The 230686-nt window shown below is 39.7% G+C and carries 198 protein-coding genes, 8 tRNA genes, 1 other RNA gene and 1 riboswitch (1 of these 208 cut by a window edge); of the genes, 163 read left to right on the top strand and 44 right to left on the bottom strand.

Features of this window, described 5'->3' with window-relative positions; genetic code table 11:
* The 6 genes from E7A03_RS07260 to E7A03_RS07235 form a co-directional block, all read left to right on the top strand.
* A protein-coding gene (locus tag E7A03_RS07260) for an ABC transporter permease/substrate-binding protein (protein ID WP_316073932.1) crosses the window boundary here: on the top strand, nucleotides 1–474 show its 3' end. Its footprint begins 1059 nt before the window's first position; the window shows 474 of its 1533 coding nt (coding positions 1060–1533); its start codon lies off the left edge, out of view; the stop codon is at nucleotides 472–474.
* A gap of 255 nt (nucleotides 475–729) precedes the next feature.
* A complete protein-coding gene (locus E7A03_RS07255) occupies nucleotides 730–2859 on the top strand; it encodes a heavy metal translocating P-type ATPase (RefSeq protein WP_316073931.1) in 2130 nt (709 codons plus the stop codon).
* 433 nt (nucleotides 2860–3292) lie between these two features.
* Nucleotides 3293–4246: a magnesium transporter CorA family protein gene (locus E7A03_RS07250; protein WP_004694714.1), complete on the top strand. Its 954-nt coding sequence runs from the start codon at nucleotides 3293–3295 to the stop codon at nucleotides 4244–4246.
* A 168-nt stretch (nucleotides 4247–4414) separates the two neighbouring features.
* Nucleotides 4415–4503: transfer RNA gene (locus tag E7A03_RS07245), tRNA-Ser, on the top strand.
* A 473-nt stretch (nucleotides 4504–4976) separates the two neighbouring features.
* Entirely contained in the window at nucleotides 4977–6203 is a 1227-nt protein-coding gene (locus E7A03_RS07240; protein WP_316073929.1) for an MFS transporter, read from the top strand.
* Between the two features lie 148 nt (nucleotides 6204–6351).
* The gene (locus E7A03_RS07235) at nucleotides 6352–6900 is read left to right on the top strand and encodes an SGNH/GDSL hydrolase family protein (protein WP_316073927.1); all 549 of its coding nucleotides are present in this window, start codon (nucleotides 6352–6354) and stop codon (nucleotides 6898–6900) included.
* Nucleotides 6901–7063: 163 nt separating this feature from the next.
* Here E7A03_RS07235 and E7A03_RS07230 read toward each other — a convergent pair whose 3' ends face one another.
* Nucleotides 7064–8056 carry a hypothetical protein gene (locus E7A03_RS07230; RefSeq protein WP_316073926.1) on the bottom strand — a complete coding sequence of 331 codons (993 nt, stop codon included), beginning with the start codon at nucleotides 8054–8056 and terminating at the stop codon, nucleotides 7064–7066.
* Nucleotides 8057–8407: 351 nt separating this feature from the next.
* On the opposite strand from E7A03_RS07230, the gene E7A03_RS07225 reads away from it, so the two are divergent.
* Both E7A03_RS07225 and addA read left to right on the top strand, forming a co-directional pair.
* A complete protein-coding gene (locus tag E7A03_RS07225) occupies nucleotides 8408–11953 on the top strand; it encodes a PD-(D/E)XK nuclease family protein (RefSeq protein WP_316073925.1) in 3546 nt (1181 codons plus the stop codon).
* Complete coding sequence (gene addA, locus E7A03_RS07220) at nucleotides 11943–15698, top strand: helicase-exonuclease AddAB subunit AddA (protein ID WP_316073924.1); 3756 nt, start codon at nucleotides 11943–11945, stop codon at nucleotides 15696–15698. Before E7A03_RS07225 ends, addA begins: the two co-directional genes overlap by 11 nt.
* 80 nt (nucleotides 15699–15778) lie before the next feature.
* Here the strand turns inward: addA and E7A03_RS07215 are convergent, their stop codons facing one another.
* Nucleotides 15779–16720: a diacylglycerol/lipid kinase family protein gene (locus E7A03_RS07215; RefSeq protein ID WP_058948168.1), complete on the bottom strand. Its 942-nt coding sequence runs from the start codon at nucleotides 16718–16720 to the stop codon at nucleotides 15779–15781.
* Nucleotides 16721–16928: 208 nt separating this feature from the next.
* On the opposite strand from E7A03_RS07215, the gene E7A03_RS07210 reads away from it, so the two are divergent.
* A complete protein-coding gene (locus E7A03_RS07210) occupies nucleotides 16929–17636 on the top strand; it encodes a GntR family transcriptional regulator (RefSeq protein WP_004694848.1) in 708 nt (235 codons plus the stop codon).
* Nucleotides 17637–17822: 186 nt separating this feature from the next.
* Here the strand turns inward: E7A03_RS07210 and E7A03_RS07205 are convergent, their stop codons facing one another.
* Nucleotides 17823–18176 carry a helix-turn-helix domain-containing protein gene (locus tag E7A03_RS07205; protein WP_316073922.1) on the bottom strand — a complete coding sequence of 118 codons (354 nt, stop codon included), beginning with the start codon at nucleotides 18174–18176 and terminating at the stop codon, nucleotides 17823–17825.
* Nucleotides 18177–18395: 219 nt separating this feature from the next.
* On the opposite strand from E7A03_RS07205, the gene crcB reads away from it, so the two are divergent.
* From crcB to E7A03_RS07190, 3 genes are all read left to right on the top strand, one after another.
* The gene (gene crcB, locus E7A03_RS07200) at nucleotides 18396–18776 is read left to right on the top strand and encodes a fluoride efflux transporter CrcB (RefSeq protein WP_021148618.1); all 381 of its coding nucleotides are present in this window, start codon (nucleotides 18396–18398) and stop codon (nucleotides 18774–18776) included.
* Nucleotides 18777–18860: 84 nt separating this feature from the next.
* Nucleotides 18861–19841 (top strand): molybdopterin-binding protein, encoded by a 981-nt coding sequence (locus tag E7A03_RS07195; protein WP_316073920.1) that lies wholly within the window; start codon nucleotides 18861–18863, stop codon nucleotides 19839–19841.
* A 420-nt stretch (nucleotides 19842–20261) separates the two neighbouring features.
* Nucleotides 20262–22760, top strand: coding sequence for an S-layer homology domain-containing protein (locus E7A03_RS07190; protein WP_316073919.1), 2499 nt, complete (start codon nucleotides 20262–20264; stop codon nucleotides 22758–22760).
* Nucleotides 22761–22894: 134 nt separating this feature from the next.
* Here the strand turns inward: E7A03_RS07190 and E7A03_RS07185 are convergent, their stop codons facing one another.
* From E7A03_RS07185 to E7A03_RS07175, 3 genes are all read right to left on the bottom strand, one after another.
* Nucleotides 22895–23125 carry a hypothetical protein gene (locus E7A03_RS07185; RefSeq protein WP_004694858.1) on the bottom strand — a complete coding sequence of 77 codons (231 nt, stop codon included), beginning with the start codon at nucleotides 23123–23125 and terminating at the stop codon, nucleotides 22895–22897.
* 9 nt (nucleotides 23126–23134) lie between these two features.
* Nucleotides 23135–23968 (bottom strand): metallophosphoesterase, encoded by an 834-nt coding sequence (locus tag E7A03_RS07180; protein ID WP_119562612.1) that lies wholly within the window; start codon nucleotides 23966–23968, stop codon nucleotides 23135–23137.
* Nucleotides 23969–24045: 77 nt separating this feature from the next.
* Nucleotides 24046–24819, bottom strand: a complete 774-nt coding sequence (locus tag E7A03_RS07175; RefSeq protein ID WP_316073918.1) for a DUF4931 domain-containing protein — start codon at nucleotides 24817–24819, stop codon at nucleotides 24046–24048.
* Between the two features lie 117 nt (nucleotides 24820–24936).
* Here E7A03_RS07175 and E7A03_RS07170 point away from each other — a divergent pair, with 117 nt between their 5' ends.
* The 12 genes from E7A03_RS07170 (at nucleotide 24937) to E7A03_RS07115 (ending at nucleotide 33984) form a co-directional block, all read left to right on the top strand.
* The gene (locus E7A03_RS07170) at nucleotides 24937–25458 is read left to right on the top strand and encodes an 8-oxo-dGTP diphosphatase (protein WP_316073917.1); all 522 of its coding nucleotides are present in this window, start codon (nucleotides 24937–24939) and stop codon (nucleotides 25456–25458) included.
* A 126-nt stretch (nucleotides 25459–25584) separates the two neighbouring features.
* Nucleotides 25585–26682 carry an A/G-specific adenine glycosylase gene (gene mutY, locus E7A03_RS07165; protein ID WP_316073916.1) on the top strand — a complete coding sequence of 366 codons (1098 nt, stop codon included), beginning with the start codon at nucleotides 25585–25587 and terminating at the stop codon, nucleotides 26680–26682.
* 16 nt (nucleotides 26683–26698) lie between these two features.
* Nucleotides 26699–27880 carry a metallophosphoesterase gene (locus E7A03_RS07160; RefSeq protein WP_316073915.1) on the top strand — a complete coding sequence of 394 codons (1182 nt, stop codon included), beginning with the start codon at nucleotides 26699–26701 and terminating at the stop codon, nucleotides 27878–27880.
* A gap of 819 nt (nucleotides 27881–28699) precedes the next feature.
* Nucleotides 28700–29698, top strand: coding sequence for a DUF805 domain-containing protein (locus E7A03_RS07155; protein ID WP_229039609.1), 999 nt, complete (start codon nucleotides 28700–28702; stop codon nucleotides 29696–29698).
* Between the two features lie 66 nt (nucleotides 29699–29764).
* Nucleotides 29765–30010: a hypothetical protein gene (locus E7A03_RS07150; protein WP_038150490.1), complete on the top strand. Its 246-nt coding sequence runs from the start codon at nucleotides 29765–29767 to the stop codon at nucleotides 30008–30010.
* A gap of 88 nt (nucleotides 30011–30098) precedes the next feature.
* Entirely contained in the window at nucleotides 30099–30350 is a 252-nt protein-coding gene (locus E7A03_RS07145; protein ID WP_004698184.1) for a hypothetical protein, read from the top strand.
* A gap of 43 nt (nucleotides 30351–30393) precedes the next feature.
* Nucleotides 30394–31227 (top strand): hypothetical protein, encoded by an 834-nt coding sequence (locus E7A03_RS07140; protein WP_004698253.1) that lies wholly within the window; start codon nucleotides 30394–30396, stop codon nucleotides 31225–31227.
* Between the two features lie 115 nt (nucleotides 31228–31342).
* Nucleotides 31343–31684: a hypothetical protein gene (locus E7A03_RS07135; RefSeq protein WP_038150491.1), complete on the top strand. Its 342-nt coding sequence runs from the start codon at nucleotides 31343–31345 to the stop codon at nucleotides 31682–31684.
* Nucleotides 31685–31798: 114 nt separating this feature from the next.
* Nucleotides 31799–32170 (top strand): hypothetical protein, encoded by a 372-nt coding sequence (locus E7A03_RS07130; protein WP_004698225.1) that lies wholly within the window; start codon nucleotides 31799–31801, stop codon nucleotides 32168–32170.
* A gap of 6 nt (nucleotides 32171–32176) precedes the next feature.
* The gene (locus E7A03_RS07125) at nucleotides 32177–32971 is read left to right on the top strand and encodes a hypothetical protein (protein ID WP_004698307.1); all 795 of its coding nucleotides are present in this window, start codon (nucleotides 32177–32179) and stop codon (nucleotides 32969–32971) included.
* A gap of 19 nt (nucleotides 32972–32990) precedes the next feature.
* Complete coding sequence (locus E7A03_RS07120) at nucleotides 32991–33332, top strand: hypothetical protein (protein ID WP_038150492.1); 342 nt, start codon at nucleotides 32991–32993, stop codon at nucleotides 33330–33332.
* Between the two features lie 172 nt (nucleotides 33333–33504).
* Complete coding sequence (locus E7A03_RS07115) at nucleotides 33505–33984, top strand: hypothetical protein (RefSeq protein WP_237301789.1); 480 nt, start codon at nucleotides 33505–33507, stop codon at nucleotides 33982–33984.
* 151 nt (nucleotides 33985–34135) lie between these two features.
* Here the strand turns inward: E7A03_RS07115 and E7A03_RS07110 are convergent, their stop codons facing one another.
* Entirely contained in the window at nucleotides 34136–35491 is a 1356-nt protein-coding gene (locus E7A03_RS07110; RefSeq protein ID WP_077707746.1) for a class II fumarate hydratase, read from the bottom strand.
* Nucleotides 35492–36070: 579 nt separating this feature from the next.
* Here E7A03_RS07110 and E7A03_RS07105 point away from each other — a divergent pair.
* Both E7A03_RS07105 and E7A03_RS07100 read left to right on the top strand, forming a co-directional pair.
* Nucleotides 36071–38149 (top strand): OPT family oligopeptide transporter, encoded by a 2079-nt coding sequence (locus E7A03_RS07105; RefSeq protein ID WP_101928536.1) that lies wholly within the window; start codon nucleotides 36071–36073, stop codon nucleotides 38147–38149.
* Nucleotides 38150–38160: 11 nt separating this feature from the next.
* Entirely contained in the window at nucleotides 38161–39006 is an 846-nt protein-coding gene (locus E7A03_RS07100; protein WP_004698216.1) for a polysaccharide deacetylase family protein, read from the top strand.
* 94 nt (nucleotides 39007–39100) lie between these two features.
* Here the strand turns inward: E7A03_RS07100 and E7A03_RS07095 are convergent, their stop codons facing one another.
* Together E7A03_RS07095 and E7A03_RS07090 are read right to left on the bottom strand one after the other, a co-directional pair.
* Complete coding sequence (locus tag E7A03_RS07095; RefSeq protein WP_101928535.1) at nucleotides 39101–40471, bottom strand: S-layer homology domain-containing protein; 1371 nt, start codon at nucleotides 40469–40471, stop codon at nucleotides 39101–39103.
* A 183-nt stretch (nucleotides 40472–40654) separates the two neighbouring features.
* A complete protein-coding gene (locus E7A03_RS07090) occupies nucleotides 40655–42370 on the bottom strand; it encodes an S-layer homology domain-containing protein (protein WP_077707743.1) in 1716 nt (571 codons plus the stop codon).
* A gap of 523 nt (nucleotides 42371–42893) precedes the next feature.
* Between E7A03_RS07090 and E7A03_RS07085 the strand changes: the two genes are divergently transcribed.
* The 6 genes from E7A03_RS07085 to E7A03_RS07060 all read left to right on the top strand — a co-directional run bounded on the left by E7A03_RS07085 (nucleotide 42894) and on the right by E7A03_RS07060 (nucleotide 50876).
* On the top strand, nucleotides 42894–43631 hold the full coding sequence (locus tag E7A03_RS07085) for a (Fe-S)-binding protein (RefSeq protein ID WP_004698263.1): 738 nt from the start codon (nucleotides 42894–42896) through the stop codon (nucleotides 43629–43631).
* A gap of 12 nt (nucleotides 43632–43643) precedes the next feature.
* Complete coding sequence (locus tag E7A03_RS07080; protein WP_004694882.1) at nucleotides 43644–45089, top strand: LutB/LldF family L-lactate oxidation iron-sulfur protein; 1446 nt, start codon at nucleotides 43644–43646, stop codon at nucleotides 45087–45089.
* Complete coding sequence (locus E7A03_RS07075; RefSeq protein ID WP_077707742.1) at nucleotides 45089–45817, top strand: LutC/YkgG family protein; 729 nt, start codon at nucleotides 45089–45091, stop codon at nucleotides 45815–45817. Before E7A03_RS07080 ends, E7A03_RS07075 begins: the two co-directional genes overlap by 1 nt.
* 176 nt (nucleotides 45818–45993) lie before the next feature.
* Nucleotides 45994–47385, top strand: coding sequence for a cation:dicarboxylate symporter family transporter (locus E7A03_RS07070; protein WP_077707741.1), 1392 nt, complete (start codon nucleotides 45994–45996; stop codon nucleotides 47383–47385).
* 249 nt (nucleotides 47386–47634) lie between these two features.
* A complete protein-coding gene (locus E7A03_RS07065) occupies nucleotides 47635–49188 on the top strand; it encodes a nitrite/sulfite reductase (RefSeq protein ID WP_316073913.1) in 1554 nt (517 codons plus the stop codon).
* A gap of 872 nt (nucleotides 49189–50060) precedes the next feature.
* Nucleotides 50061–50876, top strand: a complete 816-nt coding sequence (locus E7A03_RS07060) for a nitroreductase family protein (RefSeq protein WP_004698259.1) — start codon at nucleotides 50061–50063, stop codon at nucleotides 50874–50876.
* A gap of 72 nt (nucleotides 50877–50948) precedes the next feature.
* Here the strand turns inward: E7A03_RS07060 and E7A03_RS07055 are convergent, their stop codons facing one another.
* Nucleotides 50949–51767: a MetQ/NlpA family ABC transporter substrate-binding protein gene (locus tag E7A03_RS07055; protein WP_004694891.1), complete on the bottom strand. Its 819-nt coding sequence runs from the start codon at nucleotides 51765–51767 to the stop codon at nucleotides 50949–50951.
* A gap of 278 nt (nucleotides 51768–52045) precedes the next feature.
* Here E7A03_RS07055 and E7A03_RS07050 point away from each other — a divergent pair, with 278 nt between their 5' ends.
* The 3 genes from E7A03_RS07050 (at nucleotide 52046) to E7A03_RS07040 (ending at nucleotide 54309) form a co-directional block, all read left to right on the top strand.
* Nucleotides 52046–53212 carry an iron-containing alcohol dehydrogenase gene (locus tag E7A03_RS07050; protein WP_101928530.1) on the top strand — a complete coding sequence of 389 codons (1167 nt, stop codon included), beginning with the start codon at nucleotides 52046–52048 and terminating at the stop codon, nucleotides 53210–53212.
* Nucleotides 53213–53312: 100 nt separating this feature from the next.
* The gene (locus tag E7A03_RS07045; protein WP_004694895.1) at nucleotides 53313–53978 is read left to right on the top strand and encodes an AzlC family ABC transporter permease; all 666 of its coding nucleotides are present in this window, start codon (nucleotides 53313–53315) and stop codon (nucleotides 53976–53978) included.
* On the top strand, nucleotides 53971–54309 hold the full coding sequence (locus E7A03_RS07040) for a branched-chain amino acid transporter permease (protein ID WP_101928529.1): 339 nt from the start codon (nucleotides 53971–53973) through the stop codon (nucleotides 54307–54309). The genes E7A03_RS07045 and E7A03_RS07040 overlap by 8 nt, the downstream gene beginning before the upstream one ends.
* Before the next feature lie 102 nt (nucleotides 54310–54411).
* Here E7A03_RS07040 and E7A03_RS07035 read toward each other — a convergent pair whose 3' ends face one another.
* On the bottom strand, nucleotides 54412–55263 hold the full coding sequence (locus tag E7A03_RS07035; RefSeq protein ID WP_101928528.1) for an aldo/keto reductase: 852 nt from the start codon (nucleotides 55261–55263) through the stop codon (nucleotides 54412–54414).
* Between the two features lie 111 nt (nucleotides 55264–55374).
* Here E7A03_RS07035 and E7A03_RS07030 point away from each other — a divergent pair, with 111 nt between their 5' ends.
* The 14 genes from E7A03_RS07030 to E7A03_RS06965 all read left to right on the top strand — a co-directional run bounded on the left by E7A03_RS07030 (nucleotide 55375) and on the right by E7A03_RS06965 (nucleotide 74836).
* A complete protein-coding gene (locus E7A03_RS07030; RefSeq protein WP_316073912.1) occupies nucleotides 55375–56490 on the top strand; it encodes an efflux RND transporter periplasmic adaptor subunit in 1116 nt (371 codons plus the stop codon).
* A gap of 101 nt (nucleotides 56491–56591) precedes the next feature.
* Nucleotides 56592–57527 carry a DUF2156 domain-containing protein gene (locus E7A03_RS07025; protein ID WP_058948150.1) on the top strand — a complete coding sequence of 312 codons (936 nt, stop codon included), beginning with the start codon at nucleotides 56592–56594 and terminating at the stop codon, nucleotides 57525–57527.
* Nucleotides 57528–57764: 237 nt separating this feature from the next.
* A complete protein-coding gene (locus E7A03_RS07020; protein ID WP_118091255.1) occupies nucleotides 57765–58958 on the top strand; it encodes a GNAT family N-acetyltransferase in 1194 nt (397 codons plus the stop codon).
* Between the two features lies 1 nt (nucleotide 58959).
* Nucleotides 58960–59829, top strand: a complete 870-nt coding sequence (locus E7A03_RS07015; RefSeq protein ID WP_156697299.1) for an RluA family pseudouridine synthase — start codon at nucleotides 58960–58962, stop codon at nucleotides 59827–59829.
* A 315-nt stretch (nucleotides 59830–60144) separates the two neighbouring features.
* On the top strand, nucleotides 60145–64728 hold the full coding sequence (gltB, locus tag E7A03_RS07010; protein ID WP_021148599.1) for a glutamate synthase large subunit: 4584 nt from the start codon (nucleotides 60145–60147) through the stop codon (nucleotides 64726–64728).
* Between the two features lie 113 nt (nucleotides 64729–64841).
* Nucleotides 64842–64941, top strand: an RNA gene (gene ffs, locus E7A03_RS09970) — signal recognition particle sRNA small type.
* A 168-nt stretch (nucleotides 64942–65109) separates the two neighbouring features.
* A complete protein-coding gene (gene dnaX / locus E7A03_RS07000) occupies nucleotides 65110–67788 on the top strand; it encodes a DNA polymerase III subunit gamma/tau (protein ID WP_156697297.1) in 2679 nt (892 codons plus the stop codon).
* 140 nt (nucleotides 67789–67928) lie between these two features.
* A complete protein-coding gene (locus tag E7A03_RS06995; RefSeq protein WP_008714816.1) occupies nucleotides 67929–68258 on the top strand; it encodes a YbaB/EbfC family nucleoid-associated protein in 330 nt (109 codons plus the stop codon).
* Nucleotides 68259–68855, top strand: coding sequence for a recombination mediator RecR (gene recR / locus E7A03_RS06990; protein ID WP_004694915.1), 597 nt, complete (start codon nucleotides 68259–68261; stop codon nucleotides 68853–68855). It abuts the gene before it with no gap.
* 4 nt (nucleotides 68856–68859) lie between these two features.
* Nucleotides 68860–69111 (top strand): hypothetical protein, encoded by a 252-nt coding sequence (locus E7A03_RS06985; RefSeq protein ID WP_156697296.1) that lies wholly within the window; start codon nucleotides 68860–68862, stop codon nucleotides 69109–69111.
* A gap of 12 nt (nucleotides 69112–69123) precedes the next feature.
* Nucleotides 69124–71712, top strand: a complete 2589-nt coding sequence (locus tag E7A03_RS06980) for a 3'-5' exonuclease (protein WP_156697295.1) — start codon at nucleotides 69124–69126, stop codon at nucleotides 71710–71712.
* Nucleotides 71712–72830, top strand: a complete 1119-nt coding sequence (locus E7A03_RS06975) for an RluA family pseudouridine synthase (RefSeq protein WP_156697294.1) — start codon at nucleotides 71712–71714, stop codon at nucleotides 72828–72830. The genes E7A03_RS06980 and E7A03_RS06975 overlap by 1 nt, the downstream gene beginning before the upstream one ends.
* A gap of 260 nt (nucleotides 72831–73090) precedes the next feature.
* On the top strand, nucleotides 73091–74215 hold the full coding sequence (locus E7A03_RS06970; RefSeq protein WP_227037312.1) for a cation diffusion facilitator family transporter: 1125 nt from the start codon (nucleotides 73091–73093) through the stop codon (nucleotides 74213–74215).
* 48 nt (nucleotides 74216–74263) lie between these two features.
* Complete coding sequence (locus tag E7A03_RS06965) at nucleotides 74264–74836, top strand: immunity protein YezG family protein (protein WP_024062680.1); 573 nt, start codon at nucleotides 74264–74266, stop codon at nucleotides 74834–74836.
* Between the two features lie 33 nt (nucleotides 74837–74869).
* On the opposite strand, the gene E7A03_RS06960 is transcribed toward E7A03_RS06965, so the two are convergent.
* The gene (locus tag E7A03_RS06960) at nucleotides 74870–76312 is read right to left on the bottom strand and encodes an amino acid permease (protein WP_316060523.1); all 1443 of its coding nucleotides are present in this window, start codon (nucleotides 76310–76312) and stop codon (nucleotides 74870–74872) included.
* 282 nt (nucleotides 76313–76594) lie between these two features.
* Here E7A03_RS06960 and E7A03_RS06955 point away from each other — a divergent pair, with 282 nt between their 5' ends.
* The 5 genes from E7A03_RS06955 to E7A03_RS06935 all read left to right on the top strand — a co-directional run bounded on the left by E7A03_RS06955 (nucleotide 76595) and on the right by E7A03_RS06935 (nucleotide 80444).
* Nucleotides 76595–77002 (top strand): SRPBCC family protein, encoded by a 408-nt coding sequence (locus tag E7A03_RS06955; protein ID WP_287508097.1) that lies wholly within the window; start codon nucleotides 76595–76597, stop codon nucleotides 77000–77002.
* A 12-nt stretch (nucleotides 77003–77014) separates the two neighbouring features.
* Nucleotides 77015–77458, top strand: coding sequence for a MarR family winged helix-turn-helix transcriptional regulator (locus E7A03_RS06950; protein WP_008602280.1), 444 nt, complete (start codon nucleotides 77015–77017; stop codon nucleotides 77456–77458).
* Between the two features lie 35 nt (nucleotides 77459–77493).
* A complete protein-coding gene (locus E7A03_RS06945; RefSeq protein ID WP_316068999.1) occupies nucleotides 77494–78006 on the top strand; it encodes a pyridoxamine 5'-phosphate oxidase family protein in 513 nt (170 codons plus the stop codon).
* Nucleotides 78007–78244: 238 nt separating this feature from the next.
* Entirely contained in the window at nucleotides 78245–79024 is a 780-nt protein-coding gene (locus tag E7A03_RS06940; RefSeq protein WP_316073910.1) for a hypothetical protein, read from the top strand.
* 112 nt (nucleotides 79025–79136) lie between these two features.
* Entirely contained in the window at nucleotides 79137–80444 is a 1308-nt protein-coding gene (locus tag E7A03_RS06935) for a hypothetical protein (RefSeq protein ID WP_316068995.1), read from the top strand.
* Between the two features lie 237 nt (nucleotides 80445–80681).
* On the opposite strand, the gene E7A03_RS06930 is transcribed toward E7A03_RS06935, so the two are convergent.
* The gene (locus E7A03_RS06930) at nucleotides 80682–82049 is read right to left on the bottom strand and encodes an NCS2 family permease (protein WP_316073908.1); all 1368 of its coding nucleotides are present in this window, start codon (nucleotides 82047–82049) and stop codon (nucleotides 80682–80684) included.
* A gap of 146 nt (nucleotides 82050–82195) precedes the next feature.
* On the opposite strand from E7A03_RS06930, the gene E7A03_RS06925 reads away from it, so the two are divergent.
* The 3 genes from E7A03_RS06925 (at nucleotide 82196) to aroD (ending at nucleotide 85225) form a co-directional block, all read left to right on the top strand.
* Nucleotides 82196–82615, top strand: a complete 420-nt coding sequence (locus E7A03_RS06925; protein WP_008602288.1) for an RrF2 family transcriptional regulator — start codon at nucleotides 82196–82198, stop codon at nucleotides 82613–82615.
* Nucleotides 82616–82876: 261 nt separating this feature from the next.
* Complete coding sequence (locus E7A03_RS06920; RefSeq protein WP_316073906.1) at nucleotides 82877–84121, top strand: MFS transporter; 1245 nt, start codon at nucleotides 82877–82879, stop codon at nucleotides 84119–84121.
* Between the two features lie 309 nt (nucleotides 84122–84430).
* Nucleotides 84431–85225 (top strand): type I 3-dehydroquinate dehydratase, encoded by a 795-nt coding sequence (gene aroD / locus E7A03_RS06915; protein WP_008602292.1) that lies wholly within the window; start codon nucleotides 84431–84433, stop codon nucleotides 85223–85225.
* 24 nt (nucleotides 85226–85249) lie between these two features.
* On the opposite strand, the gene E7A03_RS06910 is transcribed toward aroD, so the two are convergent.
* The 8 genes from E7A03_RS06910 to aroF form a co-directional block, all read right to left on the bottom strand.
* Entirely contained in the window at nucleotides 85250–85552 is a 303-nt protein-coding gene (locus E7A03_RS06910; RefSeq protein ID WP_008602295.1) for a type II toxin-antitoxin system RelE/ParE family toxin, read from the bottom strand.
* Between the two features lie 15 nt (nucleotides 85553–85567).
* The gene (locus tag E7A03_RS06905; RefSeq protein WP_004694948.1) at nucleotides 85568–86173 is read right to left on the bottom strand and encodes a type II toxin-antitoxin system RelB/DinJ family antitoxin; all 606 of its coding nucleotides are present in this window, start codon (nucleotides 86171–86173) and stop codon (nucleotides 85568–85570) included.
* Nucleotides 86174–86512: 339 nt separating this feature from the next.
* Nucleotides 86513–87748 (bottom strand): shikimate kinase, encoded by a 1236-nt coding sequence (locus tag E7A03_RS06900; protein WP_316073905.1) that lies wholly within the window; start codon nucleotides 87746–87748, stop codon nucleotides 86513–86515.
* 124 nt (nucleotides 87749–87872) lie between these two features.
* Nucleotides 87873–89012 (bottom strand): bifunctional chorismate mutase/prephenate dehydratase, encoded by a 1140-nt coding sequence (locus tag E7A03_RS06895; RefSeq protein ID WP_008602300.1) that lies wholly within the window; start codon nucleotides 89010–89012, stop codon nucleotides 87873–87875.
* Nucleotides 88999–90093, bottom strand: coding sequence for a chorismate synthase (gene aroC / locus E7A03_RS06890; protein WP_316073903.1), 1095 nt, complete (start codon nucleotides 90091–90093; stop codon nucleotides 88999–89001). Before aroC ends, E7A03_RS06895 begins: the two co-directional genes overlap by 14 nt.
* 74 nt (nucleotides 90094–90167) lie before the next feature.
* The gene (gene aroA / locus E7A03_RS06885) at nucleotides 90168–91436 is read right to left on the bottom strand and encodes a 3-phosphoshikimate 1-carboxyvinyltransferase (protein ID WP_008602303.1); all 1269 of its coding nucleotides are present in this window, start codon (nucleotides 91434–91436) and stop codon (nucleotides 90168–90170) included.
* A gap of 10 nt (nucleotides 91437–91446) precedes the next feature.
* Entirely contained in the window at nucleotides 91447–92499 is a 1053-nt protein-coding gene (gene aroB / locus E7A03_RS06880) for a 3-dehydroquinate synthase (RefSeq protein WP_008602304.1), read from the bottom strand.
* Between the two features lie 74 nt (nucleotides 92500–92573).
* Nucleotides 92574–93587: a 3-deoxy-7-phosphoheptulonate synthase gene (gene aroF / locus E7A03_RS06875; RefSeq protein ID WP_008602305.1), complete on the bottom strand. Its 1014-nt coding sequence runs from the start codon at nucleotides 93585–93587 to the stop codon at nucleotides 92574–92576.
* Between the two features lie 473 nt (nucleotides 93588–94060).
* Here aroF and E7A03_RS06870 point away from each other — a divergent pair, with 473 nt between their 5' ends.
* Together E7A03_RS06870 and E7A03_RS06865 are read left to right on the top strand one after the other, a co-directional pair.
* Nucleotides 94061–94477 (top strand): GNAT family N-acetyltransferase, encoded by a 417-nt coding sequence (locus E7A03_RS06870; RefSeq protein WP_008602306.1) that lies wholly within the window; start codon nucleotides 94061–94063, stop codon nucleotides 94475–94477.
* A gap of 100 nt (nucleotides 94478–94577) precedes the next feature.
* A complete protein-coding gene (locus tag E7A03_RS06865) occupies nucleotides 94578–95036 on the top strand; it encodes a DIP1984 family protein (protein WP_008602307.1) in 459 nt (152 codons plus the stop codon).
* Between the two features lie 381 nt (nucleotides 95037–95417).
* On the opposite strand, the gene E7A03_RS06860 is transcribed toward E7A03_RS06865, so the two are convergent.
* The 3 genes from E7A03_RS06860 to E7A03_RS06850 all read right to left on the bottom strand — a co-directional run bounded on the left by E7A03_RS06860 (nucleotide 95418) and on the right by E7A03_RS06850 (nucleotide 100770).
* Nucleotides 95418–96446: a ribonucleotide-diphosphate reductase subunit beta gene (locus E7A03_RS06860; RefSeq protein WP_008602308.1), complete on the bottom strand. Its 1029-nt coding sequence runs from the start codon at nucleotides 96444–96446 to the stop codon at nucleotides 95418–95420.
* 199 nt (nucleotides 96447–96645) lie between these two features.
* Nucleotides 96646–98928 carry a ribonucleoside-diphosphate reductase subunit alpha gene (locus tag E7A03_RS06855; RefSeq protein ID WP_012864842.1) on the bottom strand — a complete coding sequence of 761 codons (2283 nt, stop codon included), beginning with the start codon at nucleotides 98926–98928 and terminating at the stop codon, nucleotides 96646–96648.
* A gap of 282 nt (nucleotides 98929–99210) precedes the next feature.
* Nucleotides 99211–100770, bottom strand: coding sequence for a hypothetical protein (locus E7A03_RS06850; RefSeq protein WP_008602310.1), 1560 nt, complete (start codon nucleotides 100768–100770; stop codon nucleotides 99211–99213).
* Between the two features lie 147 nt (nucleotides 100771–100917).
* Here E7A03_RS06850 and E7A03_RS06845 point away from each other — a divergent pair, with 147 nt between their 5' ends.
* From E7A03_RS06845 to E7A03_RS06825, 5 genes are all read left to right on the top strand, one after another.
* Entirely contained in the window at nucleotides 100918–102090 is a 1173-nt protein-coding gene (locus E7A03_RS06845; RefSeq protein WP_287509352.1) for an iron-containing alcohol dehydrogenase, read from the top strand.
* Nucleotides 102091–102257: 167 nt separating this feature from the next.
* Nucleotides 102258–103577, top strand: a complete 1320-nt coding sequence (locus E7A03_RS06840; protein WP_008602312.1) for a dicarboxylate/amino acid:cation symporter — start codon at nucleotides 102258–102260, stop codon at nucleotides 103575–103577.
* Between the two features lie 289 nt (nucleotides 103578–103866).
* Complete coding sequence (locus tag E7A03_RS06835; RefSeq protein ID WP_008602313.1) at nucleotides 103867–104904, top strand: nicotinate-nucleotide--dimethylbenzimidazole phosphoribosyltransferase; 1038 nt, start codon at nucleotides 103867–103869, stop codon at nucleotides 104902–104904.
* Nucleotides 104905–104913: 9 nt separating this feature from the next.
* A complete protein-coding gene (locus E7A03_RS06830; protein ID WP_008602314.1) occupies nucleotides 104914–106227 on the top strand; it encodes a DUF389 domain-containing protein in 1314 nt (437 codons plus the stop codon).
* Nucleotides 106228–106599: 372 nt separating this feature from the next.
* Nucleotides 106600–107433 carry a MetQ/NlpA family ABC transporter substrate-binding protein gene (locus tag E7A03_RS06825; protein ID WP_008602315.1) on the top strand — a complete coding sequence of 278 codons (834 nt, stop codon included), beginning with the start codon at nucleotides 106600–106602 and terminating at the stop codon, nucleotides 107431–107433.
* Nucleotides 107434–107545: 112 nt separating this feature from the next.
* Here E7A03_RS06825 and E7A03_RS06820 read toward each other — a convergent pair whose 3' ends face one another.
* Entirely contained in the window at nucleotides 107546–108307 is a 762-nt protein-coding gene (locus E7A03_RS06820; protein ID WP_008602316.1) for an IclR family transcriptional regulator, read from the bottom strand.
* A 292-nt stretch (nucleotides 108308–108599) separates the two neighbouring features.
* Here E7A03_RS06820 and E7A03_RS06815 point away from each other — a divergent pair, with 292 nt between their 5' ends.
* From E7A03_RS06815 to fucO, 6 genes are all read left to right on the top strand, one after another.
* Nucleotides 108600–110117, top strand: a complete 1518-nt coding sequence (locus E7A03_RS06815) for a UxaA family hydrolase (protein ID WP_008602317.1) — start codon at nucleotides 108600–108602, stop codon at nucleotides 110115–110117.
* Nucleotides 110118–110153: 36 nt separating this feature from the next.
* Nucleotides 110154–110933, top strand: coding sequence for an SDR family oxidoreductase (locus E7A03_RS06810; protein ID WP_278457261.1), 780 nt, complete (start codon nucleotides 110154–110156; stop codon nucleotides 110931–110933).
* Between the two features lie 25 nt (nucleotides 110934–110958).
* Complete coding sequence (fucP, locus tag E7A03_RS06805; RefSeq protein ID WP_278457259.1) at nucleotides 110959–112203, top strand: L-fucose:H+ symporter permease; 1245 nt, start codon at nucleotides 110959–110961, stop codon at nucleotides 112201–112203.
* 72 nt (nucleotides 112204–112275) lie between these two features.
* The gene (locus E7A03_RS06800) at nucleotides 112276–113385 is read left to right on the top strand and encodes an L-rhamnose mutarotase (RefSeq protein ID WP_316073901.1); all 1110 of its coding nucleotides are present in this window, start codon (nucleotides 112276–112278) and stop codon (nucleotides 113383–113385) included.
* A gap of 15 nt (nucleotides 113386–113400) precedes the next feature.
* Complete coding sequence (locus tag E7A03_RS06795; RefSeq protein ID WP_278457255.1) at nucleotides 113401–114294, top strand: dihydrodipicolinate synthase family protein; 894 nt, start codon at nucleotides 113401–113403, stop codon at nucleotides 114292–114294.
* An 18-nt stretch (nucleotides 114295–114312) separates the two neighbouring features.
* Nucleotides 114313–115464 carry a lactaldehyde reductase gene (gene fucO / locus E7A03_RS06790; protein WP_008602322.1) on the top strand — a complete coding sequence of 384 codons (1152 nt, stop codon included), beginning with the start codon at nucleotides 114313–114315 and terminating at the stop codon, nucleotides 115462–115464.
* 139 nt (nucleotides 115465–115603) lie between these two features.
* Here the strand turns inward: fucO and E7A03_RS06785 are convergent, their stop codons facing one another.
* Nucleotides 115604–116494: a PocR ligand-binding domain-containing protein gene (locus E7A03_RS06785; RefSeq protein WP_119562575.1), complete on the bottom strand. Its 891-nt coding sequence runs from the start codon at nucleotides 116492–116494 to the stop codon at nucleotides 115604–115606.
* A 480-nt stretch (nucleotides 116495–116974) separates the two neighbouring features.
* Between E7A03_RS06785 and pduB (E7A03_RS06780) the strand changes: the two genes are divergently transcribed.
* The 23 genes from pduB (E7A03_RS06780) (at nucleotide 116975) to E7A03_RS06670 (ending at nucleotide 138637) form a co-directional block, all read left to right on the top strand.
* Nucleotides 116975–117676, top strand: coding sequence for a propanediol utilization microcompartment protein PduB (gene pduB, locus E7A03_RS06780; protein WP_038124004.1), 702 nt, complete (start codon nucleotides 116975–116977; stop codon nucleotides 117674–117676).
* 21 nt (nucleotides 117677–117697) lie between these two features.
* Complete coding sequence (locus E7A03_RS06775; RefSeq protein WP_119562574.1) at nucleotides 117698–119359, top strand: propanediol/glycerol family dehydratase large subunit; 1662 nt, start codon at nucleotides 117698–117700, stop codon at nucleotides 119357–119359.
* A gap of 12 nt (nucleotides 119360–119371) precedes the next feature.
* Nucleotides 119372–120067, top strand: coding sequence for a propanediol/glycerol family dehydratase medium subunit (locus E7A03_RS06770; RefSeq protein ID WP_316073899.1), 696 nt, complete (start codon nucleotides 119372–119374; stop codon nucleotides 120065–120067).
* Nucleotides 120068–120078: 11 nt separating this feature from the next.
* A complete protein-coding gene (locus E7A03_RS06765; protein ID WP_278457249.1) occupies nucleotides 120079–120618 on the top strand; it encodes a diol dehydratase small subunit in 540 nt (179 codons plus the stop codon).
* 18 nt (nucleotides 120619–120636) lie between these two features.
* Nucleotides 120637–122463 (top strand): diol dehydratase reactivase subunit alpha, encoded by a 1827-nt coding sequence (locus E7A03_RS06760; RefSeq protein ID WP_119562571.1) that lies wholly within the window; start codon nucleotides 120637–120639, stop codon nucleotides 122461–122463.
* Entirely contained in the window at nucleotides 122463–122834 is a 372-nt protein-coding gene (locus tag E7A03_RS06755) for a glycerol dehydratase reactivase beta/small subunit family protein (protein WP_316073898.1), read from the top strand. Before E7A03_RS06760 ends, E7A03_RS06755 begins: the two co-directional genes overlap by 1 nt.
* A 27-nt stretch (nucleotides 122835–122861) precedes the next feature.
* Nucleotides 122862–123908 carry a cob(I)yrinic acid a,c-diamide adenosyltransferase gene (locus E7A03_RS06750; RefSeq protein ID WP_119562569.1) on the top strand — a complete coding sequence of 349 codons (1047 nt, stop codon included), beginning with the start codon at nucleotides 122862–122864 and terminating at the stop codon, nucleotides 123906–123908.
* Between the two features lie 18 nt (nucleotides 123909–123926).
* Nucleotides 123927–124649 (top strand): MIP/aquaporin family protein, encoded by a 723-nt coding sequence (locus E7A03_RS06745; protein WP_278457246.1) that lies wholly within the window; start codon nucleotides 123927–123929, stop codon nucleotides 124647–124649.
* A gap of 85 nt (nucleotides 124650–124734) precedes the next feature.
* Complete coding sequence (locus E7A03_RS06740; protein WP_316059603.1) at nucleotides 124735–125097, top strand: BMC domain-containing protein; 363 nt, start codon at nucleotides 124735–124737, stop codon at nucleotides 125095–125097.
* Nucleotides 125098–125110: 13 nt separating this feature from the next.
* A complete protein-coding gene (locus tag E7A03_RS06735) occupies nucleotides 125111–125551 on the top strand; it encodes a EutP/PduV family microcompartment system protein (RefSeq protein WP_278457245.1) in 441 nt (146 codons plus the stop codon).
* An 18-nt stretch (nucleotides 125552–125569) separates the two neighbouring features.
* Entirely contained in the window at nucleotides 125570–126577 is a 1008-nt protein-coding gene (locus E7A03_RS06730; RefSeq protein WP_287509360.1) for a nicotinate-nucleotide--dimethylbenzimidazole phosphoribosyltransferase, read from the top strand.
* 44 nt (nucleotides 126578–126621) lie between these two features.
* Nucleotides 126622–126903, top strand: coding sequence for a propanediol utilization microcompartment protein PduA (pduA, locus tag E7A03_RS06725; RefSeq protein WP_005385289.1), 282 nt, complete (start codon nucleotides 126622–126624; stop codon nucleotides 126901–126903).
* A gap of 2 nt (nucleotides 126904–126905) precedes the next feature.
* Nucleotides 126906–127748 (top strand): propanediol utilization microcompartment protein PduB, encoded by an 843-nt coding sequence (pduB, locus tag E7A03_RS06720; RefSeq protein WP_278457243.1) that lies wholly within the window; start codon nucleotides 126906–126908, stop codon nucleotides 127746–127748.
* Between the two features lie 92 nt (nucleotides 127749–127840).
* Nucleotides 127841–128020 carry a hypothetical protein gene (locus tag E7A03_RS06715; RefSeq protein WP_215675849.1) on the top strand — a complete coding sequence of 60 codons (180 nt, stop codon included), beginning with the start codon at nucleotides 127841–127843 and terminating at the stop codon, nucleotides 128018–128020.
* A gap of 66 nt (nucleotides 128021–128086) precedes the next feature.
* Nucleotides 128087–128617 (top strand): BMC domain-containing protein, encoded by a 531-nt coding sequence (locus tag E7A03_RS06710; RefSeq protein WP_278457242.1) that lies wholly within the window; start codon nucleotides 128087–128089, stop codon nucleotides 128615–128617.
* A gap of 36 nt (nucleotides 128618–128653) precedes the next feature.
* The gene (gene pduA / locus E7A03_RS06705) at nucleotides 128654–128929 is read left to right on the top strand and encodes a propanediol utilization microcompartment protein PduA (protein WP_005385294.1); all 276 of its coding nucleotides are present in this window, start codon (nucleotides 128654–128656) and stop codon (nucleotides 128927–128929) included.
* Between the two features lie 6 nt (nucleotides 128930–128935).
* Nucleotides 128936–129556, top strand: a complete 621-nt coding sequence (gene pduL, locus E7A03_RS06700; RefSeq protein ID WP_278457240.1) for a phosphate propanoyltransferase — start codon at nucleotides 128936–128938, stop codon at nucleotides 129554–129556.
* Between the two features lie 13 nt (nucleotides 129557–129569).
* Nucleotides 129570–130406: an ethanolamine utilization protein EutJ gene (gene eutJ / locus E7A03_RS06695; protein ID WP_105089781.1), complete on the top strand. Its 837-nt coding sequence runs from the start codon at nucleotides 129570–129572 to the stop codon at nucleotides 130404–130406.
* A gap of 1 nt (nucleotide 130407) precedes the next feature.
* The gene (gene pduM, locus E7A03_RS06690) at nucleotides 130408–130899 is read left to right on the top strand and encodes a PduM family microcompartment protein (protein ID WP_215675838.1); all 492 of its coding nucleotides are present in this window, start codon (nucleotides 130408–130410) and stop codon (nucleotides 130897–130899) included.
* Nucleotides 130886–131152 (top strand): EutN/CcmL family microcompartment protein, encoded by a 267-nt coding sequence (locus tag E7A03_RS06685; protein WP_024066335.1) that lies wholly within the window; start codon nucleotides 130886–130888, stop codon nucleotides 131150–131152. Before pduM ends, E7A03_RS06685 begins: the two co-directional genes overlap by 14 nt.
* 128 nt (nucleotides 131153–131280) lie before the next feature.
* Nucleotides 131281–132714 carry an aldehyde dehydrogenase family protein gene (locus E7A03_RS06680; RefSeq protein WP_215675836.1) on the top strand — a complete coding sequence of 478 codons (1434 nt, stop codon included), beginning with the start codon at nucleotides 131281–131283 and terminating at the stop codon, nucleotides 132712–132714.
* An 11-nt stretch (nucleotides 132715–132725) separates the two neighbouring features.
* The gene (locus E7A03_RS06675) at nucleotides 132726–133844 is read left to right on the top strand and encodes a 1-propanol dehydrogenase PduQ (protein WP_024062162.1); all 1119 of its coding nucleotides are present in this window, start codon (nucleotides 132726–132728) and stop codon (nucleotides 133842–133844) included.
* A gap of 536 nt (nucleotides 133845–134380) precedes the next feature.
* On the top strand, nucleotides 134381–138637 hold the full coding sequence (locus E7A03_RS06670) for an acyl-CoA dehydratase activase-related protein (protein ID WP_278457238.1): 4257 nt from the start codon (nucleotides 134381–134383) through the stop codon (nucleotides 138635–138637).
* A gap of 709 nt (nucleotides 138638–139346) precedes the next feature.
* On the opposite strand, the gene E7A03_RS06665 is transcribed toward E7A03_RS06670, so the two are convergent.
* Nucleotides 139347–140534 carry a multidrug effflux MFS transporter gene (locus E7A03_RS06665; RefSeq protein ID WP_004698123.1) on the bottom strand — a complete coding sequence of 396 codons (1188 nt, stop codon included), beginning with the start codon at nucleotides 140532–140534 and terminating at the stop codon, nucleotides 139347–139349.
* A 219-nt stretch (nucleotides 140535–140753) separates the two neighbouring features.
* On the opposite strand from E7A03_RS06665, the gene E7A03_RS06660 reads away from it, so the two are divergent.
* Nucleotides 140754–141038: a PepSY domain-containing protein gene (locus E7A03_RS06660; protein WP_155085932.1), complete on the top strand. Its 285-nt coding sequence runs from the start codon at nucleotides 140754–140756 to the stop codon at nucleotides 141036–141038.
* Between the two features lie 140 nt (nucleotides 141039–141178).
* Here the strand turns inward: E7A03_RS06660 and E7A03_RS06655 are convergent, their stop codons facing one another.
* Together E7A03_RS06655 and E7A03_RS06650 are read right to left on the bottom strand one after the other, a co-directional pair.
* Nucleotides 141179–142816, bottom strand: a complete 1638-nt coding sequence (locus E7A03_RS06655; RefSeq protein ID WP_008602367.1) for an L-lactate permease — start codon at nucleotides 142814–142816, stop codon at nucleotides 141179–141181.
* A 295-nt stretch (nucleotides 142817–143111) separates the two neighbouring features.
* Nucleotides 143112–144251, bottom strand: coding sequence for an Ldh family oxidoreductase (locus E7A03_RS06650; RefSeq protein ID WP_004698291.1), 1140 nt, complete (start codon nucleotides 144249–144251; stop codon nucleotides 143112–143114).
* A gap of 580 nt (nucleotides 144252–144831) precedes the next feature.
* Here E7A03_RS06650 and E7A03_RS06645 point away from each other — a divergent pair.
* The 14 genes from E7A03_RS06645 (at nucleotide 144832) to cysK (ending at nucleotide 159348) form a co-directional block, all read left to right on the top strand.
* On the top strand, nucleotides 144832–146835 hold the full coding sequence (locus E7A03_RS06645; protein ID WP_316073893.1) for a molybdopterin-containing oxidoreductase family protein: 2004 nt from the start codon (nucleotides 144832–144834) through the stop codon (nucleotides 146833–146835).
* Nucleotides 146836–147043: 208 nt separating this feature from the next.
* Entirely contained in the window at nucleotides 147044–148375 is a 1332-nt protein-coding gene (brnQ, locus tag E7A03_RS06640) for a branched-chain amino acid transport system II carrier protein (RefSeq protein ID WP_287518889.1), read from the top strand.
* Nucleotides 148376–148524: 149 nt separating this feature from the next.
* Nucleotides 148525–149598 (top strand): iron-containing alcohol dehydrogenase family protein, encoded by a 1074-nt coding sequence (locus E7A03_RS06635; protein WP_316073892.1) that lies wholly within the window; start codon nucleotides 148525–148527, stop codon nucleotides 149596–149598.
* 44 nt (nucleotides 149599–149642) lie between these two features.
* Nucleotides 149643–149879, top strand: a complete 237-nt coding sequence (locus tag E7A03_RS06630; RefSeq protein WP_316073890.1) for a DUF1653 domain-containing protein — start codon at nucleotides 149643–149645, stop codon at nucleotides 149877–149879.
* An 8-nt stretch (nucleotides 149880–149887) separates the two neighbouring features.
* A complete protein-coding gene (locus E7A03_RS06625; protein WP_004695003.1) occupies nucleotides 149888–150664 on the top strand; it encodes an HAD family hydrolase in 777 nt (258 codons plus the stop codon).
* A 136-nt stretch (nucleotides 150665–150800) separates the two neighbouring features.
* Complete coding sequence (locus E7A03_RS06620) at nucleotides 150801–151709, top strand: DUF3829 domain-containing protein (RefSeq protein WP_278606451.1); 909 nt, start codon at nucleotides 150801–150803, stop codon at nucleotides 151707–151709.
* 223 nt (nucleotides 151710–151932) lie between these two features.
* The gene (locus tag E7A03_RS06615) at nucleotides 151933–152574 is read left to right on the top strand and encodes a peptidylprolyl isomerase (protein WP_004695007.1); all 642 of its coding nucleotides are present in this window, start codon (nucleotides 151933–151935) and stop codon (nucleotides 152572–152574) included.
* Nucleotides 152564–152845, top strand: coding sequence for a GIY-YIG nuclease family protein (locus tag E7A03_RS06610; RefSeq protein ID WP_105087148.1), 282 nt, complete (start codon nucleotides 152564–152566; stop codon nucleotides 152843–152845). Before E7A03_RS06615 ends, E7A03_RS06610 begins: the two co-directional genes overlap by 11 nt.
* Before the next feature lie 51 nt (nucleotides 152846–152896).
* Nucleotides 152897–153355 (top strand): YwiB family protein, encoded by a 459-nt coding sequence (locus tag E7A03_RS06605; RefSeq protein WP_004695011.1) that lies wholly within the window; start codon nucleotides 152897–152899, stop codon nucleotides 153353–153355.
* A complete protein-coding gene (gene argS / locus E7A03_RS06600; protein ID WP_120054869.1) occupies nucleotides 153321–155054 on the top strand; it encodes an arginine--tRNA ligase in 1734 nt (577 codons plus the stop codon). Before E7A03_RS06605 ends, argS begins: the two co-directional genes overlap by 35 nt.
* Before the next feature lie 15 nt (nucleotides 155055–155069).
* Nucleotides 155070–156680, top strand: a complete 1611-nt coding sequence (locus E7A03_RS06595; protein WP_004695015.1) for a CTP synthase — start codon at nucleotides 155070–155072, stop codon at nucleotides 156678–156680.
* Nucleotides 156681–156901: 221 nt separating this feature from the next.
* Nucleotides 156902–157465 (top strand): alkyl hydroperoxide reductase subunit C, encoded by a 564-nt coding sequence (ahpC, locus tag E7A03_RS06590; protein ID WP_004698190.1) that lies wholly within the window; start codon nucleotides 156902–156904, stop codon nucleotides 157463–157465.
* Between the two features lie 482 nt (nucleotides 157466–157947).
* On the top strand, nucleotides 157948–158397 hold the full coding sequence (locus tag E7A03_RS06585; RefSeq protein WP_004695020.1) for an RrF2 family transcriptional regulator: 450 nt from the start codon (nucleotides 157948–157950) through the stop codon (nucleotides 158395–158397).
* Nucleotides 158398–158412: 15 nt separating this feature from the next.
* Nucleotides 158413–159348, top strand: coding sequence for a cysteine synthase A (gene cysK, locus E7A03_RS06580; RefSeq protein ID WP_012864824.1), 936 nt, complete (start codon nucleotides 158413–158415; stop codon nucleotides 159346–159348).
* A 275-nt stretch (nucleotides 159349–159623) separates the two neighbouring features.
* Here cysK and E7A03_RS06575 read toward each other — a convergent pair whose 3' ends face one another.
* The 5 genes from E7A03_RS06575 to dapF all read right to left on the bottom strand — a co-directional run bounded on the left by E7A03_RS06575 (nucleotide 159624) and on the right by dapF (nucleotide 168954).
* Nucleotides 159624–163304 carry a subtype B tannase gene (locus E7A03_RS06575; RefSeq protein WP_316073889.1) on the bottom strand — a complete coding sequence of 1227 codons (3681 nt, stop codon included), beginning with the start codon at nucleotides 163302–163304 and terminating at the stop codon, nucleotides 159624–159626.
* 446 nt (nucleotides 163305–163750) lie between these two features.
* Nucleotides 163751–165745: a PTS fructose transporter subunit IIABC gene (locus E7A03_RS06570; RefSeq protein ID WP_316073888.1), complete on the bottom strand. Its 1995-nt coding sequence runs from the start codon at nucleotides 165743–165745 to the stop codon at nucleotides 163751–163753.
* Between the two features lie 33 nt (nucleotides 165746–165778).
* Entirely contained in the window at nucleotides 165779–166693 is a 915-nt protein-coding gene (pfkB, locus tag E7A03_RS06565; protein ID WP_101928485.1) for a 1-phosphofructokinase, read from the bottom strand.
* 28 nt (nucleotides 166694–166721) lie between these two features.
* Entirely contained in the window at nucleotides 166722–168119 is a 1398-nt protein-coding gene (locus E7A03_RS06560) for a Na+/H+ antiporter NhaC family protein (protein ID WP_316073887.1), read from the bottom strand.
* Between the two features lies 1 nt (nucleotide 168120).
* Nucleotides 168121–168954, bottom strand: a complete 834-nt coding sequence (gene dapF, locus E7A03_RS06555; protein WP_316073886.1) for a diaminopimelate epimerase — start codon at nucleotides 168952–168954, stop codon at nucleotides 168121–168123.
* Nucleotides 168955–169142: 188 nt separating this feature from the next.
* On the opposite strand from dapF, the gene ptsP reads away from it, so the two are divergent.
* Both ptsP and E7A03_RS06545 read left to right on the top strand, forming a co-directional pair.
* A complete protein-coding gene (gene ptsP, locus E7A03_RS06550; protein ID WP_316073885.1) occupies nucleotides 169143–170870 on the top strand; it encodes a phosphoenolpyruvate--protein phosphotransferase in 1728 nt (575 codons plus the stop codon).
* Between the two features lie 137 nt (nucleotides 170871–171007).
* The gene (locus E7A03_RS06545; protein WP_278467652.1) at nucleotides 171008–171268 is read left to right on the top strand and encodes an HPr family phosphocarrier protein; all 261 of its coding nucleotides are present in this window, start codon (nucleotides 171008–171010) and stop codon (nucleotides 171266–171268) included.
* 43 nt (nucleotides 171269–171311) lie between these two features.
* Here the strand turns inward: E7A03_RS06545 and E7A03_RS06540 are convergent, their stop codons facing one another.
* Nucleotides 171312–171590 (bottom strand): metal-sensing transcriptional repressor, encoded by a 279-nt coding sequence (locus E7A03_RS06540; RefSeq protein ID WP_004697521.1) that lies wholly within the window; start codon nucleotides 171588–171590, stop codon nucleotides 171312–171314.
* Between the two features lie 330 nt (nucleotides 171591–171920).
* Here E7A03_RS06540 and E7A03_RS06535 point away from each other — a divergent pair, with 330 nt between their 5' ends.
* The 11 genes from E7A03_RS06535 (at nucleotide 171921) to E7A03_RS06485 (ending at nucleotide 187155) form a co-directional block, all read left to right on the top strand.
* Entirely contained in the window at nucleotides 171921–172727 is an 807-nt protein-coding gene (locus E7A03_RS06535) for a transglycosylase domain-containing protein (RefSeq protein WP_058948111.1), read from the top strand.
* Nucleotides 172728–172977: 250 nt separating this feature from the next.
* Nucleotides 172978–174189 (top strand): argininosuccinate synthase, encoded by a 1212-nt coding sequence (locus E7A03_RS06530; protein ID WP_278467655.1) that lies wholly within the window; start codon nucleotides 172978–172980, stop codon nucleotides 174187–174189.
* Nucleotides 174189–175616, top strand: a complete 1428-nt coding sequence (gene argH, locus E7A03_RS06525) for an argininosuccinate lyase (RefSeq protein WP_316073882.1) — start codon at nucleotides 174189–174191, stop codon at nucleotides 175614–175616. The genes E7A03_RS06530 and argH overlap by 1 nt, the downstream gene beginning before the upstream one ends.
* Nucleotides 175617–176206: 590 nt before the next feature.
* Nucleotides 176207–177538, top strand: a complete 1332-nt coding sequence (potE, locus tag E7A03_RS06520; protein ID WP_004697529.1) for a putrescine-ornithine antiporter — start codon at nucleotides 176207–176209, stop codon at nucleotides 177536–177538.
* A gap of 406 nt (nucleotides 177539–177944) precedes the next feature.
* Nucleotides 177945–178132: riboswitch (cobalamin riboswitch) on the top strand.
* Nucleotides 178133–178277: 145 nt separating this feature from the next.
* A complete protein-coding gene (gene nikB / locus E7A03_RS06515; protein WP_004697516.1) occupies nucleotides 178278–179216 on the top strand; it encodes a nickel ABC transporter permease in 939 nt (312 codons plus the stop codon).
* Nucleotides 179216–180037 carry a nickel transporter permease gene (nikC, locus tag E7A03_RS06510; RefSeq protein ID WP_021148552.1) on the top strand — a complete coding sequence of 274 codons (822 nt, stop codon included), beginning with the start codon at nucleotides 179216–179218 and terminating at the stop codon, nucleotides 180035–180037. The genes nikB and nikC overlap by 1 nt, the downstream gene beginning before the upstream one ends.
* A 173-nt stretch (nucleotides 180038–180210) precedes the next feature.
* Entirely contained in the window at nucleotides 180211–181779 is a 1569-nt protein-coding gene (locus E7A03_RS06505) for an ABC transporter substrate-binding protein (RefSeq protein ID WP_004697531.1), read from the top strand.
* Nucleotides 181780–181791: 12 nt separating this feature from the next.
* A complete protein-coding gene (locus E7A03_RS06500; protein WP_187002389.1) occupies nucleotides 181792–182589 on the top strand; it encodes an ABC transporter ATP-binding protein in 798 nt (265 codons plus the stop codon).
* Nucleotides 182582–183397 carry an ABC transporter ATP-binding protein gene (locus tag E7A03_RS06495; protein WP_101928478.1) on the top strand — a complete coding sequence of 272 codons (816 nt, stop codon included), beginning with the start codon at nucleotides 182582–182584 and terminating at the stop codon, nucleotides 183395–183397. Before E7A03_RS06500 ends, E7A03_RS06495 begins: the two co-directional genes overlap by 8 nt.
* 386 nt (nucleotides 183398–183783) lie before the next feature.
* Nucleotides 183784–185337 (top strand): ABC transporter substrate-binding protein, encoded by a 1554-nt coding sequence (locus E7A03_RS06490; protein WP_316073881.1) that lies wholly within the window; start codon nucleotides 183784–183786, stop codon nucleotides 185335–185337.
* Between the two features lie 261 nt (nucleotides 185338–185598).
* Entirely contained in the window at nucleotides 185599–187155 is a 1557-nt protein-coding gene (locus E7A03_RS06485) for an ABC transporter substrate-binding protein (RefSeq protein WP_316073880.1), read from the top strand.
* A 67-nt stretch (nucleotides 187156–187222) separates the two neighbouring features.
* Here the strand turns inward: E7A03_RS06485 and E7A03_RS06480 are convergent, their stop codons facing one another.
* The gene (locus tag E7A03_RS06480; RefSeq protein WP_004695044.1) at nucleotides 187223–188152 is read right to left on the bottom strand and encodes a DUF3829 domain-containing protein; all 930 of its coding nucleotides are present in this window, start codon (nucleotides 188150–188152) and stop codon (nucleotides 187223–187225) included.
* Nucleotides 188153–188466: 314 nt separating this feature from the next.
* On the opposite strand from E7A03_RS06480, the gene E7A03_RS06475 reads away from it, so the two are divergent.
* From E7A03_RS06475 to E7A03_RS06450, 6 genes are all read left to right on the top strand, one after another.
* Nucleotides 188467–188631, top strand: a complete 165-nt coding sequence (locus E7A03_RS06475) for a hypothetical protein (protein ID WP_278457207.1) — start codon at nucleotides 188467–188469, stop codon at nucleotides 188629–188631.
* A 51-nt stretch (nucleotides 188632–188682) separates the two neighbouring features.
* A complete protein-coding gene (locus E7A03_RS06470; protein WP_024061590.1) occupies nucleotides 188683–189501 on the top strand; it encodes a sulfurtransferase in 819 nt (272 codons plus the stop codon).
* Nucleotides 189502–189514: 13 nt separating this feature from the next.
* Nucleotides 189515–189742, top strand: a complete 228-nt coding sequence (locus E7A03_RS06465; RefSeq protein WP_008602417.1) for a hypothetical protein — start codon at nucleotides 189515–189517, stop codon at nucleotides 189740–189742.
* A gap of 137 nt (nucleotides 189743–189879) precedes the next feature.
* The gene (locus E7A03_RS06460) at nucleotides 189880–190635 is read left to right on the top strand and encodes an exodeoxyribonuclease III (RefSeq protein WP_004695049.1); all 756 of its coding nucleotides are present in this window, start codon (nucleotides 189880–189882) and stop codon (nucleotides 190633–190635) included.
* A 68-nt stretch (nucleotides 190636–190703) separates the two neighbouring features.
* The gene (gene queC / locus E7A03_RS06455) at nucleotides 190704–191393 is read left to right on the top strand and encodes a 7-cyano-7-deazaguanine synthase QueC (protein WP_024061589.1); all 690 of its coding nucleotides are present in this window, start codon (nucleotides 190704–190706) and stop codon (nucleotides 191391–191393) included.
* A gap of 473 nt (nucleotides 191394–191866) precedes the next feature.
* On the top strand, nucleotides 191867–192358 hold the full coding sequence (locus E7A03_RS06450) for a QueT transporter family protein (protein WP_316073879.1): 492 nt from the start codon (nucleotides 191867–191869) through the stop codon (nucleotides 192356–192358).
* Nucleotides 192359–192479: 121 nt separating this feature from the next.
* Here the strand turns inward: E7A03_RS06450 and E7A03_RS06445 are convergent, their stop codons facing one another.
* From E7A03_RS06445 to ispE, 4 genes are all read right to left on the bottom strand, one after another.
* Entirely contained in the window at nucleotides 192480–193736 is a 1257-nt protein-coding gene (locus tag E7A03_RS06445) for a Glu/Leu/Phe/Val family dehydrogenase (RefSeq protein ID WP_008602423.1), read from the bottom strand.
* 351 nt (nucleotides 193737–194087) lie between these two features.
* The gene (locus E7A03_RS06440) at nucleotides 194088–195548 is read right to left on the bottom strand and encodes an alanine/glycine:cation symporter family protein (RefSeq protein ID WP_316073878.1); all 1461 of its coding nucleotides are present in this window, start codon (nucleotides 195546–195548) and stop codon (nucleotides 194088–194090) included.
* A 139-nt stretch (nucleotides 195549–195687) separates the two neighbouring features.
* Nucleotides 195688–196380, bottom strand: coding sequence for a GntR family transcriptional regulator (locus E7A03_RS06435; RefSeq protein WP_058948102.1), 693 nt, complete (start codon nucleotides 196378–196380; stop codon nucleotides 195688–195690).
* Nucleotides 196377–197273, bottom strand: coding sequence for a 4-(cytidine 5'-diphospho)-2-C-methyl-D-erythritol kinase (ispE, locus tag E7A03_RS06430; protein WP_316073875.1), 897 nt, complete (start codon nucleotides 197271–197273; stop codon nucleotides 196377–196379). The genes E7A03_RS06435 and ispE overlap by 4 nt, the downstream gene beginning before the upstream one ends.
* Before the next feature lie 205 nt (nucleotides 197274–197478).
* On the opposite strand from ispE, the gene E7A03_RS06425 reads away from it, so the two are divergent.
* The 16 genes from E7A03_RS06425 to atpC all read left to right on the top strand — a co-directional run bounded on the left by E7A03_RS06425 (nucleotide 197479) and on the right by atpC (nucleotide 211499).
* Nucleotides 197479–198429 (top strand): YitT family protein, encoded by a 951-nt coding sequence (locus E7A03_RS06425; RefSeq protein WP_316073874.1) that lies wholly within the window; start codon nucleotides 197479–197481, stop codon nucleotides 198427–198429.
* A gap of 165 nt (nucleotides 198430–198594) precedes the next feature.
* Nucleotides 198595–200232 carry a phosphoglucomutase gene (locus E7A03_RS06420; RefSeq protein WP_316073873.1) on the top strand — a complete coding sequence of 546 codons (1638 nt, stop codon included), beginning with the start codon at nucleotides 198595–198597 and terminating at the stop codon, nucleotides 200230–200232.
* 134 nt (nucleotides 200233–200366) lie between these two features.
* The gene (locus E7A03_RS06415) at nucleotides 200367–200642 is read left to right on the top strand and encodes an ACT domain-containing protein (protein ID WP_004695058.1); all 276 of its coding nucleotides are present in this window, start codon (nucleotides 200367–200369) and stop codon (nucleotides 200640–200642) included.
* A 9-nt stretch (nucleotides 200643–200651) separates the two neighbouring features.
* Nucleotides 200652–202010: a PFL family protein gene (locus E7A03_RS06410; RefSeq protein WP_004695059.1), complete on the top strand. Its 1359-nt coding sequence runs from the start codon at nucleotides 200652–200654 to the stop codon at nucleotides 202008–202010.
* A 34-nt stretch (nucleotides 202011–202044) separates the two neighbouring features.
* Nucleotides 202045–203196 carry a glycosyltransferase family 4 protein gene (locus tag E7A03_RS06405; protein WP_004697504.1) on the top strand — a complete coding sequence of 384 codons (1152 nt, stop codon included), beginning with the start codon at nucleotides 202045–202047 and terminating at the stop codon, nucleotides 203194–203196.
* 57 nt (nucleotides 203197–203253) lie between these two features.
* Complete coding sequence (gene wecB, locus E7A03_RS06400; protein ID WP_060919022.1) at nucleotides 203254–204396, top strand: non-hydrolyzing UDP-N-acetylglucosamine 2-epimerase; 1143 nt, start codon at nucleotides 203254–203256, stop codon at nucleotides 204394–204396.
* 1 nt (nucleotide 204397) lies between these two features.
* A complete protein-coding gene (locus E7A03_RS06395) occupies nucleotides 204398–204592 on the top strand; it encodes an AtpZ/AtpI family protein (protein ID WP_316073871.1) in 195 nt (64 codons plus the stop codon).
* Between the two features lie 142 nt (nucleotides 204593–204734).
* Entirely contained in the window at nucleotides 204735–204971 is a 237-nt protein-coding gene (locus E7A03_RS06390) for a hypothetical protein (RefSeq protein WP_239649303.1), read from the top strand.
* A gap of 245 nt (nucleotides 204972–205216) precedes the next feature.
* The gene (atpB, locus tag E7A03_RS06385) at nucleotides 205217–205909 is read left to right on the top strand and encodes a F0F1 ATP synthase subunit A (RefSeq protein WP_004697507.1); all 693 of its coding nucleotides are present in this window, start codon (nucleotides 205217–205219) and stop codon (nucleotides 205907–205909) included.
* A 23-nt stretch (nucleotides 205910–205932) separates the two neighbouring features.
* The gene (gene atpE / locus E7A03_RS06380) at nucleotides 205933–206160 is read left to right on the top strand and encodes a F0F1 ATP synthase subunit C (protein WP_004695064.1); all 228 of its coding nucleotides are present in this window, start codon (nucleotides 205933–205935) and stop codon (nucleotides 206158–206160) included.
* Between the two features lie 18 nt (nucleotides 206161–206178).
* On the top strand, nucleotides 206179–206676 hold the full coding sequence (gene atpF / locus E7A03_RS06375) for a F0F1 ATP synthase subunit B (protein ID WP_004697511.1): 498 nt from the start codon (nucleotides 206179–206181) through the stop codon (nucleotides 206674–206676).
* Nucleotides 206677–206680: 4 nt separating this feature from the next.
* Nucleotides 206681–207232: an ATP synthase F1 subunit delta gene (gene atpH, locus E7A03_RS06370; RefSeq protein ID WP_004697545.1), complete on the top strand. Its 552-nt coding sequence runs from the start codon at nucleotides 206681–206683 to the stop codon at nucleotides 207230–207232.
* A gap of 16 nt (nucleotides 207233–207248) precedes the next feature.
* A complete protein-coding gene (gene atpA / locus E7A03_RS06365; protein ID WP_004697546.1) occupies nucleotides 207249–208787 on the top strand; it encodes a F0F1 ATP synthase subunit alpha in 1539 nt (512 codons plus the stop codon).
* Between the two features lie 3 nt (nucleotides 208788–208790).
* On the top strand, nucleotides 208791–209645 hold the full coding sequence (gene atpG, locus E7A03_RS06360) for an ATP synthase F1 subunit gamma (protein ID WP_302943046.1): 855 nt from the start codon (nucleotides 208791–208793) through the stop codon (nucleotides 209643–209645).
* Nucleotides 209646–209663: 18 nt separating this feature from the next.
* Nucleotides 209664–211088 carry a F0F1 ATP synthase subunit beta gene (gene atpD / locus E7A03_RS06355; protein WP_004697530.1) on the top strand — a complete coding sequence of 475 codons (1425 nt, stop codon included), beginning with the start codon at nucleotides 209664–209666 and terminating at the stop codon, nucleotides 211086–211088.
* 3 nt (nucleotides 211089–211091) lie between these two features.
* Nucleotides 211092–211499 (top strand): ATP synthase F1 subunit epsilon, encoded by a 408-nt coding sequence (gene atpC, locus E7A03_RS06350; protein WP_004697509.1) that lies wholly within the window; start codon nucleotides 211092–211094, stop codon nucleotides 211497–211499.
* 47 nt (nucleotides 211500–211546) lie between these two features.
* Here atpC and E7A03_RS06345 read toward each other — a convergent pair whose 3' ends face one another.
* The 3 genes from E7A03_RS06345 to E7A03_RS06335 form a co-directional block, all read right to left on the bottom strand.
* Nucleotides 211547–212455 (bottom strand): hypothetical protein, encoded by a 909-nt coding sequence (locus E7A03_RS06345; RefSeq protein ID WP_105087017.1) that lies wholly within the window; start codon nucleotides 212453–212455, stop codon nucleotides 211547–211549.
* Between the two features lie 109 nt (nucleotides 212456–212564).
* Nucleotides 212565–212640: transfer RNA gene (locus E7A03_RS06340), tRNA-Val, on the bottom strand.
* Between the two features lie 30 nt (nucleotides 212641–212670).
* A tRNA-Asn gene (locus tag E7A03_RS06335) sits at nucleotides 212671–212746 on the bottom strand.
* Nucleotides 212747–213486: 740 nt separating this feature from the next.
* On the opposite strand from E7A03_RS06335, the gene E7A03_RS06330 reads away from it, so the two are divergent.
* From E7A03_RS06330 to E7A03_RS06315, 4 genes are all read left to right on the top strand, one after another.
* Nucleotides 213487–214329, top strand: coding sequence for a fumarate hydratase (locus tag E7A03_RS06330; RefSeq protein WP_004695072.1), 843 nt, complete (start codon nucleotides 213487–213489; stop codon nucleotides 214327–214329).
* Between the two features lie 19 nt (nucleotides 214330–214348).
* Nucleotides 214349–214909 carry a Fe-S-containing hydro-lyase gene (locus tag E7A03_RS06325; RefSeq protein WP_004695073.1) on the top strand — a complete coding sequence of 187 codons (561 nt, stop codon included), beginning with the start codon at nucleotides 214349–214351 and terminating at the stop codon, nucleotides 214907–214909.
* Between the two features lie 171 nt (nucleotides 214910–215080).
* Entirely contained in the window at nucleotides 215081–215632 is a 552-nt protein-coding gene (locus E7A03_RS06320; RefSeq protein WP_287510068.1) for a TIGR01440 family protein, read from the top strand.
* A 9-nt stretch (nucleotides 215633–215641) separates the two neighbouring features.
* The gene (locus E7A03_RS06315; protein ID WP_287533241.1) at nucleotides 215642–217405 is read left to right on the top strand and encodes an LPO_1073/Vpar_1526 family protein; all 1764 of its coding nucleotides are present in this window, start codon (nucleotides 215642–215644) and stop codon (nucleotides 217403–217405) included.
* 156 nt (nucleotides 217406–217561) lie between these two features.
* Here E7A03_RS06315 and E7A03_RS06310 read toward each other — a convergent pair whose 3' ends face one another.
* Nucleotides 217562–218287, bottom strand: coding sequence for a Crp/Fnr family transcriptional regulator (locus tag E7A03_RS06310; RefSeq protein WP_021148534.1), 726 nt, complete (start codon nucleotides 218285–218287; stop codon nucleotides 217562–217564).
* A gap of 272 nt (nucleotides 218288–218559) precedes the next feature.
* Here E7A03_RS06310 and hcp point away from each other — a divergent pair, with 272 nt between their 5' ends.
* From hcp to E7A03_RS06230, 16 genes are all read left to right on the top strand, one after another.
* Nucleotides 218560–220125, top strand: a complete 1566-nt coding sequence (gene hcp, locus E7A03_RS06305; protein WP_008602464.1) for a hydroxylamine reductase — start codon at nucleotides 218560–218562, stop codon at nucleotides 220123–220125.
* 552 nt (nucleotides 220126–220677) lie between these two features.
* Nucleotides 220678–221340 (top strand): L-serine ammonia-lyase, iron-sulfur-dependent subunit beta, encoded by a 663-nt coding sequence (sdaAB, locus tag E7A03_RS06300; protein WP_021148533.1) that lies wholly within the window; start codon nucleotides 220678–220680, stop codon nucleotides 221338–221340.
* Nucleotides 221341–221351: 11 nt separating this feature from the next.
* Nucleotides 221352–222224: an L-serine ammonia-lyase, iron-sulfur-dependent, subunit alpha gene (gene sdaAA / locus E7A03_RS06295; RefSeq protein WP_316073948.1), complete on the top strand. Its 873-nt coding sequence runs from the start codon at nucleotides 221352–221354 to the stop codon at nucleotides 222222–222224.
* A gap of 69 nt (nucleotides 222225–222293) precedes the next feature.
* Nucleotides 222294–223712, top strand: coding sequence for a CCA tRNA nucleotidyltransferase (locus tag E7A03_RS06290; protein WP_174892358.1), 1419 nt, complete (start codon nucleotides 222294–222296; stop codon nucleotides 223710–223712).
* Nucleotides 223712–225679 carry a penicillin-binding transpeptidase domain-containing protein gene (locus tag E7A03_RS06285; RefSeq protein ID WP_316073869.1) on the top strand — a complete coding sequence of 656 codons (1968 nt, stop codon included), beginning with the start codon at nucleotides 223712–223714 and terminating at the stop codon, nucleotides 225677–225679. The genes E7A03_RS06290 and E7A03_RS06285 overlap by 1 nt, the downstream gene beginning before the upstream one ends.
* 100 nt (nucleotides 225680–225779) lie before the next feature.
* Nucleotides 225780–226607: a bifunctional 5,10-methylenetetrahydrofolate dehydrogenase/5,10-methenyltetrahydrofolate cyclohydrolase gene (locus E7A03_RS06280; protein ID WP_039965247.1), complete on the top strand. Its 828-nt coding sequence runs from the start codon at nucleotides 225780–225782 to the stop codon at nucleotides 226605–226607.
* On the top strand, nucleotides 226600–226941 hold the full coding sequence (locus E7A03_RS06275) for a hydrogenase maturation nickel metallochaperone HypA/HybF (protein ID WP_008602471.1): 342 nt from the start codon (nucleotides 226600–226602) through the stop codon (nucleotides 226939–226941). Before E7A03_RS06280 ends, E7A03_RS06275 begins: the two co-directional genes overlap by 8 nt.
* 15 nt (nucleotides 226942–226956) lie before the next feature.
* A complete protein-coding gene (gene hypB / locus E7A03_RS06270; protein WP_021148528.1) occupies nucleotides 226957–227610 on the top strand; it encodes a hydrogenase nickel incorporation protein HypB in 654 nt (217 codons plus the stop codon).
* Nucleotides 227607–229028 carry a hypothetical protein gene (locus tag E7A03_RS06265; RefSeq protein ID WP_316073868.1) on the top strand — a complete coding sequence of 474 codons (1422 nt, stop codon included), beginning with the start codon at nucleotides 227607–227609 and terminating at the stop codon, nucleotides 229026–229028. The genes hypB and E7A03_RS06265 overlap by 4 nt, the downstream gene beginning before the upstream one ends.
* A 28-nt stretch (nucleotides 229029–229056) precedes the next feature.
* Nucleotides 229057–229521: a BREX-3 system P-loop-containing protein BrxF gene (gene brxF, locus E7A03_RS06260; protein ID WP_004695092.1), complete on the top strand. Its 465-nt coding sequence runs from the start codon at nucleotides 229057–229059 to the stop codon at nucleotides 229519–229521.
* A 446-nt stretch (nucleotides 229522–229967) separates the two neighbouring features.
* A tRNA-Thr gene (locus E7A03_RS06255) sits at nucleotides 229968–230043 on the top strand.
* Between the two features lie 10 nt (nucleotides 230044–230053).
* Nucleotides 230054–230138 (top strand) — tRNA-Tyr (locus tag E7A03_RS06250).
* Between the two features lie 5 nt (nucleotides 230139–230143).
* Nucleotides 230144–230219 (top strand) — tRNA-Met (locus E7A03_RS06245).
* A gap of 31 nt (nucleotides 230220–230250) precedes the next feature.
* A tRNA-Thr gene (locus E7A03_RS06240) sits at nucleotides 230251–230326 on the top strand.
* Nucleotides 230327–230331: 5 nt separating this feature from the next.
* Nucleotides 230332–230408, top strand: a tRNA-Met gene (locus tag E7A03_RS06235).
* Between the two features lie 180 nt (nucleotides 230409–230588).
* Nucleotides 230589–230686: GTP-binding protein (locus E7A03_RS06230; RefSeq protein ID WP_038034850.1), on the top strand; the 98-nt coding region annotated here is incomplete at its 3' end.

Genomic DNA, 230686 nt, shown 5'->3' with positions numbered 1-230686 from the left:
ATCGCTCAGAGTTATGGCGTAAAAACATATTCCGATCTTGCTCGTATAGCACCATCCCTAACATTAGGAGGGGAATATGATTTCTTTGGCCGTGAGGATGGCTATGCTGGATTACAACGTGTGTATGGCATGAGCTTTAAAGCTACTAAAGATATGGATATAGGACTAAAATATACGGCTATTAGTCGTGGTGAGGTGGATGCAATGCCGATATTTACAACTGATGGACAATTAAGTATGGCGCCAATTACGGTGTTACAAGATGATAAACATTTATATCCATCCTATATGGCTGGTAATGTGGTGCGTAGTGAAGTGTTAATCGCTCATCCCGAACTGCGACCTGTATTAGAAAGTTTAAATCATACGATTACAGATCAAGAGATGGCAAAGATGAATTATGCCGTTGAAACGGAACATCAATTACCAGCTGATGTAGCACATCAATTCTTGGTAAAACGAAACTTGATATAAACTGAATATAGTTAGATCTAAAGTAAATAAAATTTGATATATAGTGAATATAATTTTGTATTGACATTTAATCTCCTTTAATGTAATATAAACATATGAACAGATATTCATACAAATAAAAATATCTGATGAATAATGTTTAGGAACATATATAACAAGATATGAAACAAGATATGTCTAATAAGTATTAGAAATAGACAATAAATTAACTTATAATACAGGATAGAAACTTTCACTATTATCAAAGGAGATATCATGGAAGAAACATTATTGTTGAAGGATTTGAACTGTCCGAACTGCGCAGCAAAAATTGAAGATCGTATCCGTAAAATGGATGTTGTAGAGACTGCCAATTTTACACTTGCTACATATCAATTAAAATTAACCGGCTCTTGGGAAGACCGCGAAGCTCTTAAACGTGACATTCAAGACATTTGTGATGCCATCGAAGAGGGCGTTACAGTAGCTGATTATGAACGTAAATCTAAAGCGACTATGGATGACCATGGTCATGATCACGACCACGGTAGTGATGCTGTAACAATTGCAGTCATCGTAGCAGGCTTGTTATTCATGCTTTATGAAGTTTTGTCATCCTTTGTCCCATCCATCAGCTTGCCAGAGAGTATTGAGACTCCAATTTACTATGTTGCGTATATTCTTCTTGCGTTCCCAGTATTGCGCATCGCAGGTCGTAATATCCTAAAAGGTGAAGTATTTGATGAAAACTTCTTGATGTCTATCGCTACATTGGGTGCTATTGCTATCGATGCATTACCTGAGGCCGTAGGTGTTATCTTGTTCTACCGTATTGGTGAGTTCTTCGAAGAAAAAGCAACTGATCGTAGTCGTACAGAAATCATGAACGCTGTCGATATGCGTCCTCAAGAGGTGCGGGTTGTAGATACAGACTGCGGTGGTGAAATCGTAGTTATGGCTCCTGAAAAGGTTGAAGTAGGCTGGACTATCGAAGTTCGTCCTGGCGATTTAATTCCTCTAGACGGCACAGTGCTTGAAGGTGAAACACGCGTTAATACAGCACCTGTAACAGGTGAACCTGTACCTGTTCGCGCCGTACCTGGCACTCAACTTATGTCTGGTTGTATCAACGAATCTGGTCGCATTACGATGCGCGTTGATAAGGTTCTTGAAGAATCTATGGTTACAAAAATCCTAGATGCCGTTGAAAACGCAGCATCTTCTAAACCAAAAATCGACCGTTTCATTACGCGTTTTGCTCGCGTATACACACCAATCGTTGTAGCTCTTGCATTGGCTGTAGCTATCATCCCATCCCTTATTACTGGTGAATGGCATAAATGGATCTACACAGCCTTAACATTCCTCGTTATTTCTTGCCCATGTGCATTGGTGCTTAGCGTGCCACTTGCATTCTTCTCCGGTATCGGCAATGCGTCTAAACACGGTATCTTATTAAAAGGTGGTCGAGTTATCGAGGCGTTGGCTAATGTGAAAGCAGTAGCTCTTGATAAAACTGGTACTATCACATCTGGTGAGTTCAAAGTTCACAGCGTAGAAACTGTAGGCTCTCATGTAAGTTCCAGTCAATTGTTATCCATGGCGGCAGCTATCGAAGCCGTTTCTACACATCCAATCGCAACAAGCATCGTGTCTGAAGCAAAAGATCAAGGCCTTACAGTGGAACCTTCTGATTTCGTTCAAGAATTAGCAGGCGAAGGTATGGTTGGCACCGTTGATGGTCAACAAGTCCTCGTTGGTAATCGTCGTCTCATGGAACGCTATGCTGTTCAAGGTTACCCAACAGAAGCTGCTGCATACGGCACAGAAGTACTAGTAGCAGAAGGTAATGTATACCTCGGTCGCATTATTATCGCTGATGAAGCTCGTCCAGATTCCGCAGAAGCGATTGCAGATCTTAATGGTCAAGATATTAAAACAGTCATGCTTACAGGTGATGCTGAAGCAAGTGCTAATTATATTGCTAAAGAAACTGGCGTAAGTGCGGTTCGTGCTCAATTGTTGCCACAAGATAAATTGTCTGTTGTACAAGATATTCGCTCTGAATATGGTCCAACTATGTTCGTAGGCGACGGCATCAACGATGCACCAGTGCTTGCTGGTGCTGATGTAGGTGGCGCGATGGGTAGCGGTGCTGATGCGGCTATCGAAGCGGCAGACGTTGTATTCATGCGTCCATCCTTGACTGCTATTGCACATATCCTTGACTTGTCCAAAGCAACGTTGCGCGTAGCATGGCAAAACGTAGTATTCGCTATTGCTGTTAAAATTCTTATCATGGCACTAGGTCTTATGGGCTATGCATCCATGTGGTGGGCGGTATTCGGTGATACTGGTGTATCCATCCTTTGTATTTTGAACTCTATTCGTATCTTGCGCCGTTAATTTGGTGAAAGTAATCCAATAGAGTAATACAGAAATATAACAAATGACATTATTCTGATCTGACAGAGTAGGATAAAACAAATAACCTCTATATTAGCGACAAGCCAGTATAGAGGTTATTTTTATAAGCTTTAACCTAATGATATATTGTTGATTATTTGTTTGCATGCTTACTCACTGTAAGTTTTAGTGGTTTAATCTTTTGGTGAATTTTTAGTTTAGCAGCCTTATTAATCTATCTGTTCGCTAGATTTGATATAAGAATAGTTTTGAGATGCTTTTAACATATACAGTTGTGCATTGTTAATAGACATAAAGCGGTTTATGTATATACTACATAAACAAAACTTTCACAATTGAATTGAATAATAGCTATAAAATAGTATATAATTTATTAGATGATTACTATATGTTCGTTGGAAGGAGGGATAGCATGATCACGGTGTACAAACACATAGAAGAAGAGTTGGTTTCAGACTGCACTGTATCAGATGCCACAAAAGGTTCTTGGGTAAATTTGGTGAACCCAGACCCCGATGAGTTGTCCCTCATCAATATTTTGACGGAAATTCCAACGGACGTTTTAAAGACCGCCCTCGATATGGAAGAACGTTCTCACGTGGAGTTAGAGGACAACTATATTTTCGTGGTTATCAACATTCCTGCGATTCGTGGTAATGATATGTACGATACGGTGCCACTTGGTATCTTTTTGACTCCTGACTTTTTTATTACCGTATGTCTTGAAGAGTCCGAGGTGTTGTATCCGTTCATTTCAAACCAACTGTCTACATTCTATACATATAAAAAGACGCGGTTCTTGTTCCAAATCTTGTACCGTACAGCTACATTATTCTTACGTTACTTGCAACAAATTAACCGCCGTACCGACGATATTGAAGTTCAGTTGCGTCATACGACGAAGAATAAAGACTTCTTCCAACTATTGGAATTACAAAAATCCATGACATACTTTACCTCTGCGTTGCGTACGAATGGAACTGTTATGGAACGCCTATTGCGCTTGCGTGGTCACAGCACTTATAGACATTTACTTAAAATGTACGAAGAGGATGAGGATCTTTTGGAAGACGTTATCATTGAAAATAAACAGGCCATCGAGATGGTTGAAATGTATTCAAATATCTTGATGAATATGATGAACGCCTTCACATCGATTATCTCAAATAACCTCAATATGGTGATGAAAATGTTGGCGGCTCTTACGATTACTTTGGCGGTGCCCACAATCATATTCAGCCTGTGGGGAACGAATGTGGCGTTGCCATTCCAGGATGATCCAAATGGATTTTACGAAGTAGTAGGTATTTCCGTGGTGTGTTCTATCATTGCTATCATAGGCATGTGGAAAAAAGACCTATTCTAACATATATGACAAATAACTAATAGATTAGGGCAATACCAAATGTTAAATACAAATGAAAAAGCTGACTGCAAGTCAGCTTTTTTGCTTGCTTACGTATTATATTATTGCTTATTTACGCATTACGTTGTTGCTTATTATTAGGTCAATTTGATATAATAGTACCGTTATGGAGAGGTGTCCGAGTGGTTTAAGGAGCTGGTCTTGAAAACCAGTGACTCCGCAAGGGGCCGTGGGTTCGAATCCCACCCTCTCCGCCATTCAATTTTATGAATTCCAATGACTATCAAAGAATATGAAAGCATGAATAAAGCTAGATAATAACTGCTTTATTGATATTCTTAGATATTCATGAGTAGTCTATAAGTTAAATATAATTTGCCCCCTTTTTTGCCCCCTAAAATTTATGTGGTAGAATAGAGGGGAAAGCAGTAAATATAATGTTTTCAAAATCATATAATCATCTCTAAAACCCTTTAGGTTACCGCCTAGAGGGTTTTATATATACCTTTAATCTCGTACTTGTGCTATACTATTTGTATACTATAAATCTTTAGAGATTGGTTGGGCCATTTGTTGCCTGTTGCCTGTCTCTTTTGATTTATTGATATAGAACCCTTTATTTCCGCCATAATAAAGCCCTCTAGGTTTATGACTAGAGGGCTTTTCAATCTTTATTCACTATGGTATGCTATCGATATATTTATTAGGTTTTCTGTAGAAAGGAGCTCGTATGAATCGACTTAGTTTCTCGCGAACTCAGATTTTAATTCTCCTTAGCGTGTGGCTCACGTTCTTGTTGAGCTTTGTTATGCGTTTGTCCTGGGCATCTGTTATGCCTATCCTCAATGAGGCGTTGCATTTCACAGCTAAGATGGGGGCTCAACATATTTCGGCCTTTTATTTTGGTTATGCTTTAACGGTATTACCAGGCGGCATCTTAGCCGATAAAATCGGTTATAGACGTACTATCTTGTTTAGTTTGATTGGTATGGCCGCCGTAACGGCTTTGATGAGTACCATTACAGACTATACCATGGCTTGGGGTTTGCGCTTCTTATTAGGGGTTATGTCTGGTCCTGTACAAGCTTCTTGCTTGAGTGCTATCGGAGATCACTTCGGTCCGAATCAACGGGGTGCGGCCGTAGGTATCTTTATGAGCTGTACGTCCTTTGGTATTACTACGGTAAACCTTTACGCACCATATGTGGCAACACATTACGGCTGGCAAACGGCATTCCTTGCTACAGCAATCTTACCATTGTTAGTACTTGTATTATGTTACTTCACGGTGCGTAAGCCGAGTGCAGAAATTCTCGCACAACGAGAAGCTGAGGCTTCTGAAGCGGCTGCTAAGCTTGGCGTAGGTCAAACGTCTTTAGTAGAAAACTTGAAGCACATCATTTCTAATCGTAATATTCGTTGTTTGGCCATTGCGGGCTTCTTCGCCACAGGTACGACTTGGGGCGTAACGCAATGGGCGAACTTGTACATGGTTAAACAATTAGGCGTAACTGCTATCTATGCAGGCCAAGTCATGAGTGTGTTCGGTACGGCTGCGCTCATTGCGAAACCAACAATTGGTATTTTATCTGATATCTTGCCAATTAAAAAGAACCATTTAGCGTCGCTCGTTATGTTCTTGTTTGGGCCCGCTTTAATCTTGTTTGCAAGCACGGCAAATCCAAATATGCTTTTTGTAACAGGTCCAATCCTCGGTATAGGTGCCTTTATGCATAGTGCGTTGACTAATGCCCTTGTAGTTCAATCTGCAGCACCTCATTTGCGCGGTACAACAGCGGGCTTTGTAAACTTGTTTAATCAAATTGGGGCTCTCTTGGCACCACTGCTCTTGGGCAATGTCCTCGTCATGACGGGCAGTTACCAAATGTCCTTGATGTCTATCGCTATAGCGCCTATTATCGGTGCATGTGCATTGTTCTTCATTCGTCTTAAATAATATAAAAGGATCCGTAAATGAACTGCCTTTCTAAAAATTGTATCTAATTGGAGGGCAGTTCAAAACGGGTCCTTTTTGTAATTAATATGTATATTGTGTATGGTGTTCTTTTATTATATGATTGAGTCATAGTACAGGAGGGATGTAAATGGAAATCATCTGTTTTGGCGATAGTATTACGCGTGGCTATGATGTACCTTATGGACGGGGTTGGGTAGAAATCTGCGATGCTTCCATAGAGAACGTTAATTTTACAAATTATGGTGAAGATGGCTGCTCCGTACAGGGGATGATATATAATATTGAAAATTGGGCGGTTACTGCTGTATCCGATCCAACACGTCATATTTTCTTGATGTGTGGCACTAACGATATTTTACAAGGTCGAGATAGTACCTATGTGTACAAGACTTTGGTGAAAGCTATTGAGCTTGCTAGTACAAAAGGGACGGTAATCATCGGTTTAGAAACTCAAATTGATAGCGATATGGATGGATTAGATCTCGTTGTACGAGAGGTTAATGAACAGCTAAAAGCCTACGCAGCGGAGCATAATATTAAGGTCATAGATTTCTATACCACCTTGTTTGAAGCGGATCAAATTGGACAAATTGTCTTTGCTGGAGAGGTACACCCCAACGAGCGCGGTTATCGATTAATGGCGTATAAGGCATTAGAGGTCTTTACGCGATTATAACGGCACTATAATACGACTGTAACGGGACTATAATGCAACTGTAATATAAAGAACATAAAAACTCCCCCAATGAGTTGCCTCATTGGGGGAGGTAGTGATTTATAGTCTTTTTTGCTGGTGAAAGTTGGGGGCTTTCACCAGATACAATTAAATTCGTAACGAATTATTTTTTAGATTTAGTAGATACTTTATTGTTGGACACCTTAGCAGATTGTGCGATTGCATATGCAGTGCCTTTTACTAAATCAGAAGCTTCAGCAGTGTTGCCAGATACGGTTACAGCTGCTACAGTGTCTTCGGTTACTGCGAATAATGCAGTTGCATAAGGGTGTTGCGCACCATTTGGTACAGTTACAGCACCGGATTTAACAACGATGTAACGACCGTTGTTGTTGAAAATATCATAATGAGCTGCTTGTTTTACACCATCATAGCTTTCATTGTAAGCGAACAATGCAGCTACTTCACCACTTGCTACTTGACCAGATTGTTGCATGGAACGCAATTTAGTAGCTGCTACAGCTGTTGGTTGAGTCATGTTTACAGTGATGCGCAAAGAGTTGTTGTTTACAACTGCTTCAGTGATTACGTTTGTAGAGAATACATTCGCAACACCGTTGCCAGCACGGTTGTAAGAGCTAGCAGTTTTCACTTGGTAGCCGTTAGTGTATGCAGGCAAGTCATATGTGTAAGTTTTACCATTTAACAACAAGTCGAAAGCGTTCAATTGGTTAGCTTTGTAGCGAGAAACGTAGGAGCTGCCGTTGCCATTAGCTGTTACGGAGTTTACAGTTTCTTGGTATACAGGTTGGGCTTCAGTAGGGATAGGATCCATGATTTGAAGACCTACAGCTGTTGTTTGTGGTGCCACAAAGATTGGATCACCTAATTCTTTAGATACAGGCATTTGTTGAGCCATATCACCTGCTGTATAAGGCACTGCTGGCAATGGTTTGTAGCCAGGGCGTGGTGCACTTGTGGCATAACTAGTTTGGTAAGCTGGCGTAGCCGCTTGTGGTGCAGGATAAGAATATTGTTCTGCTGAAGCACGTTCGTAAGCGCGTGCATTAGCATCAATAGTTGCAGCAAAAGCAGAGAAAGACATTGTTGTCGCTGCAAATACTGCAAAAGCAGTTGCTAAATGTTTTTTGTTCATAATAATTTACTCCTAAATACATGATTTTACAAATAACACAGATACTAACTTGTATTATATAGGAATTCATGCTAATTGTAAATAAAATATAAAATATTATCTTAATTATAAATAAATATAATCAGATGAGTCAAATATTGTACAATTAGCCATAGAATGTCATATTACTATATAATAATAATCAGTATAGTAATTTATTATATCGAAAAACTTCGTTTAACGCTATATCTAATTCGTATAGTGCTACAATTAGTTTGTGTAGTGCTATATCTAATGCGTTAAATGATATGAGCAACATACATTTGTGGATTACATCAATTGAGATGGTGAAAGTTTCACTAGGGAGGTCTCATGAGTATTAGCGTCTATTATGGACGAGCTGGATCAGGCAAGACGCGCGCCGTATATGAGCGCATACGTCAGGTCATGACAGACTGTCCAGGGGAACCAATAATTTTGCTCGTTCCTGAACCTGCCACCTATCGGGTGGAACGGGAGTTAGCTGAATTTATGCCTGAGAAAGGCTTTACTACGGTTCGCGTCGTAGGCTTTGGTCGTTTGGGTTATCAGGTATATCAATCGATAGGCTCAAAAGGGGTCGGTCAATCAAGTTTATCAAGCTTTGGCCGGTCTATGTTGTTGCGCCTTGTAATGAAACGAAAACAAAAGGAACTCGGGCTATTAGAACAGGCCACAAAGCGACCTGAGTTTTCTTCCGTATTGCAACAACTCTTTTCTGAATTCCGCGCCTTCCGTGTAGGTCCTGATGACCTAGAACGAGGGGCAGAGTTTGTTAAAAATAATGTATTACAAAAGAAATTGCGCGAGTTAGCTATTTGTATGTCTGCCTATGAAGAGGAACTCAGTCGCCATGGGGAGCGCGACATCGATCCTATCATGGAAATCGTAGAGGCTTTGCCACAATCTCCTCTCATGGAGAATAGCCATGTCTTTATCGATGGTTTTCATTGGTTTACGCCCACACATTACGAGCTGATTTATACCTTGTTTGACTTGGCAAAGGAAGCCGTTATTACTATCGATTTACCGATGGCCCCAAAGGCGTTAAATTTAGCTCGTCGAGGGGAGCATCTCTTCAGCCGCCCTTTAGAGATTTACGACACCTTAGTTGCTCGTTATGGCTTTAATATCGACTGGGTTGGCTTTGAGGGAAAACGGGGCCCTCAAGTCGTTCAAGAGCTAGAGTCTAATTACTTTGCTAGCCCTAGTAAGAAAAATACTACAGATGAAACGATTCCGCTTATTCGAGGCTATAACAGGGAACGCGAAGCCGATGCGGTGGCTCGTCGTATTTTAGCCTATATAGAATCATCTGAAGAGGCTCGTTACCGAGATGTATGTATCATGCTCCGCGAGTCCGAAACCTATGGTGACACCTTAGAAAAGGTCTTTGCTCGCTATGGTATTCCGCACTTTATTGATCGTCAGCGGCCTATGAAAAACCATCCATTAGGCGAGCTATTGACGGCTCTCTTTGATATCGTGCGTCATAACTATAGTCGAGACAGCATGTTCCTCTTGCTCAAGACAGACTTGATGCCTCTTAGCCGTGAGGCTGTAGATGAGTTAGAGAACTATGTTCTCGAGTTTGGCATCGATCATTATAAATGGGAACGTGAAAGTTGGCCGTACTTACGAGGCTTTCATGAGGGGCAAGATGAAGAGAGCCACGTAGATGCACCACGCAGAGCACGTGTTAACAAAGCAAGAGAAACCATTATGGATATATTATCTCCATGGTTTGACTTTGCTGCTAATGCGGAGGGCCATACAGGGGCTGAGTGGGGTACACAACTTTATGGTTTATTAGAAATCTTACAAGTGCCAGAGCGGCTCTATGAATGGGCGAAGGACGCAGAAACTATAGGTGATCAAGAATCCAAAGCTAGTCATGAACAGATGTATAATGCGGTTCTTTCCTTTATAGACGAAATTTCTATGGTCATGAAGGACGAAGTATTGACCTTGGATGAGATGATGCTCCTCCTCGAAGAAGGCCTTAGCGATGTAAATTACTCTATGATTCCTCCGTCTTTAGACCATGTGGTGATTACCACTATCGAACGTGGTTACAGCCAGTGGTGGCCTAAGGTGTTCGTAATGGGTCTCAACCAAGGTGTGTTTCCTCAAAGTATGGGCGATGAGGGGCTCATCAAGGATAAGGAGCGGCAAGAATTGGCCGATGCAGGCATTACCTTAGCAGAAGGTGCTTTGCCGAAGGCTTTCAACGAGAATTTCCTATTATACCTCGCTATGACGCGGGCATCCGATTCGTTGACCTTGTCCTATGCGGGCTCTGGTGAGGATGGAAGCGGTCTTGAGCCGTCCCTCGTGGTGAAACGATTAGAATCCCTTGGGTACGTAGATCAGGCGGTAGAGATTCCTCTCTCCATTGCACCTGATACAGAGACGGATTACGTGTGGCGCCCACTCCAAAGTCTGTCATTGTTGTCGGAGCGTTGGGGTGCGCTCTTTAGTGGTTATGAGGTCAATCCTCTTTGGTGGGGCCTCTATAACTGGGCTCGTGAAAGCGAAATCTATCGTCCTCGTTTAGCGGAGGTGTCACGTGGCATTCGAGATAATAACGATGTGCCTGTCATTACGCAGGATTTAGTAAATGGATTGTTCCTGTCTAAAGGCTATATGTCTGGCTCTGTAACACGCCTTGAACGATACCAACAATGTCCGTTCAAGTTCTATGCTCAATATGGTTTAAAACTAGAACCGCGTCCAGTACGCTCCTTTGGAGCTCCTGAAATCGGTACGTTCTTACATGCTAATTTAGAGCGATTAGGAAATTATCTACTAGAAAACAACAAGCAATGGCGTGACCTCGACGAAGAGGAACAAGAAAATCTATGTCGCACTGTGGCAGACGAAATCTTGCAAGAAAATCAGCTGGGCGAAGAAACGAGCGATGCCTACCAAAAGGCCATCGAGCAGCGTGTTCAGAGAACATTACATGTGACGGTAGACCGCCTTGTAGAATGGTCTAAGCGCAGTGATTTTGATACGAAGTATTTAGAGCAAGATTTTGGCCGTCAAGGTGGATGGGATCCTATTCGCGTCCCTCTTGGTGAAAACCGTCACTTGCGCCTCATCGGTCAAATTGACCGCATCGACGAATATACACGGGATGGTCAAACTTATGGCATGGTTATCGACTACAAGTCGGGTGGCGCTCATGTGACGGCCCAAGATGTGTACTATGGACTTAAACTGCAACTCATGACCTACCTGTTGGCGTTAGAATCTGCTTACGGTAAAACGCATAGCGGCTCTATGTCGCCAGCGGCAGTAGTCTATTCTTATGTCAAGAATCCGAAAATCCCTGCTGATGCGCCTATATCTTATGAAGATGCTGTTTCGTTGGCTAATGAAAGCGATGCTTGGCAAAACAGTGGGTACTTCTCCGACGATATAGAGTTGTTGACGCATATAGACAATAAGTTCTTGTCCTATGGGCCTAAGCGAGGGCCTTATGTGCCGATTGCTACGAAAAAAGATCAAACCATTTCCAGCAGAGATTTGCGAAAGGTTAAGTCTACAGGTGAATTTGACGTAATGTGCCGCTATACAAATCACGTGATGGCTGAAACAGGCCGTCACATTGGGGACGGGCAGTTCCCGATTAAGCCCTATCAATTGAATGGCCTTAGACCTTGTACATACTGCGATTACAGAACGGTATGTCGCTTTGACTCTAGCCGTAATCGATATAATTATTTGTCTAGATTGTCCGAGAATGACGCATTAGAACGGATGAAAGAGGTCTTAAACGACGAAAATAGCGATAACAATGGGAATCGCAATAACGGAAATAACAATAACGACGGAAATAATAGTAGCGAAGGAGGTGAAAACCATGGGTGTTAAATGGACGCCAGAGCAGGAGTCTGCTATTATAGCGCCTAAGGATTCCTCCTTAGATAATCAGACCTTACTTGTTGCGGCCGCTGCCGGTTCAGGTAAGACCGCGGTTCTTGTAGAACGCATTATTACGCGTCTTAAGGATATGGATAATCCCTTATCTGTTCAAGAACTCATGGTTGTAACTTTCACAAAGGCTGCGGCCCAAGAGATGAGCGCTCGTATTGGCCTTGCCTTGGCTAAAGCCATGGAATCTACAGATGATGCTGCACTACAAGCGCGCCTTGAACGACAGCTCAATTTGTTGCCCTCGGCTCATATTTCTACATTGCACTCCTTTTGCCAATGGGTAATCCGGTCCTATTTCTATAAGCTCGACATTAATCCGACAGCGCGCATCGGCAATGAAGCAGAAATGGCATTGCTACAACAAGAGGTATTAGCCGATTTATTAACTAAATCCTATGAAGAGGGCCTTTATAATATCTATGAGCTAGCGGATTTCTTCAGCGATGATAAATCCGATGCAGGCTTAACGGCGAAGATTATGTCCCTGTATAACTACGCCATGTCCCTCGCCAATCCCGATGGATGGCTACGAAAAGCGTTAGAGCCTTATAAAGAGGCGATGACCATAAACCCTAGCGATACATTGTGGGGTCAATATATGTGGTCTAATCACATGGCTGTCATCGATCGCATTCGTGAGCGCTTAGAGCGGATGGAACAAATCTTGCTCGATCCAACAGGACCTCATAAATGGCAAAACATATACGATAATCAACTGGCTGCATTAGGTATGCTTTCAACGGCTCAAACTTGGGACGACATTGGGGAAGCTTGTAAACATATGGATACCTTTATTAAGGATCAGTTCCGTATGGGCTCAAAAGAGGCGCAAGCCTATGACCCTATATTGGTGGCAGAGTTTAAATCTTTGGGTGGTCAAAATAAAGATGACCTCAAAGCCATGCAAACCGCTATATTCACCGTTCCGGAAGCTACCTTGCAAGACCAGTTCAAGGCTCAATATCCCATCATTGAAGGGTTAGTAGAGCTGACGATTGCGTTCCATCAAGCGTATCGGGATATGAAACAAGAGCAAGGCATCATGGATTTTAGCGACCTTGAGCATCTATGCTTGGCCCTTCTCGTTGAGCCTGGCACAGAGGATGATCCTCAGCCATCTGAAGTAGCGAAGGAACTACAAGATACGTTCAAAGAAATCATGGTTGATGAATACCAAGATACGAACGGCGTGCAAGAGACGATTATTAACTTGATTTCTCGCGTCGATAATAGGTTCTATGTGGGGGACGTGAAGCAGGCTATTTATAGCTTCCGTATGGCCGATAGTTCTCTATTTATGGAGAAATATAACACCTATGGGGGTAATGATGCGGTAGAGCGACGTATCGACCTAGCGAAGAATTTCCGATCTCACGAAAATATCTTGGCTGCAACGAATTTCTTGTTCTACCAAATCATGACGGAAGACGCGGCAGAGCTCAATTATACAGAGGCTGAATCGCTCATTCCTGGCCGCATCGTAGAGGATGCGCCAGAGGATTGGATCGGTGGTGACGTGGAATTACAGCTCTTAGATGTAAGTAAGGATACCCTTGGTGCTAGTGAAAGTGACGAAGATGAAGGGGATGACCCTGAAAACAACGAGCGTGAGCTAGATTTTATTATTCAAAAAATCAAAGAAATCCATGCGGCTAAGAAGCAGGTACAAAATCCAGATGGTACATTCCGTCAAATCGAGTGGCGAGACTTTGCTATTTTGCGCAGATCCTTAGCGGGCTGGGGGACGCGTGCCGTAGAAGCCATGCGGCAAGCGGGGATTCCTGCGGTGGTAAATGAGCGAGACGGTTACTTTGAAGCCCAAGAGATTCAACTCTTATTGGCGTTGTTATCCGTCATAGATAATCCGGAACAAGATTTGCCGATGGCTGCCGTGTTGCACTCTGGCCTGGTAGGCCTTGATGCCAACGAACTAGGTGCATTGCGCCTGTCTGGTGATGGCTCCTTATGGTCTCTTATGCCAGCCTATGCAGAAGAGGCTCAAGATGAGCGTTTATTGGCCTTTATTGGGCATATGGAAAGGTGGCGCACCTTATCGCGTCGTCACGGTGTGACCGACTTGTTGTGGGATATTTACGAATCTCAAGACTATGTAAATTATGTGGGAGCTATGCCGAATGGCCTCGTTCGCCGTGCCAATGTGCTCGCCTTATACGATAGAGCCAAGGGCTATGAAGCCTCTGGCTTCCGTGGGCTCTTTAGGTTCTTGCGCTTTGTGGAAAGCTTACGCGACAGCAACCAAGATATGCCTCTTGCCAATGTGGTGAGCGAGGCGGACAATGTGGTGCACCTCATGACCATCCATAAGAGTAAGGGCCTTGAGTTTCCTGTAGTATTCCTATCTGGTGTACAAAAAAGATTCAATATGATGGACTTGCGTTCAGAGCTTCTTATCGATAAAAATGCAGGCCTTGGTTTGAAAGGGTATTTTCCAGATATTCGAGTGTCCTTCCCGACCATGCCTTGGTTTTATGTGAAAGACGTAAAAGAAGCGGCCCTCAAGGCGGAGGAGCAGCGCATTCTCTATGTTGCTTTGACACGGGCACGAGATAAGCTGTTCATGACAGGCTTTATTAAAGGCTTTAAAAATTCTAAAGGTGTGTTAAGCACCATAGGTGAGCTCATTAAAAATGCGGCTTCCGTAGAAACTCAACAGTTACCGACAGATATTATTACACAAGCTAATACCTATCTAGACTGGATAATCATGGGCTTTGCTCGTCATTTAGATGGTGGCAATCCATTGCGCGTAGCCATCGAGTACGAAGGGCCAACCTATTTTGATTTACCGGATAAACAGTGTCGTTTAAAGGTTGAAATCCATGATGGCTCTCTCTATGGTGATCTCGATTATAAAGCAGATGTCGATGAGACTACGATCAATAAGGTACGGGAGTTACAAGCTGTTAATTCCGTAGAATTACCGCAGGAAATCGTGGATCGATTTAACTATAGCTATCCGTACAATGATGCTACTCGCCGAACCGCAAAAATCTCCGTTAGTGAATTGAAACGACGATTCCAAGAACGAGAACTTGAAGCAGGAACTATTGATACTTTGAATGAACCGATTGCAACGGTAGAAGTTTCAGCAGATGACCTAGCAAACTCCGTATTCGGTCGAAAGCCACAAGCATTACAGTCTGAAGATGATGTATTGACCGGTGCTCAATGGGGGACCTTGATGCATGAGGCTATGCAATGGCTACCTCTTGTGACGTATACGCAAGCTTCTTTGACGAAAGAACTCGATGCACTGGTGGCGAATGGAACTTTTACAGAGGAAGAACGGAATTTATTAAGCGATACGAGTTTGTATAAATTTTTTAGCTCTGATCTTGGTAAGCGCCTTATCAATGCAAAACGTATCGAACGAGAGTTGCCGTTTAGCATGCTCTTTGAAGGAAAACGCGTATACGACACCTTAGAGGACGGGGAAAATCTGTTCCTCCAAGGTATTATTGATACGGCCTTTGAAGAGGATGGCGAATGGGTTCTCGTAGATTACAAAACGGATCGCGTTACATCCGGAGAAGAACTCATTAAGCGATATAAAATCCAAATGGACCTCTATAAAGAGGCCTTGCAGCGATTGACGGGAATGCCCGTGAAAGCATGTTACATTTATAGCTTCCGCTTGCATGATGCAATTATTGTGGACTAATGCGCATAGATTCTTATAAATTAATAAACACAAAAGCTCTCTATCCGTTGATAGAGAGCTTTTGTGTTACCAATTACTTGTTATATATGTGGTAGTTTAGGCAGATTTAAGGCTTTTTTCTTTTTGTGTTTTGCAGGTGCAAATACTTTGAGTACGCGTGGCAATACTTCAATATCCACAGGCATATCCGGACCCGCATCACCATCCATATTGGTCGATAAATCATCGACGTCAGATAGAAGTTCGATATGAGCTTTTTTCACCGTTAATGTCGTTGTATAACGAGAATTATAGATGGCACCACTGATAATGAGTGGTAATACGCTGAGAATATCGAGGATAAAATATTCCTTGAAGATAATGATACGCATATAACCATCATCTACTGAGGCTTGTGGCATAAAACGCTCAAAGCTAGACACTACATTGGTAAGTAGGGCTAAAACGAGAGGAGATTTGCAAATGAAATCGTCGTCCTCTGTTTTGATGCGGTACGTGTAGTCCTTTGTAGTGAACAATGCTTGGCCTGCTCTCAAGAAATACGCGAGAGGGCCGAGTATGCTTTTTTCCTTTGGTGTAACCTCATCTACAACTTTAGGAATAACGCCAGCTGCAATGTTATTGCAGAAATACCGATCATTACAACGGCCGATATCAATGGTTCGAGTTTCATTGATATCGATACGCCTGATAGCTTGTGTTGGATTTTGGTGAATGCCGAGCGCACGAGACATATCATTTACTGTACCAACGGGGATAAATCCAAAGGTACAGGAGAATCCACCTTGGGCAATACCATTAACGGTTTCGTTAACAGTGCCGTCACCACCCATGCAAAATACGGCATCAAACCCACGTTCACAAGCGTTCTTAGCGAAACGTGTAGCATCGTCTTCGCCTCTGGTGAATTTGACCTCAATCGTTTCGAACAAGGTACTCAATTTCCATTGTAAATCGAGGGCGTAACGACGCGCTGCACCGCCTCCTGAGACAGGGTTGATGATAATCAAACAACGGCTCATAGTATACTTCCTTACTTTCAAAAATGAGATATAGCTATTATCTATAGTTAAATTGACAGTCTTAATGATGAGTTCTATAATTGTAATGTATGCACTTAATTTCGCACAACATACTGTCTAAGATATGTTGTATACTATATTATACTCATTTTAACCGTTCTTTGAAAGTCTGAAAGCACGAATGGTTAGTAAGGTTTAGGGGCTAGTAATGGGAAGACAAAGTTCAAAAGATAAATACAAATTGTCCGCAGTGGATTCTATCGAAAGATTACCTCTCAGTGAACAAGTATATTTAACATTAAAAACAGCTATCTTAACAGGCGAATTGATGCCTCAAGAGAAGCTTAACGAAGTAAAGATTGCAGAACAATTACAAGTGAGTGCTACACCTGTGCGTGAGGCATTCCGCAAATTGGCTAAAGATAATCTCGTAGTTATCGTTCCTTGGAAAGGTGTTACTGTAAAAGCTGACACGCCAGAAGAAATCGTAGCGCTTTACCAAGTTCGTGAAGTAATGGAAGGACTTGGTGCTAGATTATGTGCTCGTCATGCTACACCTGAGCAAGTACAAGAGCTAAGAACTCTTTGTAAAGAAATGCATGAAATTGAAGATGCCACAGAACGTGTTGATGTAAACAGCCGATTCCATACAATGATTGCTCATTACTCTGGCAATGAACGCATTGTAGATTATCTAGCAGGTTTCCGTGAACGCGTTAATCGCGACATGTACATCAGTTCTTTCAATGCTGTACGTACACATGACTGTGATGACGAACATGATCAAATCGTAGACGCTATTGAACGTCACGACGAAGTTGCTGCAGAAACAGCTATGCGTCAGCATATTAACAATGCATTTATCTTTAAAAAAGCAAATGCAGAAGTACAACATAAAAAACTTAATGAAGTGTAATGTCTGCTGATGCTGATGATGATGTAATAGGCATAATGACATATGAAAAGCTCCGCCATTGACGGAGCTTTTTTGATTGTTATTTTGAATAGTTAATTCAATTTTCATTTAGAGTATTTCGAGCATCTTGATATAAATTAGTTATCATTTGTTGTATTTAATTAACTGTTCTTTTAGTCTATCAGATTAGTTCGTTCTTGTTTTGTTTCGAGACGTTCTTTTGGTGTGGTTCAGAAGCTCTAGTCGTTTATAGTGTGATGTTAGGTGCGCATTACAGTTTTTATAATCTACAACACGCAGTCTTACGAGTTGACCTACATTGATTTGAAAGGCTTGGGCAATTTTAAATAAAATTTCCAAAGACATGCCTGAAATTCCTGTACCACATTCTAATTTGCTTAAATAACTACGACTGATACCAATGTGACGAGCTAATTCTTGTTGAGACATATTTAGGGATACGCGAATAATGGCGATTTTATGACCTAAACAAACATACTGATGTTGTAAAAACGGGTCTTCGTACGCGTTGACTCTCAATTCCGTGAGTGGTGTAGACGAGGGGTGCATAGGGACTCCTTCCTTTTCCCTACTCTCTAAATATAGTATACTGAGATTATTAGCATCTGACTAATATAGAAAACTAGATAATTATCGGCTATTACAGATAATTACACGAATTGTGAAAGTAGTATTACATGTATGCTATAGTAATGTGATCATACCATCTAGTATGTTATCTTGAGTAGAGGAGGCAATATGGAAAAATATATAGCCGTTGCCCTCGGTGGCGCCACTGGGGCCTTATGCCGTATGGCTCTCGGTGAATGGGTGATGACAAAGGTCAGCTCGTTTCCGTATGGTACGGTAGTAGTAAACCTCGTTGGTTGCCTCATTATCGGTTTAGTCTTAGGCCTTTATATGCAAAAGCCAGATCTACCTCAATGGGCGAGATTCTTCCTCGTTGTAGGTGGGCTAGGTGCATTTACCACCTTCTCAACCTTTGCCTTTGAAATGCTACAGCTTATGATGGCTGAATCCTATGTACAAGCGTTATGGTACGGTGTGGTACAAGTAATAGGGGGCCTAATTCTCTGTTGGATTGGTATGCTAATAGTGCGTCTACTCTGTACTATGTAAACATATTAATATTGAATAATAGTATTAAATACATTTTGATGTTATATAATAGCGTATTTTGTTATTAATGACTTGGGAGATATTATGAAATCTATTAGAACACAAGATGCCGTAGGGCAAACATTATTACACGATCTCGTAAGAATCGTCATAGGTGAGTTGAAAGACACGCCCTTCCGCCGTGGCCATGTAATTACAGAAGAGGATATTCCTAAACTCTTGGATCTTGGCAAGGAACATGTATTTGTAATGGATCCGGAAGATGAGGGGTTCTTGCATGAAGAGGATGTAGCTCGTGCTTTATACCATATGGCAGGCGGTGAAAACATGCACGATGGCCCTATGGCACAAGGTAAAATTGAAGCCATTGCGGATGTAGATGGCCTTTTCAAGGTCGATGTAGACCGATTACATGCTATCAATAGCATTGGTGAGTTGACCATTGTAACAAGATTTAATAATACACCTGTGAAAGCAGGTGATAAACTAGCAGGCATGCGCTGTATTCCATTGTTGTTAGAAGAACAACAAGTAGAAGATGCAAAGAAAATTGCTGATGGTAAGCCTTTGTTACATGTAAAGCCGTTCGTGCGCAAAACAATGGGTATCGTTACGACTGGTTCTGAAGTATTTGAAGGTCGTATTAAAGATGCTTTCACACCAATCATTGAAGAACGTTGTGCTGAATTTGGTGTTACAAAGGTAGCTCACGAAATTGTAACGGATAATACAGATGATATCGTGGCGGCTATCGACAAGGTGAAAGCAGCAGGCGCAGATATCATTTTCTGCACTGGCGGTATGAGCGTTGACCCAGATGATCTCACCCCAGGAGCGATTAAACGCTATGCAGATCGCGTAGTTACCTATGGATTATCAGTGTTACCAGGGTCCATGGTTTGCATTGCTTACTGTGCAGATGGCACACCAATTCTTGGTGTACCAGGTGGTGTATTGTTCAGCAAACCGACTGCCTTTGATGAAATTGTGCCACGCCTCATCGCAGATGATGAAATCACCAAAGAAGATTGTATAGCTATGGGTCATGGAGGATTTTTGGGCTAATAGGCTAGTATAACAAGATTAGCTAGAATAACCAATATAGCTATTTTAAGTAATATAGCTAAAGCAAATAATATAACTAGAATAATTAGTATAGCTAGTATAATGAATATAGTTAATATAGCCAATATAAGGAGATAAGATAAATCTTATCTCCTTATATTGTTATTATGCTATTAATTTATAGTATGATGAATTTGATAGAATTTTTATTTATCGATAAAATTGATAATTTTATCTATTTTGTTAAAAAATTCGTTTACTTCATTTAATATTTAAAGTACAATAATAGTTAAGGATAATGATAATACATTATTTAATAATGGACATATTTTATGCTGAGTTTTGTTGAATATATATTATAAATGATAATATATTATCCGTTGTATTTATAATTTTAGATGTAGGGAGGAATAGTAAACGATGAAAAGCAAACAAGTTGCATTATCATTGGCAATACTACTTGCGTTAGGTACGGGAACTGTATTACATGTAGAAGCACAAGGAAATCCGACAGAGTATTCACGTCACTTTGGTGATGAAAATACGGTTACCAGTGACCATAGTTTAGCAGTAGGTTTCAGAAATACGGTATCCGGTTCATATTCAACTGCTGTAGGACAGTCTTCTACCGCATCTGGTGAGACTTCACTAGCTATCGGACGAAGTGCACAGGCAACTGCTAATAATACTAATGCTATTGGTCGGAGTGCACGAGCAGAAGGTGAAAATGCTACTGCAATAGGCCATGGATCAGTTTCTTCAGGGCGTAATTCAAATGCCTTTGGTTCATCCGCTAAAGCATCTGCTGAAGCTTCTACAGCGGTTGGCAATAGTACAAAGGCTAGTGGTATTTCAAGTACCGCTACTGGCTTTAATGCTGAGGCATCTGGTAATTTCTCTTCAGCATATGGTAATGATGCTAGAGCAAAGGGAAATCGTTCAGTAGCCGTTGGATATAATGCAAAAGCTGAAGAGAGTGCAACTGCTGTAGGTAATAATGCTAATGCTGGTGCTGCAAATGCTGTTGCACTAGGTTCAGGTAATACGATTACTGCACGTGGTGGAGTTGGAATTGGTAGCAGTAATTCTGTCTCTGGCATTGATTCTGGCGCTTTTGGGGTTAGAAATAACGTAGCGCAAGCAAATACATATGTACTGGGCAGTAATGTGACGTCAACACAAGGAAATAGTGTTCTCTTAGGCAATGCATCTACCGATAGAGCTGCCACAACAGAAACACAAGCTAATATAAATGGTATTAACTATTCCGGCTTTGCTGGGGTAGGGTCAGCTAGTAACGGCGTTACGAGTGTTGGTGCATCTGGTAAAGAACGTCAGGTGATTAATGTAGCATCTGGGAAAGTATCTTCTGATAGCACGGATGCTATAAATGGTAGTCAATTATATGCAGTAGCAAATACAGTGGGCGGAATTCTTAATAATCACAATACATTAATTCAAAATAATATTAATGAAATCGATAAAAATAAAGAAAAAATTGCCGACAATGAACGAAAATTAAAAGATCATACAGATGTCTTACAAAAACATGAAGATATTTTAAATGGACATAGTCAAGAATTAGAAAAACATAATAAATTAATTGTAAATCATGATAATCAAATTACTCGTTTAACTAAAGAAAATCTTCGTCAAGATGCTGATTTACTTCGTCATGAAGATCAAATTCAAAATCATGACATTCAATTAAAAAATCAAACTGAACGTATGAATAATCAAGAAAAACGTATTGACAATCAAGATAAGCGTTTAGATTATTTAGATAATCGTGTTGATAATCATGATGCTCGAATTGAAAATCATAGTGAGCGTATCGAAAGTCATGAACGTCGTATTGAATATAATAAGACTTTAGCCACAGAAGCATTAAAAGAAGCTAAAAAACATACTAGCATTTCTGCAGGTAATAATGTAACTGTAACTACAAGCACAAATGCTGCTGGTGGTACTGATTACAAAGTATCTGTAGATAAAGTTAAATTTGGTAATGTTTCTTTGGACAATAAAGGTCTAAATAATGGTGGCAATAAAATCACTAATGTAGCCGATGGTGAAGTATCCGCTACATCTAAAGATGCCGTTAACGGTAGCCAATTGTATCAAGCTACTAGCGGTATTAGTAATGGTGTGAACCTATTAAATAGCAAAATAGGAAAAGTTGGTGCTGGTGCGGCTGCATTAGCGGCTATTCATCCATTGGATTTTGATCCTGATGATAAATGGAATTTTGCGGCTGGTTACGGTAACTATGCCGGTGAAAATGCGATGGCATTAGGTGCTTTCTACAGACCAAATGAAGACACTATGTTCAGCGTAGCTGGATCCATGGGTAACGGTGAAAACATGGTCAATGCCGGCGTTTCTTTGAAATTAGGTCAAAAAAATGGTGTATCTACTTCTAGAGTAGCTTTGGCTAAAGAGGTTCAGGACTTAAAGGCCATTGTAAAAGCCCAAAATGTAGAGATTCAACAAATGAAGGCATCCATGGGAATGGCACCTCAGTATGACAAGAAAGATGTGAACTTCCCTGATGTACCGGCTAATCATTGGGCTTATGAATATGTAAAAGACTTGGCTGATAAAGGTCTTGTTGAAGGTTATCCTGATGGCGAATTTAAAGGCGATCGTACGATGACTCGTTATGAGTATGCTGCGATCATTTACCGTGCTTTACAATTGGGTGCTCCAATTGATGGTAAAATGGGGCGTGCGATTAACGAATTTAATCCTGAATTGGCTCGTCTTCGTGACTTGGATCGCATTCGTGTGGATCGAATCTCTGGTAAAGACAATGATCGTCATAAGGTAGAACGACTTCGTGTCAACAATAAAGACAATAAGCAAACTAATGATTACAGAGATGTTTATGGTAGTCATATCGAGCGTAATGCGAAGTAATTACTTGTCATGAATTAACCTTTTAAACTAAAAGGAAGACAACAAAATAGTTCTTGTATAAACTAAAGAAAAAACAAAGGAGGCTGTGATAAACAGCCTCCTTTGTTCAATTAATTGCATTATTGATTGCGTTATTAAAATGATTTTTTACCTAGTGTAGGATGGCTACAACGTTTTAGCGTTAGGGTATCAATCATATGGACGGCTTCGTCCAATGTAATATCTTCGCGCTTCGTTGGTGTTTCTAGGACAGCTAACGGATGCTCCGTGCCTACCTCACCAGAGGGCAAGTATATATATTCTTGGTTGACGGTGTCACCAAAGATATAGCCTGCTTGTAAATGTTCTTTGTGAATGCGACTCATGGTCTCTCCTTAAATAATTTGCTTTAGCTTGAAGTCTAGATAGTCTGCAGATACCAATTCTAGTTTTGTCGTACTAAACTCCTTTGGAATTCGGTTAAAAGAAATTTGATCGTGTAAGTGGCCAAAGATGCAGATATCTACTTTATATTGTTCTAATAGGTCCGTAAATCCAGAAGGAGCGTTGGATTCGTTAAATGGAGGGTAATGTAGCAACAATAACTTTGTTACAGGAATAGTCTCTATATCTATAATAGAATCAGGTGTTGGTGAATAGGACTTTTTAGAACCGGATGATTCTGTTATACAGACCTTTGTTTCCGTCCTGAGTTCTTCAAGTACTTTATGTATTGCTTTATCCATTTCTTGAAGTGCCGCTTCAGTACGCATCACTTCTCTATCATAAATGGATTGGTCCGTTTCCGGAGAGAAGTGGGAGTCTCCAGGACAGAGGTAGGCACGCGTTCCTCCGAATGCAATAAGGCGCGGACCCTCTTCGGTTTGGATGAGTTCTGCGGTGCCGTGACCTTGTATAAAGGTAATAGCGTCGCCCATGAGATTATGCATCTTGTTCGCTGATGCCCACCAATAATCATGGTTGCCGCGAATCATATATTTTTTACCAGGTAGAGATGCAATTTCTTGTAAATCGCAGGCCGCTTCATCGAGGCGGAGGGCCCAGCTCATGTCACCTACGAGAAAGACGATGTCTTCATCGCTTACATTGGCATTCCAATGCTCTTTGATGCGGGCCCAGTGATCATTCCAGTGAGGACCAAAAATATCCATCGGCTTCGTGGGAGGATTGCCAGATAGATGGAGGTCGCCGATGGCAAATACTTTCATAAAAATCCTTTCAAATATGTATGGTTAAAACCATATATAAAATTATATATCAAATTATGTACGGTATATGGTTAGAGCTATTTAGTAGCTTGAAAATAAGGCGTAATATCGTGCTTGATTTTAGCAGCTCGTCCCTCATCGCAAGTTTGTGGTATTTTGTATCCTACATAGAGGGGCGTCGTTACATAGCGCGCCACTACTTTGATGTAATCATAGCCGTCCGCAAGATTATATACAAAGTAATTATAGGACTGGCTAAAGTTTGCTACACTATGCAATACATAGCGCAAAATTTGCTGTAGTCGAAGGGCTACAGCACGAACCGGCGCATCTGGTTTGAAGCGAATATTGTACTCAAAGAACCCGATAATCGGATGGGTAGACAAGGTGATGCGTACATCTTGATCCTCGTGCAAGAGCCAACCCTCCATATTTTGGGCCGTAATATCTTTGTGGTAATCGTAATTCTCAAGGCCTATGATTTGGCTGTGAGGATGACGAATAGAGCCACCGGACATATAGCCATGATTCTTGAAGAACAGTACGGATTTGAACTCTTTACGCTGACGAGTTTCGCGCCATTTATCGAGACCAAATTGGAGAATATGGGCGGCTTCGTCTGTAGGTAAGGTAGAAAATTCGCCTTCGTCAGTTTCCGTTTCGATAATGACGGTAGGCCAAGTTTTTTCTAATACAGGATACTTGTTCATGAGCCATATAATATGGCCTGATGTATCGAGAATATCCGTTAATTTGGAACGATCACAGAAGGGACAACGCACTTGTTCATTGCGAATATTGACGGGCTTTGTCCGTCCTAATTCGATATTAAATCTAAGTGGTTTGTTCATCATGTGCCTCCTCCCTTGTAAGAAATTCTATACTCTTAATCATACCACAACTAGCACATTCGTACATGAAATAATGGTATAATAATAGTGTGTTATTTTTGTGACTAAGGAGGCCCTATGAAACCAACGACGCTCGTATTTCCCATTGATGAACAAAATCGTATATTGTTAGGGCGTAAGAAGCGTGGTTTTGGGGCTAATAAATATAATGGTTTCGGTGGTAAACTTGATGATGGTGAAAGCTTCCGAGAGTGTGCCATTCGCGAACTCTATGAGGAATCTGGCCTTCAGGGAAATCTTGAAGACTTAGAATGTGTCGCGGCTTTTGATTTTCAATTTCCTTTTGATGAAAGCTTAACGCACGTGAGTTATGTGTATTTCTTGCGTGCTTTCACAGGCGATGTAGAGGAAACAGACGAAATGGAGCATCATTGGCTAGAACCAAATCAAATTCCTTATGAACATATGTGGGATGGTGACCGCAGATGGTTGCCGATGTTGTTAGAAGGTAAGAAATTAAAAGGACCTATTGTGTTTGGACGAGATAATAATATGGTGGATAAGATGGATTTGACCACTGTTGATACTGTTCTTGAAAGCGAACACTTGGCGCGCATCGATCTGTATATTAATGGATGATGAATGTACGATTTGTTACAATTTAACGTTAAAATCGTTATCTGGTGGGTATTGGAGTATAAAATAGGGAGTATGTAGCCGTGAAAGTGGTACTAGACTCCTAAATTTATAATATATTGAGGTAATATGACTGATAAAAAGAACCCAAAGTGGGTGCCACAGCTATTGGCGTGGTATGATGTACATAAACGGGAGTTGCCGTGGCGCGGTTGTGGGGACCCTTATAAGATTTGGGTATCCGAGGTGATGAGTCAGCAGACCCGCATTGAGGCAATGAAACCCTATTATGATAACTGGATGCGTCTATTTCCAACCTTGGAGGATTTGGCAAAGGCCTCCGAAGATGAGGTGGTTCACGCATGGCAAGGGCTTGGTTATTATAGTCGTGCTCGTAACTTGCGTCTTGGCGTAAAGGACGTCGTTGAAAATTACGGCGGTATCGTGCCTCATGACCGTAAGACCATGGAATCCTTGAAGGGTGTAGGTTCTTATACGGCAGGGGCTGTGCTATCCATGGCGTACAACGAACCAGAGGTGGCTGTAGATGGCAATGTACTGCGCATCTATGCTCGGTTGTATCGCATCTTTGATGATATTTTGAGCACTAAAGGTAAAAAGGCTATTACGGCTATCGTAGAGGAGACTTTACCTCACGATCGACCTGGCGACTTTAACCAAGCCTTGATGGACTTTGGGTCTGCCGTATGTATTCCAAAGACACCCCGCTGTGGCGAATGTCCTATTGTAAATATGTGTGAAGCATACCAACATAAGGATACAGATAAACTGCCTGTGCGCATCAAGAAAACAAAGGTAGTAGAGGTGCCTTTATTCGTGGGAATCTTGCAGTATAAAGGCTATTATTTATTGCATAAACGGCCGAACCGTGGACTTTTACGATCTATGTGGGAATTCCCATCTGTGGAAATGGTATCTACCTTTGATGATGGAGAACGAGGCCTTGAGGCATTAGTTAAGGAACTAGGCTTTGAACTAGCCTTGCAACCAATATTAGTAAAAGAAATAACACATATTTTCTCTCACCGAAAATGGTTTATGAAAGCATTTCGCGGTGATTTAACGTACACAGGGGATGCTAATAATATATCGATTGCGGATATCCGGGCTCAATTGCCAAAGGATTGGATGCTCATCAAGCGCGATGAGTTCTCCGACTATGCTTGGGCGGGACCTCATGGTAAACTGACGGAAATCGCAAAGTAATTTGTAGGAGCAATGAATGAGAATTCTATTTAATATTATTTTTTCTGTCATCCTCGTAATAGGATTGGTAGGATTTTGGGCTCTATTCCTCAACTTGTGGAAGCCTAAAAAGAAATGGCCTGCCTGGGTGGGCTATGTAATCATTATCGGTGCGTGGTTCGCGGCTATCAGATACTATATACTCAATCAAGTGGATTTATATGGTACGATGTACTATCCTTTGATGAATATGTTCCGTACTGAAAGCTATGGATTCCTCTTTGGTGTATTCCTAGCGATTCCTGTATTTATCATACTTAGTCTATTATATTGGACAATTAATAAGATTTGGAGCAAAACACCAGAGGAAAATAGAACAGGTCGTCGTGCTTTCTTTAGAACTGCTGCAACTATAGTGCCGTTGGCTACTATCGGTGGTTCTAGCTATGCTGCCTTTGCAGGTCAACAAGAGGTAGTAGTAACGCATGAAAGCTTTGGCTACACGAACCTACCACCTGGTTTGAAAAACTATAAAATTGTTCAACTTAGTGATATTCATATAGGACCGAGTATAGATTTAGATGACTTTGATGAAATCCTAAAACTAGCGCTTTTACAAAAGCCTAATCGCGTTGTCATCACTGGCGACCTTATTGATAAGCTTGCATGGTTGCCGCAAGTCTGTGAAAGACTGACAACCTTTGCAAAACAAATCCCAGATGGGGTTGACTTTATTTTGGGAAATCACGAGTATCATCACGATGTAAATAAGGTGCTGGATTCACTTAAACGAAATACACCTATGAATATTCTTGTGAATAGTAATATTCAAATCATGGGGGGCAAACAACCTGTATATATTGCGGGCGTTGCGTACGATAACGATCGGGAAAAAGAAAAGCGTGAAGCTATGATTGATAAGGCTTTATCTGGAATTCCAGACTATGCCTTTGTTATCCTATTGGCTCATCACCCTGAATTCTTCGAAGAATCTATTGAACGAAAGATTCCGTTGACTCTATCTGGACATACCCACGGAGGTCAAATCGTATTTATGGGCGTACCATTAGTACCAACGGGCACACCATATACAAAAGGTCGCTATGTAGAAGAACAAAGCGTATGCTACGTTAATAACGGCACAGGACACTGGTTCCCAATTCGTATCAACTGTCCACGAGAAATTACGGTTATTACATTCTTTGATGGAGTAGCTTAGTTTGAAAGACAAACTCACTATAGGTATACATTAATGTATAGTAAATCCTTTATTTATAAAATCCTTATATGTATTATTGTGCTTATGCTATTTGATATCTCTCTAATCTACGATATGACAGCGGATATATATAAGAGATATCTCAAAATAGCAATACTAGTGGCAATTGGATGCCATTTAGATTTATACCTGGAACTTAGTAAACAAGAAATACTGCTAATACAGGCGTTTAAGAATGATACATTTAACGAGACCTATGAACTGTTAAATACAAAACAGGCTATTCTCATCATATTCTTGATTGTATTAATGACTATAAACCTTGTGGAATATTAGAAAAATATAGGGTACAAACAAAAAGAGGTATTGTATTTGAAAATATAATACCTCTTTTTATTATATGAACTTATATAATAAGTGTGATATATTAGAATTAAAAATTTTGGTTGTGTTATGAATATATAGGTTTTATGTTGGGAGTAAGCATATGTTTTTAAAACTTTATAATTATTTTGTGCGAGGCTTAGTACTTTTTTTACTTATATGTATTCCATATAGTCTTGTCACAAATCCAGAGTTGATTGAAGATGAAGTAGATTTTTATTTCTTTGTTATCGCATATGTTATAATACTTTTGTTTTATGTGGTATGGAACTATATTTATAACTATTTAAGACGTAAAAGAGGGTAGCATTTGTGTGCATTCATTTACCATTAGTTCTGGAATCTATCTTTTTTCGGTGATTGTTTTATATTGGATTATATAAAATACTGCTAAAAACTTTCACCATTATTGGTATCTATATGATAATTAAAAGTATGAAACAGTTTTTAGTTGATGAATTTAGTAAGTTTAAAATTGAAGTAGTAGCGTTAATTCAATATGTAAGAAATCTTAAAACACTTACGATGAATGTGCAAACTTATCTTTCAATAAATATTTTAGTTTTCTTGGGCATAGAAGCAAATATTTTCATGCTTTCTCTTCCTTTTGATAGAATATATAATCAAGAATACTATAATATGTTATTTTATGTAGGGCATACTCTTTATATTCTTTTTGTTTTTATTACAAATTACATGCGGTTGAATTATTATAAAAAGGCTTCTTTTAATTGGCTTAATGTCATTATAATGATTTCTTTAGTAATGGTTTTACTTTTGGGTAAAAGTATTACTATTTCTAGTTCTAATTTTAGCTTTAGAGGCACTACTGATTATATATTGGGGAATGAGGTACTATGGAGCGTAGATACACCTGAGATGTTCTTTCCTTTTCTGATGGGGTTGATACTATTTTGGGCATTTGGAATCGATAAATTATGGTCTGCTCATAATACTATTGAAACTAATGGGATTATTTTTGATAATAAAGTTATTGATGTGTGGTGGGGCAATAGAAATGATTTAACCGATGGGCAAATTAAGACCTTAAAGTTATATTATAGTCGACAGGAGTCCTACCCTTTTTGGATTGATATCTATAAAAGTATTTTAATAGATAGTTTATGGTTTTATGGACGCAGTACTGTTCGTCAGTGGCATATGTTTAATGTGTTTTTAGCTTTTATTATGTATAATTTTGTTGTAACTTATACTATTGAGCCATCCATTCTAAGATATACTTTATACATTTATCTTACATATACTGTAATTACTATGATATGTAGACGCTTGATGGATACCAATAGTAGTATTTTTTGGCTTATTTGCTTATTTGTACCTTTAGTTAATATATATGTGCTGTATTTACTATATAATAAAACATCTGCATTATATGATCAGGAAAGTAACTCAATCTTTTATTATCCTTTATAACTGATATTCTCCTGCTATGAGAATCTAGTAGCAGGGGGTATGAAAAAGCTGAATTAGTGAGAGAAAATGAATAAACTAGAAGAGATAAGATGTTATCTAGACATGAACGAAGAGGTTGAGTTTAGATATAAAGGATTAGAGTGTTTTATAACTCCAAATAGTGTTATTTGGGAGTTTTGGATTAATGATGAATGTGTCATTAAAGAGCCAGATTTAGACACTTTTTTAATGATACCTTGCTTAGAAGATCACACAATTAGTGATATTTTTGCTAATGAGTTATATGATGAAAAATCTTTGTACATTTTTTAAACCTTTAATATCAGTGTTTATAAGGTAATTGGCAGCATCTTAAGGCTAAGTATGTTTGACTAGAAAAATTAGGAAGGAGTAAACATCAATGAGTGATTCGGGTGCTTCTTTATATGATGAAGTTTTTGAAGGCTTGAAATGTAACAGAGAGTTAGAAATATATTATAATGATTCCACATATGGGGTTGTTACTTATAGGACGTTATGGCAACTCTGGAAAGATGAGGATCTTTTAGTAGAATGTAATGATTTTTTACCATTATTAGAAAATCCATTAATAAATGGGAGGAGTTTAAAAGATATTATAGAGCAGAGCGAGTGTGGATTGCTTTTAATGTAAAGGGTCTGAATTATAATCTAATGAAACTATAGAAGGAATGTAGATGATAGAATTAGAATCTATTAAGCAGATAAAAAGTCCAAGTTTAGAAAATGTTATAATTTTTGCTTTGCGATGTGCAAATTATATGATTATAAATGATAAACTTAATGGTTTAATTGTTTTGGACCTGGAGTGGAGAGAAGTTAATAGAATTTATATAGGCGAACAATTATTACTTATTGAAGCAATTTACACAGATGTGGTGAGAAATAGAATTGTATTTAAGTTAGAGTCGTCTTTATGCTTTGTAGATATCGATGCACATTTTGTTAAGATAATACCTATTCCTAATAATATTAAGGAATTCTATTTTTATCAATTATATAAATTTAGTGATGACATAATTTTAATGCGTACCAATAAAGGGGTAGTATCTTTGTCATTGATTGATTATTCTGTTCGTATTATAGATGAAATAGCAGACTATGATGAAAAATTTGCATATTTTGTTTATGAAAGTGAAATAAAAGAGTCCTTTCTTCATAATGGAAAATTAGTATGCTTGGATACAAATAATATTACGATATTAGATAATCTAAAAAAGATTCAGATTCAAAACCCTATTTCTGTTCCGTATTATGACATATCTGTGACTGATAAATATGGATTAGCTGTTGCAGAGAATCAATTACAGATTTTTAATCTCAATGGAGATATAAAAAGCAAGATATTATCATATAAAAGACCATGGTATGGTGGGAGAGCTGATATAGTTGAAAAAGATGATGGACTTCATCTATATGTAATAAGTCGTAATGATTTGGACGAATTAACAAGTCTTTCAGAATATGTAATGCCGTTTGATAAGATGCCTAATCATGTAGTGTTGTTATAAGATTTATATTTAGAAAGTCGTTTCTAGAAATGTCGGTTCTTTTACATCTGTTGCGGCAAGTGAGAGTGTGCTACAGATAAAATTAAATCTGATTAAAGAAGGATGTAGATAAGTAATGTATCAAGATCTGATTATAATATTGGGGATTATATTTCTCATATACAAACTTATTACGCATGAAGGTAAGCTTAGTATGGCTAGAGTTATTGCAACGTTTTCTATTATTGTCGGTTGTGGATTAGTATTGCTGAGTAAACTGATATCTCCATTTGTTTTACTATTTTGGTGGCTAATATGTATCGGGATTTCTTTGATAGGAATGTATTTTGTGCCAAGTAGTGAGAATTATGATGAGGATAAAACTCAAAAGCATCAAAAGCTATATAGAGGGGCTTTATACTCCTGGATATTTATGATAGCTTTATATATTTTTCTATATATTTTGATTTATTATTAGCTATATCCTTATTATTGAGCTAAGTATAATACCAATATAATATCAGGTGTATAAATCCACAAGGGAGACGCTAGCGTTAATATTCAAACACTGTAACGAGATACAAATGATAGCTTGAATAAGCTTGATGAAATCTTTGATAACAAGAAAATTGAAGAACGTCAAGAATTATCTAAATTATTTGCAAAAGAAGCCTTTGGCCAATTACATAATTTGAATCCAACCTCTAAAGAAGGTAAAGTTGCAAAAGCGATAGCCCATGGCATAGTCGCTGAAGTATCTTCCCGTATGGCAGGAAATAAACCAGGTAGTGGTTTTTATGCTGGTGCTACCAATGAAGCATTAATTGGAGAAATTCAAAAAATTGCAAAAGAAAAACCTGATGTAGCTCAAACATTAAGTGCATTACTAGGTGCTGCTGTAAATGGTACTTTAGGTTATTCTCCTGTAACAGGTGCAGCTGAAGCACAATATGGGACTAAATGAAATCAATTGAGTGAGCATCAGATAGAGTCTTTAAGAATTGCAATTATTAGAAACCTTGATAATAATGGTAGTGTTGAAGAGTTAATAAGAATACTTGAAAATGGCGTAACTATAAGTTATATTCAAGAAGCTGAGAATCCTTTTCTTAGTAAAAATGTAGATGGAACTTATACTATTAAAGCTGAAGGTTATTTTTATGATGATGATATGTTTCTAGGGGTTAAAGGATTAGGAGCAAGGATAGTCAATAAGCTAGGCATAAATTATCATGTCACTCTTATGAATAAAGATGTATCATTAGGTACTACAATCATACTAGATGAAATGGCTACTTTGGCTAGAGCCAAATACAGTAATGGATCCAATAATGAAAGATTCATTTTTGTTGATACATCTGATAAAGTGAGTGTAATGCCTGTATCTGAATCTAAGTCTATATTTGTTTGGACTAAGGATGCCTTAGGCAAGTCTGTTGCTCAAAATGTATTATCTGAAGTAGCAAATCAACCATGGGTTGGATATGTGTATTATGCAGAGAACGCATCAAAAATTACTCGAACTGTAGCGAAAGTTGGAGGGCCTGTTTCAATAGGTTTCTTACTTAACGATATGCAAAATGATTACCAAATGTACAGTGGGCGTGAACTAGTAAAGGCTTGGGGAGCTAATTTGATTCCAGTAGCTACTGGATTAGGGGGTGGAGTTGTAGGAGGTAGTGCGGGCCCTGTAGGGTTTTTGCTGTTGGTGTTGCTGGAGCGTCATTTGGGGATTATTATAAGGATAGAATCAAATCTAATTTAAAAAAGGATATAGAGAAGTAATGCTTCAGGACTTAATTATAATAATAGGAATAATATTTTTTGTATACAAATTAATTACTCATGAAGGTAAGCTTTCATTAGCCAGAATTGTGGCAATGTTAGGTATGTCTATATGGCTTGGGGTAGGTTTGCTCCATGAAGTCGTTTCGATATTTGTATTATTCTTTTTGTCTTCAGTTGTTATGGGGATTTCTTTAATCGGAATGTATTATATACCTCGTAGTGAAAATTATGATGCGGTTGAAACACAAAAGCATCAAAAATTATTTAAAGGCGCCTTATACTCTTGGCTTTTTCTAGTAGCCTTATACATATATTTATATGTTTTAACCTATTATTAAATATTATACTTTTGCTTGGATTCGTTTAGCGTGAGTTTTTGCAAGTGGTAATCTAGAATTCGTGAGAAATCTGGATTTGGTATTAGACATGCGGATATTAAAAAATATTCTTATTACTATTCTAATTTTATTTCCTTTTTGTTGGTTCTATAATTTTGATTTAGATGGCACAATGAATTGGGCTTTAGGGCGATATGAATGGCCGTATCAATTTAATATAGCATTACGGGATAATTGGAAAAGAGTAGGAATAGAAGGTTATGTCTTTTCTTATGAAACACATTTTCCTTTTATATATGTTTATGGGGCTGGAGGGTTCACAAAAATATTAAATGTTCCGTTTATAGGTTATATAGAGAAACTACCCAATGATAGTTTTTATAATCAAAAAGGATACGGTGAAAAGTTAAGTTATGCTGATGATACAATAGCTGATATGAAAAAAGCCTATGGTAGCACATTAGTTATTTATACATCATTTAATGATTTCTCTATACACGACCAAGAAATTTTTAGAAATATGGTAATAAATACAAAAGCAAATGATTATAGATCTCCATATAACGCAAACGCTATTCAAGAAGGATATATTAATATTATTAAAGTTTTCAAAGGGTTAGAAGCTTTATTAGGTCAAAAAATTACAATCTAATTTTTTTAGTCTTATAAAACTCAAAAGAACGCTATAGTCTAATCTTCAGTAATAAGTAGTACTGAAGGTTTCAAGACTATAGCGTCCTTTTATTTTCCGTTCATTTGAGGTATGAGAGGATGTTACAGATATGTCATAGAGGTGAGAGATTTTATTTCATGCGAACTGCTTCGGCAAATTCGTCTTCGGTCATGAGTTTTTCTTCCAAGATGATTTCTTTAATAGAGCAACCGCGTTTGTACGCTTCTTTTACCACCTTAGCGCTCTTGTCGTAGCCAATATATGGTGTTAAGGATGTAGCAATCATGAGAGATTGTTCTACGAAGAAGTTGAGTTTTTCAGGTACAAATTCTACGCCGTCGATACAATGTGTTGTGAAAGAGTTCATAGCATCTGCGAGGAGGCGACAGCTTTCAACAAAGTCATAGATCATGATAGGCATATACACGTTCAATTGGAACGCACCGCTGCCTGCACAGAGCGTCATAGTTGTATTGTGGCCGAATACTTGGGCGCATACCATGGTCAAAGCTTCACATTGAGTAGGATTTACCTTGCCTGGCATGATGGAGGAGCCCGGTTCGTTTTCAGGAAGATGCCATTCGCCGTAGCCACAGCGAGGACCAGAGCCTAAGAAACGGACGTCGTTGGCGATTTTAAATAGGGTAGTCGCTAATGTGTTAAGTGCACCGTGAGCCATCATAAATGCATCTTTGAGAGCAAGTCCTTGGAATTTGTTATTCTTAACACGGAATGGAGCACCTGTTACCTCTGGCAATACAGTTTCCATAACGTCTAGATAGCCCTTAGGTGTGTTCACACCTGTACCGACCGCAGTACCACCGAGTGCTACGTCGAGTAGGTGGTCAGCATTTTGAAGGAGCATAGTTTTGGCAGTTTTTAGGCCGTCCACAAAGGCGCTAATTTCTTGGTCTACCATGATGAAAGTAGCATCTTGTAGGTGGGTACGACCAACTTTTTGCAATCCTTTTCCTTTTTTTTGCAATTTTTCAAAGGATCCGATAAGGCCGTCCAATGCAGGAATTACGCGTTTTGTAATTTCAAAGTATGCACAGATATGCATTGCCGTAGGGAATGTATCGTTTGTACTTTGACCGCGGTTTACATCGTCGTTAGGATGAAGCGGATTGGATTCATCTAACTGTTTAGCTCGGTGAGCGATGACTTCGTTCACATTCATGTTAGTTTGTGTGCCGGAACCTGTTTGGAATACGGTTAACGGAAATTCATCATCCCATTTTCCGTCCACGATCTCATCTACTACTTGAGCGATGAGTTTCGCTTTTTCCTCAGTTACTGCGCCACACTTTGCATTGGTTAAAGCACATGCTTTTTTTACAAGCGCAAGCGCCTTGATTTGTTCAATAGGGATGCGGTGGTCACCGATCTTAAAATTATTGAACGAGCGTTGCGTTTGAGGTCCGTAAATTCGTCTAGCGTCGACTTCGACTGGTCCCATTGAATCATATTCAATTCTTGTTTCCATAATGTTTACAACCTCCTTAAAAGACATGCCGACCCTACTGTCGGTACTTTAATTATATAAAATCCTGTATATTTGTACAGAATAAAAGAGAATGATTTCTATTTTCATATAATTGATAGGTGTATATGCATAATGCGCATATAAGAAAGGGGATGTATATTGCGCTTTCCTTCTCCCCATACCTTTATGATTTCAATCTATATGTAAGATTGATAATGCGTTATATGTAGAAAAATTATAAATTAAATATTTTATTTGGTGAATAATGAAAGGTCTATTTTTAGGGTAAACGATTAGGTATATATTAGCGTGGGGGTCCTCCAAAAACGACTTAGCGGCCCTGCGAAGCAGGGTGGATAGCTTTGGAGGCTTTTGGAGGGCTACCACGTCTAATAAAGTGTTTAGGGTACAGAATAGACCTTTTAAGATATCTGTTGGAGGAAGCTAAATTTATAATCTTTTATATGTATACATTATAAATATCGCATATATATTGAAATCATCGCTTTAACACGATAAAATGAAAGTAGCTTAGTATATTGTTTTAAGTTTATGATTTCACAGAGGAGGTAAGTACTTATGAAACATGACTTTACGAGCCATGACCTTCATCTGCCGGAACTGACGTTACGTGGGATGCTACTTGGTGCATTGATTACTGTTATTTTTACAGCATCTAACGTATATCTTGGTTTGAAGGTTGGTTTGACGTTCTCGTCATCCATTCCGGCTGCTATTATTTCAATGGCGATTTTGCGTTTTTTCAAGGATTCTAACGTTCTTGAAAATAACATGGTACAAACGCAGGCTTCTGCCGCTGGTACATTGTCCGCTATTATCTTTATCTTGCCAGGTTTACTCATGCTTGGGTATTGGAATGGCTTTCCATTCTGGCAAACATTTTTGCTCTGTGCCTGTGGTGGTTCTCTAGGTGTATTATTCACCATCCCATTGCGTCGTGCCATGGTAGTGAATAGCGATCTACCATATCCTGAAGGCCGTGCAGCAGCAGAAATTTTAAAGGTTGGCTCTCACAATGGTGAACAAGGCCCTCAATCTAGCTCCGGTATGACAGACATTGTGTCCGGTGGCTTTATAGCTGGCCTTATTAGCCTTTGTGCAAATGGTTTCAAAGTACTTGGCGATAGCATGAGCTTCTGGATTCCTGTAGGTAGCAAAGGTATTACTCAAATTCCTTTGGGCTTCTCTACAGCGTTGTTAGGTGCTGGTTACCTTATCGGTATCGCTTCTGGTATCGCTATCCTCGTTGGTGTACTCATCGCGTGGGCTGGCTTCGTGCCTTACTTCACTAATATGTTTGCTCCAGATGGCGGTGCTACTGCCAAGTTTGCAATGGCTGTTTGGAAATCTAAAGTTCGTTTTATCGGTGCTGGTGCTATCGGTATTGCTGCGATTTGGACTTTGATTACCTTAATCAAACCTATCATCGAAGGTATGAAAATTTCTGTTAAATCCATGAATAGCAGTTCCGCAGAACGTGAATTGCATCGTATGGATACAGATATGAGTACAAAATCCGTTTTAGGTGTATTCATACTTATTCTTATTGGTTTAGTATTTACATTCTGGGATTTCGTATCTGTCGTACCTATTAGTGCAGGTTTAATGTGGACACTCGTTGTAGTAGGTATCGTAGTAGCTTTATTAATTGGCTTCTTCGTAGCTGCAGCGTGTGGTTATATGGCGGGCCTTATCGGTACATCTGCTTCTCCAATTTCTGGTATCGGTATTTTAGCGACTATTATTTCTTCCTTAGTTGTATACTTTATCGCAGCGGAAAATAATTTATTTGCTACACAAGAAGGTGTTCAGTTCGCTACTGCTATGGCTATCTTTATGACATCCGTAGTTATTGCGATTGCATCTATTTCTAATGATAATTTACAAGATTTGAAGACTGGCCAACTCGTTGGTGCTACACCTTGGCGTCAACAAATTGCCTTGTTACTTGGTTCTGTAGCCGGTGCCATTGCAATTGCTCCAGTTCTTAACTTGCTTTACCAAGCATACGGTTTCACAGGTGCGTTACCACGTGCTGAAATGGATCCAAACGCTGCATTATCGGCTCCTCAAGCGACTTTGATGACTACCATTGCGCAAGGTATCTTCAACTCTAGCATGGATTGGGATTATATTTTAATCGGCGTTGGCGTTGGTGTTGTGGCAATTATCGTCAACTTGATTCTCAAGAGCACAACTGCTACCTTAACATTGCCTCCATTGGCTGTTGGTATGGGTATTTATTTACCACCTACTTTAGAAGTACCACTTATTATTGGTTCTTTCATCAGCTACTTCGTAGGTCGTTATCTTGTAGCTCGTGCTAAAATGCGTGCCGGTGAGCTTGCTGACTACGATGTAGAGCAATCCAATCGCCGCGGTGTTCTCTTTGCTTCTGGTCTGATCGTTGGTGAAAGCTTGATTGGTGTAATCATAGCTGTTATTATTGTATTGTCTGTTACAACTGGTGGTGGGGAAGCTCCACTTGAATTAGTAGGTCCTGAATTTGAAAGCACAGCACAATGGTTAGGATTGCTTGCATTCATATTCGCTGGTCTCTATCTTGTTCGCCGTGTTGTTACACACAAGTTCAATAAAGAAGAAGCTCTTGCTATGAAAGCTGAGCAAGAACAATAAGAGGTTAAACAATGAAATTAAAACAGTCTGTACTCATCATTATGGCTGCTGCATTGCCAGTAGTCTCCTTCGCAGCAAGCGAAGTAATACCTGTAACGCAAGATACTGTAAATGTACAAGCAAATCAAACAAATGCGAAACGTGTAAATCGTAATGATTTAACATATCGTATTTCTAGTACTGCTACACCTGAGCAGAATCGTGCGTTGCGCTCTAAAGCGTCTAAAGTAGATCGTAATGCAGTTGAAGTGGTAGCTCCAAATGCGGACCGTTATATGGATCGTAAAGAGGTTGCTGTATCACCTGTGGAATCTACTACAGATCATTTGGATTTAGTATTCCCAGAGGTTAAATCTGTTAGCCCTGCGGTAGAAAAAGCAATCAATACGACCATCAAAAAGTATGTTTCTAAAATACAAAATGATGTAGAAAAGTTAAATGCTAAAGAATCTGATAAAACAAATGTAGTTATGTACTATGATGTTAAAACAGATAAAAACGGCATTTTCAGCGTATTGATTCATACGTATACAATGCGTGATCATGATGCCAATGGTGTAAACTATGTAAAAGGCTTCACATTTAACACCACAACAGGTCGACAATTGTCCTTGTACGATCTTGGTGGTCTTAATAAAAAAGAATTGGTGAATGCGATTAATAATAATCAAGATGTGAAAGATAAATTAGGTGGCGATGTAAATATCGATAAAATGCCTACTGAATTCTACACAACAGATGATTATTCCGTTGTAATGATCTTGCAACAAGACGTAGATTCAATCCATAGCGCAGGTACGGTATATGTACCAGTTGGTATCTTGCGTGACCGCGAAAATGATGTAACAAAAAAATAATCGAACTGTGTAAATTCGATTATGTGTGTATAGTAACAGCTGTTTAATTGTGAAAAGAACCGCTCCTAAGGGGGCGGTTCTTTTTTTATCTACTTTATTGTTTGTCGTTATAATAGTTTACGCGTGGCGGTAATGGGAATTGAATATTTCCATCTGACTTTGTAAGCGGTTCCGGTGGTAATTGTAAGAATACATTATCATGGAATTTCTTTTTAAATGCTTTCAACGTCGATTTTTGAATAGAATCAACGGTAATGAGAAGGGCACTCGTATCAGTATTTGGGGAGATGGAAAGGATCTTTCCTTGAGGTTCTTTTTGTTGGTAAAGGGCGATGGCATCGGATTGATACTCCTCTAGTTGGGCCTGATTTAATTTACCTTTTGATACGACTACAGTTCTATCTAGCTGTGGATCATGAGCTTCTGTAATTGCTTTGGAGACGAGGTCAGTTTTCTTTTGATCCGTTAAAGATGCATGTAATTGGCCTGCCTCCCAGAAGAGGGCCCCGTCTTGACGGAATTTGGTGAAATCATTGCCATAGCCTAATGCTTTGTCGATGATATTAGCTGTTTTATTTTCTACTTGTTGCTTGAACAATGTGTTGTGGAAGGCAAGTGCTTGTTCTGTTTGTGTCATGCGGTACGCAATTTCCGCGGCTTCTGCACGAGTTACATATTTTTCAGGGTTAAACAATGTACCTGGAGCGTAGTTTGTGAACCCAAGATAGGCAAGCTCGCGAACGGCATCTTGTGCCCAAGGAGCCACGAATTTTTGGTCTCCATAGGATATATTATCAAGAACTGTTGGGTCTTCAGTGGTATATCCTAAATAATGGATATAGTTATCTGCTACTACAGCAAACTCTTGGCGAGACATATATTTTTCTGGTTTATATGTGTCATCGCCATATCCGCTGATGATATTCTTGCGCGCTACAGATTCAATAGCAAGAGCAGACCAACGGTCAGATGTAATATCTTTAAATTTACTTGATAAAAAGGCGGCCGTACCATCATCCGTGATATTGTTGAAGAGCGCTGCTACTTCTTCACGTGTCATAGGTTGGTTAGGTCGGAATGTACCATCGGAATACCCCTTCATTAGGTTTGCTTTTGTTACAGTGCTAATCGAGTTAGCTGCCCAAAAATCACTAGGCACATCTGTAAAGATGTGGGCGCGGATTCTTTTAATATCTTGAGGTGTACCGATAGAGGTGTTTACAATTGCAGGTGATGCGGTATTAGTAGATTTAACGTTAGCCGCTTCTGTTTTAGTAGTCTCCATCTTCGTAGCATCTGTTTTAGCCATTGGTGCTTTAGTTGTTTCCATTTTAGTGGCTTCAACAGTAGTTGCAGGAGCATGAGTTGTAGTGGTTGTGTTTGCAGAAGCAAAACCAAAGCCTGTTGTAGTTAATAATGTGCCGAGTACGAGGGCACGTAATGCGTGAGGGGTATTCTTGTACATAAAAATCCTTCCTAATCATGGTAAAGGCTAGCGCTTGATAGCCGTAGAATATAAACTTTCACCAGCATAAAAAGTTATATCCGTCGCATCATAGTCAATTAGTTGGCATGCATAGTGATATACAACAAAGCAGCGTAGTACTGTCGAGTATACGCTGCCTTGGCTGGTTAAGTGTAACGCCGATTAGCGTTTTACTGTCATTTTTACTTTGGAACCGAATAATTTAGAGATCCCTTGTTGTGTTTCTTTAGATGCTGTAGATACAACTGCGTAAAGTTGGTTATTTTCTACATCAGGGAATGTAGCTAGAATTGTACCTGCTTTTTCATTTTTGTTGTAGTAGTTGCGGAAGTTTGTATCGATTGCATCGTATTCAGCTTGGCTGTATTGGGAGGATTCAACTACAACATAGTTATTTACAGTAGAATCACCACGGTTTGCAAGGTTAGCTTTTACTGTGGAAATATCGCTGTCTGTTTTCAAAGCTACGTGTAATTGATTGTCACGCCAGTACATTACGCCATAATTTTGGAATGCATCTTCTGTTTTATAAGTTTTATTTAATTCAGAAAATACTTTGTCTTCTAATGCAGCTTGTTGTTTTTGATCAAGTGCTTTTAGTGTGCTGCGACGAACAGGGCGAACGGTGCGAGTAGGTTCAGCTTTTTCAGCTACTGCAGCATCTTTATTGCCTTTTACGTCTTTTTCAACTTTTTTTGCATCAGATTTTACAGCTTTATCAGCTTTAGCTACATCCTTTTTAGCGTCTTTACTTACTTTAGATGTATCTTTCTCTAATGCTGTATCAGCTTTTTTGGCATCTTCTTTTACAGCTGTCTCAGCTTTAGCTTCAGTTGTACTGTGTTTCGGTGTTGCAAGGCCAGCACCATTAAGCATGCGGTTCAAGATTGTTGCCGCTTGTGCTCTTGTTACAGGTTGTTTAGGGTTAAAGTTTTCTGTTGCCCCAGATGCTACGATGCCTCGTTGTGCCATGTATTGGATATCTGCCAAGTAAGCAGAGGAGATGCTAGCTTCGTCTTTGAATGTTACTTTTTCTGCTTTTACAGGTGTAGAAAGATTCAATTTTTTAGCTAGACTAGCAGCAGATGCAACGAATTGTTCGCGGTCCATAGTTTTGCTAGGTGTGAAAGCTGTTTTAGATGTGCCTTCCATTACGCCTGCAGCACTAACTAATTTGATAGCAGAGCTAGACCAACGATCTGCTTCCACGTCAGAGTAGGAGGTAGAGGATTCTTTTGTTGCAATCTCTGCTAATTCTTGTTCGTTTAAGTTGTGTTGTAGCACTTTGCCATAAATAGCAGCTGCTTGTTCACGAGTAATTTGTGCACTAGGTTTGAATGTATTATCAGCATAACCAGAAAGGTAACCAGCTTGTGTCATTGCTTGGATAGCATCGCGAGCCCAGTTATCTTTTGTGTCAGGGTATACACCAGTAGGTAAGTTTTCTTTAGTTTTTACAACTTTTTTACCTTCTACCTTTGCAGCATCTTCTTTTACATCATTTTTTACGGAAGTATCAATGCGTTTAACGTCATTTTTTACAGAAGTATCAACGCGTTTAGCATCGTTTTTTACGGATGTATCAGTGCGTTTAGCAGCGTTTTTAGCGGATGCATCAGCATGTTTTGCATCACGTTTTACAACTGTGCTACCATGTTTAGCATCATTTTTGACGGATGTATCAATACGTTTAGCATCGTTTTTAACAGATGTATCAACACGGTGTTCATCCGCTTTAGCAGATACCTCAGCTCTAGTAGCCACATTAGATACTTCAGATTTTATATGAGTCGCAGTTGTTTCAGCGTGAGCCATGCTGAATGTAGAACCAAGGGCCAATGTAATTGCTAAAGACAAAGATAATTTATTTAGTTTCATGAAAAGGGCTCCTTTCAAACTATACTTATATAAAATAAATTATAACACTTTTTAAATTTATACACTACTATAAGAAAATGTAATCTATAAGGATAAAACTTACATGAATTTGAAAATTTGAGTACCATTATATAAATATAAAATGAAATATAGATAAAAGTTGATTTTCTAGTAGTTAAAAATGCAAAATGATAAACATTCGCAAAATCTAGATTTTATGGGGCTTTTACAAGAAAAAATGATAAATGAAATAATAGATGTGATAAAATTCAATGTTTGTTATTACAAAAAGTCATAACGATATAAGAAATAAAAGGGTACATACGAATATAGCAATTCTTTGGACAATATCTACATGATTAATTTATAATTATAGCGATGAGCTTTTGAATATTTATTTGAAAGCATAAGTAATGTTCAGGGCAGAAATTTAGTCGAAAAATTCACTACTAAAAATTGCCATAACACATACATATCAAAATTTTTTATTAGGTTAAGTACTAGAAAAGACGAGGAAGATAATATGAAAATTCATCTTTTCCAACAGTGTTTGATTGACATGTTCTACCCTCATGTAGGTATGGCTGGTGTAGAAGTACTTGAAAGATTAGGTTGTGAGCTTGTAGTACCTAAGAAACAAGTATGCTGTGGACAAATGTTCACTAACTCCGGTTATAATGACGCGGCTATGGACGCAATTAAGAATACAATCGAATGCTTTGAGAACGCTGAATATGTAGTCAGCATGTCCGGTTCTTGCGCTTTTGCAATCCGCGATGAATATCATCATTTCTTAAAAGATCAACCAGAGTGGTTGGCGCGCGCAGAAAGATTGAGTGGTAAAATTTACGAATTCACTCAATTTATTACTGACGTATTAGGTGTTGAAGATGTAGGGGCTCGTTTTAACGAATCCGTTACATACCATACATCTTGCCACGTAACTCGTTTGATGGGCATTAAAGAGCCTCCTTTCAAACTCCTTAAAAACGTTAAAGATATCAACTTGATTGAATTACCACGTGCAGATCGTTGCTGTGGTTTCGGCGGTACTTTCTCAGTTAAAAACCCTGAAATCAGTGAAGTTATGACACGCGAAAAAGCATTGGAAATTGCTGGCACAGGTGCCAACGTTATCTCCGGTTCTGACCAAGCGTGCTTAATGAACATCGCTGGTATGCTTGATCGTCTTCATAAAGAAGGCGAAATTGATCGCCGTATCAAAGTTATGCATATTGCTGAAATCTTAAACTGCCGTTAAGGAGGAGACGACATGGCACTTATATATGACAATCGCCCCTATAAAACACGTATAAAAGAATGTTTGGCTGACGATTTCAAAGTTGCAGCTATTAAAAAAGCACAAGACGTGTTTTATGATAAACGTAATACAGTAGTTGCGGATGTTCCTGAATGGTTAGATTTCCGCGCTGAAGCGGCTAAAATTCGCGATCACGTACTTAACAACTTGGATTACTATGTAAGTCAATTTGCTGACAATGCTGAAAAAGCTGGTTCTAAAGTTCACTTTGCGTTCGATGACAAAGAAGCGACTCAAATTGCATTAGATATCCTTCGCCAACGCGAAGCAAAAATGATCGTTAAATCCAAAACTATCTTAACTGAAGAAATTGGTTTGAACGAAGTATTAGAAGAAGCTGGTATTGAAGTTAACGAAACTGACTTGGCTGAATTTATTTTGCAAACTGCAGTAAGTCCTCCATCTCACATCGTAGTACCAGGTCTTCATTTTGAACGTAACAAAATCCGTGAAATTTTTGCTGAAAAATTAGGTTATACAGGAACTGAAAACCCTACGGAAATGACTCACTTTGTACGTGGTTATGTACGTGAGCGCTTCTTAAAAGCTGATGTAGGTGTTAATGGTTGTAACTTTGCAGTTGCTGAATCTGGTACATGTACAATCGTTTCCAACGAAGGTAACGGTCGTATGGCTAGTTCTATTCCTAAGACTCAATTAATTTTCTTAGGTACAGAACGTATTGTTCCTGATTTCAAAGCTCTTGATGTTATGATGGAAATGTTGAACCGTTCTGCAGTAGGTTCTAAGATTTCTAACTACTTCTCCATGATGACTGGTCCTGCGCGTCCTGGTGAAGCTGATGGTCCTGAAGAAACTCATATCATCATTATTGATAACGGCCGTTCTGGCATCTTGGGTGGTACATTCCAAGAAATGCTACGTTGTATCCGTTGTGGTGCATGTATGAATATCTGTCCTGTATACCGTCACGTTTCCGGTCATGGATATGGTTCTGTATATCCAGGTCCAATGGGTGCTGTATTGACTCCATTATTCAAAGGTTACGATGTAGCCGGCGATCTTCCATATGCTTCTACATTATGCGGTGCATGTACAGAAAACTGTCCAGTAGCTATTCCATTGCATGAATTGTTGATGGAGCACCGTCATATCATGGCTGATATTGAAAAGACTCGTCCAAAAGCAGAAGAAGCTATCTTCACAGCAGCTGCTAAGATGTTTGGTAATGCAACATTATTTGATCTTGGCACAAAAGCTGGTGCTATCGGTATGAACTTAATTAGTAATAAAGAAGGTAACATGCCTGAATGGACTCAAGCTATTCCAGTTATGAACGGTTGGACTAAGTCTAAAGAGTTGGGTTCCTTGAAATTCAAGAAATTCCGTGATTTATATGCTGAACATGAAAAGAACAAGAAGAAGGAGAAAAAATAATGGATGTAGCTAAACGTAATCAATTTATTGCACGTTTATCTCGTGCATTAGGCCGTGATCAAGAAATGTGCCCTGCTTTTGTAGAAGGCTTTGATTATAGCCATGGTCCTCAAGAAACTATGTTCCAAGATTTGAGTCGGGATCAAATTTTGACAATGTTTAAGGAACAATGTCAACGTGTTGGTACAAAATTCGTTGAAACTACACCTGACAAACTAGGTGAAACAATTTTGGCAGCTATCGAAGACTGGGGAAACGGTAAAATTGTATTCCCAAGCTCTCCTGAAGTAGAAGAATATAAATTAAAAGAATTGTTCGAACAAGATGCAGCTAATAATGGCGGCACTCGTACATACTTCCAATGGGATCCAGCTAAAGGTCGTGAAGAATGTATTTCTAATACTGCTAATGCTGATATTGGTATTACATTCCCATACTGCGGTATTGCGGAGACTGCTACTGTAGTACAAGCTTCTGGTGAGGACTCTGGCCGTGTGATTAGCTTGTTGCCTACAACACATATTGCTGTGTTGTATACTGATACAATCAACCCTCGCATGACACAAACAATGGAACATTTGGCTGAACGGTATCACAACGATCCAGCTAAGTTCCCTACAAATATCTGCTTGATTTCTGGTCCGTCCCGTACGGCGGATATCGAATTGGTAACTGTAGATGGTGCTCATGGTCCTATCCAAGTAACCTATATCTTAGTTAACAGATAATATAATAGCTAGATTTACTAAAGGCGATTTTCTTCTGGAAAATCGCCTTTTTGGTGTATATATTACAGAATACATTAAATATTACCAAAAATTAAATATTATACTTGTATTTTTTTCGATATATGCTATACTAAGTTCATAACCTATTGTTGTGATATGAATTAAAGAGGTGTATTATGAATATTCCATTCTTTACAGATTACCTCATGTTAAGCAATCCACTAAGTATTGGTATTATCGCGGTGTTCGTGCTCGTGTTAATAGGTATTTATGTATTGCAACGCAAGGGCACATCCTTCGGTAATCTCGTTATTATTGGTACTATTGTTGGTGCCGTACTTGGTATAGCGGTCCAAATTATTGCAGGCTTCCCTGATGATCCATCCAAAGTGGTTTACATCAAGGAAAGTACAAAGTGGTTCTCTCTCGTAGGGGGCGGTTTCATCGACTTAATCCGCATGCTTGTTATTCCTATCGTTTTTATCTCTATTGTTCACGTTATTTTGCACATGGAGGCAGGTGCTAACCTCAAAAAGTTAGTAGTTGCTATGATTTCTACAAATCTCGGCATGGTAGCCGTTGCTGCTATAGTCGGCCTAATTTTGGGGAATGCTTTCGGTTTAGGTCAAGGTTTTGATATTGTTGAATCTGGCAAGAAGATTCGTGAAATCAAACCTATGGTTGATACATTCCGAGCACTAATCCCAAGCAATCCAATTCAAGCGGCTGCTGAAACAAATGTTATCGGCATTGTCGTATTTGCAATTATCTTGGGTAGCGTAGCTCGTCTATTAAAACAAACAGGGACAAACTCTATGGAGGTGTTCACAAAACTATTTGATGAACTTCACCAATTGATTTCCTGGGTAGCTGATTTCATCATTGGTCTTATGCCATATGGTGTAGTTGCTTTGTTAGCTTCTACATTGGCAACACGCGGTGTACAAGCTATTCTTGATATGGGCTTGTTCGTAGTATTGCTTTACGTTGGTCTTTTGATTATGTTTGTCGTACAAGCAATCTTGATTACTAGCTTTGGCTACAATCCGATTACATACTTCAAGAAAGCGAAAGCACCACTCTTATTGGCGTTCACTTCTCGTTCTTCGATGGGTGTATTGCCATTAACTGTAGAGACTTTAACAAAACGTCTTGGTGTAAATGCTACAACTGCTAATACAGTAGCTTCCTTCGGTACTACTGCGGGCATGCAAGGTTGTGCCGGCGTGTTCCCAGCACTTGTTGTGGTGTACATCTCTAATGTAGCCAATATTCCATTCGATATGACTATGTATATCATGAGTGTTATCGTTATTGCTATTGGTTCTGTTGGTATCGCAGGCGTGCCAGGTACGGCTACAATGGCGGCATCTGTATCCCTTAGTGGTACAGGACTTGGAGCGTACTTCACCTCCATTAGTCCAATTCTAGCTATCGATCCATTGATTGACATGGGACGTACATGTTTGAACGTATCTGGGTCATTAACAAATGCTTTGGTAGTAGACAAAATTATGGGAACCATCGATAAAGACGCATACAATAATCCTAACGAAGGTCGCGTATAAAAACTAGCAACACTTAATCATATAATTATTATAAAAAGGGGCTGTAGCTGAATGTGGTAAAACCACATTTGGTTACAGCTTCTTTTGCCTTTTTAAAAGTGATAATTATTACAGATTGTAAACTATATTATTAATAATCGATATTGAAATTGTGAGCTTAGCTACTAACATACTTATGCATATATGGTATACTAAGCGTTATAAAGTTACGAATTATGCTTAATAAATATAAGCCAAGAGGGTAATAGTATGATTACACAAGAATTGAAAGATCGATTAATTGCAGATTATCCAAAGTTTGAGGATATGACACATAAGTTCTATAAGAAAGAATTATCCATTGCAGACTATAAAGGACAATCTGGTGCTTATGGTAGTTACGCTGAGCGCGGTGCAAATACTGGCATGAGCCGTTGGCGCTTCAACGGTGGTCGCATGACGCGCGATCACATACAGTTTTTAGCGGACTCCATTCGTAAATATAACCTGCAACATGTACATTTCACTACCGGCCAATGCTTACAAATGCATGGCCTTGATGGTGATACTATATTGAGTCTCTATAAGGAATGTTATGACCACGGTATCTATAACCGTGGTGCTGGCGGTGACAATCCCAATGTGGTGGCTAGTATTTTACGCGGCATTGATCCTCGTGAAACTTTAGATATTACGCCATATACAACAGCTATTAGTGAATTTCTTATGGAGCAAATGTTCTATATCAAGATCCCTCGCAAATTTAAAATGGGTATAGATAATGGTTTTGATAGTACCCCACATTCTACGTTCAAGGACCTAGGTTTTAACTTAACAAAACACAATACTTTTGATGTGTATGCTTGTGGTGGTATTGGTCCTAATCCTCGCATTGGTATTCCGGTGGCACATGATGTAGCACCTGAGGATGTTTTGTATCATGTGAAAGCTATGCTTATGGTTTTTGCTAACCATGGTAATTTCAAAAACCGTGGTAAGGCTCGTACCCGTTACATGCCTGCTGAAATGGGTGGGGCGGAAGCTTTCATCAAGATCTATGAAGAAACCCTAGCTATGGTAAAAGAAGTAGAACACCTAACTATTAATCCAGCTGATTATGCTTATGAAATTACAAAAACTGGTAAGCGTGATGATTCTGTGGAAAATTATCGTATTCACCGTCAAAAACAGGAAGGTTTATATTACGTAGAATACCATCCAGCAGGTGGCGATGTGAACGTAGCACACTTGTTGGCTGCCCTTGACTATGTAGTGACACTTGACCAAGTAGAAGCACGTATTGCGCCAGACCAAGCATTGTTCTTCATTAATCTTACAGCTGATGAAGCACGCAAAATTGCGGAATTAACTGATGACAGCGCTGAAAATGATTTCCGCCGTTCCGTATCTTGCGTTGGTTCTACTATATGTCAGATTGGAATGCAAGACTCTAACGGTCTTTTGAAAGATATCTTCGCACACCTTGAAGAAAAGGGTATAGATACAAGAAAACTACCTCGTTTACATATATCCGGCTGTCCACACTCCTGTGGTACACACCAAATCGGTGAAATTGGTTTCCATGGTGCTGTAAAATTAGTAGATAAGAAACCTATGGTAGCATTTATCCTTGTAGACGGTGGCTCAGAACACATGGGCTCTGAAAACTTCGGTAAAATGGCTGGCAATATTGTAGCTACAAAGATTCCAGAATTTTTGGAATCTTTGGCAAATATTCTGAACGAATCCCCAGAACCAGACTTTGGGACCTGGAGACTTACGCATAAAGGGGACTACATGAATCTTATAAAAGCATTTGAGTAAATATGTAAAAGCATTTGCGTAAATATGTTTGGGTTGCTTGTGATGGGGCCCACTTAGATTGCGACAACTTAATAAATAATAAAAAGAGTTCCCTCTTTGCTCCGTTCTTCGCAAAGTCGCTGCATAGGGAACTCTTTTTATTATTTGAGCGTCTGCTATTAACCAGTCCCATCACAAGCTACATCTGATATTTACTCAATATGCTTTTATATGATGGGGGAAGCTTTTAGAAAACTAGGTATTTCTTTGCTCCGTCCTTCGTAAAGTCGCTGCAGAGGTACCCAGTTTCATTTTTATAACACCTGATGTAAATTAGTCCCATAGCAAAGCGACTTACCTTACTAATATACAGAGCGGCCTCATGACAAGCTACATTCGATATTTACTCAATATGCTTTTATAATTAGAGGAGCGGAGAGGCGAGAGCGGCTAAGTAGTTTTGACTGAATTTGCATCAAGACTAGCCAGTAGATTAGCCTCTGGCTAGTCCTTCCCATACGGTGGGCATGGCGCCACTACTATACAGTTTATTATAATGTGTAAAATGATAGTGTTTTCTATGATTTATTTCAAGGTGTAATTGTAATGACTCTATATAAGTATTAGCTAGATTATTTACGCTTTTGGATGGGACATCTTTATAAATATAGTGATAAAAAAGTAAGAATACGCTTGTGCAGAGACTTTGCGAAGAACGGAGCAAGCAAGCGTATTTTTACCAAGTTGTACTAACGAGATGGGGCCCCATCCTAAAAGCGGATGAACAAATGTTAGTTGAGTCCCAATACAATAAGAATAATTGTTTAAAACTAGATATGACTTGATTTTGTATGTTATAATAGGCTTTATAGTAGTATTTGGAGGATATTCAGATGTTATTTACCGTCAATACAGAAGTCTGTACACGATGCGGCCTTTGCGTTGCTGACTGTCCGACCGGATTGCTGGTGATGTCCGATGCTGGACCTGTAACTGGCAGGGGAGGTTGTATCTCCTGTGGGCATTGTATTTCCGTATGCCCAACGCTTGCTCTTGATAGCGATATGACACCGCGTAAGGAGCAAATCGATATTACAAAGGAACCTAAGTTAACGCCTGAGCAAGCTGAACTATTTATGCGTAGTCGTCGCTCTATTCGTAACTATCAAAATAAACCAGTCCCTGTAGAGCTCATTCGCAAAGTGCTAAACGTTGCAAGAATGGCGCCAACAGCAACTAACACACAAGGTATTTCGTATATAGTAATCCGAGATAAACAAACGTTACGCCGTATTGCTGATCTCGTTCTAGAGTGGATGCATTTAGCGGCAAAAACAGTGCCAATTATGCGCCTTTATGCTCGTGCGGCTCAAGCAGAAGTAGATAAAGGCAAGGAGTATATCTTGCGCGATGCGCCGGCTCTCGTCGTGGCAATTGGCTCTAAAAAAGATATTCATCGTACCCATGATAGTGGTCACTCTTGCTTGTCTTATGCTGAGCTATATGCGCCGACTTTAGGCCTTGGTACTTGTTGGGCAGGCTTTTTTGAACATGCTGGAGAAGCTGAATACCAACCATTATTAGATGAATTAGGTGTACCTGATGATAAAATTGTAGCTGGTGGCATTCTTATGGGATATCCTAAAGTACGATATCGCAATATTGTAGAGCGTCAACCATTAGATGTTACATTTGATACAGAAGAGTAAAAAAGAGATGCCCCAATGATTGTAATCATTGGGGTATCTCTTTTTAGTTATATAGTGACGATATAAACTTTATTAATTGGCAGTTGTAATAGTGCCTTTGAATGTTTCGTCGATGTATTGTTTAATAGCATCAGATTTGTAAATATCTGCAATTTTTTTGTATGTTTCGTTGTCTTTGTCTTCACTACGAACTGCAAGTACGATAACTGTTAGTGGTTCATCTTTAGATTCGAAGAAGAAACCTTGTTTTTCTACACTAAGACCAGCACTTTGCACATAGTTCATTGGAATAACTGCAATTGTTACATCATCTAGACTACGAGGTAATTGAGCTGCTTCTAGTTCTTGAATCTTTATATTCTTCGGGTTAGATGTGATATCTGCAACTGTTGCTTTGAAGCCGACACCATCTTTTAACGTAATTAATCCAGCTTTAGCTAATAATGCTAATGCACGACCACCATTAGTAGGGTCATTTGGGATAGAAACAGTAGCGCCTTCAGGTACATCTTGTACGCTGTGTACACTATTACTATATAAGCCCATACGCACCAAAATTGTTTTACCGATTGCTACTAAGTTGGAACCATTTTGTTTGTTAAAGTTTTCCATAAATGGTACATGTTGATAAGCATTCAGTTGAATATCGCCATCTGCAAGGGCTTTATCAGGTGTTACATAGTCTGAGAATTCAACTACTTTAAGATCGATTCCTTGTTTTTTAGCTTCTTTTGCTACAGCTTCAGCTACTTGTGCATGAGGACCAGATGTAGCACCTATTTTGATTTCTTTTTGTGTTTGTGTTGATTGATTTGATGTACTACCACAACCAGCGATAGCAAATGCAAGAGCACCGATAAGTAATGGTGCTAACAATGTTTTTAATTTCATATAATCATCCCTTTCAAGTCTTATAATGGTTATATCCTATCATGGATGAAGGGGATTTGTATATGATAAAAGCATATCAGTTAGCTATAGATTAAAACTATGGTGAAATTCTAGCTCATTTATAATACAATTCAATATAATATATTGATTAATGTGTTATATTGAATGTGTGATCGCTAGGTAGTAAATTTATATTTTAAATATTTTTGTATAATTCTAATATGGATTCATATATCTATATGTCGGATATATCTATATGTCGGATTAATGGAGGATGTATGTATAATTTTGATTTTTATAACCCTACACATATCGTATTTGGTAAAGACCGTTTAGATGAATTAGATACATTGGTACCAAAGGATGCAAAGGTGCTCATTACTTATGGTGGTGGCTCCGCTGTGCACAGTGGTCTTATTGATCGCATTGTGAAAGCTCTTGGTAACCGCAAGGTTGAGCAGTTTGGTGGTATTGAGCCAAACCCATCTCTTGAAACTTGTGAACGTGCGGTAGCTTTCATTAAAGAACATGGCGTAGATTTCGTTCTCGCTGTAGGCGGCGGTTCTGTAGTAGATGCTACAAAACTTATCGTTATGGGTGCTACCTATGATGGTCCCGTTATTGAGGTAATGAAAGCTGGTGTGCCAGAGGTTCCGGTAGACATGGTACCAAATCCATTACCATTTGGCACAGTTATGACACTACCTGCAACTGGTTCCGAAATGAACAATGGTGCAGTTATTACTTATGGTGACGGTAAATACCCTGTATTCAGTAGCTTAGTATTCCCTAAGTTCTCCATGCTTGATCCAACATTGACTTTCACCTTGCCTGAAAGACAAGTTAAGAATGGCGTTATCGATACCTTTGTGCATACCACAGAGCAGTATTTAACATACCCTGTAGAAGGTCGTATTCAAGATCGTTTCAGCGAAGGTATTTTAAAAACTATGATTGAAATCGGCAAAGAAACAGTAGAAAATCCAGAAAACTACGATATTCGTGCTAACCACGTGTGGGCCTCTACATTGGCATTAAATGGTTTAATTGGTGCCGGCGTGCCACAAGACTGGGCAACTCATCTGATTGGCCATGAGTTAACTGCGGCGTACCATCTTGACCATGGTATTACATTGGCTATCGTATTACCTGCATTGTTAGAAGTGAAAAAAGCAGACAAACTTGAAAAATTGGCACAATATGCTACACGGGTATGGCATATTACAGAAGGTACAAACGAAGAAAAAGCGGACAAGGCTATCGCTAAAACTCGTGAATTCTTCGAGTCCCTTGGCGTATCTACGCATTTGAAAGACTATGGTCTTGGTGAAGAAGCAGTTGATAAAATTGTGAAACAATTAGAGGACCATGGCATGACACAACTTGGTGAAAATGGTGATGTAACACCAGAAGTAGCTCGCGAGATTTTAACGCGTGCCTTATAATTAAGGGGATTAACAGTGTAAACTTGTATGATATGGAAAGGAGGCGCTCCCTATAAATAAAATAAAAAATAGAAGTGCATTTTCTTTTGCACTTCCTATTATGATTCCCATGGGGCTTAGTTTCCTTTTTCTTGGAGTAGGCTTTGGTTTGTATGCTACCAGTCAAGGGTTTCCTTGGTGGACCGCTCCTGTTTTAGCTAGTACCATATTTGCAGGCTCCATGGAGTTCGTAACTATTGGGCTGTTAATGGCAGGCTTTGATCCAGTGAATACTTTTATGTTGACCTTGTTTGTCAATGGGCGCCATTTCTTCTATGGTCTATCTGCACTACAGCGATATGTGCATATGGGATGGAAATGGTTTCCTACAGTTGCGTGGATGTGTGATGAAAGCTTTGCAATTAATGTATCTACGAAGTTACCCGATGATGTAGATGAAAAATGGTTCTACTTCCATGTATCGTGGCTTAATTATATCTTCTGGGTGGTGAGTACTCTTGTAGGGGGATTGTTCGGTGATTTATTAGCATCTGTAGATTTGCGAGGTATTGGTTTTGTATTACCTGGCTTATTTATTGTTATATTCCTTGAAATGTTATTTAATGCTAAAAGTAATAATATTCGAGGCTTAGGTGCTGTTGGAGCCGTTGTAGCACTAGCAATGCTTCTATTAACGGGAAAATCCTTATTTATGCTTGCTTCTATGGGGTGTATGCTCGTAGTATGTTATATAGCGTATAAGTGGGGAGGTGTACATCTTGACTAGTTTTGAAATAGTCATTACCATTGCCATTGTTGTAGCGGGCACATTACTTACACGTTTCTCTGCTTTTCTTATTTTCCCACCTGGTAAGAAGGCCCCAGATTTTGTACAGTATTTAGGCAAGGCATTACCTGCAGCGGTTATGGGGATGCTTGTTGTGTATACCTTTAAAGATACAATTGTGTTATCCTATCCATATGGAGTACCGGAACTTATTGCTTTATTAGTGACCGTTGGCATGCATGTATGGAAACGAAATATGTTTATGTCTATTGGAGCCGGCACTGTAGTATACATGATACTTGTTCAAGCCGTATTTAATATACCTAAATAAAATAAAGTATACTAACATAAACTATAATAAAATAAAGAGCACTAAAATAAACCACTTATATCTATTCCTAAAGGAGGATATAAGTGGTTTTGTTTTTATGTTCTATTTAAGTTGTAATAATCTTTCAAGACCTAGTGCAGTGTGGTGGTCCTCTAAGAAGTCTTGTTGATCTAATAATTCCATAACATCCATGTCGATGTTAGTGAGTTTGAAATCGAATACATCAAAGTTAGCTTCCATATGGCTTACATTATTTGCCTTTGGTAATGGAATGATGCCTCGTTGAATATGCCAACGCAAGATGATTTGATGCTTTGTTACACCGTATTTTTCAGCCAAGCTTTTGATGATAGGATGATCAAAAATCGGTTGGCGATCACGGGTAAATGGAGACCACGCCATGCCCACCACTTGATGTTTTCTCATCAATTGTATAAGAGCTTGGCGTTGGTTGAATGGGTGACATTCAATTTGGTTCACTACAGGTTTTACATTACAGTGATATAGCAAGTCGATTAATCGGTCTTCATAAAAGTTAGAAAGACCTAACCCACGCAATATATTTTGGTCGTATAACTCCTCCATGGCGCGCCAAGAGCCGTAGTAATCGCCCAAAGGTTGGTGAACGAGCATGATGTCAATATAATTGGTATCTAGTTTCTTTAAGGAGCTTTCAACAGCACGCATCGTATTATCGTAGCCTGCATCGGTGTGCCAAATTTTAGTAGTGATGATTATATCTGTTCGTTTGATACCAGATGCTCTGATTCCTTTAGCCACGGCTTCTTCATTGCCATAATAGGCGGCCGTATCGAGTAAACGATAGCCTACGCTAAGTGCATTAGCAACAGCTTGTTCAGTCTCTCCTTCGGTACCTGTTTTATAGGTACCATAACCGATGGAGGGAATGAAGCTACCATTATTTAAAATCCTAAAGTCCATCCGTTCTTCCATGAGAACCTCCGTTATATCCATAAATTAAAGGAATTAGCTTTCATACAATTCTAACTGATTTTATGATATACTAAGGTATTGATAAAAATCAATATGATAGGAAGTGACAGAATGCAAATAAATCGTTTTTGCTCTGTAATTGCTATCCTTGGTGTTATGATTATGACACTCGCTATTGCGGGATGTGGTACGAAAACCGTATCCGTCGCAGAGGTAACGTACAAGGATATGCCGTTGCAGATTCATAATGATGCCAATGTAACGGCCCTTAATAAAGCGACGATAACGCCGACCTTGACGGGGCAGGTCGTGTATGCCGTGAAAGTAGGCGATCAAGTACAGCAAGGTCAAACTGTGGCAACTGTAGATACATCGGCTTTACAACAACAGCTAGCATCCTTGCAAGGACAATTAGCGCAAGCCCAATCACAATCATATGCCACAGCTGTGACGACTACGACTGCAGCATCTATAGATAGTACTCAACTGGAACAGGCTCAACGCATGCGTGAAGCGGGCATAATCACACAAAAAGAATATGATCGTATTTTGGAACGATCTCAACCACAAACTACAACAGTTACAACTGGTGGTGGGGGAGGTGTCAATACGGCGGCTATCGAGGCACAAATTGCTCAAGTATCAGCACAGATGGCAGCTTCTACAATCGTGGCTCCTATAGCAGGTACAGTGACATCTATTTATAATGAAGACCGTCAAATGGCGATTGCGGATCGTCCGTTTATGATGATTCAGCAATCCACACCGATGGTAGCATCCCTCAGCATTCCCCGTGATGCGGCTATGAAGTTAGGTACAGCTGAAGCCAAGAATGGTATGAAGGTACTTCTCAAGGTGGGGGACCAAGAAATACCAGGTGAATTGACTTATGTAGATATTACTCAGCCTGAAAATGTGCCAAGTGTCCTCGTGAAAGCTACTTTCAACAATGAGAAAGGCCTTATCAAGGCTGGTGAATTCTATACACTCGTTATTGAATCTAATGTGAAAGCCAAGATGCTGACCGTTCCAACTAAGGCGGTTCGTGAAAACCAAGATGGCAAGTACATATATGTGTTAACTGAAAATAATACCGTTGACGTACGTGTTGTTGAAGTGGGTACTACAGTAGATGATGATGTAGCGATTATTTCTGGCCTAAATGAAGGTGATAAGGTTATCACTACAGATGGTACCTTTGAATTAGGGGAATCTGTAAAATTATAACTACAAATTAAGTGACTTCAATAGAGTATTATGAAGAGCCTAATGAATATTTGGCTATATTCAACTTTTACCGATAACGACGGTAACCTCAGAAGAGGAATCTGATAGGAGGGATTATTATTTTAGAATTTAAACGTTTTGAATTAAGAGATAAACCATTAATCGACAAGTATTTTGAACAACATCATTATGAAGCATCTGATAACTGCTTTACTACATTATTTATGTGGCAAGATGCGTACGGCATTCGTTGGGCTGAAGAAAATGGCGTGTTGTACATTCAAGGTGGCGGTAAGCGTGAACCATTCCTATTGCCTCCATTTGCTGGTAAAGATGCAAAGTTCCTTGATGGTTTATTGCGCGCTAAAGAATGGTTTGTGGAAAATAAATTGCCATTCCGCTTCAAAGGTATTAGCAAAATCATGAAAGAGCGCATGGAAGAATTATGTCCTGGACGCTACACATTCACACCTGACCGCGATAACTACGAATACATTTATAAGTCTGAAGATCTTATCAATTTGTCCGGTAAGAAGTTCCGTCAAAAGAAAAACCATTTAAATCAATTCCGCATGCAATATTCCAACTATGAATATGTGCCAATTACAGAAGATATCATTCCATTATGCCGCGAAACAGCAGCATCTTGGGTAGAAACCCATCATGAAGAAGGTATCGAAGATGAATTGGTTGCTATCAATTTATTATTTGATAACTGGGATGTGCTAGGCCTTAAAGGCGGCACCATTAAATTGTTTGGCCGCGTGGAAGCTTTCAGTATCGGTGAATTGTTGAATGATAAAATGGCGTTGATTCATATTGAAAAAGCAAATCCAGATATTCGTGGTTTGTACCAAGCGATCAATAATGAATTTATTCGTCATGAATTCAGCGATGTAGAATTCATTAACCGTGAAGAAGATATGGGCTTGCCTGGTCTTCGCCAAGCAAAAGAATCTTATAACCCAGATCATTTTGCTGAAAAATATGACGCAGTATATGCTAACGAAGCAGATAATGCGACAGGTGGTAAATAAAATCTGAGCTATGAAGTCGATGTGCTTCATAGCTCATTTTGTTATAATAGAATTGTTAGACTATCTATTTGAATGTAACTATCGTATCATCATGGCGATATGGCGATATGGCGATATGGCGATATGGCGATATGGCGATATGGCGATATGATGTGCTTAAATTAGATCAGATTAGATATTATACGCTGTGACGCGATAGATAGATAACGGCTCTTATGATATAACGAGGACAAAATTATGGAATTTAGAATTGCGATGGCTCAAGATACGCCTCATGTAGAAAATCTATGGGCGTACTGCTTTGAACCAAAGGAAGATCCATTCTTTCAATATTATTTTACAAATTGCTATGAACCAGAGAATACAATGGTCGGGTTAGAACAGGACCAATTGTTGAGTACCGTTCATTTGCGTCAATACAATCTTAATGTACGTGGTGCCGTATTGCCTACGAGCTATATGGTAGGCGTTGCAACGCATCCAGCAGCCCGCCGTGGTGGTGTAGGCGGTGCACTGTTAACTGCTGCACTAGAGGAGCTTCGTAAACGCGGTCAAGCTATGACGATTTTGATGCCATCCAAGGCAGCGTTCTATCAGCAATATGGTTGGGAACTTTATGCTCATCAATGGGTGAACACCATGTCGCTAGAAGACTTGCGCCCTATGACAGATAAAACGTTGAGCTTTGGCTTACTAAATAGCGTAGATCAATGGACTTTGTTAGATCCAGTATATAAAACATATACGGCTCGTCTTTCTGGCTACGCAGAACGTGGCGAAAAGGAATGGAAACGTTTGTTAGGCAGCTTCTTTGCAGAAGGTGTAAATGTTGCTGTAGTGCGCAACGATGACCATGTCATTGAAGGCTATGCAGTGTATCGTTTAGGTCAGCCTGAAATTCCTGTTACTGAGCTGGTTTACACGACACGCCGTGCACAACGTGCATTATTAAATTATTTCTATAATCACCGTTCTCAAGGTACGTCTATCCGTTGGAATGAAGGCCTTCACGATACATATTATCGCTTCTATCCTGATGGTAGAACTGGCCACGCTACCATGCCATATATGATGAGTCGTATTGTAGATGTAAAAGCTGCTTTTGAAGCAATTCCTGTCAATCAAGAGGCATTGATGATGCCTATAACAATGATCTTTGCTGTAAAAGATGGGCTTTGCAGTTGGAACGAAGGTCGCTATGAAGTACAATATGGCAGTGCATTAACTCCATCCGTTAAAAAGATTTCTGATACGATAGAGGATGAAACAGATATTACCATTGAGGTCGGTGCGTTGAGCCAGTTATTAATGGGCACACTTACGGCTCGAGACCTTGCGTTTGAAGGGAAACTTTCAGTAAGCGAAGAATGGTTAGACTATTTCGATATTCTCTATCCTGAACAAAAAACGTATATTAACGAGTGGTGGTAATATGAGCTGGAAAACATATACGGTGAAAGAACCGACAGAGTTGACGGTCTCTAAATATGTAAAGGAACGATTTTCCCTATCCGCTCGGGATATCCAAATGATGTTTCGCAAGAAACGGGTAAAAGTTAATAGCCGTGTGGCTCATTCGCAGCGAGCACTTAAAAAGGGTGATGTATTAACCTTAGAATTACCACAAGATAAGGCTTATGGAGTAGACGTAGAAAAGGGGCCGATTACCGTTCTCTATGAAGATGCTCATACCCTAGTTGTGAATAAGGCTCCTTTTATGCTCGTTCATCCAGCAGGGCAAACAAAGTCTTGCACCTTAAGCAATTATATAGCTGGTTATTATGCGAAAAAGGGTGTAGTTCATAAGGTTCGTCCTGTGCATCGCCTCGACCGAGATACATCGGGGTGTATTCTATTTGGTAAAACAAAGGAAGCACAACAATATTATACTGATGAGCTACAAGCAGGGCGTATCGATCGTATTTATACAGGACTTGTAGAAGGTCGTATTGATGTGGATGGCATGGTAGATGCGCCTATTGGGGTAGATCCAGTATTTGATAATCGCCGTGTTATCGATGAGTTTGGTCAGTCGGCTCAAACGGAATATACCGTTCTCGGTCATGAAGGAGACAACACTCTGTTACGTTTTAAGTTGTTGACTGGCAGAACTCATCAAATTCGGGTTCACATGGAACATATTGGTCACCCTATTATTGGTGATGCTATGTATGGTACGCGCAATAAGCCCTATACACGCCAATGTTTGCACGCATCAGAGCTAACTTTCGTGCCGTATGGTAAAGACGAAGCTATTACGATTACCTGTGAAGTAGGGGATAATTTTGGTCGAGAAAAATAACTGTTGGTTTTTCCACTCTAAATAATAAGACTATCGTATTTATTGGATGAGAAGCTTATTATCCCTGTATCCTTGTATACAAAAAACAATAGTGATAAAAACTCATAGTCTATGCATGAAAAGCATAGACTATGTTTTTTTTATATTTTCAATTCACAGTGGACAGGAGTATACTGTGTATAGACATAAAATTCTATAGAATGTTAAATTGATAATTTTATAGAGAAATAGTTTGTTAGTTATACTTTTACCAAGACCGAACGGAACGATGCCGCAGTGCTTGGAATGATCAAGTGATATGAAGGAGTGCACGTTATGGATATGAAGCAAAGCACAATAGAGCAACAACGTCTAGATCAAGCTAGACTTGAAGCCAATGGTATGTACAGTAGCCAATTTGAAAAGGATGCGTGTGGCATGGGCTTCGTTGTTAATATTAAGGGGAAAAAATCTCATGATATTATCGACGATGGTTTACGCATTTTAGAGCGCTTGGAACATCGTGGCGGTGCCGGTGCCGACAAGGATACTGGGGATGGTGCCGGTATTTTAGTACAAATCCCACATGAGTTCTTCAAGCGCGAGTGTGAAGTGCTTGGTATTAATCTACCTGCAGCTGGCGAATATGGCGTAGGTATGGTCTTTGCCCATAAATATGAAAGTCTCCGTAACGAGCAAAAACGAATTCTCGAAGAGGTCGTACGCGAAGAGGGGCAAGTTGTTCTCGGCTGGCGTGAAGTACCGGTAGATGGTACAAAGGTTGGTAAAGAGGCTGCGGCGATTCGTCCTTGGATGATTCAAATCCTTATCGGCAAAGGCCCAGATGTAACTAACAATAAGGAATTTGAACGCAAATTATATATCATTCGTAAATTGGCGGAAAAACGCATTATTCCATTGAGCAAGGAATTGTCTAGCGATTTTTATATTGCCTCCTTGTCTTCTAAAACAATCGTATATAAAGGTATGTTAACACCTGGTCAATTGCGCGACTTTTACCTTGATTTGAGCGACCTTGATTTTACCTCCGCATTGGCAATGGTTCACTCCCGCTTCAGTACGAATACATTCCCAAGTTGGGCTCGAGCACATCCTAACCGTTTCTTAGTTCACAATGGTGAAATCAACACCATTCGCGGCAATGTAAACTGGATCAATGCTCGTGAAGGTAAAGCGGAATCTCCATTGTTCCCAGATATCAAAAAGGTATTCCCTGTAGTAGATGATAGCGGATCTGACTCTGCTATGTTTGATAACACATTAGAATTCTTGCACATGACAGGCCGCTCCTTGCCTCATGCGATTATGATGATGATTCCTGAGCCTTGGGAACGCAATAATCTCATGAGTCAAGAAAAACATGATTTCTATGAGTTCAATAGCTTTATGATGGAACCTTGGGATGGTCCTGCGGCTATGGGCTTTACCGATGGTACAGTTATCGGCGGTGTCCTTGACCGTAACGGTTTGCGTCCTGCTCGTTACTATGTGACAACAGATGATCGCGTTATCATGGCCTCCGAGGTTGGCGTTGTAAACGAAAATGCTGAAAACATCCGCGCTAAAGGCCGTTTGGAACCAGGTAAAATGCTACTCATTGATACAGCGGAGCAACGTATCATCTCTGATGAAGAAATCAAACATCGTGTCGCTACTGAATTACCATACAATGAATGGGTAAAGGAACACGTTATTCATTTGTCTGAAATTACGCAAGCCGATGAAAGTACAATTCCAACAGTAGATGATTTATTCAAAGAACAACAAGCTTTTGGTTATACCCAAGAAGACCTTGTGCGCATGATCGTGCCTATGGCAAAAGATGGGAAAGATCCTGTTGGTGCCATGGGAGCGGACGCGCCTTTAGCTATCTTGTCAGATAAACCACAATTGTTATATAGCTACTTCAAGCAAATGTTTGCGCAAGTAACGAATCCTCCAATTGATTCTATTCGTGAGGAAATGGTTACATCTACACGGGTTATGCTTGGTAACTCTGGGAATTTAACAGAACCTAACAAAGCTGGTACCTATGCATTGTCCATGCGTACCCCAATTCTTACAAACCAAGAATTGGCATCCATTAAAGCTCTTGATTGCCGTCGCATGAAATCTGTAACCTTGCCAATCCTATTTGATCCAACTAAGGGTGCCGAAGGCTTGCGCGATGCATTAGATGAATTGTGTGCTAAGGCAGAAGAAGCAGCTCGTACAGATCAAAATGTATTGATTTTATCTGATCGTGGTGTCGATGAACATCATGCGCCAATTCCAGCGTTGTTGGCTGTAGCAGCCGTTCACAATCACTTGATTAGCAAAGTATTGCGTACAGAAATTGGTCTCATCCTTGAATCTGGTGAACCTCGTGAAGTACATCACTTCTGTACATTAATCGGCTATGGTGTAACAGCTATCAACCCATACTTGGCGCTTGAAACTGTACGCGATTTACAAGCTCGGAAACGTCTTGGCGATATTACACCAGAACAGGCAGAAAAGAACTACATCAAGGCCGCTGTAGGTGGCATTATGAAGGTCATGTCCAAAATGGGTATTTCCACAGTTCGTTCCTACCACGGTGCACAAATCTTTGAAGCGTTGGGCTTGAATACTAACTTCATTAATAAGTTCTTCGTAAATACACCAACACGTATTGGCGGTATTGGTCTTGGTGGGGTAGCACATGAAGCATTAGCTCGTTTTGAACGTGCTTTCAAATCCGATGAAACAGTACTCGAACCAGGCGGTTGGTATGGTCCTGTAAAAGATGGGGAAGAGCATCTATTCAATCCTAAGACAATCGAGCTTTTACAAGAATCTCTTATCAACGGCGACTACGCAAAATATAAAGAATATTCCAAAGCGATTCGCAATGATTACCACGTTACATTGCGTTCCTTGATGGAATTGAACTACCCTGTAGGTGGCGGTATTCCTATCGAAGAGGTTGAACCTGAAGAATCCATCGTAAAACGCTTTAAAGCTGGTGCTATGAGCTACGGTGCGATCAGTAAAGAGGCGCATGAAGCCATTGCCATCGCTATGAATCGTTTAGGCTCCACATCTAACTCTGGTGAAGGCGGCGAAGATGTAGATCGTTTTAAACCATTGCCAAACGGCGATAGCATGAACTCCGAAGTAAAACAGATTGCATCTGGTCGTTTTGGGGTAACCGCAAACTACCTCATTCATGCAAAAGAATTGCAAATCAAATGTGCTCAAGGCGCTAAGCCAGGTGAAGGCGGTCAATTACCAGGCAAAAAAGTATATCCTGAAATTGCCAAGGCTCGTCACTCCACTCCAGGCGTTGAGCTCGTATCTCCACCACCGCATCATGATATTTACTCCATCGAAGACTTGGCAGAGTTGATTTACGACTTGAAATGCGTCAACAAAGATGCGCGTATTTCCGTTAAATTGACTTCTGAAGCAGGTGTTGGCACAATTGCTGCTGGTGTTGCGAAAGCAAAAGCAGATAACATCTTGATTTCCGGATACGATGGTGGTACAGGTGCAGCAGGTCGCACGTCTGTAAAACATGCAGGTGTACCTTGGGAACTTGGTCTCTCTGAAACTCATCAAACCTTGATGCTCAACAGATTGCGTGACCGTGTTCAATTAGAGGTAGACTCCAAGTTGATGACTGGTTTTGATGTGGCTGTAGCAGCCATGCTCGGTGCTGAGTTATTCGGCTTTGGTACATTGCCACTCGTTGCGGTGGGCTGTAAAATGGCTCGTGTATGTAATCTTAATACATGCCCTTACGGTGTAGCTACACAAGATGAAAAATTGCGTGCTCGTTTCACAGGTAAGCCTGAATATGTTGAAAACTTGATGATTTTCATCGCACGTGAATTGCGTGAAATCATGGCTCGTTTAGGTATTTGCTCCGTAGCTGAGCTCGTTGGTCGTATCGATCTTGTGCGTCAAAAATCTCAAGATGATAACTTCAAATTGTCTCGCGTTGATCTTAAACGCATATTGTTCCGTCCATACATTGATTCCTCTGTGGGACATATGCACATGGTTGACCAAGATCACGAGTTGGAACGCACCTTGGATATGTCCAAACTTTTGCGTATGTGCCGTCCTGCTATTGAGGATCAAAAACCGATTCGCGCTAAATTGGCTATCACTAACATCAACCGCGTTGTAGGTACCTTGGTTGGTTCTGAGGTGACACGTCGTTATGGTGAAAGCGGCTTGCCAGACAATACAATCAAGTTGAATTTCGAAGGCTCTGCGGGTCAATCCTTCGGTGCTTTCATTCCTAAAGGCATGACACTAGAACTTGAAGGTGATGCGAATGATTACCTCGGTAAAGGCTTGTCCGGCGGTACTATCACTGTATATCCACCTAAGAAATCCATCTTTGAAGCTGATGAAAATATCCTTATCGGTAACGTTGCCTTCTATGGTGCAACCTCTGGTACATCCTACATCAACGGTGTAGCTGGTGAACGTTTCGCCGTACGTAACAGCGGTATCACTGCCGTTGTGGAAGGCGTCGGCGACCATGGCTGTGAATACATGACTGGTGGCGAAGTGCTCGTACTCGGTAAAATTGGCCGTAACTTTGGAGCAGGTATGTCCGGTGGCTATGCGTACATCCTTGATTGCGATGAACGCTATGTCAACACAGGTCTCGTAGAATTACGTACTGCCAATAATGATGACCTTAAACGCATTAAAGAACTAGTAGAACAACATGTATTGCATACTAACTCTGCTAAAGGCCGTCACATCTTAGAAAACTGGAATAACTTTGTAAACAGATTTACAAAAGTTGTGCCTGTAGCCTATGAAGAAATGCAAGCTGCTATTGAACGCTTCAAAGAACAAGGCTTATCCTTAGAAGAAGCACAATTGGCTGCATTTAAAGAGAAATATGCAAAATAATTTTTAATTTGATTGAATATCGTTTGGATAGGATATATGAAAAGCCTCTATAGCTTTGACTATAGAGGCTTTTTCATGTATAATATTTGTATTGCAATATTGGATCATGGCAGTTCTCGGGCCTGTGCAATGGAGGCCTGTGAATCGTGTCAGGACTGAGAGGTAGCAGCACTAAGCGGTAACCTTCATGTGCCACGGGGACCCCGGGGGCTGTCGTGATCGAATATTGCAAGGCGGCCTGTGGGGCCGCTTTTTTTATGTCTAATTGATGGGCTCAAATGACTAGTGTAAATTACTGATAAAACTCTATAAAATGAGTCGGATTTTCTTGAATATGGTATAATAAAGTATTGCAAGTTTCGGAAAAAAGGGGGTGTTCCAATGGCATATATTGCGCTATATCGTAAGTATCGTCCGCAGACATTTACCGATGTAGTTGGTCAGCATCAGGTGTCTGATACATTGATGCGCGCTATCCGGGAGGATAAGGTAGCTCATGCCTATTTATTTGCCGGTCCGCGGGGGACTGGTAAGACGAGCATGGCGAAGATTTTTGCGCGCGCTATCAATTGCGAGCAGGGGCCAACGGATCACCCTTGTAACGAGTGTAGTGCTTGTAAATCGATTTTGAGCGGACAGTCCATGGATGTTCTTGAAATTGACGCCGCATCAAATCGCGGTATCGATGAGGTGCGTGCTCTTCGTGAAAGCGTCAAATTTATGCCTGTTGAAGGGCGTAAAAAGGTTTTTATCATAGACGAAGCCCACATGCTCACTACAGAGGCGTGGAACGCGCTTTTAAAAACAATCGAAGAACCTCCTGCTCATGTGATGTTTATCTTTGCCACTACAGAAATTGAAAAATTGCCTGTTACTATCGTGTCTCGTTGTCAGCGCTATACTTTTAGACGCATTACTTCTGATGACATCGCACAACGGTTATCTTACGTAGCAGAAAAAGAAGGCTTTGGTCTTGATTCTGCGGCGGCTCAGCTTATCGCTGTTCATGCAGATGGTGGTTTGCGTGATGCCTTGAGTATTCTAGACCAATGTGCAGGTATGGCAACGGGCTCTATTACACCGCAAGTGGTGGAAGAGTTAATCGGTCTCGTAAGTAAGGAATGGATTATTCACTTCCTAGATGCTTTGCGCAACGGCGATGGCCCTAAAGTATTATCCTACGTTCACGATGCATTGGCGGAAGGTCGCGATGCGACGCAGATTATGGAAGCCCTCATTCAACATGTGCGTGCCTTGCTCGTTGGTAAGGTGGCTCCTGATGCGGATGAGCTCAAGGTATACGATACCTTTAAGAATGAGTTCCTAGCTCAGGCCAATAGTGTTGATTTCAATGAACTTAACCAATATGTACGCAGTGCTCAATCCATCATGAATGATGCGAAACAAGTGGACAATCCACGAACCATCATCGAAATGGGTCTACTCGTGCTTTGTGCTAAATTAGGCTCTGTTGATGAAAGCTTAGAAGATCGTGTATATGCTCTAGAAAGTGCTGAGCGATCTGAACGAAATGATTTATTGAACCGCATGGCTCAATTGGAACAACGAGGCCCAGCGGCTCCTACACCAGCTTATAGTGCTAATGCATTTGGTCCACCTAGCGGCTATGCGAACAGCTTTGTTCCTGTAGATAATGCTGCTGTACAGAATTCTTCCATGAGTAGTATTCAAAATACTGCTGTTGGCACTGTGCCACCTCCAAGCAGCGTAGGCATGACACCACCGCCTGCGAGTATAGGTATGACGCCTCCACCGATGGGAGCACCAGGTAGTACACCGCCTCCGATGAATGGAGTGGGTATGGCTCCGCCACCAATGGGCGGCGTTGGCATGGCGCCACCACCGAATAATGGAGACCCAGTTTCCCGAAAAAACACGAGAAACCAAGCTAAAGGTCGCGGTAAAAAAGGCATTAGTACACAGGCCATCATTAGTGACCAAATCTTGTCTGCTCAAGAGTATCGCAATGTACAATCCAATGTGATTAAATACTTGAAGGATAGCAATCGCAATATGACCTCTACCGTTATCGGTCAAGGTCAGCTGGTGTACGTAGACCAAAGCAAGGCGGTCATGGCCTTTAAAAATGCATTGCATCTCAATGTAATGACCAATGAAGTGAATTTGGCGGAGGCGGTTGATGCTTTCACCTATACACTGGGCTATGCAGTACATGTAGAAATCGTGGATGCTCTCACGCAAGTTTATAAAGACTATAAAAAGGCTGCTGGTAGCACCACACAACGCCAAGTAAAAGCACCCCAACGACCACAAGAACCGATGGTTGACGTAAAGACGACTTCAGGTGCGGAACCGACACAAATGGATTTAACCAATAATCCGCAAGAGAGTAAGCCTGATTCTGCAGCCGTGGACGCGGCTAAGGCTGCGGCGATGGCATTCTTAGCTAAGAAAACCGGCGGTGCCGTTGCAAATACGGTAGTTAGTGATAGTGCGAATACAACTACAATAGATGCATCAGAAACTGCATTAGGAGCTGGCGTAGAAACAGAGCCAGCATCCAGTGGTGATGTGCCAATTACATCCTTTGATGGTAGTTCTGCGACACAGGTGCCAGATGGTGAAATTTCTATTGAGTCTTTAGCAGGTTCTATAGAAGGGGATGATATTCCGGTTCATTCCTTTGATGATGTGCCTGTAGACGATATGGAGGGTTCTTATGTATCATCCTTAGATGATATGCCACCACATCCATTAGATAGTGTGACTGTTATCAGCGAGGATGGCGAAGTGTTAGAGCGCCCTATGGATAGCGGTGCGCATATCGAGGTTGAAGCTGTCCCAAAGTCTGATGGGGGTGAACCTCGTGAGGGAACCCCATACCAAAGTGATGGAAATACAATGCTTTCACCAGCACCTATTGAAGTAGAAGCAATCGATAGCGTTACGGTGGCTCGAGAATACGCCTGGGATCCAGAGCATATGACAGAAGAGGAACGAAACAATCCTCTCTTGGCGGAAACATTAGAAAAATTATCTGAAGACCATGACATCATAGTCGAGGTTATCGAAGAATAGATAAAAAGTAATTGTTATATAATAACCTTTGGCCTTGGGGCTATTAGGTGACACATATGTAATAAATCTATGTCATATATTGTTAATGATATGGACTTAGAATATTAGTATAGGACGATGTCCTAAAAGGAGGAAATACAATGTTTGGTAAAGGTATGGGCAATATGACTGGCATGATGAAAAAAGTTCAAAAAATGCAAGCAGATATGAAGAAAATGCAAGAAGAGTTAAAAACTCGTACTGTAGAGGCTTCCGTTGGTGGCGGTGCTGTAACTGTTGTGATGAACGGTGAAAAAATCATCGAGTCTTTGAAATTGAATCCTACAGCTGTTGATCCTGAAGATGTGGAAATGTTAGAGGATTTAGTAATGGCTGCAGTAAACGAAGCTAGCAAAAAAGTAGACGACCTCTTGGCTCAAGAAATGGGCAAAGTAACTGGTGGTCTTAACTTGCCAACAGGTTTATTCTAAATGACAAACGCTTTAGAACGGCTCGTAGAACAGCTACGCCGCTTGCCTGGCATCGGTTCCAAGTCGGCTAGACGCTTGGCTTATCATTTGGTAGAAATGCCGAAGGAAGAGGTAGACCGCCTCGTGGAAACCATCGTAGAAGCGAAGGGGGCTACGCGTCACTGTTCTATTTGCTTTAACTTATCAGCTCAAGATCCTTGCGAATTCTGTAGCAATCCAAATCGCGATCAAACGACGATTATGGTTGTTGAAACATCTCGCGATGTCATTGCTATCGAGCGCAGTGGTGATTATAAGGGCTTGTATCATGTATTGGAAGGCGCTTTGTCCCCTATGGAGGGCATCGGTGCTGACGATATTCGCGTAAAAGAATTGATTGCACGCCTTCGTGATGGTGTTGTACAAGAGGTTATCCTCGCGACAGACCCAGATGTCGAAGGGGAAGCAACAGCTCTGTATTTGGCGAGATTATTAAGTCCAAGTGGCATCAAGGTAACGCGCATTGCCCGCGGTGTTCCTGTGGGTGGCGATATCGAATATGCCGATGAATTAACGCTAGGCGGTGCCGTAGTGAACCGTCAAGAAATGAAAGGATAGTAGTATGGGAGCTTTATTAGCATCACCGATTATATCGGCGGTTATTTCCATTGCTGTAGCCTACATTGCTTTCAGAGTAGCATTTTTCACCATTAAACGGGTGGCTATGAATGTTGTGATTGGTGGCTTAACCTACTGGGTATGCGTTTATATACTTAATATCCCAATGGATATTGGGGTGGGTATTTGGGCATTAACAGCAATTTTAGGTCCTATTCCTATGGTTTTAGCTGCTATATATTACGGCATTAAATAACAGGAGGTTTTTATGCTTATCAATCGTGAACAACAACGCGTTATTGATGAAGTGGAACAGAATATCCTCTTGTTAGCGTCCGCTGGGACGGGAAAAACGAATACACTTGCTTATCGGGTGGCGCACCTCATCGAGGGTGGCTATGCGAAGGCGGAGAATATCTTGTGTATGACCTTTACGAACAAGGCCGCAAACGAGATGAAAGACCGCATTCAATCGCTCGTAGGCAGTCCTGCAAAGGCTGTGGAGGTTAGTACATTCCACAGCTTTTGCTTTTTCATTCTCCAACAAGAGGGAAAGCGCAACGAAACCTTGTACACGGATGTGACCATCTTTGACGAAGAAGACTGCAAGGAACTCTCTGAACCATACCGTCCTGGTAAATTGCGAGAAATGTCCTTTGCTAATGTTATCGCTATGGTGAAAGAATATCGTTCCTTATATGGCTTTTATTCTGATGATCTCGTAGGGGATTACAAGCGGACAATCGAACGCTTACAGAAGGAACAGCGCGAAGCCATTGAGCAGCAATTCTCTAGCTTTGGCAATGTCCTCTACAGTGAACTCCATGATTTCTTGAACCATGGTCACGAATGGATTGCTGCGTATGATGAAAGCTTAGCTTCCGTGCACGGCCTAGATTTTACAGATCTCATCTGTGGTGTTCATCGCCTATTTCAAGACCCTGTAGTTCGTGAGCGCTGGCGCAGCCGTTACAGCTATATCTCTGTAGATGAAATGCAAGATACAGGCGTACTAGAGTACAAAGTTCTAGAAATGTTATGGGAAGGTAATCACGTACTTTTGTGTGGTGACTATTTCCAAACGATTTACGAATGGCGTGGCTCCGATCCGTTCCGCTTGCTCAAGCAATTTGATGCGGATTTTAAGCCTTTGAAAATTATCTTCTATGAAAATTATCGTTCTAATTGGACGCTCTTTACGACGGCTTTCAAGACCTTGCAAAATATGTTCCCTGACCTAGTTGGGTCTATTTACACTGAATTGCCTCGTGCCAATAGTGAAAGCAAGGGCAAGCCAGTTCTGATTAAAGGCTGTAAAAATAGCTACCTTGAGGGCCGATATATCTACGAAGCTATCTGTGCCTTGCCAAAGGATGCTAATATCGGCGTTCTTGTGCGGGATAATAAAAAGGCACAGCGGCTAAGTGATTCTTTTGAACGTCTTAACGGCGAACGACCTGAAGAGGAACGCCGTCACTTCATGATTATCGACGAGTTCAAATTCTTTAGACGTCAAGAAATTAAAGATATTATGGCCTACTTCAAATTATTGATGAATCCTAATGACTCTGTCAGTGCGAAGCGTATTATTAAACGCTATGTTGCAGGGATTGGTGACGCTCGTATTGCAGCTATTGAAAGCCCAGAGACGCGGGAAGTGGGTTTAAAATTGACGGACTTTATGGATATGCCTATTTTTGAAGCGGAGCCTTATGCAAAGCTTGTCAGTGGATTAGAACAGCACGAAGTAGTTGTTTATGACGTGGAGAGCACCGGCACAGATACGTCTCAAGATCGCATTATTCAAATTGCAGCTATCCGCATCGATGAAAATGGACAGGTCTTAGAGACCTTTGAACGCTTTATAAACCCTGGTGTACCTGTTGGTCAATCCGAAGAGGTACACGGCTTCTCCGATGCGTATTTACAAGAACACGGTGAAGAGCCAGCTATAGTGTTACAAGCCTTTAAGGAATTTTCCAAGAATGCTATTATTGTAGGTCACAATGTAAACTATGATGTGACCATCTTTACGAATGAATTGGCGCGTCATAACTTAGGCAATCCTGAGTTCAAGGCTATTTATGATACCCTCGATATCTACCGTCGTTTCTATCCTAATTTGCCAAATCATAAATTGGGTTTCCTTGCGTCTAAGTTTCCTATACACCATGAACCAACGCACAATGCGATGGACGATATATTAGCCACTGCACAGCTTTTAATTTATGCGGTGAAAGAAAAAATCGTACCGACCACAACGGGTCGCATGGTAGCTATAAATAAATATAAGGCAGCTTTTACGGATATCGCCTCTCAAATGGCGACCTTGCGTAGAAAAGCCTATACGGAGATGCCAACGAAATTATTGGCGTATATCATGAACCAAATGGGGGTTTTAGAATACTATAAATCTCATGGAGAAGCGGCTAAAGTAGAGCATATACGCGATTTGTATCGCATCATGGAAAAACTAGATGCGGCTTATGAAGGGCCTGTAGGTTTGGCTCGATTAAACCAAATCTTACAGATGGCGGCCCTTACGGCGGGCGAGCCTGCACAACAGGTGCGAAACGAAGACCGCATTCCTATCATTACCATTCACCAAGCAAAGGGCAGTGAGTTCGATTATGTATTTTTAGCAGGACTCAACGAAGGTACGTTCCCAAGTCCTTTTGCCCTTGCAGAAGGTCGTGATGATGAAGAAAAGCGCTTGTTCTATGTGGCCATCACTCGACCTAAACAAGAATTGACTATTACCTTTGAACAGACGAATATACGAGGTAGGGCAGTTCAACCAAGTTCGCTACTCAACTATATGCCACGAGATCCTGAACTCGTAGAAAGGAGATACTAATGGCGCGAAAAACACATCGCCCCGATGATATTCTGTGGACCGTGACAGCTGTAGATATAGAAACTGTACTTAGCAAGAAAAATGCAAGACAAAAGCTAATAGGTAATGGTCAAGATATATCAAGTAAAAATCGAGATATATCGAGTAGCAATCAAGACATATCAAGTCGCGATTCTGAGCATATTGGAGAAGTACGCGATATTTCACTTGGTGAAGTGTTAGATACTAGATATCCTCGAAAATCTTTAGTTAAACTTTTTGAAGAGAAATTAATTCATATTAATGGTCATAAGGCTACGCCAAAAGATGCAATCTCTGAAGGCGACGAGATTTGGATTGCTATGGCGAAGGAAAAAATAGATCATGACCCTATCGAAATGGACTTACGCATTCTGTATGAAGATGATGATCTCCTTATTGTGGATAAACCAAGTGGTGTGACTGTAAACTCTAAAGATCAAGTTTCTCTTGCCAATGGTGTGGCGCACTATTTTAAAGAACATGGTATCAAGCGAAAGGTACGTTTCTTGAACCGTCTCGACAGAGATACGACGGGCTGCATTGTGATTGCAAAAAGTGGTTTAGCACAAAGTATTTATCAACAGCAAATGGATGATAATACCTTTGAAAAGTGGTATATGGCGACTGTGGAAGGCATTGTAGAAGCCGATGAAGATTCTTTGGTATTTCCTATGGAACGCAGTGCTGATGGGATTCATTACGAAGTGAATCCTAAGGGAAAAGAGACTCGTACAGATTTTTCCGTCCTATGTAGACATTCTTCGCAGGCTGTGGATAACTCTGTGAATAAGTCTAAAAATTCTGTGGATATAGCAGCAAAAAATGTGGATATAAACTTAGGAGATGTTGATAAAAGTAATCAAAATGTGGACAAAACTGTGTATAAGTCCAATAAATGTGGATATTCTGAGGTTTTAGTTCGTTTGTACACAGGGAAAACACATCAAATTCGAGTAGCTTTCAGCCATATAGGGCACCCTCTTGTAGGAGATACCTTATACGGTGCACAACCTACGGAACAGCCATTTCAATTACGCGCTCAAAAGGTGGTATTTACACACATGCGCACAGGAGAGCGTATTACGGTTATGGCATAATCTGATCTGATTAACTTGTTACGTAATACAAAATACTAGTTTGTTAATAATAGGTTTGTACTATACATTGTGAAGTCACAATACATCAAATACTCTAATTGAGAAATGAGAATTATTGATAACTCAGTAAAATCAATAAGTTTAAAAATATTTTTCAAGAAAAATAATGACAAATGATAATCGATAAGCTATAATAGGATTATAAGTAAATCGATATAGTTCAATTTAAAAACTATAAATCAGAATGTAAGAGGTGTAGTATGATTTTACAAGATAATGGTGCAGCACGTAATCGGGGGATTACGCTTGCCAGTATAAAAGGCATTATAGGTAATGTCGTTCTCGTTATTTTTAAAATGATTGTGGGCCTTGCGTCTAATTCCATCGCCATCATCCTTGATGCGGTAAATAACTTAACAGATGTATTGTCCTCTGTATTAACTATTGTGGGTACGAAATTAGCCGCCAAAGGGGCTGATAAGGAGCATCCATTTGGCCACGGTCGTATAGAATATATGACTACCATGGCTATAGCTTTCATCATTCTCGGTGCAGGTATTGGATCCCTTAAGGAATCTGTGGATAAAATTATCCACCCTGAGGTATCTACATTTGATATTCCAGGTCTTGTTATCATCGCTGTTGCCATCGTTGTGAAAGTAGTGATGGGTCGTTATATCAAGGCACAAGGTGAAAAATATAAATCTGATGCGCTCGTAGCATCTGGTATAGATGCCCTTTTTGATGCGGTGATTACCTTTGCTACATTGGTATCTGCAGGCTTAGTATTTTTCTTTAACTTTGATATTCAAGGTTATGTGGGCGCTGTTATTTCTGTTTTGATTTTAAAAGCGGCGTATGATATTTTACGTGAAATGTATAACCATTTGCTCGGTGTTCGAGCAGATGATAATTTAATCCGTAATATTAAAGAAACTATCGCACAGCATCCGAATGTGGGTGGTGTATATGACTTGGTATTAAATAGCTATGGGCCAGGAGAAACAATTGGTTCCGTTCATATTTCTGTACCAGATACGATGACAATGGCAGAAGTTCACCCATTAACAAAGGGCATTGCGGTTCATCTTTATAAAAAGTTTGGTATCAATATGACTGTTGGTGTATATGCTGAAAACAAACCAAGTGTAGAAGTACTTGAAATTAGAAAAGCTCTTGATCAAGTTATTAGTTTATATACACATGTAGTACAAGTACATGCCTTCTACGTACAAGAAGAAAAGAAGGTTATCTACTACGATATTATCTTTGACTTTGACGAAGAAGATCCACATAGTACATTAGAAAAAATCAAGGCAGAAATGCAAAAACGTTACCCTGATTATACACAATTCGCTATTGTGGATACGGATTTTAGCAACTAATTTAGTAAATTATAATTTGTGTTGATAAATTCTCTAAGGAGAGATGGAATGAAAAAAATTGCTCTTACCGCATTAGCTGTAATGGCGGTTGTTGGTATGTTCGCGGTTCAGCCTGCAGATGCAAAAAAGGTAGAACAAGATCCAGTAGTGGCACCTATTGATATGCCTATGAATGATGAAATTCAACAGGTTAATGGTGTGTCTAAATCAACAAATAAAGAAACACGACGTTTGTCTAATAATTTAGCAGAAGCTACAAAAGTGATGATTAAAAAGAATTGGAAGACCATTTATATTAAAGCTGTTCCTACGGGAGATAAGGATGCTGTACGCTTTTATTACAAAGATAATAGAGGTCAAGTATACAATGGCCAAGTCATTAGAAATACAGGTCTATCCAAAGGTAAATATATGACCGGTTCTTTACGTCAAACAGAGGCCTTGCAAGAATTAGTTAACCACTTACAACAGAATGGTCAAGAAGTACCATCCTCTATTGATATCATCATCACTCAAGAAGGTTATCGCATCAAGACTATCTTTAATTACAATGAAGATACAAGTAATTTACCAGCATATCTAGAACAATATGAACAACAGAATTTTCCTACTATGAAGTAAAAGAAAAGCTCGTGCTATGCACGAGCCTTTTTGTTAGATTACGTAATCATCGGAATCGTCTTTTTTAGGTTTTTTGTAAATTTCTTTTACACCAGCCATTTCGATGAGTTCTTCCCCAAGAGCATCTTCATCGTCCGTGTTAAGCATGGAGTAGAAGGCCCAAAGAATGATAAACCAAATTGGTGTGAACAAGAGGGCAATTCGCGTATCTTCGTTTAAGGCTAGAATGGCTAAAACGAAAACGAAGAAAGCGAGGATGACGTAGTTCATTACAGGGTATAGAGGCATTTTGAATTTAGACTGTGCCGCTATCTCAGGATTTTTCTTGCGATATTTGAGATGGCAAATAACCATCATGGCCCAAATAAAGATAAAGCAGAACGTGGAGATTGATGTAATCATAACGAATACTGCTTCAGGCATTACGTAGTTGAGTACAACTGTAATCAATAATACGGCTGCCGAGAAAATCGTTGCTTGGTATGGCACACTGCTGTGAGTCAAGCGGCGCATCGAACTCGGAGCGTGACCGCGTTTTGCCAAGGCATAAATCATACGACCTGTACTGAAGATACCAGAGTTTGTAGCGGATGCTGCAGAAGTAAGAACAACGAAGTTTACGATACCTGCGGCGGCTGTAATGCCAACGGCGGTAAATACAGCCACAAATGGACTTGCAGCAGGGTTAACGGCAGTCCAAGGGTAAATACTCATGATGATGGCTAAAGAGCCTACATAGAATAAAATAATACGCAATGGGATATTGTTTATGGCCATTGGAATAACCTTTTCAGGATCTTCTGTTTCGCCAGCCGTTAAACCTACGAGTTCTATGCCTGTGAAAGCAAATACAACCATTTGGAATGATAGGATAAAGCCCATCGTTCCATTCGGAAACCATCCTCCGTAATTCCACATATTGCTAAAGGCGGCGACGCCAGCATCTGTGGTGAAACCAGTAATAATCATGATGATACCGATAATGATAAGAGAGATGATAGCAATCACCTTAATCAAGGCAAACCAGAATTCCATTTCGCCAAAATATTTTACAGCTGTCAAGTTCATTAACAGCAAGGCGACTAGAACAAGTAAGGCTGGTATCCATTGAGGAAGCCACGGTATCCAGTATTGCATGTAGAGGCCTACGGCTGTCAAATCTGCCATGGCTAGTGAAAGCCAGCAAAACCAGTATGTCCATCCCGTGATAAATGCTGCTCGATCCCCTAAGTAATCTTCTACAAAGTCGATAAAAGAGTGGTGGTTTAGGTTAGATAACAGTAATTCGCCTAGTGCTCTCATAATAAAGAAGCAAATAACACCTGTTATTAGGTAGGCGAATATAATGGATGGACCAGCCAAGTGAATGGCGCGGCCGGAGCCTAAGAATAAACCTGTACCAATAGCACCGCCGATAGCGAGCAACTGTACATGCCTGTTCTTAAGACCCCGTTTTAACTGATGAGTATCAGACATAATAAAGACCTCTTTTCTACAAACTATCTATAAACATAAAAAGCCATGGATAACCATAACTTTCATAATCTATAGAATCTATAAAACTATTTTCTTATAATACAGTATCTATTCTAAAAAGTCAAATGTATTTTTACAGTAGACAAAAGATGATATGATTTTCTGATAGAGTATATCCTTATATTGATAAAAGCAAAGAATATTCTTTTTTTATGAAGTTTATTGACGAATAATATAAAATAATTTATAATAAGTACACTTATAATAAAAGGAGGATATAAAATGGAATTTAGTTTTAGTTTGAAAATAAAAGCGGCAAAAGAAGCTGTGTGGACGTATTATGCGAATATCGAAAAATGGTATGACTGGGAAGAGGATCTAAAAAATATTACATTAAACGGTAAATTTGAGACCGGTTCATGTGGTACAATGGAGCTTGAAGGTATACCACCTATGGAATATCAACTTACTCTTGTAAAACCTTTTGAAGAGTTTTGGGATAAGACTGAAACTCCATTTGGTGCTATTCTTTTCGGACATCAAATAATTGATAATCATGACGGAAGTGTAAATGTAAAACACACTGTAAGCTTAGAAAGTGAAGATAAGCAACATTTAGAATTTTTAAGTCAAGTTTTTTCAGATGTTCCCCAATCTATATTTATTCTAAAAAACTGTTTAGAAAGATAAGGTGATTGCTGTTTGTTTACATCAAAATATAAAGACAATTCAGAAAAATCAACAGGATTATTGTTCATGAGGGTGTACAATAAATGGCATTTTACTATAAAACAAGCGTTAAAAGAGTTGAACTTAACACATCCTCAATTTGTTGTTTTAGCGTCTCTTGCTTATCTATCACAACATGATAACGAAGTCACACAAGTTATGATTTCAAAACTTTCAGGGATAGATGTTATGACGGTATCTCAAATATTGAGCTTATTGGAAAAACGTGGTTTTGTAGAGCGAAAAGAACACTCTAGAGATACACGTGCGAAAGCGGTTCTTTTGAATGAAGAGGGGGGTGCAATATTACAAAAGGCAGTCCCATTAGTCGAAGAAATTGATGAAATCTTTTTCGGAAAGCTGAAGAGTGATGAAGCTCAATTTAAACATCTTCTTGGCAGATTACATGAAGCGTAAGGTGTATTAATTCATCAATTCTTGTGGAGGTTGAAATGAGACGTCAAGATCGTATGGTTGCAAATATAGATGAAATTAAAGATATTTTAAACAGCACGCGTATTATTCACCTAGGCATGATGGATGGTGATTACCCTTATGTAGTACCTTTACATTTCGGTTATGAAATTGTAGATGATATACTCTACATATATGTACATGGCTATCATGAGGGGAAGAAGTTTATTTTGATTAAAGTGAACCCCCATGTATTTATAGAAATTGACGGTAATGATGAGGCCCTCGTATCAGGTAGAGATATTCCTTGTAAATATAGTTCAGTCTATTCCAGTGTAATGGGACGAGGAGAGGCTGTTTATTTAGCAAATATTGATGAAAAAGCTCATGGTTTACAGGTGTTGATGAAGCATCAGACTGGTCGAGAATTTACCTTTACTGATGCCATGGTAAACTCTGTGGGCGTAGTTCAAATTAAGGTTGTAGACTATACTGCAAAAAGACGAAGACAGTTTGAACAAGATATTATTATGCCTCCATTAACTAAATAATGATAAAACATCCTATTGAACTCTATTGTAATATAGCGTTTAGTAGGATGTTTTATTATGTATAACTAGTTAGAATTAAAGCAGCTAATGGCTCATAACTATACTTTCACAATAGGAAAGATAAAAGTTTTGTGAAGTAGCTAGGGCAACAGAATAGGTGGCATGTTTTTGATATAAATAAGAAAATATATCATTATATGTGTAAAGTATATATCAAGTTTTTATAAAAGGAGAGATCATGAAGAAGCTTCTATTTAAGTCCGTATTATCTGCTATGGCTGTAGGTTTATTGTCTGCAGGATATGTTTCAGCTGATGTTGTTAATGATTCAATATCTACCGATAATGCTGGTGTTTCCGCTACTGTTACAAATGATATGCCTAGAGTTCATCCTGATTCAGCAATCAAAGCATTACCAAGAAAGACTTTATTAGAGTGGCCTATGAAAACTCAAGAAGGGGCTCGTAATTGGAAAGGAATAGTAGAAGCTGCACAGCAACTGCCGTATGAGGTCAAGGCGCCTAGTTATATACCTTATGGTTATCAGCTCTATACAGCGCGTCAAGATCGAAATGATGTATTAGAGGTTGTATATTATAAAAAAGGTGTGACTATCTATCGGGATGGGAAAAAATATATAGATAGTATTATGGCCTATAGAATGGGATATTCCTTGGATACTGTGAGAGACACACCATATGTTCCATCTGAGTACGGCGATCTTGAATGGTCTAAATCAGGTGATTCTAGTGAGGTTTATTATACAGGTAATCCTGAAACGCATATGGTTCGCAGCATTACGTGGACGAAGGATGGTATGGCTTACTTCCTATTTTTCTTAGAACAGGTGAAAGAGGCTGATGCGGAATTCTATAAGGATCATGTGATACCGTTGAAGAGTATTGATAGTTCTCGTTATGAACTAGTTGGTAACTATCCGATAACACCTAAAACTATTGAAGAAATAAAACAGGAACATGTAGTTCCTATGAAAGTAAAGACTGGCGTGTTTTATTAAGGGTACGTAGTACTGTTGAAAGTCAGTGATCTGAGTTAAAAATGTAATAGATAAGTGATTACCTCGGTAATATATACTTATGAAATATCTAAATTTAGAGAGAGATGAAATTATGAGATTGAAAACAACAAAATCATTATTAGCCATGGGAATACTAGCTGCTGTAGTAAGTAGCTTTGGGGTACAATCAGTTAGTGCATTATCCCCTTTAGTGGATGAAAATGGAAATACTGTTACCATCGATACAGTAGAAAAGAATAAAGAGCTAATGAATCGCTATCGGTGGTATGATCAAGTTGATAATGGTGATATAGTACAGCTTAATGTTGACGCCAGTACAAATTATTTTGGATATGATTTACAAATTCCATCTTATATGCCTGAAGACTATGCAGTCCGCGATGTAAAGGCCAAGGACCATGATGTATTAGAAATTGTATATACGGAAATGGGCCATGATGGAGAATATGGTCCGAAATTAACCTTCTCTAATACAGATATTGTATATCGTATGGGTTGGGCTATCGATACCGTGGTAAAGCCTATATTGGAAAAGACAAAATACAATGCTGATGATACTGTTAGCTTTACTACCCCTAATGGCATCCCTGTACATACGTTAGGCTCTAGCAACGACTCTGTTCAAATTGCTTATTGGGAAAAAGATAATAAAGTATATATGCTCTACTTTGCCTCTACAAGAAACCAAAACTTTGTAAGCAAAATTGTAGACTCTGTAGGGCCTCTTACTAACGTAGCCGTTGATAATACTCGATTACGTGGTGACCGAAATGATAAGCAAAATGTTAAACGAAGTAATGCGCAAAGTGTTAAACAAAATGGTGAACAAGATAGACCTCATTTTGAAACTATTGGTTTGCCACTGCGTACACATACGAATTCTGAGTGGCCTATACTTACGAGTAAATCCATCGGCTTACCTAGCGGTGTAATTGATGCATCTCGTAAGCTGTCCTATAACGTATCTGTACCAAGTTATTTGCCTCTTGGCTATACATACTATGCTACACATTTTTATGATAATGATGTATTAGAAACTGTATATTGGAAGGAAGGTCAAGAATATCAAGAACGCAGCGGGCGTTGGGTAAATCATACGATGGTCTTTCGCATGAGCTACTCTATGGATACGGTATGGCCTAAAGAATATGTTCCAACGGAATACCATGACGTAGAGTGGATTGACTCTACGCCAACCGGTGATGTGCAGTATACAGGTAATGTAGATAAGGGCTTAGTACGCAGTGTTGCGTGGAGCAAAGATAACATGGCATATTTCCTGTTCTTCCAAGTGCCTGTAAAAGCATCTGAAGCAGAGTTTTATAAAGATCATGTAGTACCATTAAAAAATATTGATTCAAGTCGTACAGACTTAATCGGTGTAAAAACGATTCGTTAATACTAAACCCTAATAAGACTCTATAGCACGATTCGGTGATGCCATACGACGTTAGCGTTTAGTAAAAGAGTACATAATAAAAAGAACCTATTTCCTAGATATTAGAGTAATATCTTTGGAGATAGGTTCTTTTAGTGTATGTAATTTACATATATTTTGCTTTTAGGTATTAGTGATTTTATAGCTATCGAATATAAAGTAGCTTTCACTAATAGCATCATTATGGGTATACGTTAATTAGAAGAATACGTAGCGAATAATAACGAGAATCGCCAATACGTACATAATCCAGTTAACTTCTTTTGCACGGCCTGCAATGATTTTGAGTAGAGGGTATGCAATGAGACCTGCAGAGATACCGTTAGCGATGCTGTATGTGAACGGCATCAATACGATAACGAGGAATGCAGGGAAGCCTTCTGTCCAATCATCGAAGTCAATATTGCGAATGGCACCTAACATGAGGGCACCTACGATGATAAGAACAGGAGATGTGGCTGCATTTGGAACCAAGGATACCAATGGAGCCAAGAATAAGCAAATTAAGAAAAGTACGCCTGTTGTGACAGCTGTTAAACCTGTACGGCCACCAGCCCCTACACCTGCCGCACTTTCAACGAAAGCCGTAATTGTAGAAGTACCGAGCAATGCACCAGCACTAACACCGATAGCATCTACGGTCATGGCTTTACCAAGACCCGGGAATTTACCAGATTTAGGATCTGCAATTTTCGCCTCTGTAGCAGTACCAATCAAAGTACCCATCGAGTCGAACAATTCTACAAATGTGAAGGAGAAGATAATCGTAATTAAGCCCATGTGAAGCGCACCAGGAATATCTAATTGCAGGAATGCTGCTTTGGAGAAATCAGGAATAGCCAATACAGTGAAGTTCTCAGGCATTGTGGAAAGGCCTGTCGCATAGGAGATGATTGTTGTTACTAAAACGCCAATCAAGAGGGAACCTTGAATTTTGCGAGCCATCAATAAAGCTGTAAAGATGAGGCTGAATAGTGCCAACAATGTTTCACCACTGTGCAAATTACCGAGCGTCAAAAGTGCTTCAGATGCTGGAGGGACTAGATTACCATGTGTCTGTACGACTTGACCCAAGGAGTTTGGAGACAAACTTATGGAGATAGCCATCAAGCCGGATAACTTTAAACCGATGATAGAAATGAAAAGACTAATACCAACGGTAATGGCAATTTTCATGGAGGCTGGGATACCTTCAACGATCATTTGTCGTATTGATGTCAATGTTAATACGAGGAAAACGAGACCAGAAATGAATACCGCACCTAATGCTGTTTGCCAAGATACGCCCATACCGAGAACTACGGTAAAGGAGTAAAATGCCAAGAGGCCAACCCCTGGAGCGAGAGCAATTGGGTAGTTTACGAATAAACCCATAGCAATCGTCACAAGACCTCCACCTAAGGCTGTGGCAATGAGGACCGCATCCTTATCCATACCTGCAAGACTAAGAATGTTTGGCGCCAAGAATAGGATGTACGCCATCGTGATAAACGTAGTGATACCTGCTAAAATTTCTGTTTTAACGGTTGTACCACGTTCACTGAGTTGAAATAATTTATCTAACATTAGATAAAATCCTCCCTATATGAAATTAAAATCATACCTAAATAAAGATATTTCGATATATGTATAGTGTATCATATTTCCCACCATTTTTTGTATGAATTTGTGATATACTATTAATATATTATGAATGATATAGAGGTTAACTTATGAAAATATCTACAAAAGGGCGTTATGCCTTACGGATATTGGCGGATATTGCAGAACATGGGGTAGAAAAAAATGTACCAATTCGTGAGATTGCAGAACGCCAAGGATTTTCCGATAAATATTTAGAGGGGATTGTATCTCGATTATCCTCCGCGGGCCTCGTTAAAAGTGGACGTGGCAAATACGGTGGATATCGTTTGGTGAAAGATCCATCTGAATATAATGTATATGAAATTTTATATGCCGCAGAGGACTCCATTGCTCTCGTGTCTTGTTTAGAAGATGATGTAGAACCGTGTCCTATGTTTAATGACTGCTTGACAGCTCCATTGTGGCAGTATTTACAAGATGAGTTCCGACATGTTATGGAACATGTTTCCTTGCAAGATGTAATGGATCATAAATTTCCTACGGAATAATTGATAGTCCGAAAACTTTAGTTTGAATGATCTTTGAGGATTACTACATTGTATACCTATATTTTAGGTTTTTTTTATGGAAAGAGTCGCGTTTCGTATGCGGCTCTTCTTTATATATGAAATTAAAATGTAATAACATTTTATGAATAGTAACATAGATTGAAATCTAAGTAAGACTGTAATTTAAATGGAACTGTAATTAAAAGTGATTTATGTGTATATTAGTTTATCTCAACGATTTTATGTGGAAGGGAGGGTACTATGAGTACAAGTGTATATGATGCTCGCGGTGGCATGAGAAACGTATGGATTATTACGGCTAGTATGACTGTGCTAGCCATATGTTACACAATGATAATTCCTTTTCTCCCTATATATCTATTAGAACTCGGTGTTCCTAAGGATGATGTAGCACTTTGGTCAGGCCTCGTCTTTGGTATTACCTTTCTTATCGCTGGTATTATGGCGCCGATTTGGGGCAAAATTGCAGATAATAAAGGGAAAAAGCGGATGGCTTTGCGCGCTGGTTTTGCCATTGCTGTCAGTTATGTTCTCATCGGCATGGTAACGGATCAGTATCAATTGCTGATGGGGCGTGCCTTAGTTGGGTTCGCTAATGGTTTCTATCCTGCAGCGATGACCATGGTTTCCCTCAGTGTAGATGAGAAACAGGTGGGCCGTGCCCTCGGCATATTCCAAACAGGTCTGATTTTAGGCAATGTCATCGGCCCATTTTTAGGTGGTGCCGTTGAAAGTGTCGTAGGTATGCGCCCTGTATTTTATATATCTGGTATAGCCGTATTCATTGCTACCTTGGCAGTATTGTTTCTTGTAAAAGAACCAAAACTAGAAGTTGAAAATACAACTTCTAAGGAGCAGTCCAAACAGCCGGCAAAAGCTACATCCTTGCGAGAAGATTTTAAGTCGGTTCAAGAACAACCTGTATTAGTAAGACTTTTATGGATTTACTTCTTTATGCAATGTGTCATCATGATGCTACAGCCTATTTTGGCGCTTTATGTAGGTGATATGCAAGGCACTATGGAAGGGGCAGCCATCATTTCAGGTACAATCCTCAGTATCGGTGGTTTAGCCGGTTCCTTAACGACCAATATATGGGTGCGCCTCGGTGAGCGTCGTGGGTACTTTAGAACCATTTCCTACTGTATGCTTGGTAGTGGTGTTGTTCTCTTACTTCAAAGCTTACCAGTAGGTATCTGGTGGTTTGGTGTACTACAAGTGTTAATTGGCTCTTGTATTGTAGGGATCAACCCATCTTTGAGTGCAGCTGTAACACTTAATACAGAACCAGGATTTAGAGGTCGCATGTTTAGTATGACGACGACGGCTCAACAATTTGGTTCCATGGTAGGTCCAGTGTTTGCAAGTATCGTATCTACCTATATTGGGATATCCTATGTATTTAGTATTACAGGTTTGTTATTACTCTATATGGGATTCCAATCACGGAAACTATTCGTACAACATGATAAATATAGTGTGTGAATTAGAGTCTAACAAGCTCCTTACTAATATATTGGTAAGGAGCTTTTACTTTTTTAGGCTATTTTTATAATACGAGGCTTTCAGATACAGACCGTTTATTGGTAAGAGGTCTTAATCTAGGGTATAAGAAAAAGTAATGTTAATCGTTAATCTAAGAATACTGTTTTAGTACATAATAGCAGGCTTTTATACGTTTTTAGTGAATAGCAATCCAATATGGGCTGATTGATTGCTTTTACAAAAATATTGGTATATAGTTAGTTTAAGGTAAGTCACTAGTCTCACCGCGTGGGACAGAAAGGAGTTATTATGGTCCGTATCGGACATACTGTACTCGGAGAAAAGGGTACAAAAATATGCGTGCCTATTGTGGGCACAACAATGAAAGAGATTCTAGATGCCACCGCGGTAGCATGTAATACACCGTGTCATGTAGTGGAGCTACGCATTGACTATTTCGAGCGGGCCCACTCCATTGACGCTATTATTGAATTATTAATGCTCATCAAGCCACAACTGAAAGGTCGTGGGTTGCTCTTTACATGGCGCACAAAAGGTGAAGGTGGGGAAAGAACGATTTCTACACAAGATTATTTTACAATGCTAGAGCGCTTGATTCCTACAGGATTGGTGGATGCTATCGATATTGAGCTGTTTTTTGATCAAGATAGAATGCTTAAAACGATAGAGTTTGCTAAGGTTCATGGAATCACTATTATCATGAGTAACCATGATTTCCATTGTACGCCGAGTCGTGAAGTCATTGTAAATCGACTTATTCAAATGAAAGAGTTCTTGGCCGATGTGCCAAAAATTGCCGTTATGCCTCACACAACTGGTGATGTATTGACGCTACTTGAAGCAACGGCTGAAGTGAAAGCTTTGTATCCTTCGGATCCAATTATTACGATGGCAATGGGAGAACTAGGTGCTGTTACACGCACTGCAGGTGCTCTATTTGGAAATGCCATGACCTTTGCCTCTGCTGGTAAAGCATCGGCACCAGGGCAAATCGATGTACATGCTTTAAAACGAATTCTAGATACCATAGATGTAGATGGTGTATTTGACGAACAACAACATAAACGCGTAAAAGTGCATTAAAAAAGTCGGCGAGAGCCGACTTTTTTATATGTTTTGTATTTCTTGTAGTATATTCATTTTTGAAGGGCGGATATAAAAAATATATATGTTATTATTAATGACTTTATATAGAATAAGATATTTTTTGTATGATAATTTTCTGTAATTGGTATTACTATTTACAATAGGATAACGTTCAGGAAAGATAGCTAATGAAGAAATTTTTTGATAAATCAACTTTAATTCTTTTCTAATAAAGGAAGAATCTATAATCTGTTGTTCTAGTGAACTTTTGAGATTTACTATATCAGACTTAGCTGTAGGCGTCATAATTACTGTATACTTCATTTCAGCTCTCCAAATTTATAAATCTTCAAGGAGTTCATTAAAAATTTTTTCCGCAGGTTCACCAATTTCTTTTTCTGCTTGATTTAGCCCTAATTGTATTCTTGTAGTTAAATCTTCTTCAGTCCAGAAATCATTATTAATAGCATCAATCCATTCTGGACGGAGGATAGTAGGTGGAATATCCTTATTAAATTGTATTTGTTTAGATACAAGTGTAACTGTTTGTGACATGGTTAATCCCATTTCTTTTAGAATAGCTGTTGTTAGTGTCTTAACTTTAGGATTGATACGGATGTTAAGAACTCCTGTCTTATCGATTGTATCGAAGGATATTTCTTGATTTTCTTCTCTTGGTGTACCATATGCACCTATATGATCTGAGGCTTTTAATGTAGTTTGTGGTTGTTCATAGGTGCCGTTGTTGAGTGTGCTTGGTGTAGGTGTTTCATCGATAGGTGCCGTTGGTAACGCAATGGCAAACGGAATGCGACGCTCTTTGATGATTTGGCGGAATAGTGCATCTAGCATAGAGGTGTATGATAGACCTTGTGCTTTTAATATGCTAGATACCTCTTGTTTTAAGTCCTCATTGATGCGAACTTGTAGATTTACAGTTTTCATAATGCCTCCTATTTATGGTCGTCACGTTAAGACTATTGCTTATAGAAATTAGTTCATTGTATTTTGATAGTTCCATGGTGAAAGCTATTTTAAATTCTTTATGTAATTACATTGTAATTGCTAAAGTGATTTTCTACCAATATATATAATACATAGGACACATAAAAAAGCAGTAGTTATCTTGAGGATAGCTACTGCTTTTCAGTTTATATCATTGATGTCATGATATGAGTTTTAGTTTTATCTAAGAATACAGATGTAAATGCTCTTACTTCTAAAGATGTAGAAGCCCGTACTTATATAGAGGAAAGAATCTTATAAATACCGTTATATAAACTCTTACAATAAGTTTGCTTCAAAGTCTTCTAGTATAGCCGCCACTGTTTCTGGTGCATTGCGATTATGTTCTACGATGCATTGTGCAAAGCTTTCATACATTGGAGTGCGAGTTTCTTCGAGTTCACGTAAGCGTTCTATGCCGCCACCGGATAGAACACGACCTGAAGTAGATAGTTTTTCTACAGGTTGCGTTAATTGGTAAATACGACCATTTTGGCGTAGGTGTGCATAGTTTTTAGGTACTGTTACACAGCCGCCACCAGTGGAGATGACAAGGCCAGTTTCTGTGCCTAATTTTGCAATCATATCCGCTTCTTTTTCACGGAACGCAGCTTCCCCTTGTTCCGTAATATATGTGGAGATATTACCGATTTCTTTTGCTAGCTCTTGATCGACATCAATACAAGTACGGCCCATCTCTTTGCCGATTGTCTTGCCTACAGTTGTTTTCCCAACACCAGGCATACCGATGAGGATGATATTTTCCTTTTCACGGCGCATATCTCGCAAGATTTGCTCGATTTCGTTGGTGCCAAAGCTTTCACCTTGGAAATGATTAGCCGCCTCAACGCCTTGTGCCACGAGGAAAGGTAGACCATCACAATGAGGAATATCCATCATTTCTGCTTGTAAAAGCAAAACGGTACGGCGCGGATTGTAGATGAGATCCACAACGCCTTCTAATTTAGCAAATTGCATAATATCTATCAGGCTAGCCGGATTATGCGGATACATACCAATAGGCGTGCAGTTAATAATAATTTGCGCTGTTTCGTAGTAATTAGGTGCATCAGTATAGAGCGGAGCTGTTTTACGAGATAGATGCGTGATGCTCTTAGCACCTAGATCTTCAAGAGCCACGTGAACGGTAGCAGAAGATGCGCCATCGCCAAGAATGATGCATTCTTTACCAGATACATAGATCCCAGCGTGTTTTAGGGTGAATACAAATCCATCGTAGTCTGTATTGTAACCATGCCATTTGCCGTCTTTACGGACCATCGTGTTTACACAGCCAATGCGTTCCGCGCGAGGGTCAACTACATCGCAAGCCTCAAGGGCATTAACCTTGTAAGGAAAGGTAATATTAATACCTTGTAATTCTGGATTTGCGAAGAACTCTTGCAGTTGGCTCGGTTCTCGTTCAAATAATTCATAATTAGTATTTCCCAAAGCATTGTGGATGCGTGGGGAAAAGCTATGGCCCAACGTACGGCCAAGTAAACCAAATTTCATAGGACCTCCTAGGTCAATATACACAAAATGGCTAATAGGCTGTCACCTATTAGCCATTGGAGTTTTAAAACTATATCCATTGTACTATATATGCCATTAATAAGCACTACTATAGAGGAAAATATTAATTTTCAGGATAATTACCGAGCAAACGGAATTTATCTTGCGATGCGTGGAGTTCTGCCAACACGGAGAGTACTTTTGGATCTGCTAAGGATGCTTCCAAATCAAGGTAGAACAAGAATTCAAAGTTATGTCCTACGATAGGGCGGGACTCAAGTTTTGTAAGGTTTACACCGATGTTAGCAAATTTGGTGAGCAATGTACCAAGGCCACCAGGTGCATGACTTGCAGTGGTTACAACAGAGATTTTATTGGCTCCTGGGTATACGTGGAAGTCCTTACTAATACAGATAAAGCGCGTATAGTTGTTGTCGCTATTTTGGATGTTTCTTAGCAATGGAGACAAATTATATAGGTCTGCACATTGAGGTGCTGCGATAGCTGCCACACCTGGGTCATCACTAGCCGCTACGAGCTGTGCAGCTCGAGCCGTGTTGTCATAGGAGCGTAATTCTACGCCTTCCAACTTATCTAGGAAGTGACTGCATTGGCCTAATGCTTGAGGGTGGGAAATTATGGTATGAATATCTTCTAGTTTTGTTCCTTTTTTCACGAGCAAGTCGTGAGATATCCAAAGACGCGTACCGCGAACGATATAGCATTTGCGCTCTTCTAAGAGGTCATATACTTCTTTTACAGAACCATTGGAGCTGTTTTCAATAGGCAATACACCGAATTGACATTCCCCTGACTCTACGGCATCGAATACGGCACGGAAACCCGTTACATAATGGATTTGGCTGAGAGGTAATAATTTATCACACGCCATTTGAGCATTGCTACCGAATACGCCGGCGCAAGCTACACTGCCCCGTTGAGGTGGCAAAGTAGGGGATTGCTCGATGGCTTTTTTCATTTTTAAAGTGAATTCATTGTCTTGGAATAGTTGCTCAGATTGGTATGTACGACTCAAGCTAAATAATGCTTCAAAAAAGCGGCGTGCATATAGATCGAGGTCCGGACCTGCATCTTTTGTTACCTTGTCGAGAATGTCGCGCTCTCGTTTGGCATCGTAAATGGCCTTATTCATTTCTTTTTTTGCAGCCGCTACGTCCTTGGAGAGTTCCATGCGCTCTTTGAAGAGGGCGAGCATTTGGTCGTTTATGTCGTTAATCTTAACGCGTACTTCATCTAAGTTCATGGTCAATATCTCCTAAGAAATCAAGAATGACAAGGGCCGTAACGGCTTCGATAACAGGTACAGCACGAAGCGCTACACATGGGTCGTGACGACCTTTAATGGTGAGTAAGGTGTCCTCTTTTTGTGAAAGAGACACAGAATGTTGTTCCTTATAAATGGATGGAGTAGGCTTGATGCCCACTTGCATAACGAGAGGCAAGCCGTTGGTGATACCGCCTTGAATGCCACCGCTATTATTGGTAGTTGTTGTGATTATATCGCCGTCCATGGTAAAAGCATCGTTCACCTCTGATCCAAGGCGAGAACACATGTCGAAGCCACCCCCAAAGGACACGCCTTTGATGGCAGGTACGCCAAAGATCACGCGAGCTAATCGGTTCTCGATGCCATCAAAGTTTGGATTACCAAGACCGATTGGTAGACCTGTAGCCACAACCTCAACGATACCACCGGTAGAGTCGCCGTCTTTTTTTAGTTTCATGACTAAGTTTTCTACTTCAGAACGCTTGTCTGCATCGACCATAGCGATAGTTTCAGTAGCTATTTTGGCAAGTGCTTTTATATCTGGATGAACCATATCGATAGGAGTATCTTGGATTGTACCAACTTGTTTTAAATGGCCGTGAATTTCGATACCTTTTTCACGCAATAACTGTAGTGCAATGCCACCAGCTACGCAAAGAGGTGCTGTAAGACGTGCCGAGAAGTGGCCGCCACCTCGCATATCTACCTTGTCACCATAGCGCATGCGAGCCGTAAAGTCCGCATGAGATGGGCGAGGAATGTCGCGCAAGTTATTGTAATCACCGGAGTGTTGCGATGTATTGCGAATCATAAATGCCAATGGAGAGCCACTGAGCATGTCATCTACCATACCTGATAAGAATTCAGGTATATCGGCTTCTTTACGTTGCGTTTGTAATTGGTTTTGACCTGGCGCACGGCGCTTTAAGAAGGCTTGTAGCTCGTCGATGTCGATGGAATGTCCACAAGGGAGGCCTTCCACGATACCACCGATGGCGTACCCATGAGACGCGCCAAAGGTAGCTACTTGTATAGTTTTACCGAAATTAGATGCCATTATATTAACTCCTACTTATAGTATGTATGACTAGTATTCTTATCTATTGAAACGCATTAGCTGTGACTAGGACGCTATACTTGCTGTGCATTGCCACCTAGTATGTTCCAGTCCTCGAAAAAGTCAGGATAGGATTTTGTAATAGCTTCGCTATCTTGTAAGATGACAGGGGTTTCACTAATGAGAGCCATCAATGTGCCTGCCATAACGAGGCGATGGTCGTTAACACAATCACCTTGTCCTCCTTTTAGTATACCACTACCGATGATATATAGGTCATCACCATCTTCGCGAACCGTGCCTCCTAAATCTCTGACGAGATTAGCAACGGTTTCGAGGCGATCTGATTCTTTTAACCGTAGGCGAGCACCATTAACAAAGGAGCTTTCACCTTGGATAGAGCAAGCGAGGGCTGCCATAACTGGCAACATATCGGGCATTTGCTCGAGGTCGGCATGGATTGGCTTACTAGCGCGACCTGATACAGTGATATTCATGTCGTCCCATGTAATAGTGCACCCTGAGGATTCGATGACCTGCATGATGCGGCGGTCAGCTTGTATAGAATTCTGGTTCATACCCGTAATGGTAATAGGTTGGCCTGTCATAGCGGCAGCAACCATCCAAATCGCTGTATTGGACCAATCGCCTTCGATTTGGTAATTACTTTGACCTTTAAAAGTAGCATTAGCAGTTACCGTAAAGGATTCTTGTACTGTGCCACGTGCAGGCGTATGGTCAACGGTTACGCCGAAGTCTGCCATCGTTGTAGTCGTCAATGTTACATAGTCGCTAGATTGAAGTGGCGTAGTAGATGTGATTGTAGCGCCTCCACATTGTGGAGCTGCTAATAATAGACCAGAGAAAAACTGGCTACTCACATCGCCAACCATGCTAAATTGACCACCTTGGAGAAGACCTGTCATAGTGAATGGTGGTTTATCTTGGGAGAATGTTACGCCGTGAGCTTTCATTTCACCGAGCATGGGCTCTAAAGGACGATCTGGTAAGCGCCCTTTCGCATCCACATTTACCTCATTACAAATGGAGGCTGCTACTGGTAATAAGAGGCGCAATGTAGTACCCGATTCATGGGGAACAACATAGCCTTTTTTGGGCGCAGGACCAGGTGTAACAGTGACAACTTTATTTTCATACACAACGTGTGCGCCTAAGCCTCGTAAGGAGTCCATAGTTGCATCGATGTCTTTAGAGGTGCGGCTCAGTAGTATGGTAGATGACGAGTTTGCGAGAGCGGCGCAAATCAGCGCACGGTGCGCATGAGCTTTTGCAGGAATGGACGCGATAGTCCCAGTAGGGATGGCGTTCGTTACAGAATGCATATAAATCTCCTTAATCTAAATAGGTAGCAAGTTCCTCGTGCGTTACTACCTTGAGTTCACTGTGACCATAGCTAGTAGGTACTACGATTTTAATGGTTGCTCCTTCGCTTTTTTTGTCGTGCTTAGCGGCAGCTAGAATCTCTTCTTTGCTTATCGTTGTTGTTGTTGGCAAATCGTGTGCTTTGATGAGGGCCTTTAATTTCTCTAAAGCCTCCGCATTTAATTCTCCATGTTTGACAGCACCTTGTGCCATGAGGACCATGCCAATGGCAACGGCATAACCGTGATGTACCTCGAAATGGCTCGCTTTTTCAATACCGTGACCAAAGGTATGACCGAGGTTTAAGAGGGCACGAACGCCAGACTCGCGTTCGTCTTGTTCTACAATATCCGCTTTTGCTTGTATGCAGCGGGCAATAACGCCACTTACACTACCGCGATGTTTAATTAATGGTCTATTCTCAAGTTGAGTGAGTAAACCCGGTACGTCTAGGAAACCGTATTTGATAATTTCACCGCATCCATTAATCCATTCCATTTCAGGTAATGTATTGAGTGTAGCTGGATCACAAAGGACTAGAATTGGTTGTTTGAAAGCGCCCCATAGGTTTTTGCCGGCTTCGAGATTGACCGCTGTTTTACCACCTACAGAGGAGTCTACTGCGGCTAATAGGGATGTAGGAACTTGAACATAGTCGATACCACGTAAATAGGTCGCTGCTGCAAATCCTGCCATATCGCCTACAACACCGCCGCCAAGGGCGATGAGCAAGTCTTTGCGAGTCAATGATTGGGCCGCCATGTATTCTACTAAATCGATGAGTTGATGAGCATTTTTGGAGCTTTCACCAGCAGGGAAAACATAATCACAAACAGCATAACCCACATGTTCCATATTAGCTTTCACAGAGTCCAAATAGTGAGGCGCCACGTTGCTATCGCTGACGATGATAACACGGCAATTTGGTTTTAATGGTTTAATATAATCGGTGATGCGTTGTAAAGCGCCTTCCTCGATGACAACATCATACGGTGTAGATGCATTAATATGGATGCGAGTCATAACGGTTCCTTTCTTAAAAGAATAAGCTAGTATCTATTATAACGGATACTAGCTTATTTGTGTGATATGTAAGATTATTTAGTGCATTCAACCAATGCTTGGCGTAACGCGTTAATTTCTTTCATAAGGCTAGTGAATTGGTCTGGACGCAATGCTTGCGGACCGTCGCACAATGCTTTGGCTGGATCGTTGTGAACTTCAATCATAAGGCCGTCTGCACCGCCACCTACGGATGCAAGTGAAAGCGGACGAACCATGCGGCTCATACCTGCTGCGTGGCTAGGGTCCATGATAATTGGCAAGTGAGATAGTTCATGCATCATAGGAATTGCTGTTACATCTAAGGTATTGCGAGTTTTAGTTTCGAATGTGCGGATACCCCGTTCGCATAATACAATTTGTTCATTGCCTTCGGACATGATGTACTCAGCAGCCATCAACCATTCTTCGTATGTTGCAGATAAACCACGTTTTAAAAGAACTGGTTTATTTAATTTGCCCACCTCTTTTAAAAGCGTGAAGTTTTGCATGTTACGAGCACCGATTTGAAGCATATCTACATTATCAAAGTATTGTAATTGGGAGATATCCATAACCTCAGAAACAATAGGAAGACCTGTTTCTTTTTTAGCAAGCTCTAATAACTCTAAGCCTTCTGGGCCCATACCTTGGAAGGAGTATGGGGATGTACGAGGTTTGAAAGCGCCGCCACGAAGGATGGTAGCACCAGCTTCTTTACATGCTTTAGCAGTGGCTAATACTTGTTCAGGTGTTTCCACAGAGCAAGGACCGGCCATTACTGCGAAGTGACCACCACCGATGAGGACACCACCAACATTGATTACAGAATCATCTGGATGGAATTTGCGGTTTGCTTTTTTGTATGGCTCTTGAATGCGAGTTACTTTATCTACGAAATCTAGAGACTCGATTTGACGGGCATCAAGAGATGCAGTATCACCGATAAGTCCTAGAATATTGTATCGAGTACCTTCTACTGGATGGATAACGAATCCTTGAGCCTCTAATTCACCGCGTAAACGGGATACTTCTTCCGCTGCTGCGTTTTGTTTCAATGTAATAATCATGATAATTCCTCCTTTTAACTACAGTGAATAGTAGGGCTTACCATACGGATAGCAAACAAAAAGGGCTACCCGTAATCTAATACGGGTAGCCCTTTTACTATTCTAAGCAACTAATATTGAATAATCCTTAATTAGCGCATCACAAATAGTTCCTTACCCGTACGTTGGATAAAGAACCAATAAAAGTATTGTTTTGTTGTGAGGCTAATTTGGTTAGTCATCTTTGGTTGCTCCTTTCTAAAATATTGGGTATAGTATAAACCCAAATGATAAAAATATGCAATACCTAAAAATGAATTTCATGGAAGTTTTAAAATATTTTTGATGCGGGAATTAATAGGAACAGAGAAGTTTTGTGGGATTAAGCGTATTTTTGATATAATAAAAATAAGAAGCTTTCATTGTTTATAGGGTATTTCGTAATACACATGAATCGATTCTTATAAATGTACTTATAATCAGAAAGGGCACCCATGATTATTCAAATCTTAGATCATATAACAGAGGAAATAAAACAAATTCGTATCGATGTATTTATGAAAGAACAGGGTTTTGAAGACGAGTTTGATGAAATCGATGAGACTGCAAAGTTTGTGCTCTTATCCATTGATGGTAAAGCGGCTGGTACGTGTCGATATTTTCCCAGTGATGTAGCTGAAGATGCACATATTGGTCGTATGGCAGTACGTAAGTTGTATCGTGGACAACATTTAGGTACTAAGATTATGATGGTCGCTGAAAATGCTATTCGCCGTGATGGATTTAAGACGTGCTCCTTGTCGGCGCAAGTACAGGCCAAACCATTCTATGAATCCCTTGGATATCGTGCTGAAGGAGAAGAATACCTAGATGAAGGATGTCCTCACGTGATGATGCGGAAAGTATTATAAGCCGTTCAATAGTGCTGTATAATAAGAATTGGTGGATATATATATTGTTGTACATAGTATTTTATAAGTAACTTGATATATCTTTTTGAGAGGAGAGTTTATGAAACTAGCAGAAGCATTACAAGAACGATCTGATTTAAATTATAAAATAAGCGATTTAGAGCTTCGCTTAACTCAAAATAGTTTAGTGCAAGAAGGGGAAGTACCGAATGAGAACCCTGAAGAACTTTTGAAAACATTAGAACAATGTGTAAATAGACTTCAAAAATTAATTGCAGATATTAATTTAACTAATTGCAAAACTATTATAGAAGGTCGAACTATTACTGAAATCATTGCCGAAAAAGATTGCGCTGCTTTGCGCCTAACTGCTTATCGAACTTTGGCATCTAGCGCAGGAAGTATCAATTTCCGTGCGAGAGGGTCTGAGATTAAGCTAATGCCGACTGTGAATGTGGCAGACATCCAAAAAGAAGCTGATCATATCGCAAAACAAGTACGTTTATTAGACAATCTATTGCAGTCTGCTAACTGGACAACTGAATTGATTGAAAGCTGATAATAGTTGGTAGTTTGAAACAGGGTGGACACAAAAACTTTTGCTTTTACCAAGCTTATTATGAATATATTCATGGGGCGAATGAAAATCTACGGTGTAGGCCTATTTGCGCACAAAGGTATTGATACAATTTACAATGTATAACCATGTGTCAACTGTAAAACGAGGGTGGCGTTTGGGGACTATATTTCTAGCAACATATACACTGATATGATAGTATTTTGTTTTTTTAGAGATAAATAGGAGAGAGCTGTTTAAATTTGCAGCAATTCCTCATAACTATGGTTTAAATAATCATGAAAAAAGAGCTGATAGCGTTATAGCTATTAGCTCTTTTCTATTGGCTCGTACGTCCTTAGATATTGTATTTTATAACGTCTATTATTCTAAATCATCAAAATCAAATGCCGCTGCTTTTGTATAGTTTGTAACTTTAGCTTCGAAGAAGTCAGTTTTTGTGCTATTCAAGTTGGAGAAGCTTTCGATCCATTCCATTGGATTATCCTTGATTTCAGGATATAGATGAGGCAAGCCGATTGCTTCTAAGCGAATATTCGCAAGGTATTTGATGTAGCGCTCGATAAGAACGTTGTTAAGGCCGAGGATTTTATCATCAGTGATGTACTGGCCCCAAGCGATTTCATTTTCAGCACCTTGACGAATCATGTCCGTAATTTTTGCCTCTAGTTCAGGTGTAAACAAGTCAGGACGTTCACGGCGTAACTCGCGAATGATGTTTTGGAACAATACGAGGTGAGTTACTTCATCGCGGTTGATATATTTGAAGATAGTGGATGTAGCTGTCATCTTGCCTTGGCGTGCCAATGTGTAGAAGAAGCTAAATCCAGAGTAGAAGTAGATGCCTTCTAAGATATAGTTAGCGATGATTGTATGAATTAGATTTGCTTCGCTAGGATCGTCGCTGAATCGTTGGTATGCATCGGCGATGAAGCGATTACGTTCAAGTAATGTTTTATCTGTACGCCATTCATCATAGATTTTGTCACGTGTAATAGGATTTGTTACAGTGTCCAAAATGTAGGAATAACTTTGAGCGTGAATTTCTTCTTGGAATGCTTGGATATTCAATAAGGATGCCACTTCAGATGCTGTAATATAGCGGCTCAAATTAGGCAAGTTTTCAGATTGAATGGAATCAAGGAAGTTCAAGAACGCAATGATTTTATCGAAGGCACGACGCTCGTAATCTGTTAAGTATGGGAATTGTTTAACGTCTTCGTTCAAGGAAATTTCTTCCGGAATCCAGAAGTTGTTGAGCATCGTACGGTACATTTGGTTTGCCCAGTCGTACTTGATACGATTCCACTCGCGAAGGTTCGTGGTATTACCGCCAATCATAGATTGCGTGCCACGGTCACCATTTTCGTTGAAAATCAGTTTTTTATCCATAGTAGGGCTCCTTTATACGATGATGCGACCTATACTGCTATAGGTCGTCATCAGATTTATAATGTTGGTGAAAGTATCTTTCACAGGTTTAGTGCTCTCTAGTTATAGAGCATATTTTTTGTAAACTATGGCAATGATATCTTTAACTTTTACCATAGCTTAAATTGCATTATAGAATGTAGCGTGTATCTATCCTATATTAGGAGGAACAGCTTGTGCATTCATCCATTTCAAGGGATTGGTTACGGATATAGTAGATTGTTTTGATCCCTTGTTTGTAGGCTTCTACGTAAAGGTCAAGAATTTCTTTCGCTTTCATTTGAGGAGTGATGTACAAGTTGAAAGATTGTGCTTGGTCAATATGACGTTGACGCACGCCACAAGCTTTGATGGACCATTGTTGGTCGATTGTATGTGCCTCTTTGTATAGCCAGAATGTTTTGTCGTTCAAATCTGGTGCCGTTTTTGGTGTGAAAGAACCTTTCTTCTCTTCGATGAAGAATTTTTTGAAGATAGGGTCGATACCAGCTGTTGTATTAGCGATGTTGGATGTAGAACCTGTAGGAGCTACGGCCATCAAGTAACCGTTGCGGATACCGTATTTTGCAACGTCCGCAGCCAATTGTTTCCAACGATCAGATGTGTAACCACGACGTGTGAAGTATTCACCAGTTTCCCATTCGGAACCTTTGAATGCTGGGTACGCGCCTTTTTCTTTTGCAAGCTCCATAGAAGCTTTAATCGCATAGAATGCAATGTTTTCAAATAATTTGTCCGCTACTTCGATGTGTTCATCAGATTCCCATTGGATATCATGGTTTACAAGGTAGTGGTGATAACCAGACGTACCAAGACCGATAGCGCGGTATTTATCAGAAGTCATGCGAGACTCTGGCACCGGCGCTTGGTTGATGGAAATAACATTGTCTAACATACGAATTTGAAGGGCAATGTTTTCTTCCAACTCTTCGTCTGTAATACGGCCAAGGCTAATGGAGTTTAAGTTACATGTAACCATGTCGCCTGTGTTTGTTTTTGTAGTAATTGTACCGTCTTCGTTGATGATTTCTTCAGCAAGATTAGTGAAGCCAACATTTTGTGCAATTTCGTGGCACAAGTTGGACGCGTAAATCATACCTGCATGTTTGTTAGGATTTGCAGCATTTACAGTGTCGCGGAAGAAGATGAATGGCGTACCAGTTTCAACAGCGGAGCGCATGATTTTTTTCATCATGTCTAATGCTGGCACTTCGATGCCGTGTAAATTAGGATCTTGTTCACATTCGATATAGCGTTTAGTAAACTCTTTTTTGTCATCTGTATCGAAGTAATTCTCTAAGGAATAGCCTTTTACAGCCAAGATTTCATGAGGGTCAAAGAGGGTGAAGTTTTCACGAGCTAACATACGTTCCATAAAGATGTTTGGAACGGAGATAGCAGGGAAGATATCATGAGCTTTACGGCGATCATCACCGTTATTTGTACGAAGCTCTACGAATTCATAGAAGTCTTTGTGCCAAATATCAAGTGTTACTGTAGCGCCGCCTTTACGTTTACCCAATTGGTCTACTGCAACAGCTGTATCATTGTACAAGCGAATCCAAGGAATAACGCCGCCAGAGGAGTTTTTGAAACCGCGGATATCGGAGTTCAATGCACGAACTTTGCCAAGGTAGATACCAAGCGCACCACCGTGTTTAGATACGCGAGAGAATTTGCTGTTTACGTCGTAGATAGACCATAAGTTGTCGTCTACACCAGAGATAAAGCAAGAGGACAATTGGTGGAATGGTGTACCAGCATTTGCCAAAGTAGGTGTAGCTGTCGTCATTTTTAATTGGCTCATCAAATCGTAGAATTTTTTAGCGTATTTTACTTTATTTTTCCCTTCGACAAGAGCCAAATGCATTGCGATAGCCATGAAACGTTCTTGCGGTAATTCAAAGATTTCTTTGTTAAAACCTTTTACCAAGTAACGGTCAGCCAATAATTTGAGACCTTCATAGTTGAAGAGATAGTCGCGCTTAGGTTTGATGTAATCGCCTAACTCTTGCAATTCGTCAGCAGTGTATTCTGTAACGAAGAAGTCTGCGTATTTTTTCTCTTCTACAAGCATGTTTACAAGATTTGGGAAGTTGCCGTAGCCAAATGCTTTGTAACGACGAGTAATAGCGGCTTCTTTATAGAGATCGAACAAGAATAGGCGGGCTGCTACGAACTGCCAATCTTGGTTCATTTTATTAACTTGGTTGCCGAAGCCGTCGTCTTTTTTAGATATAACTTTTTCGATGGCTGTTTGGACTAAAGTTTTTTGAATTTCTTTAGTGGTCATGCCATCAACGAATTGCAACTTCGCATCCATTTCCAATTCTAGTGGATCACAAGAATCTAACCCCAAACATGCGAAGGCTATCATTCGTTTCGTTTTTTCAACGGACAACGGCTCGAAATGGCCATCCCGTTTCTTGATCATAATCTCCATTACTGTTCCCCTTGAGAGCAAAAAGTCATAAAACTGTTAATATAGTCGTATAAGCATATATAAGATTAGAATGAAATATATAAATTATCTTTAAGTTGAGTCTAATCAGAAAAATAAGAAAACTACTATATATGGTAGTTTTCTTATCTAGCTTATACATTATGTTACGATTATAGCGAAAAATTTCTATATAATCAATATTGACATTTGTAAAATTTTTAATATAGTTTCGCAAAAAATGTTGATATGGTTAAAGATGCGTGAAATTACTGGATTTTATAATTAATTATATAATACGCTAAAAATAATTCTTCGTGCACTGTCTTGATATGCGTAGTAGGAGTGGATTAAGAGTTTATATCCCGTGCCTTCTATAATGACTGAATCTGAAGCCGTTTTTGGCACAGTGAGGAATTTTTCATATATATGATGAACCTCGGTCACGCCATTTGGTAGAGATACCTCTAAATCAAGCCCTTCATTGATGAATCTAAAGTTGATCGATTCATAGGATGCTGTTGGTATGTCAGCTGTACTATCAGCAGGCTCACGTACTTCTAATTCGATGTTAGAAATGAATTTATTATATCCTACAAGCGAAATAACATGAGGTTCTTCAACGGCCGTAAAGCTGATAAACTGAATATTTCGTTCCTTATATATTTCCGTTGCTCCTAGTTTTGAAGAATCCCCCTGTATAATCGTCCTGCCATAGTCTGTAAAATCAGGGTTAAATGTTTCTGTAATAGGCAAGTATACGTGCCATTGACCGTCAATTTTTGTATAGTTTGTAAACTCTCGATGGGACGTGTAACCGATAAAAGGCATTAAAAGGACTGCACCTAGGGTGAGTGCCATAATCGTTGTATGGATCGATGGAGTCAAACGCTTTACAAAGGAATATACGTTATGTGCTAAGAAGATTAGATTGAATGCGGCCACGTAAATCGTATTGAGCCAGAGTACGGGCTCATTTATTACGCGCTTGCCAATCAGGATTAAGCACAATATTGTAATCGTAATAAATAAGAAACATAGGATCCTTTGTGTCTTGCTGCTTTCACTAGATCTGAAACTAGCCAAGTAAAATAGATAGAAAATGGCTACATACGGATAATATGTATAAAGGAACCGCGCATCTTCGCGAAGGCCTAAGAGAATCAATACCAAGTAGATATTAGCTAGAATACCTGTAATGATGGAAGCCTTTGGTAGTATGATTCCAAAAACAACATTATAGAATGTATTTGGTTCTGGTGGTCCATCAGGCTCCTCTTTGTAAGTGCACAGCATGGATATACAGATAAATATATTGATAGCGGCTAATACTTTAAAGATTAGATCATCAAAGGTAAATGGTTTGTTCAGAATGATGAAGAAAAACCATAGAGTCATGATTATGACGACATTATACAGTGTTGATGTAACAATGGTAATACCAATCCGTTTCAGGCGATTGATGATTTCGCCAATGTAGTATTCTCCAGGCGATGTAAAATATAGAGCAATCATAGAGTACAGCCATAGATATGATATATTTTCTGTGGCTAGCTCGATGCCTCGTATGTGATGGTACGTTTCATGAATCGTATATAGACCAACGCTGATACCTATGCTTAATAATGTATATACTACGGAGAACTTTCGATCTCGTGTTATATATGATTGTAGTATGACGATGAAGAAATACAGCCCATAGAACCAAAGGTCTATATCGGCAAACCAATCTTGCTCTAGATAAAACGGTGTACATGAAAATACGGCAATTAATGCCAGTAATATAGGTGACTGCGTTGCTAGGTCCCGCAGCGAAGACCATAAATGTGTAATTGCAGATTTCATAGATTCTCTCCCTTTATAAAAATAAATGCCCCCTCTTATCTGTAGTATACATGTTTTCTAGTGAAAGTCCTATGAGGTTTTACAGGCGTCTGAATTTACATTACAATAACATTAAGAGCTAGTATTTATAGAAAAGAGGTCGTTCACATGGAGTTCTCTTATTTTTTACCAGTACATATCCAATTTGGTTGGGATAAAGTCGATAGTGTTGCTGATTTTGCTAAGCCTTATGGCAATAAAGCGCTAATCGTAACAGGGCGGACAAGTGCCAAAAAATCTGGACTATATGACCGTGTAACAGCAAAACTTGATGCGGCACATATTGAACATGTGTTGTTTGATCAAGTGGATGCCAATCCCTTAACGACGACTGCATTGGACGGCGCTGCTCTAGCTAAATCTGAAAGCTGTGATATGGTTATTGCCATCGGTGGTGGCTCTATCATGGACTGTGCAAAAGGCATTGCATTTATGTCCGTTAACGAAGGTGACATTAACGATTATATCTTTAATCGTAAAACCAGTGATAAGGCGTTGCCTCTTATTGTAATTCCTACAACCTGTGGTACCGGCTCCGAAGGTAATGGCTTTGGTGTACTTACTAATCCCGAAACAGGAGACAAGAAATCCTTGCGATGTAATGCCATCGTACCAAAGGTATCCATCGTAGATCCGGCAGTGATGGGCACAATGCCGCCCCATGTATTGGCATCTGTGGGATTTGATGCACTCTGTCATAATATCGAGGCGTATACTTCTAAAACGGCACAACCTTTTACCGATGCATTAGCTCATTATGCTGTAACTTTGTTAGCACAATATCTTGTGCCTCTATATAAACATGTGAAAGCAATGGCTGAAGGCAAATCAGCTGTTCTCAACGAAACTCAACTTACAAAAGCTTGGGAGTCCGTTACATTGGCTAGCACAATTGGAGGCATGGTTATTAATACCGCCGGTGTAACACTTGCTCATGGCATGGAACATCCTGCTAGTGGGCTTAAGGATATTACCCACGGTGTAGGCCTTGCCGTTATTGAACCTGTTGCAGTGGAATATACATGGAGTGCTAACCCCGATAAATTTGGTGCCTTAGCTCGTATATTCAACCACGGAGATGGATCCGAACTAGGTGAAGCATTACGCTTGATTGTACATGACCTAGACCTTACTACAAACCTTACAGAACTTGGTTTTACAAAAAAAGACATTCCTTGGCTTGTCGATAACGTGTATGTCGTAGCTACCGGCAATATTGCTAATACAATGGCCGATGTGAGTCGGGAAGATATAGAAATGTTGTATAAGAAAATGTTCTAAGTGATATCTGAATATATTAGAATGTATTCAGATATTATAATTGACAATTTTAAATCATATCTCTATAATGTGAATTAAAGAGAGACTCGGATATTCACTGTCCCAGCCCTAGGGCTGGGATTTCTTTTTTTAGTCTCTAGTAGTTTAGTTTGTAGAGAGGTGTTATTATGGCAGATCAAAACGACAAGAATGTGGATGCCTTAGCGCAAGAGATTACCTTAAAAAGTCGTGGTCAAGGTAAATTGCGTCAGTTCATTTTATGGATGGGGGCACTCATCATTGGTGCTATCTTAGGATGGCAACATATTCCGGCTTTAAATGAGCTCTTTAATTTTATTGCAGCGGTCTTTACACGTTTGTTCCAATTTATCGCAATTCCAACCGTATCCTTAGCGGTAATTACAACATTATCCATGCTAGGTGCTAAAAAGGATACAGGTCGTATCTTTGGACACGCTGTAGTGTATACCTTGCTAACTACAATCTGTGCGGCAGCTGTAGGACTTGGCTTATTCCTATGGATTGCACCAGGTAACTTACCGCTTGATGTAATCGGTGCCGGTGCAGCTCAAGTGCCTGAAAAACTTGGCAATGTTACGTATTATGATCATTTCTTATCTGTTATTCCAAACAATATCTTGCAACCATACTTACAAGCCAATGTATTGTCTGTAATGTTTATTTCTGCTTCCGTTGGTTTAGCCTTTGCGTTCATGCCACGCACTGAAAATCGCGAAGCGGTGTTGAAAGTCTTATTTGGTTTACAAGAATTACTATTTACATTGATTAAAGCATTACTTTATGTATTGCCAATCGGTATCCTCGCCTTTGCAGGTCAATTATCTGCACAAATTGAAGCGGGCGTAATTGTTGGTGCTTTAGGTAAATATACGGCTGTTGTTATCGGTGGTAACTTGATCCAATTCTTTATCGTAATTCCATTGTTCTTGTTATTCCGAGGTTTGAACCCTGTGGACGTATTCCGCAAAATGTCTCCAGCCGTAGCTGTTGCGTTGTTCACAAAATCTTCTGCTGCAACTTTGCCTGTTACATTGGCATCTGCTGAGGATAATTTGAAAGCTCATCCTGCAGTAGCTCGTTTCGTATTGCCAATTTGTACAACTATTAATATGAATGGTTGCGCAGCTTTCATTCTTGTCACATCTTTATTCGTAATGCAAAATGCGGGAATGGAATTGACTATGGGCACAATGGTGGCCTGGTTATTTATTGCTGTTCTCGCTGCGATTGGTAATGCGGGCGTTCCAATGGGTTGTTATTTCTTAACCTTATCCTTGATGAGTTCCATCGGTGTACCAATTGGTTTGCTTGGTATCATCTTGCCAATCTATACGATTATCGATATGATTGAAACCGCTGAAAACGTATGGTCTGATGCATCTGTATGTGCCATGGTTGACCATGACCTTCAAGGTAAATTGGACGACTCTAGCGGCGACGATATGCCTCAATTCCAAGGTGCTTAAATTCGTAGGTTAGATAAACTTAAGAAAATACTTAATTATATAACTCAAATAAAAGGTTATCCTGTAAGGGGATAACCTTTTTTATCTACTAGAGTAGTTGTAATTGTGTAATGATAATTTCGATTAGAAATATAGTTGTTAGAATACTAAATTTTAAAACTGAATTATACTTTTAAAAACTAATAATAGTCACATTACTAGATATGCATTTTATGTTATACTTTCAGATAGAATAATATCGAATTAATAGAAGGCTAGTTGGTACATTAGGTGCGGATTAGAGAATAAAATGAAAGATAAGTCAGTATTACCGATAGAGAAACAATTAAATAAATTTCTCCAACCAAAATGCCTCATCCCAGGTGGTCTTGGTTTATGGGAAATATATTTTCGTAAGATTTGCGCGGCTTGGGGTGAGATTAATGGCGAAATTCGACCACAGCATATCATATTTTCTGCCGATAATGGTTGTAATATGGAAGGCTATGTTGGGTATAACTACGAGGTGACGCAAAAGCAATCCCGTAATATGCTCTTAGGTCGCTCGTCAGCCACACAATTTTGTAACTTTAATAATATTCCTTATGAGGTCGTGGATGTAGGCATTGCCTCAGATGATGGTATCGGCGTTAATCGCAAAGTAGCGAAGGGAACAAAGAATATTTTGCACCATGCTGCCATGACTGACGATGAATTTAATAGAGCCTTTCAAGCTGGCTATGAACGGGTTCAGTATTATGTAGAACAAGGAATCAATCTGTTCTCCTTTGGTGAAATGGGTTTAGGGAATACGACAACCTCTGCGTGTGTGTTGTCTGCATTGACGGGGGCTGATCCGACGGAAACCGTGGGCCCTGGTTCCTGGCCTGACAAACCAGATTTGATGAAGCGTAAAATTGACTTTGTCCGTTCTGTATTAGATATACATAAGGAGCGTATTATTGCTGAAAGTGAGACTCACCGAGTTCGTAAAATTGTAGCCCATGTAGGGGGCTTTGATATTGCCGCTATTCTTGGAGCCATGCTAGCTTGTGCAGATTTTGAAAAGCCCTTTGTTATTGACGGTTTTATTACAGCTGTAGCAGCTGCTTGTGCAGCACATATAAACGCTCGTGTTGTGGACTATGCGTTACCATCGCATCAGTCTAAAGAAAAAGGCACGGAACTGGCTTTGGCTGAGGTGGGGATTACACAAGATATGGTTCCTATACAAGCACAAATGTCGATGGGAGAAGGTACAGGTGCCATCTTGATGGTTCAAATGTTAAAAACCACACAATACATGTTTGTAAATGTGGGGACCTTTGCAGATTTGATGAAATTATGAGGTAGAAGAATGGAACTAAATAAATACTTTGATATACATTTTGAACGAGCCGATGATGCAACTATTGCTAAAAGGTTGATAGGTGGGGCTAAGGTTAAGGGTCCTGCTTTGGTTATCCTGATCCTCTCCATGTTTATTGCCTCTATTGGGTTGAATATGAATAGTACAGCCGTTATTATTGGTGCTATGCTTATATCGCCGTTGATGGGACCGATTCTAGCAACTGGCTTTGGCTTCGCTACGCTTAATTTTACAGTTGTGAAAAGTGCTATTTTAAGATTGTCCTTACAGATTACGATTGCTGTTTTGGCATCTGCTTTATATTTTTATATTTCCCCCGTTCAGACAGTTACATCTGAACTATTAGCGCGTACAGAACCGAATATTTTTGATGTATTCATTGCTATATTTGGTGGGTTAGCTGGGATTATTGGTCAAACGCGTAAGACCTTAGATAATGTCATACCAGGGGTAGCGATTGCGACTGCACTTATGCCACCACTGTGTACGGCAGGATATGGACTGGCTAATGGAAATTGGCATTATTTCTTTGGGGCTGGGTATCTATTCTTTATAAATGCATTTTTCATCTTCTTTGCATCTTTTATTGTTTTAAAAGGTGTATATAGTTTGCCATCCCATAAGCAAGCAGAAGAGATTAATCGTCGTAATCAGCTAATATTTCTTGTGATTGGTCTTATTATGGCTATACCAAGCATTTATGCAGGCTATGATATGACCATCAAGTATTCTGAGTCAAATCATATAGAGCAGTTTATTAAGACCAATATTAATCAAGATGGGCGTCGACTAGTGATTGATTATTCATTGGACCGAGTGAATAAGCTAGTAGATATAGTAGTTGTAGGAGCTCCTGTGACTTCAGAGGAACGATCCCAGTTGGATGATAAATTACAGAAAGACGAGTATTTGCAGTCTTATGCAGTGCGATTTGTTAATAGTGTAGATGAGAAAAAATCTGCTGTGGATAAGACGAGCTTGAATAAAGCCTCGGAGGATCATGAAAAATATACAAACTTGAGTAATCTGTACCAGCCGACTTATCAACTAGTAAGTGAAACTATAAACACTATGAAAACGACAGAAGCTGAAGCAAAGGCGTTATTCCCGTTTGTAAGCAGAGTGGAAGGCATGCCTTTGATAGATAATTTAGAACAGCCTAAAGCGAATCGCTATATGGTGATTATCCATACCGCGTCCACTGTATCTGATGCAGATTCGGAACGAATAAAAGCTTGGTTAGAGGCTAAATTATCAGCACCTGTAACTATTTCTGTGGAGCAAACAACGTCAACTTTATAATTGAATCTTTTGATTTTGATTAGATTGTTTATTATATAGAGCGATATTTATAACGGTACTAAGTTTGATTGTACCTATTAGGTATATTACCTAGTAGTACGGGGAATCATCTTAGTACCGTTTTTATGTACTTGGCATAGCTAAATGTAATTACTCTTATCTTGCTATAGATTAAGGTTATATTAATTGATATATAAAATCTATTATACGAATAGGAATTAAATTTGCTATACTTACTACATCGAAATTATTAAATAATTAAATGTAGATACAGTGTAAGAATATATAGATTTATTAACATATCTACGTGTGTTGTATACGCATGAGTCCTCGTCAATAGATGTAGGTGTTCATCGTAGATAGGAGGATTACATGAAAAAATGGTTAGCATTAGCAGCGACGGCCGTACTAGGCGCGTCCTTATTGATTAGTGGTTGTGGTTCTTCCACAAATGACGCAAGTTCCAGCAGTGCTGGTAGTTCTAAAGCAGAGGTGTTAAAAGTGGCAGCAAACCCTGTACCTCATGCTGAGATCTTAAATCAAATTAAACCTTTATTGGCTAAGGAAGGTGTAGATCTTCAAATCATTGAATTTACAGACTACATTCAACCAAACATGGCATTATCTAGCCATGAAGTAGATGCAAACTTCTTTGCTAACGTGCCATACCAAAATAACTTTAACAGAGATCATGGCACAAACTTCGTAAGCTTTGCACCAGTTCACATCGAACCATTGGCTATTTACTCTCAAAAAATTAAAGATTTAAAAGATTTGCCAAATGGCGCAAAAGTAGCGATTCCATCTGATCCAACAAACAGTGCTCGTGCACTTCTCTTGTTGCAAAGTGCAGGTCTTGTCACATTGAAAGACCCAACTGGTTTGACTAACACACCATTTGATGTGACTAGCAACCCTAAAAACATCCAAATTACAGAGTTGGAAGCAGCTCAAATTCCTCGTTCCATTCAAGACTTAGACGCAGCTGTAATTAATGCTAACTATGCATTGCCAGCAGGTCTTAATCCTACAAAAGATGGTTTATTCGTAGAAAAAGCGGATTCTCCATATGCAAATCTTCTTTCCGTAAACCCTGGTGATGAAAATAAACCAGCTATTCAAAAATTAGCTAAAGCATTACAATCTCCAGAAGTTAAGAAGTTCATTGAAGAACATTACAAAGGGGCTATTATCCCAGCGTTCTAATTGATTGATCGTTAATAATATATATGTATCTGAAAAATTCCTTCTCATGACAAACTCTATAGATACGAAAAAGGCGTAACACCATTGGTGTTACGCCTTTTTTTAGTTTAAATTAATATGAAAAACCTTTGTTTTTAATTATTCGTTCTATAATTGATGCCGATTTTAATAATTCCTTTTTAATTTTTAGTACTTTTTCAGATGATGTTGTGAATGTTAAAAAGCTAACGCTAAGGGCTGCGACTATTTTTCCATCTTCTCGGATTGGTAGTGCTATACAGCATGCATGATTAGTAATTTCTTCGTTTTCATAAGTAAAACTATTATTATTATGAATATTATTATATAGTTCTATGGGTGTTTTAAGAGTTTGTGCTGTAAATGCTTGAAATGGATTAGAAAATAGTTCTTCTAATTCATTTAAACTTTTATCGAATAATAAAGCTTTACCCAGTGCCGTAGCGTAAGCTGGTAACCTTTTACCGACAGAAGAGATTAACTGGATCGGATTGGTAGTAGAGATTTTTAGTAAATACATAATTTCATTACCAGTTAGAATGCCTAAGTGACAAGTTTCATTACATTCTGTAGATAACCGTTTCATTTGTTCTTGTATTAAATCTAAACTAGTATTATTTGATTCATACATACTACTAATAAATAAAATCTCTTTTCCCATAGTATAAAGTAATGTTTCTTCAGAAAATAAGAGATAATTTTTTTCACATAATGTTTTTAAAATTGGCATTAATGTGCTTTTTGGACAGTTTATTTTGCTTGATATTTGAGATAAACTAAGACCAGACTGATTTTCGGCAACAGTTTCAATTACTTCTATAACTCGTAGCGTTGGATTATGTAATTTCATATTCATATTATCGGGTATTCCTTTTGATAAATAATCTGCTTCTTAATATTTATAATATCTTTTTTTACTTAAAATTTGAATAGATAACATCATCTGAATACAGAATAAAATTAAATAGTAGGGGTTCCATTAGACTAGATAGCATTTCAAATATAGTTAGTTTTGAAATGTTATTTTTTATTTATAATTATCTGTTCGCATATACGAATAATATTGACATTTACGAACGATGGAGATACTATAAGATTAATAAAGATGATAAATTATGTAAGTTTAATTATTTTAAGGAGACGTTAATATGAATGCAATTCATGTAAATAACTCTGATAATGTAGGAACAGCACTAACTACACTGAATAAAGGAGATAAAGCTTTAGGTGTAGTTATAAAAGAAAATGTTTCTAAAGGACATAAATTTGCAACCGAAGATATTTTAAAAGGGCAGCCAATTATAAAATATGGTGCGCATATAGGCGTTGCGAATCGAAATATTAAATCTGGAGAATGGGTACATATTCATAATATAGATGGAGAAAGAGGTAGAGGTGATTTAGACTCAAAAACAAAAGAAATTAGCCAAAATGGGATTAGAGATCATGTAATACTAAATAATAAAAAAAATTATACTTTATCGGGATTTAGACGACCTGATGGTAGTTTTGGTTTAAGAAATCATGTTTTGATTATTCCAAGCGTACATTGTGCCAATAAAGTGGTTGAACGTATTGCAAATGAGATTAAATATGGTTCTGTTGTAATGAAACCTGATTCAAAAGTAGTTTTTTTTAATCATCAACATGGTTGTAGTGAATTAAGTTATGATGCGAGCCAAACTCAAGATGTATTAGTTGGTTCAGGTACAAATCCGAATGTTTATAGTGTATTAGTAGTTGGATTAGGTTGTGAAGTTGTTCAAGCTAAATCTATAGCAGAACAAATAAAAAAACATACTCCTTATAAAAAGGTTGAGTATTTTAATATACAAGAATGTGGTGGTGTTAATGAGAGTATAAAAAAAGGTGTAACAATTGTAAAAAATATGTTGAATGAAGCTTTACTCATGGAAAGAAGTGAAGGCTGTCTTGCTGATATTGTATTAGGCACAGAGTGTGGGGGTAGTGATAGTTTTTCCGGATTGAGTGCGAATCCAAGTTTAGGTGCTGCCTCCGATATCGTTGTTGGTCATGGTGGAAAGGTTGTCTTGGCAGAAACTACTGAATTAATTGGAGCTGAACATATATTAGCAGAAAGGGCTATTAATTCTGAAGTAAAAGAACAAATTTTAGATACTATAAAAGGATTCGAACAAACTGTTATTGATTCACATGCGGATATTAGGGGCGCTAATCCTAGTCCAGGAAATATAGAAGGTGGGTTAAGTAGTATAGAAGAAAAATCTCTAGGTTGTATTTATAAGGCTGGGAATACATCTGTAAATTCAGTAATTGACTATGCAAAACCAATTACTGCTACTGGCTTGACTTTCATGAATACACCGGGAAATGATATAGAACAATTAAGTGGTATGGCAGCTGGTGGTTGTAATATAGTCGTTTTCACTACAGGTAGAGGAACACCAACAGGAAGTCCAATAGTTCCGACAATAAAAGTATCTTCTAATACAGATACTTATGTAAATATGAATGATTCAATTGACTTGGATGCCGGAGTTGTTGTTAGTGGACAAAAAACAATACAAGAAATGGGCGAAGAAATAATAGATTTTATTGTAGAGGTAGGAAATGGAAGAGAAACAAAAGCAGAAATAAATGAACAAAATGATTTTTCTATTTGGCGATTAGCAACAACAGTATAAATTTATTATATTAATTATCTTTAGGAGGTAAGTATCATGGATTTGCAATTAAAAGGTAAAGTTGTTTTAATTACTGGTGGCGGCAGTGGTATTGGTAGTGGTATTTCTCTTAGACTAGCAGCGGAGGGAGCAATACCAGTTATTTTGGGGCGGTCTCCTTTGACAAAAGAATTTACGTCTGAGATGGAGGCTATTACAAATAACTACGAATTTATTCAAATCGATTTAAATGAGGCTGATAAAATTAAATCTATTGTTGATTCTGTAGCTAAAAAATATGGTGGAATTTATGCCGTAGTGAATAATGCAGGTGCAAATGATAATAAAGCAATTGAAGAAACTACATGGCAAGAATTTGAAAAAAGCTTACATGGGAATTTAACACATTATTATGAGTTAGTTAGATCGGCATTACCTTATTTAAAAAAATCTAAAGGGTGTGTATTAAATATTGGATCTAAGACAGCATTAACTGGACAAGGGAAAACTAGCGCATATGCGGCGGCAAAAGGTGCTATTTTAGGTTTGACACGTGAATGGGCAGCAGCCTTTTTACCTTATGGTGTTCGGAGTAATGCGATTGTCGTAAGTGAATGTTGGACACCATTATATGCAAATTGGATTAAGACTTTTGATAATCCAGAAGAAAGAAAAAAAGTTATTACTGATAAAATTCCATTTGAAAGACGTTTTACTACAATTGAAGAGATTGCAAATACTGCAGTTTTTGTAATTTCCTCCCTATCTTCACATACTACAGGTCAATGGATTTATGTTGATGGTGGTTATGTGCATTTGGATCGAGCATTGAGTTAAATGACTTGGCTACAGGAGGTGCATTATGGATACCGATAAAACTAAAAAAGTAAGTGCTAGTAATATTAAATTAGCATTTTGGTTAGTTACTATTTTATTCTTCATGTGGGGTGTTAGTTATGGCTTAATTGATGTAATGAATAAAAACTTTCAAAATCAATTAGGTATTACAAAAGCAACATCTGGATTATTACAAGCTGCATATTTTGGTGGGTATTTTGTAATAGCCACACCAGCTGCTTTAGTGGCAAGAAAATTTGGATTTAAGGGTGGTATTATCATGGGACTGGCGCTCTATGCTATTGGGGCACTATTAATAATTCCAGCTAGTAATGCATACAGTTTCAATATGTTCCTTGGTGCATTTTTCATTCTTGCTTGCGGATTAGGTAGTTTAGAAACAAATGCCAACCCTTATATCACAAAATTAGGTAGTGACAAAGATGCTGCATTCCGTATTAATATTGCACAGATTTTTAATGGTGTGGGCCAATTTTTAGGACCGATTATTGGTGGTGCATTATTTTTATCAGTCACTCATGGTGGTGATGTAGCTGATAATATGCGTAGTGTACAAATGGTATATGTTGGAATTGCTGCAATTATTATTATTATGTTATTACTTTTTGTTTTTAACAAATTACCAGAAGGTTCTGAGGTTTCTGGTTCCACAGATTCACCAGCAGATAATGAAGTAAGTTATGCGAAACTCTTTAGTTACCGTCATTTTAGATTGGGTGCATTATCTCAATTTTTATACATTGCAGCACAAGTTGGTGCAGGTGCCTTCTTCATTAATTACAGTGTAGATCATTGGTCAGAAGTAACTGATTCTCAAGCGGCATTCTTCTTTAGTATTGCTTTAGTTGCATTTATGATTGGTCGTGTTGTTACAACTCCTTTATTAAAGAAGTTTAGACCAGGTTGTATCTTAGGTGTTTATTCTCTTATTAATGTATGCATTATGATATTACTAAACATCTTAACTGGTAGCGTTTCTGTATTCACTCTAATTGCATCTTTCTTCTTTATGTCAATTAGTTTTCCAACTATTTTTGCGCTTTCTATTACAGATATACCAGATGCATTGGTTAAGACAGCCTCTAGTGTACTAATTATGACTATTGTTGGTGGTGCAATCATGCCATATTTTATGGGCCTAGTTGCAGATCATCATAATATTGAAACATCGTTTTTATTATTAATACCATGTTTCTTATTTGTTGCTTGGTATGGATTTTTTGGGAGTTGCCCAAAAGTAATGAAATGAGACTAAATTACTTTACTGGATAATTAAATGTTTATCCTATTCGACGGATAGTCACGTTAAAGGAGACACATGATGCTTGAAATTGTAGATAGTCATTTTCACATTTGGGATTTAAATATATTAAATCTTCCTTGGCTAAATTCTTGCGCAGGGATTATAAAACGAAGCTTTTCAATGGATGATATTGCAAAGGCTTATGGGCAGTATGATTTCAATTTTAAAGGTGGTGTGTATGTAGAGGTAGATTGTGATAACGCAATTCAAGAAGATGATTATATTTTTAAATTGAAAAGCCCATATATTCTAGCTCGTGTAATGAGAGCTAGACATTTATGTGAGCATATGCGATTGCCAATCGGTATTGTTGGTGTAAGAGAACCACTTCATATAGATAGCTCTCCTCGAGGGAGATGTTTAGAACGAAGTTTTATTCAAGGTTTGGAAGTACTAGCTAAACAAGATTTATTATTTGAAAGTTGTAATCGAGTAGATGAATTAGAAGACTTATATAACTCGATTAAGCAAGTCCCAGAGGCTAAAGTAGTAATTAATCATTGTGGTAATGTGAGCACATTAGATGAAAGTTATAAAAAGGCAATAACAAAATTAGCATCACTGCCTAATGTATACTGTAAGATTTCAGGCTTCTCTACTGATAATAAGTTATTTGTAAAAAATCTTTTAGACTTTATTTCTGGAACCTTTGATCACTCAAAACTAATGTATGCATCTAACTTTCCTGTAGTTAACTTATATTCATCTTTTGAGAATCATTTAAATTGTGTGCGTGAGTATTTTAATGATGATCTAGATATCTTTAGTAAAAATGCTAAAAAATTATATAAAATTAATCGTCCACAACTTTTTGCATCCGTTATTAAACTACGTCCAGAAAAAGCAGAATATTATAAAAAGTTACATGCGAATCCATTCTCGAGTGTTAATAAAATGATTAGAGAATGTGGTATTACTAATTATAAGATTTGGAATCGTGATGACTTACTATTTTCTGTAATGGAATATTGTGGTGATGATTTTGAGTACGATATGGCAAAAATGGCACAGGATCCTGAAACAAATCGTTGGTGGAAAGAAACAGACCCATGCCAAAAACGTATTGATGGTGCATTAAAAAGTGAATGGTGGGCAGATATGGATTTAGTTTATGATTTAAATAAATAGAGGGGAGTATTATATATGAATAGCAAATATTTTTGTCCAATATTAACATCTTTTAATGATGATAGCACTATTAATTATGATGATATGCATTCATTGTATGATCATGTACTTGAAAATGGTATTGATGGAATTTTAGTAGGCGGAAGTGCGGGTGAATTTTATGCCTTAGATTATAATGAAGCTGAGCAATTAATATCAGATGCAGTTCAATATATTAATCATCGTAGTATTGTAATAGCTGGTACAGGCCGTATGAATAGATTAGAAACTATAAATCTATCTAATTTTGCTCTAAAAAAGGGCGCTGATGCAGTTATTATTGTTGGACCATATTATAGTGCATGCAGCCAAGAGGATGTATTCAATTATTTTGATGATATCTTAGGCCATATTTCTGGTAATGTTTATCTCTATAATTATCAAGATCGCACAGGATATGATATATCTGTTAATACTGTATTGCGGTTATTAGAAAAACATAAAAATTTAATTGGTATTAAAGATACACATCCAGTTTCTCGTCATAGTCAGAAATATATTAATGAAATTTTACCTCTATATCCAAACTTTGCAGTATATACTGGTTATGATACTAACTGTGTTCCTGTAGTTATCTCCGGTGGTGCCGGATGTATTGGTGCATTATCTAATGTATATCCTAAATTGTGTCATGATTTAGTTGTTGCTTTGAATGAAGGTAATTTTAATAAAATTGTAGAAATTCAGCGAAAGATTGACACATATGCTTTATTCTATGAAGCGTATACTCCGTTTAACCCACTTATGAAATGGGCTTTGCGTGAGATGGGATACTCAATCAAAGAAAATTGTAGAGTTCCTATTTCAAAATTAACAGATTCCGTAAAATCTGATTTAGATATGGTTGCCAAAAGACTTTGGAGAAAATGATTCCTAGGAGATGATAATATGAGTAAACGTATAATTCTCAATGAAACTTCATATTTTGGTAAAGGTGCTATTAAAGAGATTATAAATGAACTTCAATCACGACATTTTCAAAAGATTTTAGTTACGACTGGTGAAGATCTTCTTGAATTTGGTGTTGCTACGAAGGTTACAGATTTGCTTCGTGATGCGGGCATTAATTTCGAAGTATATACAGATATTAAGCCAAACCCAACCATTGAAAATATTAAAAATGGTGTTGATGTATGTAAAAGATTTGATGCTCAAGCTATTGTAGCTATTGGCGGAGGTAGTATTATTGATGCTAGTAAAGCTATTGGTATTATAATGACAAACCCAGAATTCTCTGATGTTAGAAGTCTAGAGGGGTTAGCTGAAACTAAAAATAAGTCACTACCTATTATTGCAGTTAGCACTACAGCGGGTACAGCTGCTGAAGTTACTATTAACTACGTTATTACTGATGTTGAGAAAAAGCGTAAATTTGTTTGTGTTGACCCACATGATATTCCTGTAGTTGCGATTGTTGATCCAGATATGTCTGCTTCTATGCCAAAAGGTCTTTGTGCATCAACAGGTATGGATGCTTTAGTTCATGCAATAGAAGGGTATATTACTAAAGGCGCATGGGAATTAACCGATATGCTACATATCAAAGCTATAGAATTAATTGCAAAGTCTTTACGTAAATCTGTAGATGGCGATTATGACGCTAGAGAAGGAATGTCTTTGGCACAGTATATTGCAGGTATGGGGTTCTCTAATGTTGGATTAGGGATTGTGCATTCAATGGCTCATCCACTTAGTGCACTTTATGATGTTCCACATGGCAAGGCGTGTGCAATGATGTTGACTGCTGTATTAAAGTATAATGCTAGTGCTACCGGTAATAAGTATAAAGAAATTGCTAGAGCTTTTGGTGTTCAAAATTTAGAACAAATGAGTAAAGCGGAAGCTGATAGTGCAGCTATTGCGGCAATTCAACAACTAGCTGATGATGTTAATATTCCTAAACATCTTAAGGCTGTTGGCGTTAAGGAAGAGGATTTAGAATTTTTAGCTAAGTCAGCAATGGAGGATGCTTGTACACCAGGTAATCCAAAAGATCCAACACTAAAAGATATAATTAGTATTTATAAGTCTATTATGTAGCATTGGTATTTTTATAGTTGTCTGCACTCCTCCTCTAAAGTTTAGTATTTCTAAATAAAAATAGAGTGGTGAAATCCTATATTTAGGATTTCACCACTCTATTTTTTATTACATAATTAAACTACTAATATTTAGTATATTATGCATTAATTGGCTTAGCATATTTCTTCCGATACGAATGTGGTGTTTCGGTGGTAGCTAGCTTGAATATTTTACAGAAGTAGCTTGTTCTATTATAGCCCAATGTTTTACTAATCTGATTAACCGTTAGTTGCGAATATACCAATAGCTTTTTGGCTTCTTGTATGCGCAATAGTGTTATATATTGCATTACTGATAGTCCTGTATCATCTTTAAAAATCTTAGAGAAGTAGGACTCGCTTAAATGAATATGTTCCGAAATCCTCCTGAGCGACACGCGTTTGCTCAGGTTTTTTTCTATGTATAGCATAGCCTTTCGGATTTCAGGCCGATTGATAGGGCGTTCTGATTCTACAAAGTCTGGCAGTTGTTCATATGGCATTTCTTCTGCTATTGCATCGTTAAATGGGAAGTAATGTTCTACTAAGATCCGCAAGACCTTTGTAGCACTGTAAATTTGTTCTGCAGTCAGAACTGGCAAGGTCCGATATAAGGCGCGAAGTTTAGTATCATCATGCCAATCGGTTTGAGTAGGTAAAATTGGCTTAATAGTCGTATCCTCTGTTTTTGCTTGACCTGCCATGATGAAGCCTAAGATAGCACCATCCTTCATGATGGGCACGGAGAAATCTATGAGCCCCATGTGACAGCGATACGGACAGGATGATAGTTCTTTTGTAGCATCTAGTCCACCATATAAGTCGCATTGATTGCAACGCTTGGCGTAGGTTGGATTGCGCCTTACGACCTTACAGAATGGGGAAAAGTTATATTCTTGAGATAACACTTTTCCACGATTATTAACAAAAATAGCTGCGATTTTTGTTATGTTTGTGAAATCACGCATGATTTCATTTATAAGCTTCGTATCTTCGTTCGTACAAATCATAGTGAAACCTCCAATCACAAATGTGTTAAGAGGTCTAGTAAGCACACCGCTAAAATAGCTCTACTTGCTCTCTAGCTAAAGGGTCGGCTCTAAACCTGAGAAAAGAGAAAAGTGACATACCACCTAAAATTCATATACATATAAAATTACGTTATTTCTGGCTTTTATATGTATAAGTATAACAGGATTGTCGTATTTTAGTAATAGAAAAATCGCATTTTACGAATATACATAAAAAAGTTGTATTTAATAATTTTTATAATAAAGATAGATAAAAGTCTTATATTACTTATGTTTAGAAAGGATTGAGTCCAATGGGTTGTGACTGAATAGCAAGGCATGCTCTATAGCAATATATGGTGTACAGGATGTAGTGTTGCATACATATGAATGGTTAAAGAAATGATAAAAAATATAAAATGGTATAACGCAGCATAATTCCTGTACATAGATACTTTCATTGTACGTATGGAGGGTATTATGGCGACAACATGTGGATTAACTGAATTTGTAGGAACTAGCAAAACTGGTGATACTATAGGTCTCGTAATTGCTAACGTAGATCAACAAGTATTAGATGCGATGAAATTAAAGAAAAAATATCGTTCTATCGGTATTTTAGGCGCTCGTACTGGTGCAGGACCACACATTATGGCAGCTGACGAAGCAGTAAAAGCAACAAATACAGAAATCGTTAGCATTGAATTACCTCGTGATACTAAAGGTGGCGCAGGCCATGGCTCATTAATTATCTTTGGTGGCGATGATGTATCCGATGTAAAACGAGCTATTGAAGTAGCATTAGCTGAAGTGGAACGCACCTTTGGCGATGTATACGCAAACGATGCTGGACATATTGAACTTCAATATACAGCACGCGCTAGTCATGCGGTAAATGCAGCATTTGGTGCTCCTGAAGGTAAAGCCTTTGGCCTTATTGTAGGTGCTCCAGCAGCGATTGGCGTAGTTATGGCCGATGTAGCTGTTAAATCTGCGAACGTTGATGTAATTGGTTATGCATCTCCTTCTGCAGGTACAAGTAATTCTAACGAAGTTATTTTACAGATTTCTGGCGATTCTGGGGCTGTACGACAAGCAGTTATCTCTGCTCGTGAAGTAGGTAAACAATTGCTTGGTACGATGGGTGACGAACCAGTGAACGGAGCCCCTTCCTATATCTAATCTGAAAGGATGGTATGCCCTATGAAATCAAAACGTTTCGAAGTCTTAAGTCAACGTCCTGTTAATCAGGATGGTTATGTAAAGGAATGGGTAGAGGAAGGTTTTATAGCCATGGAATCCCCTCAAGATCCAAAACCTAGCCTCAAAATCGAAGGTGGCCGTATCGTTGAACTCGATGGTAAACGCCGTGAAGATTTTGACCTTATCGATACATTTATTGCAAATTACGGTATCGTTCTCGATGGTGCTCAACAAGCAATGGCAAAAGACTCAAAAGAGATTGCTAATATGATGCTTACCCCTTCAGTACCTCGTGAAGAAATCGTTAAGATTTGTAAATCGATTACTCCCGCAAAAATGTTGGAAGTTGTTTCTTGCATGAACGTTGTTGAAATGATGCAATGTATGCAAAAAATGCGCGCTCGTCGCACAATGGCTAACCAAGCCCATGTAACGAACGTAAACGATAACCCAGTACAAATCGCAGCAGATGCTGCGGAAGGTGCACTTCGTGGGTTTGCAGAAGAAGAAACAACAGTAGCGGTTGCTCGTTATGCACCACTTAATGCGATCAGCTTACTCGTAGGCTCTCAATGTGGTCGTCCAGGCGTATTGACTCAATGCTCCTTGGAAGAAGCAACAGAGTTAGAACTTGGTATGCGTGGTTTCACAGCTTATGCAGAAACTATTTCCGTATATGGTACAGAAGACGTATTTACCGATGGTGATGACACACCTTGGTCTAAAGGATTCCTCGCATCAGCTTATGCATCTCGTGGTCTTAAAATGCGCTTTACTTCTGGTACCGGTTCTGAAGTACAAATGGGCCAAGCAGAAGGTAAATCTATGTTGTACCTTGAAATCCGTTGCCTATACATTACAAAAGGCGCTGGCGTACAAGGTATCCAAAATGGTTCTGTAAGCTGTATCGGTATTCCTGCAGCTGTGCCTTCTGGTATTCGTGCTGTATTAGCAGAAAACCTCGTAGCTGCTATGCTTGACCTTGAATGTGCATCTAGTAATGACCAAACATTCAGTCACTCTGACTTGCGTAGAACAGCCCGTACATTAATGCAATTTGCACCTGGTACTGACTTTATTTGCTCCGGTTATAGTTCTACACCAAACTATGACAACATGTTCGCTGGTTCCAACTGGGATGCAGAGGACTATGATGACTGGACAGTTATCCAACGTGACCTCAAGGTAAATGGCGGTCTTATTCCTGCTCGCGAAGAAGAAGTTGTAGCGGTTCGTAATAAAGCGGCTCGTGCATTACAAGCTTTGTTCAAAGCCTTAGGTTTGCCTCCAATTACAGATCAAGAGGTAGAGGCTGCTACATATGCGAATGGATCTAAAGATATGCCTCCTCGCGATAAGGTGGCAGATATTAAAGCCGCACAAGACTTGTTAAACCGTGGTGTTACAGGCGTTGACTTCGTAAAAGGCTTAGCTAAAGAAGGTCATCAAGATGTAGCACAAAGTATTTTGAACCTATTAAAACAAAAAATCTCCGGCGATTACTTACAAACATCGGCCATCTTTGACCGTGATTTCAACGTTATCTCCGCGATTAACAATAGAAATGACTATCAAGGTGTTGGCACAGGGTATCGTGTGGAAGGTGAAGATTGGGAACGTATTAAAGATATTCCAAACGCCATTGATCCACGGGATATATAAGGAGGTGTCATGATGGCTGAAATTAACAGAGATGTATTACGCTCTATTATCCTAGATGTTTTACAAGAAATGGGTGGTGTTCATGAGGCACCACAATTCAAGGCTAGTGTTGGTGAAAGTACAACACCAAGTGCGGCTCCTCGACATGAAGACCCAACTGGTGATGATAGCTGGCTCCAAACTGGTGGACCTGCACAACCTGGCACAAGCGCGGATGAAGTAGTCATCGCTGTAGGCCCTGCCTTTGGTCGTAGTCAACGACAAACTATCGTTGGTGTACCGCATCAGGAGGTGATTCGTCAATTAGTAGCTGGTATCGAAGAAGAAGGCTTAAAAGCTCGTGTGATCCGCGTATACCGTTCCTCTGACGTAGCAGCTGTAGCCGTTGAAGGTGATTCTATTTCTGGATCCGGTGTATGTATCGGTATTCAATCTAAAGGGACAACCTTGATTCACCAACGGGACTTACAACCACTTTCAAACTTGGAATTATTCCCTCAAGCACCGCTATTAACAGCTGAAACATACCGCGCCATAGGTAAAAATGCTGCTAAATACGCTAAGGGCGAATCCCCAACACCAGTACCAACATTGAACGATCAAATGGCTCGTCCAAAATACCAAGCATTGTCTGCGTTGCTTCACATCAAGGAAACTAAGCATGTAGTAAAAGGTAAGCCAGCTGATGAAGTTCGTGTCACTGTATAAGGAGGTTTACTATGACTAACGAATTAGAAGCCTTAATTCGGCAGATTGTATCTGAAATAGAAGGGGCAAAGAGGAATACTACACATTACTCTACGCCTCATACATCATCTACACTTAATAGAACAGCCGTTGTAGATAGAGTGGCTACAATCGAAGATTATCCGATTGCTAAAAAACATCCTGAATGGATTGATTTAGGTCAAGGTCGTGATTTGAGCCATATTACGATGGATAACGTAATGGCAGGTCACATCACAATGGATGATTTAAAAATTTCTCCATCTATTTTGAAAGCTCAAGGTCAAATCGCTAAGGCTGGGGGCCGTGATCAAATTGAACTCAACTTCTCCCGCGCTGCAGAAATGACGAAAGTTAGCGATAAACGCTTGCTTGAAATGTATAATGCACTTCGTCCATATCGTTCTTCTAAACAAGAATTATTAGATATTGCTAGTGAGCTTGATGGTTTAGGAGCTCCGATTTGTGCAAACTTTGTACGTGAAGCAGCAGAGAACTATGAACGTCGTAAAAAACTGAAAGGTGATAATTAACCTATAGGAGATGTCATTATGAAACGAATTGTTGGCATCGATATCGGAAACTCTACAACAGAAGCGGCCTTAGCCGAAATTCATAGCAATGGAGAGGTAAAGTTCTTATCTTCTGCTATTGCCAGCACCACTGGTATTAAAGGAACGCGCGAAAATATCGTGGGGCTCATGGATGCCCTCAAGTCGCTAATCAAGTCTGCTAATCTTACACTACGAGACATTGACTTAGTTCGCATTAATGAGGCTACACCAGTTATTGGCGATGTGGCTATGGAAACGATTACTGAAACCATAATTACAGAATCGACCATGATAGGTCACAATCCTAAAACACCAGGTGGTTTAGGCCTTGGCGTAGGCTATACGGTTCCTATTGAACAACTTATCGACAAGCCGCAAGATAAACCATACATCGTGGTAGCTCCTAAAATTATCGATTTTGAATTGGTAGCACAGCTTATCAATGCCTACTGTCAACGCGGTTATGATATTCGCGCTGCTATCCTTCAAGCCGATGATGGGGTACTCGTCAATAATCGACTAGATCATAAAATTCCTATCGTAGACGAGGTTGCGTATATCGATAAAATCCCAATGGAAATGCTTTCCGCGGTAGAGGTTGTAGAACCGGGGCAAGTGGTATCACAATTATCTAATCCTTATGGTATTGCCACTGTATTTGAGCTTTCACCAGAGGAAACAAAGAATATTGTACCAATTGCTAGGGCCCTCATCGGGAATCGCTCTGCAGTAGTTATTAAAACACCTGAAGGGGACGTTAAAGAACGGGTAATACCGGCAGGATCCATCATTGTTATGGGAAATGACCGAACTGTATCCGTCGATGTATCTGCAGGGGCAGAGAAAATAATGGAAACCCTTGAATCCGTTCATTCTATTGAGGATATCAGCGGGGAAGCAGGTACGAATGTAGGTGGCATGCTTGAAAAGGTTCGCCTCACAATGGCGCAATTGACGAATAAATCACCTCAAGATGTATATATTCAAGATTTACTAGCTGTAGATGTGGCTGTTCCTATTAATGTGAAAGGCGGTCTTGCAGGTGAGTTCTCTATGGAACAGGCTGTAGGCATTGCCTCTATGGTTAAGTCAGATCATCTACAAATGGAAATCATTGCAAAGCAGGTAGAAAAAGAACTAGGCGTTCCTGTTGAAATCGGCGGTGAAGAGGCTGAATCAGCTATCTTAGGCGCTTTGACTACACCAGGGATAGCAAAACCAATGGCCATACTCGATTTAGGAGCAGGCTCTACCGATGCATCTATCATCAATCAAGAAGGAAAAATTAAGGCCATTCATCTTGCGGGAGCAGGAAATATGGTAACAATGCTAATTAACTCCGAACTTGGTTTAGAGGATATGCATATTGCAGAAGCTATTAAACGAGATCCATTGGCTCAAGTACTCAGTGTATATCACATTCGTCACGAAGACGGAACGGTGCAGTTCTTTAATGAACCACTTTCTGCAGCATTGTTTGGTCGCGTTGTTATCGTTACGCCTGATGGGCTCGTTCCTGTAGAACGAGATATCCCTCTAGAAACAATTAAGCGTGTCCGTCAAACGGCAAAGAAACGGGTATTTGTAACAAATTCTCTCCGTGCTTTGGCATCTGTTAGTCCTACTCATAATGTGCGAGATATACCATTCGTAGTTATCGTAGGTGGCTCTGCATTAGACTTTGAAATTCCTCAACTCGTAACCGATGCACTTTCACAATATGCATTAGTAGCAGGTCGAGGCAATATTCGAGGCGTTGAAGGGGCACGAAATGCGGTAGCAACAGGCTTGGTATTATCCTATGCACAGAAGGGAGGCCTATGATGGACCAAAGTATCATCAGCAAGCCAACTATTTTGCTGTATGCTACACAGCATATCAGTGAGGATGTACTAAAACCCGTTCTACATGGTATTGAAGAGGAAGGTCTACCAGTTGTCATTGAGTCCCATAGTGGTACGCATATGGCATTGGCCGATCTGGCATCTCGTAATTCCGCTTTATCTGTAGGTATAGGCGTTGATGAACAGGCTATTGTATTGACCTATAAAAATATACCAGCCCATCAATTTATCTACCGACTTAGTGGTTACAGTCAATATCCAGATAGCTTACGCACCTTAGGTGTCAATGCAGCTCGCCTTGTAAAAGGAAATCCTTTCGTTTCTGATGAACGATTGGAAGAGGCCTTTTAAATACAACTAACTTGAGAGGTGGTGCATATGGCTATTTATACGAAAACCGGTGATGCAGGTACAACGGCCCTTTTTGATGGCACACGGGTACCTAAAAATTCACTTCGTGTGAACACATATGGAACCTTTGATGAATTAAATGCACAGGTTAGTGTATGTGAGAAATTAGTCGTCTCACCAGACAATAAACATGTGCTTCACACATTACAACATCAGCTCTTCCGCTTATGTGCGGAGGTAGCAACGCCTCATGTAGAAAATCTTAGTGAAAGTAGCAATTTGATTTCACAACAAGATATAAGCGATTTGGAACGTTTGATCGATGACTATACAAAGCGATTGCCGCAGCAACATAGCTTTATATTAAGCGGAAATTATCTATCTGCTGCAGAGCTACATGTGGCTCGCACAGTCTGTCGTCGCGGTGAACGATTACTCATTAGTTTAGGTGAGGTAGAACCAATTCGCGATGAGGTTCGTAAATTTATTAATCGACTATCTGATGCTCTATATATCATGGCTCGCATGGAAGACTATGTACAATTTGTAGAAACAATTGTAGAACGCGTTGTAGAACGTGTGGCAACTAGTCCTGCGAAAATACGAACAGACAAGAATCAAGGCATAGGCAATATAGAGCATACTGCTGAAACTGGAGTTTATGATATGACAACTGGAACAGAGTTAGAACATATTATGACGAAGCTTTCTCAAGCGGCAATGGACTATGCTCAGTCCATAGGCGTACCTATCGTTGTATCTATAGTAGATGCAAACGGTGTATTAATGTATTTCCAACGTATGTCAGATGCATTGCTCATCAGTAACGACATCGCACAGGCAAAGGCGTATACCGCAGTGGCGCTTAAATCAGCAACTCATCAAATACATCCAAGCGCACAGCCTGATGGCGATCTATTCAACATAGAATCCATGGTAAACCGTAAAATTTGCACCTTTGGTGGAGGATATCCAATCATCATCAATGGCAAGATTGTGGGAGGACTTGGCATTAGCGGTGGTACCGTGGCACAGGATATGGACATTGCATCTCACGCATTACAATCTATGTAGATTTATGAGGTGAAAACAATGGACGTAACGCAAATGTATATTAGTGAGTTTGTTGGTACTGCCGTTCTAATTGCATTTGGTAATAGTACAAATGCATCAATTCTATTAAAGAAAACCATCGTTAGTATTTTTGGAACTAACTGGTTACACATTATCTTTGGATGGGCCTTTGCCGTAGCCTTTGGTGTATACGTAGGTATTACACTTGGTGGCCCTGGCCATTTGAATCCAGCAGTTACCTTTGCCCTTGCTGTAGCTGGTATATTCCCTTGGGATCAAGTCATTCCAATGTCTATAGCGCAAATTGCAGGTGGTTTTACAGGTGCTGCCATTGCTGCACTATTCTATTATCCACACTTTAAAGTAACAGGTCCTGACGAAGGGAACTGCGTAGGAATTTTTGCAACAGGTCCAGCAATCGATAATAAACCTTTCAATTTGATATCCGAAATTATAGCTACCTTTATGTTTATGCTAGCTATTCTCTGCTTAGGTAAGATGGCTGATGGATTGGCACCTATGGTCATCGGTATCTTAGTAGCATCTATTGGTATGTCCTTTGGTGCAACTACTGGGTATGCGTTAAATCCAGCACGTGACTTTGGTCCACGCTTAGCGTACTTTATTTTACCGATTCCTAATAAGGGAACAGCTAATTGGCAATATGCATGGGTACCATTTATTGGACCATTGATTGGTGCCGGATTAGCCGTATTATTCTTCAAACTAGTGGCACCTTAAATCGTGGACCATGAAGGATAAAGTTAATAATACGGAATCTAGTTGTAAATGTTGAATTAACAGTTTTGAATTAGGAGGAGATTATATGGCCTTTCAAGAGGTAATTGATGCGAAACAGCGCATCATACAAGAATTTGTACCCGGAAAGCAGGTTACGATAGCCCATGTTATTGCCAATCCTAAGCCAGATTTATTTAGAAAAATGGGGCTTGAGGAAAAAGGTCGCAATGCTATTGGGATTCTTACCATAACACCTGGCGAAGGGACCATTATTGCAGCCGATATTGCAAGTAAATCCGGTGATATCGAAATCGGGTTCATCGATAGATTTTCGGGGGCACTTCTCATAACTGGTGATGTATCTGCTGTTGAATCTGCATTGCGCAGTGTTATTGAAGGTCTGCACCGCATTTTAGGATTCTTCCCAACGGATTTAACAAGATCCTAATGAAAGGGTAAGTATGAGCACTGAAAAGAAAGAAAAGCATATCCTTCTAGTAGGGCGGAGCGGATGTGGTAAGACTACATTAGCAGATACGATTACCCATGGTTCGGCTACGTATCATAAGACACAAGCTATAACGCGCGTGGGAAACTTCATCGATACCCCAGGAGAATACATGGAAAATCCTAATTACTATCGAGGCATTATCTTGCACGCCTATGATGCGGATTTAGTGATTTTCATGATCCCAGCCGGTGATGAAACAACCATATTCCCACCAAGCTTTGGTAACTCCTTAAACCGCGAGGTTATAGGTGTTGTATCAAAGGTGGATACGGGTAAAGATATAGAGGCGCCTCGACGCAATCTTAAACTAGCAGGAGCCACTAAGATTTTTGAAATATCAGTTCACGATGAAGAGTCGTTAAAACAATTATGTAACTACATATACGGTTAGTTGAAAGAAGGTTTTTCCATGGACAAAGGTTTTGAAGAACAACTTAATCAATTTATTTTAAATAAGGCGATCATTCCAAAAAGCTTGGGTTTATGGGAACGATATTTCAAAAAAATGTGTCTTGCTTGGCAGGATATGAAACCTGAGATTCATACTCAGCATATTATTTTTTCTGCAGATAATGGCATTTCCGTAGATGGTTTAATCGGTTATAACTATGAGATTACTCGTAAACAGTCTCAGAATATGATTGATGGTAAAAGTGCAGTTGCTAATTATTGTATCTTTAACCATATTCCTTATGAAGTGGTAGATGTAGGTATTGCTTGCCCACAAGGTATTGGGGTCGATCGAAAGGTTGCTCAAGGCACAAAGAATATATTAGACGGTGCTGCTATGAGCGCTGGAGAATTTGATTTAGCGTACCAAGCGGGATATAACCGCGTTGTCTACTATGCAGAATCGGGAATTAATCTATTTTCCTTCGGAGAAATGGGTGTTGGTAACACGACTACGTCAGCAGCGGTCTTGAGTGGTCTTACAAAGCTAGACCCACGTATAACCGTAGGTCCTGGATCCGGTCCTGAAGACGAAGCGTACATGAATCAAAAACGTGAGTTTGTACGGACTGCGCTATCTCATCATAAGGGGCACTTAAATAGTCCAAAAGAAGTAATTAGCCGCGTAGGTGGCTTTGATATAGCCGCTATTACAGGCGCTATGGTAGCTTGTACAGACCTACATATTCCATTTGTAATCGATGGATATATTACAGCAGTTGCCATGGCTTGTGCTACTCAAATGAATGGAGAAGCTCCATTATACGGTATTCCATCTCATTATTCTCGCGAGGTAGGAATGGCCGCAGCATTGGCTTATGCAAATATTCGTCTTGATGAAGTTCCAATCCATGGACAAATGGCATTAGGTGAAGGTACAGGAGCTGTACTTATGGTACAGTTGCTTAAAACCGCTCACTTTGCCTTTATGAATATAGGGACTATGGTGGAACTATTAGAAAAATAAATTTGTAATCATTATTCTATATTTTGTAAAAGGAGAGAAAACAGATGACACAAGAAGCATTAGGTATGGTGGAAACTAAGGGTCTAGTAGGCGCTATTGAAGCAGCTGATGCAATGCTTAAAGCAGCTAATGTGGAACTCGTGGGCAATGAAAAAATTGGCTCTGGTCTCGTTACTGTTATGGTTCGTGGTGATGTAGGTGCTGTAAAAGCTGCTGTAGATGCAGGTGCAGCTGCTGCTGAACGCGTAGGCATTGTTATCTCTACTCATGTAATTCCAAGACCACATAAAGATGTAGAAGGTATTTTACCAACAAAGGGTGAATAATTATGGCCGATACTAAAAGTATGGTAGATGAGATTTTAAAACGCGTGTTGATGCGTATCGATGGTACTGACTTAAGTAAAGCAATAGGCGCAACAGGTAATGCATCATGTGCTTCGTCACCTGTAAGTTCACCTACTGTAAGTCAATTACAAACTTCTATGATTACTGAACATGTAGGTAGCACTACAACAGGCGATACAATTGGTCTCGTTATTGCCAATGTAGACAGTCAAGTATTGGAAGCTATGCAGCTCACTAAGTCATATCAATCCATCGGTATTTTAGGTTCACGTACAGGTGCAGGGCCACAAATCATGGCCGCTGACGAAGCTGTAAAAGCAACGAATACTGAGATTGTTAGCATTGAACTTGCCCGTGATATGAAAGGTGGCGCCGGTTCTGGTTCCCTTATCATATTTGGCGGCGATGATGTATCTGATGTAAGACGTTCTGTAGAAGTAGCATTGCGTGAATTAGAACGTACCTTCGGCGAGGTATATATGAACGAAGCTGGTCATGTGGAGGTTCAATATACAGCTCGCGCAGGAGAAGCATTAGTGACTGCCTTTGGAACACCAGAAGGTAAAGCCTTTGGCTTGATCGTTGGGGCCCCAGCAGCTATTGGTGTAGTTATGGCGGATACAGCAGTTAAATCAGCAAATGTAGATGTGGTAGATTATCAGTCTCCATCGAGCTCAGATATGTCAAATGAAGTTGTTTTACTAATGTCTGGTGATTCTGGCGCTGTTAAACAAGCTGTTAAAGCAGCACGTGATGTAGGTTTAGCATTATTAGAAACCATGGGAGAAAGACCTAAGAATAAAGGTAATGCTTACATTATTTAATGAAAGTTAGTTCAAAGAGCCATATATTCATTACATATCATTATCACGTCGCAATAGATGATACTTTCACAATGTGAATAGGAGGATTCATAATGGCAGAACTAAATGAACAAATGTTACGGGCTATCATTATGGATATAATAGATGAAGTAGGTATGCTCAAGGATGAGCCTGTTCAGGCGACCCCGAAAGAAGAACCTAAAATAGAATCTCAAGAACCAGAGTTAAAAGATTTGATTCGTCAAATGTTAGTAGATATGCAACGTAGCTAACGTTATAGGAATGCATGAATCCTGTGTGCGAATCATCAACAGAAATAGACGTCGGGAGGTGGCATAGTGAAAGATTCACTAGGGTTACTAGAAGTAGCTGGTTTACTGGGGGCTATCACCGCATCAGATGCAATGGTTAAAGCTGCAAATGTACGGTTGATAGGAATAGAAAAGGCGAGAGGCCTTGGCTGGATGACAGTAAAGGTTGCCGGTGATGTAGTAGCTGTGGAAGCGGCTGTTCAGACTGGTGTGGCTCTTACAAAAGGAATGAACCTGTATGTAGCTCATAAGGTAATTCCAAGACCTGCAGAAGGTTTAGTAGAATCCTTTAATGATGATTTTACAGATAAGCCTGCTAAGGTTTCTGATGAGACACAGTTAACTAAGGCGAGTGCTGGTGTTCAAGAAACTAAAAAAGTTATAGAAACTGAACCAGTCAAAGCTGAAGTTACAACTTCTAAAACAGAGAAACCCCAATTAGATGAAAAGGTTGTTGAAGTGTTAGATGAAATTGTATCTACTATCATAGAACCGAAAAGTTCTAAGTCCACAGGTACAAAGAAAACAACACCAAAGAAAAACTCTAAAAAGAAATAAAGTAGTAAAAATTAGTAAATAATAAAGGAGATTATCATGAATAACGCATTAGGCATGGTAGAAACAAAAGGTTTAGTAGGCGCAATTGAAGCGGCTGACGCAATGGTAAAAGCAGCTAACGTTACATTAGAAGGTACTGAAAAAATCGGTTCCGGTCTTGTAACTGTAATGGTTCGCGGTGATGTAGGCGCTGTAAAAGCAGCGGTTGATGCAGGCTGTGCAGCAGCACAAAAAGTGGGCGAAGTAGTATCTACTCATGTAATTCCACGCCCTCATAGCGACGTAGAATTAATCTTACCTAAGAAAGGATAATAGCTTATGGATTGGGAACAGATTCGTGCTATCGTACGAGAAGTGATCGAAGCCATATTCGAATCGTCCATTCCCGTAGGTGTGAGCAATAGACATGTCCATCTATGTCAGGCGGACTGGGATGTATTATTCCCGAATCAGGCTATTACTAAGAAAAGTGACTTAAAACAAACTGGAGAGTTTGCTTCAGAACAAACCGTTACTTTGGTGGGGCCTAAAGGGGTCATTCAAAATGTCCGCGTACTAGGTCCTCTTAGAAAACAGTCACAAGTGGAGGTATCGTTGACCGATGCTCGTACATTAGGCATAAAGCCTCCTATTGTGCTATCTGGTCATTTAGAATCAGCCGTAGAGATTACTCTATGTACTGAAAACGGGGAAATAACAAAACCTATTTGTATTGTTGCAAAGAGACATATTCACATGTCGCCGGATGATGCAAAACGGTTCCATGTAAACGACGGTGATAGCGTTAATGTTGAACTTCAAACGCCAGAACGCACCACTGTATTTGGTGATGTCATAGTTCGAGCCGTACCTGGTTTTGTCCTAGAACTCCATATTGATACAGATGAGGCAAATGCTGCCAATGTACAAGGTACAGTGATGGCGAGAATTGTACAGTAAAGTAGGTGATACGATGAAGGGTTTGAAAAAGGCAAATAATACATTGCAAGAGTTCTCTGATCTCGTAGAGTCCAAACAAGTGAGCTCTCATAATCAAAAGAATTTGCGTGTAGGTATTGACCTTGGTACATCATCTATTGTCTTATCCGTAGTTAACGACAAAGGTAAACCTATATATGGCGCCTTTGAATACAATGAATCTATTCGAGACGGCCTTGTAGTTGACTATGTGGGAGCTGTTACAATTACGCGAGCGTTAAAGGCTAAGGCAGAGGCAGCCTTAGGCACAGAACTTGTATATGCCGCAGCAGCTGTTCCACCTGGAACGATAGGCAAGAATAAAGATGTAGTAGGTCACGTTCTAGAAAGCGCCGGTTTTGAAGTAACTTGTATTTTAGACGAACCTACCGCTGCTGCTAATGTGCTAGGCATCACCGATGGCGCTGTTATCGACGTCGGTGGTGGTACTACAGGCATAAGCATTTTAAAGGATGGCCGAGTTGTATATACCGTAGATGAGCCTACAGGGGGTACCCATATGAACCTTGTTATTAGCGGGGCCTATGGAATCTCTATCCCTGAAGCGGAGGCTTATAAGCGGAATGAAGCAAATAAACGCGATGTATATGCAACCATACGGCCTGTTGTTGAAAAAATGGCAGCTATTTCTAAGCGTGCGTTACAAGAGGGTGGTTATGAAAAAGGGACTCCTATTGTTGTTGTAGGTGGTGCTTCTAATTTTGAGGAGTTTACAAAAACTTTCAGTCAATATATAGGATTACCCGTAGATAAGCCGCTATATCCAGAATTTGTAACGCCCTTAGGAATTGCCATGGGAAGTGAGCATTAATATGGATGCATTAGTTAAACTGGTGCTAGAACGCCTAGAAAAGCGGATGACATCCACTGCTACGTTTATGGTCACAGAATGCAATAGCTATGATGAACATATATTGTTGCAGAATCAACTCATTTCTTTTGCTGGTATAGATTATGCTCATATACGAGAGTTAATGAGCGATACATTGGTGCCTTGGGTAGCCTGTTTGCACCGTGCATTAGCTTATGACTGTGAGGTGACAATACGCCTCGCAGTCCCTGTAACCTCATTGATGAATCCATCAGTTATTCTAGATTGGCCTATCAAATTTCTAGATAAATTTGGTCGTCCTATATATGCCAGCCATCAAGGCTGGATAACGGTCTCTTTTGTAAGATCTTGTGAAAGTCAGTCTATTATCGTCATATATAGGGGGCAACGGTTTACCATGGCTGCTCGAGATGAAATTGAGCGCTTACGTATCACAATAATTGAAGGGAACGAGAAGTATGCAAGTCGGTAAAGTAGTGGGTAGTATCGTATCTACTCAAAAGCATGAATCTCTAAAGGGAATGAAACTGATGATGGTAGATATTCTCGATGGAGAACAAGAGTTGACGGGGCGCATAGAAATCGCCGTCGATACAGTATGTGCTGGTGAAGGTGAATATGTGCTTCTAACTCGAGGCTCATCGGCACGGCATATTTTCGAAGATGATAAAGGCACCGCAGTAGATTGTGCTATTGTGGGTATTATTGATAGTTTTGAAAAATAATTGTATAGGAAATAGCTGGTGCCAGAGTTAAACCTAGTTATTGTGTCACATCATGAATATATCCTTGATTGTGTACACTGTTAGTTGACATGGTCATTGCATCAGCAATGCAACCTATATGGAGGTTCATGGTGGAAAACAATACACAGTTGAAAGAAATGATCCGCTCCATGGTTATAGATCTATTACAGGGGCAAAAGCAAGAAGCAGCCTCATCACAACCTGTTAAACAAGCGCCTAGGGGACAAGTTGAACCAGGTGTATTTGATACAGTTGATGATGCAATTCAAGCAGCAAAAGCAGCGCAAGCGCGTTTTGAAGATTGCACCTTGGCAACTCGTGAAAAGGTAATAGCAGACATCCGTGCTACTATGCGTCCACGAGTACAAGAATTGGCTCAAAAAACTGTTGAAGAAACAGGGATGGGGCGTGTTGCAGATAAAGTATTAAAATTAAACCTTACACTCGATAAAACACCGGGTGTAGAAGATCTCGTTACCGAGTGTGAAACTGGTGATAATGGCATGACATTGTATGAACTGTCTGCTTATGGTGTCATCGGGGCTATTACACCAAGTACAAATCCAGCAGAAACGTTAATATGTAATACTATCGGCATGCTAGCAGCAGGGAATGCAGTATTCTTTAGTGTACATCCTGGTGCTAAGCATCTCAGTCGATTGCTAGTTAGTGAACTTAACCAAATCATTGCTAAATCGATTGGCATTGAAAACCTTATCGTTACACTTCGTGAACCATCTATTGAGTCTGCTCAAGAGATGATGCTACACCCAGATGTGAGCTTATTAGTTGTTACTGGTGGTCCTGGCGTAGTAAAACAAGCGCTTCAAAGCGGTAAAAAGGTTATCGGTGCAGGTGCTGGTAATCCACCCGCCTTTGTAGATGAAACGGCAGATATTAAAAAGGCCGCCCAAGATATCGTGCTCGGTGCTAGCCTAGATAATAATATCCTTTGTATCGCTGAAAAGAGCGTCGTTGCTATGCGCCAAATCGAGCCACAGCTAGTTCAAGAAATGGTAAAAGCAGGATGTGTCCTCATTGACAATCAACAAGATATTCAACGCCTCGTAGATTTAACAGTCTTACCAAATGGGACACCAAATAAAAAGTTCGTCGGTAAGAATGCAAGTGTCATTCTTGATGCGGCACATATTCCGTACAATGGTGATCCACGGTTGATTATCATGCGCACACCAAAAGACCATCCATTTGCAGTCATTGAAATGTTAATGCCTATTCTACCTGTTGTAACGGTAGATAGCTTTGATGAAGGACTCGATGTATGCTTGATGTTAGAAGCAGGCTTACATCATACGGCAACAATGCATTCCTTAAATATGGAACGCCTCAATCGGATGGCCCGTAAAATGAAAACTTCCATTTTTGTTAAGAATGGCCCATCCTATGCCGGTCTTGGCTTTAGCGGTGAAGGTACGACAACCTTTACAATCGCTACACCTACTGGGGAATCCACTACATCGGCTCGCTGCTTTGCACGCCGTCGTAGATGTTGTTTAACAACAGGATTTAATATTCGATAGGTGGTGAGTATATGAATAAATGGACTTTTCCAACCCAAATTTATTCGGGTACAGATTCGTTGAATCGTCTTACAGAATTTAATAATGAATCTATCCTTATCATATGTGATCCATTTTTAAAAGACTCACCAAGCCTTACGTATGTGATGGGGTTAATGGATAGTAAAAATAAGGTGACTACATATACAGATGTAGTACCCGACCCACCCATAACTCATGTAGTAAAAGGCATTGAATTTATGGAAGCTATTAAACCGACTGTTATCATCGCTATTGGTGGTGGATCCTGCATCGATATGAGCAAAGGGATAGCTTATTTCGGTCGTAAGTTAAAGCATATGGATATTAAATTATTCATCGCCATTCCTACTACAAGTGGAACAGGCTCTGAAGTAACTTCCTTTGCTGTTCTTACAGATAGTGAAACACAAATTAAGTATCCTCTTGTAGATGATGCGGTATTACCTGATGAAGCTTTATTAACGCCATTATTTGTAAAAACATCTCCACCTAGTGTTACTGCATTTAGTGGTATGGATGTACTCGTTCATGCTCTAGAAGCCTATGTGGCGACTGCTGCAAATAACTTCACCGATGCATTGGCACAACAGGCGATCGAGCTTGTCTTTACATTCTTACCAAAATGTCATAAGCCAACAGCTACAGAGCAAGACCGCATGTCTATGCACGAAGCATCATGTCTTGCAGGGCTTTCCTTTAATAAGGCTGGCTTAGGTATCGTTCATGCCATGGCTCATCAGTTGGGAGGACAATTCCATGTGCCTCATGGGCTAGCTAATAGCATGCTCTTGCCGTATGTAATTGCATTTAACTGCTCTCATAATCAAGAGGTAGCAAAGAAATATGCAGCATTATCTGCGAAATTAGGCTTTGCATCACATAAAGCATCTGAAAGTGACAAATTAGGAGCCCTGTTAGAAGCGATTATAAAGTTACAACGTACTTTGGAATGTCCTATGACACTAACAGAGTTTGGAGTAGACAAAGCTACATCCGGTGAAAAACTTACGCTCATGGCTAGCAGAGCATTAGAAGATATGTGCTATCGCTTTAATCCATACCCAGCAAATCAGGATGATCTTATTAGTTTGTATGAAAATGTTATGTAATTTATATAGAGTAAATAAATAAATTACAAAAAATATAATCAGTAATGTAGAAAAAAGAGACTTTAATGGTTTCATTGAAGTCTCTTTTTTATTAGGCATGATTACTTATTTATTTGTATATGATCGCTTGATAGAAAGGAAAACATTGTATCTGTTGGATTTAACGATGTATGTATCTATCTCTTTATATATTACTGTAGTGATGTGCTATTAGATATACTTTTTTTCATTTTAGAATGATATAATATTTTTTACATCCTATAACAATCTAGAGTCGTTATTCAAATTTAGTCATATTCTATATAACTCATTGGAATATAGAATAACATAGATTTTATCTACATTTGTTGTATAATAAAGATAGGATATTTAAAAATTTAGATATTTTGGTGAAAGTATTATATCCTTATCTATTTTAATTTTTTATTTTAGATGCTTAGTACAGTATATATGTTGTACATATTACATGTGAGACTTTCACAAAAATAAGTATGGTCACTTAGGTGGTCATACAGTCGTTAAAAAGAGAGGTATTTATGCAGCACATGCTACGCATGGGGATTGACGTGGGGTCTACAACGGTTAAAGTTGTATTATTGGACGAACACGATAATTATTTGTATAAAAAGTACATACGCCATTATGCAAACATATTGGACACAGTATATACCTTGTTACAAGAGGCTCAAGTTGGTCATGAAGACGCTCTTGTTCATGTATGTATTACTGGTTCTGGTGGGATGGCTATGGCCGAAAAGGTGCGCATCCCATTCGTACAAGAGGTTATTGCTGAAACGCGAGCTGTGAAAGCCCTCTATCCAGAGACAGACGTTATCATCGAACTTGGTGGTGAAGATGCGAAGGTTACGTATTTAGGTCAAACTGCAGAACATCGTATGAATGGCTCCTGTGCTGGTGGTACGGGCGCTTTTATCGACCAAATGGCGACTTTATTGCAGACAGATGCATCTGGCCTTAACCAATTAGCCATGAATGCTGATACGATTTATCCAATTGCGGCACGCTGTGGCGTATTTGCTAAAACAGACGTACAAGCTTTGTTAAACCAAGGTGCATCTCATGAAAATATTGCAAAATCTGTATTCCAAGCAATTGTAAATCAAACGATTGCTGGCCTTGCATGCGGTCATAAAATCGAAGGTAATGTAGCGTTCCTTGGCGGTCCGTTGACATTCTTGTCTGAATTACGCCAATGCTTCTGTGATACCTTAGAGCTAGATGAAGCGCATCGCATTATCCCTGAAAATGGTGAATTATTCATCGCTTTAGGGGCGGCATTGATGAAAGATGAGTGCCGTGAGATTACGGTTGGTCAATTGACAAAGGAAATCGGTGCACTTATTGGTATTCCTATGGAAGCTACAGACCGTGTGGATCCGCTGTTTAAAAATGAACAAGAATTAGAAGAGTTCCGAGCTCGTCACGCTAAGGCGGTAACGCCAAAGGCGAATATCGAGGATGCTCAAGGTCCTTGTTACCTTGGTATTGATGCTGGCTCTACTACTCTTAAGGTAGTTCTTATCAATAGCAACAAGGAAATTATCTTCTCTCACTATGGTCCTAACCATGGTAAACCGTTAGAAAAATCTCGTGAAATCATCGAGAAAATATATGAATTATTGCCAAAAGGCGCCTATATTGCACACTCTGGCGTAACTGGCTACGGTGAGGCCTTTCTTAAACGCGCCCTCGGCATCGATATTGGTGAAGTAGAAACGATGGCTCACTATCGTGCGGCCCGATTCTTCTGCCCTGATGTATCCTTTATTTTGGATATTGGCGGTCAAGATATGAAATGCTGTAAGGTTCGTGATGGGTACATCGAAGATATCGTGTTGAACGAAGCTTGCTCCTCTGGTTGCGGCTCTTTTATTGATACATTTGCATCTGGTCTACGCATTCCTATCGATCAATTCGCAAAAGAAGGATTATTGGCACCTATGCCAATCGACTTAGGATCTCGTTGTACTGTATTTATGAACTCTAAGGTTAAGCAGGCTCAAAAAGAAGGTGCTACGGTACAAGATATCGCAGCAGGTCTTGCTTATTCTGTAATTAAAAATGCCCTTTATAAGGTTCTTAAGGTGAAAGACCCTAAAGAATTAGGCGATCATATCGTTGTTCAAGGTGGTACGTTCTATAATGAATCTGTTTTGCGTGCCTTTGAGAAATTGATGGGCGTAGAGGTGATTCGCCCTGATGTATCTGGCTTGATGGGTGCATACGGTATGGCTCTTCTTGCAGCGGAAACGGCGGAAGAGTTACAAAAGGGTGAAAGTACATTGCTAGATAGTGAAGGCCTTAATTCTTTACAAGTATCTACGACAATGCGCAATTGTGGCCTTTGCCCAAATAACTGCATGCTTACTATCAATGCTTTCTCCGATGGTCGTACGTACGTAACGGGCAACCGTTGTGATCGCGGTGCTGGCGATATGATCCAAGAGAAACGTAAGCCAGTTCCTAACTTGGTAGATGTAAAATTACGTCGTTACTTTGATTACTACTTGAAGAAAAACATTCCAGAGTTTGAAGGTAAAATGCGTGTAGGTATTCCTCGCGTTCTCAACATGTATGAGGACTTCCCATTCTGGTTTACATTCTTCAATAGCTTGGGTTATGAAGTAATCCTTTCAGATTATACGACTAAGGATCAATACAATAAGGCTATCGATACGATTCCATCCGATACGGCTTGCTATCCAGCAAAAGCTGTTCATGGTCACATTCGCGACTTAGCGAATGCACAGGTAGACTTTATTTGGTACCCTTGTATTCAACATGGCCCTAAGGAATTTAGCCGCGACAATAATTACCATTGTCCAATGGTTATTTCCTATCCAGAACTTATCAAAAATAATATGCAAGAGGTATTGGGCGATACTCCATTCCACGCACCATTCTTGCCGTTAGCTGATAAAAAATCCCTTGTTCCGGCCCTTGTGAAAGCATTGGATTTTTTAAACTTAAAGAAGAAGGATATTGCTAAGGCTGTAGACCTCGCTTGGGAAGAGCAGGAAAACTGTAAAGCGTCTTACCGTGAAACGACAAAGAAAACTGTGTCTCGCCTCGTGGCAGAACAAATTCCGACAATCGTATTGGCTGGCCGTCCATATCATTTGGACTCCGGTATTAACCACGGTATTCCTGAACTTATCACATCTCTTGGTATGGCTGTTCTTACAGAAGATGGCGTTGCACCATTAGGCAATGAAATCAAGCATTTACGTGTTGTAGACCAATGGTCCTACCATAGTCGCCTATATCGTGCCGCTGAATTTGTAAGTAGAACTGAAGGATTCCAAATTGTAGAGCTTAACTCCTTTGGTTGTGGACTGGATTCTATCGTAGCAGATCAGGTAAAAGATATACTTTCAGCAAACCACAAAATCCATACCTTGCTCAAAATCGATGAAGGTACAAACCTTGGAGCCGTGACAATCCGTTTGCGATCCTTGCAATCTGTAATGGAACGTAGTTTGCGTCGTCATCATAATCCTGAGGCGCCGGAAGAGGTAGTGGTAGAGAAATTACCAACTTACGATTACAATCGCGTTGTCTTTACAGAAGAAATGCGTAAGACTTATAAAATCTTGGTACCACAAATGTCACCATTGCATTTTAGCCTCTTAGAGCCAGTTCTCAAAAATGAAGGATATGACTTTGAAATGTTGCCAGCGCCTACGCGTGACGATATCGAAGTGGGTTTAAAATACATTAATAATGATGCATGTTACCCAGCGATTATCGTTGTAGGGCAGCTCATGTCCGCACTATTATCCGGTAAATATGATGTAGATAAGACGGCTGTTATCATCTCTCAAACTGGTGGTGGTTGTCGTGCTACAAACTACATCGGTTACTTACGTAAAGCATTGATTGATGCTGGTATGAAACAAGTACCTATTCTATCTCTTAATGCGAGTGATATGGAACGCCAACCAGGCTTTAAGTTGACAAAAGGTTTCTTACATCGCATGATTCAAGCTGTTGTATACGGTGATGCGCTCATGCAATGTGTTCTTGCCACACGGCCATACGAGACAAATCCTGGTTCTACCGATGCATTATGTGATTATTGGATTAAAAAATTACGTGATAATATTACATCTGCCAGTCTTCGACAATATAATAAGTACATCAAAGAAATCATTCATGACTTTGATAACTTGCCAGTCAACAAGGATGTACAGAAACCTCGTGTTGGCGTTGTAGGGGAAATTTACGTTAAATTCCATCCAAGTGCTAACAATCATATTAATGAGCTCATTGAAAAGGAAGGCGGCGAAGTCGTTACATCTGGCTTGCTAGATTTCTTCTTGTATTGTGCAATGGATAGCACATACCGTGCTAAGCACCTTGATGGTACATGGCTATCTGGCTTCTTCGGTACATTGGCTCGTGAAGCCCTTGAACTCTACCGCTTGCCATATGCAAAAGCCGTAGCAGCGTCAAAACACTTTGACCCGTTACAACGTATGACAGAAGTAGCGAAAGAAGCAGCTCAATTCATCGGACTTGGTAACCAATGTGGTGAAGGCTGGTTCCTCACAGGCGATATGATTGACCTCATCGAAAAAGGGGCTAAACAAATCGTATGCTTACAACCATTTGGATGTTTACCAAACCACGTAACAGGTAAAGGCATGGTAAAAACACTATCCGCTGCCTACCCAGACGTGCGAATCGCAGCTATCGACTACGATCCAGGATCCAGTGCGGTTAACCAAGCAAACCGATTGAAACTACTACTATCGACAATGTTTGAATAAGGGTGCTCTGTTATATTTTCAATGGGGCTCCGTGACAACTACATAACACTAGTATAGAAAAAACACAGCCCTCTCTTGGCTCAGTACGGCGCTACACTTCGTAAAATCGCTGCAGAGAGGGCTGTGTTCTTTTCTATATACACCTGTTATGAAGCGGTCCCATTGAAAATATAACTAGTGCAGTGGGGAGAAGTTGGGATGGAATTTAGTGAATAAGCGATAAGGTCCCTTACATTTTATAATGGGGCCCGAATACAACTGCATATTACTAGTATAGAAAAAATACAGCCCTCTCTTGGCTCAGTACGTCACTACGTTCCGTAAAATCGCTGCAGAGAGGGCTGTATTCTTTTCTATATACGCTAATTATGAAGATGTCCCATTGAAAATATAACTGGATAGAGGAGGGGGAAGAAATGTGGAGATGTGCCTATGGCACATCTCCTTTCTCCTACAATCAGTTGTGTAGGTGGTTTTCGTTATTATGCCTAGGTGTTTGTAGAGTTAAAGAATTAATCTATTTTGAAATATGCTTGTAAAGCCCAACAATGGGACGCCTCTATAGATAATGTTAATATAAATACGATACCCCTTTCCGAAGCGATTTTACGAAGTACTGAGCAAGGAAAGGGGTATCTTATTTATATACTAATATTATTTTGTTGTAGTCGGGCCCCATTGTGGGGCTTATACAAATGTGTAAAAGAGATTAATCTTTTTCTACCAAACCATATAGGCACAATAAGGAAAGCACTGCACATACTAGCATTGTAATCCCCATGGGAATCCCCGTATATTCCCCACCAATACCAACTAATGGAGATACGATTCCTGCAGAGAACATGCTAGCAAAGCCAAGTACTGCAGAGGCACTTCCAGCCATTTTACCGTATTTAGCCATTGCCATAGAGAAAGAGGCAGAGCCAAATAGGGATACTGTACATACGGTAAAGAATAGAATGGCCGTTACAGGAATAAGTGGCCATTCGAAAAGCATAGCTATTAAGAATAGCAAGGAGCCGATTGTTAGTTGCCAGAGGGCAAATGTTAGTAATTGTCGAACTGTGATTACATTACTTAATCTAGCGCTTATGGCACTAGCTAAGATAATACCACAGCTATTGATACCAAAGAGATAGCTAAATTCTTGTGCAGATAGTTGGAAGATGTTTTGGTATACAAAGGATGAACCTGAGATATACGCAAAGAATCCACCAAAAGCAAAGAATTGGATTAGTGTTTGCCCAAGGAATCGCTTATCTTTAATAAGCGTAATGTAGTTCTTTGTAGCAGTTGCAACGCCACCTGTAACGCGTTTTTCTTTAGGTAAGCTTTCACGGAAGAGAAGAGATCCCACTAATAGAATAGCAGAAAATATTGCTAAAATAACGAAGATAACGCGCCATGTAGTGAATAGTAATAATTGACCTCCGATGAGCGGAGCGATTACTGGCGCCAAACCGTTAACCATCATGAGCAATGCAAAGAGTTTAGTCAATTCTTGACCAAATGCAAAATCTCGAGCGATGGCCTTAGCAATTACAACGCCCACAGATCCTGTTAAACCTTGTAGAAAGCGTCCTAGTAAAAGTATTTCAATGCTTGGTGCATAAGCACAGATTATGCTAGAGATAACGCAAAGTAAGTTGCCTGTTATAAGAGGCAACTTGCGGCCCATAGTATCACTAATAGGACCTCCAAATAATTGACCTAATGCAACACCAAAAGTCATCACACCAATGGTCATTTGAATATTTGATGCAGATGTATTTAGTTCACTAGGCATAATTGGTAATGCTGGTAAATATAAATCTGTTGCAAGTGGTGTGATGGCTGTCAACAGACCAAGGAATACTACTAAGATGAAAGAGACCTTAGCAGAATTTTCTTGAGTCATAAAACCCTCCTATACTAAAGTGAGAAAAATAAAAGTCTGCGAATCGCACTTCGCAGACTGCATTTAATTTTTTCTATTTGATACGATGTATTTTACCATGATTGAGAAAAAATATCTATATGAAATATTGACTTTGCTATATCTCTATTTATAGATTACAATTAGTATATTAATTATATCTAAAAATATCAATGTGTTTATTGGCGATGGGAGAATTATATGAAATATTTACTAAAAGGTTTTGTGTTAGCTGCAATAGTAGTAATCGGGACAGCTACGATTTCATCTGTAGAAGCAATTAGTTCTGATGAGGCTGTTCAAAGCGCCTTAGCACGTGTGCCGGGTGCAACAGTTGCAAATGTAACTGAATTCAATCGTGATTATGAGAATGGCCGTTTAGAGTATGAAGGTGAAATACATTATAACGGTTATGAATATGATTTTGAAATTGATACAGATACTGGGACCTTTACTAAATGGGAAGTAGAGCAAGCGGCTTATTAATAGATTGTTACAATTATTTATAGCAAATTAGTGAACTCTAAACTGTATTATCATTAAGCCATGTTATATGTAGTATTCTCATATGTGGCAACAAAAAAAGAACAGCTCGTGAAGAGCTGTTCTTTTTTTGTTACCAGTTCTTAGAAGAAAAAGTGGTGAATTTCATGGATGAAATGTTGACCGAAGAAGGAAATACAACCGTGCATTACGATGAATACAATGAAGTATTTGAAGGCACTGTTCATGATAACGCTTGCTTCGATTTCATGTTCTAGTTTATGAGCTTCTTCAGCACTGATTTCTTTGTGGTTTTCTAGGTATGCTTTTAAAGCAGGTCCTACGGCACCAATAGAAATCGCGATGGATTGTGGGGACAACATTTTGCCGATACCAGCTGCACCGGAGTTAACTGCTGCCAACCAGAAGCCAAGGTCTTCGAAGTTTGTAGGATCTAAACCTTGAGCTGCAGCGATTTGAAGTGGACCAAACAATACGTTGGAGTTTGTACCAGAACCAGTTAAGAATGCACCCAACGCACCCACGATAGGAGCGAATAGAGGATACAATGTACCTGTACCAGCAACCATTGCTTTTGCAATGTCTGCAGTCATACCAGAGTAAGTCATCAATTTAGCTGTCATAACAACTGTGATGATTGTAAGGTATGTGAATTTCAAGTTTTTAACTGTGCTACCCAATGTACCGAAGATTTCGCCAGCTTTTGCTTTTTGGATGAAACCACCAACAATACCAGCGATAAAAATCATAATACCAGGAGTTGCAATCCATACGAATGTGTAAGGTTTTGCACCAGCACCTTGATAAATAGGTACAGATGTTTTAATGGACGCAAGAGGACCATTAATTGCAGGGAACAATTTAGAAGTTAATAACAATAATACGAAGATTAAGATGAATGGCATTGCAGCTACAAGGCCTTCGCCACCAGAAACTTTAGGGACTTCGCCAGTTTGTTTAACTGCGTATTTAGGATCATTAGGAGGCATGATTTTTGCACAACCAATGATAACTGCCATGATAACGATGGATGCAGAAATTACGGATAATTCTGGACCCATTACAGCGTTGATTACAGTTTCAGGAACTGCTAATGCTAAACCAGAAAGCAATGTTACAAGGAATACGCCTTTTAACGCTTTAATACCGCCACCAATAATCATAACAACAAAGAATGGAGCGATAAGGTTAAGCAAGAACAATTGTACGGAAATGAATGTACCTAAATGGCTTGGATCAAGGTTTGTTAAGGATGCCAATGTAGTTGTTGGAATCCCGATAGAACCAAATGTTGTTGGTACGGAGTTTGCAACGAGACATGCGATGATAGATTTAAGTGGGTCAAAACCTACGGCAACCATCATAGCTGCAGGAATTGCAACGGCAGTACCGAAGCCAGCCATACCTTCCATGAAGGCACCAAAGCCCCATGCAAGTAGTAATGCAAGTACACGAGTATCAGATGTTACAGAAGAAAGCATGGTTTTAATAGTTTCCATTGCTTTCGTATGTACTACCAAGTTATAAACGAAGATAGCAGCTGTAATAACTAATAGGATTGGCCAGATTGCCAATGCGGCACCTTCAAGGGCACCAGTGACCATAATAAATGGGTCAGCTTGGAATGCTGTAATAGCGATAATGAAAGAACCAATCGCAGCAACACTTGTTGCTTGCCATGCAGGTAATTTCAAGATGGATAACGCTACAATCAACCAAATGATTGGAGATAGCGCTAATAGAACGGTGATAGCACTCATTTCTAAGATCATCCTTTCAAGTAAAACAAAAATATATGCTCAACAGGACGACGTAGTTTAATCAATTTAATTGATGAATAAATCGCTATGATGTTAATTTGTAAAAGTTCAGTTAAAATAAAAGCTTACAATAAAATAACAGATATACTTATCATAAAAATTGATATAGTACATAAAATTTTTTAACCTCATAGCCTATGAGGTTAAAAACATAAGAGAGGGGACATAAACAGTGTTTATGTCCCCTTCTGTACTAACTACAAGTCCTTGTTAGGGCCATTACTAAGTTTAGGTATTAGTAGTTACCTTTGAACATTGTAGCAGGAGCTTCTGGTACATAATCGCCGAAGTAGGATTTGAAGTCTAGACCTAATTCATTGCAAAGGTCTTGAACTTCAAGCATTGTACCGTTAAGTACAGGGATGCCTTCAGCTTTAACTTTTTCAACGGATTCATGTTCTTTTTCGCCATGAGTATAGATACGATCTTGACCTTGAGCTTTAGGTGCTTCACGTAATTCTTGTAAGAATTGGGAGAAGTGTTTTTTGATTTCCGCAGGGTCACCGAAGAATTCAGGGTTGATAGCCATGAAGCCATGACAGATGTTGGATTTACCACCAACCATACATTTGTTGGAAGTACCACCTTGGGACAAGATAGAGGAGAACAACTCAGCAATCATGCCGTTACCATAACCTTTGTGACCGCCAAGAACTTCTGTAGCACCACCTAAAGGAAGGATACCGCCACCTTCATGACGGGAGATGTTGCCCAATACTTCAGCTGCATCAGTGGAAGGAACGCCGTCTTTATTAACAGCCCAGCCATCTGGAGTAGCTTTGCCCATTTTGTTGTACATTTCAAGTTTACCACGAGTTACTACTGTAGTGGAGCAATCGAAGAAGAAGTCAACTGGATCAGCTGGTACAGTCCAAGCGATAGGGTTAGAACCAAGCATAGCTTTACGAGCATATGTAGGAACCATGATTGCTTCGGAGTTTGTACAAGAGAAACCGATTAAGCCTTGGTCGGATGCCATTTTAGCATAGTAACCAGCGATACCGTAGTGGTTGGAGTTACGTACAGATACGATACCAACACCGGATTTTTTAGCTTTTTCGATAGCCATTTCCATAGCTTTATGACCCAATAATTGACCCATGCCGTCATGACCGTCGATAACTGCAGAAATTGGAGTTTCTTTTACGATTTCAGGTTTAGCGTCGATTTTAATCAAGCCATTAGTGATACCTTTATGGTAACGAACCATACGTTGCATACCATGGCTTTGAATACCGAACAAGTCAGAAGTCAAAAGTACGTCTTGGATGATGTCAGCTTCTTTTTCGGAGAAACCAAATTTTTGGAAAGCGTCCATGCTCAATTTTTTTAGTGTTTCATAAGGGAATAACACAGTGTTTTTTGCGTCTGCCATCGTTAAAACCTCTTTTCAGAAAATATGTACCTGATATAGCTACTTCACATTAGATAACCATGAATTCAAAATGATTTCTTGTGAGTTCTATATCCTCTCAAATGACACTGTCAGTATAGCACAGAAACAAGTGAGATTGAATAGTCTTACAGTCTGAACGACATTACTAAATACGCATACGTACCGGTGATTTTTGTCACATAATCTATACGACACTATTAAAATGTCTGATTATACCTAAAACTATATGGTTATGACTTTTAGTAATGATTACATGATTTTTTTGAAGAATTTTGGTATTTTTATAGAACTTATTAGTATATCTGTTTAGGCATTGGACAAGAATGATAATGGATAGATATCGATAAAACTTGAAATGTTTAACTACATATATCAAAATAAATGATGAGGTCATAAATGTAATGTGATAATTGAATGCATTGATATACATAAAATAATCATTTCTAAAACCTTTTTAATTCAGAATATGTGCAAAAGGTTATACTTATACGAGTCATACTATAATATAATATAAATATACATCCTATAGTTTATACAATTTATAAGCGAGGTGCTTATCATGAAAGAATATAAATCTGTATGCCCTTACGATTGTCCTGATGCATGCGGACTCATTGTATCAGTCGATAATAATAAAGTAATATCTGTTCGAGGGGATAGAGCACATGCTTTCACAAGAGGTACACTATGCCCTAAGATGGCACATTATGAAAAAGTAATCCATTCTCCGTTGCGCTTGAAGTACCCTATGAAGCGTGTCGGTAAAAAGGGAATTGGTGAAGCTCAGTACACTCGTATTAGTTGGGATGAAGCCCTTGATGCAATTGTCAATAATTTCAAAGAAACTATTGATACTTATGGCAGTGAAAGTATTTTGCGTTACTCTTATGCAGGAACAATGGGGGTTATTCAGAGTCCTGCAGCAGATTATTTTTTTCGCCGTATTGGTGCTACAGACCAAGATCGAGGTATTTGCTCTCCTGCTAAACAAGCGGGGTTCCGGTCCGTTTATGGTGAAACATTAGGTATTAAACCACAAGAGGCGCAACATAGCGACTGTATCGTCTTGTGGGGGATAAATGCGACAGCTACAGATGTTCATATTTTACACGATGTGAACATAGCAAAAAAGAATGGTGCCCGCGTTTGGATTATCGATACTCATAAAACCTATACTTTTAGCCAAGCTCATGAGCATATTTACGTTAAACCAGGTAGTGATGGAGCGCTAGCATTAGGTATGCTCCATATCATTCATCGTGACGGTTTGGCGGATACAGATTTTATTAAGGAACATGTCCAAGGCTACGATGAGCTGGTAAAAGAGGTGTTGCTTAATTTTACGCCGGAGAAAGCATCTGATATTTGTGGTGTTTCCGTGGATCGTATGACTGAGTTCGCTCATGCATACGCTACATCAAAAGCGCCGTTTATCCGTCTCGGCAGTGGTTTGTCTCGATATGGTAATGGTGCTATGACATGCCGTGCTATTAATGCCTTGCCTGCTGTGGTTGGAGCATGGCAATATCCTGGGGGGGGATTGTTGTCGAGTGCTAGTGGTAGTAAATTTATTGGCAAAGATATGATGCAACAGGCTCATGTTCATGCGCCAGCTAAACGATTGATGCCTATGATTAAACTTGGGGAGATGCTTACAAATCCCGAAAGAGTTGGGGTCCATAGCTTATATGTGTTTTCCTCAAATCCTGCTATTACAGCACCTAATCAAAATGTGGTTCGTAAAGGTTTGATGCGTAATGACTTATTCACAATTGTGCATGAGCGTTTTTTTACGGATACCTGTAAATATGCGGATATTATTTTGCCGGCCACAACATCTGTAGAGCATGATGATATTTATAATTCTTATGGTCATTACACAATTGGTACGGGTTACAAATTGATTGATCCAGTTGGGGAGTCTCGTTCCAATTGGCAAGTTATCGCCGAGTTAGCAAAACGTATGGGGTTGGAGGATGCATTTTTTAACCTTAGTGAAAGAGAGCTTATTGAACAAATTGTGCACACTTCGAGTCGTATATCCAAGAGGGACCAAGAGTTGATTTTAAACGGTGAGCCTGTGGAGATGACGGTACCTGAAAATTATAAGATGGATTTCAAAACACCGTCTGGAAAAATTGAATTATATAATCCGCAAGATGTAGAACCATTAATTCGGTATATGCCTCCATATGGTGACAATGCACCGTTTTGGCTCATAATCGGTAATGATATTCGAATTTTGGACTCTAGCTTCTGCGAATTAGACTTTAATGATCCTGAGTTGATGAAACTTCGCATCCATCCAGAAGATGCAAAAATGTATAACATAAACGATGGTGCTGAGGTAGAAATCTATAACGATCGTGGCAGTGTAAAAATTAAAGTATACTACGATGATGAAGTACAGAGAGGGACATTGGTAACACTAGGTGTATGGTGGCAATCTCAATCGAGTGATCCTCACGTGGCAATTAATGCGCTTACCGCAGCTCGTCCCACAGATCAAGGGTGGGGTAGTACCTTCTATGATGTGCAAGTTCATATAAGAAACCTTTCATAGATAATAGTTTATTACCATATCATGAACGAATATGTATAAGATGTGTGATGTCACATGCTTTTACAGCTATATTTAAAAATTAAATCCTTTTACTTATGGGAATAACATTATACGGATATAGAATAGTGAGGATATTTTTCTTGTATACCTTAGCTCCTTTAGATTATAATGGTAATATTATTTTATTGACCTAAAGGGGGTTACATTTATGAATGGTAACGACAATCTGTCGACCCGTGCCTATTTGGCTATAGGTATGATGTTATTTGCTCTATTCTTTGGGGCAGGAAATTTGATTTTCCCAGCGGCCTTAGGGCAACATGCTGGTGATAATGTAGGTTGGGCTTTGCTCGGCTTCGTATTAACTGGTGTAGGCCTTCCACTCTTAGGTGTTGCAGCTATGGGTTACTCTTCCTGTAAAGATGTTGAAGAACTTGCAAGTCGTGTTCATCCGATTTATGGCTTGTTGTACACAATTTCTTTATACTTGAGTATTGGTCCAATGTTTGCGACGCCACGTACTGGTACTGTAGCTTATGAAATCGCAATTAAACCTTTTGCTGAAGGTTTAAGCATGAATATGGAACCAATTTTCTTGGCATTATTCTTTGGTATTTCTTTGTGGTTATCTATTAGTCCGCAAAAACTTGTTAACCGTATCGGTAATATTTTGACACCAGCTTTACTACTTGTAATTCTGTTGTTAATTGTTAAATCCTTTATTACTCCACTTGGTGGTTATGCGGTGCCACAACCGGCATATGGTGATGCACCAACGGCTGTATTACAAGGTTTCCTAGATGGCTATAATACAATGGACGCCTTAGCTTCCGTAGTGTTTGCTATTCTTGTAATCGATTTTGTACGCCTTAGTGGTGCTACCTCTCGTGCTGTGATTACAAAAACAGTAATGGAGGTGGGGGCAATTGCGGTAGGTCTTCTTGGTATCGTGTATGTATTTATCGCTAATATTGGTGCTACAAGTGTTGAACGTTTTGGTTTGTTCGAGACAGGGGCTCCTGTATTGTCCGTAAGTGCTAACTATTTGTTTGGTGAGTTCGGTCAAATTATCTTGGCTATCATCGTTCTGCTAGCTTGCTTGTCTACAAGCATTGGTCTTATCACTTCTTGCGGTACGTATTTCCATAAGCTGACTCCAAAGATTAGTTACAAATTATATGTAGTAATTTTCTCTCTAGCGGCCTTTGGCCTTAGTATGTTTGGCTTGAAAACAATCATCAGTGCAGCAATCCCTGTGTTGATGCTCTTGTATCCGTTGACTATCGTAATCATTTTGTTGGCACTTCTTCATAATGTGTTCGGTGGTCGTCGTTGCGTATATGCATGGACTGTAGCGTTCACAATGATCTCTGCTCTTATGACTGGTCTTGAGACTGCAGGTATTGCACCTATAGCTTTGGAACAGCTCTTTGCTCAATATATTCCATTCCAAAGTGCTGGTATGGGCTGGGTAAGCTTTGCGGTATTAGGCTTTGTTGTGGGTCTTATCCATAAAGGTCTTGCTTCCGATAATAAGTAATAAAGATAAAGGCTCTATGCTTTCATTTTGTGAGAGTATAGAGCCTTTTTATGTTTTGATTGTTGTCATATAAAATTGATTTTGTGTGTAGAAGTTTCTATAATAAGGATAAATAAGGATATAAATGATAAAAGAAGGAAGGAAATTTTATGCGTAGTACTCATTGTTTACCTAGTTATAGTTTTGGAGGTCATGATGTATTTGACGCTATTCCAAAGTTTACAAAATTATATGGCAAGTCTGTAGCTATCATCGGTGGCGAAACAGCTCTTTCTAAAGCTTTGCCACACATTCGTCCAGTGCTTGATAAAGCGGGGATTAAGGTGCTAGATATTATCCACTTTGGTGGAGAGTGTACTTTTGCTCGAGGCAAGGAAATTGCACAAATGGCATCTGTAAAAGATGCGGACTTTTTGTTTGCTGTTGGTGGTGGTAAGGCCATGGATACGGTAAAAGTAGTAGCTATAGAGTTAGATGATAAACCATTCTTTACAATTCCAACCATTGCGTCTACTTGTGCGGCAACGTCAGAAGTGGCAGCTGTATACACGGTAGATCATACTTTTGATGACGTAGCTTTTGTAAATCATCCTCCTGTGCACTGCTTTATTGATGCTGATATTCTCGTAGAAGCACCAAGCCGTTACTTGTGGGCAGGAATGGGAGATACTATTGCAAAACACTATGAAACTCATCTTTCTGCTCGCAGTCGCGAGCAAGACTATAATACTCAGTTAGGCCTTACTCTAGCTTCTATGTGTAGTGAACCAATTTTAGCACATGGTATACAAGCCTATAAAGATAGTCAAGCTAATAAACGTAGTGATGCCTTTGATACCATTGCTATGACTGTTATCTTTACTACCGGTGTTGTATCAGGTTGTGTTCCTATGGCATATAATAGCAACATGGCTCATGCTGTATGTTATGGCTGTGTTACTAATAAAGAAACAGAAGAAAATCATTTGCATGGTGAAATAGTAGCTTATGGCTTACTTATTTTGTTAACCGTTGACCAACAAATGGATGAGTTACAACGGTGGTTGCCAGTATATCGCGAATTAGGTTGGCCTACTAAACTTTCACAATTAGATCTTACTGCATCGCATATTCCTCAAATTGTTGAAAAGGCTACATCTGTTCATGATATTGATGTATCTCCATATAAAATTACAGCAGATATGTTGACTAAGGCTATTCAATATATGGAATCTCTTGATTAATATGGTTTGTAACTATTTGTGTATGTTATGTGATGAGGTTATAAATGCAAGAAATTGTAAAGGGTGGCTTATATCGTCATTTTAAAGGCATGTACTATTACGTGTTAGATGTTGCAACTCATTCGGAAACGAGTGAACAGTTCGTGGTATATCAAAAATTATATGATCAACGTGACTTATATGTACGACCACTAGATATATTTTTGAGTGATGTGGACCATGAAAAATATCCAGATGTAGCACAAAAAGAACGGTTTAAGTTAATGAGTGGACGTGATTAGGAGGGACCGTGGAGCAAAAGTTTTTCTTTTTTGATATTGATAATACTTTAGCTGTATGGCCTGAAGGTAAAATCCCTGAAAGTGCTCAATACAGTTTAGATGAGTTAAAGCGTCGTGGTCACCGTGTAGCCTTAGCAACTGGTCGTATTCAAGTGGATGCTAAGCGTTTCGCAGAGCAAGCGGGTCTTACTGATTTTGTAGCAGATGGTGGTCACAGTATCACTGTTAATAATGAATTGGTATCTATGATAGGTATGGATCGTGATGCATGCATTAAATATTTAGAGTATTTAGAATCACATAATATTCCTTGGGCTGTAACTGACCGCAATAAACTTGGTCGTATTACGCCGTATAAGGAAATTTTAGAGTGGCATCCTAATTGGGATGTATTTAAAACAACTGTAGACCCTAATTTTGACTTTCATAGTGTTGAAGAATTTTATAAGATTTATGTGTTTTTCAAGGAAGGAGAGGAAGAGGAGAAGGATATCGAGCATATGACACATAAGCTCATTCGTTATGGTGATGGCTGTGTTCTATATGAGCCTATGGAAAAGGCGTTGGGTATTCGTAATATGCTTGAACACTTTGGAATGAAGCCAAATCAAGCTGTTGTATTTGGTGATGGGTATAATGATTTATCTATGTTTAGACCTGAGTGGTTAAATATTGCTATGGGTAATGCGCGCCCTGAATTAAAGGCAAAGGCTGATTATATTACTACAGACTGTGATAAAGATGGCATCTATAATGCGTGTAAGCATTTTAAATGGATCGATTAATTATTGATAATTCCTCTAAATTAGGTGAAGTTTATATGAAGATTTGATTTTGTAGCTGTGGCTACAGAATTGGTGTAGTATAGTTAGTATAATGCGCTTAGTTTAATATTCATGTGTTAAAAGGAGAAGAGAAGATATGAACAATAAACGCAGATTATTTTCAACTTTACTTTGTGTAGCGGCATTGACAGCAGGTTTATTTGTTTCTGGTTGCGGCAGTGATAAAGCGGGTGGCATTGGCTCCGTAGTATCCTCCGTTGTTGATGGCGGTAGCGATGAGAAAGCAGCTGCTAAGCTTAATACACTTATTGATGCAACAAACAACTTCAATGGTGACAATGCAACTTGGGGTCAAAACTATGCGGATAGTTTGGCTAAATTAAAAGGTGGTTTCCAAGAAGGTGCTATTGGTCGTCAACCTCATTATGATACTTTAAAAGATGCTTTGGAAAAATCTAAAAAAGAAGGCTCTACGTTCAAAGAAGTTGATACAGAACGCGATAATGTATTAAATATTCTTAATGAATTAGTACCAACATTCAAAGATTTGAAAGCTTATGATGATTCTAAAGCTTACATGAACGATGGCGGTGCTAAAGGTAAAGAACTAGCAGCTAAATACGTAGCACAAGTAGAAAAATTTGATGCTGCTTATGCGAAGTTCAATGATGCTCTTAACAAAGCTAACACTGAACAAACTAAGAAACAAATCGAAAAATTGAAAAAAGACGGTAAAAAAGGCTATGCAGCAGCAATGGAATCTACGCTTCGCTTGACTAATCTTGTAGAAAATGTAGAAAAAGCTCCTAAAAATGCAGACAAACAAGCTGTAGAAAAAGAACTTAATGAAATTCAAACATTGCTTAAGAGCATAAATAATGATCGTGGAGAAGTGCTTGTTAACTCTTATAACTCTGTAGTTGGTTCTGTTCGTCAAGTACTTAACGATGCAAATGAAAACAACCTTAATGACATGATTGAGAATTTCAATAATTATATTGAGTCTTATAACAATACAACTCCAGATCAATTTGACTCTAAATAATCGAATTAACTACGTGATTATTTGAGGATTACAAAAACAGAGCTCCTTTGAAGCTCTGTTTTTTGTTGTTATATATTGTTATATTATTTTCTTATATTTTTAATCTCAATAGTGTCATAATATGATATACTAAAAAAGAGCCGCTCATGGGTTGAGCGGTTTTTCTATGTAAATTTTAAATCTACATTTTAGTTAAATATAATATTAGTATTTTGGGGGACATATGAACTGGAAACGCTTGGCTTTATGCGCAATGTTGGGGATTACAGTGCTTGGTACAACTGCATGTGGTACAAACAGTGGTGAACAACCACAAGGTAATACCGTGAAAGCAGAAACTGTAGCTATGCCCAATTTTACAAACGCACCAATTGCTGATGAATATGCTATCTTTGATACAAACTATGGTCAATTTAAGGTTCGTTTGTTAGGGTCTAAAGCACCGATTACGGTCAAAAATTTTGATTATCTCGTAAAAAAAGGTTTCTATAATGGTGTGACATTTCACCGTGTTATCGAAGGCTTTATGATTCAAGGTGGAGATCCTGATGGCACAGGTGCTGGTGGCCCAGGCTATACAATTCCTGATGAATTCTCCAATGATTTACACTTCAATAAAATGGGCGTTCTAGCCATGGCTAACCGTGGCCCTAATACAGGAGGTTCTCAATTTTTCATTACCTTGGGACCTACGGATTGGTTAGATAATAAACACACTATCTTTGGTACTGTAGTACAAGGTATGGATGTAGTTGAAAAAATCGGCAAAGTTAAAACCGGCCGCAATGATAAGCCAGTAGAGCCAGTAATTATTAATACCATTACATTGGAACCAATCACTGATGATGCGAAAAATGGCAAATAAGGATGCTAAGTCTGAAGAACGGCACTATGTGTACTTGGTGCGATGTGCAGATGATTCTTTGTATTGTGGATGGACTACAGATCTCAAACGTCGAATAGATGCTCACAATGGAGATATCCCAGGTGGTGCAAAATATACGCGAGGACGTCGTCCTGTGACCTTGGTATATTCTGAAAGCTTTCATCAAAAACAAGAAGCACAACGCAGAGAATATGCTATTAAACGGATGACGAAGACTAAGAAATTGGGACTCATTAAGGGTGCAAAATAGTCCTTGATTATGGTATAATATGATGATTAATTACTACCATGGAGGTTGAAAATGAAGCGGGTTCTAGTGTCCGTAAAGAGTGTACAACGAGATATGGATGGCAAGGATACCGTAGTGGAACTGATTTCCCCAGGTACGTCACATGAAAAAGGTAATGCTCAATATGTGCGTTATGAAGAATCTAGTGTGACTGGATTGGATGGGGTTAAGACGACCATTAAAATTCATGATGATTCTATCGTGTTGCTCCGAACAGGGGCTGTCAATATGCGTCATCAATACGTCCGTGGTGAAGAACGTGAAGCCGTATATGAAACACCATATGGTGATTTACATATGGCTGTAAATACTCATGAATTAACAGTAGACTTTCATGATGGCGTAGGTCATGTTCATTTAGGATATGATATTTCCGTTGAAGGTGAATGGCAATTTTATAATCAGTTAGATATAGACGTGCGGGAGGATATAGAGCATGGACATGAAGGAAATCCTGAAATCGGGGATTGAACAGGCATTACAAGATACGATTAACAGCGGTGATTTGCCGGCTGGGGAATATCCAGAAATCGTTCTCGAAGTGCCACCTCAAAAGGAATTCGGTGATTTTTCTACAAACATCGCTATGCAATCCGCTCGTGTAGCTCGTCAAAATCCTCGAGCCATTGCTGAAGCTTTGATTAGTCATATGAATTTTGATTGGCTTGAACGTGCTGAGGTTGCCGGCGCAGGTTTTATTAATTTCTTTTTGAAATCTGATATGGTGTACGATACGTTAAAAGCCATTTTGAATGCTGGTACTGAGTACGGTGTTCAACCATTGCGTGCGCGCGATACGATTCAAGTAGAGTACGTAAGTGCAAACCCTACAGGACCATTGCATGTTGGTCATGGTCGCGGTGCTGCATACGGTAGTGCTCTTGTAAACTTGTTACGTGCAGCGGGTTACAATGTACAATCTGAATACTATATCAATGATGCAGGCAATCAAATCGACAACATGGCTATTTCCATTGAGTACCGTTTCCAAGAGTTACAAGGTGCTAAATTAGTATTCCCGCCTAAACGTAATGAAGACGGTTCTATGCCTGAGTTCGATATTCCAGAAGGGGCTTTAGTGTTCCCTGAAAATGGCTATCGTGGCCCAGATATTATTGAAACAGCGAAAGCGATTGCAGAACGCGAAGGCTTTGATAAATTAAATGCTATGAACGAAGCAGATCGTGTAGCCTTGTTTAAGGAAGAGGGCTTAAAAGAAAAATTAGCTCGCTTAGAGGAAACATTAAGAAACTTCCGCGTTACTTTTGATAATTGGTTCTCTGAACGTACAGTTCATGAAACGGATGAGATTCATCATTCCGTAGAGGCATTAAAGGCCCTTGGCAAAGTTTATGAAAAAAACGGTGCTTTATGGTTAAAATCTACTGATTATGGTGATGATAAAGACCGCGTAGTTATTCGTGATAATGGGGTTCCTACATATTTGGCGGCAGATATTGCGTATCATCGCAATAAATTTGATCGTGGCTTTAAAGAAATGATTGATATTTGGGGCGCTGACCATCATGGCTATGTATGTCGTGTAAAAGCGGCTATGGCGGCATTTGGTTATGACCCTGATAAATTAACAGTATTGTTATTACAAATGGTAGCATTGTTCCGTGACGGACAACTTGTTAAATTGTCTAAACGTAGTGGTGATAGCGTTACATTAGATGAATTGATTGAAGAGGTTGGCGTAGATGCGTCTCGCTATTTCTTCTTGATGCGTTCCTTAGACAGCCAACTTGATTTTGATATTAACTTGGCAAAATCTCGCAGTAATGACAACCCGGTGTATTATATCCAATATGCTCATGCTCGTATTCACAGCATTTACAACCAAGTGCGTGAAGCTGGCATCGCATTTGGCGATTATAGTGAAACTGATTTCACAACACTTACAAGTGAAATGGAATTAGAATTAATTAAGAAATTAGCTGAATATCCGGAAGAGGTCGTTCAAGCTGCTGAACATCGTGCACCTCATCGTATTGCTCGGTACTTATACGATTTGGCAAGCATGTTCCATTCATTCTACCGTCAAGGTCGTATCATTGGCGTAGATCCAGCGTTGCAACAAGCTCGTCTTGGATTAATCACAGCGATTGCCCTCGTTCTTCGTCAAGGCTTGGGTATTTTAGGTATTTCCGCTCCGGAAAAAATGTAATAGGTGGGAGGCATCATGGCAACTAAGTATATTTTCGTAACTGGCGGCGTTGTTTCTTCTCTTGGAAAGGGGATTACAGCAGCATCTTTGGGTCGCTTACTAAAAAACCGCGGTTTCAATGTAACGATTCAAAAATTTGATCCATACATTAATATCGATCCTGGTACGATGAGCCCTTACCAACATGGTGAAGTATTCGTAACAGATGACGGCGCCGAAACGGACCTTGATTTGGGGCATTATGAACGCTTTATCGATATTAACCTTAGCAAACGTTCTAATATTACAGCTGGTAAAGTATATTGGTCTGTAATCAATAAAGAACGCAAAGGTGATTACCTAGGTAGCACTGTACAAGTAATTCCACATATTACAAATGAAATTAAACAAAATGTTTACCGTGTAGGTAAAGAGGATAATGCTGATGTAGTTATCACTGAAATCGGCGGTACTGTAGGTGATATTGAAAGCTTGCCATTTATGGAAGCTATTCGCCAGGTGAAAAAAGAAGTAGGCCGTAACGATGTACTTTACATTCACGTTACGTTAGTGCCTTACATCAATGCCGCAGGCGAGTTGAAAACAAAACCTACACAACATAGTGTAAAAGAATTGCGTAGCATTGGTATTCAACCAGATATTTTGGTATGTCGTAGTGAGAAACATATCTCTGATGATATGAAAGAAAAACTTGCTTTGTTCTGCGACGTAGAACCTGAAGCAGTTATTGAAAATCAAACTTGTAGCTCTATCTATGAAGTGCCATTGATGATGCAAGATCAAGGTCTTGATGATATTGTTATCAAAAAGTTAGGTCTTGAAGATCGTCCATGTGATATGACTGCATGGAAAGAAATGGTTCATAAGATCTTGAATCCTAATAAAGATATTACAGTTGCTATCGTTGGTAAATATGTAGCGTTGCATGATGCGTATTTATCCGTAGTTGAAGCTCTAGATCATGCTGGTATTGCTACAGGTACTAAAGTGAATATTCGTTGGATTGACTCTGAAGAACTTGATGATACTTCTGTAGATCCTAAAGAGGTATTTGAAGGTGTTGAAGGTATCATCGTGCCTGGTGGCTTTGGTTCCCGTGGTGTAGAAGGTAAAATTCGCACAATCCAATACGCTCGTGAAAACAATATTCCATATCTTGGCCTATGCCTTGGCATGCAATCTGCAGTAATGGAATTTGCTCGTAACGTATGTGGCATGGAAGGAGCAACCTCTAGCGAATTCGATGAAAATGCTAAGTACAAAGTAATTGACTTGATGAGTGATCAAGTTGATGTAGATAAAAAAGGCGGTACAATGCGCCTAGGTATCTATCCATGCAAAGTGGAAGCCGGTACGAAAACTCACGAAGCTTATGGGGAAGATTTGATTTATGAACGTCATCGTCATCGCTATGAGTTCAACAATGAATACCGTCAACAATTGACTGATGCAGGCCTTGTAATTTCCGGTACATCTCCAGATGGCCGTCTCGTTGAAAGTATTGAAGTAAAAAATCATCCATTCTTTATTGGTACACAAGCACATCCAGAACTTAAATCTCGCCCAAATAATGCACACCCATTATTCCGTGGTTTCGTAGATGCAATCTTAGAACTAAAAAAATAGTACGTAAAAAGAAGAAAGATGCTCAGAAATGAGCATCTTTCTTCTCTTTTTTGCTTACATCGAAAAAAGTTGGAAAAATATATCGATAAATTTAAAAATAATGCTTGCAATATTGAATGATATTTGTTATTATATAGACAAAGATAGATATAGATGCGGTGGTAAGTACACCAATATAAATATATTCGTTACATATGGAACTCAAATAAGGAGGACATAACATGTCTATTATTGGTAAACAACTTCCTGAATTTACACTTGATGCTTTCAAAAAACCTGAATTGGTAAAAGTTAGCACTGCAGACGTGTTGGGTAAATGGTCTATATTCGTATTCTATCCAGCAGACTTTACATTCGTATGCCCTACTGAGTTGGAAGACGTACAAAACTCTTATGCAGAGTTGAAAGAATTGGGTTGCGAAGTTTACTCCGTATCTTGTGACTCCGAATTCGTTCACAAAGCATGGTCTGATGCTTCTCCAAGCATCAATAAAATCGAGTACTACATGTTAGCTGACAAAAAACATGAATTGGCTGACTTCTTCGATGTATTCCAAGAAGAATCTGCTATGGCTTACCGTGGTACATTCGTAGTAGATCCAGAAGGCTTCGTGCGTACAGCAGAAATTCATGATATGGGTATCGGCCGTTCCGCTGAAGAATTAGTTCGCAAAGTACAAGCTGCTCAATTCGTAGCTAAACATGGCGATCAAGTGTGCCCTGCACGTTGGAAGCCAGGTAAAGACACTTTGAAACCAGGTCTTGATCTTGTAGGTAAAATCTAATTAAGAAACTTATACTTAAATGCTAGAGTAATCTAGACAACTCCTCAAATGACATAAACACGGGCGCGCATCGTTTTCCTGACGATACGGTAAGTCCCAATACCAGATGAACCCTCTCCAATTCATCATGGTAAACCTCATATAACAAACTACAAACTATACGCAAAAGGACTGGCCTTCGGGCTGGTCCTTTTGTGTTATAAGATTATCCTTACTTCGTTGTGTTGCGAATTAACAAAAGTATTATAACTTGAGCTTTCTACGAGGCAAGTTATTAAGTTAAAATATAGGATAAACTCAATAAATATAGAATGAGTAAATATCCCTTTATAAAAGTAGGAAATAAGTTCTTGCATTTTTATAGTGAGTGGTCTATAATGAAATTAATTCCTATTAATATGAAAGGTTTTATAAATATAATATAAGTACTTTATAATATGGGGTGTGTTTAACACTAACGTTTACAAAGAAAGGCAAAATATATGAGGATTTCCACAAAAGGTCGGTATGCATTGATGGTCCTCATCGATTTGGCAGAGCAAGGTCAAGATAAACCTGTCTCCTTGCGATCTGTGGCAGAACGACAAGGCATATCTGAAAAATACCTAGAAGGTATCGTAGCTCGTTTAGGCGCTGCAAAACTAGTGGATAGTATCCGCGGTAAGTATGGCGGCTATCGCTTATCTAAAAGTCCTAAAGAATATACAATTATTGAAATTTTGCTTGCTACAGAGGAATCTATGGCTATCATCTCTACCCTTGATGAAGGGGTGAGTACTGATACAGTGATCAACGAACGGACTGTTGGTTTCTGGGCAGGATTACAAAACTATATTCATGATTATTTAGAAAACGTAACCCTTCAAGATGTAATCGATGGGACCTATGCTAAACTTGATACAAAATATGATAATTGGGATGGTTCTATTTAATAAGGAGTGACCACTATGTCTAAAATTGCAAAATCTTTTGTTGAATTAATCGGTAAAACACCATTATTAGCTGCTACACGTTTTGGTAAAAAATATGGTGCAAACGCTAATATTTTCGCAAAATTGGAATACTTCAACCCAGGCGGTTCCGTAAAAGACCGTATCGCAGCAGCAATCATTCAAGCTGCAGTTGAATCTGGTGAATTACAACCAGGCGGCACAATCGTAGAAGCTACATCTGGTAATACTGGTATTGGCTTGTCTGCTGTAGGTGCTGCGCTTGGTTATAAAGTTGTAATCGTAATGCCTGAAACGATGTCCATTGAACGCCGTAAATTAATGCTTGGTTATGGCGCGCAACTCGTATTGACTGACGGTTCTCTTGGCATGAAAGGCGCTATTGCAAAAGCTAAGGAAATCGTAACGGCTACAGCCGGTGCTATTGAAGCAGGTCAGTTCGTAAATCAAGCTAATCCAGCAATTCATTACAGAACAACTGGACCTGAAATCTGGCAAGATACTGATGGTACTGTAGATATCTACGTGTCTGGTGTTGGTACAGGCGGTACGTTGACAGGTGCAGGTCGCTACTTGAAAGAACAAAACCCTGATGTACATGTGGTTGCCGTAGAACCAGCAGATTCTCCTGTATTGTCTAATGGTAAACCAGGCCCTCATAAAATCCAAGGCTTAGGTGCTGGCTTCATTCCAGATACATTGGATACTAACATTTACGATGAAGTAATCCAAGTTTCTAACGAGGATGCTTTTGCTACATCTCAAGCTTTCGGTCACACAGAAGGCGTATTGGTAGGTATTTCCTCTGGTGCTGCGCTTTGGGCGGCTCAAGAATTGGCAAAACGCCCTGAAAATAAAGGCAAAAATATTGTAGTAATTCTCCCTGATACAGGCGAACGCTACTTATCTACAGCATTGTTCCCTGAAGTTTAATCGCCTATCATGGTGAAAGCATAATAATTGCTTTTACCTGGCTCAAACACATAGATGCCCCCTGTATTTTACAGGGGGCATCCTTTTTTGATTGAATTCTTTTATTATTATAATAGGGTGATGTACTGATTAAATAATGGTGCAGATTATTCATAGTCGGAGAGGGACTTTCACAATAACATTTATAATTGAATACACAAGAAAATTTATAATTGTATATGAAAAAGGAACTACTAGGTAGCTCCTTTAGTATTTTGGTATGTATTTAATTGTGATTATCTACCGTTTTTAACGATATTATCCATCCAGTTGAATAATTCTTCTAAATCGTAGTCACCAGAGTGATCTACATTAAATGGTGTTGCCATATCTACTCTGTACCCAAGGTTTTGAGCACGTGTACCTACGATTAAAGGAATTGCAACAGATGTATTACTGTCGGCTGTGCCATAACGAATACGATAGAATCGTGCATTTGTCGCAGCAGGAGAACCAAGATAGTTCATTGGGTTCATCATAGTAACGATCTTAGCATTTTCTACGTATACATCTTGGTTAGCTGTTGAATCGTGTAATGCAGCAGTAATGGTAAAGTGATTATTATCTGTAGTACTTGTACCAAATAGATTGTTTTCACCTGTATCATTAGCACGAGAGTCAAAGGCACCAGGCGCTTTTGAGCGACTTACAAAGTGGTTATATGCTTCCCAGTTTATGTCTTTGATAGTTCCTGTTTTATTATCTCGTACAAGGTATGTATGCTTGGATAAATCAGTACCTTTAGCTGCTGCTTTATTAGCGGCAGCAACAATAAATTCTTTTACATAATTTTTGAAAGTACCGTTACCGTTCTTGTCAAGTTTTAGTACACGACCTAGAGAGTCACGTAATTGTAAGTTATTTACGTAATCAGGGAAGTGTTCGCTGAGCATTTTAGAGTATGATAGATCGTCTGCATTCAAGTTTACACGTTTCGTCGTACGTTGTGGTGGAGCAGAGTTGCCACCTACATTAGCTTGTGGTAATTCGCCTTGGCCCATAGTTACTTTGTTAAAGGATGTGATACCGTTATAGCTCCATTCGTAAGCCATATCTGCCGCATCAAGGTTAGTGATAGGGGCATATGCAGATACTGCGTATACATTAGTTGCCGCTGTAGCTGCACCTAATGCTTGTAAATATGGTTGGAAGTCGGAGCTGTTACCAGTTGCACCTTGTAATAAGGATACACCACCGCCTGCACTTGTACCATTTGTGATAATGCGGTTTGCATTACCTGGCATAGCGGAATCGTTAGCGTGTAAGTAGGCTGTAGCCGCTTGTAAGTCAACGATTACTGCAGGGGCCTTACCGATAAAGTTGCCATCGGAAGCTTTATTGGTACGACCACGAGTAGCAGGGGAAGCTACTACATAACCACGGGATAATGCGTAAAGAACACTGTTAGGTTTACCATTTTCCATTTTTGGAGTCATAGCTTGACTTGGCATATAACCGCCTACCGCATTTGGCATGAAGATAGGGGCTGTTTGGGTGTTGTAACCGTTGATAGTGCCGTTGTTGAAATATTCCTCTGGTACATAAATGTTCATGTATTGCTGATCTATGTCGATTGGATTAGCCACGTAAGGGATGTACTCGAAGGCACGATATTTGATTTCCTTATTATCTACTGTCGTAGACATAGATTCGTAATTTTTCGCGTCAAAGGCAAGGCTAATTTTTGCAGATGCATTGGCTTGCAATGGTGGATCCATTGGTTGGGAAAGAATATTTTTCTCTTCTGTTACAGAAGAGCCTTTTGTAGAGGCTGTATTACGAGCATCTACATAAGATTGCGGTAATTTACTTTCTTGAACCTGTTTAGTCTCTGCCTCAGATTTAGCTTTTGCTTCGGCTTCAGATTCAGATTTAGCTTTTGCCTCGGCTTCAGCCTGCGCTTTAGCTGCAGCATCTGCTTCTGCTTTAGCTTTTGCCTCGGCTTCTGCCTGAGCTTTAGCAGCAGCATCTGCTTCTGCTTTAGCTTTTGCCTCAGCTTCAGCTTGCGCTTTAGCAGCAGCGTCCGCTTCTGCTTTAGCTTTTGCCTCTGCTTCAGCCCGAGCTTTAGCTGCAGCTGCCGCTTCTTCTTTTGCTAGTTGTTCAGCAGCTAAACGTTCTTGTTCTTCTTGGATCGCAGCTTGTCTTGCAAGTTCCGCTTGTTTAGCAGCAATACGTTCTTGCTCTGCCTTAATAGCAGCTTCGCGTTCTGCTTTAGCTTTCTCGGCCGCGATACGCTCTTGTTCAGCTTTTAAAGCGGCTTGCCGTTGAGCCTCAGCTTGTTGAGCAGCAATACGTTCTTGTTCTGCTTTAATAGCTGCTTGGCGTTGCGCTTCGGCTTGTTGAGCGGCAATACGTTCTTGCTCCGCTCTAATAGCCGCTTGGCGTTGAGCCTCAGCTTGTTGAGCGGCAATACGCTCTTGTTCAGCTTTAATAGCTGCTTGGCGTTGAGCCTCGGCTTGTTGAGCGGCGATACGTTCTTGTTCCGCTCTAATAGCAGCTCTAATAGCAGCTTGTCGTTGAGCCTCGGCTTGTTGAGCGGCGATACGTTCCTGTTCAGCTCTAATAGCTGCTTGACGTTGCGCCTCGGCTTGTTGAGCGGCGATACGTTTCTGTTCAGCTCTAATAGCCGCTTGACGTTGAGCTTCAGCTTGTTGAGCTGCCGCCATACGCTCTTGTTCAGCGCGTAAAGCTTCTTGTCGTTGCGCCTCAGCTTGTTGAGCGGCGATACGTTCCTGTTCAGCTCTAATAGCCGCTTGACGTTGCTCCTCGGCTTGTTGAGCGACGATACGTTCTTGCTCTGCTCTAATAGTCGCTTGACGTTGCGCCTCGGCTTGTTGAGCGGCGATACGTTCTTGCTCAGCTCTAATAGCAGCTTGGCGTTGCGCCTCGGCTTGTTGAGCCGCTAAACGTTCTTGATTTGCTTGTTGCTCAGCAATACGGCGTTGTTCCTCTTGGATACGGATGCGTTCTAGCTCAGCCGCTTGACGGCGTTCTTCTGCAATACGAGCTTGCTCAGCTTGTTGAGCCGCAATACGTTCCTGTTCAGCACGTAAAGCCGCTTGTCGTTGTGCCTCGGTTTGCTGAGCTACCACACGTTCTTGTTCCGCCCGCAAAGCTTCTTGCCGTTGTGCTTCTGCTTGTTGTTGTGCTTGTAGTGCTGCTTGCCGTTGAGCTTCAGCTTGTTTTTGAGCGAGTTGTTGTTGATCAACTTGTGATACATTTTCTTGTTGAGCTGCTTCTTCCGCGGCTAGTTGAGCTAAACGTTCACGCTCAGCTCGTTGAATATCTCGAATCGTAAGCCTCTGTTTTGCTACTACGGCTTTTGTTACTGTAGTATTAGATACAGTTAATGGCGCTATGGATTCTTGTTGAATAACAACAGGCGTACGCTGTACTTGTGTAGTTTGTACTTGTTGCTTACCATCTACTGGTTTCTCTACAGTAACAGGTTCAGTTTTTCGCTGTACATTTATCAAGCTGTGCATTGCTAATGTAGGTTCCATGACAGCCTTTGTATCTTTATTGACAACATACTGAGGTTGAGCTTGAACCTGTTGTTGAGATTGCATTGGTACTACTTGTTGCGGTACTGCTTGTAATGGTGTAACTTGTTGAGTTTGTATAGGGCTAACCGTTGCTGGTTGCATCACGTAGGATGGTTGAGGTTGTGCCATCGATGGTGCTTGTTGTTGTACAATGGTGGCTGGTTGTGGTGTAGTTGGTAAGACTGGCTGAGTTGCCATTGGTTTCACGACTGGAGTTGCTACACTTGTAGTACTTTGTGTCGTTGATTCAGCACTGGTACTCGTACCTACTAAATCATTCATGTTAAGTGTAGGCTCTGCATGGGCAACACCACCCAGCGCAGCTGCGGCAAGAAATGCAGCAGTAACCTTACAATTTTTGGATGATTTCATGAATTAGTTCTCCGAACTAGATTTCTAATAATAATTTATAATTTTAAAGTTAATTAATATTTATATAGTTTAACATAAATCGATGTAATTGTACAGTTTTGAGGATTTGCTTCCACTTTTGAAAGTAGTTTTGATAATGAATTATAAAATAATATTAATTATTTTTGAATATAAGAAAAGGACTAGAGCACGTATATTTTTGAACTATACCTCCTAAATTATGTCCAATTTTAGGTCAGTTCAGAATACGTATATTCTAGTCCTTTTACTATATCTACTAGTGTGACACTAGCTTTTACCATCATAAGAGTCATTAATCAATTAGTCGCTAAATGTTAACTATTAGTTACTAACTGCTAATCGTCGAAACTCATCATAAACAATCAACAATTATCAGCCATCAATCAATCATATATAAGCTATAATTGATGGTTAATTTTAATGATTTATTTTGTGATACTATTTTTTAAGCTTGGCTTTACAAGTGCTAAGATAAAGCAAGCCACAACGGAACCGATTGCGATGGACGCAAGGTATAGTAGTGGATTACCAATTGTTGGTACTACAAAAATGCCGCCGTGTGGAGCGCGTAGTGTGCATTCGAAGAACATGGATAACGCACCGGCTGTACCAGCACCGATAATACAAGCTGGTAATACGCGAACTGGATCGGCTGCTGCAAATGGGATGGCACCTTCTGTGATGAAGGAAAGGCCCATGATGTAGTTTGTGATACCAGATTTACGTTCAGCCTCTGTGAAGCGGCTAGGGAAGAATGTAGTACAAAGAGCGATTGCCAATGGAGGAACCATACCGCCTGCCATGACAGCCGCCATAATACCGTATTCGCCAGTTGCAAGAGCACCAGTACCGATAACATAAGCCGCTTTGTTTACAGGGCCGCCCATGTCAACGGACATCATAGCACCAAAGATAAGACCTAACAATACGCGGCTCGTTGTGCCCATGGATTGCAAGGAGTCCATCAACCAGTGGTTAAGTGCGGATACAGGAGGATTGATGATAAAGGTAATGGCGATACCAATGAATAATACGCCAAGCACAGGGTAGAAGAGAACCGGTTTTGTACCTTCTAAGGCTTGAGGTAAACCAGATACTAATTTCTTAACTAATAATACCAAATAACCTGCTGCGAAACCGGCAATCAATGCACCTAGGAAACCAGAGCCACCTTGGTTAGCTAATAAGCCTCCAACAAAACCAGCTACAAGACCTGGACGGTCCGCAATACTCATAGCGATGTAACCCGCTAATACGGGTAACATGAAGCCAAAGGAAGCGCCACCGATTTGCATTAAGAAAGCTGCAAGAGGTGTACCGGAACCAAAGTTTTTAGGATTTGCTGGGTCGAATACATCGAATAAAAAGGCAAGGGCAATTAAGATACCGCCACCGATAACGAATGGCAACATGTGGGAGACACCATTCATCAAATGTTTGTAGATTTGACGACCAAAGTTATCTGCCGCATCGAATGCAGCCACTGCACCATTTTTGTCAGATGGGGAAGCATGGTATACAGGTGCTGTACCAGCCATAGCTTCACGCAATAACTCTTCCGCTTTATTGATGCCGTTCGCAACCTTAGTTTGAATCATAGGTTTGCCATCAAAGCGTGCCATCTCTACTTGACGGTCAGAAGCTACGATAATGCATTTAGCGTGCTCGATTTCTTCTGCTGTAAGAGCGTCTTTAACACCAGATGCACCATTCTTTTCTACTTTTAAAGAAACACCCATTTCTTTAGCTTTGCGTTCTAAAGATTCAGCCGCCATATAGGTATGTGCAATGCCTGTAGGGCAGCCAGTAACAGCAAGTACATCATAATGCGGGTTATCTACAGAAATCTTAGGTGCTACCTTTTCAATTGCTTCTGTAGCCTTTGCTTCGATAGCATCGGTAATGCTGGTTGCTTTTTGATCCTCTGCTGGTTTGATATATCCTTCTACGGATGGGTCAAAGTTTCCTTCTTCTTTAGCTGTAATGAGCTCTAAGAATCGATCAACAGTAGCCGCTTGAATTAGGGCTTCTTTGAAGTCTGGGTCAATCACCATAGTTGCTAGTTTGCTCAATACCTCAACATGAGTGTCAGCGGCGCCTTCTGGAGCCGCAATCATGAAGAATAGGCGAGAAGGTTGACCATCTAATGCTTCAAAGTCTACCCCATTAGGTACAACCATAGCGGCGAGGCATGGTTCTTTTACTCCTGCAGATTTAGCATGTGGTGTGGCAATACCGTCGCCAAGGCCTGTAGAACCAGACTCTTCACGAGCGAAGACAGCTTTTAAATATTCTGCCTTGTCTGTCAAATAGCCTCCTTTGTCCATCAATTCACTTAAGGTGTAAATGGCGTCAGCTTTTGTGACAGGATCTGCATTCAGTAGGATAGATTGAGGTTTTAATAGATCAGTGATTTTCATATGTGTACTCCTTGATGCACATAAAATATAAAACTATTTAACTCGTACTTGTGAAAGCAGTGTTTCTACTTCTTCAAGGGTTGCGAGGTTTTCAGAGTAAGCGGAGGCAGAGCCACTGGAGATACCCCAATAGAGCGCCTCTTGTAAGTCACCCGTCTTTTCATAGCCCGTAATAAAGCCGGCTACCATGGAGTCGCCAGCACCCACGGAATTCACGAGAGTTCCTTTAGGGGCAGGACTGGTATATACAGTGCCGTCAGCGGACACCAAAATAGCACCATCACCAGCCATGGAGATGAGCACGTGTTGTGCGCCTTTCTCTTGCAATGTTTTTGCTGCTTCTACAAGCTGATCTTTTGTAGATAAAGTGCGCCCAAAGATTTCACTAAGCTCGTGATTATTTGGCTTAATTAAAAATGGTTTATAAGGCAAGACTTTTGTGAGTAGATCCTTTGTAGCATCGACTACGATGCGAATATTTTTATGTTGTAAGCGCTCCATAATGAGTTCGTACATATCGCTTGGTAGGCTAGAAGGAATGCTGCCAGCAAGGATTAAGGTGTCCTTTTCGGTCAACGCATCAAGCTGTTTGTATAGAGCTTCTAATTCGTCGGTACCGATGATTGGGCCGCGGCCATTAATCTCTGTTTCCTCATCAGAGGCTTTTACCTTAACATTGATGCGGGTTAATCCTTCGCGAAGCCGGATGAAATCTTCTTTCACGCCGAATTTCTTGAGTTGTGTTACGATTTCTTCGCCTGTAAACCCTGCGATGAAGCCGAGTGCTGTCGTATCCATGCCAAGATTGTTGAGCACGATAGATACGTTGATACCTTTGCCACCACCGAGAACGTATTCTTGGATGGTGCGATTAATAGTACCCGTCTTGAGGTGATCAAGGCGCACGATATAATCGAGAGCTGGATTAAAGGTAATGGTATAAATCATACAATTTCCCCTTTTGAGATAATACTAATTAGCGTATGATTGGTTGATCTTGCTTCCGTAATCGTAACCAATAGATGAGTGGTACTAGATATAGGAAGAAGGCAAATGGTACATAACCTGTTGAACTTGTACCCATCATGACAATGGGCACGTAGGCAGCGATATTCCATGGTTGTAATGGAGCGATGAGAATGCCACTATTTTCAAATTCTAGCATTACATCTTCGTCTTGAATACCTCGCTGTGCGTAGGTAATACGCATAATAGAGTGCGTCATAACTACCGCAATAGCTTGGCTGCATCCAACCGCACCTGTTAAGAAAGCAAGACCTACATTGGCAGCAAATACATCGCTCCGTGTTTTAGCTCGCTCTAACAGTTGTCGTATATCGTTCCAGAAGCCAACCCCTTCGAGCATGCCTGAAATGGCAGTAGCCATAAAAATTGAAAGGGTAGGGATAAACATCGTTTGTAGACCGCCGCCATGAATGATATTAGCTAGTGGATTATAGTGCGGTAGTTCAAAGCCTGTTAAGGTATACCATCCCAACTCTGAGAGGCTCACATCCTGATTGGTATAGGCTAGAATGGCCGCCGCTAATGCACTGAGTCCGATAGGCCAACGGATAGATACTTTCAAAGGCAATAGGCCAATGACGATGATGACTGGAATCCATAAAGTCCAATCGATATTGAAAATAAAGTGAATTGTATCGGATAGTAAACTATTTTCGTAATTGAGTGGGTACCATTGAGATAGTAATAGATACAGCACTGTAGAGATGATGAGTGCTGGAATACCATCTTTAAACATGATGGGAATATTTGTCGATACCTTTGTATGGGTCAAGGCCGCTACAAGAGATGCACTAGAGGATAGTGGACCGTTTCGATCACCAAAGTAAGCACCTGCAATAATGGCACCGGCCACAATATTTTCTGGAATACTTCCAGCTCTTGCCATCGTGATGAGTACGATGCCTATCGTGCCTACAGTGCCTAGTGCAGTACCTAACAACATACTCACTATAGCTGTTATTAAAAAGGCACAGACGATAAAGATGGATGGATCAATTAAATCGATACCTGTGGCGATAATCATAGGAATAACGCCTGCTGCTTGCCACATGGCGATGAGCCAACCGATGAGAAGGAAGATTTGCATCACTACGATGGATGTTTTCGCACCTGTCCAAGATAGGTTTAATAATTCTTTTAGTGTATATCCTTTGCGGTAGAACACGTAGGCCATGATGCTCCATACGACAATCAAGGCATAACCAATAGCGATGCTATTGGCTACGGCGATGAGGATGACGAGAATGGATGCAAGTAGTCCCAAAAGGGGCTCTATATTCCGTGGCATGAGTGTGCGGCCCTGTTGGTACCTTAGGAACGCATTTAATATAAGTTGTAACCACTTCATTTTAATCGATAGGAAGTTCTGTTTCGAAGACTTCCTCAGCCGGGCCTGTCATGAGCACCGTGCCATCCTCCAAGTATGAAATATGCAATGTTCCTAAATAGAGTTCCACATCTACTTCGCGGCCTGTTAAGCCCTTTTCAAAGGACATAACGGCAGAGGCACAAGAGCCTGTTCCACAAGCTAAGGTAGCACCAGCGCCGCGCTCCCAAGTGCGCACCTTGATATGTTTGTCATTTACTACTTCAATGTAGTTTACATTTGTGTTAGCAGGGAAGGCATCGTGCTTTTCAAGGATTGGGCCTTGTGTTGTAACAGGGGCCTTTGTAATGTCGTCGATGAATACCTCCGTATGAGGCACGCCGAGCAATACGGAGCTTACTATTACGGTCTCACCGTTTACATCGAGGTCTACGTCGATAACCTTATCCATGTTTACATTCATAGGAATGTCTTGGGCTTTGAAGAATGGTTTGCCCATGTCTACAGTAACTTGTGTGACTATACCGTTTTCGATAGTCAAGGTAGGCTTCATTATGCCTGCTAAGGTTTCGATGGTGAAAGTCTCTTTCGTAGTTTCACCGTGTTCATAAGCGTATTTGGCAAAGCACCGAATCGCATTACCGCACATTTCTGCTTCACTACCATCGGAGTTGATGATACGCATGCGCACATCACAAGTTTCGGAAGGTACTAGGATGGCAAGACCATCGGCACCAATACCCGTGCGACGATCGCAAAGGCGGATAGCGAGGTCTGTGTAGTCTTTAGAAGTCCCTTGTGGGTCGGCAAATAGGATGAAATCATTGCCGAGACCATGCATTTTTGTTAATTTCATAAAGTCTCCTATCAATAAGTAAGACTTTCACCATGAAGCCCGTGAAAGTCTCAGATGCATATAATTATATATTCTATATTATATCATAAAAGGCCCTCGAAAATGAGATGTTTGTTGCTTTATTGTTTAACCGAGAAATGATAAAATAAAAAGTAATGTAGCTAATCGTAATAGAAAGAGGAACATATATGCGAATTCAAGGGATTTCTGGATCTCGTGGCGTTGCAGTAGGCAATGTATATAGATATATTCAAGAGGAAATTGTCATTCCTGATTACACTGTAGCGGAAGACAAGGTAGAAGAAGAAATTAGCAAGTTTGCAACTGCTATGGCATCTACCTTAAAACAATTGGATACTATTCGTAAAAAAGCGTTGGATGAAATGGGACCAGAAGAGGCCGCTATTTTTGAAGCGCACATGCAAATCGCTCAAGACCCATCCTTGTCTGACGGAATTAAATCCCTTGTTGAGTCTAGCCATATGAACGTGGTAGCGGCCACGTCTCAAACAATTGAAAGCTTTGCCAATATCTTCCTTGGTATGGAAGATGCCTACATGCGTGAACGAGGTGCAGATATTAAAGATATCGGCGATCGTTTGATGCGCAATATATTAGGTATGAATCCTCGCGGTTTATCACATATTTCTGGCGAAGTTATCTTGGTGGCTCATGATTTGGCACCATCTGATACGGCCTCCCTCGATAAAAATGTGGTAAAAGGCATTGTCACTGCGGCGGGTGGTCCTACATCTCATGCGGCTATCATGGCTCGTACACTCGAAATTCCCGCTGTTATGGGAGTCGGCGATATTGAAAGTTTCGCTGATGGCGACAAAGCAGTCGTTCTTGGTACCGATGGTATCGTAGAAATCAATCCATCTGATGCGGATTGGACGGAATATACAAATCAAGCGTTGGCGTTTCAAGAGGAATTAAAACGGTTGCGCGAATCTGCTAATCTTGAAGCTACCACCACTGATGGTCACCATGTAGAATTATTCGGTAACATCGGCAAGGCAAAGGATGCTAAACATGTGCTCACTATGGGGGCACAAGGTATTGGTTTGTACCGCACAGAATTTCTTTACATGGAAAACGATGAACTGCCTACAGAAGATGTACAATTTGAAGAATATAAAAAGGTAGCCCAAGAGATGAAAGGGCAACCGGTTATCATTCGTACCATGGATATCGGTGGTGACAAGGAATTAAAATGCCTTGATTTGCCAAGTGAAATGAACCCATTCCTAGGCTATCGTGCCATTCGTATTTCTTTAAATCGTCCAGATATCTTTAAGGTACAATTGCGTGCCTTGTTACGAGCTAGTGCATTTGGTGATATTCACATCATGTATCCTATGATTGCTTCCGTTGAGGAAGTGAAACAAGCGAATGCAATGCTTGATGAATGTAAGACGGAGCTGGCGGCTGAAGGAAAGGATTTCAACAAGGATATCAAGGTTGGCATCATGATCGAAGTACCTGCGGCAGCTGTTATATCTCCAATTCTTGCTAAATATGTAGACTTCTTTAGTATCGGTACGAATGATCTTTGCCAATACACATTGGCAGTAGACCGTATGAACGAAGCGATCGGTAGCTTGTATCAACCGTTGCATCCAGGTGTGTTACGTCTTATTAAACACATTATTGATGCCAGTCATGAACAAGGTAAGTTTACAGGTATGTGTGGTGAGCTTGCTAGCGATCCTGTGGCGACCATGATTCTATTAGGTCTTGGTCTCGACGAATTCTCCATGACTGCTTCTTCTATTCCTCTTATTAAAAACATTTTACGTTCTGTTTCCAAAGCAGAATGTGAAGAGGTGGCAAACAAAGCACTTACTATGGACACAGCAGAAGAAATTACAGAATACGCTAAATCTGTATTAGCTGAAAAAGGTTTATTATAATTCTATTTTTGTTAAATAGGATCATTACATAGCAAATAAGATGTAATATACTTGAATTGAAATGCTTGATATTGATACAATATATCTATTAGAACGTATGAGATAGGCTCTGCCTATCGCGATAGAAAGAGGTTATCATGAAAGAATTAACAGTAGAAATTACTAACGAATCTGGTTTACATGCTCGTCCTGCTACAGCCTTCACACAATTGGCTGCTAAGTTTGCTTCCAAAGTGACTATCGCTGCTAATAGTAAAACAGCAGATGCTAAATCCATCTTAACTGTATTGACTTTGGGGGCTACAAAAGGAACATCCGTTACATTGACTGCTGACGGTGCTGACGAAGATGATGCTCTCGCTGCATTGAGCGAATTCTTAACAACTAACCACGATTAATATGGGAATAATAAAAAGGACTCTACATTTGTAGAGTCCTTTTTTATTTACCCATATTTGCAAAGCGCTCTACAGCTTTTGTAAAGTCGCTAATGGTTTTTTCCACGTCACCATGTTCGATACCATCTCGTACGCAGTGGTTGATATGTCCTTCAAGAATTACTTGTCCTACTTTATGTAGTGCAGACTTAGCTGCATTAATTTGGCTCAACACATCTTCGCAGGGAATGTCTTCTTCAATCATTCGATCAATAGCTTGCACTTGACCTAAGATTTTACGCAATCGACGATGCAGATTTTCTGAATCCATACACTGTTTCATATTACTCCTCCATAGGCATGTTTTTATCATCTCATATATTATACTCTATTTAAAGTTTTTAATACAACTTAATAAGTATAACTAATATGCATTAATCGGTATTTATAGATATATAGTGTCGTGCCGTTATAAGATATATTAAATATATTTGTAGTATGAGTGGACGTAAAAACTAGTGTTTTACATATCTTCTTCTTGATTGATGTGATACAATACATTTAATATACTTTATATTTGTATATGTATATAAGGTATTGTATAGATGGCTAGATTATAAACTTATGTTTACATGTGTTTATATTACAGACCTTTAAGAAATAGGTGAAAGAAATGAAAGTATTTCGCTACCTTCGAAACCTAGTTGTATTCGTGGTGGTCATGATTTTGGCTATGTTTATATATGACGGATACCATAGCTTTCAAGGGACAAATCGTGAGAGTAAAGCTCATACACTTGTTGAAAAACAAATAGAACAAAGTGAAGACACGCTCAGTCGTACGGATCGAATTATACGCCTGTTTACATTTAGAGATAAAGTACAGATAGCTCTTAATCAACGTGTTTCAAAAGAGCATTGGGTGAAAGGGGATGTTATTCCTGAGTATACAAAAAATGCATTAATCGCTATTGAAGATAAGCGGTATTATAAACATGGAGCTATTGATGTACTCGGTATTATTCGCGCCTTGTACACAAATACCATAGCAGGTGAAACCTTGGAAGGCGGTAGTACTATTACACAACAACTTGTAAAAAATCTGTTCCTTTCCTCAAAGCGCATCATGAGTCGTAAGGTAGAAGAGGCCATCCTCGCTAGCGAGATGGAACATTACTATTCTAAGGAAGAAATTTTAACTATGTATTTGAATACCGTATATTATGGTCATAATTATTATGGTATCTACGAAGCAGCTCACGGATACTTTGGGACGAGTCCCAGTCGATTAACATTGGGGCAAAGCGCTTTGCTCGCTGCATTACCCAATGCACCGTCCTATTTAGATCCTTACACGAACTATGAAGGGGCTAAAGCTCGACAAAAGCTGGTGCTCGAACAAATGGTAGACCAAGGCATGATTACACAAGCAGAAGCAGACTATGCGTATGAACAGGACTTAGAGCTTGTGGAAGAATAACTTAATATATTTAATAAGCTATATCTGGTGTTCGATTACTAGATATAGTTTTTTATTAGTTCGGAAAAGAAATATATTATTAAAGTGAATAAAAATAATACTTGCATTTATAATTATACAGGTGTATACTATTTTTTGTCAGAAGGAGAAAATGCCTGTCGGGATAGAAAATACCACGGTGCTTTCACAATTATCTGATATTGTATTGATTATATGAGTTTAAATAGATAGTGGTTTATGAGGTGTTATCATGGGTAAAGCAAATAAAGTAGTACTCGCATATTCTGGTGGCTTAGATACTTCTGTTATCATTCCTTGGTTAAAAGAAAATTATGGCGCTGAAGTTATTGCTGTGTGTGTAGACTTGGGCCAACCTGAGGATTATGATGCAGTTGAGAAAAAAGCAATCAAATCTGGCGCATCTAAAGCGTACATCGTTGACGCTAAGGAAGAGTTTGTAAAAGATTATATTTGGCCTACAATAAAAGCTGGTGCAGTTTATGAAGGCAAATATTTATTAGGTACATCCTTTGCTAGACCTTTAATTGGTAAAATCCTTGTAGATATTGCTAAAAAAGAAGGGGCTGATGCAATCGCTCACGGTGCGACTGGTAAAGGTAATGACCAAGTTCGTTTTGAGTTGACTATCAAAGCATTAGCTCCTAACATGAAAATCATTGCTCCTTGGAGAGAATGGGATTTGAAATCTAGAACAGATTGCATGGAATATGCTGCTAAACACGATATTCCAGTTGTAGCTACAAAATCTCACCCATATTCTATGGACCAAAACGTATGGCATTTGTCCCATGAAGGCGGCGATCTTGAAAATCCAGCAAATGCGCCTAAAGATGATGTGTACTTGGTAACACATACTCCTGAACAAGCTCCAGATGAAGCTGGTTATGTAACTGTATCCTTCAAAGAAGGTGTACCTGTAGCTGTAGATGGTCAAGAAGGTACTCCATTACAAATATTAGAAAAACTCAACGAAATCGGTGCACACTATGGTGTAGGCGTTGTAGATATCGTCGAAAATAGATTGGTAGGTATGAAATCTCGTGGTGTTTATGAAAACCCAGGTGGCTCTATCATCATGTATGCTCACAGAGAACTTGAATACCTTTGCCTCGACAGAGCTACATACCACTACAAAGAACTCATTGCTAACAAATACGCTGAACTCGTATATGATGGCATGTGGTTTGCACCATTGATGAACGCATTACAAGCGTTTGTTGATGAAACTCAAAAAACTGTAACTGGTGAAGTAAAACTTAAATTGTACAAAGGAAATATCATTTCTGCGGGCAGCACTTCCCCATATTCCTTGTACAGCGAAGATTTCGTAACATTTGAAGAAGATGATGTATACGATCAATCTGATGCAGAAGGCTTCATTAACTTGTTCGGTTTACCTCTCAAAATTAATGCACTGATGAAAGAGAAAGCAGGTAAATAATGGCTAAATTGTGGGGCGGGCGTTTCACAAAAGGCACTGATAAAGCGGTAGAGGATTTTACATCCTCTATCGCTTTTGATGCGCGGATGTACGCCGAAGATATTGCAGGCAGCAAGGCACATGCGACTATGCTAGCAAAACAAAATATTATCTCCGACGCAGATCGAGATGCAATTTTAGCAGGTTTAGCAAAGATTAAAGGGCAAATCGATAAAGGGGAATTCCCATTTTCTGTAGCTCTTGAAGATATTCATATGAATATTGAAAAGCGTTTAACTGATGACATCGGTGAAGCGGGTGGTCGTTTGCATACCGGCCGTAGCCGTAATGACCAATGCGCAGTAGACTTGCACATGTACGTGCGTAAAGCTGTTGTGGAAATGGGTGAACTCATCGTAGATATGCAGAAGGCTCTCATCGAAACAGCTGAAAAGTATAGTGATGTTATCATGCCTGGCTATACGCACTTACAACGGGCTCAACCTGTATTGTTTGGGCATCATATGATGGCCTATTTCTCTATGTTGGAACGCGATTTTGATCGTTTGTTGATGGTATTCAAACATGCTGACATCATGCCACTTGGGGCCGGCGCATTAGCTGGTTCTACATACGGCATTGATCAAACATATACGCAAAAGCTTTTGGGCTTTTCTCGTATTTACGAAAATAGTATGGACGCCGTATCTGACCGTGACTACGTAGTTGAATTCTTGTCCTTTGCATCTCTAGTGATGATGCACTTGAGTCGTCTTAGCGAAGAGTTGATCTTGTGGTCTACCAATGAGTTCAATTTTATTGAACTTGATGATGCTCACTGCACGGGCTCTAGCATCATGCCTCAAAAGAAAAATCCTGACGTTTGCGAGCTGGTTCGTGGCAAAACAGGCCGTACCTATGGTCATTTGTTAGGCCTTTTAACAACTTTGAAAGGCTTGCCTCTTACATACAACAAGGATATGCAAGAGGATAAAGAAGGTATCTTCGATGCTATTGATACAGTACACTTCGCATTGTCCATTAATGCGGCTATGATTCGTGGTATGAAGGTCAATGGGGCTCATATGAAAGCAGTCCTTGATGACGACTTCTCTAATGCTACGGATATGGCAGATTATCTTGCGAAGAAAGGTGTCCCATTCCGTGAAGCCCATGAAATCGTAGGTAATGCGGTGCATCATTGCATCGAAAAAGGTTGTGTACTCCTTGATCTATCCGTAGAGGACTTCAAAGCTATTTCCAACCATTTTGATGCAGATATTCTTGACGCTATCTCCATCGAAGCTTGTGTTGCAGGTCGTAATAACTATTCTGGTACGGCTCCGGAGTGTGTGGAACGACAACGTAATAATGGCAAAGCTATTATCGCTACAGAAGAAAAACAAATTACTGAATGGAAACATATTATTGAATCCGTACAGGCATAAAAGTAGTGTAAGAATACATCAACAATAAAAGTAAAGAATAATTATCAATATAAATTTGAAAGTCTGAGATCGATATACATATAAGGATTTCATTAAGGGTCTAATATTGCCCATTATACTTATATGTATATCGATTTTTTATTTAAAAGCTAGACGATACCTATAAATCCCAAAATTCTAATTGATAATTCACTATTAAAATGATGCATTTGTGTGTACACATATAGTGGACTGTGAGGAAATAATAGTCTTGTACTAGGACACTATAACCGTGATAGATAGGAAAAATTACATCTATACACAGAATAAAATAGGGTAAAAATATACTTTGCCACAATTAAAATGAGTTCTGTTCAATTTTGATGATAAATTACCTATGATTTATTCAATTCGTGTAATATAGCTTGTCCGCCAATAAAGTACTTTTATTTTGGTTTCATAGGTGTTATTATTTAACTCGTAATAAGAATAAAAACGGTAAATTCACATTCAAGCCCATCACAGCACGAACTGGATTTACTTAGCGGTATATATATTTTAAGTGAATTATGGACGAGAAAAAATTCACCTTAGTGAAAGGGGATTGATACATGAAAACCACCGCTAAAAAAATGTCTGTATTCCAGCTAACCACAATGGTAGCAGCCAATATGCTAGGAGCTGGGATCATTATGTTACCAACTAATTTGGCTCAAGTTGGTACTATTTCAGTTTTATCTTGGCTCGTGACAGCTGTGGGTGCGCTTTTACTAGCGTATATTTTTGCTCAAGCGGGTATGTTCTCCCAAAAACAAGGGGGCATGGGCGGTTATGCAGAACATCGCTTCGGTAAAACTGGACATTTTATGGCGAGCTATGCTTACAGCATATCTCTCATCATTGCTAATATCGCCATCGCGGTATCTGCCGTAGGTTATGGCGCAGCTTTCTTTGGCGTTGACCTCAATGCGACACAAACAAGTCAGGTAACAATTGTGCTCTTGTGGTTTGCAGCGATTCTAAACTTCAGAGGGAATCGTTTCACAGGTCGACTCAGCAATATGACTATTTGGGGCTCTATTGTTCCGGTTTTATTAATCGGTACAATCGGCTGGTATTGGTTTGATCCATCTATTTATTGGGCGGCATGGAACCCAAATGATCTTCCGCTTTATGATGCGGTAAAACAATCTATTTCCCTAACTTTATGGGGCTTCCTAGGATTTGAGTCCGCAGCGGCTAATGCTGATGCTGTTGAGAATCCAAAGAAAAACGTACCTATCGCAACTGTGGCGGGTACATTAGCAGTGGCCGTGGTTTATATCTTGTCCACAAACGTTATGGCAGGTATTGTGCCTAACGTTGATTTATTAAATTCTAATGCACCATTCGGTTTGACATTCGTATACATGTTCAATGATACAATTGCAAACATCGTTATGGCTGCTATGGTTATTTCTTGCTTTGGCGCTTTGCTTTGCTGGCAATTCACATTGTCTCGCGTCTTCAAAAGTGCAGCAGAACATGGTTACTTCCCTAAAATATTCGCTCGTGTAAATAGCAAAGATGCTCCTGTTCGTGGTGTATTGATTTTACTCGCTGTTGAAACATTACTTACTTTATTCACTGCAAGCGAATCCTTGCGTGAGCAATTTGAAATCTTAGTAAACTTAGCGGTTGTAACTAACGTAGTACCGTATGTATTGTGCATTTTGGCAGTACCTACAATGATGCGTATGGCTGGCGTAGCTGAAAGTCGTATTAAACGCTCTAATTACTTGTTCGGTATAGGCGTTCTTTATTGTCTATATGCAATCTACGCATGTGGTTTTGATGCTATGGTAGGTAGCGCAGTGGCAGTAAGCATAGGTTTGGTGATTTATGTTTTGCGTAAAGCGTGGGATACACGCAGAGCACACCGCTTACAACAAAGTATTGATTAACTGAATACATCTCGTCTTATTAGAGGCTATTACTTCGGTAATAGCCTCTTTTTTATGATAATTATAAATTAGACTTATAATTCATGAGTGTCTAATTTGAAAAAACTTAAAGAGCATTTTTATTATTAATCAAATTTTTGCTGTGCATAAAAAGATTTTATAATAAAGTTTTTACGTTGCTTTGTTATTATTAAAATTAATATATATACCGTCTTATACAGTAAATATAATAAAAAATTATTTATATAAGTTAATTTATATGGTTTTATGCAGGATTGTGAATTTAATCACTAATCAATATTTTTTATCAGTATAAAAATTATATTGAAAATACGTGAAATATATATACCCATAAGGGGTATATGTATTGTAAATAGAGTGTTAATATAGTATATTTATAATCGATAAAAATGAATGAACTAGTGAGTGTCGGTATTTACCGAGCGTAAAAGAGGAAAATGGGTGAAAAACCCATACTATGCAAATAGCTGTAATGAGGAGCAAGGTTTCATTATAGGGTCACTGGGAAACTGGGAAGGCCGAAATGTTGCGATGAATCAGAGTCAGAAAGCCTGCTCTAAAGGCATGGTATACATATGCTGTGCTTAATTTGGGTTAGTCGGGCGACTAACCTTTTTTCGTTCCCTAGCCTTTAAGCTTCATCGCTATATAAAAAAGCTAGTACCATTAGTTTGTCATTTGAATTGTTGTTAGTGTTTAGAGAGTTTAGGAGGCGCCTATGGGCAAACGCTTTGTCAAACAATTGGGGCAATTTATTGTTACCTTGTTTGGCATCACATTTTTGACATTTTGTCTCACCTATTTAGCACCAGGTGACCCAGTAACGATGTTACTTGAAACGGCAGATACTATCGTATCTCAGGAGCTTATCGATGAAACTCGAGCTCAGCTTGGGTTAGATAAACCATTTGTAGTACAGTATGCAAACTGGGTCGTCAATGCCGCACAAGGTGATTTAGGGATGAGTTATTCTGCTAAAAAACCAGTAGTAGATCGTATGTTGGAGGCTTTACCAGGTACATTAATGTTAGCGGGTACGGCTTTAGTATTTACGCTGCTCTATGCATTGCCTGCAGGTATTATAAGCGCCTTAAATCGTAACAAATGGGTTGATTATGTGTTGAGATTTCTATCCTTCGTAGGCGTATCTATGCCTACGTTCTGGTTAGGTCTTGTACTGATTTACATCTTCGGTCTTAAATTGGGCCTTGTACCGATTGCATCCTCTCGAGTGACTGCGTCTGGTGTTATTTTGCCCGCTATTACTTTGGCAGTTGTTGTTGGGTCTAAATACATGCGTCAAGTGCGGCTCGTTATCCTTGAGGAAATGCAAAAGGATTATGTTATTGGCGCTCGTGCTCGCGGTGTTAGTGAGATAAAAATTTTATTCGGTCATATTTTACCTAATGCGGTGTTACCACTCATCACTATTCTTGGTGTTGTTATTGGTTGGTTACTAGGTGGTGTGGCAGTCGTAGAAATGGTATTCTCTTGGCCGGGACTTGGGAATATGGCAATTTATGCTATTACTATGCGCGATTATCCATTGATTGAAGGTTTTGTGTTGTGGGTTGCTTTAGCATATATGTGTATTAACGCATTGGTTGATGCATCATATATCTTATTAGACCCTAGATTGAAAAGGGAGAGAGCATAATGGCAGAATTTATTCAAAAACATAAATTGTTCTCTTTCTATAGTGGGTTGATGATTATCATTGTTCTCATCGCTATCTTTGCACCCTGGCTTGCACCGGGCGATGCTTTCACCTCAAATATAAATCAGGCATTGCAAGCACCAAGCAGCCAACATTGGTTTGGTACAGATAAATTAGGACGTGATGTATTATCTCGTATCATTTATGGTACTCAATTATCCTTGTTCATGGGCGTATCCATCGTCGTTATCATGGTGAGCATTGGTACTATCATCGGTGCTATAGCAGGATATTTTGGCGGCAAAGTCGAAATGGTCCTCATGCGCCTAGCTGATATTATGTTATCATTCCCTGGTATCGTATTGGCTATTGCTATTGCTGGTATTCTAGGTGGTAGCATTGTAAATACGATTTTAGCCTTATCTGTTGTAGGTTGGGCAAAATATGCTCGTATTGTACGTTCTATGACGCTCAAGGTGCGCGGTGAGGAATATGTAACGGCTGCTGTTATGATGGGCGCATCTACGACGGCCATCATCAGACGTCATATCATTCCTAATATTATGCCTCTCGTTATTACAACAGGTGCATTAGATATCGGGGCTATCATGATTGAGGTAGCAGGTTTATCCTTCCTTGGCTTTGGTGCTCAGCCACCGACTCCAGAATGGGGTCTTATGCTTAACGAGGGTCGCCAGTACTTGCAAACGAGTCCATGGCTCATGGCATTCCCTGGTATGTCCATCCTTATCGTGGTTGCTATTTTTAATCTTTGGTCCGATTCCTTACGTGATGTAGTGGATCCTAAAAACCAAGGATAATATAGTATATCTATTCATGTTTTGAAAGCTTTTGGTGGTAATTTCTCTTGTAAAAGCTTCTATGTGAATAGGTATAAATAATGGTTTTTCCATCACTGACTATTTTGGATTATCATAGTCTTGATGTTTAAATGTTTTTATGTTTTGTATGTAATTGTACAAGGAGATTTTACATGAAAAAATCTTGGAAAAAGGCCCTTTTAGCAGGTCTTAGTATTGTAATGATGGGTTCCTTCATAGCTGGTTGTGGGTCTGATAATAATGGTGCTGCTAACAAAGATGTATTAAAAGTAGGCGTTACTAACTTCGCATCCACATTAGAACCTACAGAAAACTTCTTCGCATGGGTTGTAATGCGCTATGGTGTAGGTGAAACATTGGCTAAGTTTGACGAACAAATGAAACCTCAACCATGGATTGCATCTAAATGGGAAGTATCCCCAGATCATAAAACGTGGACTTTCACAATCAATGATAAGGTGAAATTCTCCAATGGTAAAAAAGTTGATGCAGCAGCTGTAAAGGCGTCTATTGAACGTGCTTTTGCAAAGTCTAATCGTGCGAAAACATTCTTCGAATATGACTCTATGGAAGCTAATGGTCAACAATTAGTTATTCATACAACAAAAGAATATCCTAATATGCCTGGCCTTTTAGCGGATCCGTTGTTCCTAATCGTTGACGTTCAAGCTGAAAAAGATGGCCGTAACTTTGCGAAGGAAGGTCCTATCGGTACAGGCCCATATGTAGTTAAATCCTTCACTAAAGAACGTGCTGAAATGGCTGCGAACGAAAACTACTGGGATGGTACAGTACCATTTAAAACTGTAGAAATTCCTTCCATCGATGACCCTAATACGCGTGCTTTGAGCTTACAATCTGGCGACGTAGATATGGCTGTTAACATCGGTCCTGGTGAAATTGGTTTATTCCAAGGCAATGATAAATTCAAAGTAGATGAAATCGCATCTCTTCGTGTCGTATTGGCCCGTATTAATCAAAAAGGTATTCTTGGGGATGACAAAGTTCGTGCTGCAGTTATCTCTGCAACAGACCGTAAAAACTATGCTGATGTATTGTTAAAAGGTACATTTATTCCTGGTTCTGCTCCAATTCCACCATCCATGGACTATGGCTTCAACGATTTGAAAGATCCTAATGCGTATAATCCTGAACGTTCTAAACAATTGTTGGCTGAAGATGGTTGGAAAGATACTGATGGCGATGGGATCCTTGATAAAGATGGCAAACCATTAACATTCAACTTCATAGTATATAACTCTCGTGCAGAATTACCACTTTATGCAGAAGCTGTTCAAGCAGACCTTAAAAAGGTTGGCATCGATATGAAAATCAAAACAGTTGACTATAACTTGATCGATAAAATGGGTCAAGACGGCGACTATGATATGCTTATCTCCAACATTGTAACAGCTAATACAGGTGATCCAATCTGGTTCTTGGCTAACTATTGGCACACTAACAACAATGGCTCCAACCCTCAAAATGGTTCTGGTTACTCCAATCCACAAGTTGACCAATTGTTAGATGCAGCTGAAACTGAATTCGACCCAGCAAAACGTCGTGATTACGCAATGCAAATTCAACAATTGTTGATGAATGATGGTGCTGCATTATTCTTAGGCTATCCTAAAACTAATATCGTTACAGGTTCTTACTTGAAAGGTGCTGTAATGTACCCAAGTGATTACTACTGGATTACTAACAAAATTACAAAATAGTGAGGAGCTATAATGGCAGAAAACATACTAACTGTAGAAAACCTTAACATTGCGTACCAAGGTGTGCCTGCTGTTATGGATGTGAACTTTACCTTGGAACGCGGTAAGGTATTAACCATTGTAGGTGAGTCCGGATCCGGTAAAACTACTGTAATCCGGGCCCTCATGGGTTTATTATCTGTAGGTGGTGAGGTTACAGACGGTACAATGATCTTTAACGGTCACAACCTTCGTACCCTATCTAAGTCAGAATGGAGAGCCATACGTGGTAAAGATATGGCTATGATTTTCCAAGATAGTGGTAGTGCATTAGATCCAATTGTTCGCATTGGTAAACAATTTAGAGAATTGTTTACATCTCATATTGAAATCACTAATGATGAATGTGATCGACGAGCAATTGAGTTATTAGAATCTGTATCTCTTCCTAATGGAGCGGATATATTGCGCCGTTATCCACACGAATTATCTGGTGGTCAACGTCAACGTGTTGGTATTGCTATGGCGTTAGCATTGGACCCAGCATTACTCATCGGTGACGAACCGACATCTGCACTCGATGTAACAACACAATCTCAAGTGGTTATGCAAATGCTTGAACTAGCTAAAGAGCATAACTCCGCAATCGTAATGGTAACCCATAATCTTGGTGTAGCGGCGTATATGTCAGACTACATTATCGTTATGAAAAAGGGCCGTGTCGTAGATGCAGGTACTCCTAAAGACATTTTGGAAAATCCATCTAATGAATATACGAAACAATTAAAAGAGGCTGTACCAACATTGGGAGGAGGTCGTTACATTGACTAACTACGCAGTAGAATTAAAAAATGTATGTAAACGATTCCCACTTCCCACTGGTGGTGAACTCGAAGCATGTAAGGATATTAATATAACTCTCGAAAAAGGTCAGTCCCTTGGTATTGTAGGTGAATCTGGCTCTGGGAAAACAACATTGGTTCGTATGATCATGAAAATGCTTCCTATTACGGAAGGCGAGATTTATGTAGATGGTGTAGAGATTCAACATATGAATTCTGAACAAACGAAAGAATATCGTAAAAAGATTCAAATGGTATTCCAAGATCCATCTGCAGCTTTTAACCCACGTATGAAGGTTAAAGATATCATTCTTGAGCCACTTTATAATTTTGGTCTTCTTGAAAAGGGAAAAGAAGAGCAAATCGCAGGTGACTACCTGGAAATGGTAGATTTACCTCGTGAGTTTATGCATCGCTATCCTCATGAAATGTCTGGTGGTCAACGCCAACGTGTTGCCATTGCTCGTGCTATCGTTTTAGAGCCCGAAATCCTCGTGTTAGACGAGGCTACTAGTGCCCTAGATGTATCTGTACAAGACTCCATTGCGTACCTTTTGGCGCGTTTACAAAAAAAGAAAAATTTAACATACCTATTTATTGCTCATGATATTGCCTTTATTCGTACGATGTGCCACAAGGTGGTCGTAATGTACAAAGGTGCTATCGTTGAAGAACTAGATGCTTTCCACTTGGCGGATGCAAAACATCCATATACAAAGGTTTTATTGAGCTCTATCTTTGAAATTGGTCAAGATCATAAGCCGCTTACCTTGGATGAGGCTGCATTAGAAGCTTAATAGGAAAATTTACTTTCAAAATTTCAAAAGTATAAATTTGAAATGTAGAGAGTTACATCGGATAGGTAAACTTAAAATAGCAGTTAGTTTCAAGACTAACTGCTATTTTTATGCATAGTTAAGATATGAAATTTTTTAATAGATATATTGAAATGTTTCTCAAATTATACATTGTGTTAACACCTAATATATAGTATAGTTGACTGTATAAAATATACCCCTATGGGTATAACAAGATATGCTCATATGAAGTGATGTACATAGATTCTCTTTATATTAACTATTGTAAAAGCAGGTTATATTTACTAGATTATGTTAATGCAAAAAATAGTGAGTATCTGAGTATAAATAGATAGTTAATGTGTGTAGAAAGGTTAGGTGTATAAATGAAAGGATTACGCAAGGCTTTACTAATTGGTATGACCCTTGGTGTGACTATGCTCGGAACTGTTGGTTGTATGAATCAAGATTCTGCTTCATCTAATGATGTATTAAAGGTAGGGGCTATTAGTTTTGCTGGCACATTAGAACCAACGGAAAATTATTTTAGTTGGGCCGTTGTACGATTTGGTATAGGTGAAACGCTTATCAAGTTTGATGATCAAATGAAAGCAACGCCTTGGCTTGCCACCTCTTGGAAGCAAGGTGATGACAAGTTAACATGGACTTTCACCATCAATGATAAAGTTAAATTCTCAAATGGTAATAGTTTGACAGCTGAGGCGGTAAAAGCATCTTTAGAACGAACTTTTGCTAAAAGTAAACGAGCAAAAACGTTCTTTAACTATACAGAAATTACTGCTAACGGTCAGGAGTTGACCATCAAGACTGACAAGGAATATTATAACTTGCCCAACTTGTTAGGAGATCCATTGTTTTTGATTATGGATGTGACAGCAGAGGCGAATGGTCGTGATATTGCAAAGGAAGGTCCTATTGGTACTGGTCCATATGTAGTATCCTCTTTCACAAAAGAGCGTGCTGAACTAAAACGTAATGATAATTACTGGGATGGTAAAGCAGGCTTTGCCAAGGTTGAGATTCCTTCCATTAATGATGCGAATACGCGTGCTATGGCATTACAATCTGGTGATGTAGATATGGCTATTAGCATTGGACCTGGTGAATATAGTATCTTCCAAAATGATAAGAACTTCACTATCTATGAAATGTCTTCCTTGCGTGATGTATTTGTTCGTATGGGGCAAAAGGGGAAACTACGAAATCCAAATCTTCGTGCAGCCCTCATTGCAGCGGCAGACCGCGAGTCTTATGCGAAAAATCTCATGAAAGATACGTTCGTAGCTGGTAAGGCTCCATTGCCACCATCCATCGATTATGGCTTTAACCAATTACGCGATCCTAATAAATATAATGTAGAGCGCGCTAAAGAATTACTTAAACAGGAAGGCTATGAAGATACGAATGGTGATGGCATTGTTGATAAAGATGGTGAAAATCTAGTACTTGATTTTTATGCCTATACAACTCGTCCTGAATTGCCATTATATGCGGAAGCATTGCAAGCGGACTACAAAAAAATCGGTGTAGATTTACGAATTAAAATCGTAGATTATGCGGTTATCGACACATTATCTCAATCTGGTGATTATGATATGATTATCTCCAGTGTTGTAACCGCTAATACGGGTCAACCAGTATGGTTCTTGAAACAATATTGGGGTACAGGCGTTGAAACTAATGGCTCTGGCTTCTCTAATCCTCGTTTCGATGAATTGTTGGCTCTTGGTGAAAGCAGTAGTGATCCAGTGGTACGTCGTAATGCGGTTATCAATGCACAGCAACTGATGTTAGATAACGCTGTAGCATTATTCCTTGGGTATCCTAAAATTAATATTGTAGGTAATAAACATATTGATGGTATTAAGATAACACCGTCTGAATACTATATCATTACAAAAGATTTGAAACGTAAATAATAGAATCTAATTAACTAGTACTTATGCTACTATTGGGGCTATTACATAAAGCAGTAAAGCTATATATTATGTAATAGCCCTTTTTGTACCTTTAATACTTTATTTAATAAGTATCTTGAAAACTTAACGATTCAAGTTGGCTATGATTCTATAAATAGTTCTCATTTGTAAGGATAAATACTATAGATTATAGTATTTAGTATTGATATATTTATATATCAATATTTTTTGGAGAAATTAAACATATAGTTGGAGGTTGACATGAGGTTAAAAAAGTATTCATTATTGGGGATGTGTATTCTATTGGCGGGTACTCTAATATTTTCTGGATGTGGAAAAGACACCAATAAGGACACATTAAAAGTAGGAGCTATGTCTTATGCAGAGACTTTAGAACCTACTGAGAATTACTTTAGTTGGGGAATTGTGCGATATGGTATAGGGGAGAATCTTGTTAAATTTGATGACTCTATGAAACCACAACCATGGATTGCTTCTTCTTGGTCAGTAGGAGATGATTATAAGACTTGGACTTTTGTTATTAATGATAAGGTCAAGTTTTCTAATGGACGTAAGGTTACGGCACAAGCTGTTAAGGAATCGCTTGAACGTGCATTCCAAAAGAGTAAACGTGCAAAATCCTTTTTTTCTTATGACTTAATGGAAGCAAATGGACAGACTTTAACTATTCGTACTGATAAGGTATATCCCAATTTGCCTGGATTATTAGGTGATCCTTTATTCTTGATTGTAGACGTTCAATCAGAACGTGATGGACGTGATTTTAGTAAAGAGGGACCTATTGCGACGGGTCCATATGTGCCTATATCTTTTACTAAAGATCGTATTGAGTTAGATAGAAATGAAAATTATTGGGACGGTGATGTTGGGTTTAAACATGTAGTTGTGGACTCTATTAATGATGTGAATACTCGTGCCATGGCATTACAAGCTGGCGATATTGATATGGCCGTTAATATTGCTGCCGGTGAGTATGGATTATTTAAAGATAGTAATGACTATATCATTGAAGAAACTCCTTCATTGCGTGTTGTTATGGTTCGTATGAACCACAATGGATACTTGAATGATATTAATGTAAGACGTGCTTTAGTGGCGGGAGCAGATCGTGAGAATTATGCAAAAAAACTATTTAAAGATACTTTTGTAGCGGGGAGAACTCCGTTGCCACCAAGTTTAAATTATGGATATAACGACATTAAAATTCCTGAAACGTATAATGTAGAACGTGCAAAAGCTTTATTGGCACAGTCTGGATGGGTAGATACTGATGGAGATGGTTATGTAGATAAGGATGGCAAGAAATTACGCCTTAATTTCTATACCTACACATCTAGACCTGAGGTTATCTTATATGCAGAAGCATTGCAGGTTGATTATAAAAAAATTGGTATAGATGTTAATGTAGAGATTGTTGATTCTAGTGTAGTTGATAAGGTAACACGTTCTGGTGAATATGACTTGGCAATAACTAGTGTGTCAACTGCTAGCACTGGTAGTCCTGTATGGTTCTTAAAACAATATTGGGGTACAAATATTGATGGTTCTAATCCAACCAATGTGTCTGGTTTTAGTAATCCTAAATATGATGAACTACTTGCTTTGGCAGAAACAACTATAGATGATACACAACGTTATAATGCCATTGTGGAAGCCCAAGAAATATTGTTAGATGATAGTGCATCATTATTCTTAGGGTATCCAAAAATTAATATGATTTGTAAAAGCTATATAAAGGGGCTTAAGATTTCGCCAAGTGAATATTACATCATTACGAAAGACTTGAAAAGAGAATAAAGGTTGTTGCTTACATAAAAATAAAAGGACTAGCTCGCATGGGCTAGTCCTTTGTGTTATCTAAATATTATTTTTTTTCTGTTACATCTAAGTCTGCCATGTTAACTGCATTGGCCTTGCCAATCATTTTATTATACTTGGTAAATAATTGCGTATAAGCTTCGCCATAAGATGAGTTGATAATAATGTAGTTGCGTGCCTCTGCAACAAATTCTTTTACTGAGTCTTGATACTCTCTTACCGCATTTTGTACTTCTGGTGTAGTACCAGGTTGTAATTTATTGAGGCGTTGTGTAATTTGTTGTAAGTTTGATTCTACCTTTTGGGTGTCTGTATTCCCATCTGGATCAATAAGGTCAATAGTTTGTGCTGTTATGAGATTTATCTCTATAAAGTTAACCGCATTTTCCCGTTTTTCTCCCTGATACTCAGTCATGCGTTCGTTATAAAGCTCATTATTACGATTATCTAAAGCTAAGTCTAATGCATTATATGTAGCGTAGAACTGTTCTGCTAAAGGTACATATTGAGCTGCTAGCTCATCGCTACCTTTATAATTATCCTTTTCATAACGACGTTCCACATAGTAAGATTGCAACTGATCAGCAATAGGAATAATTTGATCAAGTACTACGAGGACATCATTTGTTGCTTGGTTTACATCTTCGTAGGGCGTAGAACTATCTTGTTTTGCTACCTCTAATGCAGCTTTAAGTTCCTTATATTTAGGTAAGGTAATCGTCGTATTATGAGACCCATTGCGCAACTCTTCAAGAGTTGGCTGTAATTGGCTAGCATAGGCTACACTGTAGGAGTTATATGCATCTAATGCAACAATATAAGGTCGTATGGCGTTGATTTTATCGTCAACGGTTGATCGATATAAAATTGTCGTTGTATTGGATGATAAGAGTGTATACACCCCATAGATCCCACCACCGATAATAGCAGCACCGAGCACAATGGCTGCTATTAACTTGATGTACCCCTTTTTCAACTGCGCACGCTCCTTGAAAACACACTAACTCTTTTGGATCCATTTGGACAGACTAATGTCCTAAGAGTAATTATTTACATTATATCACAACTTTACGTGGCAAAAAAGACGTATAGATACGATAATTATAAGGAATAGATGAAAATGTTAGATTTGGACATGTATTTATATTTATAATTAGCGATTAAACGATGAATGAGGCTGTAAGCTGTTATAAAAATATACTTTTAAAAGTAAAACTATATACTCTCTAGACGTTGCAGCTGCGGCTGGTATAATAGCAAGTATAGTATTCATTATATGGGGAGTTCGTTATGTCAGAATCGAATCATTTAATCAATTTTGCTACATCTTCGGAACTTATTGCTAATGGGGAAGGGCGTAATGTATTATCTGCTATTGAAGATGGATTACGCAATTGTGATGAGTTTTTAATATCAGTAGCATTTAATTGTATATCCCGTTGTAGTCGTATATAATAATATTATCAGATTTGTATTTTTCGATATAATCAAAGAAAGGAGTACAACATGTCAAATTTTATCACTCCTAAAGAATTATTAGCTTGTCTCGATGAGGTCATCATTTTAGATGCTCGAGGGTATCAAGATTATAAAAAAGGCCATATTAAGGGGGCTTATGCGGTAGATTTAGATAAGGATTTGACTGGTCCTTTAGGTGAGCATGGTGGTCGTCACCCATTGCCAGATATGGAACAGTTGGCTCATACCTTTGAGTCTTATGGCATCACTCGTAATTCAAAGGTTGTAGTATATGATTCTTGGCTATTCTTAGCGGGCCGACTTTGGTGGACGCTACGTTACATGGGCTTAACAGATGTACGCGTTTTGTCTGGTGGTATTGAACGTTGGGTTCGAGAGGGCCATCTCCTAACTAAAGAGCCGACCCCGTTACCTGCTGAACCATCTATCTTTAACTACGAGTTGCAAACGGATATGGTTATGAGTCGCGATGAGGTGCTCAAGGCTAGTGAAAGCGGAGATCATGTTATTATTGATGCTCGTGCGCCATTCCGTTATGATGGATCTCAAGTGGATACGATGGATGGAATGACAGGACATATTCCTGGGGCTGTTAATCATTTTTATGAAAGTGGCTATACCGTAGATGGTCCTAAATCCTTGAAAGATTTAGAGGCTGAGTATTACAACGAAATCTACCAAAATAGGCCAGTTGTAACGTACTGTGGGTCTGGTGTGACTGCCTGCAATGCGTTGTTAACCATGAGTGAAGTAGGCCTTGAATCTGCTTTATATGTTGGTAGTTCTAGTGACTGGGTAACGTATGAAGGTTTTCCTCTTAGCACAGGTGTAGAAACATTAAACTAACATAGGAGGACGAATGAATTTATTAAAACAATTATTAACAGTCGTTGCCTTTGGTTATTTGTGTTATCACATCTATACCTTCGGACCAGGTATGTTTAATGTAACTGTATTAGTAATCCTTGTCTTGTCGGCGGTGGCTAACTATTTTCGTGAGAAACGTGAAAGCGATCTTAAAGCAAATGAAAATGCCCGCAAGGCTCGTGCAGAAGCAAGACATGCTAAGAAACATAAAAAGCAGTAGTATTGCTAACATATAATCCTTAGATTAGCTTACATTAAGCAAAAACTTGACGTATATTTTATGTGAAAGAGACTTTCACCAATTTAAATACGGTGAATATTATTAGATTGATGCGACGTATTGTAAAGGAGTAAGAATTGAAATTAATTTCTTGGAATGTAAACGGTCTACGCGCCGCTGTAACAAAGGGATTTATGGAATCCTTTAACGAATTAGATGCTGATATTTTCTGCCTGCAAGAAACAAAATTGCAACCTGATCAAATTTCTTTGGAATTGCCAGGGTATGAGCAATATTGGAATAGTGCAGTTAAGAAGGGCTATAGTGGTACGGCTGTATTCACGCGTATTAAGCCATTGTCCGTAACTAATGGCATCGGTATTGAAGAACACGATCAAGAGGGCCGTGTTATCACTGCTGAATACGATAATTTCTATTTGGTATGCTGTTATACACCGAATAGCCAACGTGAATTAGCTCGCCTTGATTATCGTATGACTTGGGAAGATGCATTCCGCAATTATCTACTTGAATTAGATAAGAAAAAGCCTGTCATTCTATGTGGTGATCTCAATGTAGCACACCAAGAAATTGACCTAAAAAATCCTAAGACGAACCGTAAAAATGCAGGCTTCTCCGATGAAGAGCGTGCAAAGATGACAGAACTCTTAGGGGCAGGCTTTACAGATACATTCCGTCACCTCTATCCAGATGCTATTGAGCAATACAGCTGGTGGTCCTATATGGGGAAAGCTCGTGAACGGAATACAGGATGGAGAATTGACTATTTCATCACATCCAAACGCCTTGATGATAAAATCCAAGAAGCGAAGATTCATCAACAAATCTTTGGCTCTGATCACTGTCCAGTAGAATTGGTTATTGATCTATAAAATTTTAGTGAATATAAAAGTACAGCCTCATCTACGGATGAGGCTGTTGTGATAGAAAAGGAGATACTATGGCTCAAAAACAAAAAGCTGTCGTTCTATTTAGCGGAGGTGTAGATAGTACTACGTGTTTAGCCCTTGCTATTGAACGATTTGGCAAAGATAATGTGGTACCCTTATCGATTCAATATGGTCAAAAACATAGTAAGGAATTAGAGGCTGCTATAGCTATTTTAGAGTACTACGGTATGGAAGGTAAAACGATGGATGTTGCTAAGCTATTTGCCTTTAGTAACTGCTCTTTATTAGTACAATCTAGTGAAGATATTCCACAAGGTTCCTACAAAGAACAACAAGATGCAAAAGGTGAAGGTACAGTAAGCACTTATGTACCGTTTAGAAATGGTCTATTCCTATCCGCCGCAGCATCCTTGGCACTATCTTTAGACTGCGGCTATATCTACTACGGTGCTCACAGTGATGATGCGGCAGGCAATGCATACCCTGACTGTACAGAACAATTCTACAAATCCATGGGGGACGCCATCTTTGAAGGATCCGGTAAAGAATGCTCCTTAGAAGCACCCTTTATTAACTCTAATAAAGCAGACATCGTAAAAGAAGGCCTACGCCTCGGCGTACCATACCACCTTACCTGGTCCTGCTACGAAGGCGGAGACAAACCATGCGGACACTGCGGCACCTGTATCGACAGAGCCAAAGCCTTCCACGCAAACGGAGTCGAAGACCCAGCACTATAATTCCCATAAACTGGCTTAGACAAGTAGTCGCCTTTTAGGCGGCTACTTTACATATATTCTAATAGAGTAGCATGTATATGTGATTTAAGGCGGACTTGTACGTCACTAGTATTAGGGTATAAGTAGAGTTGCTAAATTTGAAGTGGTGGCAGATACCTTTTCAAAGAGCGACTTTGGCAGGTCGAGGCCTTCGGCCGATGACCGGTTCGCCAGTGGAGCGATGAGGAAAGGTATCTGCCACCACCCCGACCTTACAAACTTAATACTAATAGTAGTTAGCCCTAAAAAGTCCGCTTAAATCTAAATTGATTGCGAAAATATTAGATATATGCTAATATTAGTACTGCCTAAAGGCGACAACTAAATAAGACAGTTTGAAACCATCCTGTCTCTAAACAAAACTACGGAAATTCATAAGCATTGTAAGCATGGTAGTTTTGCCATGCTTTTTTTATTTTGAGGAGGTGAGTGTTATGATTTCTACACGCAAATTGACTATTTCTGCCATGGTTGTGGCATTGTACATCGTTGTATTGTATGTAACGCAAAGCGTTTCCTTCGGGGCTTATCAAATTCGTATAGCAACATCATTATATGCACTTGCTTATGCCTTTCCGTTCTTGGTGATTCCCATGGGGATTGGCAACCTCATTTCTAACTTCCTATTCGGCGGTCTTGGTATCTTCGATATGATAGGGGGCTTTGGTGTCGGTGTAGTAACGACAGGCATCATCGTAGGGATGCGCAAGCTTGGTCTCAGCGCTTGGTGGGCAATGCTTCCCATTGTCTTTGTGCCTGCACTATGTGTGCCATTGTGGCTCAGCCCATTACTTGGCCTACCGTACTGGCCATTAGTGTTGAATCTTATGGTAGGTCAAACCATTCCAGCGATTCTTGGTTCTGTATTGGTGAAAGCTTTGATCAGTCGTCCTAGCATGGCTGCCTTATTAGGTGCTTTCAAATAAAACTAAAGAGAGGGCGTTAATTTCTATTCATATGGAGCATTAACGAATACAAATAAAAAGGCGTAAGCTCAAATTGAGCTTACGCCTTTTTTATGGCTAAAATGTATGGAGGTATAGGAGTTTAGCAGTTATAGCCACGCCATTTAGTTTCAACTACGAGGCGTTCAAGAGCAACCATGTACGCTGCTTGACGAGGTGGTACATTATATTTATGTTGCATTTCCCAAACAGCTTCGAAGCTGTTTTGCATATTCTTAGTTAATCTTTCATTAACCTCTTCTTCAGTCCAGTAGAAGCTAGCTTTGTTTTGTACCCATTCATAGTAGGATACAACTACGCCACCGCCATTGGCAAGCACGTCAGGAATGATATCGATGCCCTTTTCATAGAAGTATTTATCTGCATCATTAGTAGTAGGACCATTAGCGCCTTCCAAGATAATCTTAGCTTGGATATTTTCCATGTTGTCTTTGTTTAATTGGTTTTCAAGGGCTGCCATATATAATACATCAACTGGTTGAGCCAATAACTCTTGAGGTCCAATTGTAGTCATGCCTGGTTCGCTGTAACCTTCGAGGGAACGACCATGGGAGTTAGCATATTCATATGCTTTTTCAACATCGAGACCGTTAGGATTGTAGATGTTAACGCTTACGTCGCCGATAGCCACAACTTTTGCACCTGCTTGTGCAATGAGACGAGCACCTACGGAACCTACGTTACCAAAGCCTTGAACTGCAACAGTAAGGTTTTTGATATCCAAGTTTTTCTTAGCGAGGTAGCTTTGCAATGCGATGAGGCAACCACGACCAGTCGCTTCATTACGGCCTAAGGAACCGCCAACTTCGATTGGTTTACCTGTAACGATACCTGGGCTCCATTCGCCTTTTAATGTGCTGTATTCGTCAGCAATCCAGCTCATGATTTGGGCATTCGTATTTACGTCTGGTGCAGGAACGTCTGTATTAACACCGATGATAGGTGCAATACGACGTACGAAGTTACGAGTTAAGCGTTCTAATTCACGAGGGTTTAAAGTTTTTGGATCGACTTTGATGCCGCCTTTACCACCGCCATAAGGAATGTTAGCGATAGCATTTTTAATAGTCATCCATGCTGCTAGTGCACGTACTTCATTTTCGTCAGAATCAGGATGGAAGCGAAGACCGCCTTTAGCGCTACCACGCAATGTGGAATGTTGGCAACGATAACCTTCGTATACGCGAACTTCACCATTGTCGAGTTGAAGAGGAACTGCTACCTTTAGTTCCCGTTCTGGGTGACGTAACACTTCGTATTCACTACGAGTATAGCCGAGCTTTTCAGCTGCTACGTCTAACGTGTTTAACATGTTTTCATATGGGTTATAACCGCTCATAATTACCTCCTGGATAATAGAGTAAATTAATAGTTTAATTAGTGCTAATTTTATCGCATACTTAAGTATTCGACATTGTAAACAGAATACCCTTTATATTTTCATAAATATATTCTATAGTTTTTGACCTTTGAAAGTTGTAAAAATATAGATAATTACTATAATCTTTATCACGGTATAATCTGCTAGTGAACAATGTTTTTATCTATGAAAATGGATACTTTTACAAAAAAATAAAGATCTATATTCTGAAAAATATAGACCTTTATATATGTACTAATAAGCTATTTTAAGATTATACGGAAAAGACTGGTGAAAGATACTTTCACTAGCCTCATAGGTAAATATATTTTATTTTTCCACTGTATCTTCAATCGGAGTAGGAGGTACGGAGGAGTCTGTAGTTTGACCATCGCCCCACCATACGATGCCATATTTGTGGTTTAGGATGGAACGGTTAAATACAGGCGTTTCAATACCTGCTTTGCGTTGTTTGATATAGTCGTCAAGGGCAAGACCTGCTGTGCGGCCCATGCGTACGATGGAACTTACGTTAGTTAATACTAAGAAAGCCATGAATAAATCGGCTAGATTCCATACGAGATCTAGAGAGGCAATAGAGCCCACAAATGTCATAAGAATTACGCCAATACGGAACAAATGTAGGTAGAATCGTTTGTTTGTTAAGTGGCTGATATTGATTTCACCGTAGTAATAGTTACCAATTAAGGAACTAAAGGAGAACATAACGATGAAAATGGCTACGGCTGTAGGCGCCCAAGAACCAAGTTGTTGAGCTAGGTTATGTTGTACAAGAGCAATACCTGTTAGACCTGTAGTGCTGTAATCACCCACGATGAGTACGATGAAAGCAGAAGCTGTACAAATGATGAATGTATCAAGGAATACGCCGAATGCTTGTACAAGACCTTGTTCCACAGGGTGGTTAACAGCTGCCGTAGCGGCTGCGTTTGGAACAGAACCTTCACCGGCTTCGTTAGAGAAGAGCCCCCGTTTGATACCATTCATAACAGTAGCACCTAATAAGCCACCACCTGCTGCAACAGGCTCGAATGCGGAGGAGAAAATAGTATAGATTACATGTGGGAATTGGGTGATATTCATAATTACCACAAATAACGCAGTAGCAATGTATAGAATCGCCATGATAGGAACAATGATTTCAGATGCTTTTGCAACGCGGTTGATACCACCGAAAATGATAATGCCAAGAAGGACTGCTACTACAGCGCCTGTATAGGACACATCAAGGTTGAATACCTGGAGAGATGCAGCCAATGTATTGGCTTGTACAGAATTGTAAATCCAACCATAGGTAATACTGATTAAAATAGCAAATAGAATAGATAATGCCTTGTTGTTTAGACCATACCGAATATAGTAAGCTGGTCCGCCATAGAAACCGCCCTTAGCAACAGGTTCTTTGTAGATTTGTGCTAATGTAGATTCGATGAAGCCAGTGGCAGCACCGATGAGTGCGATAACCCACATCCAGAAAATAGCACCAGGGCCACCAAGTACAACGGCAATAGCTATACCTGCGATGTTACCAACACCTACACGAGATGCGGTACTAACACAGAATGCTTGAAATGAGGATACATGGTTCTTTTCTGTAGAGCTACCTGCGCCATTAATTACGAGGCGAATCATTTCTTTAATCATGCGAATTTGTACAAAATTCGTTGTCATCGTAAAGAAGAGACCTGCGCCGATGAGAATAAAAATGATGAAATAACTCCATAAATAACCGTTTATGGTGGATATAGCATCATTGAGCATTGCTTCCATAAAAACTCCCTTTCTTATAAAAAATCCATATTTCATACTAATCAATGATATTGTATCAATTTCTATAGACTATGTAAAACAAAAATCCTTCACAAATAGGAAGGATTTTTGCTTTATATAGTATTTTTGTAGAATGTTTTTATGCCTTAGTAAATTCTTGTGATTCTTCCATTCCTTGCAACAAGGTTTGTTCAGAATGTTCCATGTGAATTCGAGCTAGTTTACGAGCTTGCGTTGCATTGTGAGAGGCGATGGCTTCCACTAATTGACGATGCTCCTCCCAAGTTTTTCTAAGTCGACCTGGTTGATTCATAGAGAAACTGCGGAAACGGTAGGTTTGTTCTCGCAAGTTGTGAACGATGTCTGCTAATCTTTCGTTACGAGAAGCGCGGTAGAGGACTTCGTGGAACTCTACGTCTGCAGCGACGACGGATTCCATATTTTTGTTTTCCATATGATCCCCAATTTCTACGAGCATTCTTTCCAACGTTTCGATTTCCTCTTCTGTAATGCGTTCTGCTGCAAGACCTGCTGCAAGTTCTTCAAGGGCAGAGCGGATTTCAAATACTTGAGTGATATCCTTCAAAGAGATGTTGGCAACGTAGGTGCCGCGGCGAGGCACCATAACGACAAAGCCTTCTAGTTCTAGTTTACGTATGGCTTCACGAATGGGGGTACGACTTACGCCTAACTCTTCGGCAAGGGGAATTTCCATGAGGCGCTCCCCAGGTTTTAACACTCCATCTTGGATGGCTTGACGCAATGTTTCACTTACAACTTCTCTTAGTGGTTTATACGCATCGAGTCGTATAGGTTGTAACCGTTTTGTCATACTAAGTCCTCCTGTGTACATGTTTTAGTAATGAGTGATAGCCAATCATGACCAGCTGCTTTAATCTCTTCTTGTAATTGCAAGGCTTCCATAGGTTTGTTAAGTAATACTACCATCGTAGGACCGCTTCCTGTCATGATGGTTGGGTAACCACGGTTGGTGAAAAACTCCTTACATATTCCTAGTTCTTCGTGATCTGGGAATAATAATTCTTCGAAAGTATTAGCGCTACTAGTAAAAGCAGATTGTAAATCATTATTCTTAAGATGATTCAGAACGGTATCGATCGTTTTTGTGGTGGCTTTAGATTTACCGCTGAAGCGACCATAAGCAACTGCTGTAGAAATAGATACCTTTGGCTTTACTAGTAATAGCCAATGTGCTTCTGGCGATTGACTATAGGTTAACACTTCGCCACGACCTGTTCCGCGAGCTGTACCACCTTGTAGTAGGAATGGCACATCAGATCCGAGTGAGGCACCAATATTTAAAAGTTCCTCTTGTGTAAGACGTAAGTCCCAAAAGCGGTTGAGACCTAATAACATGGCTGCTGCGTCTGCACTACCGCCACCAAGACCCGCTTGAATAGGGACGCGTTTTAATAGGTGGATGGCGGCACCGGCTTTACAACCCGTATAGGCCTGTATGGCGCGTAATGCTTTGAGCGCGAGATTATCTTCTCCATAGCTTACGAGTTTTTGCATGTAGTCAGGTAATTCGGGAGCACCACCGGAAAATACTACGGAATGATGCTTAGCGAAATAAATAGAATCACTAAGGCGAATCGATTGAAATATGGAATCGATGTTGTGGTATCCATCGTCACGTTTGCCTGTAATAGCAAGCCCAATATTAATTTTGCTGCAACCGAGTTGCTCAAAACTTTTACTCATAATAGCCTCGTTTGTAATGTACAAAATATATGCAGTTTATATGTTTATTTTATACTGTTATAAAGTGATTGAAAATAACCATTAAGTGGTTTATGATGATTTTGTATATACCTGTTGTTTGATTATTAAAAGCATTGTAAACAGCGTATGTTTTAACTAGTTCATTATAGAATATTTATAGTGAAATGGCAATTTGGAGGGAGCTATGTTCGCCAAGTATAAAGATGTTGTCTATCAATGTGTCATAGTTGCTATTGGTTGTGCAATTTTTGGTGCTGGTTTAGATGCCTTTGTACTACCTCACAAGCTGGTTAGTACTGGTATTAGTGGGGTAGGGTTAATTTTGTATTATTTAACGGGATTATCCGTTGGTTCTTGGAACGTTATTTTGAACGTCCCTATATTTTGGGCTGCTTGGAAGTGGCTTGGTAAACGCATAGTGCTTAATACCTTGTATGGTACGCTCATGTTATCGTGGATGATTGATCTGTTTAGTTTCTTGCAATATGACATGATTATCAAAGATCCACTACTCAGTTCTATGATGGCCGGTATCACAACTGGACTAGGGCTTGGTATCGTCTATCGTGTAGGTGGTAATACAGGAGGCCTTGATCCAATTGCACTTATCGTTCGCAAATATTATGGCCTTCAAATGGGGTCCATTAATAGCGCTATCAACTGTGCCATCCTCTTAGTTGCTGTCGGAGTTGTTGGACTTGAAGCGGTAGCTGTAACTCTTATCAGTGTGTATGTGTATACTATTATTACAAATAAGGTGGTAATCGGCTTTAATCAACGTAAAGTTGCTTTTATCATTACCTATCGCACCGATGAAGTATGTGAGTGTATTATCAATAAGGTTGGTCGTGGTGCTACTATTATCAATGGCATTGGCGCTTATACACGGACGCCTAAGCAAATTGTGATGGTTGCAGTTAACTTGCTGCAGGTAAATAAATTGAAAGAGGTTATTCAAGAAGCGGACCCAAATGTGTTTATCTTGATTACTGATGCTCAAGAGGTTATCGGGCAAGGTTTTACTCAACCTATTGTTCCTGCGGAAATATCTAAACAGCTGAAATCACAAGATATAACTACCGAAGCGAACAATAATGTTGTAATAGATGAAAATAGTTGTAACAAATCAAAATAAAGAATTATGATAAAATCTCTGGCTGTTGTCATCTTATATTAATTATGTGTAAATATAATATTTTATGAATGATACATACATTTTGGAAATAATTTAATGTAATTGATAGAATATCAAGGTTGTAAAATAAGAGGGCTTGCCCTCAAGATAAGATTAGAGGTTTCTATGACTCACAAATTAGCAGGTACGCCTGTACAAGAACAAGATATTATCGATGTGCAAACCCTTGTGGATGCATATTTTGATAATGCTCCGGATATTACAGATCCGACACAACTCGTATCCTTTGGCACATCTGGCCATCGCGGTACATCTTTAAATGGTACTTTTACGGATTTACATGTGGCCGCTATTACACAGGCTATTTGTGATGGCCGTGGCCAATTCGGCGCTACAGGTCCGATTTTTGTCGGTCAAGATACACATGCTTTATCTCAGCCAGCCCTTGTAACGGTTCTAGAGGTTCTTGCTGGCAATGGTGTAACGGCAATGGTTGATTCCGATATGGATTTTGTGCCGACACCATCTATATCTCGTGCCATTATTCGTTATAATGAAAGCCATGATGATAAAGCGGATGGTATCGTGATTACGCCATCTCATAATCCTCCAGATAACGGTGGCATCAAGTATAACGCTACTAATGGCGGCCCGGCGGATACTCTCGTTACAAAATGGATTGAAACCCGTGCTAATGAATATGTTCGTGCATATTGTGAATTAGAAGGGTTCAAACGTATTAGTATCGACAATATTGAACCTGATCAACAAGTTCCGTATGACTATAAAGGCCTGTACGTAGAAGAACTGTCTTCTATTATTAATATGGAGGCAATACAAAGTGCAAAACCTAAGGTCCTCGTTAATGCCCTCGGCGGTAGTGGACTAGGTTATTGGCGAGCTATTAAAGAGCGGTATAATCTAAACCTAGATATTATTAATGATGAGTATGATCCAACCTTTAGCTTCATGACCTATGACCATGATGGTAAGGTACGTATGGATTGCTCATCTGAATATGCCATGGCTGACGTAATTAAACAAATTGGTAATTATGATCTCGCTGTTGGGAATGACCCTGATTATGATCGCTATGGTATCGTTAGTCCGCATGGGCTAGCTTCTCCAAATGCATTCCTTGTGACTGCGGCGGATTATTTGTTTACGACACGTGGTTGGACAAATAAAGGGGTCGGTAAAACCGTTGTTTGTACCACTATGATTGATAAATGGGCTGCTAGTAAAGAGGTTCCTGTTTATGAGGTTCCAGTAGGTTTTAAATATTTTAGTTCCCTATTATTCGATGGTGAGATTGGCATTGGCGGTGAAGAATCTGCTGGTGCATCGTTCCTTAAAAAAGATGGTACCGTATGGACTACTGATAAAGATGGCATGGTAATGGCTCTCCTTGCGATGGAAATGTATGCTGTTATGGGGGCTACTGTTGACCGACTCTATAATAATCTTGTTGTAGGGTGTGGCGATCCTCGTTTTGGTCGTATTGATGCACCTTGTACAAAGGCGGCCAAGGCTAAGTTGAAACAATTAAATGCAAGCTCCATTACGGCTACCGAAGTAGATGGTGATGCGATTACTAATGTTCGCACTACTTCTCTGTATAAAGATATGCCTATCGATGGTGTTCGTGTGGAAACGGAAACAGGATGGTTTGTAGCACGCCCATCTGGCACTGAAGATTTATATAAAATTTATGGTGAAAGCTATAAAGGTGACAAAGGTCTTATCGCATTGTTAACTGCTGGTGAAGAGATTGTAACAAGTGCTTTGTCTGACGAAGTATAACATATTGTTTTCAATAGAAAACTCATAAAGATTTCACTCATGAAAAATAATAAATGTGTTATAATATATTAATATAGTTTATTGAATGCCCTTTACTGGCTATATAGTTTGTAGTGCTTAGAGAAGGTGATGTTATGAAATTAGTTGTTACCGTTGTCGGCGTAGACCGCGTTGGTATCATTGCTGGAGTTAGTACCGTACTCGCTAACTACGGTGTAAATATTATGTCCATTAATCAGACCATCCTTGATGGCGTTTTCAATATGATTATGATGTGTGAAACCAAGTCTGAAGACATGAAAAATCTTACAGCTATCCAAGAGGCTTTGACGACTCAAGGTAAAGAACTAGGTGTTGAAATCCGTGCACAACATGCTGATATTTTCTTAAGCATGCACCGCGTAGGATAGGAGGCACTTATGTTATCTATCGATAATATTTTAGAAACGAATCAGATGATTCATGATAACAAGCTTGATGTGCGTACTATCACGATGGGAATTAGCTTGCTTGAATGTGCATCTAGTTCTGGTAAAGAGCTGTGTGACCGTATTTATGACCGTATTACAAAAGAGGCAGAACATCTTGTATCTACAGGGGAAGATATTGAGCGAGAATTCGGCATCCCTATTATCAATAAGCGTATTTCTGTAACACCCATTTCTCTAGTTGCAGGAGGTAGTGATTTAACATCTTATGTTCCTGTGGCGGAAGCTATGGATCGTGCTGCAAAAACTGTAGGTGTTAATTTTATTGGCGGCTTTTCTGCGCTTGTAACAAAGGGCGCCACTCGAGCTGACCGCATTTTGATTGACTCTATTCCTGAAGCGCTGGCAACTACGGATATCGTTTGTAGCTCTGTTGCTGTGGGCTCTACTAAAACTGGTATTAACATGGACGCAGTGCGAGACATGGGAATCATCGTTAAGAAAACTGCAGAGCTTACAAAGGATAATGATGCTCTTGGTTGTGCTAAGCTCGTAATATTCTGTAATCCTGTAGAGGATAATCCATTTATGGCGGGTGCTTTCTTCGGGGTAACAGAAGGGGATAGTGCTATTTCTGTAGGTGTATCTGGACCGGGCGTTGTAAAACATGCGCTTGAATCCGTTCGAGGCCAATCCTTTGATGTTGTAGCAGAAACGATTAAACGTACTGCTTTCAAAATCACGCGCGTAGGTCAATTGGTAGCCCAAGAGGCATCTCGCCGCCTAGGTAAACCATTTGGTATTATTGATTTATCTTTGGCACCAACGCCAGCTGTAGGTGACTCTGTAGCTCATGTTCTTGAAGAAATGGGCTTGTCCTCTTGTGGTTGTCATGGTACTACAGCGGCACTAGCATTACTTAATGATGCGGTGAAAAAAGGTGGTCTTATGGCTTCCTCTCACGTAGGTGGTCTTAGTGGTGCATTCATTCCTGTCTCGGAAGATGCAGGCATGATTGATGCTGTATCCTGTGGCAGTTTGACGCTTGATAAATTAGAGGCCATGACATGTGTTTGTTCTGTAGGGCTTGATATGATTGCTATTCCTGGAGACACTACTGCTGACACCATTTCTGCTATCATTGCAGATGAATCAGCAATTGGTATGATTAATAATAAGACAACTGCGGTTCGTGTAATTCCTGTACCTGGTAAGACTGTTGGAGAGGTTGTTGAATTTGGTGGATTATTAGGTTATGCTCCTATTATCGAAGTGAGTCCATATAGTGCAGCCGAGTTCATCGCCCGTGGTGGCAGAATTCCTGCTCCTATTCGTAGCTTAACGAACTAATCCGTTTTTACAACCTACTTGTTGGAGGTGTCTTATGAGTGAATATGTGCTCGATTATGTGTGGGCCTTTGCACTAGCGCTCATCATAACCTTTGCACTTACCCCATTGGTAAAACGCTTTGCCGTTGCTGTTGGGGCAATAGATAAGCCTGATGCTCGAAAGGTGCATCATGGTGCGATTCCACGACTTGGTGGATTAGCAATCTTTCTCGGTTATGTGGGATCGGTTCTTTTTAACGATTCCATTCCGCATGATCATAAATTGTTTGGGTTTGTCCTTGGTACAGTCATTTTGGTGCTAGTTGGTATTTGGGACGACATTAAACAAATTGAGCCAAAAACTAAGTTAATGGGCCAAATTATAGCAGCCGCTATTTTGGTGGCTTATGATATTCGAGTAGATTTCATCAACCTTCCTTGGGGTGGTGTAGTATATCTCAAGTATTGGGCTATTCCATTGACTATTTTCTGGATAGTTGGTTTTACAAATATTGTAAACCTCATCGATGGCCTTGATGGCTTAGCTGCAGGTATTTCCTTTATCGCATGTATCGCTGTTTGTGCAATGACATTGCAACTTGGTCAAACTGATCTTGCTTGTATCTCTCTTGCTTTAGCAGGTGCGACTGTAGGTTTCTTGCGGTATAACTTCAATCCTGCAAAAATATTCATGGGTGATACGGGATCCATGTTATTAGGCTATACATTAGCGGCTATATCCGTTATGGGGGCCGTAAAGACGGCTGCTATGATTGCTCTGGTGGTACCAGCCATTGTGTTAGGCTTGCCTATTTTGGATACCTTATTTGCCATTGTGCGCCGTAAAATCAGTGGACGTCCCATCTTTAAACCCGATAAAGGTCATGTTCACCATCGTTTATTGGCACAAGGATTAACACAAAAGCAAGCTGTATTGTTGATGTATGCAGTAACAGCTCTTTTCGGCGGTGTATCTGTTATCGTTGCAGAGGTTAATGCTTGGGTCGGCGCGACCTTGGTATTAGTAATTTTCTTGTGTAGTATTTATATTGCACGACGCCTTGGCGTTATCATGCATAGTGATGCGGCAGGGCATCCGTTACCACGTCCTACAATTGAACGCAGCGACTCGGATGATACCATATCCTTTGATCGCGATGAATTGGCTAAAGCCTTGGAGAATACTGATGATTCTCATAAGGAATAACCATCTGTGGGGCGCTTGGCGCCCCATTTTTTCTATCCTACTACGTTGGAGGCAACTATGTTAAAAGTTATGACAATCTTTGGTACAAGACCTGAGGCTATCAAGATGGCTCCTCTTGTAAAAGCATTACAAGCAGCACCAGATATGGAACCTATCGTCACCGTTACGGCACAGCATCGAGATATGCTTGATCAAGTACTAAACTTGTTTAATATTACCCCAGACTATGATTTAAATATTATGAGCCAAGGTCAAACACTATATGATGTAACTAATCGTGCTTTGATGGGCCTTAAAGATGTATTAGAAGAAGCAAAACCTGATGTGGTACTCGTTCATGGTGATACTACAACTACCTTTGCTGGGGCATTGGCTTCTTTCTACCAAGAAATTCCTGTAGGTCACGTGGAAGCAGGACTACGGACGGGTGATATTTACTCTCCGTTCCCTGAAGAGATGAATCGCAAATTGACGGGCTCTATTGCGACGTATCACTTTGCGCCTACTTCTAGTTCTGAAAGCAATTTAAAAAAAGAAAATATTAATACAGAACATCTTTATGTAACGGGGAATACTGTTATCGATGCTCTTGATACGACGGTACAAGACAGCTATGTATTCGATGATGCAGCTATTAATGCTCTTGATCCTAAAAAACGTACGGTTCTTGTTACCACACATCGCCGAGAAAACTTAGGTGAACCTATGCGTCATGTATATCAAGCCATTCGAGATTTAATCAATGAATTTGAAGATATTCAAGTTGTTTTCCCTGTACATAAAAATCCTAAAGTTCGCCAAGTTGTACAAGAGGAACTTGGTTCTGTGGAGCGTGTTACATTAATTGACCCTCTTGACTATGAACCATTTGCAAACTTGATGGCTAAATCTTACTTGATTTTGACTGATTCAGGTGGGATTCAAGAGGAAGCTCCAGCTCTTGGTAAGCCAGTTCTCGTATTACGTGATACGACAGAACGTCCTGAAGCGGTAGAAGCAGGCACTGTTCGCCTTGTAGGTACTGATAAAGATGCGGTACATAAAGCCGCTTATGAATTATTGAGCAATGCTGAAGCGTATAAGTTAATGTCTAATTCTGTTAACCCATATGGTGACGGAAAAGCCTCTGAACGCATCATTCAAGCGTTGCGACATGAATTCTTAGGTGATGCGCGTCGTCCTGAACGTTTTGGTAAATAATATGGATAAGGATCTTGTGAAAGCCCTCGCCATGGCAACATCAGCGGGGGTCACACTGGTCTCCTGTATAGGAGGTTTTATTTGGCTAGGTTATAAATTGGATACTTGGCTTCAAATAGAACCACTCTGCATGGTCATATTTGGCCTAATAGGAGCTATAACAGGGTTTTATATGTTGTATAAACAAGTTAAGTAGTGAGGTATGTATGAATCAATATATAAAATTCATAGTGCGCGTGCTACTGACTTGTTTTTTTATTGCCTTTTTAGGTGTAATAATACAGGTTGCATGCGGATTACAACACTATGTATGGGGATGGCTGTGGGGCATTTTTATAATGGTGCTCTACTTGCTTAGCCTTGCACTACATGGTCAAGCGATTATGTTAAGTGATCCTTATAAGGCTGTTCGTAAGGTGCGTAGACAGATGGTGTGGCGTCTTATGCTTGTTGGATCTTTAGTCGTATTAGGTTTGAAGATTCCCCATGTAGAAGCAATTAGTATGTTTGTAGCGATCGCACTTATCCAGCCTGCACTTTATATAGTGTATTGGCGGCTTAGTGGACGGTTCTAATTTTTATTATTTTAATTAAGAATTTTATTGCATTTAAATTAATGTATTGTATTCCAATTAATGTATTGATGTGGATTTTAATAAGACATGGAGTCGTATTCTAATAATGTATTGAATACATTCTATTTATGATTATTTGGAATTGTTTACCCTTCAAGTGTTGATTATATATCTATAACGATGTATGATGATACATATATATTATATTTATATTAATGTAAATATATTAGGTTTTTATTAGGTTTATGGAAGGGGTTGAGAACGTGGAATTACATGCGGGACACCATGAGGTCGTGCAGTGGTTGGGGTTGACATTTAATATGGATACTTTAATTGCTACATGGGTTACTATGGCTATTGTAATACTGATAACAGTATTAGCCACCCGGGGACGTAAATTGGTGCCTGTAGGCTTGCAGAATATAGTGGAATCTATATTAGAAGGCTTAGAGGGGCAATTAGCTCCGAATTTGGGTCGCCATTGGCCGATGGTGAGTTCCTTGTTATTTACGTTTTTCTTATTTATTTTTGTAGGAAATGAGTTAGGCTTAATGCCAACATTCAAGGCTTTAACATCACCAACATCCGATATTAACACTACAATTGCATTAGCTTTATGTAGTACATTAGTGGTATGGGTTATGGGGGTTAAAGTTAAAGGCTTATCTTATTTTAAGCATTTTGTACGACCTTATAAGGCTTTGTTAATACTCAATATTTTCGAGGAAATTGCTAGACCTGTTACACTTGCTTTCCGTCTATTCGGTAACATTGTGGCAGGTGAAATTTTGTTAGAAGTATTATATAACTTGCCTTGGTTTGTGCCGGTACCATGGGTTTGGATTGCTTTTAGTCTATTTATTGGTATTATTCAAGCCTTTATTTTTACCGTTCTTACTGCATCCTATTTGGGGATGGGGCTTAGTGAGGAACATTAATTAATTTATATGGAGGATATATTATGGAAGCTCAAGGTTTATTCGCGTTAGCAGCGGCAATTGCAGTAGGTTGTGGTGCTATTGGTGCAGGTATCGGTGATGGTCTTGTATCTAGCAAAGTTATTGAAGGTATTACACGCCAACCTGAATTGCGCGGTCAATTGATGTCTACTATGTTCGTAGCGATTGGTTTGATCGAAGCGATGCCTATCATCGGTGTAGTAGTAGCATTTATTTTGTTATTCAGATAATAACGAGGAGGAATAACCTTGGTTGACTTAAGCCTTGGAACGATTCTTGCTCAAATGTTGAACTTTTTTATATTAGTTTGGCTATTGGCTCGTTTTGCATATAAACCATTATTGGCTATAATGACAGAACGTAAAGAACGAATTGCTAAAGACTTAGAAGCTGCAGAACAAGCTCGCGCAGAAGCAGAGGGGTTTAAAGCTGATTATGCAGCTCAAATTGCTAATGCTCGTATAGAGGCACAACAAATTGTTGAAAAAGCAGTTCAAGAAGCAGAAAATACAACACGTGAACAATTGTCAACAGCACGCGAGCAAATTGAACAAGAAAAAAATCGTGCTCGCCAAGATATCGCTATTGAACGCGATCGTGCTATGAACAGCTTGCGTAACGAAGTGGTATCTTTATCTGTAGCTATGGCTGGTAAAGTTGTTGCTAAAGATATGAACAGCGAAACTAATACAAAATTGATCGAAGACGCTATTCGTCAACTTGATAGTAAAACGATAGGGTTGTGATACGATGAGCATAGAAATTGTAGCAGATAAATACAGTTCAGCTATGTTTGAATTAGCTCAAGAACAAAATATTTTGGAACTCATGGAGGAGCAATTAGGTTATGTAGCGTCCGTTATGGCGGAACAGCCTGAACTTCGTTCATTCCTTGAAAATCCAATCGTTACAGAAGATGCAAAGATTAAGTTAGTTGGTTCTATCTTTGAATCTAGTATCGACAAAGTTGCTTTACATTTTATCTATGTGATGATTAAACGTGGGCGCCATCGTTATATTGCGCAGGCCATTGCAGCGTTTATTCAAAAATCACGAGAAGCTCGTGGTATTTTGGAAGCTACTGTAACTGTAGCAGAACCAATCACAGCTGAGGTAGAAGCATCTGTACAAGCTAAATTACGAGAAGTAACAGGGAAAGATGTTATTTTATCTGTGCGCCAAGATCCATCAATTATGGGTGGTATCGTTATCCAAGTAGGAGATAAACGCATTGATGGTTCTGTATCTCGTCGTTTAGAGGAATTAGAAAAATCTTTATTAAGAACGAACTCTATTAGATAGGGGTGAATGGGTATATATGAAAATGAAGCCTGAAGAAATCACTGCTATAATCAAACAGCAGATTCAGGACTATGATGTTGACCTCAATGTCGATGACGTGGGTACTGTTCTCGACGTAGGGGATGGCATCGCCCATATTTATGGTCTTGAAAGAGCCATGGCCGGTGAGTTGCTAGAATTACCACACGGCGTATATGGCTTGGTTTTGAACTTAGAATTAGATAATGTTGGTGCCGTACTATTAGGTGATGACTTCTTGATTAAAGAAGGGGACCAAGTGCGTCGTACTGGCAAAATTATGGACGTTCCTGCTGGAGATGCCTTGATTGGTCGTGTAGTAAATCCTCTTGGTCAACCTCTTGATGGCAAGGGTGCTATTCAAGCTACAGAACGTCGTCCTATCGAACATCCAGCACCTGGTATTGCGGATCGTCAATCCGTAAATGAACCATTGCAAACAGGTCTTAAAGCGATTGATGCGATGGTACCAATCGGCCGTGGTCAACGTGAGCTTATCATCGGTGACCGTGGTACAGGTAAAACTGCGATTGCCTTAGATACTATTTTGAACCAAAAAGGCAAAGATGTTATTTGTATTTATGTAGCTATTGGTCAAAAAGAATCTACGGTTGCTCGCGTAGTGCAAAAGCTTGAAGAAGCAGGTGCTATGGAATATACAATCGTAGTTTCTGCGAGTGCTTCCACAGGTGCACCTCTTCAATACATTGCACCATATGCTGGTGTTGCCATGGGTGAATACTTTATGTACCAAGGTAAACACGTATTATGCGTATATGATGACTTAACAAAACAAGCGGCTGCATATCGTGCTATGTCCCTATTATTGCGCCGTCCACCAGGGCGTGAAGCATATCCAGGTGACGTATTCTACTTACACAGTCGTCTATTAGAGCGGGCTGCGAAACTTTCATCTGAACTTGGTGGAGGTTCTATTACAGCGTTGCCAATCATTGAAACACAAGCAGGTGACGTATCTGCATACATTCCAACAAACGTAATTTCCATTACTGATGGTCAAATTTTCTTGGGAACAGATATGTTCTATTCTGGTATTCGTCCAGCTGTTGACGTAGGTTTGTCCGTATCCCGTGTAGGTGGTAGCGCACAAACTAAAGCGATGAAGCAAGTGGCGGGCCAATTGCGTTTGGACCTTGCTCAATATCGTGAGTTGGCTGCTTTCGCTCAGTTTGGTTCCGACCTTGATGCGGCTACACGCGCTCAACTTGATCGTGGTGAACGCTTAACTGAAATGTTAAAACAAGGTCAATATGAGCCTATGAGTGTAGCGGAAATGGTTATCAACCTTTACGCTGGTACTAAAGGGTACTTAGCAGATATTCAAGTGGCGGATGTATTGTCCTTTGAAGCTGAACTTTTACGTTATGTAAAAGCAAATTACCCTGAAATCATCACTAACATTGAAACGTCTAAGAAAATTGACGAAGAAACTGAAAATCTATTGAAGCAAGCAATCCCAGAATGTGTTGAAGCATTTGGCTCTACACATACATTAGTGTCTCGTAAGGAGGCGTAATGTATGGCTAGTGCACAAGATTTGCGAAAACGCATAAAAAGTGTTACCAATACGCAACAAATTACAAAAGCGATGAAGATGGTAGCTTCTGCTCGTCTTCGTAGGGCACAAACAAAAGCGGAAGCTACTCGTCCTTACGCAGAAAAGATAGGGCAAATCTTGCGTCATATGTCGAATAGTGATTTAGAAGGCTTTGAAAGCCCTCTTTTAGATGTGCGGCCTGTAGAACGCACTTGCTATATTGTAGTAGGTGCAGATAAAGGTCTTGCAGGGGCATTCTCGTCTAATGTGTTAAAATTTGCTATGGAACAATTACATGGTAAATCTCCTGATACGTACCGTGTTATCACGGCAGGCAGAAAGCCTAGAGATAGCATGAAATCTAGAGGAATTAATATCGATAAGTCCTATGCGGGCTTCTCGGATAAACCATCCTATGAACATGCGCGTACTATTATGCATGAAGCACTTTCACTATATGAACGTCATGAAGTAGACGAAGTCATCATGATCTATACACGTTTTGTAAATTCTATGACGCAAATTGCACAGGCTGAGCGCTTGTTGCCAATAGAGCAACCACAAGATGAGGTAAAAGGCGAAGAGTATGATTTCATGCCGTCCGCCGTATCCGTCTTGGAGGCGTTGCTGCCAAAATACTTAGAAATTACAGTTTATAATGGATTGTTGCAATCTGCAGCTAGTGAATTAGGTGCTCGTATGACGGCTATGACATCGGCTACAGATAATGCAGGGGAACTCATTGAGTCCTTAGGCCTTGAATACAACAAGTTGCGTCAATCTAGTATTACAAACGAAATTTCTGAAATCGTTGGTGGCGCTAATGCCTTGCAATAGATAAGGAGACATCTGTCGATGAGTAATAATATTGGTAAAGTTGTGCAGGTCATCGGCCCAGTTGTAGACGTGCGCTTTGATGCTGGTCATTTACCAGCTATCTACAACGCCATCCACATCTACCATGACCACAAGGCACACGATAGACAAAAAATCGTAGTAGAGGTTATGCAACACTTAGGCGACGATACAGTTCGTTGCGTTGCCATGAGTTCTACTGACGGTATGACACGTAATATGGAAGCAGAAGATACTGGTGCTCCAATTTCCGTTCCTGTAGGGGAAGGCGTATTGGGTCGTATCTTTAACGTACTTGGTGAAACTGTAGACCATGATCCAGCTCCAGTTGTGGCTGATGAAAAATGGCCTATTCACCGTCCAGCACCTAAATTTGATGACCTTTCTCCAGATACACAAATCTTGGAAACAGGTATTAAGGTCGTTGACCTTATCGCTCCATACGTAAAAGGTGGTAAAATCGGTCTTTTCGGTGGTGCCGGTGTAGGTAAAACCGTATTGATTATGGAATTGATTCACAATGTTGCTACAGAGCACGGCGGCTATTCCGTATTCTCCGGTGTAGGGGAACGTACTCGTGAAGGTAATGACTTGTGGAACGAAATGAAAGAGTCTGGCGTTATCAATAAAACAGCCCTCGTATATGGACAAATGAATGAGCCACCAGGGGCTCGTATGCGCGTAGGTCTTACTGGTCTTACAATGGCTGAATACTTCCGTGATGTGAAAAAACAAGACGTGCTCTTGTTCATCGATAACATCTTCCGCTTTATTCAAGCGGGGTCCGAAGTATCCGCCCTCTTAGGTCGTATGCCATCTGCCGTAGGTTACCAACCTACATTGGCTAATGACGTAGGGGCATTGCAAGAGCGTATTACATCTACAAAAGAAGGCTCTATTACCTCCGTACAAGCTGTATATGTACCTGCCGATGACTTGACTGACCCGGCTCCAGCAGCGACATTCGCTCACTTGGATGCGACAACAGTATTGTCTCGTTCCATTGCGGAACTTGGTATTTATCCAGCGGTGGATCCTCTGGACTCTACAAGCCGTATTTTGGACCCACATGTACTTGGTGAAGAGCACTACGCAGTAGCTCGTGGAGTACAAGAAGTATTGCAAAAATATCGCGATCTTCAAGATATTATCGCAATCCTCGGTATGGAAGAATTGTCTGACGAAGATAAACTCACTGTATCTCGCGCTCGTAAGATTCAACGTTTCTTGAGTCAACCATTCTTCGTAGCAGAAGTATTTACCGGTTCTCCTGGTAAATATGTGCCATTGTCCGAAACATTGAGAGGCTTCAGAGAGATCTTGGATGGTAAACATGATGAATTGCCAGAAGGTGCATTCTACATGGTTGGTACCATTGATGAAGCCATTCAAAAAGCAAAGGAAATGCAAGAGAAGGGGGAATAATCCATGGCGGAACCTATGACCCTACAGATAATTACACCTGATGCAATCGTATTCGAGGGCCAATCTACATTCTTTGTAGGTAAAGCTATCGATGGTGGTTTTGGTATTTTGCCAAATCATGCGCCTATGATTATTGCATTAGACTTGGCACCTTTACGCATTGAACAACCAGATGGAACATCTCGTGAATATGCTGTATTTGGTGGCTTCTGTGAAATTGAACATAATAAGGTGAGTATTGTAACCCCTGACTGTCAAGATCCAACATCCATTGATGTGGAACGTGCTCGTCGAGCTAAAGAGCGTGCAGAAGGTCGGTTATCAAATCCTACACCTGATATTGATGTAGAAAGAGCGGAAGCAGCATTGCAACGTGCCTTATTGCGCTTGCATGTTACAAAAATGTTATAAGAAAAAGGCTAGCCAGCTGGCTAGCCTTTTTATCTTTCTAATTTTGATTATAAAACGCTCACACCTTTTAAGGAGTATGCAGTATTCTTAGGTTGTTCTACTTGAAAATCTAGTACAACAGGTGCCTCAGAATTGATACCAGGTGCTTGGTAACGGTCACGGTCTGTTGGAATTCGTTTGTATGGTAATTTATCAAGTAATATAGTCATAACTTTGTTCCAAACTGATTTATGTGTTGGCATAGTCAAAGAGTCATCAGTTTGGTTGAAGCCCGTACGAACAGTATGGATTATCTTATCGTTTACATCATAATAGTATAAAAGGGCATTAACCTTTGCGGCGATATAAATTTCATGATTATCCTTATTATACGGATCTGGGCTATTAATAGTATTAACTTGTACATATACGTCTTGTAATGGTACAGGCATAATAACGATTTCAGAATTTTGGGCCTCTGCAATTTGAGCAAGATCAGCGGCTTTAATTTCTGCAGTTGGTGTGTTAGTACTTACGATGGTTGTATCATAGTAAGGATATTTAAGTGTATTTGATAAGCGATCTGTCATGTAGCGACCAAATTGAGCTGTGTTTTCATTGCGCAAATTTGCTGGTACAACAATAGTAACTTTACGGCTCGGAAAGTTTTCTAAGTGTCCATCATGACTTGTACTAGAAGTATTAATTGTGGCTTTTTCCGGAGCTCCAGAAATCGGTGTAGATGTTGGTGTTGCAGCCACTTTTATGACAGGCTCCATATTCGTTTCAGGGGCTAATGTAGGAGCTTCATTACTTGTGCTACTTTGTATAGTGCTAAGAGCTACAGGTTGTGTTGTATTTGGTGTTAATTGACTCAAATCGATCATAGCGGCACTGGCTGTTGTAAATGCAGTTGTGAGTAGTACAGCAAGTACTGTAAGTAGTGGACGTTTATAGAGTCCGAAGTTATGTAACATAATTCCTCCTCTTAATAAAACTCTTTTAAAATTACAAATTATACAATTTATATTATTATATCATATATACAAAAAAAAGAAGCAAGCTTAATAGCTTGCTTCTTTAGTCTGGTGGACGATGACAGGATCGAACTGCCGACATCCTGCTTGTAAGGCAGGCGCTCTCCCAGCTGAGCTAATCGTCCATGGTGGTGAGCTTGACCAACGGGCCAAAATGGCTCCTCGAGTAGGACTCGAACCTACGACCGATCGGTTAACAGCCGATTGCTCTACCGACTGAGCTATCGAGGAATGGTACGATTGTTATTATATGTTAGTTTAATTATAAAAGCAAGCATTTTTTTTAGAACACTATAAAATAGATATTGTCAATTATGACTAAAAGACATAACTTTATAAATAAAATTAGTTATCAATAATTTTGATGAGAGAGTCATTAAAATTAATAAAATCTATAGAGCTTATTAACTATAGATATTTACTGCGTTCTAAGGTGATTGTATGGCTCCAAATGAATGGGAGTTAGCAATATAAGTATATTGAAGATAATCGGTATACATATGCATTATAGAAAAGTTTAAAAGATTTAGTTGAAAAGTAGTATCAGTTAAGACAAAAGTGTATTTATCTTATTAGATATAGTCTATGTTTGTGGTTCATTTTAAACCAAATTTATATATAAGAAAGTAGGTAAAAATGTAAGATATTAAAATCTTATTGATATGTGATAGACTATGACTTTTATCACAAAATGGGGCTTTTTTAGTGACTGGAGAATAAAGTCTATGTAGGCTATTGAAAAACCGAAATATATACAAAAATATTCGTGAAAACAATTCTCAAAAACTGGAAAAGCATTGAGAAAACTGTATAGGTGAGACGTTGAATCCCCTTATATTGTGTGCTACGATTTATGTATAGAGTTAATCTCATCGGTTTGAGATAGATATTCTTTCATATGTTTGAGAATTTTATTTTATCTCATCGGTATTAGAATTAATATTCAACTATTTTCCTGAGGAGGGATTATCTTGCGCGAGATTCAAGTATCTGAAATCACAAAAACAGTCCGTCAAATGTGTATGGACGCAGCTTACCACTTGCCAAAAGACATCTATGAAGGTTTGAAAAAAGGCCGTGAAACAGAAGAGTCTTCAGTAGGTCGTATCGTTCTTGATCAAATTATTAAAAATGCAGAAATTGCCGATGCTGAAGATCGTCCATACTGCCAAGATACTGGTATGACTATGGTATTCTTAAAAGTTGGTCAAGATGTTCATTTCGTTGGTGGTGATCTTACAGAAGCTATCAATGCTGGTGTTGCAGCTGGTTATGTTGAAGGTTATCTTCGTAAATCCGTTGTAGCTGAACCATTGTTCAACCGTAAAAATACACAAAATAACACACCTGCAATCATCTACACTGAAATCGTTCCTGGCGATAAAGTAGATATTCAAGTAGAATTAAAAGGTTTCGGTTCTGAAAATAAATCCGATGTAGCTATGCTCGTACCTGCTGATGGTGTGGAAGGCGTTAAAAATGCAGTCCTTGAAATCGTAAAACATGCAGGCCCTAACCCATGCCCTCCAATCGTACTCGGCATTGGTATTGGCGGTACTATGGACCAAGCAGCTGTTATGTCCAAAAAAGCGTTGCTTCGTGACATTAGTGTACCTCATAAAGATGCAGACTATGCAAAATTAGAAGAAGAAATCATGGAAATGGTTAACAAAACTGGTATTGGACCACAATTGGGTGGCACTACAACTTGTATCGGTGTAAACATCGAATGGGGTGCAACTCACATCGCAGGTCTTCCTGTTGCAGTTACTATCATGTGCCATGCTGCTCGTCATGCTCACGTAGTACTTTAATCGATAGGAGGTAAAAACAATGGCTGAATCAATTCGCATTAATACTGAAGAATATAATGAAGAGTTTTCCCGCAAATTAAAAGTTGGTGATAGCGTTCTTATTACTGGTAAAATTTACTCCGCTCGTGACGCTGCTCATAAAGTTATGACTGAAGCTTTAGCGCGTGGTGAAAAATTGCCAATCGACTGGACAAATAAGTTTGTTTATTATCTTGGACCAACACCTGCAAAACCTGGTGATCCAATTGGTTCCGCTGGTCCTACAACTTCCGGTCGTATGGATGCTTACACACCAACAATGCTTGATCAAGGTATCAAAGGCATGATTGGTAAAGGTTCCCGTAAACCAGAAGTAGTTGAATCCATGAAGAAAAATGGTTGCACATACTTCGCAGCAGTTGGTGGCGCGGCAGCATTGATTGCAAAATCCATCAAAAAATATGAAGTACTTGCTTATGGTGAACTTGGACCAGAAGCTTTGGCTGAATTGACTGTTGAAGATTTCCCTTGCATCGTAGTTGGCGATACTGAAGGTAATAACTTCTACGAATTAGGCCAAAAACCTTACAGAAAAATCTAATATCACCATTGAGTGATTGAAAGAGGCTTGCTGAAGCAAGCCTCTTTTTGTTGTTAAGCTATAATCATAAGATGTTCATCCGTTACGTGTAGAGTTTAGTCTACCGATTCTGTCGGTTTTATGATAATATACATATAGATTTTATACATTCAATTTGAGTGAGGCGATAACATGACTTCTGTAGAAACTATTCGTCAGTCAACTCGCAACGCGATGGCTGAATTACTTGATTTAGCAAAGGTTCGCGAAGGTCAATTATTCGTTGTTGGCTGTTCCACTAGCGAAATTGTAGGTAAAAAAATCGGCACTGACTCTCACCTTGATGTGGCTCAGGTCGTATTTGATGAAATATACAATGCTGTTAAGGCTAAAGGACTTAACTTGGCGATTCAATGTTGTGAACATATTAATCGTGCACTTGTTATGGACCGTAGCGCTATGACATGGGAGGAGGAAGTTAATGTTGTTCCTCAACGTCATGCGGGTGGTGCCCTGGCTGTGGTGGCGTACGAACATTTTGATGATCCTGTGATGGTTGAATTTATTCAAGCTGATGTGGGCATCGATATTGGAGATACTTTCATTGGTATGCACATGAAACACGTTGCAGTGCCTGTACGTCTTTGTGTGAAAGAAATTGGGAAAGCACATGTGACCGCTTGTCGTATTCGTCCGAAGAGCATTGGCGGTGAGCGTGCTGCATATAATGAAGCATTGATGTAGGGGGATAGTATGTCAAACCTAATACCGTATTTTGTATTAGCCGTCGTGGCATTGGGATTCTTTGCTGTTTGCTATGCTGTATTTAGCGGTGGTGATGGTGAAAGTAAGGCAAAAGAAAAATCCTATAAAAACATAAGTAATAAAAATAATCTTAAAGAGCATCATGATGTTATATTTGCAACGGAGTCGCAAGAGGGCAATGTAACAATCACACATACGAGTGGAACTAATGTATATACTGCATCAATTCCGGATACAGTTGAAACGGTGGTCGGTGAAGAGCGAGAACCGGCTGAACCTCTGGTTGATCCTATAGATACCTCTTATAATAGAAGAAGTACTCTAAAGTCTAATTCAAGTCATGTTTCAGAGGGAGAATATGCGTTAGCATTAGGTTCGGATAATGGAACACCAATAGGTTCGGATAATGGCACTCCAATAGGGGATGAAACCATTGTGATGACAGCCGTATCAGATCTTAAGCAAGCTAATCAAGCTAATCAAGGTGTTACTCCGTTGGTGGATAAAACTATTGTCCTCGATGTTGTTACAGATGAACTTCTCAATAACGCAAACTCTGTTGAAGATACAATTGCTATGGGTGAATCTGTGGAAGCCTTTGAAGCTGATGAAGCGGATAGCATAGATGCTACGCAGATGATAGGTGGTGCGAACGAAATACAAACCGCGGAAGGCCCATCGGTATTAGATGAAACGCGTTTGTTTGATGCTTCTGAAATTGAAGCACAATTGGCGGCAACAAGTTTAACTGAAGAGGAGGAACCGCATGGTCAATGGGCAAAAGCGGCGCATGAGGATAAATGCGTTGAGTTGGCTATAGCACCATTTGTTCATTCCTTTGGGGTGTTACATGGTGATACGCAACACTATGTAGAATCTATTACAAGAGATGCTTTAGCAGCTCTCAATATTACAAAAATTGTTGAAGTGAATGCATTACTAGAGAATATTGTTATTCAAGAAGCGTTGATGAGTATGCAAAAGGCATATGCCGCTACAAATACAGAGTGGATGAAGTCCGCTGCGTTAGGTGCTTTTCTAGATGTGGTTCAATCTCCTAAATCTAGTACGCCATACCTCGTAGCTTTTGATGCATTACGTGTATTACCTCATTTAACTTTAGGTCACTTCCAAGTTATGGCCTTAACATTATTGTTACAATATTCTAGAAACTCTAATAACTATGGATTGATTCATTTCCAACATTATGTGGAAAAATATATTGAGCCATTCATCTCTGATTTGCCTCGAAATGATTCCTTCTATCGCCAGCTAGACTATTTACGCTGTACACAAGAAGAACAAGAGCCTATCACTTTATGCCAAGTGTTGTCGAATTCATATCCGTTTGTATTCAACTATCGTGGTTTCTCTAAGGAAGAACTCTTCCGTGCTACAGATGGTCATGGTGTGGATCCACGTTATGTGGTGCGTAGCTTGAACTCCAATCTTTATAAATTAGCCTTGGTAGATGAGTCTTTAGCACCACAATTCTTTAGACAAACACGAATTTCTAATGCTATGGTTCAACGTGATCTTTTAGCTCTGATGAAGAGCAAACCTACTGCTTTCAGGGGACAAGAGGCGCGTGATATCATGGATGATATTTCACCGGTTCTATTGGACTTAGCTGATGTCTTTGATAGCACGCCAATGTCTAAAATTAGCTTAACATTGTTAGGCCTTTACTTAGGTCGTGCTCATGTGAAAGCAACCATTGGTGAAGAATTTGATTTGTCTCATTGGTTCTAATTTACAATTTTAAGCACTATATAGTTTGAAAAATTATATTATATAGTTATTATATACTTAAAACCGTTATATATTTTATGAGTCGTGTAATAAAAAAGTCTCTCAAGATAATCTTGAGAGACTTTTTAGTTTGTTAAATTTAATAGACATTAAGTATTAAAAGGTGTTAAAGCCGAATTCTTCAATGTCTTCAATATTTTTAATTGTTACGGTGCGCCCTGTAATATCAATGAGACCTTCATCGCGAAGGCGTCCTAATTCACGGCTAAGGGCTGTGCGAGATACATTGAGAACCTCAGCCATTTGCTCGCGGTTGTGGGGTAATTGAATTGTGTTAGAATGCTGACGTTTATAAATATCTGTTAAGTACGCAAAAATCTTTTCGCGCATCCCTTTTAATGTGAGGTAGTGGACTTTTCTGGTTAATAGAATTGCTTTTTCAGATAAATCCTCTAATAGATTAGATAGGATTTTAGTTTGGCATTGATGACAATCCGGTAATGTTTTAATAAAGGTTTCAAGGGGAATAAACATAATTTTAGTTGCTTTTGTTGCTTTAATGGTAGCAGGCCATAAAGGCTGTTTGCTAAATAGTAGTGCTTCTCCAAAAATATCTGATTGCTCTAAGTTTGCCATAATAACCCGTTGCCCCATTACATTTTCACGAGTCAGTAAAGCGCTGCCTTCAAGAATGACACCAATACCCTCCATAGGATCTCCAGCGAGGGCTATAAAATCATTTTTTTGGTAACTGTGGATGATAACTTTGGCATTATTTAAATAGCTACGCAGCTCTGGCTCTCCTAATGTATTGAATAAAGGACATTTCACGAGGGTGGGCATATATTGATTAATGATATCGTTTGAAAGTATTTGTTTCATAAGCACCTCCGGTGTGATAAAGTCTATAGCAATTAAAAATGATTATTGTATAATAAAAGTATAAGACTAAATGGTCTACCTGTTCCATAAGGGAAGTCAGGAAAATTTTTGAAAAAGTTTTTATTTGTTGCTCAAGCTACAGAAATTGTATCATCTTTACGTTATACTTTCAAATGTAATCAATCAGACAACTGATAAAACATCAGTGTAATGTATAGGTTTTATATTATCTAGCTTGACTGCGAGGAAGTCTCGCAAAGGAGGATTTTTAAATGAGTATGTTCTGTTATCAATGCGAACAATCTGCAGCACCAGGTGGCTGTACTGTACAAGGTGTATGTGGTAAAACTGCACCAGTTGCTAACTTACAAGACGAATTAACTGCTGCCTTAGTTGGCTTGGCTCGCGCTTTAGACGTAAAGGGTCATACTAAAGAAGGTATCGATTATATTATGCGCGGTTTGTTCATGTGTGTAACAAACGTAAACTTCTCTGAAGACCGCGTTCAAGAATTCATTGACGAAGTAAATGCTTACCATGCAAAAGTGGATAGCGCTCAACAAAATTTCGATTGGGAACAATTGTGGAAAGGTGAAGAAGACATCGTATCCCTTCGTTCCACATTATTGTTAGGTATGCGTGGTATGGCTGCATATGCATGGCATGCTGCTCGCCTTGGCTTCCACGATGCTGATGTTGACGCTTGGTTCGTTAAAGGCATGGTAGAATTCGCTAAAGATCACAGTGCTGAAGAATGGCTTGATCTTTTGATGGAATTTGGTCAAATTAACTTGAAATGTATGGCTGTTCTTGATAAAGCTAATACTGAAACATATGGTACACCTGTACCAACTACAGTTCCTTTGACTGTAGAACCAGGTCCTTTCATCGTTGTAACTGGTCATGACCTTCATGACTTGAAACAATTATTGGAACAAACTGATGGTAAAGGTGTAAATATCTATACTCATGGTGAAATGTTGCCTTGCCACGCTTATCCTGAATTGAAGAAACATCCTCAATTGAAAGGTAACTTCGGTACAGCATGGCAAAACCAACAAAAAGAATTTGTTGATGTTCCTGGTGCATTCTTGTTCACTACAAACTGCATTATGCCACCAAAAGAAAACTACAAAGCTAATATCTTCACTACAGATATGGTAGGTTTCGATGGTTGTGCACATATCGAAGAAAAAGAAGATGGTACTAAAGACTTCTCCGCAGTTATCAACCGTGCTATCGAATTGGGCGGCTACAAAGAAGCTCAAGAATTCACTGGTATCAACGGTGGTCATGAAGTAACTACTGGTTTCGGTCATGGCACAGTATTGGGTATTGCTGATAAAGTAATTGACGCTGTAAAAGCTGGCGCTATTAAACACTTCTTCTTGGTAGGTGGTTGTGACGGTGCTAAAGTAGGCCGTAACTACTACACTGAATTCGTTAAACAAACTCCAAATGATACTGTAGTATTGACATTGGCTTGTGGTAAATTCCGTTTCAACGACATGAACATCGGCGAAATCGGTGGCATCCCTCGTATCCTTGATATGGGTCAATGTAACGATGCTTACTCCGCTATTCAAGTAGCAGTAGCTTTAGCTGGTGCATTTGAATGTGATGTAAACGATTTGCCATTGACATTGGTATTGTCCTGGTACGAACAAAAAGCGGTATGTATCTTGTTAACATTGTTGGCATTGGGTATCCGTAACATTTACATCGGACCTTCCTTGCCTAAATTCTTCTCCAGCAATGTATTGAACATTTTGGTAGATAAATTCCAATTACATCCAATTACAACTCCAGAAGCTGACATGAAAGCTATCTTGGGCTAATAGGATCTATTAATCTGTTAACCACAGTCCTACGTCCCCTCTCTTTTATGATTTAGGACTGTTGTTATAAATAACGCACCTAGGGTTATCCTTAGGTGCGTTTTTTTACTATTATTGTGAAAGCTATCTATCGAGTGTTTGTTTATTGATGGGGCCTGACAGTATTGCGACAACTAGATTACTAATGGGCATAACCTATCTCATGCCTCCATACTCAGCGTAAGTCGGCCCTCAATAGGTTATGCCCATAAGTAAAACGTTTCTGAAATATAAGTCCCATCAATATACAAACTCATAAAATAGCTTTCATCAGAATAGTGAGGTGAGGGGGAGATGTCGCTGCATAAGTATAGTCTTTCCCTTTTATAACTGTAGATATGGATGCGTCCCATCAATATACAAAGTTTTAGAACAGCTTTCATAAGAATAGTAGTCCTCTGTAGACAAACAAATATGCCCCTAATGTGCATATAGACAAGGCTCGATATTGGTTGCTATACTATAGGTGAAATAGGATTTTTTCACATGGTTTATGTGTATATAGAGGTATGTATGAACAGTATTTTTGATATTATAGGGCCTATTATGATTGGTCCGTCTAGTTCGCATACAGCGGGTGCTGCGCGGCTAGGGAAGATGGCGCGTTGTATTTTTCGTTCTACTCCCAAAAAGGTAGATTTAACATTATATGGATCTTTTGCAAAAACCTATAAAGGGCATGGCACGGATCGTGCTTTGATTGGCGGCTTATTAGGTTATAAAGAGGATGATGCGAACATCCGAGTTGCCCATGAATTAGCGAAAAAAGAGGGGATGGAGTTTTCTTTTATTGAGTCTCCTCTTGATGTAGGGCATCCGAATGTGGTGCGTTTTGATATGTATGATGAACATAATCGTCATATGACTGTTATTGGTCGCTCTCTCGGCGGTGGTCAGATTATGATTACCGAAGTAGATGGAAATGATATGTCCATTACAGGAGATGAGTTCACTCTTGTAGTGTTCCATGAGGATAGACCTGGTGCGATTTCTCTTATCAGCCAAGCTTTGAGCGAGTCTGATATTAACATCGCTACGATGCGCGTATTCCGTAAGGGCAAGCATAAGGATGCAGTCATGGTTATTACTACAGATACAGTGGTAAATCCTATTACAGTTCAGTTTATGCGCGAGTTTCCAGGCATCCAGGATGTGATGACCTTTGAAGCATTATAGGAGGGCGAATGATGAGTTATGCATATGATACAATTGCAGATATTATTCGCCTAGGTGAGGAAAACAATATTTCTTTTGGCGATGTAGTATTGCGTTATGAATTAGAGAATTACGACCGCAGTGAAGACGCGGTTGTTCGTGAAATAGAGAATCGCTTAGATATTTTTGAAAGCTCCATTCAAGATGGCATAGCTTATGCGGAGAAAACGGCTTCTGGTATGTCCGGTGGTCAAGCGGCACAGCTTAATGGGCAAACACCTCGTTTTATGAGCGATATTGCGTATAAGGCAATGACGTATGCTATTGCTGTAAATGAGGCAAATGCAAAGATGTTCCGCATTGTTGCTTGTCCTACGGCGGGCTCTTGTGGTGTTATGCCTGGTGCGGTGAAAGCCGTAGCAGACCACTACCAATTAGAGAGAGCCACAGTTGTAAAAGGCTTCTTAGCTGCGTCCGGTATTGGTAATGTAGTAGCAAATCGCGCTTGTGTTGCTGGTGCTGTTGGCGGTTGCCAAGCGGAAATTGGTACGGCTGCGTGTATGGCAGCAGGAGCGATTGTCGAAATGATGGGCGGTTCACCACGTCAAGTAGGTCATGCTATCGCATTGTGCATGAAAAATCTATTGGGGCTTGCTTGTGATCCGGTAGCAGGGCTCGTAGAGGTGCCATGTGTTAAGCGTAATGGCTTTTATGCAGTCCATGCTATTACTGCATCTGAAATGGCGTTAATGAATATTGAAAGCCAAATTCCACCAGATGAAGTTATCGAAGCGATGAATAATATAGGCCGTGCTATGCCGGCAGCATTGCGTGAAACAAGTGATGGCGGTCTTGCGGTGACACCGACAGGTACAGCTATTGCAGAACGAGTGCAATCCTTATAAGGATTGCACTTTTTTCATGCTTTCATTTGTAGTAAAATAAAGATTAGACTAGTTCAGAAAGGAGCGTGTATGATGGAACAAGCAAATCGAATATTGACCGTATTAGAAGAAGCCGGCCATGAAGCTTATATCATAGGCGGCGCTGTGCGCGATATTTTGATGCATCAAAAGCCACATGACTTCGATATTGTGACGTCTGCACGTCCCGATACAGTGATTGAGGTTCTTCGCGGTCATGATATTCAAACGACAGACCTCGTAGGAAAATCTTTTGGTGTAGTGGTAGCTACATTAGAGGGCAAGCAATACGAAATCGCTACATATAGAACAGAACGATATGGTGCAGATAGCCATCGTCCCGAAGAAATTACTTATGCCGATACCTTAGAAGAAGATGTGTTGCGTCGTGATTTTACTGTCAACGGCATGGCTATGAACCGTTATGGTGAAGTTATAGACCTTGTAGGTGGACGACGTGATATTAAACATAAGACGTTACGAACCATTGGTAATGCGCAGGAACGTTTTGAAGAAGATGCGTTACGATTATTTAGAGCGTGCCGTTTTGTGGCGAAGTTGGATTTTTTGCCGAGTAAAGACCTATTAGAGGCTATGCCCAAGGCTTTTCACCGCGTACCTGGCTTGTCTTTAGAACGTGTACGAAATGAGATTAATCGTCTCATGTTAGAGCCTGCGGTGGCTAAAGGCCTTGATGTCCTTGTTCAATCCCGCTTGGCAGAATGCTCTTGTCGTGTTGTAGAAAATGGTGCGGCTCGGGAGGTTCCCATCTTGCCTGAACTATATCATCTCGTGAATTTGCCCCAAGAAAAGGACTTTCATGAATTCGATGGTTGGTACCATACATTAGCCGTTGTGTCCCATACGGAGCCGGATTTGGTGTTGCGTTGGGGTGCCTTATTACATGATGTGGCAAAGGGAATGCCAGCGGTACGTGCTGTTATCAATGGACGCCTTACGGATCGTGGGCATGATACACTAGGAGCGGAGATGGCAGAAACGTTATTAACCCGACTAGGATATCCGGAGGCCTTTGTAAAACGCGTGGCGTGGATTGTGAAAAACCACATGCGCTTTCACTATTTTGTACAAAATGGCGATGCAAATGAGAAAAAATGGCTTCGCAAGGAAGCCCGTAGTGGTGAATTCCGAGATAGCCAAATTATGCGCACTGCATGGGAGCAATTAGCTAAGGTTTGTGCTGCCGATGTATTAGGTTGTGGGAAACCTTACTCGTCTACAGACGGAACATTAGCCTTTGGAGAATGTATGGCAGATCTTAGTTTAGAGATGCCTGTACATACCAAGGACTTAAATTATGACGAACGAGTGATTAAGCTCGCTGGGAAACAAGTAGGGGAAGGATTGCAGTATTTATTAGGTCAGGTACAAAATGGGGTTATTCCTAATAAACCAGATGCGCTATATGACGCATTAGACCATAAGTTACGCCGTCCAGTGGAGAAATGATGAATTTACTAAATAAAGCGTTGCGACGCATGAGTGGTTGGAGTCGTACTACTTGGTGTCTTGCCATTCTCATGACTGTTGCCTTTGTCCTCATAGGGCGTTTGGCACAGTTGCAGGTCTTTGATACATTTGACCTGGAGAAGAAAAATTTATTACAGGTTCAAGTAGATAGAAAATTACAATCACCGCGCGGTACGATCTATGACCGTAATGGTAAGCCTTTGGCGATGAGTGTGGTTACAAAATCTTTGTATGCGGATCCTAAGATGATTAAACAGTCTCCCCAAGAGATTGCGGAACTCATTTCGCCATATGTAACCATGTCAAAAGAAAATATTGTGAAAGCTCTGCAAGAGGATTCTGCCTTCGTATGGATTAATCGCATGATGGATGCGGACAAGTCTAAGGCGGTGGCACAAGTCATTAAGGAGAATAATATTGCGGGCCTTAACTTTGTGGAAGAGTCCAAACGTTATTACCCAAATGGTGTACTAGCGGCTCAAATACTAGGGTTTGTAGGCACCGATGATAAAGGCCTTGATGGCCTCGAAATGGTCCTTGATGAAGAGTTAAAGGGTGGTGTGCAGCAAGAAATCGTTGCTACTGATAACAAAGGTAATGCTATCTTTGGTTCCGTATTGTCCAAGTTCTTACCTGATAAGGGTAAAAGCGTAACATTAACAATCGATGCGACCATCCAATTTATTGCAGAACGCGCTCTTGATAAGGCGATGGTTGATACAGGAGCTAAGCATGCCAGCGTTATCGTTATGGATCCAAAGACCGGTGAAATATTAGCGATGGCCAATCGTCCAAGTTATGATCCTAATAACTACAACCAAAGTGGTGAAGAGGCTTTCAAAAATATTGCGGTTACCAATTTATATGAACCAGGCTCTACATTCAAACCTATCATTGCATCTGCAGCTCTTGCAGCAGGCAAATGGAAGTTAGACACTGTGTATAACGATAAAGGGGCCTTCGCTGCCAATGGACATATCATTAGAAACTGGAATGGTGAGGGATATGGTCCTGTTCGTTTGCTAGATATTTTGAAGTACTCTATTAATACTGGTATGGCTGAAATTGGTACATTAACAGGTGCAGATATTCTCTCGAAATATATACGTGATTATGGCTTTGGCTCTGAAACAGGTATTGAATTGCCTGGTGAAGGAGCAGGTATTTTGTATAATCCAGAGGATATGAGTAAGCTAGACGTTGCGACTATGTCCATCGGTCAAGGTATTGCGGTTACACCATTACAAATGGTTCGCGCCTTTGGTGCACTTTCTAATGGTGGGGCTATGATGAAACCACATATCATCAAGTCTTATAGTAACTCTCAAGGCGATGTTACAAGTACGACTGAAACATCTGTTGTGGGACAACCAGTTCCGGCGGAAACCGCTAAAACCATTGTAGATATTCTAGAAAAAGAAGTATCCGAAGGTGGCGGTACAAAAGCGATGGTAGAAGGTTATCACTTCGGCGGTAAAACTGGTACGGCGCAAAAACTAGATACCAAACATGGCGGTTATCTCGACGGACAATACATTGCGTCCTTTATTGGCTTTGGCCCTGTAGAGGATCCAAAATTTGTAGTTCTTGTCGTTATTGATGACCCACAAAAGGGTTCTTATTATGGTAGTCAAATTGTAGCCCCTGTATTTAAGGACATCGTATCTCAACTTGTACGGTATTACCAAATGAGTCCGTATGTTAAAGAAAGTACTCCTGTAGCTGTTAAAACTAGCAATACATTACCAGAGCCACATCTTTCTGGTGATGGTTCCGTAACATTACCTAATTTTACGGGCTTCACCTATGGTGAGGTACGTGATTGGTTACATAAGGCGGGACTTGCGTTTAAGCCAGATGGAACGGGTATTGCCGTTTCTCAAGATGAAAGTGGGGGCACTACTGTTCAACCCGGGACGGCAATTACCGTTCACTTTAGTAGATAATTAGAAATTATAGACAGTTCGTTATATAATAGAATAAGAGACTTTGGTGCCTCTCAGGAGGCACCTTTTTTATAAATAGTTTGAATGAATGGAGATACTTATGATCGAATTACGAGGGAAAGCGGTAGCAGATGCCCACAAGGCGATTTTACAAGAAAAAGTTGCAGCAGTAGGCAACTCTGTGATTACTATGGCAGTGTTACTTGTCGGTGAAGACCACGGCGCTCATATGTATGCTACATTTATGGAAAAAACAGCTAAAAATTTTGGCTATGGTTTTGTGCTAAAGCAATTGCCTGAAACGGCAACGCAAGATGAAGTAGTAGCGGCGTTGCATGAATTAAATACTGATCCATCTATTCATGGAATTTTACCGCTAATGCCAATGCCTAAACACATTGATACAGAAGCTCTTATCGATATATTAGATCCTAAAAAAGATATTGATGGTCTTACAACATATAACATCGGTTTAGTAACAGCTGGTAAGGGTGGCTTTGCTCCTTGTACGGCTAAGGCTTGTATGGCTATTTTAAATCACTATAATATTCCTTTAGAAGGAAAACATGTGGTTGTAGTCGGTCGTAGCCAAGTTATCGGTAAACCTGTAGCGCTTATGGCACTCGCTGCACATGGTACTGTTACAATGTGCCATTCTAGAACTTCTGATCTAGTAGAGCAAGTAAAGCGTGGTGATATTATTATTGCTGCGGCTGGTCGTGCTCATATGATTACTGCTAATATGATTAAGCCTGGTGCTGTTGTTATTGATGTAGGTATTAATGAACTGGACGGCAAAACTGTAGGTGATGTTGATTATGATGCGGTAAAAGATATTGCATCTGCCATTACTCCTGTACCAGGAGGTGTTGGATCCGTAACAACGACAATGATGCTAGAAGCGGTATATGAGGCATACCATGCATGAGATGTCTATAGCAGAAGGTATTCTTGATGTAGCGCTCGATACCTTACGTCAACACGATGCGACAGTCATTCATTCTATTCAACTAGACTTAGGGTTAATGAGTGGGGTAGAACCTGATTCATTGTTATTTTGTTGGGAAGCCATTACAAAGGGAACCCCTGCGGAAGGCTCACGCATAGAAATCAATACTATTCCTATTGAAGGAAAGTGTTTAGATTGTGATAAAATATTTTCTGTAAAAAATTATACGTTTATTTGTCCTTATTGTGACAGCCATTTCGTACAAACTATAGGCGGTCGTGAGTTACAAGTGACCTCTATGGATATCGATTGATAGAAAGGTTAGGGCATGCAAGTTCAAGTTAAAACTAATGTACTGGCAAAAAACGATGCTATTGCAGAGGCTTTACAACAGTTGTTTAAGAAAAAGAATATATTTGTATTTAATCTGTTAGGTTCACCTGGGGCAGGTAAGACTTCTCTTTTGGAGGCAACCCTACAAGATTTAAAAAAGGAGTATCGCTTAGCCGTTATTGAAGGCGATTTATTTACGGCAAAGGATGCCAAGCGCATTCATGAGTTGGGTGTGCCTGTTATCCAGATTAATACGGTTGGTGGGTGCCATCTCGATGCACAGATGATTCAAGATGCCTTAGGTGATCTGAATCTTGATGACCTCGATATGATTATTATCGAAAATGTAGGCAATTTAGTGTGCCCTGCGGAATTTGAGATTGGTGAAAGCATGAAAGTAACGGTTTTATCTGTTACCGAAGGTGAAGATAAGCCCCTTAAGTATCCGTTAATCTTTAAAGAGTCTAAGGCCATCCTTATTAACAAGATTGATTTATTGCCCTATGTGCCTTTCAAAAAGGAGCAGGCAATACAAGATATCCGTAATTTAAATCCAAATGGAGAAATTTTTGAAGTAAGTTGCACGGCCCACAACGGTCTTGAACCATGGTTGAATTGGTTGCGTGCACAGTTGGAGAATAATCGATGAACTATTCTATGAAGAGCCGTATTGTAGCGGCCCTCCTTGTGGGCTTGTGTGCTACTACAATCAGTTATGCAGCAGAGCCTGCCATTTCCACTGTTAATCCAGTTGCAGTAGAAACTACTGATGACACTAACGTTGTAGCTCAAGATTCCGCTAATGCGAGCAATGATGGTAGTGTAGATGGAACTGGTGAGGTTGATAGCTTGTCTTACCTTCATAATGCACCAGTTAGAGTTGTTAAGCTGGACCCAAAAACAAAACAGGAAGGTTCTAAAACTGGATGGCTCGCAGAGCAAATGGCTGTAACTGAATTTGGTGATTCTATACAATTCTGGCAAGCGGCTAGTGAGAACGAAGGTCCTTTGCCGAGTATCACTCAGAATAATTTAGCTGATATTGGTAAGTCTTATACGGCAAACAGTTTACCGCCTTTAGGTTCTCAAGATGACTATGCTATTGGCACATACCGATTGGGGAATCAGTTTGAAGTCCCAAAAGATGTAGAAAAAACTGAGGTACGTGATAACTTTACTACGTATTACATGAAAGATGTAGCAGTAACTGTATATACTGGACCTGCTCAAGAATTGTTGGTTAACAATCAATTGCGCGGTCAAGGGGCGACTTACTTCTTTGAACCAAATACTATTACAAATATTCATAGTACGAAAAAAGGCGCTAATACAGTACGTGACATTGGCCCTGGTAGCACACGGATGGAATTGATATTTGCCTATGGCAGTCCTAATGCGATGTGGCGTGATAAGAAAAATGAGACGTATATTTTCCTTTATGAGGGGCATTCCGAAAATTCATTGCCTCAAAAAAAGGAGTTTAAGAGTCCTGTAGAGAATACAAATAGTAATAGCCAACAACAATCTATGCTTGGTCAGCAAAAAGAATATATTGCTTTCACCATTAAACAAAGCAATATAGAGGCTGTAGACATTATTAGTGGACAAGTATGGCCTAGGTTTGGATTGCCGAAAGCTGAAGTGTATGATTTTGAAGCTGGTACACTTACGGCTGATGATTTTGTATTGCGTGGTTTCAAGTTGAATGACCATTTTGTTAATGATCCTAATAATGATTGGAAACATCAAGGCATATTGTTTGGCTCCACATTTATTGGCTATAATGAATACGGTGTGAGTGTAGATAAAAAAGATCTTATCAATCGCGTATTATTAAATGTTTATACGCCTACACGTCGTGGAATCGCGATGGGTGATACCAAATATTTATTGCTCTTTGTGTATGGTATGCCAACTCGTATTGTTGAATCTACAACAAAGGCGGGGACGTCTACCGTATATGAATATAAAAATCCAGCGGCAAGCAACTCTTATTTACAGTTTGCCCTAGATGATAAAAACCAATATATCAAATCCGTTATGTTATCTGACCGTCCTGTAAAATAGGATAGGTCACAGCGAGGAGGCAAAGGGTATGGTTACTGTACAAGATGTAAAAGAACGTTGGGAAAAGATTCAAGGTGATGATGAACGTATATTGTTTATCGTTGGTGGTCCAGGTTCTGGTAAAAGTTTGCTAATTCGTGAATTGTCTGAGCAGAAGGGCTGGAAATACTTGGAAGCTAAGCAACTCATCGAGGAAGAGTTTTTGCTCGTGCCTCGTGATGAACGGCCTCAATTAGCGGAAGAAGTTATTTGCCGTGCTCTTAGCCGTAGCGATACGGAAGTAGTCTTGCTAGATGGCATTAATGTATTCTTTGCACCTATCTTAAATCTAAAACCATTTGAGTTGTTAAAAACTATTAGTAAGAAGTATCCTATTGTCGTTGGCTGGCGTGGACATATTGAAGGGGATCAGTTGTACTTAGAACATAACAATAATCCTAAACATGCTGTAGTTAGTATTGCACATCCAGATCATGTTATTGCAATCGACTAAATGTATGTTTGAACATATTGGTTGAATATAGGGAAAACTATAAATGTATAGAAGGAGATAGCGGGCTATCTCCTTTTTTAGTTATATAATTACAGTTATTAGGTAAAAAATATAGTTTTGTAATTTCCTATTATTTGATTTTAGTAAACCTGAAATATGGATGTTAGCAGACATGGACTGGTAAGGAATGAAACTATGTAAAGGTATATAAAGAATATACTAGTAAATAAAAGTTGATTACTGGATATATACTGAAAACGAGGCATTTTATAGAGGATTGATAAAATATAAATTTTTTTTGACAAAATACTTGCATAGGGTATCGTTTCATGTTATTATGATTAAGCACTAAGAGTGACCACAGTGAACGAAAAACTTCAAAAAAGTTTTTAAATGTTCTTGACACTTAGTGTGCTAGGTGATACAATTCATCTTGTCGTAATGATGCTGGCGTAGCTCAATAGGTAGAGCAGCTGACTTGTAATCAGCAGGTTGTGGGTTCAATTCCTATCGCCAGCTCCATTTTATTTATGGAGGGATTCCCGAGCGGCCAAAGGGAGCAGACTGTAAATCTGCCGTCTTCGACTTCGAAGGTTCGAATCCTTCTCCCTCCACCATTCATAGCGGGGTGGAGCAGTTGGTAGCTCGTCGGGCTCATAACCCGAAGGTCGCAGGTTCAAGTCCTGTCCCCGCAACCATAAAAACCACAGTGAAATGATCGTTCATTGTGCTGGTGTAGCTCAGTCGGCAGAGCGTATCCTTGGTAAGGATAAGGTCACCGGTTCAATCCCGGTCACTAGCTCCATACATGGCGGCATAGCTCAGTTGGCTAGAGCAATCGGTTCATACCCGGTGTGTCCGCGGTTCAAATCCGTGTGCCGCCACCATTAAACCTCACCTTGGTGGGGATTTTTTTATTTCTTTACATATGACATGCTATTCTAAGACTTTGTATATATGGTATAATAATAGGTAAGGAAATCTTATATTCCATTGATAAATTAGGGTTAATATATTATATTAATACTAGAATGTAATTTGTTTTTGTGAAGGAGGATATAATCCTAATGGCAAAAGAAAAATTTGAACGTACGAAACCGCATGTTAACATCGGTACAATCGGTCACGTTGACCATGGTAAAACTACTTTGACTGCTGCAATCAC

This window comes from Veillonella parvula, from assembly GCF_032472435.1.
GTDB classification, from domain to species: domain Bacteria; phylum Bacillota; class Negativicutes; order Veillonellales; family Veillonellaceae; genus Veillonella; species Veillonella parvula_N.
This window is presented reverse-complemented; position numbering and strand designations above follow the sequence as displayed.

What these genes read in the sequence shown, in the direction of transcription:
- E7A03_RS06465 (WP_008602417.1), top strand. Translation starts at nt 189,515, where the DNA reads ATGAATTTATTAAAACAATTATTAACAGTCGTTGCCTTTGGTTATTTG.
- E7A03_RS06440 (WP_316073878.1), bottom strand. Translation starts at nt 195,548, where the DNA reads ATGGAAGCAATGCTCAATGATGCTATATCCACCATAAACGGTTATTTA.
- pduL (WP_278457240.1), top strand. Translation starts at nt 128,936, where the DNA reads ATGGATTGGGAACAGATTCGTGCTATCGTACGAGAAGTGATCGAAGCC.
- E7A03_RS06935 (WP_316068995.1), top strand. Translation starts at nt 79,137, where the DNA reads ATGAGATTGAAAACAACAAAATCATTATTAGCCATGGGAATACTAGCT.
- E7A03_RS07115 (WP_237301789.1), top strand. Translation starts at nt 33,505, where the DNA reads ATGAATTGGGCTTTAGGGCGATATGAATGGCCGTATCAATTTAATATA.
- potE (WP_004697529.1), top strand. Translation starts at nt 176,207, where the DNA reads ATGAAAACCACCGCTAAAAAAATGTCTGTATTCCAGCTAACCACAATG.
- ispE (WP_316073875.1), bottom strand. Translation starts at nt 197,273, where the DNA reads ATGAGTAAAAGTTTTGAGCAACTCGGTTGCAGCAAAATTAATATTGGG.
- E7A03_RS06545 (WP_278467652.1), top strand. Translation starts at nt 171,008, where the DNA reads ATGAAAGAATTAACAGTAGAAATTACTAACGAATCTGGTTTACATGCT.
- E7A03_RS06290 (WP_174892358.1), top strand. Translation starts at nt 222,294, where the DNA reads ATGATGGAACAAGCAAATCGAATATTGACCGTATTAGAAGAAGCCGGC.
- E7A03_RS06490 (WP_316073881.1), top strand. Translation starts at nt 183,784, where the DNA reads ATGAAAGGATTACGCAAGGCTTTACTAATTGGTATGACCCTTGGTGTG.
- E7A03_RS07155 (WP_229039609.1), top strand. Translation starts at nt 28,700, where the DNA reads ATGAAACAGTTTTTAGTTGATGAATTTAGTAAGTTTAAAATTGAAGTA.
- wecB (WP_060919022.1), top strand. Translation starts at nt 203,254, where the DNA reads ATGTTAAAAGTTATGACAATCTTTGGTACAAGACCTGAGGCTATCAAG.
- E7A03_RS06975 (WP_156697294.1), top strand. Translation starts at nt 71,712, where the DNA reads ATGGCGCGAAAAACACATCGCCCCGATGATATTCTGTGGACCGTGACA.
- E7A03_RS06980 (WP_156697295.1), top strand. Translation starts at nt 69,124, where the DNA reads ATGCTTATCAATCGTGAACAACAACGCGTTATTGATGAAGTGGAACAG.
- crcB (WP_021148618.1), top strand. Translation starts at nt 18,396, where the DNA reads ATGGAAAAATATATAGCCGTTGCCCTCGGTGGCGCCACTGGGGCCTTA.
- E7A03_RS07170 (WP_316073917.1), top strand. Translation starts at nt 24,937, where the DNA reads ATGAAACCAACGACGCTCGTATTTCCCATTGATGAACAAAATCGTATA.
- E7A03_RS06450 (WP_316073879.1), top strand. Translation starts at nt 191,867, where the DNA reads ATGATTTCTACACGCAAATTGACTATTTCTGCCATGGTTGTGGCATTG.
- E7A03_RS07225 (WP_316073925.1), top strand. Translation starts at nt 8,408, where the DNA reads ATGAGTATTAGCGTCTATTATGGACGAGCTGGATCAGGCAAGACGCGC.
- E7A03_RS07195 (WP_316073920.1), top strand. Translation starts at nt 18,861, where the DNA reads ATGAAATCTATTAGAACACAAGATGCCGTAGGGCAAACATTATTACAC.
- E7A03_RS06645 (WP_316073893.1), top strand. Translation starts at nt 144,832, where the DNA reads ATGAAAGAATATAAATCTGTATGCCCTTACGATTGTCCTGATGCATGC.
- gltB (WP_021148599.1), top strand. Translation starts at nt 60,145, where the DNA reads ATGGATATGAAGCAAAGCACAATAGAGCAACAACGTCTAGATCAAGCT.
- E7A03_RS07045 (WP_004694895.1), top strand. Translation starts at nt 53,313, where the DNA reads ATGATTCCCATGGGGCTTAGTTTCCTTTTTCTTGGAGTAGGCTTTGGT.
- E7A03_RS07190 (WP_316073919.1), top strand. Translation starts at nt 20,262, where the DNA reads ATGAAAAGCAAACAAGTTGCATTATCATTGGCAATACTACTTGCGTTA.
- dnaX (WP_156697297.1), top strand. Translation starts at nt 65,110, where the DNA reads ATGGCATATATTGCGCTATATCGTAAGTATCGTCCGCAGACATTTACC.
- E7A03_RS07070 (WP_077707741.1), top strand. Translation starts at nt 45,994, where the DNA reads ATGAATATTCCATTCTTTACAGATTACCTCATGTTAAGCAATCCACTA.
- aroD (WP_008602292.1), top strand. Translation starts at nt 84,431, where the DNA reads ATGGTCCGTATCGGACATACTGTACTCGGAGAAAAGGGTACAAAAATA.
- E7A03_RS06985 (WP_156697296.1), top strand. Translation starts at nt 68,860, where the DNA reads ATGGGAGCTTTATTAGCATCACCGATTATATCGGCGGTTATTTCCATT.
- eutJ (WP_105089781.1), top strand. Translation starts at nt 129,570, where the DNA reads ATGAAGGGTTTGAAAAAGGCAAATAATACATTGCAAGAGTTCTCTGAT.
- E7A03_RS06820 (WP_008602316.1), bottom strand. Translation starts at nt 108,307, where the DNA reads ATGAATATGAAATTACATAATCCAACGCTACGAGTTATAGAAGTAATT.
- E7A03_RS06860 (WP_008602308.1), bottom strand. Translation starts at nt 96,446, where the DNA reads ATGGATAAAAAACTGATTTTCAACGAAAATGGTGACCGTGGCACGCAA.
- E7A03_RS07140 (WP_004698253.1), top strand. Translation starts at nt 30,394, where the DNA reads ATGATAGAATTAGAATCTATTAAGCAGATAAAAAGTCCAAGTTTAGAA.
- E7A03_RS07065 (WP_316073913.1), top strand. Translation starts at nt 47,635, where the DNA reads ATGATTACACAAGAATTGAAAGATCGATTAATTGCAGATTATCCAAAG.
- E7A03_RS06965 (WP_024062680.1), top strand. Translation starts at nt 74,264, where the DNA reads ATGAAAAAAATTGCTCTTACCGCATTAGCTGTAATGGCGGTTGTTGGT.
- E7A03_RS07235 (WP_316073927.1), top strand. Translation starts at nt 6,352, where the DNA reads ATGGAAATCATCTGTTTTGGCGATAGTATTACGCGTGGCTATGATGTA.
- E7A03_RS07015 (WP_156697299.1), top strand. Translation starts at nt 58,960, where the DNA reads ATGAGCTGGAAAACATATACGGTGAAAGAACCGACAGAGTTGACGGTC.
- fucO (WP_008602322.1), top strand. Translation starts at nt 114,313, where the DNA reads ATGAGTAAACGTATAATTCTCAATGAAACTTCATATTTTGGTAAAGGT.
- E7A03_RS06560 (WP_316073887.1), bottom strand. Translation starts at nt 168,119, where the DNA reads ATGAAGTGGTTACAACTTATATTAAATGCGTTCCTAAGGTACCAACAG.
- mutY (WP_316073916.1), top strand. Translation starts at nt 25,585, where the DNA reads ATGACTGATAAAAAGAACCCAAAGTGGGTGCCACAGCTATTGGCGTGG.
- E7A03_RS06785 (WP_119562575.1), bottom strand. Translation starts at nt 116,494, where the DNA reads ATGATTTGTACGAACGAAGATACGAAGCTTATAAATGAAATCATGCGT.
- sdaAB (WP_021148533.1), top strand. Translation starts at nt 220,678, where the DNA reads ATGAACAGTATTTTTGATATTATAGGGCCTATTATGATTGGTCCGTCT.
- E7A03_RS06810 (WP_278457261.1), top strand. Translation starts at nt 110,154, where the DNA reads ATGGATTTGCAATTAAAAGGTAAAGTTGTTTTAATTACTGGTGGCGGC.
- E7A03_RS07250 (WP_004694714.1), top strand. Translation starts at nt 3,293, where the DNA reads ATGATCACGGTGTACAAACACATAGAAGAAGAGTTGGTTTCAGACTGC.
- E7A03_RS07060 (WP_004698259.1), top strand. Translation starts at nt 50,061, where the DNA reads ATGTTATTTACCGTCAATACAGAAGTCTGTACACGATGCGGCCTTTGC.
- E7A03_RS06750 (WP_119562569.1), top strand. Translation starts at nt 122,862, where the DNA reads ATGGCTATTTATACGAAAACCGGTGATGCAGGTACAACGGCCCTTTTT.
- E7A03_RS06945 (WP_316068999.1), top strand. Translation starts at nt 77,494, where the DNA reads ATGAGACGTCAAGATCGTATGGTTGCAAATATAGATGAAATTAAAGAT.
- pduA (WP_005385289.1), top strand. Translation starts at nt 126,622, where the DNA reads ATGACACAAGAAGCATTAGGTATGGTGGAAACTAAGGGTCTAGTAGGC.
- E7A03_RS07120 (WP_038150492.1), top strand. Translation starts at nt 32,991, where the DNA reads ATGCTTCAGGACTTAATTATAATAATAGGAATAATATTTTTTGTATAC.
- E7A03_RS06675 (WP_024062162.1), top strand. Translation starts at nt 132,726, where the DNA reads ATGAATAAATGGACTTTTCCAACCCAAATTTATTCGGGTACAGATTCG.
- E7A03_RS07090 (WP_077707743.1), bottom strand. Translation starts at nt 42,370, where the DNA reads ATGAAACTAAATAAATTATCTTTGTCTTTAGCAATTACATTGGCCCTT.
- E7A03_RS06825 (WP_008602315.1), top strand. Translation starts at nt 106,600, where the DNA reads ATGAAAAAATGGTTAGCATTAGCAGCGACGGCCGTACTAGGCGCGTCC.
- E7A03_RS06970 (WP_227037312.1), top strand. Translation starts at nt 73,091, where the DNA reads ATGATTTTACAAGATAATGGTGCAGCACGTAATCGGGGGATTACGCTT.
- E7A03_RS06930 (WP_316073908.1), bottom strand. Translation starts at nt 82,049, where the DNA reads ATGTTAGATAAATTATTTCAACTCAGTGAACGTGGTACAACCGTTAAA.
- atpE (WP_004695064.1), top strand. Translation starts at nt 205,933, where the DNA reads ATGGAAGCTCAAGGTTTATTCGCGTTAGCAGCGGCAATTGCAGTAGGT.
- E7A03_RS06850 (WP_008602310.1), bottom strand. Translation starts at nt 100,770, where the DNA reads ATGAAATCTGCAATTACACATTTATGGTCTTCGCTGCGGGACCTAGCA.
- E7A03_RS06485 (WP_316073880.1), top strand. Translation starts at nt 185,599, where the DNA reads ATGAGGTTAAAAAAGTATTCATTATTGGGGATGTGTATTCTATTGGCG.
- E7A03_RS06435 (WP_058948102.1), bottom strand. Translation starts at nt 196,380, where the DNA reads ATGACAAAACGGTTACAACCTATACGACTCGATGCGTATAAACCACTA.
- E7A03_RS06610 (WP_105087148.1), top strand. Translation starts at nt 152,564, where the DNA reads ATGGCAAATAAGGATGCTAAGTCTGAAGAACGGCACTATGTGTACTTG.
- E7A03_RS06955 (WP_287508097.1), top strand. Translation starts at nt 76,595, where the DNA reads ATGGAATTTAGTTTTAGTTTGAAAATAAAAGCGGCAAAAGAAGCTGTG.
- E7A03_RS06995 (WP_008714816.1), top strand. Translation starts at nt 67,929, where the DNA reads ATGTTTGGTAAAGGTATGGGCAATATGACTGGCATGATGAAAAAAGTT.
- cysK (WP_012864824.1), top strand. Translation starts at nt 158,413, where the DNA reads ATGTCTAAAATTGCAAAATCTTTTGTTGAATTAATCGGTAAAACACCA.
- E7A03_RS06925 (WP_008602288.1), top strand. Translation starts at nt 82,196, where the DNA reads ATGAAAATATCTACAAAAGGGCGTTATGCCTTACGGATATTGGCGGAT.
- E7A03_RS07150 (WP_038150490.1), top strand. Translation starts at nt 29,765, where the DNA reads ATGAATAAACTAGAAGAGATAAGATGTTATCTAGACATGAACGAAGAG.
- fucP (WP_278457259.1), top strand. Translation starts at nt 110,959, where the DNA reads ATGGATACCGATAAAACTAAAAAAGTAAGTGCTAGTAATATTAAATTA.
- E7A03_RS06655 (WP_008602367.1), bottom strand. Translation starts at nt 142,816, where the DNA reads ATGAGTGCTATCACCGTTCTATTAGCGCTATCTCCAATCATTTGGTTG.
- E7A03_RS06855 (WP_012864842.1), bottom strand. Translation starts at nt 98,928, where the DNA reads ATGGAGATTATGATCAAGAAACGGGATGGCCATTTCGAGCCGTTGTCC.
- E7A03_RS06315 (WP_287533241.1), top strand. Translation starts at nt 215,642, where the DNA reads ATGTCAAACCTAATACCGTATTTTGTATTAGCCGTCGTGGCATTGGGA.
- E7A03_RS06630 (WP_316073890.1), top strand. Translation starts at nt 149,643, where the DNA reads ATGCAAGAAATTGTAAAGGGTGGCTTATATCGTCATTTTAAAGGCATG.
- E7A03_RS06840 (WP_008602312.1), top strand. Translation starts at nt 102,258, where the DNA reads ATGGCAGATCAAAACGACAAGAATGTGGATGCCTTAGCGCAAGAGATT.
- aroF (WP_008602305.1), bottom strand. Translation starts at nt 93,587, where the DNA reads ATGATTATTACATTGAAACAAAACGCAGCAGCGGAAGAAGTATCCCGT.
- E7A03_RS06715 (WP_215675849.1), top strand. Translation starts at nt 127,841, where the DNA reads ATGGCAGAACTAAATGAACAAATGTTACGGGCTATCATTATGGATATA.
- E7A03_RS07105 (WP_101928536.1), top strand. Translation starts at nt 36,071, where the DNA reads ATGAAACATGACTTTACGAGCCATGACCTTCATCTGCCGGAACTGACG.
- E7A03_RS07030 (WP_316073912.1), top strand. Translation starts at nt 55,375, where the DNA reads ATGCAAATAAATCGTTTTTGCTCTGTAATTGCTATCCTTGGTGTTATG.
- E7A03_RS06735 (WP_278457245.1), top strand. Translation starts at nt 125,111, where the DNA reads ATGAGCACTGAAAAGAAAGAAAAGCATATCCTTCTAGTAGGGCGGAGC.
- E7A03_RS06845 (WP_287509352.1), top strand. Translation starts at nt 100,918, where the DNA reads ATGGAGTTCTCTTATTTTTTACCAGTACATATCCAATTTGGTTGGGAT.
- E7A03_RS06410 (WP_004695059.1), top strand. Translation starts at nt 200,652, where the DNA reads ATGTTATCTATCGATAATATTTTAGAAACGAATCAGATGATTCATGAT.
- E7A03_RS06395 (WP_316073871.1), top strand. Translation starts at nt 204,398, where the DNA reads ATGGATAAGGATCTTGTGAAAGCCCTCGCCATGGCAACATCAGCGGGG.
- nikB (WP_004697516.1), top strand. Translation starts at nt 178,278, where the DNA reads ATGGGCAAACGCTTTGTCAAACAATTGGGGCAATTTATTGTTACCTTG.
- aroC (WP_316073903.1), bottom strand. Translation starts at nt 90,093, where the DNA reads ATGGCATCTAATTTCGGTAAAACTATACAAGTAGCTACCTTTGGCGCG.
- E7A03_RS06310 (WP_021148534.1), bottom strand. Translation starts at nt 218,287, where the DNA reads ATGAAACAAATACTTTCAAACGATATCATTAATCAATATATGCCCACC.
- E7A03_RS06660 (WP_155085932.1), top strand. Translation starts at nt 140,754, where the DNA reads ATGAAATATTTACTAAAAGGTTTTGTGTTAGCTGCAATAGTAGTAATC.
- E7A03_RS07080 (WP_004694882.1), top strand. Translation starts at nt 43,644, where the DNA reads ATGGCACTTATATATGACAATCGCCCCTATAAAACACGTATAAAAGAA.
- nikC (WP_021148552.1), top strand. Translation starts at nt 179,216, where the DNA reads ATGGCAGAATTTATTCAAAAACATAAATTGTTCTCTTTCTATAGTGGG.
- E7A03_RS06505 (WP_004697531.1), top strand. Translation starts at nt 180,211, where the DNA reads ATGAAAAAATCTTGGAAAAAGGCCCTTTTAGCAGGTCTTAGTATTGTA.
- E7A03_RS07255 (WP_316073931.1), top strand. Translation starts at nt 730, where the DNA reads ATGGAAGAAACATTATTGTTGAAGGATTTGAACTGTCCGAACTGCGCA.
- E7A03_RS07055 (WP_004694891.1), bottom strand. Translation starts at nt 51,767, where the DNA reads ATGAAATTAAAAACATTGTTAGCACCATTACTTATCGGTGCTCTTGCA.
- E7A03_RS06285 (WP_316073869.1), top strand. Translation starts at nt 223,712, where the DNA reads ATGAATTTACTAAATAAAGCGTTGCGACGCATGAGTGGTTGGAGTCGT.
- E7A03_RS07050 (WP_101928530.1), top strand. Translation starts at nt 52,046, where the DNA reads ATGTATAATTTTGATTTTTATAACCCTACACATATCGTATTTGGTAAA.
- E7A03_RS06585 (WP_004695020.1), top strand. Translation starts at nt 157,948, where the DNA reads ATGAGGATTTCCACAAAAGGTCGGTATGCATTGATGGTCCTCATCGAT.
- E7A03_RS06665 (WP_004698123.1), bottom strand. Translation starts at nt 140,534, where the DNA reads ATGACTCAAGAAAATTCTGCTAAGGTCTCTTTCATCTTAGTAGTATTC.
- atpG (WP_302943046.1), top strand. Translation starts at nt 208,791, where the DNA reads ATGGCTAGTGCACAAGATTTGCGAAAACGCATAAAAAGTGTTACCAAT.
- E7A03_RS06420 (WP_316073873.1), top strand. Translation starts at nt 198,595, where the DNA reads ATGACTCACAAATTAGCAGGTACGCCTGTACAAGAACAAGATATTATC.
- E7A03_RS06500 (WP_187002389.1), top strand. Translation starts at nt 181,792, where the DNA reads ATGGCAGAAAACATACTAACTGTAGAAAACCTTAACATTGCGTACCAA.
- addA (WP_316073924.1), top strand. Translation starts at nt 11,943, where the DNA reads ATGGGTGTTAAATGGACGCCAGAGCAGGAGTCTGCTATTATAGCGCCT.
- E7A03_RS06405 (WP_004697504.1), top strand. Translation starts at nt 202,045, where the DNA reads ATGAGTGAATATGTGCTCGATTATGTGTGGGCCTTTGCACTAGCGCTC.
- E7A03_RS06280 (WP_039965247.1), top strand. Translation starts at nt 225,780, where the DNA reads ATGATCGAATTACGAGGGAAAGCGGTAGCAGATGCCCACAAGGCGATT.
- queC (WP_024061589.1), top strand. Translation starts at nt 190,704, where the DNA reads ATGGCTCAAAAACAAAAAGCTGTCGTTCTATTTAGCGGAGGTGTAGAT.
- brxF (WP_004695092.1), top strand. Translation starts at nt 229,057, where the DNA reads ATGGTTACTGTACAAGATGTAAAAGAACGTTGGGAAAAGATTCAAGGT.
- E7A03_RS07135 (WP_038150491.1), top strand. Translation starts at nt 31,343, where the DNA reads ATGTATCAAGATCTGATTATAATATTGGGGATTATATTTCTCATATAC.
- E7A03_RS06920 (WP_316073906.1), top strand. Translation starts at nt 82,877, where the DNA reads ATGAGTACAAGTGTATATGATGCTCGCGGTGGCATGAGAAACGTATGG.
- E7A03_RS06800 (WP_316073901.1), top strand. Translation starts at nt 112,276, where the DNA reads ATGCTTGAAATTGTAGATAGTCATTTTCACATTTGGGATTTAAATATA.
- hypB (WP_021148528.1), top strand. Translation starts at nt 226,957, where the DNA reads ATGCAAGTTCAAGTTAAAACTAATGTACTGGCAAAAAACGATGCTATT.
- E7A03_RS06320 (WP_287510068.1), top strand. Translation starts at nt 215,081, where the DNA reads ATGACTTCTGTAGAAACTATTCGTCAGTCAACTCGCAACGCGATGGCT.
- E7A03_RS06530 (WP_278467655.1), top strand. Translation starts at nt 172,978, where the DNA reads ATGGGTAAAGCAAATAAAGTAGTACTCGCATATTCTGGTGGCTTAGAT.
- E7A03_RS06905 (WP_004694948.1), bottom strand. Translation starts at nt 86,173, where the DNA reads ATGAAAACTGTAAATCTACAAGTTCGCATCAATGAGGACTTAAAACAA.
- E7A03_RS06415 (WP_004695058.1), top strand. Translation starts at nt 200,367, where the DNA reads ATGAAATTAGTTGTTACCGTTGTCGGCGTAGACCGCGTTGGTATCATT.
- E7A03_RS06765 (WP_278457249.1), top strand. Translation starts at nt 120,079, where the DNA reads ATGACTAACGAATTAGAAGCCTTAATTCGGCAGATTGTATCTGAAATA.
- atpB (WP_004697507.1), top strand. Translation starts at nt 205,217, where the DNA reads ATGGAAGGGGTTGAGAACGTGGAATTACATGCGGGACACCATGAGGTC.
- pduB (WP_278457243.1), top strand. Translation starts at nt 126,906, where the DNA reads ATGGCCGATACTAAAAGTATGGTAGATGAGATTTTAAAACGCGTGTTG.
- E7A03_RS06595 (WP_004695015.1), top strand. Translation starts at nt 155,070, where the DNA reads ATGGCAACTAAGTATATTTTCGTAACTGGCGGCGTTGTTTCTTCTCTT.
- E7A03_RS06540 (WP_004697521.1), bottom strand. Translation starts at nt 171,590, where the DNA reads ATGAAACAGTGTATGGATTCAGAAAATCTGCATCGTCGATTGCGTAAA.
- E7A03_RS07215 (WP_058948168.1), bottom strand. Translation starts at nt 16,720, where the DNA reads ATGAGCCGTTGTTTGATTATCATCAACCCTGTCTCAGGAGGCGGTGCA.
- E7A03_RS06650 (WP_004698291.1), bottom strand. Translation starts at nt 144,251, where the DNA reads ATGGCAGACGCAAAAAACACTGTGTTATTCCCTTATGAAACACTAAAA.
- E7A03_RS06900 (WP_316073905.1), bottom strand. Translation starts at nt 87,748, where the DNA reads ATGAAATTTGGTTTACTTGGCCGTACGTTGGGCCATAGCTTTTCCCCA.
- E7A03_RS06445 (WP_008602423.1), bottom strand. Translation starts at nt 193,736, where the DNA reads ATGAGCGGTTATAACCCATATGAAAACATGTTAAACACGTTAGACGTA.
- E7A03_RS06635 (WP_316073892.1), top strand. Translation starts at nt 148,525, where the DNA reads ATGCGTAGTACTCATTGTTTACCTAGTTATAGTTTTGGAGGTCATGAT.
- atpA (WP_004697546.1), top strand. Translation starts at nt 207,249, where the DNA reads ATGAAAATGAAGCCTGAAGAAATCACTGCTATAATCAAACAGCAGATT.
- E7A03_RS06760 (WP_119562571.1), top strand. Translation starts at nt 120,637, where the DNA reads ATGAAACGAATTGTTGGCATCGATATCGGAAACTCTACAACAGAAGCG.
- E7A03_RS06865 (WP_008602307.1), top strand. Translation starts at nt 94,578, where the DNA reads ATGAAACTAGCAGAAGCATTACAAGAACGATCTGATTTAAATTATAAA.
- pduA (WP_005385294.1), top strand. Translation starts at nt 128,654, where the DNA reads ATGAATAACGCATTAGGCATGGTAGAAACAAAAGGTTTAGTAGGCGCA.
- E7A03_RS06345 (WP_105087017.1), bottom strand. Translation starts at nt 212,455, where the DNA reads ATGTTACATAACTTCGGACTCTATAAACGTCCACTACTTACAGTACTT.
- E7A03_RS06835 (WP_008602313.1), top strand. Translation starts at nt 103,867, where the DNA reads ATGAAAGATAAGTCAGTATTACCGATAGAGAAACAATTAAATAAATTT.
- E7A03_RS06960 (WP_316060523.1), bottom strand. Translation starts at nt 76,312, where the DNA reads ATGTCTGATACTCATCAGTTAAAACGGGGTCTTAAGAACAGGCATGTA.
- E7A03_RS06940 (WP_316073910.1), top strand. Translation starts at nt 78,245, where the DNA reads ATGAAGAAGCTTCTATTTAAGTCCGTATTATCTGCTATGGCTGTAGGT.
- atpD (WP_004697530.1), top strand. Translation starts at nt 209,664, where the DNA reads ATGAGTAATAATATTGGTAAAGTTGTGCAGGTCATCGGCCCAGTTGTA.
- aroA (WP_008602303.1), bottom strand. Translation starts at nt 91,436, where the DNA reads ATGCATTCTGTAACGAACGCCATCCCTACTGGGACTATCGCGTCCATT.
- E7A03_RS06615 (WP_004695007.1), top strand. Translation starts at nt 151,933, where the DNA reads ATGAACTGGAAACGCTTGGCTTTATGCGCAATGTTGGGGATTACAGTG.
- pduB (WP_038124004.1), top strand. Translation starts at nt 116,975, where the DNA reads ATGGCGACAACATGTGGATTAACTGAATTTGTAGGAACTAGCAAAACT.
- E7A03_RS06475 (WP_278457207.1), top strand. Translation starts at nt 188,467, where the DNA reads ATGTCAGAATCGAATCATTTAATCAATTTTGCTACATCTTCGGAACTT.
- E7A03_RS06575 (WP_316073889.1), bottom strand. Translation starts at nt 163,304, where the DNA reads ATGAAATCATCCAAAAATTGTAAGGTTACTGCTGCATTTCTTGCCGCA.
- E7A03_RS07085 (WP_004698263.1), top strand. Translation starts at nt 42,894, where the DNA reads ATGAAAATTCATCTTTTCCAACAGTGTTTGATTGACATGTTCTACCCT.
- E7A03_RS07110 (WP_077707746.1), bottom strand. Translation starts at nt 35,491, where the DNA reads ATGGAAACAAGAATTGAATATGATTCAATGGGACCAGTCGAAGTCGAC.
- E7A03_RS06745 (WP_278457246.1), top strand. Translation starts at nt 123,927, where the DNA reads ATGGACGTAACGCAAATGTATATTAGTGAGTTTGTTGGTACTGCCGTT.
- E7A03_RS07035 (WP_101928528.1), bottom strand. Translation starts at nt 55,263, where the DNA reads ATGGAAGAACGGATGGACTTTAGGATTTTAAATAATGGTAGCTTCATT.
- E7A03_RS07160 (WP_316073915.1), top strand. Translation starts at nt 26,699, where the DNA reads ATGAGAATTCTATTTAATATTATTTTTTCTGTCATCCTCGTAATAGGA.
- sdaAA (WP_316073948.1), top strand. Translation starts at nt 221,352, where the DNA reads ATGAGTTATGCATATGATACAATTGCAGATATTATTCGCCTAGGTGAG.
- atpH (WP_004697545.1), top strand. Translation starts at nt 206,681, where the DNA reads ATGAGCATAGAAATTGTAGCAGATAAATACAGTTCAGCTATGTTTGAA.
- pduM (WP_215675838.1), top strand. Translation starts at nt 130,408, where the DNA reads ATGGATGCATTAGTTAAACTGGTGCTAGAACGCCTAGAAAAGCGGATG.
- E7A03_RS06425 (WP_316073874.1), top strand. Translation starts at nt 197,479, where the DNA reads ATGTTCGCCAAGTATAAAGATGTTGTCTATCAATGTGTCATAGTTGCT.
- E7A03_RS07095 (WP_101928535.1), bottom strand. Translation starts at nt 40,471, where the DNA reads ATGTACAAGAATACCCCTCACGCATTACGTGCCCTCGTACTCGGCACA.
- E7A03_RS06535 (WP_058948111.1), top strand. Translation starts at nt 171,921, where the DNA reads ATGAAAGTATTTCGCTACCTTCGAAACCTAGTTGTATTCGTGGTGGTC.
- E7A03_RS06870 (WP_008602306.1), top strand. Translation starts at nt 94,061, where the DNA reads ATGATTATTCAAATCTTAGATCATATAACAGAGGAAATAAAACAAATT.
- E7A03_RS06685 (WP_024066335.1), top strand. Translation starts at nt 130,886, where the DNA reads ATGCAAGTCGGTAAAGTAGTGGGTAGTATCGTATCTACTCAAAAGCAT.
- E7A03_RS06275 (WP_008602471.1), top strand. Translation starts at nt 226,600, where the DNA reads ATGCATGAGATGTCTATAGCAGAAGGTATTCTTGATGTAGCGCTCGAT.
- ahpC (WP_004698190.1), top strand. Translation starts at nt 156,902, where the DNA reads ATGTCTATTATTGGTAAACAACTTCCTGAATTTACACTTGATGCTTTC.
- E7A03_RS07075 (WP_077707742.1), top strand. Translation starts at nt 45,089, where the DNA reads ATGGATGTAGCTAAACGTAATCAATTTATTGCACGTTTATCTCGTGCA.
- E7A03_RS06910 (WP_008602295.1), bottom strand. Translation starts at nt 85,552, where the DNA reads ATGAAGTATACAGTAATTATGACGCCTACAGCTAAGTCTGATATAGTA.
- E7A03_RS06815 (WP_008602317.1), top strand. Translation starts at nt 108,600, where the DNA reads ATGAATGCAATTCATGTAAATAACTCTGATAATGTAGGAACAGCACTA.
- E7A03_RS07210 (WP_004694848.1), top strand. Translation starts at nt 16,929, where the DNA reads ATGGGAAGACAAAGTTCAAAAGATAAATACAAATTGTCCGCAGTGGAT.
- E7A03_RS07145 (WP_004698184.1), top strand. Translation starts at nt 30,099, where the DNA reads ATGAGTGATTCGGGTGCTTCTTTATATGATGAAGTTTTTGAAGGCTTG.
- E7A03_RS07020 (WP_118091255.1), top strand. Translation starts at nt 57,765, where the DNA reads ATGGAATTTAGAATTGCGATGGCTCAAGATACGCCTCATGTAGAAAAT.
- E7A03_RS06795 (WP_278457255.1), top strand. Translation starts at nt 113,401, where the DNA reads ATGAATAGCAAATATTTTTGTCCAATATTAACATCTTTTAATGATGAT.
- E7A03_RS06770 (WP_316073899.1), top strand. Translation starts at nt 119,372, where the DNA reads ATGGCTGAAATTAACAGAGATGTATTACGCTCTATTATCCTAGATGTT.
- E7A03_RS06680 (WP_215675836.1), top strand. Translation starts at nt 131,281, where the DNA reads ATGGTGGAAAACAATACACAGTTGAAAGAAATGATCCGCTCCATGGTT.
- E7A03_RS06265 (WP_316073868.1), top strand. Translation starts at nt 227,607, where the DNA reads ATGAACTATTCTATGAAGAGCCGTATTGTAGCGGCCCTCCTTGTGGGC.
- E7A03_RS06325 (WP_004695073.1), top strand. Translation starts at nt 214,349, where the DNA reads ATGGCTGAATCAATTCGCATTAATACTGAAGAATATAATGAAGAGTTT.
- E7A03_RS06570 (WP_316073888.1), bottom strand. Translation starts at nt 165,745, where the DNA reads ATGAAAATCACTGATCTATTAAAACCTCAATCTATCCTACTGAATGCA.
- atpC (WP_004697509.1), top strand. Translation starts at nt 211,092, where the DNA reads ATGGCGGAACCTATGACCCTACAGATAATTACACCTGATGCAATCGTA.
- E7A03_RS06740 (WP_316059603.1), top strand. Translation starts at nt 124,735, where the DNA reads ATGGCCTTTCAAGAGGTAATTGATGCGAAACAGCGCATCATACAAGAA.
- argS (WP_120054869.1), top strand. Translation starts at nt 153,321, where the DNA reads ATGGACATGAAGGAAATCCTGAAATCGGGGATTGAACAGGCATTACAA.
- brnQ (WP_287518889.1), top strand. Translation starts at nt 147,044, where the DNA reads ATGAATGGTAACGACAATCTGTCGACCCGTGCCTATTTGGCTATAGGT.
- E7A03_RS06775 (WP_119562574.1), top strand. Translation starts at nt 117,698, where the DNA reads ATGAAATCAAAACGTTTCGAAGTCTTAAGTCAACGTCCTGTTAATCAG.
- E7A03_RS06755 (WP_316073898.1), top strand. Translation starts at nt 122,463, where the DNA reads ATGGACCAAAGTATCATCAGCAAGCCAACTATTTTGCTGTATGCTACA.
- E7A03_RS06620 (WP_278606451.1), top strand. Translation starts at nt 150,801, where the DNA reads ATGAACAATAAACGCAGATTATTTTCAACTTTACTTTGTGTAGCGGCA.
- E7A03_RS07185 (WP_004694858.1), bottom strand. Translation starts at nt 23,125, where the DNA reads ATGAGTCGCATTCACAAAGAACATTTACAAGCAGGCTATATCTTTGGT.
- E7A03_RS06730 (WP_287509360.1), top strand. Translation starts at nt 125,570, where the DNA reads ATGGACAAAGGTTTTGAAGAACAACTTAATCAATTTATTTTAAATAAG.
- hcp (WP_008602464.1), top strand. Translation starts at nt 218,560, where the DNA reads ATGAGTATGTTCTGTTATCAATGCGAACAATCTGCAGCACCAGGTGGC.
- pfkB (WP_101928485.1), bottom strand. Translation starts at nt 166,693, where the DNA reads ATGATTTATACCATTACCTTTAATCCAGCTCTCGATTATATCGTGCGC.
- E7A03_RS06830 (WP_008602314.1), top strand. Translation starts at nt 104,914, where the DNA reads ATGGAACTAAATAAATACTTTGATATACATTTTGAACGAGCCGATGAT.
- aroB (WP_008602304.1), bottom strand. Translation starts at nt 92,499, where the DNA reads ATGACTCGCATCCATATTAATGCATCTACACCGTATGATGTTGTCATC.
- ptsP (WP_316073885.1), top strand. Translation starts at nt 169,143, where the DNA reads ATGCGAATTCAAGGGATTTCTGGATCTCGTGGCGTTGCAGTAGGCAAT.
- recR (WP_004694915.1), top strand. Translation starts at nt 68,259, where the DNA reads ATGACAAACGCTTTAGAACGGCTCGTAGAACAGCTACGCCGCTTGCCT.
- E7A03_RS07240 (WP_316073929.1), top strand. Translation starts at nt 4,977, where the DNA reads ATGAATCGACTTAGTTTCTCGCGAACTCAGATTTTAATTCTCCTTAGC.
- E7A03_RS07180 (WP_119562612.1), bottom strand. Translation starts at nt 23,968, where the DNA reads ATGAAAGTATTTGCCATCGGCGACCTCCATCTATCTGGCAATCCTCCC.
- E7A03_RS06670 (WP_278457238.1), top strand. Translation starts at nt 134,381, where the DNA reads ATGCAGCACATGCTACGCATGGGGATTGACGTGGGGTCTACAACGGTT.
- E7A03_RS07100 (WP_004698216.1), top strand. Translation starts at nt 38,161, where the DNA reads ATGAAATTAAAACAGTCTGTACTCATCATTATGGCTGCTGCATTGCCA.
- E7A03_RS06390 (WP_239649303.1), top strand. Translation starts at nt 204,735, where the DNA reads ATGGTGCTCTACTTGCTTAGCCTTGCACTACATGGTCAAGCGATTATG.
- E7A03_RS06895 (WP_008602300.1), bottom strand. Translation starts at nt 89,012, where the DNA reads ATGAACTTAGATGAAGTACGCGTTAAGATTAACGACATAAACGACCAA.
- E7A03_RS06470 (WP_024061590.1), top strand. Translation starts at nt 188,683, where the DNA reads ATGTCAAATTTTATCACTCCTAAAGAATTATTAGCTTGTCTCGATGAG.
- dapF (WP_316073886.1), bottom strand. Translation starts at nt 168,954, where the DNA reads ATGAAATTAACAAAAATGCATGGTCTCGGCAATGATTTCATCCTATTT.
- E7A03_RS07175 (WP_316073918.1), bottom strand. Translation starts at nt 24,819, where the DNA reads ATGAACAAACCACTTAGATTTAATATCGAATTAGGACGGACAAAGCCC.
- argH (WP_316073882.1), top strand. Translation starts at nt 174,189, where the DNA reads ATGGCTAAATTGTGGGGCGGGCGTTTCACAAAAGGCACTGATAAAGCG.
- E7A03_RS07230 (WP_316073926.1), bottom strand. Translation starts at nt 8,056, where the DNA reads ATGAACAAAAAACATTTAGCAACTGCTTTTGCAGTATTTGCAGCGACA.
- E7A03_RS06605 (WP_004695011.1), top strand. Translation starts at nt 152,897, where the DNA reads ATGAAGCGGGTTCTAGTGTCCGTAAAGAGTGTACAACGAGATATGGAT.